The sequence below is a fragment of the Synechococcus lacustris Maggiore-St4-Slac genome, assembly GCF_024345595.1.
GTDB lineage: Bacteria > Cyanobacteriota > Cyanobacteriia > PCC-6307 > Cyanobiaceae > Synechococcus_D > Synechococcus_D lacustris.
Map to the genome: position 1 here is coordinate 1 of NZ_JAGQBK010000003.1, position 226,463 is coordinate 226,463.

General features: G+C 52.8%; 234 protein-coding genes, 2 tRNA genes and 1 riboswitch (1 of these 237 running past the window's edge). Of the genes, 124 read left to right on the forward strand and 112 right to left on the reverse strand.

Annotated features, from left to right (window positions below; translation table 11 throughout):
- From KBY68_RS02990 to KBY68_RS03005, 4 genes are all read left to right on the forward strand, one after another.
- Window positions 1–448 (forward strand): sigma factor-like helix-turn-helix DNA-binding protein (locus tag KBY68_RS02990; RefSeq protein ID WP_315855643.1); only part of this gene is annotated, 448 nt, incomplete at its 5' end.
- Window positions 449–485: 37 nt separating this feature from the next.
- Window positions 486–971 carry a Dps family protein gene (locus KBY68_RS02995; protein WP_106499706.1) on the forward strand — a complete coding sequence of 162 codons (486 nt, stop codon included), beginning with the start codon at window positions 486–488 and terminating at the stop codon, window positions 969–971.
- A 30-nt stretch (window positions 972–1,001) separates the two neighbouring features.
- Window positions 1,002–2,636: a CTP synthase gene (locus KBY68_RS03000; RefSeq protein WP_106499678.1), complete on the forward strand. Its 1,635-nt coding sequence runs from the start codon at window positions 1,002–1,004 to the stop codon at window positions 2,634–2,636.
- Window positions 2,633–3,259, forward strand: coding sequence for a 7-carboxy-7-deazaguanine synthase QueE (locus KBY68_RS03005; protein ID WP_390623265.1), 627 nt, complete (start codon window positions 2,633–2,635; stop codon window positions 3,257–3,259). The genes KBY68_RS03000 and KBY68_RS03005 overlap by 4 nt, the downstream gene beginning before the upstream one ends.
- On the opposite strand, the gene KBY68_RS03010 is transcribed toward KBY68_RS03005, so the two are convergent.
- Window positions 3,256–3,714, reverse strand: a complete 459-nt coding sequence (locus tag KBY68_RS03010; protein WP_161955822.1) for an ecotin family protein — start codon at window positions 3,712–3,714, stop codon at window positions 3,256–3,258. The genes KBY68_RS03005 and KBY68_RS03010 overlap by 4 nt on opposite strands.
- Before the next feature lie 91 nt (window positions 3,715–3,805).
- Here KBY68_RS03010 and queC point away from each other — a divergent pair, with 91 nt between their 5' ends.
- The 4 genes from queC (at window position 3,806) to KBY68_RS03030 (ending at window position 6,943) form a co-directional block, all read left to right on the forward strand.
- Complete coding sequence (queC, locus tag KBY68_RS03015) at window positions 3,806–4,483, forward strand: 7-cyano-7-deazaguanine synthase QueC (protein WP_255095852.1); 678 nt, start codon at window positions 3,806–3,808, stop codon at window positions 4,481–4,483.
- On the forward strand, window positions 4,480–5,775 hold the full coding sequence (locus tag KBY68_RS03020) for an anthranilate synthase component I family protein (protein WP_255095853.1): 1,296 nt from the start codon (window positions 4,480–4,482) through the stop codon (window positions 5,773–5,775). The genes queC and KBY68_RS03020 overlap by 4 nt, the downstream gene beginning before the upstream one ends.
- On the forward strand, window positions 5,739–6,581 hold the full coding sequence (locus tag KBY68_RS03025) for an aminotransferase class IV (protein WP_255095854.1): 843 nt from the start codon (window positions 5,739–5,741) through the stop codon (window positions 6,579–6,581). Before KBY68_RS03020 ends, KBY68_RS03025 begins: the two co-directional genes overlap by 37 nt.
- Before the next feature lie 110 nt (window positions 6,582–6,691).
- Window positions 6,692–6,943: a DUF1830 domain-containing protein gene (locus KBY68_RS03030; RefSeq protein WP_193464814.1), complete on the forward strand. Its 252-nt coding sequence runs from the start codon at window positions 6,692–6,694 to the stop codon at window positions 6,941–6,943.
- A 10-nt stretch (window positions 6,944–6,953) separates the two neighbouring features.
- Here KBY68_RS03030 and urtE read toward each other — a convergent pair whose 3' ends face one another.
- The 9 genes from urtE to KBY68_RS03075 all read right to left on the reverse strand — a co-directional run bounded on the left by urtE (window position 6,954) and on the right by KBY68_RS03075 (window position 15,470).
- Window positions 6,954–7,676, reverse strand: a complete 723-nt coding sequence (gene urtE / locus KBY68_RS03035; protein WP_390634975.1) for an urea ABC transporter ATP-binding subunit UrtE — start codon at window positions 7,674–7,676, stop codon at window positions 6,954–6,956.
- Window positions 7,673–8,425 (reverse strand): urea ABC transporter ATP-binding protein UrtD, encoded by a 753-nt coding sequence (gene urtD / locus KBY68_RS03040; protein ID WP_106499682.1) that lies wholly within the window; start codon window positions 8,423–8,425, stop codon window positions 7,673–7,675. The genes urtE and urtD overlap by 4 nt, the downstream gene beginning before the upstream one ends.
- The gene (gene urtC / locus KBY68_RS03045) at window positions 8,419–9,543 is read right to left on the reverse strand and encodes an urea ABC transporter permease subunit UrtC (RefSeq protein ID WP_255095855.1); all 1,125 of its coding nucleotides are present in this window, start codon (window positions 9,541–9,543) and stop codon (window positions 8,419–8,421) included. Before urtC ends, urtD begins: the two co-directional genes overlap by 7 nt.
- Window positions 9,544–9,546: 3 nt before the next feature.
- The gene (gene urtB / locus KBY68_RS03050) at window positions 9,547–10,704 is read right to left on the reverse strand and encodes an urea ABC transporter permease subunit UrtB (protein WP_255095856.1); all 1,158 of its coding nucleotides are present in this window, start codon (window positions 10,702–10,704) and stop codon (window positions 9,547–9,549) included.
- Window positions 10,705–10,816: 112 nt separating this feature from the next.
- A complete protein-coding gene (gene urtA, locus KBY68_RS03055; protein ID WP_241537082.1) occupies window positions 10,817–12,109 on the reverse strand; it encodes an urea ABC transporter substrate-binding protein in 1,293 nt (430 codons plus the stop codon).
- Window positions 12,110–12,202: 93 nt separating this feature from the next.
- A complete protein-coding gene (gene ureG, locus KBY68_RS03060) occupies window positions 12,203–12,805 on the reverse strand; it encodes an urease accessory protein UreG (protein WP_255095857.1) in 603 nt (200 codons plus the stop codon).
- Window positions 12,802–13,815 (reverse strand): ABC transporter substrate-binding protein, encoded by a 1,014-nt coding sequence (locus tag KBY68_RS03065; RefSeq protein WP_255095858.1) that lies wholly within the window; start codon window positions 13,813–13,815, stop codon window positions 12,802–12,804. The genes ureG and KBY68_RS03065 overlap by 4 nt, the downstream gene beginning before the upstream one ends.
- Before the next feature lie 3 nt (window positions 13,816–13,818).
- Window positions 13,819–14,613 carry an ABC transporter ATP-binding protein gene (locus KBY68_RS03070; protein ID WP_255095859.1) on the reverse strand — a complete coding sequence of 265 codons (795 nt, stop codon included), beginning with the start codon at window positions 14,611–14,613 and terminating at the stop codon, window positions 13,819–13,821.
- Window positions 14,610–15,470, reverse strand: a complete 861-nt coding sequence (locus KBY68_RS03075; protein WP_255095989.1) for an ABC transporter permease — start codon at window positions 15,468–15,470, stop codon at window positions 14,610–14,612. The genes KBY68_RS03070 and KBY68_RS03075 overlap by 4 nt, the downstream gene beginning before the upstream one ends.
- Before the next feature lie 43 nt (window positions 15,471–15,513).
- Between KBY68_RS03075 and KBY68_RS03080 the strand changes: the two genes are divergently transcribed.
- From KBY68_RS03080 to KBY68_RS03095, 4 genes are all read left to right on the forward strand, one after another.
- A complete protein-coding gene (locus KBY68_RS03080) occupies window positions 15,514–16,314 on the forward strand; it encodes a sulfite exporter TauE/SafE family protein (protein WP_255095860.1) in 801 nt (266 codons plus the stop codon).
- A gap of 83 nt (window positions 16,315–16,397) precedes the next feature.
- Window positions 16,398–17,375: an ABC transporter ATP-binding protein gene (locus KBY68_RS03085; RefSeq protein ID WP_106499711.1), complete on the forward strand. Its 978-nt coding sequence runs from the start codon at window positions 16,398–16,400 to the stop codon at window positions 17,373–17,375.
- Window positions 17,372–18,160 carry an ABC transporter permease gene (locus KBY68_RS03090; RefSeq protein WP_106499690.1) on the forward strand — a complete coding sequence of 263 codons (789 nt, stop codon included), beginning with the start codon at window positions 17,372–17,374 and terminating at the stop codon, window positions 18,158–18,160. Before KBY68_RS03085 ends, KBY68_RS03090 begins: the two co-directional genes overlap by 4 nt.
- Before the next feature lie 5 nt (window positions 18,161–18,165).
- Window positions 18,166–18,969 (forward strand): ABC transporter permease, encoded by an 804-nt coding sequence (locus KBY68_RS03095; protein WP_255095990.1) that lies wholly within the window; start codon window positions 18,166–18,168, stop codon window positions 18,967–18,969.
- A 6-nt stretch (window positions 18,970–18,975) separates the two neighbouring features.
- Here KBY68_RS03095 and KBY68_RS03100 read toward each other — a convergent pair whose 3' ends face one another.
- From KBY68_RS03100 to ureE, 7 genes are all read right to left on the reverse strand, one after another.
- Window positions 18,976–19,242, reverse strand: a complete 267-nt coding sequence (locus KBY68_RS03100; RefSeq protein ID WP_255095861.1) for a hypothetical protein — start codon at window positions 19,240–19,242, stop codon at window positions 18,976–18,978.
- Between the two features lie 127 nt (window positions 19,243–19,369).
- Window positions 19,370–19,765, reverse strand: a complete 396-nt coding sequence (locus KBY68_RS03105) for a type II toxin-antitoxin system VapC family toxin (RefSeq protein WP_106499692.1) — start codon at window positions 19,763–19,765, stop codon at window positions 19,370–19,372.
- The gene (locus KBY68_RS03110) at window positions 19,752–19,997 is read right to left on the reverse strand and encodes an AbrB/MazE/SpoVT family DNA-binding domain-containing protein (RefSeq protein WP_255095862.1); all 246 of its coding nucleotides are present in this window, start codon (window positions 19,995–19,997) and stop codon (window positions 19,752–19,754) included. The genes KBY68_RS03105 and KBY68_RS03110 overlap by 14 nt, the downstream gene beginning before the upstream one ends.
- A 365-nt stretch (window positions 19,998–20,362) precedes the next feature.
- Complete coding sequence (locus KBY68_RS03115; RefSeq protein WP_106499694.1) at window positions 20,363–20,719, reverse strand: nucleotidyltransferase domain-containing protein; 357 nt, start codon at window positions 20,717–20,719, stop codon at window positions 20,363–20,365.
- Window positions 20,716–21,159 carry a nucleotidyltransferase substrate binding protein gene (locus KBY68_RS03120; RefSeq protein ID WP_106499695.1) on the reverse strand — a complete coding sequence of 148 codons (444 nt, stop codon included), beginning with the start codon at window positions 21,157–21,159 and terminating at the stop codon, window positions 20,716–20,718. The genes KBY68_RS03115 and KBY68_RS03120 overlap by 4 nt, the downstream gene beginning before the upstream one ends.
- A 69-nt stretch (window positions 21,160–21,228) precedes the next feature.
- Entirely contained in the window at window positions 21,229–21,900 is a 672-nt protein-coding gene (locus KBY68_RS03125) for an urease accessory protein UreF (RefSeq protein WP_255095863.1), read from the reverse strand.
- Window positions 21,897–22,358, reverse strand: a complete 462-nt coding sequence (ureE, locus tag KBY68_RS03130; protein WP_106499697.1) for an urease accessory protein UreE — start codon at window positions 22,356–22,358, stop codon at window positions 21,897–21,899. Before ureE ends, KBY68_RS03125 begins: the two co-directional genes overlap by 4 nt.
- Between ureE and KBY68_RS03135 the strand changes: the two genes are divergently transcribed.
- Complete coding sequence (locus KBY68_RS03135; RefSeq protein ID WP_255095864.1) at window positions 22,357–23,271, forward strand: urease accessory protein UreD; 915 nt, start codon at window positions 22,357–22,359, stop codon at window positions 23,269–23,271. The two genes, ureE and KBY68_RS03135, sit on opposite strands and share 2 nt — an antisense overlap.
- Here the strand turns inward: KBY68_RS03135 and KBY68_RS03140 are convergent.
- The gene (locus KBY68_RS03140; protein ID WP_255095865.1) at window positions 23,264–24,184 is read right to left on the reverse strand and encodes an AEC family transporter; all 921 of its coding nucleotides are present in this window, start codon (window positions 24,182–24,184) and stop codon (window positions 23,264–23,266) included. The two genes, KBY68_RS03135 and KBY68_RS03140, sit on opposite strands and share 8 nt — an antisense overlap.
- Between KBY68_RS03140 and KBY68_RS03145 the strand changes: the two genes are divergently transcribed.
- From KBY68_RS03145 to KBY68_RS03180, 8 genes are all read left to right on the forward strand, one after another.
- Window positions 24,179–24,484 (forward strand): urease subunit gamma, encoded by a 306-nt coding sequence (locus tag KBY68_RS03145; protein WP_106499698.1) that lies wholly within the window; start codon window positions 24,179–24,181, stop codon window positions 24,482–24,484. The genes KBY68_RS03140 and KBY68_RS03145 overlap by 6 nt on opposite strands.
- Entirely contained in the window at window positions 24,481–24,786 is a 306-nt protein-coding gene (locus KBY68_RS03150; protein ID WP_255095866.1) for an urease subunit beta, read from the forward strand. The genes KBY68_RS03145 and KBY68_RS03150 overlap by 4 nt, the downstream gene beginning before the upstream one ends.
- Window positions 24,786–26,495, forward strand: a complete 1,710-nt coding sequence (gene ureC, locus KBY68_RS03155; RefSeq protein WP_255095867.1) for an urease subunit alpha — start codon at window positions 24,786–24,788, stop codon at window positions 26,493–26,495. Before KBY68_RS03150 ends, ureC begins: the two co-directional genes overlap by 1 nt.
- Before the next feature lie 116 nt (window positions 26,496–26,611).
- Window positions 26,612–27,406 carry a transporter substrate-binding domain-containing protein gene (locus KBY68_RS03160; RefSeq protein ID WP_255095868.1) on the forward strand — a complete coding sequence of 265 codons (795 nt, stop codon included), beginning with the start codon at window positions 26,612–26,614 and terminating at the stop codon, window positions 27,404–27,406.
- 123 nt (window positions 27,407–27,529) lie between these two features.
- The gene (locus KBY68_RS03165; RefSeq protein ID WP_255095991.1) at window positions 27,530–28,969 is read left to right on the forward strand and encodes a circularly permuted type 2 ATP-grasp protein; all 1,440 of its coding nucleotides are present in this window, start codon (window positions 27,530–27,532) and stop codon (window positions 28,967–28,969) included.
- Window positions 28,954–29,904: an alpha-E domain-containing protein gene (locus tag KBY68_RS03170; RefSeq protein ID WP_255095869.1), complete on the forward strand. Its 951-nt coding sequence runs from the start codon at window positions 28,954–28,956 to the stop codon at window positions 29,902–29,904. Before KBY68_RS03165 ends, KBY68_RS03170 begins: the two co-directional genes overlap by 16 nt.
- Window positions 29,895–30,764 (forward strand): transglutaminase family protein, encoded by an 870-nt coding sequence (locus KBY68_RS03175; RefSeq protein ID WP_255095870.1) that lies wholly within the window; start codon window positions 29,895–29,897, stop codon window positions 30,762–30,764. Before KBY68_RS03170 ends, KBY68_RS03175 begins: the two co-directional genes overlap by 10 nt.
- Window positions 30,761–32,770 carry a transglutaminase family protein gene (locus tag KBY68_RS03180; protein WP_255095871.1) on the forward strand — a complete coding sequence of 670 codons (2,010 nt, stop codon included), beginning with the start codon at window positions 30,761–30,763 and terminating at the stop codon, window positions 32,768–32,770. Before KBY68_RS03175 ends, KBY68_RS03180 begins: the two co-directional genes overlap by 4 nt.
- On the opposite strand, the gene KBY68_RS03185 is transcribed toward KBY68_RS03180, so the two are convergent.
- On the reverse strand, window positions 32,771–33,247 hold the full coding sequence (locus tag KBY68_RS03185) for a redox protein (protein WP_255095992.1): 477 nt from the start codon (window positions 33,245–33,247) through the stop codon (window positions 32,771–32,773). It lies immediately after the preceding gene.
- Window positions 33,248–33,469: 222 nt separating this feature from the next.
- Here KBY68_RS03185 and KBY68_RS03190 point away from each other — a divergent pair, with 222 nt between their 5' ends.
- Window positions 33,470–34,054 carry an alpha-ketoglutarate-dependent dioxygenase AlkB family protein gene (locus KBY68_RS03190; protein WP_255095872.1) on the forward strand — a complete coding sequence of 195 codons (585 nt, stop codon included), beginning with the start codon at window positions 33,470–33,472 and terminating at the stop codon, window positions 34,052–34,054.
- Here the strand turns inward: KBY68_RS03190 and cobA are convergent.
- The 3 genes from cobA to KBY68_RS03205 all read right to left on the reverse strand — a co-directional run bounded on the left by cobA (window position 34,029) and on the right by KBY68_RS03205 (window position 37,579).
- Window positions 34,029–34,838: a uroporphyrinogen-III C-methyltransferase gene (cobA, locus tag KBY68_RS03195; protein WP_255095873.1), complete on the reverse strand. Its 810-nt coding sequence runs from the start codon at window positions 34,836–34,838 to the stop codon at window positions 34,029–34,031. The two genes, KBY68_RS03190 and cobA, sit on opposite strands and share 26 nt — an antisense overlap.
- Complete coding sequence (locus tag KBY68_RS03200; protein WP_255095874.1) at window positions 34,835–35,977, reverse strand: CbiX/SirB N-terminal domain-containing protein; 1,143 nt, start codon at window positions 35,975–35,977, stop codon at window positions 34,835–34,837. The genes cobA and KBY68_RS03200 overlap by 4 nt, the downstream gene beginning before the upstream one ends.
- Before the next feature lie 99 nt (window positions 35,978–36,076).
- Window positions 36,077–37,579 (reverse strand): ferredoxin--nitrite reductase, encoded by a 1,503-nt coding sequence (locus tag KBY68_RS03205; RefSeq protein ID WP_255095875.1) that lies wholly within the window; start codon window positions 37,577–37,579, stop codon window positions 36,077–36,079.
- Window positions 37,580–37,688: 109 nt separating this feature from the next.
- On the opposite strand from KBY68_RS03205, the gene KBY68_RS03210 reads away from it, so the two are divergent.
- The 6 genes from KBY68_RS03210 to KBY68_RS03235 all read left to right on the forward strand — a co-directional run bounded on the left by KBY68_RS03210 (window position 37,689) and on the right by KBY68_RS03235 (window position 44,388).
- Window positions 37,689–38,768 (forward strand): anthranilate phosphoribosyltransferase family protein, encoded by a 1,080-nt coding sequence (locus KBY68_RS03210; protein WP_255095876.1) that lies wholly within the window; start codon window positions 37,689–37,691, stop codon window positions 38,766–38,768.
- A complete protein-coding gene (locus KBY68_RS03215) occupies window positions 38,765–39,238 on the forward strand; it encodes a nitrate reductase associated protein (RefSeq protein ID WP_255095877.1) in 474 nt (157 codons plus the stop codon). The genes KBY68_RS03210 and KBY68_RS03215 overlap by 4 nt, the downstream gene beginning before the upstream one ends.
- Window positions 39,239–39,371: 133 nt before the next feature.
- Window positions 39,372–40,640 (forward strand): CmpA/NrtA family ABC transporter substrate-binding protein, encoded by a 1,269-nt coding sequence (locus tag KBY68_RS03220; RefSeq protein ID WP_255095878.1) that lies wholly within the window; start codon window positions 39,372–39,374, stop codon window positions 40,638–40,640.
- Between the two features lie 63 nt (window positions 40,641–40,703).
- A complete protein-coding gene (ntrB, locus tag KBY68_RS03225) occupies window positions 40,704–41,546 on the forward strand; it encodes a nitrate ABC transporter permease (protein ID WP_255095879.1) in 843 nt (280 codons plus the stop codon).
- A 66-nt stretch (window positions 41,547–41,612) separates the two neighbouring features.
- Window positions 41,613–43,544 (forward strand): nitrate ABC transporter ATP-binding protein, encoded by a 1,932-nt coding sequence (locus KBY68_RS03230; RefSeq protein WP_255095880.1) that lies wholly within the window; start codon window positions 41,613–41,615, stop codon window positions 43,542–43,544.
- A 4-nt stretch (window positions 43,545–43,548) separates the two neighbouring features.
- The gene (locus KBY68_RS03235) at window positions 43,549–44,388 is read left to right on the forward strand and encodes an ABC transporter ATP-binding protein (RefSeq protein WP_255095881.1); all 840 of its coding nucleotides are present in this window, start codon (window positions 43,549–43,551) and stop codon (window positions 44,386–44,388) included.
- On the opposite strand, the gene KBY68_RS03240 is transcribed toward KBY68_RS03235, so the two are convergent.
- On the reverse strand, window positions 44,374–46,494 hold the full coding sequence (locus KBY68_RS03240) for a molybdopterin oxidoreductase family protein (RefSeq protein WP_255095882.1): 2,121 nt from the start codon (window positions 46,492–46,494) through the stop codon (window positions 44,374–44,376). The genes KBY68_RS03235 and KBY68_RS03240 overlap by 15 nt on opposite strands.
- Complete coding sequence (gene cynS, locus KBY68_RS03245; RefSeq protein ID WP_106500779.1) at window positions 46,491–46,949, reverse strand: cyanase; 459 nt, start codon at window positions 46,947–46,949, stop codon at window positions 46,491–46,493. The genes KBY68_RS03240 and cynS overlap by 4 nt, the downstream gene beginning before the upstream one ends.
- A gap of 30 nt (window positions 46,950–46,979) precedes the next feature.
- Between cynS and KBY68_RS03250 the strand changes: the two genes are divergently transcribed.
- Window positions 46,980–47,597, forward strand: a complete 618-nt coding sequence (locus KBY68_RS03250; RefSeq protein WP_255095883.1) for a molybdenum cofactor guanylyltransferase — start codon at window positions 46,980–46,982, stop codon at window positions 47,595–47,597.
- A 95-nt stretch (window positions 47,598–47,692) separates the two neighbouring features.
- Window positions 47,693–48,718, forward strand: coding sequence for a GTP 3',8-cyclase MoaA (locus KBY68_RS03255; protein WP_255095884.1), 1,026 nt, complete (start codon window positions 47,693–47,695; stop codon window positions 48,716–48,718).
- 10 nt (window positions 48,719–48,728) lie between these two features.
- Here KBY68_RS03255 and KBY68_RS03260 read toward each other — a convergent pair whose 3' ends face one another.
- A complete protein-coding gene (locus tag KBY68_RS03260) occupies window positions 48,729–49,472 on the reverse strand; it encodes a sulfite exporter TauE/SafE family protein (RefSeq protein ID WP_255095885.1) in 744 nt (247 codons plus the stop codon).
- Complete coding sequence (gene moaB / locus KBY68_RS03265) at window positions 49,472–49,972, reverse strand: molybdenum cofactor biosynthesis protein B (protein WP_106500447.1); 501 nt, start codon at window positions 49,970–49,972, stop codon at window positions 49,472–49,474. Before moaB ends, KBY68_RS03260 begins: the two co-directional genes overlap by 1 nt.
- A gap of 36 nt (window positions 49,973–50,008) precedes the next feature.
- On the opposite strand from moaB, the gene KBY68_RS03270 reads away from it, so the two are divergent.
- Window positions 50,009–50,257 carry a MoaD/ThiS family protein gene (locus KBY68_RS03270; protein ID WP_241537189.1) on the forward strand — a complete coding sequence of 83 codons (249 nt, stop codon included), beginning with the start codon at window positions 50,009–50,011 and terminating at the stop codon, window positions 50,255–50,257.
- 18 nt (window positions 50,258–50,275) lie between these two features.
- On the forward strand, window positions 50,276–50,731 hold the full coding sequence (locus KBY68_RS03275; protein WP_255095886.1) for a molybdenum cofactor biosynthesis protein MoaE: 456 nt from the start codon (window positions 50,276–50,278) through the stop codon (window positions 50,729–50,731).
- 27 nt (window positions 50,732–50,758) lie between these two features.
- Here KBY68_RS03275 and KBY68_RS03280 read toward each other — a convergent pair whose 3' ends face one another.
- The 3 genes from KBY68_RS03280 to KBY68_RS03290 all read right to left on the reverse strand — a co-directional run bounded on the left by KBY68_RS03280 (window position 50,759) and on the right by KBY68_RS03290 (window position 54,049).
- Complete coding sequence (locus KBY68_RS03280) at window positions 50,759–52,012, reverse strand: molybdopterin molybdotransferase MoeA (RefSeq protein WP_106500450.1); 1,254 nt, start codon at window positions 52,010–52,012, stop codon at window positions 50,759–50,761.
- Window positions 52,005–52,493, reverse strand: coding sequence for a cyclic pyranopterin monophosphate synthase MoaC (gene moaC, locus KBY68_RS03285; protein ID WP_255095887.1), 489 nt, complete (start codon window positions 52,491–52,493; stop codon window positions 52,005–52,007). Before moaC ends, KBY68_RS03280 begins: the two co-directional genes overlap by 8 nt.
- Before the next feature lie 77 nt (window positions 52,494–52,570).
- Window positions 52,571–54,049, reverse strand: coding sequence for a carbohydrate porin (locus KBY68_RS03290; protein ID WP_255095888.1), 1,479 nt, complete (start codon window positions 54,047–54,049; stop codon window positions 52,571–52,573).
- Window positions 54,050–54,177: 128 nt separating this feature from the next.
- Between KBY68_RS03290 and guaD the strand changes: the two genes are divergently transcribed.
- Window positions 54,178–55,437 carry a guanine deaminase gene (guaD, locus tag KBY68_RS03295; protein ID WP_390634978.1) on the forward strand — a complete coding sequence of 420 codons (1,260 nt, stop codon included), beginning with the start codon at window positions 54,178–54,180 and terminating at the stop codon, window positions 55,435–55,437.
- Complete coding sequence (locus tag KBY68_RS03300) at window positions 55,406–56,077, forward strand: putative antibiotic biosynthesis monooxygenase (protein ID WP_255095890.1); 672 nt, start codon at window positions 55,406–55,408, stop codon at window positions 56,075–56,077. The genes guaD and KBY68_RS03300 overlap by 32 nt, the downstream gene beginning before the upstream one ends.
- Window positions 56,078–56,080: 3 nt before the next feature.
- Here the strand turns inward: KBY68_RS03300 and KBY68_RS03305 are convergent, their stop codons facing one another.
- Window positions 56,081–56,770, reverse strand: coding sequence for a hypothetical protein (locus tag KBY68_RS03305; RefSeq protein WP_255095891.1), 690 nt, complete (start codon window positions 56,768–56,770; stop codon window positions 56,081–56,083).
- Between the two features lie 155 nt (window positions 56,771–56,925).
- Here KBY68_RS03305 and KBY68_RS03310 point away from each other — a divergent pair, with 155 nt between their 5' ends.
- The 3 genes from KBY68_RS03310 (at window position 56,926) to KBY68_RS03320 (ending at window position 59,319) form a co-directional block, all read left to right on the forward strand.
- A complete protein-coding gene (locus tag KBY68_RS03310) occupies window positions 56,926–57,102 on the forward strand; it encodes a tRNA-specific adenosine deaminase (RefSeq protein ID WP_255095892.1) in 177 nt (58 codons plus the stop codon).
- Between the two features lie 276 nt (window positions 57,103–57,378).
- Entirely contained in the window at window positions 57,379–58,794 is a 1,416-nt protein-coding gene (locus KBY68_RS03315; protein ID WP_255095893.1) for a polysaccharide deacetylase family protein, read from the forward strand.
- A 9-nt stretch (window positions 58,795–58,803) separates the two neighbouring features.
- Window positions 58,804–59,319: a nucleoside deaminase gene (locus KBY68_RS03320; RefSeq protein ID WP_255095894.1), complete on the forward strand. Its 516-nt coding sequence runs from the start codon at window positions 58,804–58,806 to the stop codon at window positions 59,317–59,319.
- Here KBY68_RS03320 and KBY68_RS03325 read toward each other — a convergent pair.
- On the reverse strand, window positions 59,291–59,929 hold the full coding sequence (locus KBY68_RS03325; RefSeq protein ID WP_255095895.1) for a 2OG-Fe(II) oxygenase: 639 nt from the start codon (window positions 59,927–59,929) through the stop codon (window positions 59,291–59,293). The two genes, KBY68_RS03320 and KBY68_RS03325, sit on opposite strands and share 29 nt — an antisense overlap.
- Before the next feature lie 63 nt (window positions 59,930–59,992).
- On the opposite strand from KBY68_RS03325, the gene KBY68_RS03330 reads away from it, so the two are divergent.
- The 6 genes from KBY68_RS03330 (at window position 59,993) to KBY68_RS03355 (ending at window position 66,150) form a co-directional block, all read left to right on the forward strand.
- Window positions 59,993–61,207 (forward strand): MFS transporter, encoded by a 1,215-nt coding sequence (locus KBY68_RS03330; RefSeq protein WP_255095896.1) that lies wholly within the window; start codon window positions 59,993–59,995, stop codon window positions 61,205–61,207.
- A gap of 28 nt (window positions 61,208–61,235) precedes the next feature.
- On the forward strand, window positions 61,236–63,371 hold the full coding sequence (ppk1, locus tag KBY68_RS03335; protein ID WP_106500455.1) for a polyphosphate kinase 1: 2,136 nt from the start codon (window positions 61,236–61,238) through the stop codon (window positions 63,369–63,371).
- A 271-nt stretch (window positions 63,372–63,642) separates the two neighbouring features.
- Window positions 63,643–64,614: an RNA polymerase sigma factor, RpoD/SigA family gene (locus tag KBY68_RS03340; RefSeq protein WP_106500456.1), complete on the forward strand. Its 972-nt coding sequence runs from the start codon at window positions 63,643–63,645 to the stop codon at window positions 64,612–64,614.
- Between the two features lie 6 nt (window positions 64,615–64,620).
- Window positions 64,621–65,241 carry a dolichol kinase gene (locus tag KBY68_RS03345; RefSeq protein WP_315855644.1) on the forward strand — a complete coding sequence of 207 codons (621 nt, stop codon included), beginning with the start codon at window positions 64,621–64,623 and terminating at the stop codon, window positions 65,239–65,241.
- A 28-nt stretch (window positions 65,242–65,269) separates the two neighbouring features.
- On the forward strand, window positions 65,270–65,617 hold the full coding sequence (locus tag KBY68_RS03350) for a UPF0175 family protein (RefSeq protein ID WP_255095897.1): 348 nt from the start codon (window positions 65,270–65,272) through the stop codon (window positions 65,615–65,617).
- The gene (locus KBY68_RS03355) at window positions 65,614–66,150 is read left to right on the forward strand and encodes a PIN domain-containing protein (protein WP_255095898.1); all 537 of its coding nucleotides are present in this window, start codon (window positions 65,614–65,616) and stop codon (window positions 66,148–66,150) included. The genes KBY68_RS03350 and KBY68_RS03355 overlap by 4 nt, the downstream gene beginning before the upstream one ends.
- A gap of 7 nt (window positions 66,151–66,157) precedes the next feature.
- On the opposite strand, the gene KBY68_RS03360 is transcribed toward KBY68_RS03355, so the two are convergent.
- Entirely contained in the window at window positions 66,158–67,201 is a 1,044-nt protein-coding gene (locus KBY68_RS03360) for a 3-deoxy-7-phosphoheptulonate synthase (protein ID WP_106500457.1), read from the reverse strand.
- Window positions 67,202–67,283: 82 nt separating this feature from the next.
- On the opposite strand from KBY68_RS03360, the gene acnB reads away from it, so the two are divergent.
- Window positions 67,284–69,815, forward strand: a complete 2,532-nt coding sequence (gene acnB / locus KBY68_RS03365) for a bifunctional aconitate hydratase 2/2-methylisocitrate dehydratase (RefSeq protein ID WP_255095899.1) — start codon at window positions 67,284–67,286, stop codon at window positions 69,813–69,815.
- On the opposite strand, the gene KBY68_RS03370 is transcribed toward acnB, so the two are convergent.
- Window positions 69,810–71,060 carry an ATP-binding protein gene (locus KBY68_RS03370; RefSeq protein WP_255095900.1) on the reverse strand — a complete coding sequence of 417 codons (1,251 nt, stop codon included), beginning with the start codon at window positions 71,058–71,060 and terminating at the stop codon, window positions 69,810–69,812. The two genes, acnB and KBY68_RS03370, sit on opposite strands and share 6 nt — an antisense overlap.
- 306 nt (window positions 71,061–71,366) lie before the next feature.
- On the opposite strand from KBY68_RS03370, the gene KBY68_RS03375 reads away from it, so the two are divergent.
- On the forward strand, window positions 71,367–72,920 hold the full coding sequence (locus KBY68_RS03375) for a B12-binding domain-containing radical SAM protein (protein WP_255095901.1): 1,554 nt from the start codon (window positions 71,367–71,369) through the stop codon (window positions 72,918–72,920).
- A gap of 31 nt (window positions 72,921–72,951) precedes the next feature.
- Window positions 72,952–74,964, forward strand: a complete 2,013-nt coding sequence (locus KBY68_RS03380; protein WP_255095902.1) for a S8 family peptidase — start codon at window positions 72,952–72,954, stop codon at window positions 74,962–74,964.
- Here KBY68_RS03380 and KBY68_RS03385 read toward each other — a convergent pair.
- The 4 genes from KBY68_RS03385 to KBY68_RS03400 form a co-directional block, all read right to left on the reverse strand.
- Complete coding sequence (locus KBY68_RS03385) at window positions 74,951–76,219, reverse strand: O-antigen ligase family protein (protein ID WP_273436849.1); 1,269 nt, start codon at window positions 76,217–76,219, stop codon at window positions 74,951–74,953. The genes KBY68_RS03380 and KBY68_RS03385 overlap by 14 nt on opposite strands.
- A gap of 4 nt (window positions 76,220–76,223) precedes the next feature.
- Entirely contained in the window at window positions 76,224–77,117 is an 894-nt protein-coding gene (gene purU, locus KBY68_RS03390; protein WP_255095903.1) for a formyltetrahydrofolate deformylase, read from the reverse strand.
- Between the two features lie 8 nt (window positions 77,118–77,125).
- A complete protein-coding gene (locus KBY68_RS03395; RefSeq protein WP_255095994.1) occupies window positions 77,126–77,431 on the reverse strand; it encodes an ArsR/SmtB family transcription factor in 306 nt (101 codons plus the stop codon).
- 76 nt (window positions 77,432–77,507) lie between these two features.
- Complete coding sequence (locus KBY68_RS03400; protein WP_255095904.1) at window positions 77,508–79,091, reverse strand: GMC oxidoreductase; 1,584 nt, start codon at window positions 79,089–79,091, stop codon at window positions 77,508–77,510.
- 60 nt (window positions 79,092–79,151) lie between these two features.
- Here KBY68_RS03400 and psbQ point away from each other — a divergent pair, with 60 nt between their 5' ends.
- Both psbQ and KBY68_RS03410 read left to right on the forward strand, forming a co-directional pair.
- Window positions 79,152–79,610: a photosystem II protein PsbQ gene (gene psbQ, locus KBY68_RS03405; protein WP_106499016.1), complete on the forward strand. Its 459-nt coding sequence runs from the start codon at window positions 79,152–79,154 to the stop codon at window positions 79,608–79,610.
- Between the two features lie 32 nt (window positions 79,611–79,642).
- Entirely contained in the window at window positions 79,643–80,713 is a 1,071-nt protein-coding gene (locus KBY68_RS03410) for an NAD(P)/FAD-dependent oxidoreductase (protein WP_255095995.1), read from the forward strand.
- A 31-nt stretch (window positions 80,714–80,744) separates the two neighbouring features.
- Here the strand turns inward: KBY68_RS03410 and uvrB are convergent, their stop codons facing one another.
- Genes uvrB through KBY68_RS03425 form a run of 3 tightly spaced genes read right to left on the reverse strand, consistent with a single transcriptional unit; the run spans window position 80,745 to window position 83,905 of the window.
- Entirely contained in the window at window positions 80,745–82,754 is a 2,010-nt protein-coding gene (gene uvrB / locus KBY68_RS03415) for an excinuclease ABC subunit UvrB (protein WP_106499089.1), read from the reverse strand.
- Between the two features lie 9 nt (window positions 82,755–82,763).
- On the reverse strand, window positions 82,764–83,147 hold the full coding sequence (locus KBY68_RS03420) for a phage holin family protein (protein ID WP_106499018.1): 384 nt from the start codon (window positions 83,145–83,147) through the stop codon (window positions 82,764–82,766).
- A gap of 8 nt (window positions 83,148–83,155) precedes the next feature.
- On the reverse strand, window positions 83,156–83,905 hold the full coding sequence (locus KBY68_RS03425; RefSeq protein WP_106499019.1) for a DUF561 domain-containing protein: 750 nt from the start codon (window positions 83,903–83,905) through the stop codon (window positions 83,156–83,158).
- 11 nt (window positions 83,906–83,916) lie between these two features.
- Here KBY68_RS03425 and tilS point away from each other — a divergent pair, with 11 nt between their 5' ends.
- A complete protein-coding gene (gene tilS / locus KBY68_RS03430; protein ID WP_255095905.1) occupies window positions 83,917–84,993 on the forward strand; it encodes a tRNA lysidine(34) synthetase TilS in 1,077 nt (358 codons plus the stop codon).
- Here the strand turns inward: tilS and KBY68_RS03435 are convergent.
- The 3 genes from KBY68_RS03435 to KBY68_RS03445 form a co-directional block, all read right to left on the reverse strand.
- On the reverse strand, window positions 84,911–86,803 hold the full coding sequence (locus tag KBY68_RS03435) for a ribonuclease J (RefSeq protein ID WP_106499020.1): 1,893 nt from the start codon (window positions 86,801–86,803) through the stop codon (window positions 84,911–84,913). The two genes, tilS and KBY68_RS03435, sit on opposite strands and share 83 nt — an antisense overlap.
- Window positions 86,804–86,865: 62 nt before the next feature.
- On the reverse strand, window positions 86,866–87,756 hold the full coding sequence (dapA, locus tag KBY68_RS03440; protein WP_106499021.1) for a 4-hydroxy-tetrahydrodipicolinate synthase: 891 nt from the start codon (window positions 87,754–87,756) through the stop codon (window positions 86,866–86,868).
- Window positions 87,753–88,781: an aspartate-semialdehyde dehydrogenase gene (locus KBY68_RS03445; RefSeq protein WP_106499022.1), complete on the reverse strand. Its 1,029-nt coding sequence runs from the start codon at window positions 88,779–88,781 to the stop codon at window positions 87,753–87,755. Before KBY68_RS03445 ends, dapA begins: the two co-directional genes overlap by 4 nt.
- A 107-nt stretch (window positions 88,782–88,888) precedes the next feature.
- Between KBY68_RS03445 and tig the strand changes: the two genes are divergently transcribed.
- The 5 genes from tig (at window position 88,889) to KBY68_RS03470 (ending at window position 94,552) form a co-directional block, all read left to right on the forward strand.
- Window positions 88,889–90,268, forward strand: coding sequence for a trigger factor (tig, locus tag KBY68_RS03450; RefSeq protein WP_106499091.1), 1,380 nt, complete (start codon window positions 88,889–88,891; stop codon window positions 90,266–90,268).
- Between the two features lie 20 nt (window positions 90,269–90,288).
- Window positions 90,289–90,912 (forward strand): ATP-dependent Clp endopeptidase proteolytic subunit ClpP, encoded by a 624-nt coding sequence (gene clpP / locus KBY68_RS03455; RefSeq protein WP_106499092.1) that lies wholly within the window; start codon window positions 90,289–90,291, stop codon window positions 90,910–90,912.
- A gap of 62 nt (window positions 90,913–90,974) precedes the next feature.
- Complete coding sequence (gene clpX, locus KBY68_RS03460) at window positions 90,975–92,324, forward strand: ATP-dependent protease ATP-binding subunit ClpX (RefSeq protein WP_106499023.1); 1,350 nt, start codon at window positions 90,975–90,977, stop codon at window positions 92,322–92,324.
- 4 nt (window positions 92,325–92,328) lie between these two features.
- A complete protein-coding gene (locus KBY68_RS03465) occupies window positions 92,329–92,856 on the forward strand; it encodes a lecithin retinol acyltransferase family protein (protein ID WP_106499024.1) in 528 nt (175 codons plus the stop codon).
- Window positions 92,857–92,869: 13 nt separating this feature from the next.
- Window positions 92,870–94,552 (forward strand): DNA polymerase III subunit gamma/tau, encoded by a 1,683-nt coding sequence (locus KBY68_RS03470; protein ID WP_255095906.1) that lies wholly within the window; start codon window positions 92,870–92,872, stop codon window positions 94,550–94,552.
- Between the two features lies 1 nt (window position 94,553).
- Here the strand turns inward: KBY68_RS03470 and KBY68_RS03475 are convergent, their stop codons facing one another.
- Complete coding sequence (locus tag KBY68_RS03475; RefSeq protein ID WP_255095907.1) at window positions 94,554–95,864, reverse strand: glycosyltransferase family 2 protein; 1,311 nt, start codon at window positions 95,862–95,864, stop codon at window positions 94,554–94,556.
- 41 nt (window positions 95,865–95,905) lie between these two features.
- Window positions 95,906–97,396, reverse strand: coding sequence for a SpoIID/LytB domain-containing protein (locus tag KBY68_RS03480; RefSeq protein WP_255095908.1), 1,491 nt, complete (start codon window positions 97,394–97,396; stop codon window positions 95,906–95,908).
- Between the two features lie 61 nt (window positions 97,397–97,457).
- On the opposite strand from KBY68_RS03480, the gene rpmI reads away from it, so the two are divergent.
- Genes rpmI through KBY68_RS03495 form a run of 3 tightly spaced genes read left to right on the forward strand, consistent with a single transcriptional unit; the run spans window position 97,458 to window position 98,587 of the window.
- The gene (rpmI, locus tag KBY68_RS03485) at window positions 97,458–97,658 is read left to right on the forward strand and encodes a 50S ribosomal protein L35 (protein ID WP_106499030.1); all 201 of its coding nucleotides are present in this window, start codon (window positions 97,458–97,460) and stop codon (window positions 97,656–97,658) included.
- A gap of 48 nt (window positions 97,659–97,706) precedes the next feature.
- The gene (rplT, locus tag KBY68_RS03490) at window positions 97,707–98,054 is read left to right on the forward strand and encodes a 50S ribosomal protein L20 (RefSeq protein ID WP_106499031.1); all 348 of its coding nucleotides are present in this window, start codon (window positions 97,707–97,709) and stop codon (window positions 98,052–98,054) included.
- Window positions 98,054–98,587 (forward strand): tetratricopeptide repeat protein, encoded by a 534-nt coding sequence (locus KBY68_RS03495; RefSeq protein WP_106499032.1) that lies wholly within the window; start codon window positions 98,054–98,056, stop codon window positions 98,585–98,587. Before rplT ends, KBY68_RS03495 begins: the two co-directional genes overlap by 1 nt.
- Before the next feature lie 31 nt (window positions 98,588–98,618).
- Here KBY68_RS03495 and KBY68_RS03500 read toward each other — a convergent pair whose 3' ends face one another.
- Entirely contained in the window at window positions 98,619–99,164 is a 546-nt protein-coding gene (locus KBY68_RS03500) for a hypothetical protein (protein WP_133165142.1), read from the reverse strand.
- A 106-nt stretch (window positions 99,165–99,270) separates the two neighbouring features.
- Here KBY68_RS03500 and KBY68_RS03505 point away from each other — a divergent pair, with 106 nt between their 5' ends.
- The 3 genes from KBY68_RS03505 to KBY68_RS03515 all read left to right on the forward strand — a co-directional run bounded on the left by KBY68_RS03505 (window position 99,271) and on the right by KBY68_RS03515 (window position 102,515).
- On the forward strand, window positions 99,271–100,074 hold the full coding sequence (locus KBY68_RS03505) for a thiazole synthase (RefSeq protein WP_255095996.1): 804 nt from the start codon (window positions 99,271–99,273) through the stop codon (window positions 100,072–100,074).
- Window positions 100,075–100,165: 91 nt separating this feature from the next.
- A complete protein-coding gene (locus KBY68_RS03510; RefSeq protein ID WP_255095997.1) occupies window positions 100,166–101,359 on the forward strand; it encodes an NAD-dependent epimerase/dehydratase family protein in 1,194 nt (397 codons plus the stop codon).
- Between the two features lie 4 nt (window positions 101,360–101,363).
- Window positions 101,364–102,515 carry a glycosyltransferase family 4 protein gene (locus KBY68_RS03515; RefSeq protein ID WP_255095909.1) on the forward strand — a complete coding sequence of 384 codons (1,152 nt, stop codon included), beginning with the start codon at window positions 101,364–101,366 and terminating at the stop codon, window positions 102,513–102,515.
- On the opposite strand, the gene mrdA is transcribed toward KBY68_RS03515, so the two are convergent.
- The 5 genes from mrdA to cbiD form a co-directional block, all read right to left on the reverse strand.
- Window positions 102,467–104,263 (reverse strand): penicillin-binding protein 2, encoded by a 1,797-nt coding sequence (gene mrdA / locus KBY68_RS03520; RefSeq protein ID WP_106499036.1) that lies wholly within the window; start codon window positions 104,261–104,263, stop codon window positions 102,467–102,469. The genes KBY68_RS03515 and mrdA overlap by 49 nt on opposite strands.
- Entirely contained in the window at window positions 104,260–104,490 is a 231-nt protein-coding gene (locus tag KBY68_RS03525) for a hypothetical protein (RefSeq protein WP_255095910.1), read from the reverse strand. Before KBY68_RS03525 ends, mrdA begins: the two co-directional genes overlap by 4 nt.
- 8 nt (window positions 104,491–104,498) lie before the next feature.
- Window positions 104,499–105,152 (reverse strand): DUF8672 family protein, encoded by a 654-nt coding sequence (locus KBY68_RS03530; protein WP_255095911.1) that lies wholly within the window; start codon window positions 105,150–105,152, stop codon window positions 104,499–104,501.
- 117 nt (window positions 105,153–105,269) lie between these two features.
- The gene (gene guaA / locus KBY68_RS03535; protein ID WP_255095912.1) at window positions 105,270–106,865 is read right to left on the reverse strand and encodes a glutamine-hydrolyzing GMP synthase; all 1,596 of its coding nucleotides are present in this window, start codon (window positions 106,863–106,865) and stop codon (window positions 105,270–105,272) included.
- 24 nt (window positions 106,866–106,889) lie between these two features.
- Complete coding sequence (gene cbiD / locus KBY68_RS03540; RefSeq protein WP_255095913.1) at window positions 106,890–108,002, reverse strand: cobalt-precorrin-5B (C(1))-methyltransferase CbiD; 1,113 nt, start codon at window positions 108,000–108,002, stop codon at window positions 106,890–106,892.
- An 83-nt stretch (window positions 108,003–108,085) separates the two neighbouring features.
- Here cbiD and KBY68_RS03545 point away from each other — a divergent pair, with 83 nt between their 5' ends.
- The 3 genes from KBY68_RS03545 (at window position 108,086) to KBY68_RS03555 (ending at window position 109,798) form a co-directional block, all read left to right on the forward strand.
- Window positions 108,086–109,240: a pyridoxal-phosphate-dependent aminotransferase family protein gene (locus KBY68_RS03545; protein WP_106499040.1), complete on the forward strand. Its 1,155-nt coding sequence runs from the start codon at window positions 108,086–108,088 to the stop codon at window positions 109,238–109,240.
- A gap of 25 nt (window positions 109,241–109,265) precedes the next feature.
- A complete protein-coding gene (locus tag KBY68_RS03550) occupies window positions 109,266–109,706 on the forward strand; it encodes a hypothetical protein (RefSeq protein WP_106499041.1) in 441 nt (146 codons plus the stop codon).
- Window positions 109,707–109,726: 20 nt separating this feature from the next.
- Window positions 109,727–109,798, forward strand: a tRNA-Gly gene (locus tag KBY68_RS03555).
- Between the two features lie 81 nt (window positions 109,799–109,879).
- On the opposite strand, the gene KBY68_RS03560 is transcribed toward KBY68_RS03555, so the two are convergent.
- The 5 genes from KBY68_RS03560 to KBY68_RS03580 form a co-directional block, all read right to left on the reverse strand.
- Window positions 109,880–110,128 carry a hypothetical protein gene (locus tag KBY68_RS03560; protein ID WP_106499042.1) on the reverse strand — a complete coding sequence of 83 codons (249 nt, stop codon included), beginning with the start codon at window positions 110,126–110,128 and terminating at the stop codon, window positions 109,880–109,882.
- Window positions 110,129–110,200: 72 nt separating this feature from the next.
- The gene (locus KBY68_RS03565) at window positions 110,201–110,404 is read right to left on the reverse strand and encodes a DUF8683 family protein (RefSeq protein ID WP_106499043.1); all 204 of its coding nucleotides are present in this window, start codon (window positions 110,402–110,404) and stop codon (window positions 110,201–110,203) included.
- Window positions 110,405–110,451: 47 nt separating this feature from the next.
- Window positions 110,452–111,729 carry a Y-family DNA polymerase gene (locus tag KBY68_RS03570; protein WP_106499044.1) on the reverse strand — a complete coding sequence of 426 codons (1,278 nt, stop codon included), beginning with the start codon at window positions 111,727–111,729 and terminating at the stop codon, window positions 110,452–110,454.
- A 4-nt stretch (window positions 111,730–111,733) separates the two neighbouring features.
- Window positions 111,734–112,093 carry a LexA family protein gene (locus KBY68_RS03575; protein ID WP_106499045.1) on the reverse strand — a complete coding sequence of 120 codons (360 nt, stop codon included), beginning with the start codon at window positions 112,091–112,093 and terminating at the stop codon, window positions 111,734–111,736.
- Between the two features lie 24 nt (window positions 112,094–112,117).
- Window positions 112,118–112,426 carry a hypothetical protein gene (locus KBY68_RS03580; protein ID WP_241536973.1) on the reverse strand — a complete coding sequence of 103 codons (309 nt, stop codon included), beginning with the start codon at window positions 112,424–112,426 and terminating at the stop codon, window positions 112,118–112,120.
- Window positions 112,427–112,542: 116 nt separating this feature from the next.
- Here KBY68_RS03580 and KBY68_RS03585 point away from each other — a divergent pair, with 116 nt between their 5' ends.
- Together KBY68_RS03585 and KBY68_RS03590 are read left to right on the forward strand one after the other, a co-directional pair.
- Entirely contained in the window at window positions 112,543–112,938 is a 396-nt protein-coding gene (locus KBY68_RS03585; RefSeq protein ID WP_255095914.1) for a DUF6554 family protein, read from the forward strand.
- Window positions 112,871–113,275: a hypothetical protein gene (locus KBY68_RS03590; RefSeq protein ID WP_255095915.1), complete on the forward strand. Its 405-nt coding sequence runs from the start codon at window positions 112,871–112,873 to the stop codon at window positions 113,273–113,275. Before KBY68_RS03585 ends, KBY68_RS03590 begins: the two co-directional genes overlap by 68 nt.
- 27 nt (window positions 113,276–113,302) lie before the next feature.
- Here KBY68_RS03590 and KBY68_RS03595 read toward each other — a convergent pair whose 3' ends face one another.
- Window positions 113,303–114,892: an SNF2-related protein gene (locus KBY68_RS03595; RefSeq protein WP_255095998.1), complete on the reverse strand. Its 1,590-nt coding sequence runs from the start codon at window positions 114,890–114,892 to the stop codon at window positions 113,303–113,305.
- 144 nt (window positions 114,893–115,036) lie between these two features.
- On the opposite strand from KBY68_RS03595, the gene KBY68_RS03600 reads away from it, so the two are divergent.
- Window positions 115,037–115,435: an HNH endonuclease gene (locus tag KBY68_RS03600; protein WP_106499048.1), complete on the forward strand. Its 399-nt coding sequence runs from the start codon at window positions 115,037–115,039 to the stop codon at window positions 115,433–115,435.
- A gap of 5 nt (window positions 115,436–115,440) precedes the next feature.
- On the opposite strand, the gene KBY68_RS03605 is transcribed toward KBY68_RS03600, so the two are convergent.
- Window positions 115,441–115,629 (reverse strand): hypothetical protein, encoded by a 189-nt coding sequence (locus tag KBY68_RS03605; protein ID WP_255095916.1) that lies wholly within the window; start codon window positions 115,627–115,629, stop codon window positions 115,441–115,443.
- Window positions 115,630–115,644: 15 nt separating this feature from the next.
- On the opposite strand from KBY68_RS03605, the gene KBY68_RS03610 reads away from it, so the two are divergent.
- The 3 genes from KBY68_RS03610 to pdxA all read left to right on the forward strand — a co-directional run bounded on the left by KBY68_RS03610 (window position 115,645) and on the right by pdxA (window position 118,138).
- On the forward strand, window positions 115,645–116,592 hold the full coding sequence (locus tag KBY68_RS03610) for an SDR family oxidoreductase (RefSeq protein WP_255095917.1): 948 nt from the start codon (window positions 115,645–115,647) through the stop codon (window positions 116,590–116,592).
- A 215-nt stretch (window positions 116,593–116,807) separates the two neighbouring features.
- A complete protein-coding gene (locus KBY68_RS03615) occupies window positions 116,808–117,137 on the forward strand; it encodes a hypothetical protein (RefSeq protein ID WP_106499051.1) in 330 nt (109 codons plus the stop codon).
- Window positions 117,119–118,138, forward strand: a complete 1,020-nt coding sequence (pdxA, locus tag KBY68_RS03620; protein WP_255095918.1) for a 4-hydroxythreonine-4-phosphate dehydrogenase PdxA — start codon at window positions 117,119–117,121, stop codon at window positions 118,136–118,138. Before KBY68_RS03615 ends, pdxA begins: the two co-directional genes overlap by 19 nt.
- Window positions 118,139–118,172: 34 nt before the next feature.
- Here the strand turns inward: pdxA and accB are convergent, their stop codons facing one another.
- Window positions 118,173–118,640, reverse strand: coding sequence for an acetyl-CoA carboxylase biotin carboxyl carrier protein (accB, locus tag KBY68_RS03625; RefSeq protein WP_106499053.1), 468 nt, complete (start codon window positions 118,638–118,640; stop codon window positions 118,173–118,175).
- 5 nt (window positions 118,641–118,645) lie between these two features.
- Window positions 118,646–119,206, reverse strand: a complete 561-nt coding sequence (gene efp / locus KBY68_RS03630) for an elongation factor P (RefSeq protein ID WP_106499097.1) — start codon at window positions 119,204–119,206, stop codon at window positions 118,646–118,648.
- 79 nt (window positions 119,207–119,285) lie between these two features.
- Here efp and KBY68_RS03635 point away from each other — a divergent pair, with 79 nt between their 5' ends.
- The gene (locus tag KBY68_RS03635) at window positions 119,286–120,341 is read left to right on the forward strand and encodes a peptidylprolyl isomerase (protein ID WP_255095999.1); all 1,056 of its coding nucleotides are present in this window, start codon (window positions 119,286–119,288) and stop codon (window positions 120,339–120,341) included.
- Entirely contained in the window at window positions 120,334–121,296 is a 963-nt protein-coding gene (gene thiL / locus KBY68_RS03640) for a thiamine-phosphate kinase (protein ID WP_255095919.1), read from the forward strand. The genes KBY68_RS03635 and thiL overlap by 8 nt, the downstream gene beginning before the upstream one ends.
- A 1-nt stretch (window position 121,297) precedes the next feature.
- On the opposite strand, the gene KBY68_RS03645 is transcribed toward thiL, so the two are convergent.
- Window positions 121,298–122,320 (reverse strand): type I glyceraldehyde-3-phosphate dehydrogenase, encoded by a 1,023-nt coding sequence (locus KBY68_RS03645; RefSeq protein WP_106499056.1) that lies wholly within the window; start codon window positions 122,318–122,320, stop codon window positions 121,298–121,300.
- 202 nt (window positions 122,321–122,522) lie between these two features.
- Here KBY68_RS03645 and murC point away from each other — a divergent pair, with 202 nt between their 5' ends.
- From murC to KBY68_RS03660, 3 genes are read left to right on the forward strand one after another with little or no spacing between them, the layout of a single operon-like run.
- Window positions 122,523–123,893, forward strand: coding sequence for a UDP-N-acetylmuramate--L-alanine ligase (gene murC, locus KBY68_RS03650; RefSeq protein ID WP_390623248.1), 1,371 nt, complete (start codon window positions 122,523–122,525; stop codon window positions 123,891–123,893).
- Window positions 123,894–123,896: 3 nt separating this feature from the next.
- Window positions 123,897–124,793: a UDP-N-acetylmuramate dehydrogenase gene (murB, locus tag KBY68_RS03655; protein ID WP_255095921.1), complete on the forward strand. Its 897-nt coding sequence runs from the start codon at window positions 123,897–123,899 to the stop codon at window positions 124,791–124,793.
- Between the two features lie 26 nt (window positions 124,794–124,819).
- A complete protein-coding gene (locus KBY68_RS03660; RefSeq protein ID WP_255095922.1) occupies window positions 124,820–125,161 on the forward strand; it encodes a YbaB/EbfC family nucleoid-associated protein in 342 nt (113 codons plus the stop codon).
- Here the strand turns inward: KBY68_RS03660 and rsgA are convergent, their stop codons facing one another.
- Genes rsgA through grpE form a run of 4 tightly spaced genes read right to left on the reverse strand, consistent with a single transcriptional unit; the run spans window position 125,162 to window position 128,047 of the window.
- On the reverse strand, window positions 125,162–126,037 hold the full coding sequence (rsgA, locus tag KBY68_RS03665; RefSeq protein WP_241536974.1) for a ribosome small subunit-dependent GTPase A: 876 nt from the start codon (window positions 126,035–126,037) through the stop codon (window positions 125,162–125,164).
- The gene (locus KBY68_RS03670) at window positions 126,030–126,254 is read right to left on the reverse strand and encodes a sulfurtransferase TusA family protein (RefSeq protein ID WP_106499060.1); all 225 of its coding nucleotides are present in this window, start codon (window positions 126,252–126,254) and stop codon (window positions 126,030–126,032) included. The genes rsgA and KBY68_RS03670 overlap by 8 nt, the downstream gene beginning before the upstream one ends.
- A gap of 36 nt (window positions 126,255–126,290) precedes the next feature.
- Entirely contained in the window at window positions 126,291–127,394 is a 1,104-nt protein-coding gene (dnaJ, locus tag KBY68_RS03675; protein ID WP_106499061.1) for a molecular chaperone DnaJ, read from the reverse strand.
- The gene (grpE, locus tag KBY68_RS03680; RefSeq protein ID WP_390625572.1) at window positions 127,394–128,047 is read right to left on the reverse strand and encodes a nucleotide exchange factor GrpE; all 654 of its coding nucleotides are present in this window, start codon (window positions 128,045–128,047) and stop codon (window positions 127,394–127,396) included. The genes dnaJ and grpE overlap by 1 nt, the downstream gene beginning before the upstream one ends.
- Before the next feature lie 86 nt (window positions 128,048–128,133).
- Between grpE and KBY68_RS03685 the strand changes: the two genes are divergently transcribed.
- From KBY68_RS03685 to KBY68_RS03695, 3 genes are read left to right on the forward strand one after another with little or no spacing between them, the layout of a single operon-like run.
- Window positions 128,134–129,480, forward strand: a complete 1,347-nt coding sequence (locus KBY68_RS03685; protein WP_390634976.1) for a GspE/PulE family protein — start codon at window positions 128,134–128,136, stop codon at window positions 129,478–129,480.
- 12 nt (window positions 129,481–129,492) lie between these two features.
- Window positions 129,493–130,581 (forward strand): type IV pilus twitching motility protein PilT, encoded by a 1,089-nt coding sequence (locus KBY68_RS03690; RefSeq protein ID WP_255095925.1) that lies wholly within the window; start codon window positions 129,493–129,495, stop codon window positions 130,579–130,581.
- Window positions 130,581–131,816 (forward strand): type II secretion system F family protein, encoded by a 1,236-nt coding sequence (locus tag KBY68_RS03695; protein ID WP_255095926.1) that lies wholly within the window; start codon window positions 130,581–130,583, stop codon window positions 131,814–131,816. Before KBY68_RS03690 ends, KBY68_RS03695 begins: the two co-directional genes overlap by 1 nt.
- On the opposite strand, the gene KBY68_RS03700 is transcribed toward KBY68_RS03695, so the two are convergent.
- Genes KBY68_RS03700 through msrB form a run of 3 tightly spaced genes read right to left on the reverse strand, consistent with a single transcriptional unit; the run spans window position 131,817 to window position 135,554 of the window.
- Window positions 131,817–133,841: an acyltransferase family protein gene (locus tag KBY68_RS03700; RefSeq protein WP_255095927.1), complete on the reverse strand. Its 2,025-nt coding sequence runs from the start codon at window positions 133,839–133,841 to the stop codon at window positions 131,817–131,819.
- The gene (locus KBY68_RS03705; protein WP_255095928.1) at window positions 133,838–135,079 is read right to left on the reverse strand and encodes a BaiN/RdsA family NAD(P)/FAD-dependent oxidoreductase; all 1,242 of its coding nucleotides are present in this window, start codon (window positions 135,077–135,079) and stop codon (window positions 133,838–133,840) included. Before KBY68_RS03705 ends, KBY68_RS03700 begins: the two co-directional genes overlap by 4 nt.
- Window positions 135,072–135,554: a peptide-methionine (R)-S-oxide reductase MsrB gene (msrB, locus tag KBY68_RS03710; RefSeq protein ID WP_255095929.1), complete on the reverse strand. Its 483-nt coding sequence runs from the start codon at window positions 135,552–135,554 to the stop codon at window positions 135,072–135,074. The genes KBY68_RS03705 and msrB overlap by 8 nt, the downstream gene beginning before the upstream one ends.
- A gap of 37 nt (window positions 135,555–135,591) precedes the next feature.
- Here msrB and dusA point away from each other — a divergent pair, with 37 nt between their 5' ends.
- Window positions 135,592–136,599 carry a tRNA dihydrouridine(20/20a) synthase DusA gene (gene dusA / locus KBY68_RS03715; protein WP_106499066.1) on the forward strand — a complete coding sequence of 336 codons (1,008 nt, stop codon included), beginning with the start codon at window positions 135,592–135,594 and terminating at the stop codon, window positions 136,597–136,599.
- Between the two features lie 36 nt (window positions 136,600–136,635).
- Window positions 136,636–137,043, forward strand: a complete 408-nt coding sequence (mscL, locus tag KBY68_RS03720; RefSeq protein WP_255095930.1) for a large conductance mechanosensitive channel protein MscL — start codon at window positions 136,636–136,638, stop codon at window positions 137,041–137,043.
- 13 nt (window positions 137,044–137,056) lie between these two features.
- On the opposite strand, the gene KBY68_RS03725 is transcribed toward mscL, so the two are convergent.
- From KBY68_RS03725 to KBY68_RS03755, 7 genes are all read right to left on the reverse strand, one after another.
- Window positions 137,057–137,719: an RNA recognition motif domain-containing protein gene (locus tag KBY68_RS03725; RefSeq protein WP_255095931.1), complete on the reverse strand. Its 663-nt coding sequence runs from the start codon at window positions 137,717–137,719 to the stop codon at window positions 137,057–137,059.
- A gap of 101 nt (window positions 137,720–137,820) precedes the next feature.
- Window positions 137,821–139,221: an argininosuccinate lyase gene (gene argH, locus KBY68_RS03730; RefSeq protein WP_255095932.1), complete on the reverse strand. Its 1,401-nt coding sequence runs from the start codon at window positions 139,219–139,221 to the stop codon at window positions 137,821–137,823.
- 20 nt (window positions 139,222–139,241) lie between these two features.
- Entirely contained in the window at window positions 139,242–140,615 is a 1,374-nt protein-coding gene (locus tag KBY68_RS03735; protein ID WP_106499070.1) for a PP2C family protein-serine/threonine phosphatase, read from the reverse strand.
- 28 nt (window positions 140,616–140,643) lie between these two features.
- On the reverse strand, window positions 140,644–141,969 hold the full coding sequence (gene ftsY, locus KBY68_RS03740; protein WP_255095933.1) for a signal recognition particle-docking protein FtsY: 1,326 nt from the start codon (window positions 141,967–141,969) through the stop codon (window positions 140,644–140,646).
- Between the two features lie 2 nt (window positions 141,970–141,971).
- Window positions 141,972–142,583 (reverse strand): transcription antitermination factor NusB, encoded by a 612-nt coding sequence (gene nusB, locus KBY68_RS03745; protein ID WP_106499072.1) that lies wholly within the window; start codon window positions 142,581–142,583, stop codon window positions 141,972–141,974.
- Between the two features lie 5 nt (window positions 142,584–142,588).
- Window positions 142,589–143,332 (reverse strand): DUF502 domain-containing protein, encoded by a 744-nt coding sequence (locus tag KBY68_RS03750; RefSeq protein WP_106499073.1) that lies wholly within the window; start codon window positions 143,330–143,332, stop codon window positions 142,589–142,591.
- 49 nt (window positions 143,333–143,381) lie between these two features.
- A complete protein-coding gene (locus KBY68_RS03755; protein WP_106499074.1) occupies window positions 143,382–144,032 on the reverse strand; it encodes an HpsJ family protein in 651 nt (216 codons plus the stop codon).
- A 37-nt stretch (window positions 144,033–144,069) separates the two neighbouring features.
- On the opposite strand from KBY68_RS03755, the gene queG reads away from it, so the two are divergent.
- Genes queG through KBY68_RS03770 form a run of 3 tightly spaced genes read left to right on the forward strand, consistent with a single transcriptional unit; the run spans window position 144,070 to window position 148,382 of the window.
- The gene (queG, locus tag KBY68_RS03760; RefSeq protein ID WP_241536976.1) at window positions 144,070–144,972 is read left to right on the forward strand and encodes a tRNA epoxyqueuosine(34) reductase QueG; all 903 of its coding nucleotides are present in this window, start codon (window positions 144,070–144,072) and stop codon (window positions 144,970–144,972) included.
- A gap of 15 nt (window positions 144,973–144,987) precedes the next feature.
- Window positions 144,988–145,863, forward strand: coding sequence for a tetratricopeptide repeat protein (locus KBY68_RS03765; protein WP_255095934.1), 876 nt, complete (start codon window positions 144,988–144,990; stop codon window positions 145,861–145,863).
- Window positions 145,864–145,913: 50 nt separating this feature from the next.
- Entirely contained in the window at window positions 145,914–148,382 is a 2,469-nt protein-coding gene (locus KBY68_RS03770; RefSeq protein ID WP_255095935.1) for a DNA gyrase/topoisomerase IV subunit A, read from the forward strand.
- Here KBY68_RS03770 and KBY68_RS03775 read toward each other — a convergent pair.
- The 8 genes from KBY68_RS03775 to KBY68_RS03810 all read right to left on the reverse strand — a co-directional run bounded on the left by KBY68_RS03775 (window position 148,377) and on the right by KBY68_RS03810 (window position 158,404).
- The gene (locus KBY68_RS03775) at window positions 148,377–148,754 is read right to left on the reverse strand and encodes an SH3 domain-containing protein (protein WP_255095936.1); all 378 of its coding nucleotides are present in this window, start codon (window positions 148,752–148,754) and stop codon (window positions 148,377–148,379) included. The genes KBY68_RS03770 and KBY68_RS03775 overlap by 6 nt on opposite strands.
- A 29-nt stretch (window positions 148,755–148,783) precedes the next feature.
- Entirely contained in the window at window positions 148,784–150,217 is a 1,434-nt protein-coding gene (gene purF / locus KBY68_RS03780; protein WP_255096000.1) for an amidophosphoribosyltransferase, read from the reverse strand.
- A gap of 42 nt (window positions 150,218–150,259) precedes the next feature.
- Entirely contained in the window at window positions 150,260–152,587 is a 2,328-nt protein-coding gene (purL, locus tag KBY68_RS03785; RefSeq protein ID WP_255095937.1) for a phosphoribosylformylglycinamidine synthase subunit PurL, read from the reverse strand.
- Window positions 152,584–153,255 (reverse strand): RNA methyltransferase, encoded by a 672-nt coding sequence (locus KBY68_RS03790; RefSeq protein WP_255095938.1) that lies wholly within the window; start codon window positions 153,253–153,255, stop codon window positions 152,584–152,586. The genes purL and KBY68_RS03790 overlap by 4 nt, the downstream gene beginning before the upstream one ends.
- A gap of 1 nt (window position 153,256) precedes the next feature.
- Window positions 153,257–154,393 (reverse strand): DNA polymerase III subunit beta, encoded by a 1,137-nt coding sequence (dnaN, locus tag KBY68_RS03795; protein WP_106499081.1) that lies wholly within the window; start codon window positions 154,391–154,393, stop codon window positions 153,257–153,259.
- 355 nt (window positions 154,394–154,748) lie between these two features.
- A complete protein-coding gene (gene thrC / locus KBY68_RS03800) occupies window positions 154,749–155,852 on the reverse strand; it encodes a threonine synthase (RefSeq protein ID WP_106499083.1) in 1,104 nt (367 codons plus the stop codon).
- Between the two features lie 59 nt (window positions 155,853–155,911).
- Window positions 155,912–156,430 (reverse strand): alpha/beta hydrolase, encoded by a 519-nt coding sequence (locus tag KBY68_RS03805; protein WP_106499084.1) that lies wholly within the window; start codon window positions 156,428–156,430, stop codon window positions 155,912–155,914.
- 12 nt (window positions 156,431–156,442) lie between these two features.
- Window positions 156,443–158,404, reverse strand: coding sequence for an ABC1 kinase family protein (locus KBY68_RS03810; protein ID WP_255095939.1), 1,962 nt, complete (start codon window positions 158,402–158,404; stop codon window positions 156,443–156,445).
- On the opposite strand from KBY68_RS03810, the gene recN reads away from it, so the two are divergent.
- The 5 genes from recN (at window position 158,387) to KBY68_RS03835 (ending at window position 165,372) form a co-directional block, all read left to right on the forward strand.
- The gene (recN, locus tag KBY68_RS03815) at window positions 158,387–160,120 is read left to right on the forward strand and encodes a DNA repair protein RecN (protein WP_261345682.1); all 1,734 of its coding nucleotides are present in this window, start codon (window positions 158,387–158,389) and stop codon (window positions 160,118–160,120) included. The genes KBY68_RS03810 and recN overlap by 18 nt on opposite strands.
- A gap of 25 nt (window positions 160,121–160,145) precedes the next feature.
- The gene (uvrA, locus tag KBY68_RS03820; protein ID WP_106499087.1) at window positions 160,146–163,061 is read left to right on the forward strand and encodes an excinuclease ABC subunit UvrA; all 2,916 of its coding nucleotides are present in this window, start codon (window positions 160,146–160,148) and stop codon (window positions 163,059–163,061) included.
- A 39-nt stretch (window positions 163,062–163,100) separates the two neighbouring features.
- A complete protein-coding gene (locus KBY68_RS03825) occupies window positions 163,101–163,676 on the forward strand; it encodes a metal-independent carbonic anhydrase family protein (protein WP_255095940.1) in 576 nt (191 codons plus the stop codon).
- An 83-nt stretch (window positions 163,677–163,759) separates the two neighbouring features.
- On the forward strand, window positions 163,760–165,220 hold the full coding sequence (locus tag KBY68_RS03830) for an alpha/beta fold hydrolase (RefSeq protein ID WP_255095941.1): 1,461 nt from the start codon (window positions 163,760–163,762) through the stop codon (window positions 165,218–165,220).
- Between the two features lie 2 nt (window positions 165,221–165,222).
- Complete coding sequence (locus KBY68_RS03835) at window positions 165,223–165,372, forward strand: cytochrome B6 (protein WP_255095942.1); 150 nt, start codon at window positions 165,223–165,225, stop codon at window positions 165,370–165,372.
- Here the strand turns inward: KBY68_RS03835 and KBY68_RS03840 are convergent.
- The 3 genes from KBY68_RS03840 to KBY68_RS03850 form a co-directional block, all read right to left on the reverse strand.
- A complete protein-coding gene (locus KBY68_RS03840) occupies window positions 165,369–165,614 on the reverse strand; it encodes a hypothetical protein (protein WP_106499907.1) in 246 nt (81 codons plus the stop codon). The two genes, KBY68_RS03835 and KBY68_RS03840, sit on opposite strands and share 4 nt — an antisense overlap.
- A gap of 5 nt (window positions 165,615–165,619) precedes the next feature.
- Window positions 165,620–166,648 (reverse strand): phospho-N-acetylmuramoyl-pentapeptide-transferase, encoded by a 1,029-nt coding sequence (gene mraY / locus KBY68_RS03845; RefSeq protein WP_255096002.1) that lies wholly within the window; start codon window positions 166,646–166,648, stop codon window positions 165,620–165,622.
- Window positions 166,649–166,727: 79 nt separating this feature from the next.
- Complete coding sequence (locus tag KBY68_RS03850; RefSeq protein ID WP_106499908.1) at window positions 166,728–166,979, reverse strand: DUF3134 family protein; 252 nt, start codon at window positions 166,977–166,979, stop codon at window positions 166,728–166,730.
- 48 nt (window positions 166,980–167,027) lie between these two features.
- Between KBY68_RS03850 and KBY68_RS03855 the strand changes: the two genes are divergently transcribed.
- Window positions 167,028–167,213, forward strand: coding sequence for a hypothetical protein (locus KBY68_RS03855; protein WP_255095943.1), 186 nt, complete (start codon window positions 167,028–167,030; stop codon window positions 167,211–167,213).
- A gap of 31 nt (window positions 167,214–167,244) precedes the next feature.
- On the forward strand, window positions 167,245–168,465 hold the full coding sequence (locus KBY68_RS03860) for an argininosuccinate synthase (RefSeq protein WP_106499910.1): 1,221 nt from the start codon (window positions 167,245–167,247) through the stop codon (window positions 168,463–168,465).
- Here the strand turns inward: KBY68_RS03860 and KBY68_RS03865 are convergent.
- From KBY68_RS03865 to KBY68_RS03880, 4 genes are read right to left on the reverse strand one after another with little or no spacing between them, the layout of a single operon-like run.
- Complete coding sequence (locus KBY68_RS03865) at window positions 168,395–168,793, reverse strand: hypothetical protein (protein WP_255095944.1); 399 nt, start codon at window positions 168,791–168,793, stop codon at window positions 168,395–168,397. The two genes, KBY68_RS03860 and KBY68_RS03865, sit on opposite strands and share 71 nt — an antisense overlap.
- A 58-nt stretch (window positions 168,794–168,851) precedes the next feature.
- Entirely contained in the window at window positions 168,852–169,268 is a 417-nt protein-coding gene (gene rpsF, locus KBY68_RS03870; RefSeq protein ID WP_255095945.1) for a 30S ribosomal protein S6, read from the reverse strand.
- A 50-nt stretch (window positions 169,269–169,318) separates the two neighbouring features.
- On the reverse strand, window positions 169,319–169,783 hold the full coding sequence (locus KBY68_RS03875; RefSeq protein ID WP_255095946.1) for a Tic20 family protein: 465 nt from the start codon (window positions 169,781–169,783) through the stop codon (window positions 169,319–169,321).
- Window positions 169,780–170,685, reverse strand: a complete 906-nt coding sequence (locus KBY68_RS03880) for a shikimate dehydrogenase (protein ID WP_255095947.1) — start codon at window positions 170,683–170,685, stop codon at window positions 169,780–169,782. The genes KBY68_RS03875 and KBY68_RS03880 overlap by 4 nt, the downstream gene beginning before the upstream one ends.
- Window positions 170,686–170,775: 90 nt before the next feature.
- On the opposite strand from KBY68_RS03880, the gene dnaK reads away from it, so the two are divergent.
- Window positions 170,776–172,668, forward strand: a complete 1,893-nt coding sequence (dnaK, locus tag KBY68_RS03885; RefSeq protein ID WP_255095948.1) for a molecular chaperone DnaK — start codon at window positions 170,776–170,778, stop codon at window positions 172,666–172,668.
- 4 nt (window positions 172,669–172,672) lie between these two features.
- On the opposite strand, the gene KBY68_RS03890 is transcribed toward dnaK, so the two are convergent.
- On the reverse strand, window positions 172,673–174,439 hold the full coding sequence (locus KBY68_RS03890) for an aspartate kinase (protein ID WP_255095949.1): 1,767 nt from the start codon (window positions 174,437–174,439) through the stop codon (window positions 172,673–172,675).
- A gap of 23 nt (window positions 174,440–174,462) precedes the next feature.
- On the reverse strand, window positions 174,463–175,431 hold the full coding sequence (holA, locus tag KBY68_RS03895) for a DNA polymerase III subunit delta (RefSeq protein ID WP_255095950.1): 969 nt from the start codon (window positions 175,429–175,431) through the stop codon (window positions 174,463–174,465).
- A gap of 11 nt (window positions 175,432–175,442) precedes the next feature.
- Between holA and KBY68_RS03900 the strand changes: the two genes are divergently transcribed.
- Entirely contained in the window at window positions 175,443–176,042 is a 600-nt protein-coding gene (locus KBY68_RS03900) for a precorrin-8X methylmutase (RefSeq protein WP_255095951.1), read from the forward strand.
- Here the strand turns inward: KBY68_RS03900 and mutS are convergent.
- Complete coding sequence (gene mutS, locus KBY68_RS03905; protein WP_255095952.1) at window positions 176,030–178,684, reverse strand: DNA mismatch repair protein MutS; 2,655 nt, start codon at window positions 178,682–178,684, stop codon at window positions 176,030–176,032. The genes KBY68_RS03900 and mutS overlap by 13 nt on opposite strands.
- A 128-nt stretch (window positions 178,685–178,812) precedes the next feature.
- Here mutS and psbZ point away from each other — a divergent pair, with 128 nt between their 5' ends.
- The 7 genes from psbZ (at window position 178,813) to KBY68_RS03940 (ending at window position 183,093) form a co-directional block, all read left to right on the forward strand.
- Window positions 178,813–179,001 carry a photosystem II reaction center protein PsbZ gene (gene psbZ / locus KBY68_RS03910; protein ID WP_106499921.1) on the forward strand — a complete coding sequence of 63 codons (189 nt, stop codon included), beginning with the start codon at window positions 178,813–178,815 and terminating at the stop codon, window positions 178,999–179,001.
- A gap of 39 nt (window positions 179,002–179,040) precedes the next feature.
- Entirely contained in the window at window positions 179,041–179,520 is a 480-nt protein-coding gene (ribH, locus tag KBY68_RS03915; protein WP_106499922.1) for a 6,7-dimethyl-8-ribityllumazine synthase, read from the forward strand.
- A 1-nt stretch (window position 179,521) separates the two neighbouring features.
- Window positions 179,522–180,406 carry a glucose-1-phosphate thymidylyltransferase RfbA gene (gene rfbA, locus KBY68_RS03920; RefSeq protein WP_255095953.1) on the forward strand — a complete coding sequence of 295 codons (885 nt, stop codon included), beginning with the start codon at window positions 179,522–179,524 and terminating at the stop codon, window positions 180,404–180,406.
- A complete protein-coding gene (gene rfbC / locus KBY68_RS03925; protein WP_255095954.1) occupies window positions 180,406–180,978 on the forward strand; it encodes a dTDP-4-dehydrorhamnose 3,5-epimerase in 573 nt (190 codons plus the stop codon). Before rfbA ends, rfbC begins: the two co-directional genes overlap by 1 nt.
- Entirely contained in the window at window positions 180,979–181,863 is an 885-nt protein-coding gene (rfbD, locus tag KBY68_RS03930) for a dTDP-4-dehydrorhamnose reductase (RefSeq protein WP_255095955.1), read from the forward strand. It begins immediately after the preceding gene.
- Between the two features lie 41 nt (window positions 181,864–181,904).
- Window positions 181,905–182,972, forward strand: a complete 1,068-nt coding sequence (gene rfbB, locus KBY68_RS03935; RefSeq protein WP_106501079.1) for a dTDP-glucose 4,6-dehydratase — start codon at window positions 181,905–181,907, stop codon at window positions 182,970–182,972.
- A gap of 49 nt (window positions 182,973–183,021) precedes the next feature.
- Window positions 183,022–183,093, forward strand: a tRNA-Gly gene (locus KBY68_RS03940).
- Window positions 183,094–183,154: 61 nt separating this feature from the next.
- On the opposite strand, the gene KBY68_RS03945 is transcribed toward KBY68_RS03940, so the two are convergent.
- Window positions 183,155–183,571, reverse strand: coding sequence for a GNAT family N-acetyltransferase (locus KBY68_RS03945; protein ID WP_255095956.1), 417 nt, complete (start codon window positions 183,569–183,571; stop codon window positions 183,155–183,157).
- 134 nt (window positions 183,572–183,705) lie between these two features.
- On the opposite strand from KBY68_RS03945, the gene secA reads away from it, so the two are divergent.
- Window positions 183,706–186,525: a preprotein translocase subunit SecA gene (gene secA / locus KBY68_RS03950; protein WP_255095957.1), complete on the forward strand. Its 2,820-nt coding sequence runs from the start codon at window positions 183,706–183,708 to the stop codon at window positions 186,523–186,525.
- 32 nt (window positions 186,526–186,557) lie between these two features.
- Here the strand turns inward: secA and cysE are convergent, their stop codons facing one another.
- The 4 genes from cysE to miaA form a co-directional block, all read right to left on the reverse strand.
- Window positions 186,558–187,265, reverse strand: a complete 708-nt coding sequence (cysE, locus tag KBY68_RS03955) for a serine O-acetyltransferase (protein ID WP_255095958.1) — start codon at window positions 187,263–187,265, stop codon at window positions 186,558–186,560.
- A 4-nt stretch (window positions 187,266–187,269) separates the two neighbouring features.
- Entirely contained in the window at window positions 187,270–188,280 is a 1,011-nt protein-coding gene (locus KBY68_RS03960) for a transcriptional regulator PlmA (protein WP_255096003.1), read from the reverse strand.
- A 73-nt stretch (window positions 188,281–188,353) separates the two neighbouring features.
- Complete coding sequence (infC, locus tag KBY68_RS03965) at window positions 188,354–189,025, reverse strand: translation initiation factor IF-3 (RefSeq protein WP_255095959.1); 672 nt, start codon at window positions 189,023–189,025, stop codon at window positions 188,354–188,356.
- Between the two features lie 46 nt (window positions 189,026–189,071).
- Window positions 189,072–189,950 carry a tRNA (adenosine(37)-N6)-dimethylallyltransferase MiaA gene (gene miaA, locus KBY68_RS03970; RefSeq protein WP_255096004.1) on the reverse strand — a complete coding sequence of 293 codons (879 nt, stop codon included), beginning with the start codon at window positions 189,948–189,950 and terminating at the stop codon, window positions 189,072–189,074.
- A 195-nt stretch (window positions 189,951–190,145) separates the two neighbouring features.
- Between miaA and gyrB the strand changes: the two genes are divergently transcribed.
- From gyrB to KBY68_RS03990, 4 genes are read left to right on the forward strand one after another with little or no spacing between them, the layout of a single operon-like run.
- Window positions 190,146–192,095 (forward strand): DNA topoisomerase (ATP-hydrolyzing) subunit B, encoded by a 1,950-nt coding sequence (gene gyrB, locus KBY68_RS03975; protein ID WP_106499779.1) that lies wholly within the window; start codon window positions 190,146–190,148, stop codon window positions 192,093–192,095.
- Window positions 192,095–192,388, forward strand: a complete 294-nt coding sequence (locus tag KBY68_RS03980) for an SH3 domain-containing protein (protein ID WP_255095960.1) — start codon at window positions 192,095–192,097, stop codon at window positions 192,386–192,388. The genes gyrB and KBY68_RS03980 overlap by 1 nt, the downstream gene beginning before the upstream one ends.
- 3 nt (window positions 192,389–192,391) lie before the next feature.
- Window positions 192,392–192,760 (forward strand): FluC/FEX family fluoride channel, encoded by a 369-nt coding sequence (locus KBY68_RS03985; protein ID WP_106499774.1) that lies wholly within the window; start codon window positions 192,392–192,394, stop codon window positions 192,758–192,760.
- Complete coding sequence (locus KBY68_RS03990) at window positions 192,757–193,152, forward strand: fluoride efflux transporter FluC (protein WP_255095961.1); 396 nt, start codon at window positions 192,757–192,759, stop codon at window positions 193,150–193,152. Before KBY68_RS03985 ends, KBY68_RS03990 begins: the two co-directional genes overlap by 4 nt.
- Here the strand turns inward: KBY68_RS03990 and KBY68_RS03995 are convergent.
- On the reverse strand, window positions 193,124–193,588 hold the full coding sequence (locus tag KBY68_RS03995) for a glutathione peroxidase (RefSeq protein WP_255095962.1): 465 nt from the start codon (window positions 193,586–193,588) through the stop codon (window positions 193,124–193,126). The genes KBY68_RS03990 and KBY68_RS03995 overlap by 29 nt on opposite strands.
- A 50-nt stretch (window positions 193,589–193,638) precedes the next feature.
- On the opposite strand from KBY68_RS03995, the gene mgtE reads away from it, so the two are divergent.
- Together mgtE and KBY68_RS04005 are read left to right on the forward strand one after the other, a co-directional pair.
- The gene (gene mgtE / locus KBY68_RS04000; protein ID WP_255095963.1) at window positions 193,639–195,024 is read left to right on the forward strand and encodes a magnesium transporter; all 1,386 of its coding nucleotides are present in this window, start codon (window positions 193,639–193,641) and stop codon (window positions 195,022–195,024) included.
- A 73-nt stretch (window positions 195,025–195,097) separates the two neighbouring features.
- The gene (locus tag KBY68_RS04005; RefSeq protein WP_162842890.1) at window positions 195,098–196,090 is read left to right on the forward strand and encodes an RpoD/SigA family RNA polymerase sigma factor; all 993 of its coding nucleotides are present in this window, start codon (window positions 195,098–195,100) and stop codon (window positions 196,088–196,090) included.
- Here the strand turns inward: KBY68_RS04005 and KBY68_RS04010 are convergent.
- Window positions 196,056–196,889: a DMT family transporter gene (locus KBY68_RS04010; RefSeq protein ID WP_255095964.1), complete on the reverse strand. Its 834-nt coding sequence runs from the start codon at window positions 196,887–196,889 to the stop codon at window positions 196,056–196,058. The two genes, KBY68_RS04005 and KBY68_RS04010, sit on opposite strands and share 35 nt — an antisense overlap.
- A complete protein-coding gene (gene tsaE, locus KBY68_RS04015; RefSeq protein ID WP_255095965.1) occupies window positions 196,880–197,320 on the reverse strand; it encodes a tRNA (adenosine(37)-N6)-threonylcarbamoyltransferase complex ATPase subunit type 1 TsaE in 441 nt (146 codons plus the stop codon). Before tsaE ends, KBY68_RS04010 begins: the two co-directional genes overlap by 10 nt.
- A gap of 92 nt (window positions 197,321–197,412) precedes the next feature.
- Between tsaE and ahcY the strand changes: the two genes are divergently transcribed.
- Both ahcY and KBY68_RS04025 read left to right on the forward strand, forming a co-directional pair.
- Window positions 197,413–198,849: an adenosylhomocysteinase gene (gene ahcY / locus KBY68_RS04020; RefSeq protein WP_255095966.1), complete on the forward strand. Its 1,437-nt coding sequence runs from the start codon at window positions 197,413–197,415 to the stop codon at window positions 198,847–198,849.
- 26 nt (window positions 198,850–198,875) lie between these two features.
- The gene (locus KBY68_RS04025; protein ID WP_255095967.1) at window positions 198,876–199,523 is read left to right on the forward strand and encodes a DedA family protein; all 648 of its coding nucleotides are present in this window, start codon (window positions 198,876–198,878) and stop codon (window positions 199,521–199,523) included.
- A gap of 135 nt (window positions 199,524–199,658) precedes the next feature.
- On the opposite strand, the gene KBY68_RS04030 is transcribed toward KBY68_RS04025, so the two are convergent.
- Window positions 199,659–200,033 carry a single-stranded DNA-binding protein gene (locus KBY68_RS04030; protein WP_106499765.1) on the reverse strand — a complete coding sequence of 125 codons (375 nt, stop codon included), beginning with the start codon at window positions 200,031–200,033 and terminating at the stop codon, window positions 199,659–199,661.
- 142 nt (window positions 200,034–200,175) lie between these two features.
- On the opposite strand from KBY68_RS04030, the gene KBY68_RS04035 reads away from it, so the two are divergent.
- The 7 genes from KBY68_RS04035 (at window position 200,176) to KBY68_RS04065 (ending at window position 206,408) form a co-directional block, all read left to right on the forward strand.
- Entirely contained in the window at window positions 200,176–201,222 is a 1,047-nt protein-coding gene (locus KBY68_RS04035) for a rod shape-determining protein (RefSeq protein WP_106499764.1), read from the forward strand.
- 3 nt (window positions 201,223–201,225) lie between these two features.
- The gene (locus KBY68_RS04040; RefSeq protein WP_255095968.1) at window positions 201,226–201,963 is read left to right on the forward strand and encodes a rod shape-determining protein MreC; all 738 of its coding nucleotides are present in this window, start codon (window positions 201,226–201,228) and stop codon (window positions 201,961–201,963) included.
- A 1-nt stretch (window position 201,964) separates the two neighbouring features.
- Window positions 201,965–202,444, forward strand: coding sequence for a rod shape-determining protein MreD (gene mreD / locus KBY68_RS04045; protein ID WP_255095969.1), 480 nt, complete (start codon window positions 201,965–201,967; stop codon window positions 202,442–202,444).
- Window positions 202,434–203,741, forward strand: coding sequence for an ABC transporter substrate-binding protein (locus KBY68_RS04050; protein ID WP_255095970.1), 1,308 nt, complete (start codon window positions 202,434–202,436; stop codon window positions 203,739–203,741). The genes mreD and KBY68_RS04050 overlap by 11 nt, the downstream gene beginning before the upstream one ends.
- Window positions 203,742–203,848: 107 nt before the next feature.
- Complete coding sequence (gene rpaB / locus KBY68_RS04055; protein WP_106499760.1) at window positions 203,849–204,619, forward strand: response regulator transcription factor RpaB; 771 nt, start codon at window positions 203,849–203,851, stop codon at window positions 204,617–204,619.
- Window positions 204,603–206,141 (forward strand): lysine--tRNA ligase, encoded by a 1,539-nt coding sequence (gene lysS, locus KBY68_RS04060; protein ID WP_255095971.1) that lies wholly within the window; start codon window positions 204,603–204,605, stop codon window positions 206,139–206,141. The genes rpaB and lysS overlap by 17 nt, the downstream gene beginning before the upstream one ends.
- A 3-nt stretch (window positions 206,142–206,144) precedes the next feature.
- Window positions 206,145–206,408, forward strand: coding sequence for a DUF8660 family protein (locus tag KBY68_RS04065; RefSeq protein WP_106499759.1), 264 nt, complete (start codon window positions 206,145–206,147; stop codon window positions 206,406–206,408).
- On the opposite strand, the gene KBY68_RS04070 is transcribed toward KBY68_RS04065, so the two are convergent.
- Genes KBY68_RS04070 through egtB form a run of 5 tightly spaced genes read right to left on the reverse strand, consistent with a single transcriptional unit; the run spans window position 206,405 to window position 210,194 of the window.
- Window positions 206,405–207,178: a YdcF family protein gene (locus KBY68_RS04070; protein ID WP_255095972.1), complete on the reverse strand. Its 774-nt coding sequence runs from the start codon at window positions 207,176–207,178 to the stop codon at window positions 206,405–206,407. The genes KBY68_RS04065 and KBY68_RS04070 overlap by 4 nt on opposite strands.
- A gap of 50 nt (window positions 207,179–207,228) precedes the next feature.
- Complete coding sequence (locus KBY68_RS04075) at window positions 207,229–207,717, reverse strand: hercynine metabolism protein (RefSeq protein WP_255095973.1); 489 nt, start codon at window positions 207,715–207,717, stop codon at window positions 207,229–207,231.
- Window positions 207,704–207,937, reverse strand: a complete 234-nt coding sequence (locus tag KBY68_RS04080) for a hercynine metabolism small protein (RefSeq protein WP_255095974.1) — start codon at window positions 207,935–207,937, stop codon at window positions 207,704–207,706. The genes KBY68_RS04075 and KBY68_RS04080 overlap by 14 nt, the downstream gene beginning before the upstream one ends.
- Before the next feature lie 54 nt (window positions 207,938–207,991).
- Window positions 207,992–209,005 (reverse strand): L-histidine N(alpha)-methyltransferase, encoded by a 1,014-nt coding sequence (egtD, locus tag KBY68_RS04085; protein WP_255095975.1) that lies wholly within the window; start codon window positions 209,003–209,005, stop codon window positions 207,992–207,994.
- Window positions 208,998–210,194, reverse strand: a complete 1,197-nt coding sequence (gene egtB, locus KBY68_RS04090) for an ergothioneine biosynthesis protein EgtB (RefSeq protein WP_255095976.1) — start codon at window positions 210,192–210,194, stop codon at window positions 208,998–209,000. The genes egtD and egtB overlap by 8 nt, the downstream gene beginning before the upstream one ends.
- Before the next feature lie 55 nt (window positions 210,195–210,249).
- On the opposite strand from egtB, the gene KBY68_RS04095 reads away from it, so the two are divergent.
- Both KBY68_RS04095 and KBY68_RS04100 read left to right on the forward strand, forming a co-directional pair.
- Window positions 210,250–211,251: a cysteine synthase A gene (locus KBY68_RS04095; RefSeq protein ID WP_255095977.1), complete on the forward strand. Its 1,002-nt coding sequence runs from the start codon at window positions 210,250–210,252 to the stop codon at window positions 211,249–211,251.
- Window positions 211,252–211,275: 24 nt separating this feature from the next.
- A complete protein-coding gene (locus KBY68_RS04100; RefSeq protein WP_255095978.1) occupies window positions 211,276–213,300 on the forward strand; it encodes a serine/threonine protein kinase in 2,025 nt (674 codons plus the stop codon).
- Here KBY68_RS04100 and smpB read toward each other — a convergent pair.
- Entirely contained in the window at window positions 213,280–213,780 is a 501-nt protein-coding gene (gene smpB / locus KBY68_RS04105) for an SsrA-binding protein SmpB (RefSeq protein ID WP_106499752.1), read from the reverse strand. The genes KBY68_RS04100 and smpB overlap by 21 nt on opposite strands.
- Before the next feature lie 69 nt (window positions 213,781–213,849).
- On the opposite strand from smpB, the gene ruvB reads away from it, so the two are divergent.
- The 6 genes from ruvB to thiC all read left to right on the forward strand — a co-directional run bounded on the left by ruvB (window position 213,850) and on the right by thiC (window position 219,158).
- Complete coding sequence (gene ruvB, locus KBY68_RS04110) at window positions 213,850–214,884, forward strand: Holliday junction branch migration DNA helicase RuvB (protein WP_106499751.1); 1,035 nt, start codon at window positions 213,850–213,852, stop codon at window positions 214,882–214,884.
- The gene (locus KBY68_RS04115; RefSeq protein ID WP_255095979.1) at window positions 214,884–215,693 is read left to right on the forward strand and encodes a tetratricopeptide repeat protein; all 810 of its coding nucleotides are present in this window, start codon (window positions 214,884–214,886) and stop codon (window positions 215,691–215,693) included. Before ruvB ends, KBY68_RS04115 begins: the two co-directional genes overlap by 1 nt.
- A complete protein-coding gene (locus tag KBY68_RS04120) occupies window positions 215,690–216,868 on the forward strand; it encodes an amidohydrolase (RefSeq protein WP_255095980.1) in 1,179 nt (392 codons plus the stop codon). Before KBY68_RS04115 ends, KBY68_RS04120 begins: the two co-directional genes overlap by 4 nt.
- On the forward strand, window positions 216,865–217,086 hold the full coding sequence (locus tag KBY68_RS04125) for a DUF3188 domain-containing protein (RefSeq protein WP_106499748.1): 222 nt from the start codon (window positions 216,865–216,867) through the stop codon (window positions 217,084–217,086). Before KBY68_RS04120 ends, KBY68_RS04125 begins: the two co-directional genes overlap by 4 nt.
- Window positions 217,083–217,616, forward strand: a complete 534-nt coding sequence (locus KBY68_RS04130) for a HEAT repeat domain-containing protein (RefSeq protein WP_255095981.1) — start codon at window positions 217,083–217,085, stop codon at window positions 217,614–217,616. Before KBY68_RS04125 ends, KBY68_RS04130 begins: the two co-directional genes overlap by 4 nt.
- A riboswitch (TPP riboswitch) is annotated at window positions 217,617–217,722 on the forward strand.
- Between the two features lie 29 nt (window positions 217,723–217,751).
- On the forward strand, window positions 217,752–219,158 hold the full coding sequence (gene thiC / locus KBY68_RS04135) for a phosphomethylpyrimidine synthase ThiC (RefSeq protein ID WP_255095982.1): 1,407 nt from the start codon (window positions 217,752–217,754) through the stop codon (window positions 219,156–219,158).
- Window positions 219,159–219,237: 79 nt separating this feature from the next.
- Here thiC and tkt read toward each other — a convergent pair whose 3' ends face one another.
- The 3 genes from tkt to acpP are packed head-to-tail and all read right to left on the reverse strand — an operon-like array spanning window position 219,238 to window position 222,782.
- Entirely contained in the window at window positions 219,238–221,244 is a 2,007-nt protein-coding gene (tkt, locus tag KBY68_RS04140) for a transketolase (protein WP_106499599.1), read from the reverse strand.
- 32 nt (window positions 221,245–221,276) lie between these two features.
- Complete coding sequence (gene fabF, locus KBY68_RS04145) at window positions 221,277–222,524, reverse strand: beta-ketoacyl-ACP synthase II (protein WP_255095983.1); 1,248 nt, start codon at window positions 222,522–222,524, stop codon at window positions 221,277–221,279.
- A gap of 18 nt (window positions 222,525–222,542) precedes the next feature.
- A complete protein-coding gene (gene acpP, locus KBY68_RS04150) occupies window positions 222,543–222,782 on the reverse strand; it encodes an acyl carrier protein (RefSeq protein ID WP_255095984.1) in 240 nt (79 codons plus the stop codon).
- Window positions 222,783–222,920: 138 nt separating this feature from the next.
- On the opposite strand from acpP, the gene psaC reads away from it, so the two are divergent.
- Window positions 222,921–223,166 carry a photosystem I iron-sulfur center protein PsaC gene (gene psaC, locus KBY68_RS04155; RefSeq protein ID WP_106499596.1) on the forward strand — a complete coding sequence of 82 codons (246 nt, stop codon included), beginning with the start codon at window positions 222,921–222,923 and terminating at the stop codon, window positions 223,164–223,166.
- Between the two features lie 27 nt (window positions 223,167–223,193).
- On the forward strand, window positions 223,194–225,080 hold the full coding sequence (gene glmS / locus KBY68_RS04160) for a glutamine--fructose-6-phosphate transaminase (isomerizing) (protein WP_106499595.1): 1,887 nt from the start codon (window positions 223,194–223,196) through the stop codon (window positions 225,078–225,080).
- Between the two features lie 16 nt (window positions 225,081–225,096).
- On the opposite strand, the gene KBY68_RS04165 is transcribed toward glmS, so the two are convergent.
- Window positions 225,097–226,463: the 3' portion of a mannose-1-phosphate guanylyltransferase/mannose-6-phosphate isomerase gene (locus KBY68_RS04165; RefSeq protein ID WP_315855645.1), read on the reverse strand. Its footprint extends 97 nt past the window's final position; 1,367 of the gene's 1,464 nt are visible here — the last part of the coding sequence; its start codon lies beyond the right edge, outside the window; its stop codon occupies window positions 225,097–225,099.

The following is a 226,463-nucleotide window of genomic DNA, read 5'->3' on the forward strand; positions in this document are numbered from 1 at the left end:
CCAACAACTGATCGCCGCGCGCCATGGCCGCAGCGCCAGCCTTAAGGATCTCAGCCTTGAGCTAAATCTGCCTGAGGCTGTGATCCGCGAAACGCTACAGAAACTGCCCCATGCCGTTTCCCTCGATAGCCGCGTGGGCGGCAGCCAAGAAACGCAATTGGGGGAGCTGCTGGAGGATCCAATGCCCACGCCAGAGCAGCTGCTAAGCCGTGAAAAATTGCACGACGATCTGGAGGCACTGCTAAATCAATTGAGCGGCAAGGAAGCGCGGGTGATCCGTTTGCGGTTTGGCTTGGATAACGATTCACCCCAAACCCTGGCTGAAATCGGCAAAAATCTGCAGCTATCGCGGGAACGGGTGCGTCAAATCGAAACGATTGCCCTGCATAAGCTGCGCCTGCCCGAGGCGCGCCTCAAGGTAAAAGACTACCTAGAAGACCTGGCTTGATTCATGATGAATACTGCAAGTGCACCCGCCTAAAGCCATGGCCCACCTAGCGCCCCCCATCGATATCGGTATCCCCGCCAACCAACGCCAGGAAATCGCCGAAGGCCTTGGGCGTCTGCTGGCCGACAGCTATGTGCTCTACCTAAAAACCCATGGCTTCCATTGGAACGTAACCGGCCCAATGTTCAGCTCGCTGCACGCCATGTTCATGGAGCAATACACCGAACTCTGGACTGCCCTTGATGAAATCGCTGAACGAATCCGCGCCTTAGGCCATCTGGCACCCATGGGCGGCCGCCGCTACGCGGAGCTTTCCAGCATTGAAGAAACCCAGCAGGCCCCCGAGGCCCTGGCGATGGTTACTGAATTGGTGAAGGGCCATGAGGCGGTAGCCCGCACCGCCCGGGGCCTCTTACCCCTGGCGGAAGCAGCGGAAGACGGCCCCACCGCCGATCTGCTCAATGCCCGTCTCCAAATTCACGAAAAAACCGCCTGGATGTTGCGCAGCATCCTCGAGGGCTGATTTACTTATTCGTACGTTACCGCCGGTTTCATGGCCAAATTTGTATTTGTAACCGGCGGCGTGGTGTCGAGTATTGGTAAAGGAATTGTGGCAGCCAGCCTGGGCAGGCTGCTCAAAAGCCGTGGTTATAGCGTTTCAATCCTCAAATTAGATCCCTACCTAAACGTGGATCCGGGCACGATGAGCCCCTATCAACACGGAGAGGTATTTGTTACTGAAGATGGAGCTGAAACAGATCTTGATTTAGGCCACTACGAACGCTTCACCGACACAGCAATGTCGCGTTTAAATAGTGTTACCACAGGCTCCATATATCAAGCTGTAATCAATAAAGAACGCCGGGGTGATTATAACGGCGGCACCGTTCAGGTCATCCCGCATATCACCGGTGAGATCCGCGAACGCATCCATCGAGTGGCGGCAAATAGCAATGCCGATGTGGTGATCACTGAAATTGGCGGCACGGTGGGTGACATTGAATCCCTACCATTTTTAGAAGCAATACGTGAATTTCGCAGTGAGGTTGGCCGCCACGATCTTGCCTATGTTCATGTTACTTTAATGCCCTATATAGGTGTTTCTGGAGAATTAAAAACAAAGCCCACCCAGCACTCTGTTAAGGAACTGCGCTCAATCGGCATCCAACCGGATGTGTTGGTTTGCCGCAGCGATCGGCCTATCAATAATGAACTTAAAACTAAAATCGGTGGCTTTTGTGGTGTGTCAACTAAAGCGGTGGTGCAATCCCTTGATGCGGATAGCATTTATGCGGTGCCAATCGCCCTGGAGAAGGAGGGTCTATGCCGCCAAGTATTGGAAGTTTTAAACCTCCAAGACCATGAAAGTGACATGGCTAACTGGGAGGAATTAGTGCGTAAATTACGCAACCCCGGCCCTGCGGTGAAGGTGGCACTTGTGGGCAAATACGTGCAATTAAATGATGCTTATTTGTCGGTGGTAGAAGCCCTACGCCATGCCTGTTTAGATGCGGATTGCGGCCTTGATTTGAATTGGATTAATGCCGAGCGCCTTGAGCAAGAAGGGGCTGAAAAGTTGTTGCGCGGCATGGATGCAGTGGTGGTGCCAGGCGGTTTTGGCAACCGTGGCGTTGATGGCAAAATCGCTTCTATTCGTTGGGCGCGGGAACAGCGGGTGCCATTTCTTGGCCTATGCCTTGGCATGCAAACGGCAGTGATTGAATGGGCCCGCAACAGCGCTGGCTTAGTGGATGCCACCAGTGCTGAATTGGAACCGGCAAGCACCCATCCAGTAATTCACCTATTGCCAGAGCAGCAAGATGTGGTGGATTTAGGTGGCACGATGCGGCTTGGGGTTTATCCCTGCCGCCTGGTGGCAGGCAGCAAGGGCCACAAACTTTATGGAGAGGAAGTTGTATATGAACGCCATCGCCATCGCTATGAATTTAATAATGCCTACCGCAGTTTATTTTTGGAATCCGGCTATGAAATCAGCGGCATGTCCCCCGATGGTCGCCTGGTGGAATTAATTGAATTAAAAAATCATCCCTTCTTTTTAGCTTGTCAATATCATCCCGAATTCCTGTCTCGGCCAGGTAAACCCCATCCCTTATTTCGCGGTTTGATCGAAGCGGCCAGGGAGCGGCTACCGCAAAGCCCCCGCGAAGCGATCAGCCAGCACCAGTGATTGCAAATCCTGGCCTGCTGCCAGTGGTGGAAACCTTCCATTCCCTCCAGGGGGAGGGAATTCATGGGGGCCGCAGTGCATTTTTCATCCGCTTAGCTGGTTGCAACGTGGCCTGCAGCTGGTGCGACACCAAACACTCCTGGCCCAGCGCAGCGCACCCCCAACGCCCGGCAGAACACCTGGCGGCCGAGGCGCGGAGCGCCGCCCAAGCCGGCGCCGCCTTTGTGGTGATCACCGGTGGCGAACCACTGCATCACAACCTCGATTGTTTATGCACTTCCCTCAAACCCGTGGGACTGCCCATTCATCTAGAAACCAGCGGTGTGGATCAATTAAGCGGCTGCTTTGATTGGATTTGTTTATCACCAAAACGCCACCGCCCGCCAAGCCAAGCATTACTAACTGCCTGCAATGAATTGAAAGTAGTGGTGCATGAAGCGGCAGACCTTGAATTTGCAGTAGCCATGGCTGCGGCAGCCAACAGGGGCAAAAACAAGCCTGTTTTAATGCTGCAGCCGGGGGCTGATAGCAAAGCCGGCAGCAGCATCGCAATCAATTATGTGATGGCCCATCCCGCCTGGCGCCTCAGCTTGCAAACCCATAAATGGCTAGGGGTGCGTTAACGGATTTGGGCTGGCTGGCTGTTTGTTTCCGCTTTCCAGAGGCGATAACGCACCTGGAAACCATCAGGTGCATAAATCACAATCGGCACACTTGCGTTGAATGGCAACACGAATGGATTGCCTCCTAGGGGTACAAATTGCTTGCTAAGCCCTTGGCTGGGGCAGGCTTTTTTTGTAGATAACATCGCTCCCAATTGTTCAGCGCGATACACGGTGTAGCCAAAACCTGGCAGCACTTCTGAACGCAACCTGCCGGTAAAACGATGCAGGTTGCAATCCAGTTCCAATTCCTTACCCACCAGCAACTGCACCCGCCAATCGCTTGGATTATTTGAAATACTTGGGTTAGTAGGGGGTTTTAAAAGGGGGTTCAACTGGATCACCCAACGCTTTTCACCGGCCACGGCTTCGGGATAGGGCTTCAGATCAAGTAATGGAATTGCCCCTGCCGGCATAGCAACTGCTGAACAAAAAATTGCTGAACAAATCAGCCCTGAAATACTGCGCATAGCTATTCGATCAAACTCAACCCATCCTGGCCCCCCCATGCACCCTGCACCACCAACTGCCGTTGCCCTTCTTTCCGGGGGGCTTGATTCCGCCACCGCAGCGGCCATTGCCATAGAAGCGGGCTATCGATTGATTGGTTTGTCTTTTAACTACGGCCAGCGCCATCAACGGGAATTAGAAGCAGCAGCCCTGTTAGCTCGCCATTTCAACTTCAGTGAGCACCACACCATCAACGTAAACCTGGCGGCCTGGGGTGGCTCATCCCTAACCGATCTACAGCAAACAATTCCCAGCGCTGGAGTGCTGCCAGGCGTTATTCCAAATACCTATGTGCCAGGTAGAAACACGGTGTTTATTGCCATGGCCCTAAGCCTGGCCGAGGCCCGCGGCGCCGAGCGGCTGGTGCTAGGCGTGAATGCGGTGGACTATTCCGGCTACCCCGATTGTCGGCCCGAATACCTAACGGCCTTCCAAAAATTGGCTGATCTAGCCAGTAAAAGTGGCCTTGAGGGCCATGGCGCCCAACTTTGGGCACCCCTAGTGCAATGGAGCAAAACCGAAATCGTGGCGGAAGCCCTAAGGCTTCAGGTGCCTATCGCTGATACCTGGAGTTGTTATGCGGGCGGCATTAAACCCTGTGGTGTGTGTGACAGCTGCCGGATTCGCGATGGCGCCCTAAGGGATGCGGGTAGGCCCGATCTTGCAAGTCGATGACACAACTTCCCTGGTGGGATCCCAGTTGCCTTGCAACCGCCATGGCCCGCCATTTTGGCGAGGAGGGCCTGGTGTGGCTTGATGGTGATGGCAGCCAATTGGGCCAACGGGCGCTGTTGGCGGCGGCACCGCAAAGGCAATTGCGCTGTTGTGGTTTACCAGGCCAGCCCGGCAGTGCCGATCCCTTTGAAGCCCTTGAGGAAATCCAACAAAACCGAAACGGCATCTGGTTGGGCTGGCTTGCCTATGAAGCCGGCGCTTGGGTTGAACCTGGCCGCCACTGGCAAAAGCCAGATATGGCAACCCTTTGGGCCGGCTGTTATGGCGTTGTGGTGCAACTTGATCTGCAACACCAACAGCTCTGGCTAAGCGGTGATGGGCCCCAACGCCAGGCCCTTGAGGCTTTAATTCGCTCTGGCCCTGACCAATCGGAGCCTGCCGTTGCTCAAATGGGGGTTGCCGTTGATCAATGGCATTGGCATACAACCATCAGCGAATTTGAGCGCCAGGTGGCAACCGTGCAGGCCTGGATCGGTGCCGGTGATTTATTTCAAGCAAATCTCACCGCCTGCGCTGAGCACAACCTCACCTTTAAAAGCAGTGCCCTCCAGCTATATCAACGCTTGCGCCGCCGATGTCCCGCCCCCTTTGGCGGGGTGATGGTGGCCAGCAACGCTGAGGCGGTATTAAGTGCCTCACCGGAACGCTTTCTCAGTTGTGATGCAGCTGGCAATGTGGAAACCAGGCCGATTAAAGGCACCAGGCCCCGCCACCAAGATCCCGATTTGGATGCAGCGGCAGCAGCTGAATTAGTTAGCAGCCCTAAAGACCGAGCCGAAAATGTGATGATCGTTGATCTGTTGCGCAACGACCTCGGCCGGGTATGCACAACGGGCAGCATTGAGGTGCCACAACTGGTGGGCTTGGAGAGCTATGCCCAGGTGCATCACCTCACCTCGGTGGTGAGCGGCAAGCTGCGGCCTGATCAAAACCCAGTGGCCCTATTGCGGGCCTGCTGGCCAGGTGGTTCGATAACCGGCGCACCCAAAATCAGTGCCTGCAGCCACCTAAATCAATTGGAACCGGTAGCCAGGGGCCCCTACTGCGGCAGTTTTTTTCGGTTTAACGTTGATGGCAGTTTTGATAGCAACCTATTAATCCGTAGCGTGATGTTGCTTGATAATCGCTTAAGAATCCATGGCGGTTGCGGCATCGTGGCCGATTCCAATCCGAAGCAGGAGGCTGCTGAACTGGGTTGGAAAATACAGCCACTGCTGGCGGCCCTCAGCTAGTGCAAGCCATCGCCTGGATAAACAATCAATGGGGCGATCCCCAAAACCTGGGCATCTGCCTGAGTGATCGGGGCCTGCGGCTGGCTGAGGGAGTATTTGAAACGCTGCTGATTCAGGCAGGCACAGCCCAACTATTAGATCAACATTTAGAGCGTTGGCGCAGGGGTGCCCAAACAATCGGCCTACCCCAACCACCTGATCGGGCCTGGCTCACAAACTGGCTTGCGGAAGCAATCAAGCGCAGCGGCATCGTTGCTGGGGCCCTGCGGCTCAATTGGAGCCAAGGCGATGGCGGCGGCAGGGGTTTGGGTTTAACAGAGGGCGAGGCAACGGGTCGTTTTTGGGCCACATTGCATGCCCATGAACCAAAATTTCAACTACAGAGCACCATGGTGAGCACTCGCGTGCAACGTTGGGCAGATAGTTCGTTGCGCCATTGCAAAACCTTTGCCTACGGGGAAATGGCCCTTGCCAAAAGGGAAGCAAACCAAGCCGGACATCACGATGCCCTGCTGTTGAGCAGTGCCGGCGGCCTCTGCTGTGGCAGCAGCGCCAACCTTTTAGTGCAACGGGATGGCAGATGGCTAACACCACCACTCGCTAGCGGCTGCCTACCTGGGGTAATGCGAGGGGAGGCCATAAATCAAGGATTAGCAATAGAAACTGCCCTTGGCGATGCCCTAACCCCGGGGGAACCCGCCCTACTAATAAATAGCCTCGATTGCAAACCGATCACAGCGGCAGCGCTGCCATTGGCAAAACCCCTATTTGAAACGCTTTTGCAACTGGGGCGACCTGACGCTTAAAGGAAGCTTAAAAAAATCTAAATTTGGTAATTAGATGGCGATTTCGTGACCGTTGCAACTGTTGGCTTGGGGCAATCGTGGCTTGATGGTTTTGAAGCTTATTACCCCGAATGGCAATCCTTAATTGCAGCTACCGCAATGATTTAGAGCGAATGGTGATACTGCGTTGTTTTGGTTCAAACAACTACTACCTGGAGCGGGTGATCTTTCCATTTGAATTACTTAATTTTTCAGCACCCGGCGATGCTGAAGTGGAGATTTGGAGCCATGGCATCGGCGGACCTGAGCTCGTAGAAACCCTCCGATCAAGGGAACTCAATAACGAAGAAAGCCAAGAAACCAATATGTTGTTAAGCGCTTAGTTTAATAATATCAAACACTTAAAAATCTATCCACCACATCCTTACTTAGTTCTGCCGTTGGCCCGCTGGCTACCATGCCACCTTTTTGCATGGCGTAATACCAGTCGGCTTGTCTTACAAAATGCAAATGCTGCTCCACAAGCAACACGCTGATACCAGAGGTGGCAACAATGCGCTTAACGGCCCTCTCAATATCAAGAACCACCGATGGTTGAATGCCTTCGGTGGGTTCATCAAGTAGCAATAGTTTTGGTTTACCCAGCAAGGCCCGAGCAATCGCTAATTGCTGCTGCTGGCCGCCACTGAGGTCGCCGCCGCGGCGCTGCAAAAAACTCTCCAGCACAGGGAAGAGCTCAAATACCTGGGGGTCGATGTGGCGATGGCGCCGCAAGCCGCCGGGCAAGGCCTCCAAACCGAGAAGCAGGTTTTCCTTAACGCTCAACTGGGGGATTATTTCCCTGCCCTGGGGCACATAGGCGATGCCAGAACGGGCCCTTTGATGGGGAGCCAAATCTTCTAATTCCTTGGCCTCAAATCGAACGCTGCCGCTGCGCTGTTGCAACAGGCCAATAATTGTTTTCAATAAGGTAGTTTTGCCAACACCATTGCGACCAATCAAACAAACCATCTGGCCTGGTTGCACACTTAGATCAACATTTCGAAGGATATGGCTCTCGCCATAATAAACATTCAAAGCATGTATATCAAGAACAGGCATGGAACTAGTTGTCATGGTTGATCCTCCTCACGGCCGAGATAAACATCAATAACCCTGGGGTCGGCCTGCACCTGATCCATGGGACCCTCACAAAGCACATGACCCTCATGCAAAACAGTAACCGGTGCCTGCAGATCACGAATGAAATCCATGTCGTGTTCAATCACTAGCACCGTATGGCTGCCACTTAGTTCCTTTAATAATGCCGCTGTGTGAATAGTTTCCTCATCACTTAAACCAGCCACCGGTTCATCAACCAATAGCAATTCCGGGTCTTGGGCCACCAGCATTGCTATCTCTAGCCATTGTTTTTGGCCATGGGATAAACCACCGGCCAATTGCTGATCATGGGCGCCTAGGCCCACCAAAAGCAGCAGCTGTTGCACCCTCTCACGCAACTCAATTGTTAGTGGCTTTAGCAACAACTTTACGGGGGAGGAACCCTTGGCAACGGCCAATTCAAGGTTGCGCCTGCAGGTGAGCTTTTCAAATACCCTTGGCGTTTGAAACTTACGGCCAATGCCGAGGCGGGCAATGTGATGTTCAGGCTTACCAATTAATGGCTTACCCTTGAATAAAACCTGGCCGCTGCTGGGGCGCACCTTGCCTGTAATCACATCAAGGAAGGTGGTTTTACCCGCCCCATTAGGGCCAATAACAGCCCTTAATTCACCGGCTTCTAATTTTAAATCAAGTTGATTTAAGGCAAGAAAGCCATCAAAACTAACCGTAACCGCCTGCAGCTCAAGAATAGGCGTCATGATTTAAGCTCCGGATCTAAATCAAGGGAGGGATAGGTAGCTGCCTTTGGGGCGCGGCCTAGCATTGCAAGTAAATGATTCGGCCCACCATTACGCCACCAGCCCACCAAACCATCGGGCAGGGCAGTAACAACTAAAAGGAATAGTGCCCCTTGAATAAATAACCAAGTTTCAGGCAACTGCTCACTAATCAAGCTCTTAGCAAAATTGATCAGCAAGGCGCCTAAAATCGCCCCAACCAGGGTGCCGCGGCCGCCCACAGCAACCCAAATCACCATTTCAATAGAAAATGGTACCGCCATAAATTGAGGCGAAACAATACCCGATTGCACCGTGTAAAGCGCCCCGCTAATGCCAGCTAGGGCACCAGCAATAACAAATACAAGTGTTTTGTAAGCGGTGGGATTGTAGCCGGTAAATCTAAGCCGCTGTTCATCATCCCTCAAGGCAATTAAAGCATCTCCAAAGCGGCCACGAATCAACCATTTGCACAACAACCAAGCCAGAAATAACACAAGCACAGTTAATAGGTATAAATTACGCTGCATGCCGTCGCTGCCAACTAATTCACCAAGGAAGCGGGCGGTGTCGGTTTTTAGGCCATTTGTGCCATTGATTAAACGCTGCTGACCATTAAAAAAATTGTAGAAAACCAGCAGTGCAGCTTGGGTGAGGATTGAGAAGTAAACCCCCTTGATGCGATTGCGAAACACTAAAAACCCCAATATTCCCGCCACCAATGCAGGGATTATCCAAATGGCAAAAAATGTAAAAATTCCCGAGTTAAATGGCTGCCAAAAAGCTGGCATGGTTTTCACACCATATAAACCAAAGAATTCAGGTAATTCTCCAGGGGCAAGGTTTTGCAGTTGCAGGTGCATTCCCAAGGCATAGCCACCTAGGGCAAAGAAAATTCCCTGGCCAAGGCTTAGTAAGCCCGTGTAGCCCCAAATCAAATCAATACCCAAAGCCACAATGCCGAGGGATAGAAACCGGCCCAGTAGATTGAGTCGAAATGGCGGCAGTAAAAGCGGCAGAATTAAAGCTATGCAAACAAAAATAAGAAAAGGCAAATAACGAAAAATCAACTTCCTAGGCATTGATGTATTAACTAAATTCATCACCTATACCTCCACCATACGTCCCCGGGGTGGGAATAACCCGGCCGGACGGAACTGCAGGAACACAACAATCAAGGCAAATACCAGCACCTTTGCCATCGAAGTTGTGGCAAAAAAAGTAATAAGTTCATTTAAAGCTGCGGGCATGGTGGGCCAAACCAGCAGGAGGGAACCAGAGCCCAACACATAACTAAGCACCCCAATGCCAAGGGCCGCCAGCACGGTGCCCAGCAGTTTGCCAACACCACCCAGCACCACCACCATGAAGCAGTCAACGATGTAATTACCACCAAGATTGGGGCCAACGGAACCCAATAGGGTTACGGCAACTCCTGCCACACCGGCCAAACCTGATCCCACCAAAAAAGTGAGGGCATCTACGGTTTCAGTGGGGATACCCAAGCAGTTGCTCATCGAACGATTTTGGGTAACGGCTCGAATCCGAATACCCCATACGCTTTTTTGTAAAAACCAGTTCACTGAAACCAGGGCAATAATAGTTAGGCCAATAATAAATAATCTCGCCACGGGCATATTTACAGAGCCAATATCAATGGAACCCCGCAACCATTGGGGCGCTGTAACATCAATATTTCTTGCGCTAAACCAAGCTTGATCTAATACCCTAACGCTGCCAAGGGAAGCAGCTAAGCCAATACCTATGGCTGCAGCTAATAACCAATTAACAAAATTAAGCAGCGGTGCCCAACGCTGCTGCCACCAATGGCTTGGCAGGAAGCGAGGCACAAATAGGCCGAGGGCCACTGAAAGCAGCAGGCCAAGGGCAAAGGCAGTTGATACCGATCTCACAAACTGCTGCAGAATCAAACTCACCCCCCATGTGGCCAGCAAAGTTTCCAGGGGCCTGCCATAAAGCCTGCGTATAACAGTTGCCTCCAGCAATAAACCAGCTAAACCACTAACTAAAAATGCCAAGGGTATTGAAATTAATATATAAATCGGAAACAAGCCTTCCAAAGGGCCTGTTTTTAAAAGATTTTGCACCACAAATGTGGTGTAGGCCCCAAGCATCATCAATTCACCGTGGGCCATGTTGATAACACCCATCAAACCAAACACCACAGCCAAACCAAGGGCTGCTAACACTAAAACCGAGCCAATTGCCAAACCATTAAAAAGGGTGTCGAGAAATAGATTCATACCAGCTCAAAAAACAAAAAAAGCATTTAATCAAATCCATGAAAAAGAGAGGGGGCAGATGCCCCCTACTCTATAAATTAGTCCAAATAAATTGAATTAATTTATCCAGTGATCACATTTTGTACTTACCGGCATCGGGGCGCTTCTGTGTCCAGTCGCAGGTGAAACCTTTGGTTTCAGGAACATATTGGTTCCAGGCCACTGGTTTTTTGAAGCCCTGGTTTTCGAGAATCTTAAACATGCCATCCTTTTGCACCTCACCGATCAGCACTAGCTTCTCAACGTGGTGATTGGGTTGAACGGTTACCTTGCCCTCCGGCGCATTGAAGCTAACGCCAACCAAGGCTTCACGAACCTTGTTGTCGTCTACGCTCTTAGCCTTTTCGGCCGCTGCCGCCCAGAGATAAACCATCATGTAAGCGGCTTCTGCAGGGTCGTTTGTAACCCGCTTATCGCCATATTTAGCTTTGAAATCAGCTGTGAACTTCTTGGAAGCCGGTGTATCTAGGCTCTGGAAATAATTCCAGGCAGCAAATGTGCCCTCGAGATATTCGGGGCCAATGGCGGCAATCTCCTCTTCTGCAATCGAGAAGCTCATAATGGAATAACCATTGGCAGGAGTGATGCCAGCAGCCTTCATTTGCTTGAAGAATGCAACATTACTATCACCATTCAAGGTGTTTACAATCACACCACCCTTAGGTAATGCCTGTTTAATTTTAGCAATGATTGGGGCAACTTCAGTATTACCCAAGGGTAGATAATCCTCCCCCACTAACTTGCCGCCTTTAGCTTTCAACTGCTCCTTCATGATCGTGTTAGCCGTGCGGGGATACACGTAATCCGAACCCACCAAGAAGAAGTCTTTACCTTTGTTTTTCAGGAGCCAATCAACGGCTGGTTCAGCCTGTTGATTTGGGGTTGCACCGCTATAGAAGATGTTTTTGGAACACTCCTGACCCTCGTATTGAATTGGGTAAAAGAGGAAGTGATCCTTGGCTTCATAAACCGGTAGCATCGCCTTGCGGCTGGCGGAAGTCCAACCGCCAAACACAACGGCAACCTTATCTTGATCGATAAGCTTCTTGGATTTTTCAGCAAAGGTGGGCCAATCGGAGGCGCCATCTTCCTCAACTGGAACGATCTTTAATTTTTTACCATCGATAACAACGCCACCTTTAGCGTTGATCTCATCAATAGCCATTAATTCAGCTTCAGCCACCGTATTTTCAGAGATGGCCATGGTGCCACTGCGGGAGTGCAGGATGCCCACCTTTACCTCACCATCAAATCCCCCTTCAGCCTTTTTTTCACCACTGCAAGAAACAACCGAAAGGCTGGTGATCAAAGCTGTTGTGCCGCCTAGGGCACGAACAAAAAGCTTGTTAGAGCGAACGGACGCCATGCAAAAACTCCAAGTTTTGACCCGCGATGCGGCGGTGTACGTTTTGGAACTTATGGCTAGGCGGGGGATGCGGTTGTAGCGATTGAAACCTTCCTAGGAGTTTGGTAACTGTTGCAACAGGAATTGCTCCACTTGCTCAACACCTTCACCTGTTTTTAGGTTGGTAAAACACCAGGGCCTTGCAGCACGCATGCGTTCGGTGTCGCTATTCATCAAAGCCAGATCAGCACCCACCATGGCTGCCAGATCGATCTTATTTATCACCAACAAATCTGAACGGGTAATACCGGGGCCCCCCTTACGGGGGATCTTATCGCCGGCGGCCACATCGATCACATAAATACAAAGATCCACTAATTCGGGGCTAAAGCTGGCAGCAAGGTTGTCGCCACCGCTTTCCACCAGCACTAAATCAAGATCTGGGAAAGCCCGCTCTAATTCCTCCACCGCTGCCCGGTTGATCGAGCAATCCTCTCGAATGGCCGTGTGGGGGCAGCCTCCGGTTTCCACGCCACGGATTCTTTCGGGGGCCAAGGCACCCACCCGCGTTAAAAACTGGGCATCCTCTTGGGTGTAGATGTCGTTGGTAACAACTGCAATTTGCAGCCGTTCCCGCAAACGCTTGCATAGGGCTTCCACCAGGGCTGTTTTGCCGCAGCCCACCGGCCCAGCCACCCCAACCCGCAAACGACTCATCCCACCACTTTATTTGCCCGTTGCAGCAATGGCTCAGACAGGGTTAAATCAATTGCTTTTGCTGTGGTGCGATTGAGCAGCAGTTCCGTTTTTGTGAGTGGTTCAAACGCCATTTTCGCTGGTGATTCGCCTTTCAATACCCGCACGGCCAATTCACCAGCTGCAAAACCATCGTCGTAATAACTCCAACCGATCACCCCCAAACAACCGGGCAGATCAATATCAGGGGGATCTACGGAATAAACGGGGATTTTGCGTTCCAGCCCCACTTTGCAGATCGAACTAAAGGCTTGGATAGTGGCGTAATCGCCAATTTTCACAAAAGCACCAACCTTGTCTTCCGCCAGCGCTTGAGCTGCTTGCAACACCTCACCGGAATTAGCAACGGGCTGGGTTTCCACTCGTATGCCGCGGCGGGCTGCCTCCTGCAGCAGCACTTTCGCTTCAAATTCGGAATTGGGCTCCCCTGGGTTGTAGATCAAGCCAACGGTGCTCAAATTTGGATCCACTTCACGGGCAAGATCTAACTCTTTACCCACTGGGTTGGTGCCAACGGTGCCCACCACATTTGGCTTGTGTTGGCCCACACCGCCAGGGGGGGTGCCAGCTCCCGCACCCCAGGGATTGGAGCAGTAGCAAAACACCACCGGCAAGGTAGCTGGGGCCACCTGCATGGCAGCCTGCAGTGGTGGCGTGCCAATTGCCAGGAATAGATCTACCGGTGCACCCACGAATTGTTTAGCCACCAAAGTGGTGTTAGCCAATTCACCGGCTGCATCTTTTTGAATCACATTGAGGGATTTACCCTCCACATAACCGGCCTTTGCAAGGGCTGCCATGAAACCCTTGCGCACTGAATTGGGCGGTGCCGCATCAATGAATTGCAGCATGCCAATGGTGGGACCTTTAACGCGCTTATTTCCACCAATTTGGGAGCAGGCAGCCAGTAGCACTGTTCCACCTAAGCCAGCTCCGGCCAGCCCTAAAAATGAACGACGATCCATTCCCATCAATCAAACATCGGATAACTGCACTTTGGCGGAGCCATAAAGTTCCCGCAAGCTGGCAACGCTGAGGGCTGCTTTTTCGGCGCCGCTCCAATCGCCCACCACCTGGCCCTCATGGAGCATCAAAAGGCGATCGCCGTGGTTTAGGGCCTGCTCCAAACTGTGGGTAACCATCAAGGTGGTGGTACCCAAGCGCCGCACTAACCGCTCCGTTAATTGCATAACTAGGGCCTCCGCCTTGGGATCAAGGGCAGCGGTGTGTTCATCAAGCAACAGCAGCTGCGGTTCCGCCAAGGTGGCCATCACCAGGCTGATCGTTTGTCGCTGGCCGCCAGATAGTTGACCAATCGGTGTATTCACCCGATCGGCAAGGGGTAAACCAAGGCTTTCCAACAGCTCTTGATAACGGCGCAGGTCGGCTTGATTGGGATGGATGCCGAGCAAGCTTTGCAGGCGAAATGGGGAATGGCGGCGGGATTCAGCTAAGCGCAGATTTTCAGCGATGCTGAGGCCAGGGGCTGTGCCATCTAACGGATTTTGCATCACACGACCAATCCAACGGGCCCGGCGGTAATCGCTCAGCTTTTGTAGGGAGCGCTCCCCCAATTTCAAGCTGCCGGCCTGGGCGGGAAGGGTGCCAGCCACCAAATTGAGCAGGGTCGACTTACCGGAGCCATTGCTGCCGATAACCACCAAGAATTGAGCCGTGGGGCACTCAAGGTTGAAATCCTTGAAAAGCTGCCGCCAACCACCGCCGGGTTGGCTGTGGCCCCAGGCCAAACCTTCGATGTGCAAACTCATAACCGCCGGCCCCCATCGGCAAGGCCCGGTAAACGCAGCCGGCCAAGCGTTAAGGCCCCAAGCAGCAGTAGGGCTGTTATCAGCTTTAAATCCACCGGCTCCAAACCCAGTTGCAAGGCAATTGCAATCATCAAACGAAACAGGATTGAGCCCAGCACCACAGCAGCAAGGGCCATGGGGATCGTGCGCGGCCTACAAATCGATTCACCAACAATCACAGCCCCAAGGCCAAGGATTAAGGAACCAAGCCCCATGGTTACATCGGCAAAACCCTGATAGAAGGCAACTAATCCACCGGCTAGAGCCACCAAACCATTGGCTAAAGCAATGCCGATGGTTAGGCCCTTGGCACCACTAACACCATTGGCCCGGGCCATGGTGGGGTTATTGCCAAGGGCCCTCAAAGCAAGCCCTAAATCTGTGGCGAGCAACAGGGCAAGCAAAGCGATTAAGCCCAGCACCACCAAGCTCAGGGCAAGGGCCCAATCGGCATCGCTATCAAGGCCAAAATCCAAACCGATCAAAGGGATATTTGATCTATCCATCAAACGCAGGGTGATCGAGTAGAGCCCTGTGCTGGTGAGGATGCCGGCAAACAAATCATTAACGCCAAGGCGGGTGTGAATCAATGCGGTAACGCAGCCGGCTAAGGCACCACTAAGCACTGCCGCAATTAGGGCAACAGCGGGATTGATGTTGTTAGTGATAAGTACTGCTGCCATGCCACCACCGAGGGCAAAGGAGCCGTCTACGGTGATATCAGCGAAATTAAGTACCCGCAGGGTGAGGTAAACGCCAAGGGCAAGGCCGGCATAGGCAAGGCCCTGGTTGTAAGCACCAAGCCAAAGTGAAAACATTGCCACCAGCTTCTAAACCCCATTGTGCTGCCCCTAACCGCAATTGCTTGATTTCAGCGCGATCGACCCCCTAACCCTTGCAGCCTTAATCGCCTGCGGCCTAGCGGGGGGATTCATCAACACGATTGCCGCCAGTGGTGCCACCGTTACCTTGCCCACCATGATCAGCCTGGGGCTGGCGCCAGGGCTGGCTAATGGCACCAACCGGTTGGCGGCTGTTGCTGGTTTGGCCACTGCCACCTGGCGCTTTCAGCAGGCTGGTGCAATCCCATGGAAGCTAACCCTGAAGGCCACAGCTCCAATGGTGATCGGCGCCAGCATTGGCGCCTTTGGGGCAACCGCCTTAGCTGATCGCTGGATCAGCTTGGCCGTGGCTATTTCACTCCTGTTTGTGTTGATCACCCTGATCACTAAACCAGCAGAGCTTTTAAAAGAAGAGCCCGTGGTTGCAAATAACCAAACCACGGAGTTGGGGCCCCTTTTCTATGGCCTAATGGCCCTAACAGGGCTGTGGGCCGGTTTTATCTCCCTGGGTTCTGGGGTGATGACATTACTGGTGCTAGTGCTAGCCGGCAAAATACCGCTAAAAACAGCAAATATCCTCAAATGTTTTGTGAGGTTAAGTTCAAGTTTAGTGGCATTAGTGATATTTGGTTTGCGCGGTGATATCAATTGGCTTTGGGCCTTGCCGCTATCGCTATCGAGCATGGTTGGGGCAAATTTAGCTGCAAAACTGGCCCTGGGCAGCCAGGCAAGCCAATGGATATTCCGCTCATTAATTGTGGTGGTGTGTTTAGAAGCGGCCAGTTTTTTATGGCGGCTTAATCCAGGCCTACCGGCCTAGCGCTCTGGAGAAGCGGCAGCCGCTGGCATCAAAGGCAGGCTAACCTTGCCCAAAGCAGTTCAAACGGGCGCTAGCCAGTGGCCATAATTAATGCGGAGGAGTTAAGCAAAACCTATCGAATTAGCGAAAAGCAACCGGGATTTGCCGGAACATTGCGGCATTTAGTGCAACGCAAACACCGGGAGATAACTGCGGTAAATAAAATTAGTTTTTGCATCGAACCGGGTGAAATTGTTGGTTTTCTTGGCCCTAATGGGGCAGGAAAAACAACAACTTTAAAAATGCTCACGGGCCTAATTCATCCCACTAGTGGCAAACTCTCAGTAGCTGGCCACAAACCATGGCAACGAAAAGCGCGATTTTTAGGCCAGATCACCCTGGTGATGGGTAATAGGCAACAATTGTTGTGGGATCTTCCAGCTCTTGATTCATTAAAAGTTAACGCGGCTGTTTACGGCATCCCAGAAAAAGAAGCGCAGCGCCGTATCAATGAACTTGCGGAAATGTTAGAACTTGGCGAAGAGCTGCTAAGGCCATTGCGAAAATTGTCGCTGGGCCAAAGAATGAAAACGGAATTACTTGCAGCGTTACTACATCAACCTGCCGTGTTATTTCTTGATGAACCAACCCTGGGCTTAGATGTAAATGCCCAGGTGCGGGTTAGGGAATTCCTGGCTGATTACAACAAACGAACGGGGGCAACAATGCTGCTCACAAGCCACTACATGGGCGATATCACCACCCTATGTCCACGGGTATTACTCATCCATCAAGGTGAATTATTTCATGATGGTTCCCTCAGCGAACTAACCCAAAAGCTTGCCCCCTGCAGCCAAGTGCGCATGGAACTAAGCAAAATTCATAGCATTGAGGATTTCCGCGGCTACGGCGATATTCACTCCCTGGAGGGCCACCAGGTGCAGCTGTTAATACCTCGCGCTGAACTATCGGAACGGGTAGCAGCATTACTAAAGCGCTTTGAAGTGGTTGACCTAGAAGTGAGTGCCCCGCCGATAGAGGAATTGATTGGCGGCCTATTTCGCCATAGGGATAAGTTATGAAATGGGCATGGCGGGTAGCTCGGGCGCTGATAACAAGCCAATACGCCCTGATGCTGGAATATCGAGCAGAAATTATCCTCTGGGCACTTTCAGGGGTGCTGCCTTTGATAATGCTGGGGGTGTGGAGCGGCTCTGGCGCAGCTAATGCTGCGGGCATATCAGCGCAGCAGCTGAGTCGCTATTTTCTTGCTGCTTTTGTGGTGAGGCAATTTACGGTGGTGTGGTTAATAAATGTATTTGAAGAAGATGCTCTGCAAGGCAGATTATCACCTTTTTTACTGCAGCCGATATCGCCTTTATGGCGCTACCTAACCGCCCATTTAAGTGAACAGGCATCTCGCATTCCCATTGTTGCGGTGCTGCTAGCACTGCTTGGAATAGCTGCACCTGGCTTAATCTGGCTGCCATCAGCGGGGGCGCTATTTTTTGGATTTATGGCAATTATGGCTGCATTTTTACTTAGATTCTTACTGCAACTTGTATTAACTACTTTCTGCTTTTGGAGTGAAAAAGCAGCTGCAATTGATCGCTTACTTATGATTCCATATATGTTTCTTTCAGGTATTGTGGCGCCCATAGATACCTTTCCACCTGCCGTAAAGCGGCTTGCGATGGCAACCCCCTTCCCCTGGATGATTGATTTTCCTGCAAGGCTAATAGCAGGTGAACCGGTGAATATTGCGCTTGGTTTTGCGGCAATCACTGCCTGGTGTTTATTACTACTGCCAATTTGCCATCTGCTCTGGCGGGCGGGCCTAAGGCGTTACTCCGCCATGGGAGCATGAAGGAAATAAAACGCTATTGGCGCAGTTTATGTTGCTTTTGGAGTAGCTCCATTGCAGCTGAATTTGAATATCCGCTCAATGCCTGGGTTGAATTGTTATCTGTGCTTGGCAATTTAGCTGGCAGCATATTTGTGCTTAAGCTGTTATTTGGCAATGGCGTTTCCCTGGGGGGCTGGAGCTGGAATGGCTCATTAATAGTATTAGGTTTATATACAATTTTAGATGGATTTACAACCTGCGTGTTGCAACCAAATCTGAGCCGCATCGTGAATCATATCCAAACGGGCACCCTTGATTATGTATTACTAAAACCAATAGATAGCCAATTTTGGCTTTCCACCCGCACGGTGTCCCCCTGGGGTTTACCTGGAATAATTGCAGGCTTTTGTTTAATTAGCTGGGCATTAATCAAGCCAAGTTCAAGCATTGGCTACGGCCTGCCATCCGGTGGAGCCATGCTGCTTGCCATTGCACTACTTATAGCTTCTTTAGCAATACTCTATAGCCTCTGGTTTGTATTAGCAGCTCTAAGTATTTGGTTCATCAAAGTGTGGAATGCCACCGAAGTTTTAAGGTATACCTTAGTTGCTGGTAGATATCCCGTTAGCGCCTACCCCCCTGCGCTTAGATTAATTTTTACTTTTGTATTACCGGTGGCATTTCTAACAACTATTCCGGCAGAGGCGCTACTTGGTAAAAGTTCAAGCATCTGGGCAATCGGAGCTTTAGGTGTTGCGGGAATTTGTTTAACCGGCAGCCGCTTATTATGGAATTATGCGCAACGATTTTACACCTCCGCCTCTAGCTAATTATATTTAAGCTACTAATTCATAAAGATATTTCTGAAAACTTGAAAATAGTATGCCGATTTCTTCTGGCTTTCCAAGATCTGCTACGGCATCTGAAATGCTGTTTTGGTAACAAAGCTGCAGCAGTGGTGTGAGTTTTTGGGAAGTGGTGAGGATGGTGGGAACTGTTTTTTCGTTATCTTGAAAATTCTTGAGATGTGTGTTGCCTAATTTGCCATCGTCTGCTGTAACCCGTTGGCAGTAGTTGGGGTTATTGCTGCTATTGAGCCCCAAGTGACTTCATCAAACAGATCGGCTTCGAGCATCGACCTCGCGGCCGGACGGTGCCGCGGGCGCCATGAAAATCCGCTACTTCCCAGCTACCGAAACCTCACCATCGCGCTGGCATTGGGGGGCGAGCTCAGCTTGATCGAAGCAGTTCAACACCTTGAGAAGCGGCAAACCGCCGGTCAAAGCTCAGCACTGGCAATGCCCCGATGTTGGTGGCCCGGGCCAGAATCAACTGATCAGCCAGATCTCCTCCCTGGCGAAATTGCTCAAGGGCATCGATCACCGCGTCGATGTCATCCACCACCACACCGCGGGTGCGCACCAGCCGCTCCAGTAGCTGGTAGCGGGTTGCACGCTCAAGGTTGTATCCCCGGAGCACCCAAGCCACCTCGGCTAGCACCACATCGGGCAGGTAAATACCACCACTGGCGATGGCATCGAGAAAGGCTTGCTCGGCGATCGGGGTTTGCTGTGGGTCATCCCCAATCAGCAGCCGCACCACCACGTTGGTGTCAAGTGTCCTCACCGCCTACAGCCAGGGCAATGGCCCGGTCCATGTCGTGAATGGAGAGCACCCGATCCACTTTGGGACGGTTTCGGAACAGATCCTCCGGCTCGTATTTGAAGGGCACCAGCACCAATCGGCCGTTCCGGTCGATTGAGGCCTGCAGCCTGGCACCAGGTGCCAGGCCAAGCGCCTCTCGTAACTGACGGGGAATCGTCAATTGCCCCTTACTAGTGAGCGTGATGGTTGCCATTGAATAATTGTAAGGCCATTTGCCTTACCGATGCGGCACTACGCCGCCGAACTTTGAGCTCGCGTTGGCGAAGGCGTCATCCACAACGTCATCCCCGCACCAGCGGCTGTAGGCAGCCAGAAGTGGTGTAGATCAACCCGCCAGCTCATGATTTCATCGCCCATACGGCTACGTTGGCACTGGCCGCCTACCTGACAGCTAGCGGTTATTAGGATTGCTTTGATCTGATTGATCTGATCGCACGATTAATCTCCAAAACAGGAAAGCCCGATGCCATCAACTCTCGGCAGAGGCCCGCGCCAAAAAAACCTGTCCCCTCTATGGCAAATATCGGCTGTGATGGTGCGCAGCAGTGGCAGAGGCGCTCATTGTAATAAGTGTGACTGATTTTCAAAGCTGCAGGCCTTTAGTGGGGCACTACTTTTCGCATAAAGCACAACGCCAACACGGCTGATGTGGTTGAGCAGGGCCGGATGGCTTAATGAGGCCATCAGAGAAAGATCAATTTGATATGGCAGCAAAAGCTCATCCAGCTCGTTACTAATTCGCGTCAGCAGAGTGTGATCCAGTTCATCACCGCAGAGTGTTAGGTCTATGTCTGAACCAGGGCGATAGGTTTGCTTGGCACGCGAGCCATAAAGCACGGCCTTTTCCACCTCGGGAAATTGGGCCAACACGGCCCTGATGCGTTCCACCGTGACCTCACGCAAACCGTGGTTCATGCGGAATCCTCCTTCTCCAGTTCAAGAAACCGGCGCTGGAATGCTGCGAACGCAGGAACATAGAGCGTTAAAACTGCCTCCATGATCTTTACGGCCACGTCGTTGTTGTAAGTGTGAGACGACTCATTGCGATGCTTGATCATTTCCATCCATGCCTCGCCGTTTTCGATGAGTTCTGCGGCGAAGGCAGCGCGGGTGGCGTCCTTTGATCCATACAGTTTCTGGAATGAACCGCGGGCGCTGAGGAAATCCTTGAACGTATTCCATGCAAGCTCATGGGTAAATTCGAAGGCTTGGATGAGCCCCTGCCGCTCCAGATCCGATAGATCACGCTGATCCGCCAGCTCAGACGCCTCGCTCAACCGGGCAAAGGCTCGCTTGAAGTTGTCGAAACGCTGAATCCAGCGGATGTCGTGGCGCTCATCACTGGAGGAAGTCAACGGATAGCCAAGCTCTTCAAACCAATGGTGCCAGTAGCCCTGCCGCGTTGCCAGCCAAACCTTGAATTATTAACTCCTAAAAAGCCTCGAATAAAGGGCTCCATGCTGCAATTGAGCAAGGCCTGCCCCCACCCCAGAGCTAAACATTTGGCGTGGATCTTGGCTGATTAAATAATTAGCTTGGCTACTAATTAAAGGAGCCAATTGCAGCTGCAGGCATTGGCCTTCAGTTGCACCAAGGGGTATCAACCTTACTGCTGCACTGATTTGATTTGCCAGCCAACCATATAAATAAGCCTCCACTAAATCAGTTGCCGCTAGATCTAAACAATGGCCGGCCCAAGCCCAAGCAGCAGTCCAACCCAAACCCGTTAACTTCAAGCCCTGGCACTGCTCAGTTAATGGCCAGCCCATCGCGGCAAGTAGTTGTAGTAGGGAACCAGCCATTTGCCACTGCTGCGCCCGTATTTCAGGCGCTTCCCGCTGGGCGATCAACCAACCATTTAGATCAAGCAACTGCTCCATATTTGAAGTTTTAAAGGCCTGTTGCATAGGCCCTAGGGCAGCTGCCTCCACCGCAAGCAAACCAAATTGCAATTCAGCCTCAAGCCAGGCCTTCAGGGTTGCCCCATCCCTGAGCTCACCCGCCTGCACTAACACCTCCAAACCTTCGGCATAGCTGAAAGCACCCACCGGCAAAGCGGGGCTCACAAGTTGCAGTAAGGCCAGGGGCAGGGTCATGGATGGCTATGGCTAGCGCCATAGGCGCCACTTTCGGGCAGGAAGGGGGCCTGCAGGTGGGCAACTTGCAAACCGCGGTGGCCTAATAAATGCTCCAAAACAGGGTCGGCCAACAGCCTCAATTGATCGGCTTGCAACTCCAAGGCCACATGGCGATTACCGAGGTGATATGCAGCCTGCAGCAGGGCCAGGGGATCATTGCTGCACACCACCAGTAGTGGTTCATCTGCAGCCACCACTACAGCTAGTGGCATATTTTCCACGGCCCCTAATAATTGCCCTGGTGCCAGGGGTTCGCCCCTTGGCAACTGCAGCAACACCTCTTGGCCGCCACTGCAGCGGCGCAAACCGCGGCAGATCTGCCGTTCAGCCGCCGTGAGTGGCAGCTGCAATAAAGCCTCTCCAGCTGCGGAACTGCAGCGATGCTGCAGCAGCAATGGCCTGGTTTCCTGTTGCATGGATCCAAGCTGCCATAACCCCATGGCCCAAGCCACTGCCACCCCTAGCCCTTGGCGGGGCACAGCAAATTTGCAATTTGCAGCCAGCAGCCAAGGGCTCACCAGCTTTCAAGGGGGCAGCACCGCCCCTTTAAAGCTAATGCGGGCATTTGCTGGCGCCGATGGCCGCTGTGAACTGCCCCTTTTACATACAGCCGGCGGCCTGGTGGGCGGTGATCAACTCAAAATCGAACTAGGGCTTGGCGCCAACAGCCGCGCCCTAATAACCAGCGTGGCAGCCCAAAAGGTTTACGGCATTAAGGGCCAGTGGGCCCACATCGATATAGAAACCCAGCTAGGGCCGGGCGCTGATCTGGAATGGTTGCCCCAGGAAACCCTGGTATTTGAAGGGGGCCTGCTGCAACAGCAGCAGCGGCTGGAGTTAGCTGAAAACGCCAGCTGGCTAGGCATCGATGTGGTGCGATTTGGCCGCACCGCCAGGGGAGAAACCCTGGGCAATGGTTGCTGGCGCAGCAGCCTCGAAATCCAGCGCAAATCAGCCAGCGGCCGGCGCTGGGAACTGGTGGATCGGCTCCAAATCAATCGGGATTGCCTTGATAGCGCCCATGGGCTCAAGGGCCAGCCGGTGCTGGCCAGCCTGGTGTGGGCGGCACCAAGCCCCCTGGATAGCAACAAACTCCAAGCCCTAATCAACCAAGGCCGCCAAGACAGCCTGGAACTCGAGGGAGAAATGGCCCTAGGCAGCCTGCAACAGGGCTTAATTGCCCGCTACCGGGGCCCCTCCAGCCAAGCGGCCCGCCACTGGTTTTATCGCCTATGGGCCCGGATTCGCCAACTGCGCGGTTTAAGTGCGCCGCTAGCGCCAAGGGTGTGGCCCCTGCAGGAATATCCCCATGCCCCAGCGCTCAACTGAGCAGCCACCACCACAACGGCACAGTAATTAGAGCCATTGCAGTGCTTATTAGCACCAAACCTGCCGCTGCATTAACGCCTTCCCCTTCCGCCTCCGCCATCAACAGCACTGAGATCGCTGTGGGGGCTGCCGCCTGCAGCACTAAGGCATCAGCCACACCAGCTGGCAATGCAAGTAGGCGGCCCAGAATTGCAAACAACAGCGGCAACAGCAGCATTTTAAAAAGCAAAGCAGGCGCCAAAGGGCGCCAATTGAACCCAGGCTGGATTTCGCCTTGGTTCAACATCACCCCCAAACGCATCCCCACCAGCAATAAAGCCAACAGCAACACCAAGCGGGCTGGCCACCAGAGCAGGGCAGCAAGGGGTGCTTGCCATGGGGTTAGTTGCAGCACAAAGGCAAGCAAAAAGCCATGGGTGGCTGGGCTTTGGCCCAGGTCGCGGCGGAAGGAACGGCGCCCCTGGCCGGCGGCTGCCACCAGGCGTGGGCCGAGGGTCCAACTCAAAAGTGTGCCGGCCAGGTCGTAGGCGATGGCAGCCCCTAGGGCCTGGGGTGGCAATAGGGCCAAGGCCACCGGAATGCCGAAGTAGGTGGTATTGCCCGTTACCGCCCCCAGTTGCAACACCCCAGAGGGCAGCAGCCGCGGCCAACGCTGCAACAACAACATCAATGCAGCAATCAATAGCAGTGCCAGGGCGCCCGCCTGTAAAAAATCGCGATTTAAGCCAGAACGCAGCAGCAAAGCAGCCACACTCAAGGGAATGCCAAAGCGCACCAGCGGTTGCGCCAATGCTCCAGGCAGTAGCGGCCAACGCATACCGATGGCCAAGCCAAGGGCCAAAGTTGGGATTAGTTCCAGCAAAAGTGGCAGCACAGCCCCCCCAACGATCGACAGTGATTGCAGCCCATGCACCTATCTCCCCAGGAAAAAGACAAGCTCTTAATTGTTACCGCAGCCCTGTTGGCGGAGCGGCGCTTAGCGAGAGGTTTGAAACTGAACCACCCGGAGGCGGTGGCTTGGCTCAGCTTTCAAATCCTGGAGGGGGCGCGGGATGGCAAAACCGTAGCTGCCCTTATGCAGGAAGGAAGCACTTGGTTAAACCGCAGCCAAGTGATGGCTGGGGTAGCGGAACTAATAGATGAAGTGCAAATGGAAGCCACCTTTCCCGATGGCACCAAGCTTGTAACCCTGCACCAACCAATCAGGCCATGATCCCAGGCGAACTACTACCGGAACCAGGCAGCATTGAACTCAATGCCGGCCGCCCTGTTACCAATTTGATGGTGGCCAATAGCGGCGATCGCCCCATCCAGGTGGGCTCCCATTTCCATTTTGCCGAAGCCAATGCTGCGCTGCTATTCGATCGGGAAGCAGCCCGGGGCCAACGGCTTGATATTCCCGCCGGCACCGCCGTTCGCTTTGAACCCGGCGATGAACGCCAAGTGCAGCTGGTGCCCTTTGTGGGAGCCCGCCGGGTGGTGGGTTTCAACGCTCAAATCAACGGAGCTCTCTGATGGCATATCAAATCGATCGCCGCAGCTACGCCGAAACCTATGGCCCCACCACCGGCGATCGCCTGCGGTTGGCCGACACAGAATTAATCCTCGAGGTGGAAAAGGATTTCACCAGCTATGGCGATGAGGTGAAATTTGGCGGCGGCAAAGTAATTCGCGATGGCATGGGTCAAGGCCAAAGCAGCCGCGCCGCCGGCGCCGTAGACACGGTGATTACCAATGCGCTGATCCTTGATTGGTGGGGCATTGTGAAGGCGGATATTGGCATCAGAGATGGCCGCATCTGCGCCATCGGCAAGGCGGGTAATCCAGATATCAGCAACAATATCGATATCGTGATCGGCCCTGGCACCGAAGCAATTGCCGGCGAGGGCCATATCCTCACCGCCGGTGCGATCGACACCCATATTCACTTCATCTGCCCCCAGCAGATTGAAACCGCCCTAGCCAGTGGTGTTACCACGTTGCTGGGGGGCGGCACTGGCCCAGCCACCGGCACCAATGCCACCACCTGCACGCCGGGGGCTTTTCACCTGGCCCGGATGTTGCAGGCGGCTGAAGGTTTACCGGTAAACCTGGGCTTTTTTGGCAAGGGCAATGCCAGCACTCCAGAGGCATTAGAGGAGCAAATTCGAGCTGGTGCCTGCGGCCTCAAATTGCATGAAGACTGGGGCACAACCCCCGCCGCCATCGATTGCTGCCTCGGCGTAGCCGATCGCTTTGACATCCAGGTGTGCATCCACACAGACACCTTGAATGAAGCCGGTTTTGTGGAAGACACAATCCGAGCGATCGCTGGCCGCACCATCCACACCTTCCACACTGAGGGAGCTGGCGGCGGCCACGCCCCCGACATCATCAAGATCTGCGGCCAGGCCAATGTGCTGCCCAGCTCCACAAATCCCACCAGGCCTTACACCCGCAACACCCTCGAAGAACATCTCGACATGTTGATGGTGTGCCACCACCTGGATGCGGGCATACCAGAAGATGTGGCCTTTGCTGAATCGCGGATTCGGCGCGAAACGATTGCGGCAGAAGACATCCTCCACGACCTGGGCGCCTTTTCAATAATTGCCAGCGACTCCCAAGCGATGGGCAGGGTGGGGGAGGTGATCACCCGCACATTTCAAACGGCCCACAAGATGAAAGTGCAGCGGGGCCCCCTTGAAGGTGATAGCTCCCGCAACGACAACAACCGCATCAAGCGCTACATAGCCAAGGTTGGCATCAATCCAGCGATTGCCCATGGCATCAACAGCCAGGTTGGTTCTGTGGAAGTGGGCAAGCTTGCTGATTTAGTGCTGTGGAAACCTGGATTTTTTGGCGTTAAACCAGAACTGGTGCTGAAGGCCGGCAGCATTGCATGGGCCCAGATGGGTGATGCCAACGCTTCAATTCCCACCCCAGGGCCAGTGCATGGCCGGCCGATGTTTGCCAGCTACGGCAAGGCGCTGGCACCAAGTTGCCTCACATTCATGAGCCAAGCTGCCCTGGATGCTGATTTACCGCGGCAATTGGGCTTAGCTCGCCCCTGCCTACCGGTGCAAAACACCAGGGATATCGGCAAGGCAGCAATGCACAACAACAATGCCCTGCCAGATATCAGCGTTAATCCAGAAACCTATGAGGTGTATGCCAATGGTGAACTGCTCACCTGCGAACCAGCTGATGAATTACCGATGGCGCAGCTTTATTTCTTGCTTTAATTAATCCAGATGTTGATACATAATCAATTAGAACAACTCACTGCCGCAGCTCCATGGATCTAATTGCAAGATTTCGCAAAAATTTACCTTTTTTAGCAATCATTTCTTGCGGTTATATGTTTACATCTATAATCCAAGTACTAGCAAATTCGCCATCGCCAGATTTGCTAGACACAATCAAACAGAATGGTCTCGTGCGCATAGGTGTTTCGCCCGACCTACCAGGGATGTCTAGGAGAATAGCTGGCAAGCCAGGCTTTGAGGGTGCGGAAGCATCCCTAGCCCTATTAATTGGCTCAAAGCTGATTGGTGATGTCAAAAAAGTTGAACTTATCGGCGTTGATTCACCAGAGCGACTAGCACTACTTCAAAAAGGGAAGATTGATCTAGTAATCGCTCAATTCACCATTACGCCAGAACGGCAAAAACTCGTAGATTTTTCAGTGCCCTATGTGATTGCCCATGAAGCACTATTGCTACCAGTGAACAGCAAGGTTTATAAATTGAGTGATCTCATTGGCAAGCATATTAGTGTTGCCAATGGCTCAGCAAGTGAACAGCGCTACAAAAGGGCTTGGCCAGGAATTTATCAACGCAGCACAAATTTGGAATCCGGTGGCATCGAACTACTGCGCCGCGGAGAGGTGGCAGCCTGGGCAAACGACAATACAAATATTATGGGAATGCTCAGTGTTGCTAAAGACCGCAATCGGTTTCGCCTTTTAGATGTGGCAGCTTGCTTTCCAGCTAAACCATTTGGCATTGCCATAAGGAAAGACAACCCAGGGCTGCTTGCAGCCTTGAATGCTGCCCTAACAGAAGAGCAGAGCAAAGGCAGCCTTAAAAAGTTGTTTGCACCTCTAGCCCTGCCAGCAGTGAAAGGATCATCAGCAAATGAAGCTTGCAGATAAAATAAGTATCAAATTACACAATTCGATCGCTAATTACTAGCCGCATGTTGATTATGTAGCAATGGGAACCATGGGCGGGCGGCTTGATTCCGCACCATAGGAAGGTTGAAACAGCTGAAGCCGATGTTTGAAACCTATGTGCCAATGGGTGGCTTCGATGAATACATGAGCCCCAGCCACACACCCCGTAAAGCGATGGGGGCCCTGATGGATCAACTGGGGGCCCTTGGCCTTAGCCAACTGAATGAAAATCATCGGGCGGCTGAACAACTACTCAAACGGCTAGGTGCCACCTTCAGGCTCTACAACAGCAATTCAGAGGCCAGCGAACGAATTTTGCCCTTCGATCCCTTGCCACGGCTGATCGATCACCAGGATTGGGCAGTGCTGGAGGCGGGGTTAATCCAAAGGCTTGAGGCGATCGACCTGTTTCTTGCCGATATCTATGGACCCCAGAAAATAATCAAAGATGGAATTATCTCCGCAGAAGAAATAACCAGTAGCCAGGGTTGGCGGCCCCAGATGCAGGGATTAATCCCTCCCCTCGGCCGCTGGTGCCACATCTCAGGCCTCGACCTAGTGCGTGATGGCGATGGCACCTGGCGGGTGCTGGAAGACAACCTGCGCTGCCCTTCAGGAGTTGCCTATTTCCTCGAAAATCGCCGGGTGATGAAGCAACTTTTTGGCGGTTTATTTCAAAGCCAACGCATCACCCCCATCGATAACTATGCATCCCAACTACTGCAAACCCTGCAGGAAATGGCCCCCTGGACCGACAGCCCCCAAGTGGTACTTCTCACCCCTGGAGTACATAACAGCGCCTATTTCGAACACAGCTACCTGGCCCGCTTGATGGGCATCCAGCTGGTGGAGGGCACAGATTTGATCTGTGAAGACAACCGGGTGTGGATGCGCAGTACCAATGGCCTTCAACGGGTAGATGTGATCTACCGCCGCATCGACGACGATTTTCTAGACCCCACCTGTTTCCGCAAAGATTCAATGCTCGGCGTAAGCGGCCTGATGGAAGCGTTCCGCCAAGGCCAAGTAGCCATAGCCAATGCCCCTGGCACCGGCATTGCCGACGACAAGCTCATCTATGCCTATGTGCCCCAGATGATCCGCTACTACCTAGATGAAGAAACGATTATTCCAAACGTAACAACTTTTCTTTGCTCCCGGCCAAAGGAATGCAGTTATGTGTTGGAACATTTGCCTGAGCTAGTAGTAAAAGCGGTGTCGGAAGCAGGGGGCTATGGAATGCTGATAGGCCCCCACGCCAGCAGCGAAGAACTGAAACATTTCAGTGAATTAATTCAAGCTAATCCCCGCAATTACATCGCCCAACCAACGCTGCAGCTCTCAACGGTTCCCTCCCTCAGCGAAGGGGAGCTCTACCCATGCCATGTGGATTTAAGGCCCTACATATTACGGGGTAAACAGAGTTGGGTAACGGCGGGGGGACTCACAAGAGTTGCCTTAAAACGCGGTTCCCTCGTGGTTAATTCCTCCCAGGGCGGCGGCAGTAAAGACACCTGGGTGGTTTCATGCTCAGCCGTGTAGCAGAACAGCTCTACTGGATCTTCCGGTATGTGGAACGGGCCGAGAATTTAGCCCGTTTCTTAGATGTGAGTATGTCGATGGCGCTGGATTCACCGGCAGGGGGTGATGCGGTGTGGCTGCCGCTTATTGAAGCTTGCGCTGAAAGCAACTTATTTAAAGAATTACACCCTGAAGGTGGTGCTGCAGCGGTGGAATGGTTTCTGCTTGCCCAAGCACAAAATCCAAACGCCATTTGTAATTGCATTGCCATCGCCCGCGAAAATGCCCGCCAAATCCGTGAGGTAATCCCCAATGAATTATTTGAAGAATTAAATGCTTTACATCTTGATTTACAACCGGGTGAAAGTTTTTGGCAGCAGGCCCTACCTGAACAACTGCAACTGATCAGGCGCGGCTGCCAACAGCTCTATGGCATAGCAGATTCAAGTATGCGCAGGGATATCAGCTGGCATTTTGCCAATCTTGGCAGGTTGATTGAAAGGGCGGAAAAAACGGCAAGGATCCTCGATGTGAAATATTTTCTACTGCTGCCAAGCCCTGAGGATGTGGGAGGTGCCTTAGATGAATTGCAATGGATTGCCCTATTGCGCTCCGCCAGTGCATATCAAATGTATCGCCAACACACCCAACAACCAATCACCCCCAGTGGTGTGGCGGAATTTCTATTACTGGATCCAGATTTTCCCCGTTCCGTGCGCTATTGCCTTAATGGTATTGCCGAGGCGATTGCAAGTATTGATCAACAACCACTACTGCAAAGCGGCCATTCCCTCAGCCGCAGCCTGGGGCGCCTCCAGGCCACTTGGAACTATTCCCAAGTGAGCGATGTAATCGATCAAGGTCTTCATCAGGTTATTGATCAATTGCAACTACAAATCAATGAACTACACACACTATTGGAAATCCGCTACTTCACCTCAAACCAATGCACGTAAAAATTAGCCATCGCTTTGTTTATAGCTACTCAAAGCCAGTGCAGCTCGGCCCCCATCGGCTGTGTTTGATGCCCCGCAGCATTGGATTTCAAAAACTAATCCAACATAAAATCAGTTTTAATCCAGAGCCATGCCATAAATTTGAATTATTAGCAGCTGGTGGCGATCAAATCCTGCGGGCTCGTTTTGTTGGTAGCACCGATCGCTTTGAAATCATTTCAGAAGCTGAGTTGATCACTAGCCCGCCCCCCCTACTTTCACTTTGTTTAGATGAACAGGAACCGCGCTTGCCCTATCCAATCGGCAGGCTAAATGCTGATCTTTTAAGTAATCTGCAGGGCTGGCTGCCCAATGGTCAGCATGATCCAGCCGCCGTTGCCTTAGCCCAGGAGGCGATTATCGGCAGCAACCAACATTGCCTCACCTTCCTGCAACAACTGCTGGAGATGATTCAAGAGCGGGTGAACTACACCCAACGCCACCATGGCCCCCCTTGGCCGGCGGGGCGCACCTTGCGGGAACGGGTTGGTTCCTGCCGCGACCTTGCAGTGTTGATGATCGAATGTTGTAGATGCATTGGTTTACCAGCTCGCTTTGTGAGTGGTTACCACCTGGTGGAGCCAAAGCCCGATCGCTACGACCTCCATGCCTGGGCTGAGGTATACCTACCCGGCGCCGGCTGGCGTGGTTTCGACCCCAGCGGCATTGGCGCCGTAGATGAGCGCTACATACCCCTCGCCAGTTCATCAAATCCCGAATTAACAGCAGCCGTAAGCGGCAGTTTTAGTGGCCCGCCTGGGGTTGTTAGTGAATTCAGCTGGCAGATCGAGGCAGCGGAACTAAGCCTGAAGCAACCGTGAGCCAAGCATTGCTGTATTCCCTACCTGCATGGATGTTGACGGCGGGACAGGAAGCCCGAAAGCGGTTTCAAAGCGCCGCCATGGAACTCACCTTGGGGGGTGAACCCACCTATGTGCCCCTTGAACCCAAAGGAGCTGAATGGAGTGTGGCCGCCGATGGCCCAAGCAAACTCAGCTATGCCAGGGCCTTAGCAAAGCAACTAGAAAGCGATGTGTTGCCTGGCAGTATTTGCTTTTTTTGCCCCGGTAAGCACTATCCAGGCGAAACAAATCCCCGCTGGGCCCTGCGGTTGCTGTGTAAACACAACCGCAAACCACTGGTGCCGTGGCCAGCCGCCGGACCACTCCGGCAATCAGCAAGCCAAGTGCTTAAGACGATTGGAAAGCTCCTGGGGCTTGAGCTAGAACCCAGTGAATTCAAGGATCCCCTCGCCCCCGATCAAAAGGTGTGGGCAGTGCCCATCACCCGAGATGCGGATGGCTGGCAAACTTCAGCTTGGCCGTTAGCAGAAGAAGAACGGCTACTGGTAAGTAGTGATGGTCCGCCGGGGCTGCGTTTGCCCTTGAACAAGCTGCCAGAGGATGTGCCACGCCAGGTGTTAACCCTTGATTGCAATGCCAATGGCTGGGGTTTATTTCTGCCGCCATTGGCACCAGATGGCTTTGAACAACTACTGGAAGCGATCGCCCAGCTATTGCACGAAAACGAGTTGATGGCACCACAACTGAGTGGTGTGGTGCCAATCGATCAAGAGCAGCGCTGGCTGGTGCTGGGAATAACGGCTGATCCTGGTGTGCTGGAGGTGAACTTACCGGTGTGTGAAACCTGGCAGGTGTATGCCGAATGGCTAGGGGCCTTGGAAAAAGCAACGGCTGCTGTTGGTTTGCGCTCCTGGAAACAAGCAAGTTCCAGCCAAAGCGCTGGCACTGGCGGCGGCAACCACCTGTTGTGGGGTGGGCCCACCCTGGAGCGCAATCCACTATTTCAACAACCCGCCTGGCTGGGGGCGGTGCTGCGCTACTGGCAAGCCCATCCCTGCCTTTCTTACCTATTTATTGCCGATCCTGTGGGTGCAGCAAGCCAGGCACCCCGCTCCGATGAAATCGGCGCGCCGCTACTAGATCTTGAAATGGCACTGTTCGCCCTAGAGCAACTACCAGCTGGCGACCAACGCCAAGCAATAGCTGAAACCATGCGTCATCTACAGGTAGATCGCAGTGGTAATCCCCACCGCAGTGAAATCAGCTTCGATAAATTTTGGAATCCAGGCTCCCTGGCCGGCTGCCAGGGGTTAGTGGAATTTCGCGCTATTGAAACCCTGCCAAAAGCCGAATGGATGGCGGCGGTAGCCCTGCTTTGGAGTTGTTTAGGGGCAATGCTGCTGGAACCCGAGCAACGGCCCATTGGTGTAATCAACCATGGCGGTTGCTTACATGATCACCACCTGCTGCCAAGCCTGCTTTGGAGTGATTTTGAACAGATACTGCAGCAATTAAACCGCCAGGGTTTAGCCCTTGATGCCGCTTATTACCGCCAGCTATGGCAGTGGCGTTTTCCAGTGTTGTTGCATTGGAGCGCAGGGGATGCGGAATTAGTAGTGCGCCGTGCCCTTGAGCCATGGCCGCTGCTATCAGACATGCCTGAACTGGGGGCAATCACCAGCCGATTTGTAGATACCTCTTTGCAAAGAATTGAAATTTGTACAAACGAATCATTTCGCCAACACTATCAATTGCGGCTGCAGGGAAGAAAACTAGCCCTTAAAGAAGCGGTGCTGGGGGCCAGATTGCGCCAGGGGCGTTTATTTCCCTGCCTGCATCCAAGCTTGCCCAGCCATTGGCCCCTCTGCCTTGATATTGAAAAAGGTACCCAGGTAATTAGTTATCAGTGGCAGGAATTAGATCAAGCATTTCAAACGGTGCAAATGGCCCATCCGATTAATGAGCAAGCCTTAGTTAGTTGGCAACCGGATGAGCTCTGTGTGGATCTACGGCTCCCCACATAACTACCAACTAACCCCATGGAGCTTTGGTAGCGGAGCTGTTTTGAAGGTAATACCAAATAAACGTGGTATTAGGCGGCTGTTATAAACGCGAAATTCACGGGCCACGGTGGCCCCTGGTTCGCGTACCGCTTGGTTTAAAACCACCGAACCATCGGGATCTGAAACTGAACGATGGAAAGTACCCGGTGGGATGCGCAAGATATCGCCGCCGGTATCTAAACGAACTATGTGATAAGGATAATTCCAGCCGAGGTTCACTAAATAAAAAGTGCGGCCCCCGTGCAGGGCCAGGAGGTTGTCTTCCTGGTGGGGATGCAAATAAAACTGCCATGCCCCTGTGGTTTCCTCATTGGGGGGACTAACCGCTGGGCCGCTATGGATTACCAGATCGCGGGCATTAGAGGCAGCAACGGTGATATCAAAGAAACGCACCGCGGGGGTATCGCGAAAACGTTCATAGGGCACCAATTCAAACATCGGCACAGTGGCCATGGGGATAAATGCGGGATGAGCCAGTAAGCCAAAAAAAGCAATTTGCTGTTGGGTGCGTTGTTACGGATTTGGTGCTTTTAATCACCACAGCCATCAACCGCTAGCCGCACACTTGTGGTCCAGCCTGAAAAGGTTGGGGCATGGGAAAGGCAGGCGGCTCCTTCTGGGGTCGCCTTTTTTATGCTGCCCCTAGCCATTGGTTAGGAAGTGAGCAGCGATATCTACCCAGAGGGGCTTGCCCTACGCCATTGGCCCGGCTGGTTAGGTGCTGAAAAGGCAAACGCCTACCTAGAACAACTGCTCAAGGAAGTGCCGTGGAAACAGGAACAGATCAAGCTATTTGGCCGCCAACATCCGCTACCGAGGCTCACCTGCTGGATGGCGGATCCAGGTTGTGGCTATTGCTATTCCGGCCTGCAAAATGTGGTTGAAAGCTGGACGCCCACTGCCCAAACCATCCGTGAGCAGGTAACAAAAGCCGCCGCAAGCCCTTTCAATTCATTGTTGCTCAACTACTACCGCACTGGTGTTGATGCCATGGGTTGGCATGCTGATGATGAACCCGAATTAGATCCAGATGCATCGATTGCATCCTTAAGCCTTGGTGCCAGCCGCAGCTTTCGCTTTAAGGCCAAAACAAATAGCAAAATTAATTTCAGCTTGGAATTGCACCATGGCGACCTGTTGCTGATGGATCCGCCCACCCAAGATGGTTGGCTCCATGCCTTACCAAAACGGTTGCGGGTGCAAACCGCCAGGCTAAATCTCACATTTCGGGTGGTGCGTAATTAATCGGTTGGGGCATTGTTACCGGTGCCGGCGATGGGGCGCAGGCGGCCACCCGTTGGGCAACCACAGCGCCGATTACAACAATTGCTGGCGCCGCAAAATTTTGTTCTTCTGCGCTGCAAGCTAAATCCGCCAATGTGGCTATCAGTTGCTTTTGACCATTCACGGTGCCCTGCTGAATGATCGCCGCTGGGGTGGAAGCAGCTAAACCACCAGCCTGCAATTCATCACAAATCCGTTGCAGGTTATGGAGGCCCATATAGATAACTAAGCCATCACTGCAACGGGCTAGCCCACGCCAATCAACGCCGGGTCGAACCTTATCAATTTCCTCATGGCCCGTAACGAAGGTAACGGAGGAGCCGGCCTCGCGATGGGTAATTGGTATGCCCACATAGGCAGGCGCTGCGATGCCAGCGGTTACCCCTGGCACCACCTCCACCGCTACCCCTTGGCTTGCCAGGTAGGCAGCTTCCTCGCCACCACGGCCAAACAGGAAGGGATCACCGCCCTTAAGCCGCACCACACAACGGTGGCGGCCCGCTAATTGCACCAACAATTCATTTGTGGTGGGTTGCGGCACGGAGTGATAACCGCGACGTTTACCAACACCATGCACAACACAGGTTTCTGGCACCATTTCCAATAGTTCCAGGGGTACTAGGGAGTCGTGCACCAAAGCATCACAACGCTTAAGTAGCCGATGGGCCTTCATCGTTAACAATTCCGGATCACCGGGGCCAGCACCAACTAGATAAACGATGCCAGGTGGGGAAGTGGCGGTCATGGCAGGGAAAGAAGCTGCTCCATCAGCACCAAACGAAAACGGCTTTGTTGCAATAGGGGCGGCCACAGCTGCAAACCAGGGGGCCAATCAATTGCATTGAGTGCCTCACTAAGCCGATTAGCTGCCACAGCTAAGGGCACCAGCAAAAGATTTTGGCTTGGCTGAGTGTAAGCAGTCCAGGGGCTGCAGGGTGCACCGAGGCGTTGCTGCAAATATTGGGGATAACGCATTGCCAAAGCACCACTGAGGGGATGGTGCAGTAGCTGGGGTTGTAATCCCTGGCCTTTGGCTTCACTTAAAGCCTGGGCCAAGGCCCCCTGCCATTGGGGCCAAGCTCCGAGGAAGGGCAGGCGCCGCAGGGGCCAACCGCAGCTGCGCCAATGCTTTGCGATGGCGGGAAGATCAACCCGCACATGGTGGCCTGGCAATTGAAAAAGGGGCACCAGGGTGAGTGGTGCTGGCTCTAGGTGCTGGGCCTGGTCAGCGCTAGTGGCGGCGGTTAAACACTGCAAAATCACCCTGCAACCCCTCTGCCGCCGCAATTCAGCTGCAAGCAGCTCAAATTCACTTGGCACTTGACCGCCGGAGCGGCCATGCACCACGAGTAGGAGATCGGAGGGGGGAGCCGCCGCGCGGCGCCGAACCAGCCGTTGCTGCACCAATGGATCCAAATTTTTAGCTGCTAATGCCTTCAAACCCTGCCGTGACCAAGGCAAACGGGCGATTAAATCTACCGCCGTTGCCGCCAAAATTGGATCCATATCTACAGCTAATACCAACAAGCAATTGCGCAAGGGCCCAAGGGGCCAGGCCCCCAGCCCCCTAGCCACCCCCTCAAGGGCTGCCCGACGTAACAACAATGGTCCTGGCTGTAGAACTTGTTTGCGTAGAAATAGAAAATCTTGCTGGTTGCGTTGATATCCCAAAAGAGGCAAAAGCAATTGTTGTAATTGCTGGGAGGCATCGGGCCCAAGGGCATTACGAAGCAATTGAGCAGCGGCTGAACTGCGCTGATAACCAACCAAATCAGTGCAACTAATTAATTCAGCCTTTTGAAAATCTTGCTTGTCATCTGTTAGTTGAGCCAACCAAAGGGCGAATACTTCAAAAGCTTGGCTCTGGTTAAGTTTTGGCAGCATTGCTGCTAATTCATGGCGAAGCAAGGGCTGTTCACCTGCTTGGAGCTGTTGAAACCATTGCTGGGTTGTTAGCTCCTGGGAAAATTCCAGGCCGATGATTCAACCTCGCAAAACAGCGCCAAATTTCTCAACCAAAAGGGGCTTCAACTGATCTGCCAACTCAGTTAATGGAATCGCCTTGCCATAGAGCTCTGCCAGCTTTGGTGAGGCCCCCAAATCACCGCCTAGATAAACCTTAACTGCTTCTACCATTTCACCATTGTGCTTTGTTTTAGCGCCCATAAAACCGAGCTCACCCATGTAAGGCTGGCCGCAAGCATTGGCGCAGCCAGTCCAGTGGCTGCGTAGGGGGCGCTCTAACTGCAAAGTTAGCTCCAACTGTTCAAGTACTTTTTGAGCAGTTGATTTTGTTGGGATCATTGCAAAACTGCAATACTTGCTACCTGTGCAACTCACCGCCTCCGCCTGCAGGGGGCTGGGCTTGGGGCTAAAACGTAGTAATAGCGGTTCAGCAAGGAGCTGATCAAGTTTTTCATTGGGAATATTGGCTATCAATAAATTTTGCGCTTCTGTGAGGCGTATTTCTGAATTGCCGTAGGTGCGCGCCAAACGCGAAAGTTCAAACATTGAATCGGCATCAAGCCTACCCATGGGCACATGCAAGCCAAGCCAATGGAAATCCTTTTGAGCTTGCTGATTTACACCAAGGCAAGACCGGGGTGGTTGATCAACTAAATGACTGCCATCATGAACCTGCACAGGTTGACCGTAGGCATCTAACAACTGCTGCCGATAAATATCAAACCCAAGCCGATCAATTAAATACATTAAGCGGCTTTTATTTCGGGCCATGCGGTTACCATTTTCCTGGTAATGAAGCAACACAGCAAGGCTAAAACCAGCTAATTGCTCAGGCCGCAGCCACAGGCCAAGGGGTTTAGCTAGTTCATTGCGCTGGGCGGAAAAGAAACCACCAACCATAACGGTGAAACCCAATTCACCGGCATAAATAGAAGGCAGATAAGCAAGGTCGTTATGCAAAAGAAAACTATCTGCTGCACCGCCAACGGCCACATTGAACTTGCGGGGCAAATTACGCGGTCCATCAATTCCAAGTAACTCAGCCTGGATGGCATCCACCAATGGGCGGGTATCAATAAATTCATCGGGGTCGATGCCTGCAAGGGGATTGCCTGTGATGTTGCGGGGATTGTCGTGGCCCGATTGTTTACTGGTTAGCCCCACTGTCTGCAACTGAGCCAAAAGCGGCTGCATATCTTCAAGCAAAAGACCGCGCAATTGCAAATTCTGCCGAGTAGTTATATCAGCGCTTCCATGTTCACCACAACGATCTATGGCCTCGGCTAAAAGTTCAAGCTGGTGGCTATTAATAACGCCATTGGGTAAGCGTAGGCGCAACATGAATCGCCCTGGGGTTACGGGTCTAAAGAAGATCCCCAACCATTTCAAACGAATAGTTAGATCAGCTTCATCCAATTGCTGCCAGCCGGCATGGGCGAGTTGATCTAACTCAGCTTCAAGTTCCAAGCCACAACGCTCAGCCTTTGCCTGCTCAATTTTGCTTAATGCAGCAGCTGGCATGGCATTAATAAATCAACCTTGCCACTTTCTCTAGGAGTGCCCACCCGCTATGTGCCTTTTGCTACCGATTCGCCAACGCTTTGAATAGTGGCTAGTTTCACAAAACCTGTTGACCCTGGCTTCCAACCGCGGCTCCAGCCTCAACCCTGCCCAGCAGCGCTTTCGGGAATTGCTTGGCAAGGTGGGCAGCGGTGAGCACACCAGCAGTGGCCTAAGCCTTAGCGAAGCGGAAGAAGCCATGGACGCCATGCTTGATGGCGTTGCAACTGATGCTCAATTAGGAGCATTTCTGATCGCCCACCGCATACGCAGGCCTGAACCCCAGGAGCTGGCCGGGATGCTGCGCAGCTATCGCCGCCAAGGACCTGTGCTCAGCAGCCCTGGCCGCCGCGCCATTTGCTTTGGAGTGCCCTACGACGGTCGCAACCGCACTGCACCGCTGCTGCCCCTAACTGCCATTGGGCTTGTAGCTGCCGGTGAAACGGTGGTATTGAGCGGCGGCAACCCCATGCCTGTGAAATGGGGAATAACGCTGGCAGAGCTAATGAACTGCCTTGGGCTCCCCTGGGGGAACCTAATGCTTGACCAGGTGCAGCGATTGCTTCTTGAAGAAGGAATAGCCCTATGCCATCAACCCAATTTATTTCCAGCGGCAGAAAAGCTCACACCAATTCGCGACCAAATAGGCAAAAGGCCACCACTGGCAAGCCTCGAGCTGATCTGGACACCTCACCAAGGCAAACACCTCTTAATAACTGGCTATGTGCATCCACCAACGGAAGCAAGGGCGATAGCAGCTTTGTCTTTGGTGCAGGAAGATGATGTGGTTACGGTGAAAGGTCTGGAGGGATCAACGGATTTATCCCTTGGCCGAGCCTGCATCACTAGCCGTTCATACCAAGGCAAGCAGCAACGCCTGATCCTGCACCCGCGGGACCATGGATTTAAGGGAGCTGATCCAGCTTTTACCGATATGGAAACCTGGACGGAGCAAGCAATTACGGCTCTCGGAGGCAGTGGTCCTATGGCAGAGGCACTGCTTTGGAACCTCGGAGCAATGCTTTGGATCAGCGATAACCAGAAGGATTTAAACAGCGGCATTAAAAAAGCAAAGGAACTGCTCGAAAGCGGAGCGTTATTAAAACGCTTGGGGCAAATCCAAAAAGCTCTAACAGCTGTTCAACTATGAAAAAAACGGACCGCCATTGCCGCATTTTCAAATTTGAAGCTGAATTCAGCGATAACTTGCGCTGCATACCGATGGCAGTGCGGCGCAAACTTGATTTATGTGGCCGCAAGCTTCGCCTGCAGCACTGGCTTGAACTGGGAGACGAGCAAAAAATGGAATTGCTGAACTGGGGCGATAGCGAGCTGGAGCTCCACAAGCTCGCTGATCGGCTGAAGGAATCCTGCAACGAAATAAACAGAGCAATCCAGGAGGAATGGCAGCAAATAGACCGAGTACCTGGTTTGATCGAAGAGGCATGCCTAGCTTCTAAGCAGCCGGTGCCAAACCTGGGGCAATGGCAACAGCTTGATGAACTTGAGAGATTTGCACTGCTGAAGCTTTGCAGCCCAGGCCATAGTCATAGCAACAGTAAAAGCCGGGGGAATCTGCCCCTCGCCCTCGGCGAATTCCTCGAAAACAAAATTACCTAGGTGATCGGTAGCGATTCACACAATTTGGCGCCCTGCAACGTGGTGTTCTTATGGGGCGGTCAGCAGTTGCGCCGCCCAAAACACCCGGCTGCAGTTTTCCAGACTCCGGGCTCAAACCACATTTACCATTGCCATGGGTTATTTCACCCGCCGTTATTTCGTAGTTTCTACAGCTACTTCAGCAATTTCACTGTTGCTTTCGCCTCTGGTTGCGATCGCCGCACCGGGTAAACCTGAAACCACAGAAGTTGAATTGGGCTTCATTGCGCTAACGGATTCAGCTCCATTGATAATTGCCAAAGAGAAGGGTTTCTTTAATAAACAAGGAATGACCGGCGTTGAGCTGAAAAAACAAACATCATGGGCTGTTACACGGGATAACCTTGAACTGGGTGGTTCCAGAGGTGGTATCGACGGCGCTCACATCCTTACCCCAATGCCCTATCTGCTTTCAACAGGAGCAATAACCAAAAGCAAGCAACCCTTACCTATGCTGATTTTGGCAAGGCTAAATACCCAAGGCCAGGGAATCTCCAGCTCAAAAGAATTTCTAGATGAGAAACTAAAAGTGAAGGCTCCCAATCTAATTGAAACTGTAGATAAGAAAAATAAAACTGGCGATAAATTTAAAGCAGCGGTTACATTTCCAGGCGGTACCCACGATCTATGGATGCGCTATTGGATGGCAGCCAATGGAGTAGATCCCAATAAAAATGCCGATCTTGTGGTAATTCCTCCACCGCAAATGGTTGCAAATATGCAGAGTGGCACTATGGATGTATTTTGTGTTGGTGAGCCATGGAATGAAAGACTAGTTAATAAAAAACTAGGCTACACAATTACGCAAACAGGTGAGATTTGGAAAGAGCATCCAGAAAAAGCATTCACAATGAGAGCTGATTGGGTAAAGAAAAATCCAAACGCAAGCTTACGCTTGTTAATGGCTGTGCAACAAGCACAAAAATGGGCAGATAATCCAGCAAACGCAAAAGAATTAGCTGAGATTCTTTCGGAAGATAAGTATGTGAAAGCTAGCGTTGATGATTTACTGCCACGCCTGCAAGGAACCGTTGATTATGGTGATGGTCGCAAAGTAACAAATAGCCCATTCAAAATGTATTTCTGGAATAATAACGCCTCCTTTCCCTACAAAAGCCATGACGCCTGGTTTATTACCGAAAATATTCGCTGGGGGTATCTACCAAAAAATACAAATACCAATGCCCTTGTAAAACAAGTAAATCGTGCCGATCTATGGCGGGCTGCTGCAAAAGCAAATGGTTATGGCACAGGCCCAGCTAGTGATTCAAGGGGAGTGGAAGTGTTCTTTGATGGCGTAAAATTCAACCCAGCCAATCCACAAGCCTATTTAAATAGCTTAAAAATAAAGGCGCTTAAATAAGAGTTAATTAATAAAATATCCAGCCAAATAACAAAATAATTAAAAACCATCAGAGCACTACCAATGGTCTCCGCCTCAATCAAATCAAAGAAGCCTAGATCTTCACAACTAAAATGGCTTAACAGCCCAATCATCAAACAGATCAAAGCTCCAGTGTTATGTATCGGCGGAGTTCTATTGATATGGCAACTTTCATGCAGCCTGAGTAATAGCGATTTTCCAGGGCCAATCCAAGTAATAACACAAACTTGGAATCCCTATATAGTGAATCCTTTTTATGATGATGGCGGCACAGCAAAAGGCTTGGGTTGGCAAATATTAATATCGCTCCAAAGGGTGGCTTTAGGGTATAGCCTAGCGGCAATATTAGGTATTGCAGCCGGTTTAGCACTGGGTTTGAATAGTTTTATTAGGCGAGGCTTTGATCCGATTATTCAGGTGCTCCGCACGGTACCACCCTTGGCATGGCTACCGATTTCACTTCTGTTATTTCAACAGGCTGATGCAGCGGCAATATTTGTTATCTTTATTACGGCAATATGGCCAATTGTTATCAACACTGCAATGGGAATTAGAGAAATACCCCAAGATTATCGCAATGTTGCAAGGGTTTTACGGCTTAGGAAACGCAGCTTTTTGTGGGATATAGTTATACCTGCCACTGCACCATATGTATTTACTGGATTGCGCATATCAATCGGTCTTGCCTGGCTGGCAATTGTTGCAGCAGAAATGCTAAAAGCCGATGGCGGCATTGGTTTCTTTATATGGGATGCATATAACGCTGGTGGGGATTCAAGCACAAGTCAGATTATATTAGCAATCCTATATGTAGGAGTGGTGGGCTTAATCCTTGATCGAGGTGTTGCCTGGGTAGGCGAACGGGTAGGTGGTCCCCAAAGATAAATCAATGAGTTCTCCATTAATAAAGAACAAGCTTTTTAAAATTCCGAATCATTTGGAGGTATAGCAATGGCAAGTTTTCTACAACTTGATTCGGTTGAACAGCAGTTCACCAGGAGCGATGGCACAAGTTTCCAAGCATTAAGCACAATCAACCTAACGGTTGAAAAGGGGGAATTTATTTCGCTTGTAGGCCATTCTGGCTGTGGCAAATCAACACTATTAAATATACTTGCAGGCCTAAACAAGCCGAGCAAAGGTGGAGTAATTCTTGAAGGTCGTGAGGTAATTGAACCCGGCCCCGATCGAATGGTAGTTTTTCAGAACTATTCACTCTTGCCTTGGCGAAGTGTGCGAGCGAATGTAGCTTTAGCCCTTAGGGAAGTTAAAAGGAACCTGAGCCCTCAGCAAAGGCATGAACGTACGGAAGCTGCCCTTGCAATGGTTAACTTGGAATCGGTTGCTGATCGTATGCCAGGGGTGCTGTCTGGGGGCATGCGCCAAAGGGTTGCCATCGCAAGGGCCCTTGCATTAGAGCCAAAGTTACTTTTGCTTGATGAACCTTTTGGCGCCTTGGATGCCCTCACCCGCGGCCATCTGCAAGAGCAGTTAATGCAGCTCTGCCAAAACGCAAATATCACCACCGTAATGGTTACCCATTCCGTAGATGAAGCCTTGTTATTAAGTGATCGAGTTGTATTACTAACCAATGGTCCCAAAGCCCATGTGGGACGAATTGTTGCCGTGCCATTTGAGCGCCCCCGCTGCCGCAAAGGAGTTCTAAAAGATCCTAATTACTACTTGCTTCGTAATCAACTACTCGAATTCCTTCAAGACCAGCGCAAAATTTCTAAACGCAAAATCAGCCAACAAGCAAGCCCAACACCAATCAAGCTTGGCTATTTGCCGGGCTTGGATGCAGCAACAATGCTGGTAGCAAGAGAGCAGAAGCTCTTTGAAAAGCAGGGCCTTGAGGTAGAGCTATTGCGCTGTCAAAGTTGGGGCGAAATTGACGACATGTTGCGTTTAGAACGGCTTGATGGAGCCGCTTTAAGCGCTGCCCAACCACTCTCTATGGCCGCTGGCGCCGGGGCAGTATCAAGTACGCCACTGCCTATGGTTGTTACGCAAACCCTTAGCCGCAATGGCAATGCCCTTGTGATAGCTGAGCGATTATCAATTGATAGCAGCGATGCTCTATTGGAGTTATTGCATAAAGGAACAGAACTGCGAGTAGGGGTTCCGGATCGATTGTCAATGGCCGAATTGCTATTTCGCCATTGGCTAGCGCGCCATGGCATTGATCCAGAGCAAATCTACTGGCAAAGGCGCTCTCCATTAAATCTGCTTGCCGCCATGGAAGGAGGCTTAATTGATGCATTCGCGGCCGGCAAATTAAGGGCTTGTATTGCCAAATATCGAAAAACAGGATTGGTTGTGCTCACCGATGCAGAAATTTGGCCAAACCATGCGGAAAAAGTACTCGCTTTGCGGGAAGCCTGGGTAGATCACAACCACAACAGGGCAGTGGCCCTAAGTGCGGCGCTGCTTGAAGCAGCTGCCTACTGCGACACATCAGAAAACCGCAATCAAATTTTGGAAACACTTAGTGCACCTGAAGCATTTGGAGTTCACTTACTCGAGCCCATGCAAGCAGGTTTATTAAGTGATGAATTGGCTCCCAGCCTCAACCAAGCCACTTCACTATTGCGCTTCAATCGTTTCTTTCTAGGCCAGGCCTGCTACCCAGATCCGGCCGAGGGGCTATGGGTACTAACCCAACTAGCCCGCTGGGATATGGCCAATTTCCCAAGCCATAGGCAAGAATTGCTTGATCGGGTGTATGCGAGAAAAATATTTTTAGAAGCATGCGAAAAAGTTTCCATTCACGACCAAGAACCCACCCAAAGAACCTATGAACTCAGCGATGGCGAAATTTTCTCAATCGATAATCCCGAACAATATTGCGCCTCCCTTCCCTTCTCAGCGATCAGAGCCTAAATCAATGAACACATCAATTCAAGGCAACACTGCATCAATCACTTCAACAAAAAGCCAAGGCAGACTAGTTGAGTTCCGCAATTTAGCAAAAACTTTTAGTTCGGAGAATGGCAACATTGAAGTTCTGAAAAACGTAAACCTTACAGTGCAAGCAGGGGAGTTTATCTGTGTGATTGGTCATTCAGGCTGCGGCAAGAGCACCCTATTAAACACATTATCTGGCTTTGAAAAACCCAGTTCTGGCGAAGTTTTAGTAGGGGGAGAATCGGTGGAGAGTCCTGGGCCAGACCGCATGGTGGTGTTTCAAAACTATGCCCTACTGCCTTGGAAAACAGCACTAAATAATGTTGCTCTGGGGCTTTATGCCACCAGGGAAACCGAACAGAAAAAGGAATTGCTCAAAGAAGCACAAGAAATGCTTGAAACAGTGGGGCTTGGTGATGCTTTTAATCGCCACCCGGGAGAATTAAGTGGTGGCATGCGCCAAAGGGTAGCCATCGCCCGGGCGATGGCAATAAAGCCACCGGTTTTGATAATGGATGAGCCCTTTGGTGCCCTTGATCCAATAACAAAAGAGGAATTACAAGAGGAATTACTTGCCCTGTGGCGGCAACAACGCTGTACGGTTTTGATGATTACCCATGATATTGATGAAGCTTTATTTCTTGCAGATCGAGTTGTGATGCTAACCAACGGCCCCGCCGCAACCATCGGTGAAATACTTGATATCCCTTTTAGCCGCCCCCGGAATCGCGAATCATTACTACATGATGATCGCTATGGCGAACTACGAAATAGGGCCCTAGATTTTTTATATGAGGGCGTAAATTTAATTAAGAGCTAATATTTTTACAGCCGCAGCCTTTAGTTCGGGTTGTTTTGAGTGGGGGCATGCCAATTCATGCATAAGCCGATTTGCCTCACAGGGGTTCGGTTGAGCAGCACCCCAGTGCAATGGCAAGAACACAGTGCCTGGCCGAATCCCTGCCGTTATCTGCACCTTCACAGTTATCTGCCCCCGTCGCGAAGATACTTGAACCCAACTGCCATCAACCACTCCAGCTTGCTCTGCATCCTTAGGATTCAACTCAAGTAAAGCCTCCGGATGTTGTTGCATCAAACGGGGCACCAAACCAGTGCGAGTTAATGTATGCCAATGGCCAAGATATCTACCAACTGTGAGAATCAAAGGGTAACTATTGCAAGGCGGTTCCCCTAGGCCAAAGGGTGTATCCCACAACAAGCGTGCCTTTCCTGTAGCCGTTGCAAATTTCCCATCGGCATAAAGTCTTTCCAAGCCACCACCTGGTGCTGTTCCCAGGGGAAACGGCCACTGCTGCGGACCAAATTCTGCCAATAGGCCGTGAGTTATCCCAGATAAATCACACAATCTACCAGCGGTAATTGCCGCAAATTCGTCAAATACTTCACTGCTGTTGGCATAACTAAAAGCAGCTGTAAATCCCAAACGTTTGCCTAACTCAGCAAAGATAAGCCAATCAGCCATTGCCTGCCCCGGAGGCTGCCTAAATGCTTGGCATAGGGTGAGCCTTCGCTCCGAATTAGTCATTACCCCCTCCTTTTCACTCCATTGGGCAGCGGGCAAGATGAGATGGGCGAACTCAGCTGTTTCCGTACCCCCATAGGCTTCACTTAACACCACAAAGTCGCAGTTCCTAAGCGCCGCTCGCACGCGATCTAAAGAGGGCAAACTAACTAATGGATTGGTGGCTGCCACCCACCAAAGCCCCAATTCACCACGCTCCATTGCCTCAACCTGTTGCCACACATGGCGGCCAGGCTGAGCTGATATCGCCCCTGAAGTTAATCCCCAGTGCCTTTCCAAACTGGCGCGATCTTGCTCATTTGAAACTGCGCGATAACCGGGCAATAAATGACTCAGGCCTCCCGCTTCCCTACCTCCCATTGCATTCGGTTGACCGGTAAGCGAGAAAGGCCCTGCCCCCAAACGGCCGATTTGGCCAGTTAGCAAATGCAAATTCACGATTGCACTAACCGTTGCGCTGCCATCAACACTTTGATTCACCCCCATCGACCAAGCACTTAAAACAGCAGCACTTGTGCCCCATAATTCAGCCAACTTACCTAGATCTGCCTCGCAAATTCCGCAAAGATCAGCAACCCGTTGGGGGGTCCAGGGTGGCAAATGTTTGCTAAATTCGCTGTAACCCTCCGTTGCTAATTCAATAAAACCTTTATCAAGCCAATCCTTTTGCACTAATATGTGGGCTATCCCATGCAATAGGGCTAGATCACTACCGGGTTTAATCGCTAAATGTAGATCAGCAGCAATTGCAGTGGCGGTGCAACGGGGATCCACAACAACGATCTTTAAACCATCTGGATCACGGCGCTTACGCTTCAACAAGCGTTGCCATAACACCGGATGACAATCAGCAGTATTAGTGCCAATCAATAACACTAAATTAGCGTGATCTAAGTCGTTATAACAACATGGAGGGCCGTCGGAACCTAGGCTGCGGCTGTAACCTGCCACGGCTGAACTCATGCATAGCCGAGAATTTGCATCAAAGTGATTGCAGCCTAAATAACCTTTAAATAGTTTCTGGGCTAGGTAATAGTCTTCGGTTAAAAATTGACCCGAGCCATAAACCGCCAAACCATCGGCACCCCATTTTTCCAGCACCACTTTGATGCGTTGCACAAGCAATTCAAATGCCTGCTCCCAGCTGATCGCCTGCAAAGGCTGATCCAACTGCGCTCGCCATAGGGGCTGAGTAAGCCGATTTTGATCAAGGGTTGCCGCAACAGTGGCACCTTTTATGCATACTTGCCCCAGTGATGAGGGGTGGCTGCGGTCGCCGCGGACAGACCATTGAGGAGATATTGAACCAACTTTTGGCGCCAATAGTTCTAGGCCACAACCAACGCCGCAATAGGGGCATTGGGCTTGAGCTTTTCTAATCACCACTTACGATAGGGCAAGAATTTACCATTCATAGTTACCACTACCCGATCACCATTGGAATCTTCTAAACGATTTACAGTGAGGCTAAAATCAATAGCAGACATAATCCCATCCCCAAACTTTTCTTGAATTACATCTTTCAATGGCATGCCATAAACTTGCATAATCTCGTAGAAACGATAAAGCAACGGGTCGGTGGGAATTACCGGATCTAGTCCACCCTTAACAGGAAAAGCCATAAGTTCGCAACTCATTTCAATTGAATTATCGTTTTTATCTAAACCCAAAGCTTCAAGTAATGCTTTTGCCTCCTGCTCAGATGCAGTTGCCTGGCCATAGATCAAGCTTGCTACCCACACCTCATCAACACCTAACATTTCGCCTAAATCAGCAAAACTTAAGCCAAGATTGCGTTTAGCCGCCAGCAAAGTAACCGTGAGCTGGGTTTGGGCCATGGCACACCAGAGATGAATCGAATTAATCCTATGAATTCGGAAGAGCCATCCCGGCAGCCGTTGCTACAAAATCCACCCCTGCGTTGCTGCCTACTGAGCGGAGGCAGCAGCCGTCGCATGGGGCAAGACAAGGCCCTATTGGCTCACCCTGAGGGAGGCACTTGGTTGGAGCGCAGCCTGAAACTGCTCGCTCAATTGCAGGCGCCAATCACATTGTTCAGTTGTCATCAAGCCCACCTGGAAATGGGCTCAACTATGGAGCTGGTAACTGCAATTCCAGAAGATCCCCCCTGGGAGGGCCCCCTGTTAGCTCTTCATCGGTTGATGCAGATCCACCCGGAGCAAACGTTGCTGCTGTGCCCCGTAGACATGCCTTACCTAACCTTCGGGGCGATCAACAGCTTGCTAGAGGAAGCTAAGCCAAAGCCAAATTCACTTGTTTTGGCCCATGATGGTCAACAACTGCAACCCCTCCTTGGCGTTTATCCGAGCAACGCTGCCATTAGCAAGAACCTAAACCAAACCATAAATACTGGTGAACGCAGCCTTATGGCCTGGCTAAAACAATTATCTAAACTAGTTGTGCTGCTCGATGCAAAGGCAATTCGCAATATCAACTATTCATCAGAAAATCACAACCTATTATGAATCCTGGCAATTACACCAAATCATGAGTGGCGTTGCACAATCGCTACCGCTAATTTTCGGCCTGGAGCACAGGTTAAGGCCAAGGATTTGACCCTATGACCCAATTAGACCAACATTGCAGACCGATTGGAGTTTTACGACTATCCCTTACGGCCCTTTGCAACCTTGCTTGTCCCTACTGCCTTCCAGATAGCAAAGAGCCATTGGGTTTAATCAATCTTGAGCAGCGCTTAAAAATAGTGAAAGCTGCCGTTGAACTTGGTGTTCACAGCTTGCGGCTAACGGGCGGTGAGCCACTGTTATATCCAGACCTTGAGGAACTGATAACCGCAATCAATCCACTACGAAATCAAGGCTTGAGCGACATAGCGCTAACTAGCAACGGATTCCTACTAAATGGCGAGCGGGCCCATCGCCTGCGCAAGGCAGGATTAAATCGGATCAGCCTTAGCCTTGATGGAACCACACCAGATTCAGTGGCTCGCATGGCTGGGATTAAACATGGCGAATTACATCTGGCCCAGGTGTTGGCAGCCATTGACCATGCCCGTTCAGCAGGCTTTGATCCAGCCAAAGGTGACCTAAAACTAAATGCTGTAATTGAAAAGGGAAAAAATGACAACCAATTGCTACCCCTGGCAGAATTAGCAAGAAACGAAGGTATTGAACTACGTCTTATTGAATACATGGATGTGGGTAACCGCAACGGCTGGCAGCCAGAAGCTGTTTTAACAAGTGCTGAAATGATTGCGGTTATAAATAAGCAATGGACCCTTGAACCACTTAAAAGGAAATCAGCCACCACAGCAAAGCGATGGAAATATACAGATGGCAAGGGCTATTTGGCAACTATAGCTTCTATTAGTGAACCTTTTTGCGGCGATTGCAACCGGCTTCGGGTAACTGCAAATGGCATTGCTTACACCTGTTTATTTGCAAGCCAAAATAGTGGCTTAGATTTACGTGATTACCTACAAGCAAACAGTTGTTCCGGCGACCTTAAAGAAGCAATTGGCAAACTTTGGGGTAATCGAAGCGATCGCTACAGCGAACAACGGGAGCAACAACTTAAAAGTGGTAGCCGTAAAGCACCAGCTGAGATGGCATTACTTGGTGGCTAATATAAGCTATTTAACTATACCAATGAATTCCCAAAAGCTTACAACCAGCAATAGCTAATACTAGCGCTAACGCATAACGAATCCATTTTACCGGCAAATAGGAGCTGCCTAAGCGCGATCCAATTGCCCCTGAAATAAAAACTACTGGAAGCCACAGAAGCATGGGTCCACGCAGCAACTCAGCGGCCGCAGTTGGCTTTGAAAGCAGCAAACCGGCAAAGCCAGCCAAGGAGTTAAGCAAAACAAATAAAACTGATACCGCTGCTGCTCCGCGGGTATTGCACCAACGGGTAAACAGTAATAGTGGCGTAAGAAATATGCCACCCCCAGTGCCTGTAAAACCCGCCAACAGGCCAAGTAATCCCCCAGCTAAAAACAATAATGGCAACCGCACATGTTTCAAATTGATAGGATCTTTTGGCTTTTCAACTAAACACAAGCCAGATAGCAAAAGAATAACACCAACAATTTTCTCAAACCATAATCCAGGCAAATTCAATGAGCCACCAATAAATGCAGCAGGAATACTGAGGCCATATAGGGCAGCAAACTTAGGTTCCGGGAAATGGCCAGCCCTTAAAAAATTCCAACAACCAACAGACGCAACTGCTATATTTAAAATAAGTGCAAGTGGTTTGATTAGTGTTGCTGAATAATTCGCTAAGGCAAATATAGCTATGTACCCCGTAGCACCCCCATGACCTACAGAAGCATAGAGGAAAGCAATGATGGCTAAAGCAAATGCAACTGCCATTAATGCTCAAGTAGCCGCGGCAGCAATTGAACCAAATTACAGGGCCTGGTATTTAGATCAAGCTGGGCAGCAATCAAGCGATCCCAGGCGGTAGTTACGGCATCAAGGGAACCGGGTAAAACAAAAATAAATGTGCCATTAGCAACACCTGCAACACACCTGCTTTGCAAACTACTAGTGCCTATAGTTTCAAAAGATAAAACCCTAAATAATTCACCAAAGCCATCAATTTTTTTATCAAGTAGTGGTATTACTGCCTCTGGAGTGCCATCACGCCCTGTTAAACCCGTGCCACCATTAGTAATAATAACTTGCACATCTTCATCAGCTATCCATCGGCTTACTACTGAGCGGATTTGGTAGCAATTATCAGGCGCCATGCAACGCTCAATTAGTTGATGGCCAGCCACCTCAAGGCGCTGCTGCAACAAATTACCGCTCTGATCATCTGCCAAACTACGGGTATCTGAAACCGTGAGTAGGGCAATGGCAAGGGCCATAGTTTTCCGGAAGCTGCAGCCATCCTGATGCACCCCATGGCAACTGATCAAATAAAAGTTTTGTTATTTGCTCGCCTAAGCGAACAAGCTGGCTGGCGGGAGCAAAATCTGCCCATCAGCAAACACTCCACTCCAGAAGCGATATGGCAGCAGTTAAAACTTGGGCCGCCTGGGGTTATGCCGGCCCAAGTGCGGATTGCCATCAATCAACAATTTGCTGCGCTTGATACGCCACTACATCCCGGCGATGAACTGGCCTTTATGCCAGCCATCAGTGGCGGCTAATCCCGTTATCTCAAATCCATGGCAGCTTTGAAGATCAACCTACGCAACGAGCGCTTTGAACCTCTTTTAGTGCTTGAGCAATGGCACCAAGTTCGCGCTGAGCAAGGGGAGTGCCCTGGGGCAGCCGAATGCATCTTCATCGGTCGCATGCGACCAAAGGCAAGCGATGGTTCGCCATTGGTTGCACTGGAATTAGAGCACTACCCAGGCATGAGCGAACAACAATTGCTGTTGCTATCAAGCAACTGTTGCAACCGCCATGGCGTTAACTCAGCCCTAGTCCAGCACCGTATTGGCAAGGTCTTGCCCCATGAAGCGATTGTGTTGATAGCCATCTGTGCAAATCAGCGGGGCGAAGCCCAACGCTGTTGCCAAGAATTATTGGAGGCGTTGAAACATGAAGCACCGTTTTGGAAGCGCGAATGGCGCGCCGATGGCAGTGCTGAATGGATTAATGGCAACACGCCCTTCTAAATAGAAAAATCACACAAGCTTGTGAATTCAGAAAATCGGCAGCCGCAGCAGCTGGGCCCAAAGCTTGCTGCCAGAGGGAATATCTGCAAGCTCAGCTGGTATTTCAAGCAATAGATCAGCGCCTACCAATGAACTAATCCGTGAAGATGCTTGGCTGCCCTCAACTAAAGCCCACAAGTTACCCTCGGAATCAAACTCCAACTTTGCCCTGGCAAGTTCAGGCCTACCAGCGTTTCGCCTTAACTGATGGGCCAAACGAACCTGCAGCCTTGGCAGGAGTTGCACATCTGAACCCTCCAGCTGCTGCAGGGCTGGCCACAGTAATTGGAGGGCGGTAACGGCAGCTGCCACCGGATTGCCTGGCAAGCCAAAAAATGGCACCAACTTGTTAGCAGCACTAAGGGTGCCAAAGGCAAAAGGACGCCCAGGTTTAAGGAAAAGCTTCCAAAAAGCCACCTCCCCTAGCTCACTTAAAAGCGGCCTTATCCAATCGCTGTCACCAGCGGAAACTCCACCAGTGCTCACAACTAAATCACAACTAGCAGCAAGATCTAAAAGAGCGGTGCGCAATGCATCGGGATGATCTGGCACAACCTGCGATATGGCAACTCCATAGCCAAGGCGTTCTAACAATGCAGTTAACAATGTGCTGTTTGATTCCCAGATAGCACCAGGCCAGCGATCTTCCCCCAAGGCCACCAACTCATCACCACTAACTAGTAGCCCTAGTTGCGGTTTGGCTCTCACGGTTAATTCAGCTATGCCGGCACTTGCCAAAAGGGCCAAATGTGCAACGCCCAAACGCACCCCAGCCGCAACTAAAAGCTCCCCTGCTGCTACATCTCCATCAGCAGCTCGAATCCATTGGCTTTGACTGGCCTCAGCAACTAGTTCCAAGTTGATGCCATCAGGGCTGCACTGCACCAACTCTTGGGGTAGAACCCGCTGGGCTCCAGCCGGCAAGGGAGCACCGGTGAGTATGCGCACAGCTTCTGCGGGTATCAGTTGCTGGCCATAGGGGGCTCCCGGTGCTGAACGGCCAACTAATTTCCAGGTTGTACCAATTACAGGCGGACTTGGATCGCCAATGGCGTAGCCATCCATGATTGAAGCCGCAAAACCGGGCAATGCTTCTGCGGCATGAACACCTTGGGCACTCACCCTTGCAAAACAAGCAGCTAATGGCAATTCAATAGTTGCCGTTATCGGTGCAATCCGCTCAAGAATTTTGCGCCTGGCTTCGTTAAGGGGTAAACCTTCCCGGGGAAAAGGTTCAGTCATTCACACTTGGATGCCGCCAGGCACCATGGCGACCGCCTTCCTTACTTAGCACCCGCACCCCACTAATTGTCATGGCTGGATCTAATGCCTTAACCATGTCGTAGAGAGTGAGTAAACCCACCTGCACTGCAGTGAGGGCCTCCATTTCCACACCAGTAGTGCCGGTGCAGCTGGCTACAACTTCAATCCGCAGGCCAGCGCCATCTTCTGCAGGATTTATTGCCACCTCGATACCGGTTAATGCAATGGGGTGACAAAGAGGTATCAATTCCCAAGTGCGTTTAGCGGCTTGAATCGCTGCCACCCGGGCCACCGCTAACACATCACCCTTTTTTGTTTTGCCAGCAATTACAAGCTGCACCAACTCAGGTGCCATGCCTATGAAACCCTCCGCTGTTGCCGTGCGGCAACTACTAAGGCGGTTGCTTATATCAACCATGTGCACCTCACCAGCTGCATTCAAATGCGATAGTTCGCCCATTAGTAATGACCTATACTAGTCATAAGTGTTAGGAAAATAGTGTACTCTACCATAAATCAAACCAATCCAAGAAATACTCAGAATAAAAATACAAGCTGCATCAACGCACTGGTGGATGGAGCAGCAGCCTCCTTTTTGCCAACTAACGGCAAAACCGTGATAGACGGCGTAAGATATACATTACCTGCTAAATGCAATTGGGCGTAAGCCTGAACCATCAACTCAGAATCATTTAATTGATCATAAAGAAAAGCCTGATTATTAATCTTTGCCCAAGAGGCTCCAAGACCAAAGGAATCTAAAGGCCTTGATTTCATCGGAGCAAATATAGATAAGCCTCCACCTATAGAGCTTGTAAAAAGGTTTGTGTTAGCAGGGCTCCAGCCGAGTTGAAGAAATCCAGATATACCACTCCCGTCCTTGGGATATCTAAAATTAATTAACCTTTGCTGGGCAATTAGATAGGTTCCATAAGCATTGGTTTCATTAAGGCAACTGACAGTACTTTTTTCTGAACAAATGCTTAGCGGCCCCCCCTGGCGCCAAAGACCGATACCCATGGCCCCCGGCTTTAATTTTGAACCGATTCTCCAGGTTGAGCCAAGCTCTCCAATCAAAAATAATGAACCAGATAAGCTTGGCAAAGCCATACCCGTTTGCATAGCTGGGGAGATGCCGCTTCCACCACGCCCATCAAAAATACCAAATTTCAAATAACTAGATTTATTCCATATTTTTGGGTTTATGTTAATCGATGCGCCCAATGCAGAATTGGGATATCCAGGCAATCGCCCCAAAAGAACAGGCATAGCGTAAGGAGGAGTATAAGTTAAAGATGTAATTGCTGGCAAAGAGTACAAAGACTTTTTATTTACAGCTATAGGTATAACAACATTAGCAAAATCAATACTTGGGATTAGCTTGCCGAACAACAAAGTAGCTTGATCATCGAACAAAGATTGAGCAAAAACATAATCATATAATTCAGTTCGATCAAAAGGAGGAGGGGTAAGAGTACTATTAGATCCCTGCAAACTACCTGAGCGATAGGAGGCCTTATTTGCATTAACCTGAAGGGCCTGTACCCACACCCTTGCCCCCTTCCATCCCACAAATTTCTCTAGATCAAGATGAAGATTAAGTAAAATTTGTTGTGCAAGGCCAGGATCATTTTCAACATTCAAACCGCCACCGAGTTGAGCAGAAGCATTACCCAACCAAATACCGCCCAATCGCCAAGCTGAATCAGCTGGAATTCCAAGCCATTCTCCCAATTCACCAGTACCCGGAATTGCCTCAACCCTTGCGGGGCTGCCCGATAATCCCAAACTAGAAAGATCGATCAAACTAGAATTAGGGCCTTGATCATTTGGCTGGGCTCGAGCAAAGCTTGCCGCAAATATTTCAAAAAAGGATAATATTGTAACTAACGTGCAATTTAATACGCTCGCCCCGCAAAAATATCTACTTGTATTAGCCATCACTTCAAACAGGAGCAACCCACATATCCTAATCAATACCCAATCACATTCAAGCAAGGAATCTGCAGAAAACATAAAGCCTGGGATAGCAGCCGGACTTTTTAGCTAAAGTAAATGAATATCAATTGAATCCACAGATGAACAGTCTAAGTACTAATTCAGTTAATTCTCCCGTAGCCCACTGTTCATCTATTTTTCACCTAATAGATGATCCCAGGCTCACAAAAGATTCCTACGTTTTTATTGATAATGGCATGCTTGTTGTTGAAAATGGAATAATAATTGCAGTCGGAGAAAGAAATGAAATTGAACCAACACTAGCTGTTGATTGCATAATAGTTGAGCATCCAAATACAATTATCACCCCGGGTTTCTTTGATTTACACATTCATTTTCCACAACTAACAACAGTTGCTTTCTATGGAGAACAGCTTCTCGGCTGGTTGAATGGCATTATTCCAGAAGAAGAGATTTACAAGAATCCTGAAATCGCTGCGGAGCGTGCAAAAATATTTTTAAAAGAAACCCTCAGGGCTGGAACAACCACCATGTGCGCCTATGGTTCATGGGCAAAGGAATCCGTTGATGCATTATTCAGCGAAGCGGAACGGTTAAATCTTCGCCTAATTGCTGGCAAGGTGATGGCTGATCGCAATATGCCTGATGGCATATCGATCACCAACCCAAAAGATGATTACGAGCATTCAAGCGAACTTATTGAAAAATGGCACGGACGGGCCAGGCTTGCCTATGCAGTAACGCCTCGCTTTGCAATAAGTTGCACCCCAGAGGATTTAAAAGTAGCAGGGAATCTAATGAAAGAAAATCCAGGAATCTATATGCAAACCCATCTTAGCGAAAATCCAAAAGAAATAAGTTTTACTTTAGAACTATTCCCAGGGCGTAAAAGCTATCTTGATGTTTATGATCACTATGGGCTTGTTAATGAACGCAGTATATTTGGCCATTGCATTCATCTCGATGACGATGACTTCAAAAGAGTCAGTGAAACTGGAGCTGTATTATGTCCAAACCCTCCCTCAAACATGTTTCTAGGTAGTGGTTTATTCAAATTTGAAAAGGCTAAAGAATACGGCATTAGAATGGGAATGGGGACAGACTTTGGAGCGGGGAATACCTTTTCAATGCTTCAATCTATGGAAAATGCCTACAAAACTGCCCAGCTTCAAGGCTATTCCCTTTCACCATTTGAAGCCTTCTACCATGCCACTCTTGGCGGTGCTAGAGCACTTTCTATAGATAATAAAGTGGGCAATTTTGAAATTGGTAAAGAAGCTGATTTTGTTGTGCTGGATGCTTGCTGCACCCCATTTATTTCGTGGAGAATGGAACATGCCAAAACACCTCTGGAAAAGTTATTTGTTTTAATGATGCTTGGTGATGATAGGGCTGTTAAGCATACATACGTTTATGGAAACCCAGTGCATTCCCGCGACAGCTGAAATGACAAATACTAATCAACCAGATGGTTTATTTATTTACACCATCAAAAATGATATTGCTCAAGCTAAACTGGAAGGTTTCAAATCACTGCAGAATAACTTGGATCAAGCAGCAAGAGAATTTGAAGGCTATTTAGGCCAAGAGCTAACCTATGAACAAAGCGATCAAGGTTTAATTTGCATAGTAAAAATTAGATTTACAAGTTTGGAGCTATGCTTAGCTTGGTTAGATAGCAGAATTCGAAGAAAATTATTGAGTGAGGCTGAGGCAAGTATGGGATATGAGTACAAATCTGCTATTGATCGCAAATCATTTGACCAATGGATCTCCACTAAGTCAAGCAAAAAAATATCTACCTGGAAAATAAACCTACTTGTTTGGCTCGCACTGTATCCATCGGTAATGCTGTTGATTATTATCAGTAAATCAACCATTGGGCAACTCAGCTTGCCATTAAATATGTTAATTAGCAATGCTATAACAGTTGCCTTAACCGGCTGGTTTTTTGTTCCCTGGTTGAGCAACATCTATCAACCGTGGCTCGAAGGTGAATCAAAGCGCTTTGAAATTTTAGGCACTATTTCTATATTAATACTACTATGGATATCATATGTTATTTTCACAGCTATTCTCAAATAATATCTAGCTCGCCCATTGCAAAGCAGCAACTAACATTGCATTAGGTGCAAGTACTCCATTATTTGTTTGTGCTAAATCAAGGCAATTATTAACGATTAAAAAAGCATCACCTCCCGCAGGCCCTAAGGCATAGGCGGCTGGAATCCAAACCCCTGCAGTATTTGCAGCTGCCAATAAAATCCTGCTTACGCTTGCAACAGCGGTGGGCTGCAAATAAACCAGCGCTGGAACGCTATTATCAGGCTGAATATTTCGATAGAAGCTACTTTCTAGGCCCTCCACGGGCTCAAGCCTATTTAAAAAAGATGGCGACCCATAAGCCGAACAATTTGGACCGCTATCGGCACATTGAGCCATACTTCCATCTGTTTTAACAGCAATCTCGGCCCGCTTCCAGTTTGCCGGTAAGCGCATAGTTTTCTTCGCCATGCGCTTCTGTAACTGATCAGGAGTAACAGCCATTAAAGCTTGCGTTTCTGCCTGATCGATCAAGATGGTGAGAGTTTGCTGAGCTTGAAGAAATTGGGCTGCATTTTTAGTGGGATCAGGCACACTGAAATGGCCTTGGCGATCACGAAATGATGGTATTAAAGCTGCTATTCCCTCCGGACTGGAAAAGCTCGTTTCCAAACCGGTAAACGAACCATTGGCAAATGCCGCTGTTGGTGTTAACAACAGTAGCGTTATAACCAATAACGAGCTTATATAAGACAACATAAACACAATCCCACGTTGTAATGCTCAATATTTTAGCAGAATCAACCCCTGCCTCCAATTGCCAGCCCGCAAAGACATATCGCGACATCACTAATACATCAACTGGCGAAGCTCTGCTTTAAAGTTGAAAAATGCCAAGCATCAACAGTGCAAATCCAGGCCATGACAGCTTTATGGCCATGGCGATTGCAGCAATGCAGCGCACAGCATTAGAGGAACGCAGCGGCGAACCATTTGGAGCAGTTGTTGTTAGAAAAAACGAGTTAATTGCTGTTGCTGGCAATACAGCAAAGCTGAAACATTACTAACAAGCTGAATCTTTCGATATAAGCTTCTCTCTATGCCGTAGGGTGCTTATACTTTAATCCATGCGCTTTTGTAGCTAATTGGAGGTAAGCGCCTTAAATGCCTGCGTTTCTGCCTGATCGATCTCACTGGTATTAAAGCTGCTATTCCCTCCCCGCTGGAAAAGCTCGTTTCCAAACCGGTAAACGAACCATTGGCAAATGCCGCTGCTGGAGTTAGCTAGAGCAGAATACTGAAAACCACCGAAATCAGATTAACTACAAAAAACCATCGGCTCAATGATTGATTCAGTAAATCACCAGAAACAACCCCTGCCGCCAATCGCTGGCTTGGAAGCTGAGCTGTTGGCCTTGATGCAACAACCCGGTCAGGTAGCTGCACCTTATTCGAATTTAAAACTTGAACAGCTGCAATCCGCATTTGCCTGTGCTTTGCACATGCATCAACCAACGATTCCAGCCGCTGCTGATGGGGAGCTGATCTCCCATTTGCAATATATGTTTGAGCACCGGGAAGAGGGCGATAACCACAATGCCGAGCCCTTTGCCCAGTGCTACAAACGCATGGCAGAGATCATCCCAAACCTGATCAATGAGGGTTGCAACCCACGGATCATGTTGGATTACTCGGGCACGCTGCTTTGGGGCTTTAGCCAAATGGGCCGCCAAGACATCCTTGCTGCACTAAAAAAACTTGCCTGTGATCCAACCCTGTATACCCATGTGGAGTGGCTTGGCAGTTTCTGGAGCCATGCCGTTGCACCATCAACGCCAATTCCCGACCTAAAACTACAAATCCAAGCCTGGCAACATCAATTCGCCAACCTATTTGGCCAGGAGGCCCTGCAACGGGTGAGGGGTTTTTCACCACCTGAAATGCATCTGCCAAACAATCCAGATACCCTTTATGCCCTTGTAAGTGCCCTGCGTGAATGCGGTTATCGCTGGCTGCTGGTGCAGGAACATAGCGTTGAAAATCTTGATGGCAGCAGCCTTAGCCAAGCGCAAAAATTAATCCCAAATCAGCTTGTGGCCCGCAACAGCCAAGGTGAAACCACATCGATCATCGCCTTAATCAAAACCCAAGGCTCTGATACCAAATTAGTGGCTCAAATGCAGCCTTACCACGAAGCACTTGGCTTAACAAGGCAACAACTTGGCACAACCACTATTCCAGCTTTAGTGAGTCAAATTGCTGATGGTGAAAATGGTGGTGTGATGATGAATGAATTTCCACCCGCCTTTATTCAGGCCCATCGCACGATCGCCAATAGATCAACAACGCCAACAGCAACTGCTCAAACAGTAGCCATCAATGGCACAGAGTATCTAGAATTAATTGCCAACTCTGGTGTTAATCCAGCTGAATTCCCTGCCATACAAGCCATAGGTCAACACAGCTTCAGGGCTGGCGATACAACTATTTCAATGGAAGGTGCCTCCTGGACCAACAACATCAGCTGGGTGGAGGGTTATGAAGGGATTCTTGAACCCATGCAACAGCTCAGCGCCCGCTTTCATCAAATATTTGATCCGCTGGTGGCTAATGATCCAGCGGTAACAAAAAGCGCCCGTTATCAAGAGGCGCTTTTACATGTGCTGCTACTAGAAACCAGCTGCTTTCGCTATTGGGGCCACGGCACCTGGACCGATTACGCCAAAACAATTCAACAACGGGGTGAAGCTCTGCTTTAAAGTTGAAACATGCCAAGCATCAACAGTGCAAATCCAAGCCATGCCAGCTTTATGGCGATGGCGATTGCTGCGATGCAACGCACGGCATTAGAGGAACGTAGCGGTGAACCATTTGGCGCTGTAGTTGTTAAAAATAATCAGCTAGTTGCCGTTGCTGGCAATAGTGTTTACCGCGATAAAGATCCCACTGCCCATGCGGAAATCAATGCTATCCGCGCCGCTTGCAAAGCCATAGGCAGTTGGGATTTAAGTGATTGTGTTCTTTATACAAGTTGTCAATGTTGCCCAATGTGCTATTCAGCTGCGGCATGGGCTGGCATAAAAAAGATTTACTACGCGGCCGGTTGGGATGATTACAACGACATCTACGACGATCAAGCAATCGGCCATGATCTACAACAACCAGATAAATCAAAGGCCCTGGCACCAGAGCAATTAATGCGGCTTGATGCCGTTGCCGTGTGGCAGGCGGTGCGGCTAGATAGGGGAATTACAACTACTCCGGCGCGGCCGCCAAACGTTTGAGATAAGCCGCATTGCTACCGGCATTAATCCAGCCTGTGGCAATTGTTTTGCTGTGCTGATGATCCACTCGGCCGCGGTGAATATGGGAAACACCAGCAGGAAAAATCAATAATTTGCCCCGTTCTGCTGCTTCGTGGTGGTTTTGCCAATGGAATTCAGTGCCACCCTCCGGGAGATCATTGCAATAAAGAATCCAGGCCAACACACGATGCACCGGTTCGGTGGCCTCTGGGCTGATGGTCCAATCGCAATGCCATGCCTTAAAACCTTCGCCTGGGGCGTAATGCTGCAGATTAAAAATCGGATTTACAAATAATTGTTGTTCCGGGCAGCATTGCTGCAATAGCGGCAGCTCTTCCAGGTAGCGATTGAGGCCTGCTGTTACACCACGCAGAATTACATCGGCCAAGGCAAAGGCTTCCGGATCACTGCGATCAATCGCCACCAGGCTGATATCAGTTGAACTCTTGGCAGGTTCCGCTCCCGCTTCACTGCCTGGGCCAAAGGCCACACCTGGGGTGTGCAGATCAGGGCGCCGCTCAAAAAAACGGATCACCCCATCGGCTATGGCTTCATAACCAGCATTGCGATAGGCGGCGATCAAACGCATATTTTCAAATTAAGGCTGGCTGGTGGTGAACACTAGTTGCATCAACCGCAGGGCCCGCTCCCCATGAAACGTCCGTCCACGCTGCTTTGCGTGTTTGTGACGCTGCTAAACGATCGGGTTGGTGAAAGCCTGGTTTTTCCGCTGCTGCCCTTCCTGCTCGCTGGCTTTACCAGCAGTGGCACCACCTTGGGCCTACTGGCGGGCAGCTATGCCCTAGCCCAATTTTTAGCTACCCCATTAATCGGTGCCCTCAGCGATCGCTTTGGTAGGAGGCCCGTGATCGCTTGCTGCGTAGCCGGCACGGTGTTGGGCTTGGCTTTATTTGCGATCACCCTGGAAATCCCCTGGCCCCAGGCCAGCGCTTGGCCCTTGGTTTTACTGTTTAGCGGCCGCCTGCTGGATGGCTTCAGCGGTGGCACCGCCGCCAGTGCCGGAGCGGTGCTTGCTGATATCAGCAGCCCTGAAAATCGAGCCAAGGCATTTGGCTTAATCGGTGTTGCCTTTGGCCTGGGCTTCATTCTTGGGCCTGCCTTAGCCGGGGTATTAAGCCGCTGGAGCGTTACTTTGCCGGTGTGGATAGCGGTGGCGATTGCCGCGATCAATCTGGTGTTGGTGTTGCTATTGCTGCCGGAAACGCACCCAGCCGAGCAGCGGCGGGCCCTACCGCGCAAACGGGCTTTAAATCCCTTTGCCCAGCTGGCGAAAGTATTTGCTAATCCAAAAGTAGGCAGCCTGTGCCTTGGTTTCTTTTTGTTTTTTCTTGCCTTTAATGGTTTTACAGCGGTGCTGGTGTTGTTTTTTAAACAGGTATTTGGTTGGGGACCTGGGCCGGCCACCACTGCGTTTTTAATTGTTGGGGTGGTGGCAACGGTGGTGCAAGGGGGATTAATTGGTCCGTTGGTAACAAGATTTGGTGAGCAGCGTTTAACACTATTTGGCCTTGGCTTGGTGGTGGTTGGCTGCCTGTTAATCCCTGGGGCACCGATCACAAATGCCAAACCGGTGGTTTTTAGTGCCGTTGCGCTTTTAGCGATGGGCACTGGTCTTGTTACCCCCTGCTTGCGCAGCTTGGTTTCCAGGCGCCTTGATGGCGATGGCCAAGGCGCAGCCCTAGGCAGTTTGCAGGGATTGCAAAGCCTTGGCAGTTTCCTTGGCCCACCAATGATGGGGTTGGCCTATGAGCAATTGGGTTTTAGTAGCCCATTTCTATTGGCGGCAGCACTGCTATTGGGGGTGTGTTTTCTCACTGCTAACGGAACCCTTAATCAAGCCAGCTAGTGTCGCGCCAGTGGCTTCTGTTCATTCCATGGCCTCAGCTGTTCTTGCCCCAGAGCTCTACTTAAACCGTGAACTGGCTTGGGTTGATTTCAACCAACGGGTGTTAGCCCAGGCCCTTGATGGCCGCACGCCATTGCTTGAGCAAGCAAAATTCAGCGCCATCTTCAGCAACAACCTCGATGAATTTTTCATGGTGCGGGTTGCATCACTGAAATCACAGGTGGAGGCGGGTATCACCAGCTTGAGCATTGATGGGCTAACACCCCTGCAACAACTGCAAGCAATTCAAGCCAAATTACGGCCGGTATTAGAACAACAGCAGCAGCATTACCGCGGCGAACTAAAGCCAAAACTGGCTGAATATGGCGTTTATGTGCTGGATTATCCGCAATTAAATGCTGGCCAAAGGGAATGGTTAAACAACCATTTCCGCACTGCTATTTTCCCGGTGCTCACACCCCTGGCCGTGGATCCAGCCCATCCATTTCCGTTTATTAGCAATCTGAGCCTCAATATCGCCGCCTTAATTAGGGATCCTGAAACGGGTGAACAACAATTTGCGCGGGTGAAGGTGCCACAAAAAAACCTACCGCGATTTATCAAATTACCGCTTGAGCTAGCTCAGCAGGAAACGCCAGCCCTCTACAGCGCCGTTCCGCTTGAGCAGGTGGTGGCATTTAATTTGGCGCTGCTATTTCCTGGCATGACTATTGAAGGGCACTATTTCTTCCGTGTTACCCGCGATGCCGACCTCGAGCTGCGGGAGCTAGAGGCCGATGATTTGATGATTGCCCTACAGGAAGGCCTGCGCAAACGACGCATGGGCGGTGAAGTGGTGCGCTTGGAGGTGGCAGATGAAATGCCCCAAGACGTGGTGGATTTATTGATGGAAGGCATGGCTGTTGAAGCAGAAGACCTGTATCGAATTAACGGCCCCTTGGGTTTAGATGATCTTTTTGCCCTTACCGGGGTGCCGCTACCCCAATTCAAAGACAGCCCCCAACTAGCCAGGATCGCAGCACCACTAGCCAGGGCCCAAAAGGCATTGCTTGCCGATGGCTCAATTAAGCCAGAGGAATTTGAAAGCGTATTTGATGTGCTCAAGCGGGGTGATGTGCTGCTGCATCACCCCTACGACCTATTCAGTTCGTCGGTGGAGGAATTCATTGGCCAGGCCGCTGATGACCCCGATGTATTAGCGATCAAGATGACGCTTTATCGGGTATCTAAAGATTCAAAGGTAATTAGTTCGCTGATTACAGCTGCTGAAAATGGCAAACAGGTGATGGCACTGGTGGAATTAAAAGCCCGTTTTGATGAAGAGAACAATATCCAATGGGCAAGGCAACTGGAAAATGCAGGCGTGCATGTGGTTTATGGCGTAATCGGCCTAAAAACCCACACCAAGGTCACCCTGGTGCTGCGGCGTGAAAAGGATGAACTGCGCTCCTATGTGCATGTGGGCACCGGCAACTACAACTCAAAAACCTCAAGGCTCTACACCGATGTGGGTTTACTTAGTGCCAGGCCTGAATTAGGCCAAGATCTAGTAGAACTTTTCAATTACTTAACCGGTTTTTCAAAACAACAAAGCTTCCGAAAGTTGCTGGTGGCACCAGTTACTTTGCGGGCAGGTATGGAGGCATTGATCCAAAGGGAAATCGAGCATGCCAAAGCCGGGGCAGAGGGGCACATCATTGTGAAAATGAATTCCCTTGTGGATCCCCGCATCATCGCCCTGCTCTATGAAGCATCACGGGCCGGCGTGCAGATCGAACTGATCATCAGGGGTGTTTGCAGCCTGCGTCCTGGCCTTGAAGGCCACAGCAGCAACATTTCAGTGATAAGCATCATCGGCCGTTTTCTTGAGCACTCCCGCATCTTCTGGTTTGGCAATGGCGGCAACCCGGAGGCTTTTATCGGCAGCGCTGATTGGATGGGACGCAACCTCGATCGCCGCGTGGAAGCGGTTACCCCGGTGGAAGATCCTGAATTGCGCAGCAGTTTAGAGAAGTTGCTACACACTTACCTGGCCGATAACCGCGGCGCCTGGGATATGCAAGCCGATGGTCAGTTCCTGCAGCGGCTATGCAATGAAAATGAAAATAATTCACAGCTGGAGCTAATGGAAAACTGGAATGCTGTGCAGGGGCAATGCCTTTAAATCCAGCAATTAACTTCAGATTTCTGCGAAGCTTTATGGCCAAAAGTTAAGAAGCATGGCCTAAAGGCAGCACCCAAACCGATTCCTAAACTGACCGTAAATTGTGAATTCCGCTGGTTAAGCTGAGCCGTGCCAAAGCTTTAGAAGCAACTGCAACAAATCAGTAGATTTTATATTGCCTTGATTTGCAGATTGTTTTCCAAAATGAGGCACACATCAGCGCCCATTAGTGCTAAGTTCTGGCCAAATTTAATTCGAGAGGACCAGGGTGATGGGGACACCACTGGGGGCTCGAACTGAAGGTGAACAACCTTCGGTTCGCCCTGCGCAATTACGGAGCGGCAGCCGCACTGGAGGCCGCTTAAGCACCGATTCAATCGGTTGGTACTTGAGCAACATCGGCAGGGTGCCTTTGCTCACCGCCGCTGAGGAAATCGAGCTGGCCCACCAGGTGCAGCAGATGAAGCAACTTTCCGAAATAGCCGAGGAGGAGCGCACCCCCCGCCAGCGCCATCAGGTGCGGATGGGTTGCCGCGCCAGGGATCGCATGATGGCCGCCAATTTGCGTTTGGTGGTGAGTGTGGCTAAAAAATATCAAAATCAAGGCCTTGAATTGCTTGATTTAGTGCAAGAAGGGGCAATCGGTTTAGAGCGCGCCGTTGATAAGTTCGACCCCGCCATGGGTTATAAGTTTTCCACCTACGCCTATTGGTGGATTCGGCAAGGGATGACGCGGGCCATTGATAACAGCGCCCGCACAATCAGGTTGCCAATTCATATCAGTGAAAAACTATCCAAATTACGCCGCATTACCCGCGAGTTATCCCATCGCTTTGGCCGCCAGCCCAATCGGCTTGAGATGGCCCATGCCATGGGGATGGAACCGGAAGAACTAGAGGAACTACTCAGCCAAAGTGCTCCTTGCGCCTCCTTAGATGCCCACGCCAGGGGCGAGGAAGACCGCAGCACCCTGGGTGAATTGATTCCAGATCCCGCCAGCACCGAACCGATGGAGGGCATGGATCGCAAGATCCAAAAGGAACACCTGGGCACTTGGATCACCCAATTAAATGAAAGGGAGCAGAAGATTCTGAAGCTGCGTTTTGGCCTTGAGGGCAGCGAACCGCTCACCCTGGCTGAAATTGGCCGCCAGATCAATGTGTCCCGTGAACGGGTGCGTCAATTAGAAGCAAAAGCAATCCTCAAGCTGCGCTTGATCACCAATCAACAGCAGGCTGCCTAAGCGATTTTGCTACTGGTTTCCATTTGGCTGGGCCTGCTTTTTATTAGCTCAAGCCTGATCAAAAGCACTTGGCCCCAACAACCGGAACTAAGCCGCAAGGTGGTTCATATAGGTGCGGGTTTTGCCCTGCCTTTGGCCTGGTTTAGCCATATTCCCCTCAGCATTGCCCTGGCAGCAGCGTTGCTTGCCACTGCCCTTGCTGCAATCAACCACCGCTGGCGGTTGCTACCCGCCCTAGAGGATGTGGGTAGGGCCAGCATTGGCACGGTTGCCTATGGGGCATCGATAACACTGTTGCTTGGTTTGTTTTGGCCCCAACGGGCCGATTTGGTTTGCGCTGCGGTGCTAACCATGGCCCTTGGTGATGGCCTAGCTGGTTTATTGGGGGCGCACTTCCCATCAAGGCGTTGGCAATTATTTGGCCAAACAAAATCATTGCTTGGCACTGCTGTAATGGCAGTGGTAACACTGCTGGTGCTGTTGATATTGCTACCGCAACTACCTATTTATCAACTATTGGCAATTGCCGCCAGTGCAACGCTGCTGGAGCAATTCAGCTGGGGCGGGATCGATAACTTCAGCGTGCCCCTACTGGTGGCGGCCATGGCCCATTGGCTTGGCAGTTAGCATTGTTCCCACACCCTGCAGGAATAATATGCAAACCTTTTCCGTGCGGCAACTAAAGAACAATCCCTCCACGGTTTTAAAAGCTGCTGAAACCGATGCAATGGCCCTGGTAACAAGCCATCAACAGCCCACCGCCCTAGTGGTAGCCCTTGATCGCCTAGGGCTACCAAATACGGCTGCGGTGCGATCCGGCTTGGCTCTTTCACTATTTCGCGGTGGTTCAATTTCAGTGGCTGCGGCTGCACGCATTGCAGACCTACCCCTAGCCAGATTTCTTGAGATTCTCTCCTCCCTCAAAATCCCTGTGGCTACTGCTGATGCAGGCGAATTAGCCATTGAACTCAGCTTGGCGCGCCGCTGGCTTGGAAACCAATGAAAGGGCTGCAAAGGGGATTGATTGCCGATGCTTCACCATTGATCGCCTTTGCAAAAATCCAAAAACTAAATTTATTAAAAATATTATTTAGCAAGGTGTTCATAACTGAATTAGTTGCTAGAGAATTGGGAATATCAAAAAGCAGCATTTCATCACAGTTTCCCGAGAGTAAAGCTTTGCTTGATGCAATAACAGATGGCTGGTTGATTGTTACTAACAATGCACAAATCGCAAATAATCCCTATCAACCCATCAACCCCGGCGTGGATGAAGGAGAAGCGAGTGCAATTGCCCTAGCAATCGAAAAACAAACCGAACTACCCGGCATACCGCTCTTAATAGACGACCGCTGCGGCAGGGCAGAAGCAAGCCTGCGGGGGCTAAAGATTATTGGCTCTGCTGCAATATTAATTTTGGCCAAGGAATACAAACTAATCGATTCATGCGCAGCCTTATTAGCTCAAATGCGCCGTAATGGCTACTACCTAAGTGATGAATTAATAGCCACTGTGTTAAGCCAAGTGAACGAATAAGCCCGAATCAAGCCACTGCAGCAGCTAACTTTTCCAAAAGGGCTTCGGTGGTATCTAGATCGATGCAGGCATCGGTGATGCTTTGGCCGTAGGTGAGTTGGGATAGATCAGCCGGAATTTTCTGGCTGCCAGCCACCAAATGACTTTCAAGCATCACACCCATCACGGCAGTGCCACCTTGTTGCACCTGGCCGGCTACGGCCTCAAGCACCTCAGCTTGGCGGCGGTAATCCTTATTGGAATTGCCATGGCTGCAATCAACCATCACCCGATGGGGTAGATCCGCTTTTTGTAGCGCTTCAGCTGCTGCTGCAATCGCCTCTGGGTGGTAGTTGGTGCCACTGCCACCACCGCGTAACACCAAATGACCATCTGGATTACCGGTGGTGGAAACGATTGCCGCATGGCCCTGGCGGTTGATCCCCAGGAAATGATGGGGGCGGGAAGCGGCTTCCATCGCATTTATTGCAATGGTTACGCTGCCATCGGTGCCATTTTTGTAGCCGATCGGCATCGATAACCCGGAGGCCATTTCACGGTGGGTTTGGCTTTCGGTGGTGCGGGCGCCGATGGCGGTCCAGCTGATCAAATCAGCGATGTATTGCGGCACCACTGGGTCAAGTAATTCCGTAGCTGCTGGTAAACCACGTTCCGCCAGATAAAGCAGTAGTCCGCGCGCTTTACGCAAGCCGGTATTGATGTCGTAGCTGCCATCGAGGTGGGGATCATTGATCAAACCCTTCCAACCGATGGTGGTGCGCGGCTTTTCGAAATAAACCCGCATCACAATTTCCAACTTGGCCTGCAAGCGTTCACGGATTTGCACCAGGGCGCCTGCATATTCCTCAGCGGCACCGAGATCATGCACCGAACAGGGGCCAACGATCACTAAAAGCCTTTGATCTTCGCCGCTCAAGATGCGTTTTATGCGCTGGCGGGTGGCTTGCACCGTGTGGGTTGCCCTTTCGGTGAGGGGCAGATCGCTTTGCAGAATTACGGGAGCCACCAATGGGCGGGTCTCCACCACGTGCAGATCAGAGGTGGGAAGCATGCCCTTAGTTGTTCAGACACATCAGCTACAACCCTAAGGGTCTGCCGTGCGGGAACAATAGGAGCAGTGCTGAAATCCGCTAATGCTCGCCGCTTACCGCCAGGCCGCTTTGCACAGGGAAACGCTTGGGGTACCACCACTGCCGCTGGATGCAGGCCAAGCCCAGGCCCTCACAGAACTACTGCTGCAGCCACCTGCAGGGGAAGCGGAATTCCTTCTGGAACTGCTTAAGGAACGGATTCCACCAGGGGTGGATGAAGCTGCCTACGTGAAAGCGGCTTGGCTAAAGGCTGTTGCAAAAGCCGAATTAGAAAGCCCCCTGGTAAGCCCCCTGCTCGCTACCCAGCTGCTTGCCACGATGATCGGAGGTTACAACGTAGCTGCCTTAATTGAACTATTAAGCAACGCTGATGCTGCAATTGCCGCAGAAGCAGCAACGGGCCTAAGTAAAACCCTATTGGTATACGACAGCTTTAATGATGTGCTGGAACTAGCAGCCAGCAATTGCCATGCCAAGCGGGTAATTGATAGCTGGGCAAATGCTGAATGGTTTACAGCGCGGCCGAAACTAGCGGCTGAAATCACCGTTACGGTGTTCAAGGTGGAAGGTGAAACCAACACAGACGACCTATCACCAGCCACCCATGCCACCACGCGGCCAGATATCCCACTCCATGCGATGGCGATGCTGGAAAGCCGCATGCCAGGGGGCCTAGCGCAAATCAGCGCCCTAAAACAAAAAGGCCATCCAGTGGCCTATTGCGGTGATGTGGTGGGCACCGGTAGTTCGCGCAAATCAGCAATTAATTCAGTGCTATGGCACACCGGTAAAGATATCCCGCAAGTGCCAAATAAACGCAGCGGCGGGGTGATTTTAGGCAGCAAGATAGCGCCAATATTTTTTAATACTGCTGAGGATTCAGGCGCGCTGCCGATTGAATTTGATGTAACTGGATTGAATACAGGCGATGTAATTACGATTCGGCCCTATGCAGGCACGGTGGAAAGAGATGGTGCAATTATCGCCGAATTTCAATTAAAACCAAACACGATTGCCGATGAAGTGCGGGCCGGCGGTCGCATTCCTTTGCTGATTGGCAGATCACTAACGGATAAGGTGCGCGAGCGTTTGGGATTAGCGCCAAGCGAGCTATTTATACGGCCAGGCAGCGCCCAAAAAAGCAACAGGGGCTTCAGCTTGGCGCAAAAAATGGTGGGCAAAGCCTGTGGGCTAGTTGGCGTGCGGCCTGGCAGCAGCTGCGAACCGTTGATGAGCACCGTTGGCAGCCAAGACACCACAGGCCCGATGACCCGTGATGAATTGAAGGAATTGGCCTGTCTGGGGTTTTCCGCTGATTTTGTATTGCAAAGCTTTTGCCACACGGCTGCATATCCAAAACCGGTTGATCTAAAAACCCATGCCGAATTGCCAGATTTCATTGAATCCCGCGGTGGTGTAGCCCTTCGCCCAGGTGATGGCATCATCCACAGCTGGTTAAATCGCATGTTGCTGCCGGATGCGGTGGGCACTGGCGGCGATAGCCACACCCGTTTTCCCTTGGGTATTTCATTCCCGGCCGGTTCCGGCCTGGTGGCTTTTGCAGCGGCGATCGGGGCGATGCCACTGGATATGCCGGAATCGGTGCTGGTGAAATTCAGCGGCTCATTGCAGCCGGGTGTAACCCTGCGGGATGTGGTGAATGCAATTCCCTATGTGGCAATCCAGCAGGGATTACTCACGGTGGAGAAGGCCAACAAGAAAAATATTTTCTCCGGCCGGATCATGGAAATTGAAGGGCTGCCTGATCTGAAATTAGAACAGGCATTTGAATTAACTGATGCCACAGCAGAACGCAGCTGTGCCGGTAGCACCATTAAACTGAGTATTGAAACTGTGAGTGAATATTTACGCAGCAATGTTGCCCTACTTAATAATATGATTAGCAATGGTTATGGCGATAGCCGTAGTTTATTGCGGCGGATCAAGGCGATGGAGGCATGGCTAGCAAATCCAGTGCTGCTACAGGCGGATGAGGATGCTGAATATGCAGCGGTGCTTGAAATCAACCTAGATCAAATCACTGAACCAATTCTTGCCTGCCCCAATGATCCAGATAATGTAAAAACCCTTAGCGAAGTAGCTGGAGATCAAATTGATGAGGTATTTATCGGCAGCTGCATGACAAATATTGGCCATTACCGCGCCGCTGCAACCCTATTAAAAGATGAGGGAGCGAATGCCGCAAAACTCTGGGTTTGCCCGCCCACCCGCATGGATGAAGCGATGTTAAAAGAGGAGGGCTACTACGCAATATTTGAAGCCAGTGGTGCCCGCATGGAAATGCCTGGATGTTCCCTATGCATGGGCAATCAGGCCAGGGTAGAAAACAATACCACCGTATTTTCCACCAGCACCCGCAATTTTAATAATCGCCTTGGTGATGGCGCCCAGGTGTATTTAGGTAGCGCTGAATTGGCGGCTGTGTGTGCTCAACTCGGCAGAATTCCAAGCAAAGAAACATACCTTGAGATGGCAGCAAAAAAAATCGATCCAAACCAGCAAGAGCTCTACCGCTATCTAAATTTTGATCAAATCAAGGCTTATCAGTCATAACGCACCCACAGGCAACACAAAAACGCCATCAGGGCGTTGATAGCCATAACCCTTGCCGCACACCACCGCTAAGAAAGCTGGCTCCCCTGTGCGATGAGTATCAATTTGCTCACGGAAATGCAGTAACCCTTGAGCTGCAGCTTCTATCTGAACTTCTCCTAATTTGATTTCAATTGCACCCCAGCGGCCATCTCGCAACTGCACGATTGCATCTACTTCCACACCATATTTATCACGGTAATGGAATACTTCACCATCCATCGCCTGCGCTAGCACCCGCAGGTCGCGTATCACAAGTGATTCAAATAAGAACCCCAACCATTCCAGATCTTTAAGCAAGCGATCTGGGCTTGCCCCCATGGCTGCCACTGCCAAAGAGGGGTCGCAGAAATGACGTTTTGGCGCCTGCCTAAGGGCTGCTTTTGAACGCAGATGGGGTCGCCAAGCCGGTTGATTTTCAAGCACCATTAATCGCTCTAGTGCCTGCAAATAATCGGCCACAGTACGGGGATCAAGGGGGCCATCACTACCGCCAACATCAGCTGCCAATGTGGCCAAACTCACCTCGGTAGACACATTGCGCCCAAGCGATCGCAGCAATGCAGCCAACCGTTGCGGATCACGCCGTTTTGTATCTACCCGTTGGAGATCCACCTGCTTTACCTGCTCCAAATAATCGCGGGCTGCACGGCAAGCCAACGCTGTTGATTGTTCAAGCTGACCTGGCCAGCCGCCACGGCAGATCAGTTCTGCCAAATCCGTAATTGCAAGGCCTGGATCAGCGCACTTAACAGGTTCAGCATTAAATAGTGCCGCCAATGAAACACTGCCTTTGCCAGCGCCGCTTTCGTGCAGGGTCATGGGCCGAAGCCGTAAAAACGAAAATCGACCCGCTCCGGTATGGCGTTCAACATCATCAGCTGGTACCGCAGAGCCAGTGAGCAGAAATTGACCAGGCCCTTGTACTTCATCTACCGCCCGGCGCACCAAATTCCAGAGCGCAGGCTCCACCTGCCATTCATCCAGCAAACGCGGTCGCTCACCAGCCAACACCAAAGCAGGATCCACCGCTAAAGCTTGTCTGGCTGCGTTATCAACATCCAGCAGCACCGTGGATGCTGCCAACTGCTTTGCCATCAAGGTTTTTCCGCAGGCCTTTGGGCCTTCAATTACCACTGCACCAGCAGCGGCAAGGCAGAAACGCAATTCAAGGTCAGCAATGCGGGGCCGATAAAAGAACGCCATACATGCTCCCCAATGCAGTAAATGGCGAGATTCTAATGCGGTTTTTGGCGAGACTTCAATGCAGAAAATGGCTTAATGCCAATCTTCCAGATCATTAAGCAAGCGATCTGGGAAATAGTAATCATTACTTGGCTTTCGGCACTTGTTTCGATCGCCTCCACCAAGGATTGGGAAATGCACTTACAGAAATAACGCCCAAACCAGGCCGCCAGGCCAAACTGGGGCAAACGCAAGCCCGTTAACACCCTGAACCAGGAAACCCTGCTGTTTGAACCAGCCCAGCCGCAGCTGGGGGCACTAAAAACAGTGCTGGCTTTCCCTAGCACCTACAGCGTTGGGATCACAAGCCTGGGTTATCAGGTGGTGTGGGCAACCCTTGCCAAACGCCCTGACCTAGATGTGCGGCGTTTATTCACGGATCAAGGTGATCCACCTCACCGCCATTGCAACCTATTTGGCCTCTCGCTCAGCTGGGAATTAGATGCACCGGTGCTGCTTGATCTTCTCGAGCAACAACGAATTCCCCTCTGGGCCCATGAACGCAGCAATGATGATCCGCTTGTTTTTGGTGGTGGCCCTGTGCTCACCGCAAATCCCGAACCATTAGCCCCATTCCTCGATGTGGTGCTCCTTGGAGATGGGGAAGATCTACTACCAGCATTTATTGATGCGCTGCAGCAATGGCGCACTGCCCCAAGAGTTGAGCTGCTTAGGCAATTAGCAAAAGTGCCTGGCATCTATGTGCCAAGCCTTTATCAACCGAGCTACAACGATTCAGGGGAGTTAATAGCAGTTGAACCGATAGAAGCTGGCATACCAGCAACGATTAGCAAACAAACCTGGCGCGGCAACACCCTTAGCCATTCCAGCGTGATTACACCTGAGGCGGCCTGGCCATCAATCCATATGGTGGAAGTGGTTCGCAGCTGCCCTGAACTATGCAGGTTTTGCCTCGCTAGTTACCTAACCCTGCCTTTTCGCACTCCCTCTTTAGATGAGGGCCTCATTCCAGCGGTAGAACTTGGCCTTAAGGTAACCAAAAGGCTTGGTTTATTAGGTGCATCCGTTACCCAACATCCACAGTTCAGTGAATTATTAAGCTGGTTAAATCAGGATCAATTTGATGGCACCAGGGTTAGCGCTAGTTCGGTGAGAGCTGCCACTGTAACGCCGCAGTTAGCAGAAATACTAGCCAAACGCGGTAGTAAATCACTCACGATTGCAATCGAAAGTGGCAGCGAACGCATGCGTGAGGTGGTGAATAAAAAATTAGCAACGGATGAAATATTTGCAGCTGCCCGCTATGCAAAAGAAGGTGGCCTATCTGCCCTAAAGCTTTATGGCATGGCTGGTTTACCCACTGAAACCGATGCTGATATAGAAGCCACAGCTGAATTATTAATAGCCCTAAAAAAAGCAACGCCAGGTTTACGCCTTTCCCTAGGCGTAAGCAGTTTTGTACCCAAGGCCCACACCCCTTTTCAGTGGGAGGGCCTTAGGCCGGAGGCAGAAAAACGCCTAAAGCTTTTAACGAAACGATTGCAACCAAAGGGGATTGAGCTGCGGCCTGAAAGCTACGGCTGGAGTGTGATCCAAACCCTAATCTCCCGCAGTGATCGGCGTTTAGCTGCAGTGATCGTGGCGGTGCGGGGCCATCACGAACAATTGGGCGGCTGGAAAAAAGCCTATCGAGAACTTGCAAGCCAAAATCAAAACCATGGCGTTCCCCTACCCGCCTGGCAGCAGCTGATCCACGGCAATTGGCAGCCAAGTAGATGGCTGCCCTGGGATCACCTGGAAGGGCCATTGCCAAAATCAACTTTGCTTAAACATCGCGATACATCCCTAACAGGCCTTTGATGGATATAATAAAGGAAATTACGAACCCACTATGGAAAGCTTCAAAGCCGCAAAATTTTTGGGCAAGATCCAAGCCAAAAGCAACTCAATAGTTCAAAAAAAGAAATTGCAGCCAAACAACCCATTGGCTCCTGAAGACAGTGCTTACCAAGCTAGGCATGAAATAAGAAACAATGAACTGTTGGTTCAGTGGAGTGAGAAAGCATCAGCAACTGAGCGAAAGGCGGTGCATGCTGAACTGAATACAGAAGTTATCAGTAGTTTTCACAGCAAAGCAATGCAGGCAAGTGGATCTGGAGTGCTTGAACTTGTTAAGGATCGCCAGGGCAATAGGGAAGTAAAAGAATTACAAGCTGCTTTTAAAAAACAACCAGAAGTGATATTTACCGAACCAAATCAAGAGGTGCACATTCAACTAATTAGTAATGATCCAAGTATTAATTCGATGTGGGGAATGCAGGCCAGTGGCTTTGGGATAAAGGCGGTTTCCGCCTGGGATAAAAATCTGGTTGGCAGTTCAAAAGTAGTAACAGGTGTTGTTGATACAGGTATCGACTACACCCATCAAGATCTTTATCTTAATGTGTGGCTGAATCAAGGTGAACTCAGAAATCTAAGTTTCTTTGGTAATCTTAAAGACGTAAATAATGATGGCTTAATTAGCTTTCGCGACCTAAATGATTCCCAAAATCTTTCGAATAGCTCCACTAAATTAATAGATTGGAACAAAAATGGTTACATTGATGCAGGCGATCTACTCGATAACCGTGCTGGCTGGGAAGATGGCAAAGACAACGACAGCAATGGCTATATCGATGATTTAATTGGTTGGGATTTTGCTAACAAAGACAACGATCCATTTGATGATAATGGCCATGGCACCCATGTTGCGGGCACTATTGGGGCAATGGGTGGTAACGCCATTGGCGTAACTGGGGTTAATTGGCAAACTCAAATGGTCCCCTTAAAATTTATGTCATCTAACGGTAGTGGCAGCCTTTTATCTGCGGTAGCGGCAATTGATTACTTTACAACAGCTAAAATTCAAGCCGAGGCAAGAGGCGAAAGCAGTCGCTTTGTTAGTACAAATAACTCCTGGGGAGGAGATGGCTATTCACAATCCCTCGCTAACAGTATCCAAAGGGCAAGTGACCAAGGCCTGCTATTTGTGGCAGCAGCCGGCAATGGAGGCAATGATGGCATTGGTGATAATAATGACGTTATCGCTAATTATCCATCAAACTACTCAAATAATAGCGTAATTGCAGTTGGCTCAATAACAAGTTCTGGGGCGCTTTCAAGCTTTTCTAATTATGGATTAGTTAATGTAGATATTGCAGCTCCAGGATCCTCAATCCTTTCCACTCTGCCGGGAAATAAATATGGCAGCCTCAGTGGAACATCAATGGCTACTCCACATGTGGCAGGTGCTTTGGCATTATTGGCTGCAGCAGCACCCCAAGCCACAGGCGCCCAGCTCAAGGAAGCATTGCTGAATAGCACAGCAGCAACCCAATCACTGGCGGGTAAAACTGTTAGTGGTGGACGCTTAGATGTATCAGCCGCTTTAGCCAAATTACAAAATACACCTGATCCAAATCCTGTTACAAACCTAACGCTTTGGGGTACTGACAGCAGCGATAGCATCACTGGGGGCACTGGCAACGACAGCATTACAGGTGTACTAAAAACAGGAACTGCTGCAAAAGACTTAGGCATGGGTCAAATTGATGTATTAACAGGCGGAGCAGGCCAAGATACTTTTCTACTTGGAGATAGCCGAGGTATTTTCTATAACGACTACAAGAATAATAACCTTGGCAACGCTGATTATGCGCTCATTAAAGACTTCAACTTGGTAGACGATAAATTGCAACTAAAGAGCGGCAGCTATCTCTTCAATACTTCAAGCGGAAGCCTTTCACTGTATTGGGATCGCAACAATAACGGCTCCCTCAATACCACCGGAAATAATCAAGATGAGCTAATAGCAGTTTTAAATAATATTACTGGCTTGAGCAATAATAATATTAATTGGGTTTAAACCCCTGGGGCCAACAAGCCGCCCGTAATCCCGCCAATAAAAGCCAACCAGCAACATTAACCCTGCCATCATATAGGGGTAAATCAGTTGCATGAAGCAGCACAAGTATCAATACTGCAGCCCACCAGGCCCGTTCAAATAAGCCAGCTTGATTAATACCTAGGCAAGTTGCACGTAACAACAACCACAACACCACGGCAATCAACAATAAAGCAGCTGGCATGCCATGGCTGATGGCTAAATCAAGGGGCAAATTATGGGGATGGCCGTGCCATACGCCAGCGCGAATTGGATAGATCAAGCTGAATGCAGCAGCGCCCCAACCCAACCAGGGCCTCTCCGCCACTAAACCAGCCGCCACCTGCCATTGACCCAAGCGGGTTGATGCCATTGGTCGATCGCTAAAGGCGATATCACTAAGGCGAACCCAGATTGCTTCCGGCACTAAAAAACGGCAGCCGTTTTGCAATAGTTCCGGCACCCCAGGCAACACTGCAAAGAGCACCGGCAGCAGTAATAGCAGCAACAGTGGCATCAACCACAACCAACGGCCTGGCCCCAACAGCAATGGCACTGCCAACACAGCTGCACCCCAGCCATTACGGGAATCCGTGAGATATAGGCAGCCAACATGACTAACAACCAACAGCAACAACCAGGGAAAGCGGCGCCAACTTTCCAATGCAGCAGCAAGTAATAAGGGCCAACTAAATGACAACCAAGCTGCCGTAATATTGGCATAATCAAATAAACCAGAAAGGCGACCCAGTGGCATACCACCTGGCGCCATATGCCAGATCAATAAACCACCCAGGGCTTGCCAGGGGCCACTCCAACCGAAAAATAATTGACCAATACCCGTTATCAATACCGGCATGGTGCTAGCGATAAATAACAGCGCCACCCTTCGCCTTGCCGCAGCTGTTGCCATGTAGGGCTGAAAACCCCAAAAACCCCAAAAAAATGGCAGCCAATTACCTAAACCCACCCAAGCCAACCAACCGCTATGGGCCCAGGGGGCACTAAGCAACATCAAGCCAGCAATTAAGGCAAATACACGATTTAACTTGTCGCTCCACCACGGCCGCCTATGGCAACGGCTGCCCTGCAGCAATGCCCAAAACAATGGGGGTACCGCCAGCAAAAGGCTGCTGGCCAGCAGCAAAACGCCCAATTGAAATGCAATCCAGCCTGAGGCCGTAGCGGCTGCGGGCCGTTGGCAGCGCAGCCAGTTTGTTATTGCTGCAAAACCCATCAAGCTAGTCAAACACCGCCGTGCGACCGCGGGAAACCATCACCTGGTGGCATAGATGCAAACGCAGGGCACGGGCTAGGGCTAGCCGTTCCATATCCCTTCCCTTGCGGATTAAATCCTCCACATCATCCCGGTGGCTCACATGGACAGTGGCCTGCTCAATGATCGGCCCTGCATCTAAATCTTCCGTTACGTAGTGGGCGGTGGCACCAATCAATTTCACACCACGCTCCCAAGCCCTTTGGTAGGGCCGCGCTCCCGTGAAAGCCGGCAGAAAGGAATGGTGGATATTTATTACCTCTGGAAAATTCTGTAAAAAATTAGCGCTTAACACCTGCATGTATTTAGCAAGCACCACCAGCTCAATTGCTTCTTCCTTCAATAAAGCTAATTGACATTGCTCTACTTCTGCTTTTGTGGCGGCATTGATTTCAAGCAGCTCAAACCTGGCGCCAAAATCCTCAGCTATTTGCCGCAAATCCGGATGATTACTAATCACCAGGGGCACCTGCATCAGCAATTCACCAGCCTTAGTGCGCCAGAGCAGATCGAGCAGGCAATGGTCTTGCTTACTAACAAATAGGGCCACTCGGGGCAGATGATCGGAAAAGTGCAATTGGCCTTCACCACCAAGCCGCTGGGCCAGAGCAGTGGCCGCCGCAGGAATCGCCTGCCGGGGCAGGCCAAAACCATCTAGATCCCATTCGATCCTGCTAAGAAATAAACCAGCACCGCCATCAGTGTGGTGATCAGCGTGGCGGATATTGCCCCCATTAGCTGCCACCCAACCCGATATTTCACTCACCAAACCAGGGCGATCGGGGCAGATTAATTGAAAGATCGCCGTTGCTTTTTTGCTGAGCAAATTGGTTCGCTGATTATTTATTTGTGAATTCATAAAAAGTGCTAAATTGCAACTCGAAGTGCCTGAAGTTGCTGCTCACGCGAGGCAACTAAATGCTTTTCTGCTGATGCCAATAAATTAAAAATACCATGGTCTAACACTTGATAAAACACCAGGCTGCCCTCTGGCTTTCTAGCAACAACACCTGCAATCGTAAGTAGCTTTAAATGTTTAGAAACCAACGCCTGGCTCAAACCAGTTTCTTGAACAACCGCGGTTACGTTTCGAGGCCCTTCCTGTAAAGCACTCAAAACTGTGAGGCGATTGGGCTCGCTAAAAACCTTGAAATATTCAGCCAAAGCCTCCATGTAGGTCAACCAACATCTGAATCATTCAATGCTAACAGCTTGCAATGATGAAATGAACAAGAATTAGCCCTTGCTATCACTGCCTTGAGATAGCAGCCAAGCAAGCCCGCCTGGTGAGGGCCATTGAGGTGAGCGTTGGGCTTTGCCAACCGGATCTAGGCCAACAACTGCCATCGGTAACCAACAGGTTGCTGCAGGTGTGAAAACGATTCCAACGATCCAGCACTGATCGCTCAGGGTTATCGCCCATGGGTGCACCACCTAATTCATGGATGTAGTAGCCGGGTGGTGGCACCGCCTGGGAGCCGGCGGCACTAGCCGTTAGCCATGGTTCGATCAATGCCAAGCGGAACAAATCTTCGATGGGTTTGATTTCACCGCCCGCCGCCTGCACCACCGTTTGCATGCGGCTGAGCATCAAATTCACCAGGGTTTGTTCTGCCGTGCCCCAAGCCATGGCGATATGGGCCACCGGTAAACCCCATGCATCACAACGGCCATGATCAAGGCAAACGCGGTTGCTGGGATTTGGCTGCACCTCCCCATGGCCAATCAAAAAACCAATTGCCGCCTTTGGATCACGGCGCAATAAAGCAGGTGGAGCAAAGCGCTGCACGCCACACCACAGGCCATAGCCCTCGCCGGTATTGGGAATGAAAGCGCTTTCAGCCCCCGATAAACCCGTACCCAAAGGCGCTGGCGCCTGGGCTGGCAAAGCAAAAAAGCGGGCAACAGACACATGATCCATCAAGCCCAAACCGATCAGGCCATGGGGATCGATCAAACCTTTACTGCAGCGATCATCCCGAGAAAGCAACAGCAAGCGCAGGCTTTCGATTGTGGAAGCGCAAAGCACAACCAGCTTTGCCTTGGCGCGGTGCATGGCACCGCTGGTGGCATCAATAAACAACACCCCCTCAAGTTGATCTTGGCTTGGCGATAGCAACAGCTCGGCAACAACCGCACCACTGCGCAGGGTTACTAAACCGGTGGCCAGGGCAGCAGCAAGGGCACCACCCTGGGCGCTATAGCGGGGCCAACACCCATCCCGTTTGGCTTGGTGGCGCGGAAAACCGCGGGAAGCAATAAAGGGCAAACCCAATTGCTTGCAGGCGCTTTGCAAATGCAATTCCCCCGGTGTGAAGGCAGCTGGCGGGGCGAATTCACCATCGGGCAACAGTTCCAAACCATCGCGGCCACCCCATACCCCCAGCTGTTGCTCCAGGGCGCTGTAGTGGGGGCTTAGTTCGCTGTGGTTTAAGGGCCAGGCCTGGTTGAATTCATTATCGGAAAGCCGCAGGGTGATACCACCCCAACTAAGGCTTTTACCGCCCACCTGGCGGCCACGGGTCCAAAGAAAAGGCTGATCAGCGGGGGTGGTGTATGGGTTTTGCTGTTCGTTTACATAGAGGTTGGGGTTGTTTTTCCAATAGCCAGGGTGCTGGCTTTGCAGCAAATGGTGGCCAGCACTGAGGTGTGCCAAGCGCCGCAGGCTATTTAACGGTTCTGCCCCAAGGGCCTCGCCCACGGATTTATCAGCGCCGGCCTCCAGCACCAGCACACTTAAACCCTGTTGGGCCAGGGTTTGGGCGGCAACGGCACCGGTGGCACCACTACCCACCACAAGGGCGTCGTAGCAATGGTGGGGGTCAAATTTCATATCTACGGTGAGAACTGAGGGAAGGGGCCGGTAAACTCGCTCCCATCCAGCCTTCTAATAATGGTGTCTGCCCTGCGTCGCCTTGCCCTATGGGGCCTTGCGTTTGTGCTCAGCATTGGTTTAAGCGCCTGTGATGGCGCTAATGCCAAGGCAGCAGCCACGATCAGCCCTGAGGATATGGCCACCATCGGCCGCCAGGCCAAAGGTTTCCTAGCTGCTAAGGAGCGCCTGCCGGAACTGGCAACTTTGGTGAATGAAAAGAATTGGGTGTTTACCCGTAATTTGATCCATGGCCCCATGCAAGAGGTGAGCCGTGAAATGAGCTACATCAACCAACGGCTACTGCCAGCAGATCGCGCCGAAGCAATCAAAAGAGCTAACGCATTGAAAGAATCATTGGCGGAATTAGACGAATCAGCACGCTTGCAAGATGGCAATAGCCTCAGCAAGAACTACATCCGTGTTGCCAGTGGTTTTGGCGCCTACGCCGAAGTAATCCCAAGCGCAGCGCTCAACTGAATTTAATCAATAAACAAAAAAAGGTTGCTGTTATTGGCGCTGGCTTCGTTGGCCGTTGCACAGCCTGGCTGCTAACAAAACAGGGCCATAATGTAACTTTAATATCTACTAATTCAGGTGGCAGTTCTGCAGCCTTAGGGCTTTTGATGGCCGATGTATTTCAGCGCAGCAGCGGCCGCAGCTGGAGGCTTAGGCAACAATCAATGCAGCTATTTGGCGAGTGGCAACAACATTTGCAAGGCGCCGGCTATCAAGCAAAAATCAATCGCGGCCTATGGCTACTAACAAATAACTGCAATCAATGGCAGAAATATCAAATGCTGGCCGAAGAGCGCAGCAAGCAGGGCATTGGCATGGAGATATTCAATGCAGCTGCCCTCAAAGAGCAGGTGGAATCAGGTGTGCTGCCACCCCTATCAGAGGGGCTGATTGGAGGGATCTGGAGCAGTAGGGATGGCCAACTAGATCCAACTGAATGGATGAAGGAATTACTACTAGATGGCCAAAATAATGGCTTGCAATATATTAATAGCAAAGTTAGCGAGTTAACTCAAATTAATGGGAGCTGGCAACTGAGCTTGGAGGCAAACAACAAAGATAATGAAAAATATGATTGGCTTATGGTTTGCGCAGGGCTTGAAAGCACTGAGTTATTAGCGCCGCTGGGTTTAAGTAATACAAATAATCTTGCGATGCAACCAGTGTTGGGCCAGGCGCTTGAATTAAAACTTCCGGCTGGAATAAATTTACAGCAAAGCATCAATTGGGATGGCATTAATTTGGTGCCACGGCCGGATAATCATCTTTGGCTTGGTGCCACCCTAGAGCCGGGCTTAAATCAAAATCAAGCAGGATCTATCGATGCATTAAAAGATATGCAGCAGCTGAATGGGGCTGCTCCAGAATGGCTAAATCAAGCAAAAGTAATACGCCATTGGCAAGGTGTGAGGGCCCAACCAATGGGGCAACCAGCGCCGGTGCTTGAACAATTACTGCCGGGTTTATGCCTAATGGCAGGCCACTACCGCAATGGAATTTTGCTTGGCCCCGCTAGTGCAATGTGGGCGGCCACAATCATCAATGAAGGCAACAGGGATAACTAATTGCTTTCCTTGCAACTTTAGCCATTTAAAGTTAACTTCTCCCCACTAACTTTTGGCGCAGCTTTTTGATTTGATCACGCAAACTAGCTGCTGCTTCGAAATCAAGTTTTGCCGCTGCTGTTTTCATTTTTTCCTCTAATTGTGTAATCAACTCAGGTAATGCTTCCAAAGGCACTCCATTGTGTTGGGCAACTTCAACCGCCTCTGTAAGTTGATCATCATTTAATTTGCGCGACATCTCAAGAAAAGCAAGGATTGGGTTATTACCAATCGATCTTTTGCCCGCTGCCGTTGGCGTAATACCATGTTTAAGGTTATATGCATGTTGAACAGCCCGGCGTTGTTCAGTAACAGTAATTGCCTTAGCCATCGAATCAGTAAGATTATCTGCATATAGGAGTGCCTTGCCATCCACATGGCGCGCTGCCCTACCAATGGTTTGAATTAATGAGCGCTCAGCCCGCAAAAAACCTTCCTTGTCAGCATCTAGTATGGCCACTAAAGAAACTTCAGGCAGATCTAAACCCTCCCTCAATAAGTTCACACCCACCAACACATCATATTCACCATTACGCAAATCTTGAATGATTTCAATCCGTTCAATCGAATGGATTTCAGAATGCAAATAACGCACTTTTACCTGGTTTTCAGCTAAATAATCTGTTAAATCTTCTGCCATTCGTTTCGTTAGGGTTGTTATTAGTACCCTTTCCTTGCGATCAGCGCGCACACGTATTTCACCTAATAAATCATCCACCTGGCCGCCGGTTGGCCTCACTTCAACAATCGGATCAAGCACACCCGTGGGGCGGATTACCTGTTCTGCCACATTGCCGTTAGAAATCTCTAGTTCCCAATTGCCTGGCGTTGCGCTAACAAATATTGTTTGCTGCGCTTTTTGCCAAAATTCCTCTGCTTTTAAGGGGCGATTATCAGCGGCACTAGGTAAACGAAAGCCATGGTCTATCAATACCTGTTTGCGGGCCCTATCACCGTTATACATGGCATGTAATTGCGAGCAGGTAACATGGCTTTCATCCACAACTAAAAGCCAATCCTTAGGGAAGTAATCAATCAAACATTCAGGTGGTGTACCGGCCTGCCTACCAGCTAGATGCCGAGCATAATTTTCCACACCATTGCAATAACCCACCTGTTGCAGCATTTCAAGGTCGTAGGTGGTGCGTTGTTCAAGCCGCTGCGCTTCTAGTAATTTGCCCTGGCCTTGCAATTCATCTAAACGCATGCGCAACTCAGCGCGAATTTCAGCAATCGCACCATCTAAACGATCTTTTGGTGTTACAAAGTGTTTGGCTGGATAGATATTAATTGCTTCTAAACTTTGTAGAATCTCACCAGTTGTTGGATCCACATAACGGATCGCTTCCACCTCATCGCCAAATAGTTCAATCCGCACCAAACGATCTTCATAGGCAGGGCCAATTTCCAACACATCACCTTTAACGCGAAAGCGACCGCGGGCAATTTCAGTGTCGTTACGGGTGTATTGATTATTAACCAATTCCCGCAATGAAGAACGTAGATTTAAATTATCTCCCACCTTAAATGGCACCGCAGCTTTTAAATATTCAGAGGGAATACCCAAACCATATATACAACTAATTGATGCCACTACTATCACATCGCGCCGCTCAAATAACGAACGCGTTGCCGAGTGGCGCAACATATCAATCTCTTCATTTATTGATGCTGTTTTTGCAATATATGTATCAGAAACAGGCACATACGCCTCAGGCTGATAATAATCATAGTAAGAAATAAAATATTCAACTGCATTTTGCGGGAAAAACTCCCGCAATTCATTACATAGCTGTGCCGCAAGGGTTTTGTTATGGGCTAACACCAAAGCCGGCCGGCCGGTGCGCTGGATCACATTGGCAATCGAAAAAGTTTTGCCGGTGCCAGTGGCACCAAGCAATGTTTGATATCGCTCGCCATCATCCATGCCCTTAACCAAGGTTTCAATGGCAGTGGGCTGATCGCCATTGGGGCTATAGGGAGCTTGAAGGCGGAAATCCACCGGGGCCAATCAGATGGCACCAAATACTAAAGACAAAACAACCATGCTGATGATGCTGTAAGCCAAAGAACCAAGAATTGCGCTAAATACACCATTTTTCAGGCGGAAACCATCCACAAAACCAGCTGCTAAACCAAATAGAATTGCCGTAATAAGCCAATTAAACAACAAACTGATCGGTTGAATTAAACCACCTAAGCTTGTTACAGCCCATGGCAATAAAAATAATGCTTTTAATGGCAAAGTTAACAAACTACCCAATAAACCAATGGCGCCAGCTGATAGCAGCGCAGCGCCAAAGCCTTCGAATTCCACCCCAAGGGGCAAACTGGCAATTAAAAGCAGCACTAATGCGCGAATCGGCCACTGCAACAACCAGTCAAAGCCAGTCACCTGTTAGCTCAGCGTTGATGTGTAAGTGAAACCCTAGCCACGAGCGCCTCCCGTAAACCACGCACCACCGCCAGCATGGCAATTTCATCGCTCAGGCGATTAACTGCCGATCCCACACCAACGCCTGCGGCACCAGCGGCCTGGGCCATGGGCAAGGTTGTGGCTGATAAGCCAGATGCACAAAGCACTGGCACCTGCACCGCCCGGCTGATGCAGTGGGCTGCAGCCAGGGTGGGTGCTGCTTTTTCAATTAAGCCTTGTATGCCAGCGCTATATGGCCGAGCACTGGTGCCACCTTCTGTTTGGATTAGGTCAGCTCCTGCCGCCACCAACTCAATGGCCAGCTGCTCCTGTTGATCAAGGGCCATGGTGTGGGGCACCGTTACCGAAAGGCTGAGCTGGGGTAGCAAAGCCTTTGTGCGCCTGGTGAGTTCAAGCACTTCAGCGCCGCTGAATACACGGCCCTGGGCATAGAAGCTGTCGTAGTTGCCGATTTCCAGCAGCGTTGCCCCCGCTGCTACCGCCGCAGGAAATAGTTCAGGATCCACCGCCGAAACACAGATTGGTAAGCCTGATTCGGCTGCAGCCAGCTGAACGATGGCTGGATCACAGGCCACATCAATTAAATCCGCCCCACCTGCAGCCGCCGCCCTAGCCACCATTGCCACAGAAGCTGGATCAAAATTGGCAAGGCCAGCTATCACTTTGAGCAGGCGTTGCTCGTTTAGGGCAGCTTTAAGCAAGTTAGGAAGCAACATGCAGGTGTTAGATGCAGATCATTAATTCTCCCACGCAAGCTATGGCACCCCGCTGGAGTGCCGATCATTTGCGGCTGCATCAACAGCTATTACGGCAGCCGCTGCTGCTACCCCAAGGGGCGCGGCTGCTGCTGGCCGTATCCGGCGGCCAGGATTCAATGGCACTAGCAGGCTTGCTGCTGGATCTAAAACGGCTGCACCACTGGTGTTTACATATTTGGCATGGCAACCACCGCTGGCGGCAGGAAGCAAACCAACAGGCAGAACAACTATTGCAATGGGCAGAAAGCCAAGAAATAGAAAGCCATTGCGATAGTTGGCAAACACCGATTCACACTGAAGCCGCCGCCCGTGAATGGCGCTACAGCTGCCTTGAAAAACAAGCCAAGGCATTGGCTTGCAGCCATGTGCTCACAGCCCACACCGCCACCGACCGCAGCGAAACCGTGCTGTTGCATCTGGCCCGGGGCAGCCACCGCAAAGGCTTAGCAAGCCTTAGTAGCGCAAGAACCCTGGTTGAAAATATAACTTTGGTAAGGCCCTTACTCTGCTTTTCAAGATCGGACACCAGCCGCATCTGCGCAGAATTAGGGCTGCCAATCTGGCTAGATCCAAGCAACACAGATCCGCGCTTTAGCCGTAATCGCATCCGCGCTGAAGTATTACCGGTGCTAGAGCAACTACATCCAGGTGCCACCAGGCGGATCGCTGCAATGGCAGAACGATTTGAGGCAGAAGAAGAAAGCCAGCAGCAATTACTAGATCTTGCCCTACAAACTTTACTTGGGGCGGATCAAAAACTGAAGCGAAGAGAACTTATGGCCATCGGCCAGGTAAATCGCGAACTACTTTTGTTGAACTGGTTGCAACGCCAGGGGGTTGAACCCCTTGGCGTTGAGCAGTTAAATCAGCTTTGGCCGCAACTTGAAATCAGCCGTGGTGCCAATCAAATGGAATTGGCAAAACAGCAAATTCTGAGTTGGAACAAACACTATCTATGGCTTATCAACCCACCGTTGCGCTGGGGCGACGGCGGCGCTGGCGATTATCTTCCTCAGTTTGAGCAACTACCTGAGCTTCAGGCTTAGCTTGCTGGGGACGATCCCGTTCCTCCCTTGCCGCCCGAGTTACGGGGGTGCGATCTTCTACAGGATTTTTAGATTTATAAGCAGGCGTACCAGCTGGGGCTGGCTGCACCAAACAAATAATCATTGGCTCCACCTGCAATTCACGCCTCATGCGCCGCTGTAAACCAACCTCGATTTCCCGTTGCACACCCACCCAATCCACATCGGGGGCATTACCACCGGTGTTGCGTGATAACTGATTCCAACGGTTTTCCAATACCCAGCCCACTTCCCGCTCAGCCCACATCGACATCTTGCGGGGATCAGCAGTGGTAACCACACCGCGCAGATTCACCCGTGGTGGAGCCACCATCAAGCCTTCAGTGCTGATGGCAACAAGAAGGGTGATCACACCATCACCTGCTAATTGCTGGCGTTCTTTTAAAACGCGCGCATCAACAATACCGTTGCGGGAATTATCAAGCAATTCGATACCAGCCTTCACTGGATCACCCTTACGAATTGAATCTGGGGTGAGCTCAACCACATCACCGTTATCGATGATTAATATATTTTCCTCAGGCACACCCATAGATTGAGCGGTGCGGGAATGGCACATCAACATGCGATGTTCACCATGCACAGGCACAAAGAAGCGGGGCCTTGTTAGGGCAAGCATCAACTTTTGATCCTCTTGGCTGCCGTGACCTGAAACGTGAATACCTTCGCCTTTGCCATAAACCACCTTGGCACCGAGCATCATCAAGCGATCGATCGTGTTAACAACAGAGATCGTGTTACCTGGAATTGGGCTGGCTGAAAAGATGATTTTGTCGGTGGATTTAACCTGCACCTGGGGGTGCTCACAACGGGAGATGCGGCTGAGGGCAGCGAGGGTTTCACCTTGGCTACCTGTCATCAATAAAAGCGTTTCACGATCGGGCAGATCGCGTATTTGCTTAATTGGCACAAATAGATCATCTGGGCAGCGGATATAACCCAATTCCCGGGCCTTAGCAATCACGTTGAGCATCGAACGGCCAAGCAAACTAACCTTGCGGCCATGCTTAAGCGCCAGCTCAAGAATCATCGATACCCGATGCACTGAACTAGCAAATGTTGTGATCAACACGCGGCCTTCTGCACTGCCCACATGGCGATCGAGATTGGGGAATACGGCCCGCTCAGAAGGGGTGAAACCAGGCAGTTCAGCATTGGTGGAATCACTAAACATGCAGAGCACACCCTGCTCGCCGTATTGGGCCATGCGCTGAATATCGAAATACTCACCATCCACAGGGGTGTGATCAAATTTGAAATCACCTGTGAATACCACAACACCCACTGGGGTTGTGATCGCCAATGAAAAACTATCGGCAATTGAGTGGGTGTTGCGGATGAATTCAACTTTAAAATGTTGGCCAACTTTCACCACATCCCGTGGTGCAACTGTTTGCAGTGTGGTGCGATCTGCCACACCGGCTTCTGCCATCTTGCCCTCGAGCAGCGAAAGGGCTAAGCGGGGCCCATAAATAATAGGAATATTAAAATGCTTGAGGTGATGGGATATGCCGCCGATGTGATCTTCGTGGCCGTGGGTAACAATCATGCCACGGATACGTTTTTGATTTTCTCTTAAATAACTTGTATCTGGCATCACCACATTAACGCCATGCATACCATCGCTTGGAAAGGCGAGGCCCGCATCCACCATCATCAAATCATCGCCGTATTCAAATACGCAGGTGTTTTTACCAATCTCATGCAATCCACCTAAGGGAATCACCCGTAGGGCGGGGGTTTTGGTTGCAGATGTTGCGGAAGTAGCCATAGAAACCTTTTAAAAAATTAGTTGGTTGAAAAGATAATGAGCAGCTGCCCATCGCCTTGAGGTCAGGTAGGACGCAGGGCGGCAAGTAAAACAGCTAAGGATTCCCGCACGGCATTAGAGGCGGGTAGCAATGGCAATCGGGCGGAGCCAACTGGCCAGCCCTCCAGCTCTAGGGCCGCTTTAAGAGGAATTGGATTACTGCTGCAAAACAAACCTTTCATCAATGGTAATAGACGCTCATGGATGGCGAGGGCCTTTTGCACTTCACCGGCAAGAAACGCTTGGATCATCTGTTGCAATTCCTCGCCCACCAAGTGGCTTGCCACACTCACAACACCAACGGCTCCGAGGGCCAACATGGGCAAAGTTAATGAGTCGTCGCCGCTGTAAATAGCCAACCGATCTCCGCAAACAGCCCGCAGCTGGCTCACCTCATCAACACTGCCACTGGCTGCTTTGTAGGCAACCACATTGGAATAACGCAGCAAACGAGCCGTTGTTTCAGGCGCCAGGCTGGCACCTGTTCTGCCGGGAATGTTGTAGAGCATCAAAGGCAAATCAGCTGCCGCTTCCGCCACCGCGGCGAAATGGGCTTCCATACCCTCCTGGGGTGGCTTGTTGTAATAAGGCACCACCACAAGGGCACCATCGGCGCCAAGGGCTGCGGCCTGCCGGGTTGCTTCCACCGCTTCGGCGGTGCAATTACTGCCTGTGCCGGCTAAAACCTTGGCCTTTCCAGCAACCGCCAAGTGCACTGCCTGCAACAGGGCATGTTGTTCATCCCAGGAAAGGGTGGGTGATTCACCAGTGGTGCCACACACCACCAGGGCGTCGGAACCATGCTCCACCAGGTGATGGGCCAAGCGGCCAGCCAAACCGAGGTCAACGGCCCCATCAGCATCGAATGGGGTAACCATCGCCGTTACCAAACGACCAAATACGGCACTGCTCATCGCCCTATCCCCTGCAGTAATTCAGCGATCTGAATGGCATTCAAAGCCGCTCCCTTGCGGATTTGATCACCACAAAGCCATAGTTCAAGGGCATTTGGATTGCTTAAATCCTGGCGAATACGACCCACCGCCACAGCATCGCGACCGGTTACATCACTGGGCATTGGGAAGCGGTTAGCGGCAAAATCTTCGATCAATTCCAACCCTGGCGCTGCCGCCAATAGCTCCCGCGCTTCCTGCACCGGAAAGGGTTGTTCAAATTCCAAATTCACCGCCTCCGAATGGGCCCGCAATACCGGCACCCGCACGCAGGTGGCACTTAAACAAAGATTGCTTAGGCCCATTATTTTGCGGGTTTCGTTAAGCATTTTCAACTCCTCTTCGCAATAGCCATTGGCCTGCAGAGCGGAATTATGCAAAAACAAATTGAAGGCCAAGGAATAGGGCAAAACCTCACTTACCGGTTCGCCGCCAGCAAGCACGGTGCTGCTCAATTCCCGCAACTCTTCCATGGCCCTCGCGCCTGCACCACTGGCGGATTGGTAGGTGCTCACTATCACCCTTTTCAAAGGCCGCCGCGCCGCTAAGGGGGCTAACACCAAACTGAGCAGGATCGTGGTGCAATTTGGATTGGCGATTATTCCCTTGTGCTGCAGGGCCGCCTGCGGATTAACTTCCGGCACCACCAAAGGCACCTCTGGATCAAGCCGAAAGGCGCTTGAGTTATCGATAACTACAGCCCCCTGCTCCACCGCCAATGGCGCCCACTGGCGCGACACCGAACCCCCAGCTGATGCCAGCAACAGATCAACCCCTTGCAAAGCTGCTGCACTAACGGGCTGCACCTCTAGGTTTTGCCCCTGCCATGGCAACAAAGCTCCGGCTGAGCGGGGGGAGGCCAGCAGCCTTAATTCCTTAATTGGAAAGGCGCGTTCCTTCAATAAAGCAAGCAGCTCTTGGCCCACAGCTCCGGTGGCTCCAAGGATGGCAACTGTTTGCGGATTTGCCGCGGCTACGGGAGTCAACGGTGGTGGATGAAATCAAGCGAAACCTGAGAAGAAACAATAGGCGCTTGGGGGGTGTGCACCGGCCTGTTTCTAGGATCACGGGCTTGGTTCCATTTGGCCCACCCATGAGCAGCACCCTTAAGGTCAGCACTTCTCCCCTCCCCGGCAGTCGTTTAGCCCTTGAGGTGGGGGTACCAGGCAGCCGCTGCCAAGCCTCCTACGAAGCTGCCCTGCTGAAATTAGGTCGCACGGTGAAGTTGGCTGGCTTCCGCCAGGGCAAGGTGCCGCGCTCGGTGCTGTTGCAACAAATTGGCCCACTGCGGGTGAAGGCCACCGCCCTTGAGGAATTGGTTGATGCGGTGCTGCGCGATGCCCTAAGCCAAGAAAACCTAGAAGCCCTGGGCCAACCGGAATTAAGCGGTGGCTTCGACACGCTTTTGGAGCAATTTGAGCCGGGTAAGGAGCTGCTGCTGAAGCTCGAGATGGATGTGCCACCCACTCCGAAGTTAAAAACCACAAAAGGGCTTAAGGCAGAGGCCCAGGAGGTGCTCTACAACCCTGAGCGCATCGATGAATTGCTAGAGCAATCCCGCAAGCAACTGGCCACCTTGGTGCCGATTAGTGATCGGGCTGCCGCCATGGGTGATGTGGCAGTGGTGAGTTTCAGTGGCAGCTTTAGCGATACCAATGAACCGATCAGTGGTGGCAGCGCCGAAAGCCTTGAGGTGGAATTGGAGGAGGGTCGAATGATTCCCGGATTTGTAGAAGGGATTGTGGGGCTAAAACTCGGCGCTGAAACTGAGGTGAACTGTGAATTCCCCAGCGACTATCAAGATGAAACCTGCCGCGGCCGCGCTGCAAAGTTCAAAATCAGCCTCAACGACCTCAAGGCCAAGGAACTTCCCACGCTTGATGATGCCTTTGCTCAACAGGCAAGCGATAAGGAAACCCTGGAGGAGCTGCGGGCCGAATTGGAAACCCGCCTAAAAGCAGATGCCGAAAAACGCCAAAAACAAAACCGCGAGCAGGCCTTACTCAAGGCTTTAGTGGCGGAACTTGAAGTTGAAATACCAGAGAGTTTGGTTAAAGAGGAAATAAACGCGATGTTGCAGGAAACCGCTGCTGAGATGGCCCAACAGGGGCTGGATATCAAAAAGCTATTTACCCCTGAGGTGGTGCGCAATTTGGCGAGTAAATCTCGGCCAGAAGCCACCGAACGCCTGCAAAGCAGCCTTGCCCTGCAAGCCCTTGCCAAGGCGGAGGCCATCAGTGTGGATGCGGCGGTATTGGAAGCAAAAATGAAGGAGGTGATCCGTGGTTTAAGCGACACCAACCGGATCGATCAAAACCGCTTGCGGGCTGCGGTGTCGGAAGACCTACTCAAGGAAGCGGTTTTTGCTTGGCTGGAAGCCAATGCCAGCATCACCATTGTTGGTGCTGAAAAGCCCGCTGAAAGCCCTAAATCAAAAGCCAAGCCCAAGGCAAAGGCTAAAGCCATAGATTGAATGGAATCCAGCAGCGGCCCGTGCTCAACGCTTTAAGCCACCATCCGGTTCATAGCCATTGGCAAAACACCCTGGTTCCCACCGTGGTGGAGCAATCCGGGCGAGGTGAGCGGGCCTTTGATATCTATTCAAGGCTCCTGCGGGAAAGGATCATCTTCCTCGGCACACCGATTAATGATGCGGTGGCTGATGCAATCGTTGCCCAGCTGCTTTTCCTGGAAGCGGAAGACCCTGAGAAAGATATTCAGATCTATTTGAATTCCCCCGGCGGCTCCGTTACGGCTGGCCTCGCCATCTACGACACCATGCAGCAGGTGAGCCCAGATGTGGTAACGATCTGTTATGGCCTTGCCGCCAGCATGGGTGCCTTTCTGCTTTGCGGCGGCCGCAAAGGCAAGCGCTTAGCCCTGCCCAATGCCCGGATAATGATCCACCAACCCCTTGGTGGCGCCCAGGGCCAGGCCGTTGATATTGAAATCCAAGCCAAAGAAATTCTGTTTCTCAAAGAAACGCTCAATGGCTTAATGGCCGAACACACGGGCCAACCAATCGAAAAAGTTGCCGAGGATACAGACAGGGACTACTTTCTTTCACCCCATGAGGCTGTGGAATATGGCCTTATCGACAAAGTAGTAGTTGATTGACGATTGACGCGAGCCCTTTTGGGGTTGATCCTGTTTTCTAGGAAGGTAACCAGCAACAGGCGATGGCCAAATTCGATGCCCACCTGAAGTGCTCGTTCTGCGGTAAATCGCAGGAACAAGTGCGCAAGTTGATTGCCGGGCCCGGCGTTTATATCTGCGACGAATGCATCGACCTATGCAACGAAATCCTTGATGAGGAGCTGGTGGAAGCCCAAGGAGGTAGCCGCCATGCCCACCAGGAGAACAGTCGTAAAACGGTTCCAAGCAAAAAAGCAACTAAACCTGTTCCCACCCTTGCCAGCATCCCGAAACCACGGGAGATAAAAAGTTTCCTTGATCGCCAGGTGGTGGGCCAAGAGGAAGCAAAAAAAGTGCTTTCCGTTGCTGTTTATAACCACTACAAACGCTTGGCCTGGCAGGGGGATGGCAGTGGTGAACGGGAGGAGAGTGCCACCCGTTTAAGCAAATCAAACATCCTTTTAATCGGTCCCACGGGCTGCGGTAAAACCCTGCTCGCCCAAACCCTGGCTGAGTTGCTTGAGGTGCCTTTTGCCGTGGCTGATGCCACCACCCTCACGGAAGCCGGCTATGTGGGAGAGGATGTGGAAAATATCCTGCTGCGCTTACTGCAAAAGGCGGATTTAGATGTGGAACAAGCCCAAAGGGGCATTATTTATATTGATGAGATCGATAAAATTGCCCGTAAAAGTGAAAATCCATCGATCACCCGCGATGTATCCGGTGAAGGTGTTCAGCAAGCACTACTAAAAATGCTTGAGGGCACAGTGGCGAATGTGCCACCCCAAGGCGGCCGCAAACATCCCTATCAAGACTGCATTCAAATAGATACCAGCCAGATCCTATTCATCTGCGGCGGGGCATTTGTTGGCCTCGAGGATGTGATCCAAAGGCGTTTGGGCCGCAATGCGATCGGATTTGTGCAAACCGACAACAGGGGCCGCAATCGCAATAAGGAATTGGATGCCGCCAAGGTATTGCGCCACCTGGAACCCGATGATCTTGTGAAATATGGCCTAATCCCTGAATTCATTGGTCGCATGCCGGTTAGCGCCGTGCTCGAACCCCTAGATGAGGATGCCCTAGAGGCAATTCTCACCGAACCGCGCGATGCCCTAGTGAAGCAATTTCAAACCCTGCTTTCTATGGATAGTGTGCGTTTGGAATTTGAACCAGGGGCGATTAGGGCAATTGCGATTGAAGCCAACCGCAGAAAAACTGGCGCCCGGGCCCTGCGCGGAATTGTGGAAGAGCTGATGCTTGATTTGATGTACGACCTACCTGGCAGGGATGATGTACCCAAATTTGTTATTACCCAAGAATTAGTGGAAGAACGCCATGGTGCCAAGGTTCTAGCCCATCCCACCAGCCTGGATCAACAGGAAACGGCCTGAGCCAATGGCCGCGGCCGATCACCTAGAGGTACCTAGGGGCCATGGTTTATTTATGCACCATGGCATCGATCTTGGCGATGGAACCGTGGTGCATTATTTGGAGGGAAAACAAATTCTGCGCAGCAGCGTAGAAGAATTCAGCCTAGGTGAACCGCTCAAAATAGTGCCCCATGCTGATGCTGATCCCGTTGGTGTAACCCTGCGGCGAGCGATGGGACGCTTGGGGGAAGAACGCTACAACCTGTTATTAAATAACTGCGAACACTTTGCAGTTTGGTGTAAAACCGGTTGCCACCGCAGCAGCCAAGTGGAAAAGGCCTTGGGTTACGGTCAAATGTTATTAGAACAGGGCCTAAATATCAATCAAGAACTAAATATTAGCCATGGCCTAAAAGAACTTAAAAATGGCCTAAAAAAATTGGAACAAAAGCGCCAACAACTCAGTGAACAAACCTTTGCAGATCAATTGCAGGCGGTGGAAACCCTAAAAAGCCAGCTCCAAGATTTACTGAGGGGAAAACCCCAAGCCTGAGTAGCCTCTAGCCATGGCTTACGAACCGCTGCACCATAAATACAGGCCCCAGCGGTTTGATCAGCTAGTGGGCCAGGAGGCAATTGCAGCCACCCTTAGCAATGCATTACGCACTGGTCGCATTGCACCGGCCTACTTATTTAGCGGCCCGAGGGGAACGGGCAAAACCTCCAGCGCTCGCATTCTGGCTCGATCGCTTAATTGCATTGCCAGTGATGGCCCCACGCCAGAACCCTGCGGTAGCTGCGAATTGTGCCGCTCGATCGCAGCCGGCAGCGCCCTTGATGTGATCGAAATAGATGCCGCATCTAATACAGGCGTAGACAACATCCGCGATTTAATCGAACGCTCCCGCTTTGCACCGGTGCAGGCGCGCTGGAAGGTTTATGTGGTGGATGAATGCCACATGCTTTCAACGGCAGCTTTTAATGCCCTACTAAAAACCCTGGAGGAACCACCACCAAGGGTGGTGTTTGTGCTCGCCACCACTGATCCCCAACGGGTGTTACCAACGATCTTGAGCCGCTGCCAGCGGTTTGATTTTCGCCGTATTCCCTTGGGGTCGATGGAAAGTCATTTGGCTTGGATTGCCAAAGAAGAGCAAATCCAAATCAATGCAGCGGCCTTGCACCTAGTGGCCCAATTGGCCCAAGGGGGCCTAAGGGATGCGGAAAGCCTGCTGGATCAACTCAGTTTGCTGCCGCCGCCGGTGGAACCAGAGGCGGTTTGGGAACTACTTGGGGCGGTGCCAGAACAGGAATTATTGAGCCTGGCGAGGGCATTGGTTGCAACTGATCCCGTTGGCCTATTGGAAAATTGCCGCGGCCTTCTGGATCGCGGTAGGGAAGCCACCGCAGTGCTTCAGGGTATTGCGGGTTTATTGCGGGATTTAGTGCTGGCTTTAGCTGCACCGGACCAACCGGAATTAAGCAGCTTTTCTCCAGCTAATAGGGCTGAATTACCGGCGTTAGCAAACCAAGCTGGCCTGCAAAAATTGCTGGCTTGGCAACAGGGTTTAAAAGGTAGTGAGGCCCAACTACGCCAGAGCGCCCAACCGCGTTTATGGCTTGAGGTTTTAATGCTGGGATTACTGGCGGAACAGAGCACTATCAGCGCGCCAACAGCAGTTTCAACACCAACTACAACCACCACTCCAGCGCAAACTTCTACTCAAAGTCAAATTCCAGCTGCAATTCCAAATCCCCCAACTACAGCTACAGCTTCGCCAGTAGAAAATCAAAACGGACCCGATTTAGCAGCCATTTGGCAACAGATCTTGGCAAGTTTGGAATTACCTTCTACCCGCATGTTGCTATCACAACAGGGCGAACTAGTGCGGCTTGATAAATCAAAAGCTGTGGTGCGAGTAGCGCCAAATTGGCTGGCGATGGTGCAAAGCCGCCTGCCCCTATTGGAGCAAGCCACTGAGCGGGCCTTGGGCTCGCCGCGGCAGCTAATGCTGGAAACAGGTAGTGCCCAAACTCATGCACCTATTGAAGTAGCTGCACCGCTAACACCAGTTAAAATTATTGAAAACAATCCAGTTATTGAGAGCAAAGCAGCTGTTGAAAGCAAACAAGAATTTCAACAAGAAACAAAACAACCAAGCCCAAGTAATGGCATTGAAGTGGAAGCTAAACGCTTAGCTGAATTTTTTAACGGCGAGGTTATAGCAGCAGAAGAAAATATTGATTAAATTACAAGCCCACATGTGCGGTTTTTGCCCATACCAATCTTTTTGGTTTAAAAGCCATCTTTAAACTAACCCAAGGGATCACTAAAAACCAGTGCATAAGATATGTGTTGGCAATTAATAAAGTTAATCCTGAGCTGGAAGGTAGGGCCGGGCCTTCGCTAAAGCGGCTGCCGGCACGTTTAATCGCAAGGGCGCTGAAACCTACCGTTGATATTGATAAAGGCCAGAGCAGTGGCAACTCACGCCAGGCTAATGCGGCAAATAAATCACCATAAATTGCCACTGGCAATGCATATTGGAGAAGGAAAAATACCAATAAATCAAGCCTTTGTTTAATGCTCAGCTTGTTTGATATCAAAGCAGGCCAGTAATCAAGGTAACGCTGCAAACCACCCTCAGCCCAGCGCTGCCTTTGGCGCAACAGGGCACCCCAACGGGCAACTGGTTCCTCTTGCACCGGTGGATTCCAGATCACACCAATCGCTTCTCCAGCCAAGAGCAATCGAAAGCTCAGATCTAAATCATCGGTAACTGTGTCTTCATTAAATCCACCGCAGGCAAGCAACACCTCGCGCCGCAGTAGTTGTCCATTACCCCGTAATTCACCAATACCCCCAGAACAAATCCGACCCTCTTGCATCACCGCATCAAAGGCCATCTCAAGGGCTTGGGAGCGGGTTAGCCAACTGGTTTCAGCCTTATCCACCGCCTTGCGCAATTGCAGGGCACCCCATTGGCGCCGTTGCAAATGCGGCAGCAAACGCATCAACAGATCTGGAGCAAAGCTGGCATCTGCGTCTAACACCATCAACCAATCAGCTTTGAGCTGGGGCAATAGGGCATTGAGGGCTGCGCTCTTGCCACCACCTGAATCCCGCAGGCGATGCTGCACGTGAAGGAAAGGAAAATGTTGTTTAAGGCCTTCCAGGATCTTGGCGGTGTTATCCAAGCTGCCGTCATTCATTACCCAAAGGTTGAGCTGATCCTTGGGGTAATCCAAATCCGCCACCGCCTGCACCAAACGGCCAATTACGGCCTCCTCGTCCCTGGCGGCCACCAGCACATCAACCCGGGGCAGCTGGTTGGCCCCATCCACAGGCAAACAAGGCTCCATATCAACGCTGCTGCTAAACATCGTGCGCAAGCCATAGCCGCACAGCAACAATGCTGCGCCTAATGCCGGCAGCAGGCCCCGCAAGGGACCCAGCCAATGGGGTGCTGCCCCAGCACCTAAACAAGCCAAAACAAAAATCAGGGCCTTGCGCCTACGGCCTTCGGGCCAACACAATTGAGTGGAATCGCCTTCAGCCATATGGCGTTTCCTCCCCAATGGCACCAACTTTAAGGGAATAGCTACCTAGGCAAGCTTTTCAACTTTTCCAAAACCGTGCCCGGGAAGTAGTACTTGAGGATTTGAGCACTGCTCCAGCCCTTTTGGGCCAATTCGATGGCACCGGCTTGGGAAAGGCCAACCCCATGGCCAAAACCAGCGCCATCAAACCGCCAAACCCCAGGCTCTTCTTTTACAACCACAAAAAGTGTGCTTGGTAATTGGCGCAGGCGCCTGCGGATTTGATCCCTACGCAAATTCAATGAACCCTCACTGCCCTGCACTAAAAGGTCCACCACCCGGCCGCTGGGGCCCCGCTGCTGCACCAACAAGTTTTGAACATTGCCCAATTTCGCTGAAGCGGCAAGGGCGGCAAGCTCTTGGCTGCTGATCCGCCGCTGCCAGCGGTGGCGCGGATGGGCTGCACCATGCAGGTTGGCACCATCTTCCAGCAATTTATTGAGCCCAACCCCTTCGATGATTGGCAAGGGAAAACGTTTTTTCTCGCTACCTGGGCCATCCAGCTGGGCCTTTAGATAGGGCAGGGAACCACCCCCCCAACCCTCCTCAAACCCAGCTGAAACCCCGCCATTAGAGGCGCTGTAAACCCCATGGACCGGTTTTCCCTTCCAGGTGAGCAATAAACCTTTGCTGGCATCAAGGGCCAGCCGCAATTTGCTGCCCACCTGGCTTGGGTCGCCGTAAACCTGGCATTGGCTATCGGCGCAAAGGTGATAACCATCGATATGAAAGCGCTGTTGGTTAGCCAGGGCCCAGGTGCGGGCCAACACCGCTTGGGCAGCCTGGGCAGCGGCGGGGGCAGAAGCACCAATCTCATGGGGTACCACCCCCTGCAGATAGGTTTCCAAAGGCACCTGCTCAACTAGGGCCCAGGTGCCATAGGCATCCCGTTGCAAGCGGAAGGGTCCGCCATAAACGCCGCCATTCCAAAGCAACCCCCGGGGTGCTTTCAATTGAATCGGTCCATCAAGATTTAAAACCTGGCCGGCTTGCCTTAACTGCGGCTGCCAGTGCAGGCGATTATTCAAACGCACCTCGCTGCTAATTCCATCAGGGGCTGGGCTTTCAAGGGGGGCCCACACCTCCCAATCCCCCGGCCGCGCCAACAGGGGCTGGGCACCCTTTAAACGCCAAAGGCGAGCCTGCTCATATGCCGATTCATAGCTGGGGAAAGGTCCCAACACCCGCCGCTCCACCAGCAGCGGCCGAGCCAAAGGCTGGCGCACCCAATGGATTTCAAAGCGATCCGCCTGGCGTTGAACCCCCTTGCTATCCCGCAGGGTGAGAAACCCTGCTGCTGCCCTTAATTCCAGGGGTGCAGCGGCGGCCGGCAAGCGCTCAGCAATGCCCACCCACACCACGGGATTACTGCCGGCTATGGCTGGCGGCGCCTTAGTGGGCCAGTGCAGGGGCAGATCAGCCGCCTGCAATTCGCTTCTACAGGCGGCCATTAAGGCCAAGGGCACAAATAAGGCGAATGGAACTAAACGCACGCAGCTAGGCAAAAGGGAGGTTGAGAAGCTAGTTTGGTTGTTTGCGCGCCATACGTTAGAGATGCCGAAGCTCAAAACCCGCCGGGCCGCCGCCAAGCGTTTCCGCATTACGGGCAGCGGCAAATTCATGCGTCGTCATGCATTTCACAACCACCTGCTAGACCATAAAAGCCCTAAGCGCAAACGCTTTTTGGGCACCATGGCAGTGGTGGATGAAACCGACCACGACCGCGTAAGCCTCATGCTTCCCTACGCCAGCTGATCGCCGGCTGCTTCATTTTTTATTCCTACCTGCATTTATTTCTGAACCATGGCCCGCGTTAAGAGGGGCAACGTTGCCCGTAAACGTCGTAACAAGATTCTTCGCATAGCCCGCGGTTTCCGTGGTGGCAACGGCAGCTTGTTCCGCACCGCTAATCAGCGGGTCATGAAGGCCCTATGCAATGCCTATCGCGACCGTCGCCGCCGTAAGCGCGATTTCCGCCGCCTTTGGATTGCTCGCATCAATGCCGCTGCCCGCATCAATGGCCTCAGCTACAGCCGCCTGATGGGCGGTTTGAAAAAAGCTGATGTGCGCATTAACCGCAAGATGCTCTCTCAAATTGCAATCCTCGATCCCACCAGTTTTGAAAAGGTGGTGGGTGCCGCTAAGGCTTGATGGAAATAACACTGCCCCAGGCCTATCTACTGGGCTTGATTGGCCTGCTTGGCCTGGTGGCAGTGGTGGTAGCCCGGCAGGTATTGAGGGTGAGGAAAGATGAGGCTCGCCTGGCCAAATTGGAGCTGCAGTGCAGTGGCAACACCAAGGCGGAAGCCGCCAGCCTCTATGAACTTGGTTCGGTGCAATTGGATAAACGCTTATTTGCTCAAGCTGTTACCACTTTAAAAAAAGCGGTTAAACAACTTGATAATGAACCGGAAGAAGCCCAGGCCCTTGTGCAAAATGCCCTTGGTTTTGCTTTAGCTGCTCAACAAAACCATAATGATGCGATTCGTCATTACAGGCTCGCCTTAAGGGCAAAGGCTGAATATCCTGTGGCCCTAAATAATATGGCCTATTCCCTAGAGAAGCAGCAAAAACTCAGTGATGCAATCAATACCTATGTTCAAGTGCTGGAACTAGAGCCAACGAATCCAACAGCAATCAAACGCTTAAAATTGCTTAAGCCAGAGGCAATACCGAATAAGTAAATATAAAAGTTATAAAATAGCTAAAATCAACTTACCAAAGGCCGCGCACCGCAGGGGCTGGGGCGCTATTTGCAACAGGTGCTAGCTCAAGGATTGCACCAGCACTGGTGAGCCGCGGACCCTCCCAACTACTTAATTTCAACATTTCCAAACCTTGGAATTCACCACCGGGCTCCAAGCCAACTGGCAATTTATCACCTAGTAATAACATCTCCATTTGATCGCTTTTAGCATTTATATTTGCCTGCACCGGCACCGATTGGCCGCCTAAAGTGAGCACACCAAATAAATCTAAACGCTGGCCAATTGCCACAAGGCGATTGATATTTAATTCAGCAACTATGGAACGGGGGGCATTTTTTGTACTCAGGGCACCGCGCCACTGGCGCGGCATGGTGCCAACTAAATATTGGGCATAGGCCTCTGGATCGAAATTATCAACTTGAATGCGATCTGCATTAAGGGGATCCAAGGGCTCCAATCTGAGCAAACCAGAATCCACCCCAGCGGGTGGTTTAAATGGCACAAAAGCCGGCGGTGTTGCCGCTAGCAGGGGCAAGGTAAGCAACAGCGGCATCACAGGATGGAGCTCTGCCCAAACCGTAGGGGGTTAACCCCCATAAATGACTATCGCCCCGCCAGCTCTTGATCCGTTCTGCCCCCCAGCCATGCAAAACAACAACATGATTACCACCGCAGATCCACTGCTAATTGGCGGCCGTGAGTTCAGCAGCCGTTTGATCACCGGCACCGGCAAATATCCAAGCATCGATGCCTTGCAGCAAAGCATTGCCGCCAGTGCCTGTGAAATCGTTACGGTTGCCGTAAGGCGTGTGCAAAGCAATGCCCAAGGCCATGGCGGCCTGATGGAAGCAATCGATTGGTCGAAAATCTGGATGCTGCCCAACACCGCCGGTTGCGCCACCGCCGCAGAGGCGATCAGGGTGGCCCACCTGGGACGGGAACTAGCGGCCCTAGCAGGCCAATCGGATAACAATTTTGTGAAGCTTGAGGTGATTCCCCCAGGGCCCCACCTGCTGCCGGATCCAATCGGCACCCTGGAGGCCGCTGAAACCCTTGTGAAGGAGGGCTTTGCCGTGCTGCCTTATATCCATGCCGACCCAGTGCTGGCCCAAAGGCTGGAGCAGGTTGGTTGCGTAACGGTGATGCCGCTGGCCTCACCGATCGGCAGTGGCCAAGGCCTAGCCAACTTGGCCAATATCCGTTTGATCATCGAAGCGGCCCAGGTTCCAGTGGTGGTTGATGCCGGCATCGGCATACCCAGCGACGCTGCCCTCGCGATGGAAATGGGCGCTGATGCCGTTTTGATCAATAGCGCCATTGCCCTGAGCGCCAACCCCGCCCGCATGGCCAGGGCCATGGCTTTGGCCACCACCGCAGGCCGCGAGGCCCTGCTGGCCGGTGCAATGCCCCGCCGCAGGGAAGCAAGTGCCAGCTCACCAACAACCGGCTTGGTGGGCAGTTGATCAAAGCATCTGGGGCCCTTTGCAATTCCTACCGGGATCCCTGTAGTAGCTTGCCCTGATGGAGCCGGGCTCCAATCGACAGGAGACATGCGTGAAGGTCTTGGTGCTCGGTGGTGACGGCTTCTGCGGCTGGCCCTGTGCCGTGAACCTCGCAGATGGTGGCCACGATGTGGTGGTGGTAGACAACCTCAGTCGCCGCAAGATCGACATCGATCTGGAGGTTGAGTCCCTCACCCCCATCAGCAGCATCGGCGAGAGGTTGCGGGTATGGGAGGAAGTGGGCGGTAAACCAATGCGGTTTATCAACCTTGATATTGCCCAGGATTACGACCGCTTAGTGGAACTGCTGCGCCAGGAGCAACCGCAAGCGGTGGTGCATTTCGCTGAACAGCGGGCTGCTCCCTACTCGATGAAAAACAGTGTTACAAAGCGCTACACCGTTGATAACAACGTAAACGGCACCCACAACCTGCTCTGCGCCATCGTTGAAAGCGGCCTGGATGTGCACATCGTGCACCTGGGCACCATGGGGGTTTATGGCTATGGCTCCCATCGCGGTGCCACCATCCCCGAGGGTTACCTCACCGTTGAAGTGCCCCAACCAGACGGCAGCCGTTTTGTGGAAAAAATCCTGCATCCATCGGATCCAGGCAGCGTTTATCACATGACAAAAACGCTTGATCAACTGCTTTTTCATTACTACAACAAAAACGACGGCATCCGCATCACCGACCTGCACCAGGGCATCGTGTGGGGCACCAACACGGAACAAACCAGCCGCGACCCGCGCTTAACCAACCGTTTTGATTACGACGGCGACTACGGCACCGTTTTAAATCGCTTCTTAATGCAGGCGGCCATCGGCTATCCCCTCACCGTGCACGGCACCGGCGGTCAAACCCGCGCCTTTATCCACATCCGTGATTCCGTGCGCTGCGTGCAACTTGCCCTTGAACATCCCCCCAGCGCAGCTGAAAAGGTAAAAATCTTCAACCAGATGACCGAAAGCCATCAGGTTGGTGCCCTAGCTGAAAAAGTAGCTGCCCTCACAGGAGCGAGCATCAACTATCTGCCCAATCCCCGCAAAGAAGCGATTGAAAATGATCTGATCGTTGACAACCGCTGTTTTATCGAGCTTGGCCTTGAACCCACCACCCTCGATAACGGTTTGATGAATGAGGTGGTGGATGTGGCCAAACGCTATGCCGATCGCTGCAACCGCAGCCGGATCCCCTGTGTGTCTGCCTGGACCCAAACCCAGGCCCAGGCCTTAAACCAGGGCTAAGGCTTTGAAAATTGCCTTCTTCACCGAAACCTTTCTGCCCAAGGTGGATGGGATTGTTACCAGGCTCACCCGCACGGTTGAGCAACTGGTAATTGCTGGCGATGAGGTGTTGGTTTTTTGCCCAGAGGGGGCACCCAGCAGTTTTGCCGGTGCCCGCATCGTTGGGGTGCCAGCGATGCCGCTGCCCCTATACCCCGAGCTCAAATTGGCCCTGCCACGGCCAGCGGTATCTGATGCCCTCGATCAATTTCAACCTGATCTGGTGCATGTTGTTAACCCAGCCGTGTTGGGTTTAGGGGGCATTTGGCTGGCAAAAACCCGTGAATTACCACTGGTGGCCAGCTATCACACCCATCTGCCCAAATACCTCGAGCACTACGGCATGGGCATGTTGGAGCCGCTGCTTTGGGAATTGCTCAAGGCGGCCCACAACCAAGCCCAGCTGAATCTATGCACATCAACGGCCATGGTGGCTGAATTGCGCAGCCATGGCATTCAACACACCGCCCTTTGGCAACGGGGTGTTGATACCGATCTATTTCAACCGGAACGGGCTCGGCCTGAAATTCGCAACCGCTTGCTTGGCAACAACAGCAACAGCGATGCCCTTCTGCTTTATGTGGGCCGCCTATCAGCTGAAAAACAAATTGAACGGATTCGGCCTGTGCTTGATGCCCTTCCCCAAGCCCGTTTGGCTTTGGTGGGTGATGGACCCCATCGGCAGCAGTTGGAAAAAGTATTTGCCGGCACCGCCACCACCTTTGTGGGTTACCTAGGGGGGGAGGAACTGGCTGGCGCCTATGCCAGCGCTGATGCCTTCCTGTTCCCCTCCAGCACTGAAACCCTAGGCCTGGTGCTACTGGAAGCTATGGCTGCCGGCAGCCCAGTGGTGGCCGCCCGCCGCGGCGGCATCCCCGACATCGTTACCGATGGTGTTAATGGCTGCCTATATGAACCGGATGGCCCGAACGATGGGGCTGCCAGCTTGATTGCTGCCACTAAACGGCTACTGGGTAACCACAATGAGCGGCAGCAACTGCGGCAGCAGGCCAGGGCGGAAGCGGAACGCTGGGGTTGGGCTGGCGCCACCGCTCAACTGCGCAATTACTACGGCCAGGTGGTGGGTTTAGCGCCTGAATTAGTTAAAGCAGCTTGAGCTGGCATTTTTTTAAAAAATACCTCCATTAGTTTTTTCACCATCGGCGCTGAAACCGTGCCGCCATAACCACCGCTATTTTCGGCAAACGCAACGATCACAAGCTGCGGCTTTTCGGCTGGGGCATAGCCACCAAACCAGGCATGGTCTGGCCTGGGTGGATCCTCGCCAGTGCCGGTTTTACCTGCCACTGCCGGCAGATTTGGATCGGCTAGCACCTTTGCCGTACCTTCCGTTACGGCGCGGCGCAGGCCTTGATGCAACATCTTGATTGTGTCTGCTTTTAAACCCATTCCTTGCGGTTTTGGCACATGCTTACCCTCCACCAAATGGGGTGTTACCAAATTGCCACCATTTGCTACAGCTGCATATAAACGAGCCATTTGTAATGGTGTTACCTGCAATGCTCCCTGGCCAATTGCAGAGGTAATTGTGTCTACGGGCGTCCAAGCTTCTTTCAACACCTGCTTTTTCCAGGCGGCATCACCTAGCAAACCAGGTGATTCTTCCGTTTTTAATTCAATACCCGTATAACTGCCATAACCAAAACGCCTAGCCGCCTTAAATAATTCCGCCTCACCCACCTTTAAACCAACCTGGTAATAGAAACTATTACTGCTAACTGCTAGGGCCAAGGGAAAGCCAATCGCCCCAAAACTACCGTGGTCGCCGTAGCACATCCCCGCATAGCAAAATGAATTAAAGGTTGGCAATGTTGATTTAGCATTCATCAAGCCAGATTCAATACCTGCGGCGGTGGTAACAATCTTGAAGGTGCTGGCCGGTGGAAATCCCTGCAGCGCCCTATTTAATAATGGCGCCTCAGTTCGATTAAGAAATTTCCACTCGGCTGTGTTGATATTACGCGAAAATATATTTGGATCATAATTAGGTTTACTTGCCATTGCTCGCACCGCTCCGGTGCGGGGATCTAAAGCAACGATCGCTCCTTTTGCAACGGTTCCCAAGGCCTCATCTGCAGCCCGTTGTAGATCCAAATCCAAGGTGAGGGTGAGATCTTTTCCTGCTTTTGCCTGCTTATCACCCAATACCCTTTGCACCTCACCGGCAGCATTAACCTCCAATTGCTGGCCGCCCCATTCGCCCCTTAGGTGATTTTCATATACAGCTTCTATGCCGATGCGGCCAATGCGATCTTGGATGCGGTAACCCTTCTCTTCTAAATACTGATATTCAGCATCGGTAATTGGGCTGGTGTAACCCAACACATGGGCACCGAGGGCGCCGTAGGTATAGGAGCGGCGATAATCCTGATCCACTTGTAAACCCTGTAAATTCGCCTGTTGTTCCTTTAAACGCAGCACCTGATCAGGTTTTAAATCAGCGATTAATTCAATGCGATAACCATCGGGGTTAAGGCCACTTTGGCGCTGATGATTTAAACGATCAGCCGGTATTTGCAGCAAATTAGCTAAACGCGGTTGCAGTTGCTGCCAGCGGGCATCATTGAGCTCCTTAGGTAATAAATAAAGGTTATAGGTGAGGCGATTACCGGCCATCAACCGGCCGCGGCGATCCAATAACCTGCCCCGCATTGGCGAACGGGGCACTAGGCGCACCCGGTTTTCATCGGCCAATACGCGATTTTCGCTGCCATGGGCCAATTGCAACCAGGCCAATCGGCCTGCCATTGCAGTTAGTAGGGCAATAATAAAAATCAGCAACAAAGCCGGCTGTTGATCCATGCCGCTAAAACGCTGGCCGCGGCGCCCCATGGACGGGGTCATTTAATCAATAGTTTTTGCAATGCACTTAAACGCTTTGAAATAGCAGCTAAGCGCTCACTTAAATCAACTGTTTCTGCAGGTGGTTCTGAAACGGTTACCTGCACCGTTACTAAATCGTCGCTATCAACAGGTGTGCCTTGAAACTTTGCCAAGGCCTCCTGCACAAGCCGTTGGGCCGCCTGCAACCCCAAGTTCAAAAGCGGATTCGAGGTTGGGGATTGGCTCATGAGTTGCGTTAACGCAGCTGTTGCACACCAGGTTGCAAGATTAACGGACGGCAAAACTGTTGGGCGCCCATAAACCAACCGCCTAAACCAGCAAGCAACACCAAACCACTGATTGGCAGCAGGGCATTGCGGGTAACGGGATCAAGGCTCCACTCCTGCCATTCCTTAAGCCAACGGTCGCGGGAGAAACGCCGCTTCTCGGCCCGTTGGGCTTGGCTGCGGCGCTTAAGCGACTTAGCCACCCAGCGCTCAAAAGCCCGTTTTTTTGTAACCGCCATCTTGCGCTCCAGTTCCAGCAACTGGCCAGCGGTGAGCTCAGGATTAAAGGTACTGATCAATTCAAGGCTTTTAAGGAACATTTCCACTGCCCCTGCCTTGATAGCCCTTTCTTCTTCACTGAGGCCGTCCCACACCACCTCGGGATAGAAACGCAGTCGATTTTTTAGAATTTGCTCCTCTTCCATCTGGCCCGGTTCCCGCAGCCAGCGGTCGGTGTTGGCATCAAAGCGACGCCAATAGAGGAATGGATTCAGATAGATGGTTTTACCAGCAATCTCGATGCTGTCTTGCTGCAACCTGCGTTGCAGCTGGGGATCCTGCTGAAGCGAAGCGGTGGCGCCCACAGGTTTAGGTAAGGGGCCTAATTTTATCGCTGCTGGCAAGGGCGCACCAGTCTTGACAGATCCGCGAACCTTGGGCTGGGCCACCCCTGCCTGTCAACGCCATCCATGGCCAAGTCCCGGTGACACAAGACCACCGGGCAACTATTACAAGCTCAACTACTCCCACTCAATGGTGCCTGGGGGTTTACTGGTGATGTCGTATACAACTCGGTTAACACCCTCCACCTCATTAACAATGCGGTTTGAGATGCGTTCCATCACCTCGTAGGGCAAGCGCGACCAATCGGCGGTCATGCCATCTTCACTGCCAACACAACGCAACACGATTGGGTAGGCATAGGTGCGTTTATCACCCATTACCCCCACACTGCGCACGGGCAAAAGCACGGCAAAGGCCTGCCAAATTTCGTGATAGAGCCCCGCATCACGCACCTCCTCCCGCACGATTAAATCTGCATCCCTAAGGATTTGTAATTTCTCCTCATTCACCTCACCCAAAATACGAATAGCAAGGCCGGGTCCGGGGAAAGGATGGCGCCTAACTATCTCCTCTGGCAAACCTAAACTACGGCCAACTTTACGCACTTCATCTTTAAATAAACGCCGCAAAGGCTCCACAAGTTTAAATTGCAAATCCTTTGGCAAGCCTCCAACATTATGGTGGCTTTTTATTTTTACTGCCACCCTTTCGCCGGTTTTTGGATCAACATTAGTGCCAGCACTTTCGATCACATCAGGGTAGAGAGTGCCCTGGGCTAAGTAATCAAAAGGTCCTAATTTTTTACTCTCTTCTTCAAATACCCTGATGAATTCTGCACCGATAATTTTACGCTTTTCCTCCGGATCAGAAATATGGGCAAGTTTTGCAATAAATCTTTCACGAGCATTGATATATTCCACATTAATATGAAAGCGTTTATCAAAAAATTCAACTAAAAATTCAGGCTCGCCCTTACGCATAAAGCCCTGATCAATAAACATACATGTGAGCTTATCTCCGATGGCACGATGCAAAAGAAAAGCCAATGTAGATGAATCAACACCGCCTGAAAGTGCTAGTAGCACTCGCTTATCTCCCACCTGAGCTCGCACTGAGGCAATTGCCTCATCAATAAATACATCGGTGGTCCAATCGGGGGCACAGCCACAAATGTGATAAACAAAATTGCGCAATAGCGCCATGCCACAACTTGAATGCACCACCTCTGGGTGAAATTGCACGCCGTAAAGCCTGCGCTGGTGGTTGGCAACAACTGCCTCTGGAGTGTTATCGGTGTGGGCTAATCGACTAAAACCCTCTGGCAGGGCCACCACCGAATCCCCATGGCTCATCCACATGGTGGAACCATCGTCCACATTGGTTAGTAGATCGGTGGGATCATCAACCCAAAGCGGTGCTTTGCCGTATTCACCCCGCTCCGAGGCCTCCACCCGGCCCCCCAATTGCTGCACCATCAACTGCATGCCGTAGCACACACCAAGCACTGGTATTCCCAATTCCCAGAGGCCCGGATCGCTTACTGGTGCGCCATCTGCATAAACGGAATTCGGGCCACCGCTGAGGATGATCCCCTTTGGCGCCAACTCCCGCAGCTGCTCCAATGTGGTGGTGTGGCTTAACACCAGGGAATACACCTCGGTTTCCCTCACCCTGCGGGCGATCAACTCCGAATACTGGGAGCCGAAATCGAGGATCACGATGGCTGGGCGACGCCCCTCCGCCCCCTCTAGGCCGGCCAGAGCAGCGGACATCAGCAAAAAGGCATTCGCTCTAGCCTAGGGGCAAGGGGGTGGAAACCAAAATTCAGCCTGGGAACCAACGGCCCATAGCCGTCTGGAGCGATCAAATAGGGCCGCCCCCGGCTTGAGGCTAGAACCCACCGTTTCCCGCAGATAGGTGCTGCAGCGCTGTTCAATGCTGGCGGCAATGCGCCGCCGCAGGCGCTGAGCAAGCAATGGTTGCTGCAGTTCCAACTGCACCATGGCCTGCTCCACCGTGGCGGCCTCCCATAATTTGTGCAGCGCTTCCCCCTGCAAACCCTCAAGGGCGGCAAGGGCTGTAAGCACCTCCGCACGACCATCGGCCAGATGGTGATGGGTGTGAAAAATACCCCCCGCTAATTTCAATAATTTGCCGTGGTAGCCAAACAACAACAGCCGCTCCACCCCAGCCGCCGCTGCCGCCGCCAAAAGGGGCCCAAGCCAATTGCCAACCTTGAGTAATTTCGCTTCTGAGATACCCAGCTGGGGCGCCAGGTTTAAGCCGTTTTCACCCACCACCAACACCAATTCTTTGCAACCCTCAGGGGTTTCCAGCCGGCGTTGCAATTCAGCTAATGCCTGTTGCAAAGCATCTGGGCCAGCACTTTGCTGCACCTTGGCCTGGTTACCAATCAAAGCCAAACCTTCCACCACACCGAAAGCGGCATTGCTGGTGCGTTCCGCCAGAACCCTGCCCCTGGGAATAATCAATTGCAAAACCAACTTGGCTTGCGCTGGCAGCAGCGGCAGCAAGTTGATTTCCAACAACTCACGGGCATAGCTGGATAAACAGAGCTCACCAGAATCAGCAAATACGCCAAGGCCTTCTCCGGCCATCAGCTGCAGCCTCTGCTCGCCAGCACCCCAATGGGCCTCAACCCAAATCATTAGGCCCCTGGTGAGATCCAGGGCCGCACCCCCTTCACACATAGCCATCGCCAAACAGCGACCCTCCCCCAGGGGTGCCACCGCCTGCACTGGCAACAATTCAGGCTGCTGCGCACCTCGCTCAAGCAGCAATGGCTGTTCATCGCAGAAGGGTTCACCTAGCAATTGCTGCAGGGCTGCCCTAGCCGCGGCCGCCACCCACACCGGCAGGGTGTAACCAGAGGCACCGAGCTCAGCCATACAGAAACGAAAGCTTCAGGGGGGAAATCGACTTATGGAGGATCATTTTTTATCCTGATCTATTGCCTCCGCCCCCCGCAGCCATGCAGGACAAGCTCAGCCTGATGATCCCCGGCCCAACGCCTGTGCCTGAGCGGGTATTGCTAGCGATGGCACGCCACCCAATCGGCCACCGCAGCGCTGAATTTCAAACGATTGTGGCCCGCACCACCGAACAATTGCAGTGGTTGCACCAAACCAAAAACAACGTTTTGGTGCTGGCTGGCAGCGGCACCGCAGCCATGGAAGCCGGAATCATCAATGTGCTCAGCAAGGGTGATCGGGTGCTTTGCGGTGATAATGGCAAATTTGGCGAACGCTGGGTAAAGGTGGCCCAGGCCTACGGCCTTGATGTGCAAGTGATCAAAGCCGAATGGGGACAACCCCTAAATCCTGAGGATTTCCGCGAAGCTTTAGAAGCCGATGGCGCTAAACAAATCAAGGCGGTAATTATCACCCATTCAGAAACATCCACAGGGGTGATTAATGACCTTGAAAGCATCAATAAGCATGTGAAAGCCCACGCTGAAGCACTGATCATTGTTGATGCTGTTACCAGCCTTGGTGCCACCGATGTGCCCATTGATCAATGGGGTTTAGATGTGGTTTGTTCCGGCTCCCAAAAGGGTTACATGATTCCCCCTGGCCTTGGTTTTGTGGCCATGGGAGATAGGGCCTGGGCTGCCCATAAAACTTCTAACCTTCCCAAGTTCTATTTAGATCTTGGTAAATATCGCAAATCAGCGGCTGATAACAGCAATCCCTTCACCCCAGCGATAAATCTCTATTTCGCCCTTGAAGCTGCTTTGGAAATGATGCAAACCGAAGGGCTAGAAGCGATCTTTAAGCGCCACCATCGCCATCGCCATGCCACCACCGCTGCCATGCAGGCGATCGGCTTGCCCCTATATGCAGCTGCCGGCTGTGGCAGCCCTGCGATCACAGCGGTTGCCCCCCAGGGCATCGATGCTGAGTTGATCCGCAAGGTGGTGAAAAAGCGTTTCAACATTCTTTTGGCTGGCGGCCAAGACCACCTCAAGGGCCATGTATTTCGAATTGGCCACCTCGGTTTTGTTTGCGATCGCGACATTCTTTGCGCCGTTGCTGCGATCGAAGCAGCCCTACAGGAGCTAGATGCTGCCCCCAATCCAATGGGAGCTGGTGTAGCAGCTGCTGCCGCTGCACTCCAATCTGTTTAACCTGCAACCGCCAGACCCTTTCCCAATGCGTTTTGCACTGATCTTTGCTAGCGGCCTCATGGCCCTAAGCCTTGTTGCCTGCCAACAAAATCCAGAAAAAGCAGAAAAAAAGGCGGAGGTGGCGATTTGCGAGAACCTCGCCGCCGTTGGTGATGCCGTTGAAAACGTGCAAGCTCTAACACCCACCTCCACGGTGGGTGATGCGGTGAAGGCACAAAAAAGCCTATTCACAGCAATTACCAACCTAGAAAAATCAGAGGATGCCCTAGAAAAAGCCCGTGTACGCGATCTGCGCGATCAATTGAAAGCCTTTAACGCTGATGTGGAAAAGGTTTCCAAACAGAAAAAACTCACCCTTGAGCAAGCGGCCCAAGAACTACGCACCAAAGCCCAGCCTTTGATTGCTGCCCGTCAACGGGCCCTGGCCGAAGTGGATTGCATCGAGGAGCCAGCCACCAAACCATAGGTTTGCTAACTTTGAGCAATGCGGGTGTAATTCAGTGGTAGAATGTCAGCTTCCCAAGCTGAACGTCGCCGGTTCGAATCCGGTCACCCGCTTGCTCTTTTCATAACATAAATTAATAATTTAGACGTTTATTAACTATAAAAATACTTTTCTGGGTTTAGATAATCTTCAATTCACTCGCGCTTTTTAATTAGCCCTAGCACCTGGGGGCCACGCGCTTTTGCCCTGCGTTCGCAATCAAGCCCTTTAAGAATCAATAAACCAGCCTCTTGTAATTCGCCTTTAGCCGCAAGAACTTGCGCCTGTTGGTGCAAAGTTTCAGCCTGCTGCAATAGTTTTTGCCTTTCTAAACCGCCATCTGTTGCGGGCGTAGCTACTAAAGATGGTTTTAGAGGTAGTTTTAGCTTTGTTGCCGTGACCATGGCAGTGATGTTGCCCTTATTCCAATTAAACCTACATTGACAAATTTCTGCGCCAAAAGCAAATCCAAATCTTCAGGTACCCGGTTCCTCACGGTTATCTCCTAAAGCTTCAATCCTTGTGCGCAATTCCTGAATACGAGTTTGATCACCACTACCTACAGCTACGGCCAAGGCGAATTCAAGTTTTTCAAGCAGATGACCACTCTCCACATAGCCCCGTTGCTCACAACCGGGATTGATGGATTTTTGGTATTGAGCCTGGGTAAAGGTGCCCATGGTTCGCTTTCTTTTCATTTTGACACGTTGCGCAAGCTTTCGGAGGCTCAACGGGCTTGAACTAGGGGCAACTCCTTCAACCTGGTGGTGTAGCTGGGTGATAGATGGCCGCGGCGCATAAACCAAGGGGGCTGCAAGCCCGTTACCGCCCACTGCAAGGTGCCGGCACCAAAGCGACCATTGAGCTGATCCACCAATTGCATCAAAGCTTCCCGCCTTTGCTGTTGCTGCGGAGATAAAGACACAAATAAATGCTGCTGCAATTGGCCTAGGGGCTGCAGTTCCTGCAACAGCACCCCCGCCTTATGGAAGCGGTAACCCCTGCGAAATAGCTGTGCCACCAGGGGTAAAGCCGCCTGCAACAACACCGTGGTGTCGTTAGTAGCTAGGGGCAACTTAACGGTGGCACTGTTGCCATAGAAACCCGATTGGAATGGGCTGGTGCGAATAAATACCGTGAGGCAAGCGGTTAGTTGGCGTTGGCGCCGCAACTTCTCCGCCGCCCGCACCACATAGGTGGCTACCGCCTCACGCAATTGCCGTAGATCCTCAATTGGCTGGCTGAAACTACGGCTCACGCAGGTTTCCCGCTTGGGGGTGGGCCCCTGCACCAGGGGCAAGCAACTAATGCCGCGCAGCTCCTGCTGCAGCCGCAAACCCACCACCCCCCATTGACGCTTCACTAGGGCAGGGTTGGCTTGGCTCAAGGCCCAGGCCGTAGTTAATCCCCGCAAGCGGCACCAACGGGCCAACCGTTGCCCCACTCCCCAAATCTCCTCCACCGGCACCGCCTCAAGCCAGGGTTCCAAAGCAGCTGCCGTTGGAAAGCGAAATACCCCAGCTCGAGCCGGATCCACCTTGGCCAAACGGTTAGCCAATTTTGCAAGCACCTTGGATGGGGCCATGCCAACCGCAATCGATAGGCCGAGTTGTTGCTTCACCAGCACCCGCAATTCCGCCCCCCAAGCCAACAAAGCCCCAGCTTCCAAAGCTGGTGTGCGGGCAAAGGCTTCATCCACGGAATACACCTCCAACTCCGGCACCCGCGCCCCTAAACAAGCCATCACCCGTGCACTCATGTCGCCATAGAGGGCGTAGTTAGAACTGCGCACCACCACCCCAAGGCCTTGCAACTGTTGCGCCACCTTGAAATAAGGGGTGCCCATGCCAATGCCCAGCTGGCGCGCCTCACGGCTGCGGGCAACGATGCAACCATCGTTATTCGACAACACCACCACCGGCCGCCCCTGCAACAAGGGATCAAAGGCCTGCTCGCAGGCGGCATAGAAGTTGTTGCAATCAATCAAAGCCAAGGTGCTAGCCACTGGCTCAAAGCGGATGGATTACATGGGTGGCCACCCCCCAGATCTGCAGCTCCATGGCACTTGTTAGATCGATCGGGGGATAGGCGGGATGGGCGGCCTGTAAACGCAAACCACCGCGGAAACGCTCCAACCGCTTCAAGGTGAAGGCCCCTTCAAACACAGCCACCACCACCCGCCCCGGCCGCGGTTGCAGGCTGCGATCCACCAGCAGCAGGTCGCCATCAAAAATGCCAGCCCCCTGCATCGCTTCACCACTCACCCGCCAAAGGAAGGTGCTAATCGGATGGGGAATCAACAGCGAGTTGAGATCCAATCCCGCCTCGATGTAGTCGTCGGCAGGGCTGGGAAAGCCGCCCACCACCATGGAAGCAATACATCTGTACTGATCTTAGCCCTGTTCTGGGGTTTCTGCCTGGGACCAGTCTTCCCAAACCACCTCAGGGGTTTCCGCTGCAGGCTGGGCCAATAGGGAGCGGCAATCGGCCAAAAGAGCTTCCACCGTTTGCAAGGAGGCCAATTCCTGGGGATGGGGCGAGATCTCATGCTGCAACTGCAGCTCCATGGCCGCCAGCCGCTGTTCCAACTTCACAAGCCGGTGGGAAAGGGTGGCGAGGGTTTCCGCCAACCCTTCAGTGCTGCGACTGATGCGAAACGAAATTGGTTCCGGCACGGAATCGGCAATGGTTGCTGCGATCACAACACAAAGCAGCCCTCAACTCAAGGGAAGCCCCATAAACCGTATCGAGAACCACAGAAAAACCCTAGACAGACGCCAAGCAATCGATACCTTGGGCCCAGTTGATCGGCGTAGCAATGGCGCATTTTCAAGGTTTGGCTTTAAAACTGTTGGCATTGGCCCTGGCTCTTGGCAGCATTAGCTACGGCAAACCCGCTGCTGCAGAGGAAGCAGGCAATAAAGGGGCCGAGATCTATTGCTTCATGCGTCAGGCGGGCAATCCCCATGGGGTGAGCTGGGACGCGGCCTATGCCCGCATCAAACGCCAAAGCAGTGGCCTATTTAAAACCTCCCCGGAACACGCCGCTGTGCTGATCACAGAAACGGTGGTTACCAATAAAGATAAATACAGCAGCTGTGCGAAATTCCTCGGTGCCCTCTATTCAGGCCGTGAGGAAGTGGGTGTTGACAGTATTCCAGGTGCAAGTGCAAACCCCAGCAAAAGCTCAGACACCAGCCGCTACAACTACTGAATTAGTAATGGCAAAGGGTTTTTGGGCCAACGTTGCTGCCGTTGGCCTGGGGTTGCTCATGGTGGCGGCTTGCCGGCAGGTAAAACCTGAGGTTGATAGTTGCCTAAAAGATGTGGATGCCAATGCCCTGCCCCAAGCCCTCGAGCGCTGTAATCGCGTGGTGGCAGCCCACCTAAATGATCCCAGGCCCCTAAACGATCGTTTCCTATTGCATACCCTGCTGCAAAATAAAGCCGCCGCCTGCGCAGACATCAGCAAAGCAGCGGCGATGGTGAAAACAAAAGGCGATCTAAAAGATGAAATTGAAGTGCGCCTCGATAGTTGCCGAATTCCCTAAAAAATCACTATTTCTGTAGTGGTTAATTTATTCCTGCAGTATTTCATTAAGCATCTTGGCGAGGGGCTGACGCTGCAATAAACGCCGCCTGCCGGCAAGCACCACTTCGATGCGATCGGCCTTACTGAGAATCAGTGCATCGATAAGAGCATCAGCGCTGCCAAGCTGCAACCAATGGCTGGTAACCGTGCTTTTGCTGCCGAGGCGATGGCAACGATCTTCCGCCTGTTCGGCATCACCTGGGGTCCAGGGGCGCTCCAGCAACACCACCTGGGAAGCCCGTTCTAAACCGAGCCCAATGCCACCAACCCCATAGGTGGCAAGCAACAGATCGCTGCTGCCAGCTTGAAAGCGCAATAGCCGTTGCTGCCTTTGCAGCAGGGGCACCTGTCCCGTTAGCAACTCGCCCCCTAAAAAACGCTGCAGTTGGGCCAGTGGTGCCACAAAACTGCTGAATAACACCACCGCTTCGCCAGCGGCGCGCAGCTGCTGCACAAGGCTGATGGCGGCTGGCAATTTCTGCAAAGCGCATAAACGACGCATTGCCGTTAGCAGGGCAAGGGTTTCTGCGTCGGATCGCACTAAACCAGCAGTAGCCCGTTGGCGATAGTTTTCCAGCCGTTGTTGCAGGGCGAGATCAAGGCGTTTCTGCTGGGAAGCAGCCAGAAGCACAGGCCGGAAACAACGCAGCTTTGGCGGTAGATCCAAACAATCGGCTTTGCGGCGAAACAACAGTTGCGGCCGCAGCAACCGCTGTAGTTCCTCCAGCCGGCTGGCGCCTTGGCAATCCCACACCATGCGGGCACCGGCCTGGCGCCAATGGCCATTGCAAAACAATTCCTCGTAGGCGCGCCGATCGCGGGCCAAAGGATGGCCAATCGCCATCAACAAGGGAAGCAACTGCACTGGCCGGCCATTTTTAAGCGGTGTGCCGCTCAGCAACCACACGGCCCGCATCCGTGGATGACGGGCCAAACGCAACAGGGCCTGGGTGCGCTTGGCATCAATGTTTTGGGCGAAGTGGGCCTCATCCACCAGCAACACCACCCCAGCAGGGGGGGGCTCCTGGGGCAAGCGGGCCCAACTGAGCAACTGGGGCGCTAATTCAAGGCTTAAAGCTTCCCGCTGCCAGTGCTGATGCAACGCCACAGGGGCAACCACTAACAGGCGCGAGTCGCTGCAGCGCAGCAAGGAACGGGCGGCGGCTAGGGCCGTGATCGTTTTGCCTAGGCCCATTTCATCGGCCAGCACCGCCCCCCGCCGGGCCAACAGCCAACGCACCCCTGCCCTTTGATGGCGCAACAGCTGCCGGCCATCGCTAAGGGGCGCATTTAAATCGGCCGCTGCCACCAAATTGGCGTGGGTTGGCAAGGGGGGAAGGGGATGATCTACCGCCTCAAGCCATTGCTGCAGGGCTGGATCTATGGGGAAATGCGCACCAAACTGGTTTTTGAGCAGCTGGGCTGCCTCAAAGGGAAATAACCAACCTTGATGGCGGGAATGCCAAAAACCCCGGGGTCGAATCCGACGCAATTGCGCCACCGTAACGGGATCAAAAGGGCAACGAAATAAAACGTCCCCGGCGGCGGTAAGCGAAAAACCGTTAACCACAACCAACGGAGCCAAGAATAAATTTAAAGCTTTTTAAACGCAGAACAAGGGTTGGAGCTAAACCAGAAAAAAGAGCCAAAAGTGCAGCCTTAAACACATTGACACTGGGCTTACAGACCCCACACTTGAGGCATATCCGGGGGGTTTCGGATGCATGCAAGCGATGCGGTGTTCCTTGAGGAACTGTGTCCCAAGCTCCGAGTGCGCCATTGGCGTCAATCGCTTCACGAACACACGCAAAGGTGCTGCATCTACTGCGGTAAACCCTCCGAATCCATAGATCATGTGCTGCCCCGCAGCCGCGGCGGTTTGAGCGTTACCGAGAATTGCGTGCCCTCTTGCCTTTCCTGCAACGGCCACAAAAGCGATTCCGATGCTTTTCAGTGGTATCGCCGCCAGCGTTTCTACGATCCACGCCGGGCCATGGCGATCCGCGCCTGGCTTGATGGCGACCTCAGATTGGCGATTCGCCTCTTGCAATGGGCTACCCCAGACCAAAACTCCGAAGCAACAACGCCGCAAGCCAACCTAAATTTGCAAGCCGCTTAGTTAGCTCACCACACTTTGCAAGCGGCTGCACTGCTGTATTGCAAACAGATCTGCTCTTGCAGCTGTGGTTGCTCCGGCAGGATTAGTCCCGCCATGGCCACCACGGCAGTGAGGATGGAAGGGGCAACACAGCGCTTAGCCCTAAGAGCGCAAGGGCGAACCCAAGCACGAACCCGCAAGGAAGACTGAGCCATGGAACGCACGTACCAATGAATACGAGTACAGATGTACCCGCGGAGTTGAATTTTGTCAAGGCGGGGCTGCTGGAGCCCCTGCCAGCCGATTTTCAGCTGCTGATAATCGGTGGGGGCTACAGCGGCAAAAGGCTGGCTGCTGAAGTGCAACGCCGCGGTGGCAAGGTGCTGATCACCAAGCGGCAAAACCAAAACGCTGATTTCCAGCTGCTGTTCAACAGTGAAACCGGTGAACTGCCGCCCCTGGAGGCCCTAGCCGGCACCACCCACCTGCTCAGCACTGCCCCGCCGGAATTAGGCGGCACTGATCCCTGCCTGCGTTGCCTCGGGCCATTGCTGCAGGAATTACCCCTGCGCTGGGTGGGCTACCTATCAAGCACGGGCGTTTATGGCGATAGCCAAGGGCGCTGGGTGGATGAACAAACTGCCCCCAATGAACCGCTACAAGCACGCAGCGCCGCCCGCCTCGCCTGTGAGCGGGCCTGGGCAGATCAAGGCTTGCCCCTACAAATATTTCGCCTGCCTGGAATTTATGGACCAGGTCGCAATCCTTTGGCGGCCCTGAGCCGTGGGCTGGGCAGGTTGGTGCATAAACCAGGCCAGGTTTTTGGCCGCATTCATGTAGACGACATTGTTGGCGCCCTGCTCCATTGCATTGCCCTGGCTCCAGCGCAACGGCCTGCTTTGCTAAACGTGATCGACAACTTGCCAGCCCCCAGCAGCAACACCTGGAGCTATGCCGCCCATCTCTTGGGTTGTGAGCTGCCAGCTTTTCAAAGCTACGCAAGTATCGAGGCTGAATTAAGCCCGATGGCAAAAAGTTTTTGGCAGGAAAACCGCAGGGTAAGCAACCGGCTTTTGTGCGTTGAGCTCGCCTATCAACTCAGATATCCCACCTACCGAGAGGGCTTACGGGCCTGTTTCAACGAGGAGGGTTTTTTGAACCCCCATCAGCTGGATTGATTTGCCGCTGCAAATCATGGCCGAGGCGGTCCCAGCGAATTTCAAGCCAACCGCGCTGCAGGCCAATGCCTAGCCCCAGCAGCAACCCAGCTATTAGCAGCAAACGAAGCATGGCGGCCGGCTTGGAAAGTGTGCCTAAAAAGACTGTGAATTAAAGCGGCTTATGGTGTTCTTAAACTGAAATGTAAAAAATAATTAGATGGCCAGGTACGAAGATGGCAAGGTACGAGTGCTTCACCAGATCTAAGCAGGAAGGAGATTCTCTGATAACCCCTGCCACCAAAGCACTTGAGCAGATCGGTTTCAAGGTGCGCTCGAGCGCTGAAGGTTCAATCAGCTTGATCGAAACAGCTCCCGTGCAGCGGCTAAGGGATCGCGTACTGGTTCAAATGGACCAAACCCCAAACAACGAACTGCAATGCGTTGTGAGCAATGAAGCGATTGCCACCAGCAAACACAACCCTTGCCTCGCTGCTTTTCAAACCCTAATCAACACACTTAATAGCCTGCAGGGAGTGGAGGTGGATTGCCCCGTATTGCAATAGCCCTTGGTGATCCCGCCGGGATCGGGGCAGAGGTGGTACTCAAAGCCATCCAACAAATTCGTGAACTGCAGCCAAATTTCAATCCCCTATTGGTGGGTTGTCGCCACTGGCTGGAAACTAGCTTCGCCCAGCTGCAAGCCCAGGGGATCGGTGGCCTTTGTTCGCCTGCTGAACTTGAGCTGCTGCATTTGCCGCTAAACCATTCGATTAGCCCCGGCCAGGGCAGCGCTGCTAGCGGCAGCGCTGGTTTTGCTTGGCTCACTGCCGCCACCGAAGCAGTACTAGCAGGCGATTGCACTGCCCTATGCACAGCTCCGATTGCAAAACATTGGTGGCATGCCGCCGGCCACCACTATCCAGGACAAACAGAGCGCTTGGCTGAACTTTGCAACGCAAAAGCTGCGGCAATGTTGTTCACCGCTCGCTCACCCCATAACGGCTGGCGTTTTAATACATTGCTTGCCACCACCCACATTCCCCTCAGCAAGGTTTCGGAAAGCCTCAACCCCGCACTATTAGAGAAAAGGATCGAACAACTAAACAACTTTTGCCTACGTTTTAACCCTGCGCCAAAGCTAGCCATAGCCGGTTTAAATCCCCATGCTGGTGAAGAAGGGGAATTGGGAACAGAGGAAATTGAATGGATCACACCATTGCTAAATAAGCTTCGCTGCCCCGCAAATAATGGGCAAGCTGGCCTCAATCTAGAAGGGCCAATAGCACCAGATAGCTGTTGGCTTGGGGCAAGTGAAGCGTGGCATCAGCCTGCTGCCGCAGGCCCTAATCAAAAAGCGATGGATGGTTATTTGGCCTTGTATCACGACCAAGGCCTGATCCCAACGAAATTATTAGCCTTTGATCAGGCTGTTAACACAACCCTTGGCCTACCGTTTTTACGCACCTCCCCCGACCACGGCACCGCCTTTAATTTGGCAGGCAAAGGTATTGCTAGGGCTGAAAGCATGGTGGCTGCAATTAATACTGCCATTGAGCTTGGTTAAATCCCTTGAGCTTGGCTAAATAATTAATAGAGCCCTAAACAGGCCTCAAAAGCATCAATACTTGGTTGTATTCCACTGGCGTGCCATTTGTAACTAAAATCTCAACAACTTCACCCGATTGTTCAGCTTCTAGTTCATTCATCAACTTCATTGCTTCAAGGATGCAAATGGTTTGGCCGATGCTTACCTTGCTACCTATTTGCACAAAAGCATCCTCTCCAGGGGCTGGAGAGCTATAAAAAGTACCCACCATTGGCGCCTTGATTTCAATTAAATCACTGCGGCTGGCTGCAGCTGCAGGGGGGGGCGTTGGCGGAGCTGCTGCGGCTTGAGCCGGTGCAGGCGCGATAGCCACTGGCGCTGCCGGCGGCGGTGCCAGTGGGGCCGGCAAATTGCGACGCACCTCAAGGCGAAAATCATCGCCTTCGAGCTTGAATTCCTGAATGTCGCTGGTGGAAAGGAAATCCAGTAGCGAACGCAATTCCTTTTGATCCATCTCCATCTCCCTCAGGACTCCCGACCTAGGTAACTGTCGGAACGGGTATCAATTTTGATTTTCTCACCAATGGTGATGAAAAGGGGCACCATCACCTGGGCGCCGGTTTCCACAATCGCTGGCTTGGTGCCACCGGTGGCGGTGTCGCCCTTAACGCCAGGGTCGGTTTGGGTTACTTCAAGCACCACCGAATTTGGCAGTTCCACCTCGATCGGCTTGCCATTCCAAGCCACCACACTCACCTCCATGCCTTCTTTCAGGTATTTCTTGCCATCACCGATTTGCTTTGCGGTGAGGCGGGTTTCCTCAAAACTGGCCATGTCCATAAACACATATTCCTCAGCCTCCATGTAGGTGTGCTGAAGGGTGGATTTTTCCAACAGGGCGGAGGCAACCATCTCGCCGGCCCTGAAGGTTTTTTCCACCACGCTGCCGCTTTGGGCTGATTTCAGTTTCGTGCGCACAAAGGCAGAACCCTTGCCCGGCTTCACGTGGAGGAACTCCACCACGCGCCATACCTGACCATCAAGCTCGATTGTGGTGCCGGTGCGGAAGTCGTTGCTAGAGATCATTCCGGCAGAAAGGATTGAGGCGGATTGTACGGTGGTCTGCGCTACCGAAGCAGCGGCCGTGCCCAGCACCATTTATTCAATGCTGTTGGCCCTCGCCTTGGCCTTGGGGTTCAGCATCTCAAATCCTGGGGAGGTTTTGGCTGCCCTGCCCCCCGGCAACGCAGTAACCGACCCTGCGGCGATCCTGAGGGATTCCCTGCCGGTACAGCAGCCCGACCTGCGGGAATTGCAACATCGCCTTGAAGGCACCAGCAACGACCTGCGGGCCCGCCGCTGGAGCAGCATCCAACAGGCCTGCGAACGCTCCTCAAAACTGCTCAATCAAAAGCAGGGGCGCATCATTGGCGATCTGCCACCCCAGCAGCAGGAAACGGCAAAGCAAGAAATAGAAAATTTGCAACAAAACCTAATCAACCTATGCAGCAGCAGCGAAAGCCAAAACCGTGATGAATTCCTCGAGCAAAGGCGAGAGGTGCTAGCGGCGGTGGGCCGTTTAGAAGAGCTTGCCATTGAAAGTTTTCCCTATGAAATCCCTGAGGAGTTCAACAACCTGCCGCGGCTGCTGGGCCGGGCAAGCGTGGAAATTCGCACCAATAAAGGCAACCTCACCGCCGTGGTTGATGGCTACAACGCCCCCCTAACCGCAGGCGCTTTTGTGGATTTAGTGCAGCGCGGCTTCTACAACAACCTGCCCTTCAACCGCGCTGAAGATTTCTACGTTCTGCAAACCGGTGATCCCGTAGGAGCTGCCACGGGCTACATCCCCGATGGCAGCAAGGGCGAACGCCAGGTGCCATTGGAAATCATGGTGCCGGGCGAAAAGCAACCGCAATACAACAAAACATTTGAGGATCTGGGTTTATTTAAAACCACCCCAGTACTACCTTTTGCCACCCTCGGCACCATGGGTTGGGCCCATTCAGACGAAGCCCTAGGCGATGGATCCTCACAATTTTTCTTTTTTCTCTACGAAGCTGAATTAACACCTGCTGGCTTGAATTTGGTGGATGGTCGTTACGCCGTGTTCGGCTATGTGGTGGATGGATTTGATGTGCTGGAAAATCTTGGCGTAGACGACAAAATTGAAACAATCACCCTGCTTAGTGGAGCTGAAAATCTGCAAGCCCATGGATGAATTAGCTGAGCTTGGCGAAGCAGAACTAATCGCCAAGCTCAGTTGTTTTGCTGCAGCGGGTCAATTTGATGATGATGCGGCCCTTCTGGCGCCTGATCAACAGCTGCAGCGGGTAATTAGCACCGATGCCATGGTGGAAGGGGTTCATTTTTCAGCTAACACCACCCCAGCTTTCTGTGTTGGTTGGCGTGCTGCCGCTGCAAATCTCTCTGATTTAGCTGCGATGGGCTGCCTTGAGGCCGAGGGAATAACCGTTGCCCTCGCTGCCCCTGGCCACACACCCCTGGCCTGGGTTGAGGCGGTTTATGGGGGCCTCTCAGCATTGCTAAAACGCCATAACTGCCAGCTATTGGGTGGTGATTGCAGCAGCGCACCGGTGGTGATGCTTGCTATCACTGCCATCGGCAAGGTGGCTGCCGATCGCTTGATTCGGCGCGGGGCCGGCAGGGCTGGTGATCGCTTGGTGGTTAGTGGACCCCATGGCCTGAGTGGCCTAGGGCTACAGCTGCTGCAAAACCCCAACGATCCAGCCACAAGCCATCTAAGTGAAAGCCTGAAACAAGCAGCGATCAAAGCCCATCAACAACCAATACCCCGCTTTGATGCGGTGGCGGCTTTGCATCAGAGCCAGCCGGCAGCATGCCCCTGGCGGGTGGCAGGCACCGATAGCAGCGATGGCCTACGCCGCAGCCTGGAATTGCTGGGCAACGCCTGCGGCCACCAACCAATGCTGGATCTGAACATGGGCCCATTGGAACCCTGGTGCCTTGATGGTGGTGAGGATTTTGAGTTGGTTTTAGCCCTTGATCCCCTTTGGGCAGATAACTTTGTTGCCCAGCTGCCTGGGGCCCAATGCATTGGTTGGCTTGGGGATAAGCCCGGGCCACCCTGTTGGTTAAGCAATAAAAAACCCCTACCGGTGGGCAGGGGTTATGAACATTTCAAAGGCAACTAGTTCAGGCCCAGTTGCGTGCCACCACTTCAGCTAGATCAACCACACGCTGGCTGTAACCCCATTCGTTGTCGTACCAGGAAATAACTTTCACCATGTTGTCGCCCATCACCAGGGTGAGCTCTGAATCAACGATGGTTGATTCATCGGTGCCGGCATGGTCGGAGGAAACAAGCGGCAGGTCGGAATATTTAATAATCCCTTTCATCGAACCCTCAGAGGCGGCCTTAAGGGCAGCATTCACTTCGTCTTTATTGGTGGCGCGCGCCACTTCAAGCACCATGTCCACCACCGACACATTTGGGGTGGGTACCCGCATGGCAATGCCGCTCAATTTGCCCTTCATGGGTGGGTAAACCAAGGCAACGGCGCTTGCAGCACCAGTGGAGGTGGGAACGATGTTGATGGCGGCTGCCCGGGCCCGGCGCAGGTCGCGGTGGGAGGCATCCAGGATGCGTTGGTCGCCTGTGTAGCTGTGGGTGGTGGTCATCGTGCCCTTCACGATGCCGAAGGTTTGATCGAGCACCTTCACCAATGGCGCCATGCAATTGGTGGTGCAGCTGGCATTGCTGATGATGTCGAAATCTTCATGGCGATATTGATCAGCGTTTACTCCCACCACAAAAGTACCCACCCCTTCACCTTTGCCAGGGGCTGTGATCAATACTTTTTTGGCACCGGCCTGAATGTGCTTACCAGCTCCTGCTTTATCAACAAAAACACCCGTGGCTTCAATAACTAAATCAACTTCCCATTCCTTCCAAGGCAGGTTTAGGGGGTTGCGATCTGAAAAGCATTTGATCGGCCTGCCATTCACCGTGATGGTGTCGTCGGTGTAGCCCACTTCAGTGTCGCGAATCCTGCCCAGCATTGAGTCGTAGGTGAGCAGGTGGGCATTGGTTTTGGGATCGGAAGTGTCGTTTAAACCAACAACTTCGATGCCCGTGTTGGCACCGCGGCTCAGCCAGCAGCGCATGAAATTGCGCCCGATACGGCCGAATCCGTTAATGGCAACACGAAGGGTCATGGCAGCTCAGAGGGAATCCCAGTAAAAAAGGGAATTTGGCTGCGAATCATACAGACCCAAACGTGTTTTGAAACTAGTCAAAGTTTTTTGCCATTCCGCCCAGAGGGTTTAAGTTCTGCTCACCCTTTCCTCAGCATTGAGCAGCCAACTCTCCCTCCCCCCTGAGCGCCCTGTGCACTTCATTGGTGTTGGGGGCATTGGCATGTCTGCCCTTGCTGGGATCCTGGCCGACCGCGGCTATGCCGTAAGCGGTTCAGATCCGCGTCAATCGGATTTATCCCAGGGATTGCGCAAACGGGGTGCCCGCATTTTTAGGGATCAAAACAAGGCCACGGTTGATGCAATCCGCAGTGGTGTTTCCTGCTCACCATTGGTGGTAATCAGCAGCGCGATTCCAGCTACCAATCCAGAGTTGCTTGCCGCAAAAGCCGCGGGGCTTGAAATCTGCCACCGGGCCGCCCTTCTCGCTTGGTTAATCGCTGAGCAACGCAGCATTGCCGTTGCCGGCAGCCATGGCAAAACCACCACCAGCAGCCTGATCGCCAGTTTGCTAAGCGCCGTGGGCATGGACCCCACCGCAATCATCGGTGGTGTGGTGCCAGCTTTTGGTAGCAATGCCCGCACCGGTGCCAGCAATCTGTTGGTGGCAGAAGCCGATGAATCCGATGGCTCCCTGGTGCAATTTCACCCTGCCCTTGGCGTAATCACAAATCTGGAGCTTGATCACACCGATTTTTATCCAAACCTCGAAGCATTGGTGCAAACCATGCAGCGCTTTGCTGGCAATTGCAGCGAAGTGCTCGCAAATGCCGATTGCCCAGTGCTTCAAGAGCACATCAAAGCCCACCACCGCTGGAGCCTGGCTGAAGAAGGCCATGGCCAAGAAGCCTATTTTCGGGCCGTGCCCCTCAGCATGGCGGGGGACGGCAGCAGGGCGGATTACCTCGAAAACGGCCATCGCTTGGGGGAGCTCAGCCTTCCCTTAGCCGGTCGCCACAACCTCAGCAATGCCCTCGCGGCCATCAGTGCCTGCAGGCTGATGGGAGCCCCCTTCCACGACCTGCAACAGGCCTTAACCGGCTTGGTGCCCCCTGGCCGTCGCTTCGATCTGCGGGGCGAGTGGCAGGGCCGTTTAGTGGTAGACGACTACGCCCACCACCCCAGTGAGGTGGCCGCCACCCTGAGCATGGCCCAATTGATGGTTAGCTCCGGGCGCAGCACCCTGCCGTGGGTGCCCAAACGGGTGGTGGCCGTATTCCAGCCCCATCGCTACACGCGCACAGCGGAATTTCTCAACCGTTTTGCCGAAGCCCTAACCACCGCGCCCAAAACCCTGCTGGCGCCCCTCTACGGAGCCGGTGAATCCCCCCTCCCTGGCATCAGCAGCGCTGCCCTAGCGAAAGCAATGCAAAATCTGGGCGCTGATGTGAATGCCTATGGCTGCCTTGATGAACTGGCAAGCGCCCTTGAAACTGAAACAAGTCCCGGGGATTTAGTGCTGGTGATGGGAGCTGGTGATGTGAATCAAATCTGGGGGCGTTTGCAAAACCAAACCCTGGCCGCGGCCGCTTAAACCGTGCTGCAGCAGGCCATACCCCTAGGGGGCTACACAACATGGAAAGTGGGGGGCCCAGCTGAATATCTAGCCGAACCGGATTCACTAACAGCCCTGCTGGAAATATTGGCAGCCCATAAACAAACAGGCGGGCCACTACAAATTATTGGGGCCGGTTCCAATTTATTAATTAGCGACCAGGGTTTGCCTGGCTTAGTGATTTGCACCCGGCGGCTTCAGGGGGCCCAACTAGATGGCAGCAGTGGGCTGGTGGAGGCCCTGGCGGGGGAACCATTGCCCACCCTGGCCCGCCGCGCCGCCAAGGCAGGCCTGAGCGGTTTGGAATGGTCGGTGGGGATTCCAGGCACCGTTGGTGGCGCAGTTGTTATGAATGCCGGCGCCCAAGGGGGCTGCCTGGCCGAACGCTTAATCGATGCCACCGTGGTTGATCCCCATGGCGGCGAAGCATTTGTTTTAAGCAATCAAGATATGGATTACAGCTATCGCCATAGCCGCCTCCAAACTGAAAAGTTAGTGGTGCTTTCAGCCCGATTTCAGTTAACTGCGGGTCAAAACCCCAGCCTGCTGAGTGCTCAAACCAGTGCAAATCTGCAAAGCCGCACCAACAGCCAGCCATACCACCTGCCAAGTTGCGGCAGTGTATTTCGTAATCCTGAACCACAAAAAGCTGGCCGCTTGATCGAAGCCCTAAACCTGAAGGGATATCGCATTGGCGCTGCTGAGGTATCGGAAATCCATGCAAATTTCATTGTTAATAATGGAGGCGCTAAGGCCGCCGATATCCAGGCGCTGATTAGCCATGTGCAAACTGTTGTGCATAAATCCCATGGCTTCTGGCTGCATCCAGAAGTGATTCGTTTAGGGGTGTTTAGTGAAAGCCTGCAGGCGGCGGCTTAACCTGATTTCACTTGTTTAAAGGGGCCATGGCCGGTTTCGGACTACCCAACTTCGGTCAACTAACCGAAGCCTTCAAGAAAGCGCAGCAGATTCAGCAAGATGCCCAAAAGCTCCAGGAAGAACTGGATGCCATGGAAATTGAAGGCACCAGTGTTAATGGCCTTGCCAGCATCTGGTTATCGGGCAACCAGCAGCCTTTGCGGGTGCAGTTAGCAGCCGAATTGCTCACAGCAGGTAAGGAAGCAACGGAAGCGGCCACCCTGGAAGCTTTACAAAATGCCTACGCCCAATCCAGCGCCACCATGAAGGGAAAAATGGAGGAGCTCACTGGCGGTTTAAACCTCAATCTGCCTGGGTTTAACGGTTGATCACAGCTGATCCTGCATCAGGCTTTGATACAACCCATAACGCTCCCAGCTGCGCTCAAGCCCACAGCCCGGTTCCTGTAGGTGGCGGCAATCATTAAAACGACAGCGCCTACCAGCCCTGAGCTGCTGGCGAATTTCAGGAAATAAAGAAGCAAATTCCCCTGGATTAGGGGGCAATTCAGGTCGATTAAAACCCGGAGTATCAGCGAGCAAAGCGTTTGGCGCTAGCGGAAAGAGTTCCACATGGCGGGTGGTATGGCGGCCCCGTTGCAACTTTCCAGAAACTGCAGCGGTTCGCAGTTGCAAATCGGGCAGCAAAGCATTCAGCAAGCTGGTTTTACCCACACCACTGGGGCCGCAGAGCACTGAGATGCCAGGGCATAACCGCAAACGCAAGCCCTCGAGGGCCTGAACGTTGCCATGGGCGATGCTGTGGGGTTCATAACCCCAACTGCGCAGGCGCTCAAGCCATTCCAAACACTGCTCGCTGCTAACTAAATCGGCCTTGCTGAGCACAGGCAGCACCTCAAGGCCAGTGGCTTCAGCGCTGAGCAAAAATCTGCTGAGACCTTGGGCATCAAGGCTGGGTTGGGCCAAGGCCACCACCACCACCACCCGATCTGCGTTGGCAAGGGCTGGCCGCTGCAGGCTGCTGCTGCGGGGCTCAAGGGCGGCAATGGCGGCGCGGCCGTCAAGCCAATCAACACCATCAAGGCCCACCCAATCGCCCACCATTACCTGTTCGCCTTGGTGAGCAAGGCGCGAACGACGGGTGCAAAGCAATATTTGTTGGCCGGCTGGGCCGGGTTGTTGCAATTTAACTCTGCAAAAATTTGCCTCTAGGGCCATCACCTGAGCCCGCAGCAATTCAGCCACGGATGATCTTTAACTGCACCGAACCATCGATTTGAGGTATGCGTTCTAACTGCTTTACCTGATCTGAACCCTGCAGGGATTCCACCACCAGGCGATCCGGTTCACCAGCATCAAGCCACACCTGCAGGGTGCTGCCCGGCGCTAATGCTTCAAGGGCAAGGCGGGTGCGGATAAAATTTAAGGGGCAGGGTGTGCCACGCAAATCAAGCACGGTGATGGCAAAGTTTGAAATTAATTATCATTGGAATAAATGTCATTGGAATAAACCACCAAATAAACCTTTCCCCTTGGGATGGCTTCTAGCGATAGTGGTTAATTCTTCCAATAGTTCCCGCTCTTTTGCTTCTAGCTTTTGCGGCACCACTACTTTTATAGTGAACATGTGATTACCGCGGGCCACGGGATTACCCAGGCGGGGCACACCGCGATCTTTAAGGGTGAGCACCGTTCCGGGTTGGGTGCCGGGGGGTATTTGAAATTCTTCTGGCCCATCAACGGTTTCCACCTGCAGGCGATCACCTAAAATCGCCTGTAAATAACTGATCGGCAATTCGGAATTTATATGAATTCCATCACGCCGCAATTTGGCATCAGCCTGCACAAATAACACCACATAAAGATCACCGGAGGGGCCGCCCCTCATGCCGGCATTGCCCTCATTATTAACGCGTAGCCTTGTACCTGAATCAACACCAGCGGGAATATTAATTCTCAATTTCTTGCGCACCTGTTGCACCCCTTGGCCAGCGCAATCGGAACAGGGATCAGCAATCACCTGGCCATTGCCTTCGCAGGCTGGGCATGGTGCCACTTGGGTGAAGGTGCCAAAGGGGGTGCGGGTGGCCCTACGCACCTGGCCGCTGCCCCCACAGGTGCTGCAATTAACAGGGCCACTGCCAGCCTTTGCGCCACTGCCTTTACAGGTATTACAGGTTTCTAAATGGCGAATTTGGATTTCTTTTTCTTGGCCAAAAACCGCCTCTTTAAAGCTGATATTTAGGTCGAAACGCAGGTCGTCGCCTTGGCGTGGTCCCCGCTGCCGTTGGCCTTGGCCGGCGGCACCACCAAAACCACTAAAAAAGGTTTCAAATAAATCAGCAAAACCGCCCATGTCGCCCATGTCGGGAGCGCCGGCAGCACCTGATACACCGGCTTCACCGAATTGGTCGTAGCGGGCCCTGGTTTTGGGATCACCCAACACCTCATAGGCACGGCCCACCTCTTTGAACTTATCTTCAGCGCCCGGATCTTTATTTACATCAGGGTGATACTGACGGGCCAAACGCCTGTAGGCGCGTTTTAAGCTTTCAGCATCAGCATCCCTGGGAACTCCGAGGAGCTCGTAATAATCAGCCATCAGTTACCTTCAGCCTCAACATTGGTTTCAACGGAAGTATTTTCAATTGGGTTGACGTTATTTGGGTTGCCATCAGCAGCGCCCGGACCCATCGATACCTTCACCATGGCGTGACGCAAAACGCGGCCATCAAGGTGATAACCGCGCTGTAGTTCTTCGATAACCACATCTTCAGAGTGGATTTCACTTGGTTCATGCAGAACCGCCTCGTGGAGGCTGGGATCAAAGCGTTCACCCTCCACCCGCATCGGCGATACGCCTAATTGCTTCATCACATCCACCAACTGTTTATACAAACCCTGGTAACTGCGATGTAAACCCTGGGCCTCTTCCCCTTCGGGATTGAGCTGTTGGCGGGCCCGCTCAAAGTTGTCTACCACCGGCAGAATTTCGCTCAAGGTGCTGCAGATCAACTGCACGCGCAGATCTTCAGATTCCCGTTGCTGCCGTTTACGAAAGTTATCGAAATCGGCGGCAATCCGCATGTATTGCCCGCGCAGGGATTCATTTTCTTGGCGCAGGCTGGTGAGTTCAGCCGTTAGATCGGGCTCAACAGCCCCATTGTTCAGCTCCTCCACCGGTGCCGCTACTTCCTCAGGAGCTGAATTATCAAGCTCAGGGGCGGGGGATTCTTCGTTCATGGGGCGGCCCATTGGAATTCATCCATGTTGCTGGGAGCCCTACCCATGAATCAAGGTCGGGAAACCCCGCCATCCTGAAACCAGTTGTTTGGTTTGCGGTGGAGAAATTTGAACTCACGGAAAGCGCTGCCACCGGCAACGCCTCCCCAATGGTGCAATTGGCAGATCGCATCCTGCTGCAAGCCCTCGATAGCCAAGCCAGCGACATTCACATAGAACCCCAAGAAACTGAATTGCGGGTGCGCTTAAGGATCGATGGGGTGCTGCAAAACGCCTTTGAACCGCTGCCGGCCGGGCTGACTCCAGCCCTCACCAGCCGTTTCAAAATTATGGCTGATCTGGATATCGCCGAGCGGCGTTTGGCCCAAGACGGCCGCATCCGTTGTGGTTATCGGGGCCGCACCGTTGATTTCCGCATCAATTCAATGCCAAGCCGCTTTGGCGAAAAACTGGTGTTGCGCCTTTTGGATACCAGTGCAACCGAGCTCAACTTGGAGCAGCTCATTAATGATCCATTTGTGCTGGCGGAACTGCGGGAACTGGGCCGCATGCCCTACGGAATCCTGCTGGTAACAGGTCCCACCGGTTCCGGCAAAAGCACCACCCTTTATGGCTTGCTTGCAGAACGCAATCAAACGGAAATCAACATCTCAACGGTGGAAGATCCGATCGAATACACCCTGGCTGGTGTTACCCAAACCCAGGTAAATCGTGAAAAGGGCTTTGATTTTGCCCAGGCCCTAAGGGCATTTATGCGACAAGACCCGGATGTGTTGCTGGTGGGCGAAACCCGCGACCTGGAAACCGCCAAAACTGCCCTTGAAGCTGCACTAACCGGTCACCTGGTGCTCACCACCCTGCATTGCAACGATGCCCCCAGCGCCATAGCCCGCCTAGGGGAGATGGGGGTAGAAACATTTTTATTGAGTGCAGCATTGGTGGGTGTGTTGTCGCAGCGCTTGCTGAGGCGCCTATGCAGCAACTGCTCTGAAACGCACGAGCCAGCTGGTGCAGACCTGGCAAGGCTGGGGTTCCTAGCGAGCCAAAGCAGTAAGCACAGCTTTCGCCGTGCTCCAAAAACAAACACTTGCCCCCATTGCGCTGGCCTTGGTTACCGCGGCCGTATTGGTGTATTCGAACTGATGCGCATCAATGAGCCAATGGCCGCGGCCATCGCCAAGGGTGCCAGCAGCAATGAATTGAGAGATTTAGCGATAGCAAATGGCATGCAAACGCTCTTGGGGAGCGGCCTACACCTGGCCCAACAGGGCCTCACCAGCCTTGAGGAAGTTGAACGGGTGTTGTTAACCGATGGCGGACTCCAGCAGGAGTTGCGTAGGCAACAAATAAACAGCGCCACCTGCAGGGGCTGCAAGGCCGGCCTTAAAAATGAATGGCTGGATTGCCCCTATTGCTTAACCCCGAGGGGAACACTGCAGCCATGAACCCCATGGCCCATGGCTACAACCCTTGATCCACTACTGAATGATTGGCTGCTACGGCTGCTTGCTGGTGGCGGCAGCGATCTACATCTATCCGCCAATGCACCCCCCTACGGCCGTTTTAATGGCTCGCTGGCAAAGATGGCAGAAACCAGCCTTAACAGGGTTCAAACAAGGCATTTGATTTGTTCTTTACTCACAACTAATCAAATAGAACAGCTCGAAAAAAACCTGGAACTAGATTGCGCCTATGAATTAAACGGCGCCGGTAGATTCCGACTAAATGTATTTAAAGAGAAGGGTTGCTATGCAGCCTGCCTGAGGGCCTTGGGTGATCAAATCCCAAGTTTTGAACAACTGGGGCTTCCCGCTGCGCTGCAGCAAATAAGCAAACGTCCAAATGGATTGGTGTTGGTTACTGGCCCAACGGGCTCGGGAAAAAGTAGCACCCTAGCGGCCCTATTAGAGTATATAAATCAAAATCAAGCAAGCCACATTATCACCATAGAAGATCCCATTGAATTTGTTTATAACTCTGCAAAAAGCTTAATTCATCAGCGTCAGCTTGGTGAGGATACCCACAGTTTTACAAATGCCCTCAGAGCTGCATTAAGGGAGGATCCAGATGTGATATTAGTTGGTGAATTAAGGGATCTAGAAACAATTCAATTGGCAATTAGTGCCGCCGAAACTGGTCATTTGGTATTTGCAACCCTCCACACCAGCTCCGCAGCCCAAACGGTAGATCGCCTGGTTGATGTATTTCCGGCAGACCAGCAAAGCCAGATTCGCATGCAACTAAGCAGCAGCCTAGTGGCTGTTTTTGCCCAAAACCTATGCAGAGCAGTCGAGCCCCAAAATGGCTGTTTTGGCAGGGTGATCGCCCAAGAAATTATGCTAAAAACCCCTGCCATTGCCAATTTAATCCGCGAGGCTAAAACAGCCCAAATATATTCACAACTGCAAACTGGCAATCAATATGGCATGCAAACAATGGAGCAATCGCTTGCGAATCTAGTAAATAGCGGCAAGATTAGCCAGCAAGAGGCATTAAGGAAAACAAATAAATCAGCGGAATTAGAATATTTAATTGGGGGCAACTAATGGCTCCCAAAATATTTATTTGTAGCCATCGCAGCCGCCAAGGCACTGAGCAGATTATTAAAATTAAAGCTAATAACGAATCAGCTGCCAAAAGAATTTTAAGGCAGCGGGGTATCCTAGCTTTTGCAATCAAAGAAAGCCTGGCTGAAAGCAAGCATTCAGCAAAGCAGCCGGGCTTTAAATTAAATTTTGAGAAGCGCCCAGGGGTTAGGGAGAAGGCATTATTTGCAAATAAATTAGCAGCTTTGGTTGGCGCAGGGCTGCCGATTATTCGCAGCCTTGATTTAATTACTAAACAACAAAAACAACCACTATTTAAAAGGGCCTTATTAAACGTTTCCCTCAACGTGAATGAGGGGAACTCCCTTGGCGGCAGCCTTAGGCAATGGCCCCAAGTATTTGATCCTTTGATCGTAACAATGGTGGAGGCTGGCGAAGCCGGTGGGTTGCTGGAGGAGGTTTTAAAGCGCTTGGCAATGCTGCTGGAAAATAATGCAAAATTGCAAAACCAAATTCGCGGCGCCTTGGCTTATCCGATAACTGTGCTGATAATTGCTCTGCTGGTATTTCTTGGCATGACAATATTTCTAATACCCACATTTGCAGATATCTTTAAAGAATTGGGTGCTGAACTACCTGCATTTACCGTATTGATGCTTAATTTTAGTGTGCTGTTGCGCTCGCCATTTGCGATTATATTTATGGCGCCAGTAATTGCTGGTTATTTTATATTGCGTCGCAGCCACGCAACCCCAGAAGGGCGGCTAAAAATCGATGGCTTTTTACTGCAATTACCGATCTTTGGAGAGCTGATTCAAAAAACGGATACCGCCCAGTTTTGTAGAACATTTAGCAGCCTTAGCAGGGCGGGTGTGCCGATACTAATGGGCCTTAAAATAGTTGCCGATAGTGTTGGTAATCGGGTACTTGCCAACGGGCTGGTTGCGGCGCGCCTAGGGGTGCAAGATGGCATTAGCTTAAGCCAAGCCCTCGGCCGTAGCCACTTATTCCCATCCCTTGCAATCAGTTTAATTGCTATCGGAGAGGAAACAGGTGAAATGGACGTGATGCTTTCCAAGGTTGCAGATTTTTATGAGGATGAAATCGCCATAGCTGTAAAAACAATTACCACAATGTTGGAGCCAATGATGATTGTTGTTGTTGGCGCGATCGTGGGCTCAATTTTATTAGCTATGTACTTACCAATGTTTAGTGTATTTAATAAAATTGCTTAGTTAGGGGCTCCTGAATTGCGGCTGTTTTAGCAACCAACTACCCAGGGCGGCGCTGCCATAACCACTGAGGTGGTCATGGTCGGCATAGAGGGGCAGTGTGCCGCGCCAATTGCTACAGGTTTTAGCATCACAAAATAAATTTATTGGATCAATTATTTGCAAACCTGGTAAACGCTTTTGCAAGCGCTTTAGGCGTTCTAGGGCAGGTGCCCGATCGCTTTCAAAATCGGCACGCCTTTGGCTGCAATCCAGCTTGAGCTGTTGCTGCCAACCAAGGCATTGTTTACCAAGCACGTTGTAAACAGGCCAGGGGGCAAGCAAGCCAACCAGCACGCCACTGGCTTGCAATCCACGCAAGGCTGGCTCTAGGTGTGAACCCATCACGGGAGTGTTTGGGTTTACGTAACTTGCCACCTGCAACCGAGGCGAAAGGCGCGGCAAGCGCAAACTTGGCAGCAATAGGCGATCGCCAGGCTTAGCCAGCCGTTTCACCAATGCAAGCGATTGGGCCTCATAAACGGAGCAGCGGCCTGGATCAAAGCTGTAGGAAAGCAATGAACAACCGCCCATTCCCGGCGGTGTTACAACAAAACCCACCAGGCCCGGCTTCGCTGCCACCAAGCTGCGCACCGCTGCCAGCAACGACCCGGCATGGGAATCACCCACCACAAATAAATGGCGGCGTTCTTCAGCAATGGCTTTGCCCGTTGCCTGCACCATGGTGAGCTGCAGGGCCATCCCAGGCGCCAATTGCTCAATTTGGCTAGCGGTTAGGGCAGAAGCAATTGCATCATTACTGGAAACATCCGCCGGCAATAGTTGTTGAATTGGCCTTGGATCATTGGCTGTCCAGGCATATTCTGAAAAAGTGGCCAAACCCAAAGGGGCCCGCAGCCGTTGCGCCTGGCTATCAAATAAAGCCAAACCAACTAAACCAAAGCCCCCCAACAAACCCAATCGAGCCAGGGAAGCACTCCTGCTCCAACCCAGTTCCACAAAGCGATAGGAAAACCAGGTGAGTAGGGCAGTTGCAAGCAAAGCAACGGGCAACCAAAACCCAGATTGGCTGCCAAATAAATAACGGGCAAACACAATGCAAGGCCAGTGATAAAGGTAGAGCGAATAGGAAACAGCACCCAAGGCCTGCAACCCATTGGATTGGGCCAAAACTGCCAAGGGCGTTCCAGCGCCAAAGCCAAGCAAAACAGCACTGGCCAGCACCGGTAGAACCACACCTGGCATTGGGTAGGAGCCTTTATTGGAAAGCAAAGCAAAACTGAGCAACAGCAATAAAAGGGCAAAAACTTGAATCAAACCGGCAAACTTTTTAAATTTGGCCAACAACCGCTTAAACCTGCTCGTTACTCCCGCCAAAGCAAGCAGCACACCTGTGGCCAGCTCCCAAAAGCGACTAAGTGGTGATAGATAGGCCCGCTCCGCTGCAACTTGCGACCAGTGCCAGGCCAGCAAAAAAGAAGCAAACCAAAGCGCTCCTGCTGCAAGCCAAAAGTGCCAACGGCGCTCAGTTCGAACAAAAGGCAGAAATATCAGCGGAAAAATTAAATAAAATTGCTCTTCAATTCCCAAAGACCAAGTATGCAGATAAGGATTTAAATACTCATCTGGGCTAAAATAATTTGTTTGCTGCGATATGAGCTTTAAATTGGATACCCCCAATAAACCAGTGATCGAATAGCCGTAAAAGCTATGGAACAAGCGCTTGTCGTAAATCAAATAACTAATGGCTGCAATAATCAAAAGAGCAACCAATAACGGTGGCATTATTCGCCGCAAACGCCGTTTAAAATAATCACTGAAACCCATTTCCCTATCTGGATCTTTAGCTTGCCTCGCAAGCAATGCATAGGTAACTACATATCCCGAGATAACAAAAAATAGATCCACACCGCCGTAGCCACCAGGCAGTAAATCAGGGAATAAATGAAAAATGAGCACCGCCAGCACCGCCACACCACGCAGGGCTTGAATATCTGCGCGAAATGGCAACCTATGGCCTTGAATCATTGCTTAAAGCCCGCCGCGATCGCCCCGCCTGCAATCCAGCCACTACTCCAACAGTGTTGAAAATTAAAACCACCTGTTACCCCATCTATATCCATTATTTCACCGGCAAAAAACAAACCTGGTTGTTTACGGCTCTCCATTTTAGCTAGATTTATTTCAGCTAGATCCACACCACCAGCAGTTACAAACTCCTCACCAAATGGCCCCCTGCCCAGCACTGAATAAACACTGCGTTGCAATATCTGTTGCAGCCGTTGTTCCCCCTGGCGAGATAACTCAGCCCAAGGCATGGCTGCATCTAGCTGGGCTTGATTAAGCAGGGCTAACCAAAGCCGTTTTTTAATAGCTAGCAACAGTTCAGGCCTGCCATTAGCCAATTGCTTACGGGCTAAATCCAAGCGCGCCTGGCGCAATTGTTGCTGCAGGATTTGCGGATCAGCGCCTGCAGTCCAATCAACACGCAATTCAGCTCGATATTGATTTTGATGCAGGGCCCTGGCGGCAAAAGCGGTTAGCCGCAACAGGGCCGGGCCGCTTAAACCCCAATGGGTAATCAGCACCGTGCCCCGTTGACGAAAAATTTCAGCGCCCACATGCAATTCCAGCGGCACCAACCCCTGGGATACCCCAGCCAGCTCCCTTAAAAATTTGCCATCCAAGCGCAGGGTAAAAAGCGACGGCACCGGCGCTATCACCCGGTGGCCTAGGGCCTGGGCCAATTGCCGGCCGCTGGGGTGTCCGCCGGTGGCAAGCAGCAATTTGGCGCAATGAAGCGGCTGCCCTAATCCCCGCCCCTTCAAGGCAAAACCACCAGAGGCCAGGGGCTGCACCGCCTGCAGTGCCCTTTGGCTGTGCAGTTCTACGCCAACGGCTTCAGCCCTGCGGCGCAGGGCATCAACAACCGTGGCTGAACTGTTGCTTGTGGGAAACATGCGGCCATCGGCCTCTTCGTGTAAGTCCACCCCCCGCTCACTAAACCAAGCCACTGCATCACCAGCAGCAAAGCGACTAAACGGACCCCGCAGCGGCTTTTCACCCCTGGGATAGTTAGCCACCAATTCCGCTGGATCCCAGCAGGCGTGGGTGAGGTTGCAGCGGCCGCCGCCGCTTATCCGCACCTTGGCCAAGGGTTCAGCTGTGGCTTCCCAGATCTGAACCTGCTGCAAACCTGCCTCAGCGGCTGTGATGGCCGCCATAAAACCGGCGGCACCACCACCTGCCACCACCAGCTCAGGCATCGGCCTTAAAAGTTAGGGCCACGCCGTTATTGCAATAGCGCTTACCGGTGGGTTTTGGACCATCGTTAAATACATGGCCTTGGTGGCCCCCACAACGGCGGCAATGGTATTCAGTGCGGGGCACGATCAATTTGAAATCCACTTCCGTATCCACTGCTTTTTGCAGCGGCGCCCAAAAACTGGGCCAACCGGTGCCGCTATCAAATTTTGTAGCACTGGAAAATAGGGGCAATGCACAGCCGGCACAGAGATAGGTGCCCTTGCGTTTTTCTGCATTCAAGGGGCTGCTGAATGGTGCTTCGGTTCCTGCTTGGCGCAAAACCTTAAAAGCACTGGCGGATAAACGCTCTCGCCATTGGGCTGGGCTTAGTTGCCAGGCGGGATCAACGACGGCGGAGGCGGCAGTTGGTCGCCAAAGCCCCATGAAGGCGGCAGCCAGGGCCTGAAGCAAAGATCGACGTTGCCAATTGGCCATTTTCAATAAATTGCACATCAAGCTGCAGCATGGGGTAGTGACCCCCTCAAGCGCCACTCCTAACCAGCACCCCGCCCACCGGTTCAGTGTGGCGCCAATGCTGGATTACACCGATCGTCACTTTCGAGTGTTGATTCGGCAGGTGAGCCGCCATGCGCTGCTCTATTCAGAAATGGTGGTGGCCCAGGCCCTGCACCATGGCGATAAGAGCAAACTGCTCAGCTTTGATCCGATTGAGAAACCCCTGGCTCTGCAATTGGGTGGCGACAGCCCTGAGCTGTTAGCTGCCGCTGCCGAATGGGCCCAGAAATGGGACTACAGCGAGGTAAACCTAAATGTGGGCTGCCCCAGCGCCAAGGTGCAACAGGGACGATTTGGCGCTTGTTTGATGGCGGATCCCAAGCGGGTGGCTGATTGTGTGTCCGCCATGGCTGAAGCCTCTGGTTTACCGATCACGGTGAAACATCGCATTGGCATTGATAACCACGACAGCTATGCCGAACTACTCAATTTCGTAGATACCGTGGCTGCGGCTGGCTGCCAACGCTTCATTGTTCATGCCCGTAAAGCTTGGTTGGAGGGCCTTGATCCAAAACAAAACCGCACCGTGCCACCTTTGCGCTACGACCTTGTGCAAAAACTGAAACAAGATCGTTCTGATTTGATCTTGGAACTAAACGGTGGTTTAGAAAGTTTGGAAAGCTGCCAAACACATCTGCTTTGGGCCGATGGGGTAATGGTGGGCCGGGCGGCATACCACCACCCTTTGCAGTGGAACAGGGTGGATCAAGAGGTTTTCAACGACCTCGAAGCAATGCCAGCTCGAGCATCAACGGTATTGCGGGGCATATTGCCCCACGCGGAACGCTGGTGCGCAAGCGGCGGCAAACTCTGGCCGATTGCCCGCCATTTAGTGCATTTAGTTGAAGGTGTTAGTGGCGCGCGCCATTGGCGCCGAGGCCTTGTGGAAGCGGCCGCTAAAGCAAACGCTGGCCCACAGGTGTTGGAAAAAGCCTGCCTTCAATTAGAAGAGCGGGGTTTGTAGATAGCTGCTAAACAAGGTTGTTCGAAAAAATTTTTGATGGCACGCCTCAGAGCTGGCAAGGAAAATGCCGGCAGTTTCATGCGGGATTTTCGGAATTTCCTGCAACAGGGCAACGTGGTAGACCTTGCAGTTGCTGTGGTTATTGGCGGCGCCTTCGGCAAGGTGGTGGATGCCCTAGTGAGTTTTGTGATGGGGCAATTGCTCACGCCAACATTGAAATCACTGGGTATTGATCAAATCAATCAATGGCCCGCCGGTAATTTTTTGGTGGCATTGATCAATTTTGTTGTGATCAGCTTTGTTGTGTTTTCAATAATCCGCACAATGCAAAGCATGAAACGCCAAGAAGCTGCCGCCAAGCCAGAAGCAACTCCCGATCCCCAGCTGTTGCTAGCAGAAGCAGCCCAGCGGCTTGCCAAAGCATTGGAAAGCCGCCAGATCTAACTCAGATTTAGGGTTAACCCTCAGCGCCGCCGTAATCGCCCCAATCTTCACTGGGTGCTGGGCTGGAGGGGCGATCCCCTCCGCGACGGCGGCGGCTACGGCCATCATCGAAACCATCACGGCTGGGTTCACCCCCACCAAAGTCAGGGGACGGAGCACCCCAGGTATCTGCGGCAGGAGCTGGGGCTGGAGCTGAATCACGGTTGCTGTAGCTGCGATCTTCCCAACCGCGGGCACCGGAGCTGCGCTCACCGCCGCCGCCTCCGTAACCGCCGCCGCCGCCATAGCCACCACCGCCGCCACGGCTTGGTGCTCCGTAACCACCGCCGCCGCCGCCATAGCCACCACCGCCGCCACGGCTTGGTGCTCCATAACCGCCACCGCCGCCGCCATAGCCACCACGGCCGCCACCACCGCCGCCGCCGCCGCCGCCACTGCGGGGTTCAGCTTTATTGATGCGCAGGGGGCGACCCATCAGCTCAGTGCCCTGCAATGCTTCGATGGCACGCTCCTCAGCAGCGTCGTCTGCCATCTCCACAAAGGCAAAGCCTCTTTTGCGTCCGGTGTCCCTTTCCAAAGGAAGGGAACAGTTGCTTACCTCGCCATAGGTGGCGAAGAGTTCAATGATGTCCTCCTGTTCCGCGCGGAAGGGGAGGTTGCCGACAAAAATGCTCACTGGCCGTAGGGGACCGAATGGACCGTTGAATGGACTCGGGGAACCCACAAAAGTGGGAACACGGGAAATCTAAACCGGCAAGTGCCTGCTTATCGATGTCGTTAAGAACACATCAATACACTTCTCCAGTGATTGAGCTGACCCTGCACCTGGGTAAAGCCCGTACCACCTTCACTTACCCGGGCAGCCACCACCTCCCGATGGGCAATCGCTGCATAAATGCTTTGCTCAAAGGCTGGATGCAGGGATTGCCAGCGCTCTAAAGGCAACTCCGCCAGTAACAGGCCCTCCTCCAGGCAGGTTTTCACTAGCCCGCCCACCAGTTGATATGCCTCCCGGAAAGGCACACCTTTGTTAACCAAATAATCGGCCACATCGGTGGCATTGGAGAAATCACTGGCCACCGCCCGCTCCATCCGATCCACTCGAAAACTGATCCCCTCCTCCAGCAGGATCGCCATCGCCTCCAAACAAGCCTCTGTGGTGCGAACCGTGTCAAACAAAGCTTCTTTGTCTTCTTGAAAGTCTTTGTTGTAGGCGAGGGGCAGGCCTTTGATCATGGTGAGCAAGCCCTGTAGATGACCAAACACCCGACCGCATTTACCACGCACCAACTCGGGCACATCGGGGTTTTTTTTCTGGGGCATCAAGCTGCTACCGGTGGCGCAACGGTCTGTGAGGTGAACAAAACCGAATTCCTCACTAGCCCAAAAAATCACCTCTTCACTAAGCCGACTCAAATGGGCCATCACCAAGGCCGCCGCCGCGCTGAATTCAACGGCGAAGTCGCGGTCGCTCACCGCATCCAAACTATTGGCATAAATGCTTTCAAAACCCAATTCCGCCGCTGTTTGACGCCGATCAATCGCTAGGGGAGTGCCCGCTAAAGCAGCGGCACCAAGGGGGCAGATATTGACCCTTTTACGCACATCAAGCAGGCGTAAACGATCCCGTTCCAACATCTCCACATAGGCCAGAAGATGGTGGGCCAAGGAAAGGGGCTGGGCCCTTTGCAAATGGGTATAGCCCGGGATCAGGGTGTGCAGATGCCCATCTGCCAACTGAAATAAGGCCCGTTGCAAACGCTGCAGGCTGGGTTCAAGGCCATCGATGCGTTGGCGTAACCAAAGGCGAATATCGGTGCCCACTTGATCATTACGGCTACGCCCGGTGTGCAATTTTTTGCCTAGTGGGCCAAGCAATTCGATCAATCGCCTTTCCACAGCGAAGTGAACGTCTTCACACTCGAGGCCGGGCAGAAAGCTGCCCGCCGCCGCCTCTTGGCGCACTGTTTCCAGGCCAGCAATCAGTTGCTCGCTTTCTGCTTCGCTGATCAAACCGCAGCGGCCGAGCATGCGGGCATGGGCAACAGAACCATCCAGGTCTTGTTGCAGCAGGGCGATATCAAAACCGATCGAAGCATTAAATCGTTCGATCGCAGGATGCAAACCCTGCTCAAAACGATTGCTCCAGCTAGTGCCTTCACTGTTAGTTGCACCCATTTAGCCTGGCCCGCAGGATTTCACAGGCTAGGTAACACCACTTCCTCTTTCACCTTAAGTACCACCACCGAGGCATCGTCTTCCAATTGGCGGCCAGCACCAACAAAACGATCCAAGCGGGCAAACAACTGATCCAAAATTTCTTGGGCGCCCACCCCCAACTTGCAAATCGCCAACAGGGCCCTCATCAAACGTTCCTCATCAAAGCGATCACCGCCAATGCCACTGGCCTCCGTTACACCATCTGTGTAAAAAAGCAGCACATCGCCGGGCTCAAGCTGCACCTGCTCACAGCCGTAGTCGGCATCGGCTTGCAAACCAATCAACAAACCAGGGGCATCTAAACGCTCCACCGAATGGCCCTGACGGCGCCAAATCAAAGGCGGATTATGGGCAGCATTGCTAAAACGCAGCAATCTTGTGCGGGGATCGTATTCAGAATAAAAAAGGGTTACGAAACGATTGGAATGGGCTAAATCTTCCTGGGCCAGTTGATTTAGGTCGTGGAGAATTTGATCTGGGGCTAAACCGGTTAACACCTCAGCTCGCAACATTCCCCGCAGCAAAGTCATTAATAAACCAGCAGGAATTCCCTTTCCCATCACATCACCCATCACTAAAGCCCAGCGCCCCTGCTCCCTTCTTTTGCCAGTTAGCTGCGGTTTTGTGGGGATAAAATCGTAATAATCACCTCCCACCTGAAATGCGGGCCGGCAGCGGGCAGCCAATTCAACCCCTTCAATAACAGGGCAGCGATCGGGTAAAAGTTGCGCTTGGATTTCTCCGCCGATGCTCAGCTGTTGATCAACACGTTGGTGTTGCCGCATCTGCTCCAATAGCAATTCATTTTCAATTGCCACTGCAGTTTGATCAGCCACCAATTGCACATGGCGGCGACGAACCTCACTCCATGAGTATTGCGGATCACTGCTAAATACATACAAACGACCCCTTTGACGATTTTTTGCCACCACGGAAGTGCCAAAAAGTTGCACATCACCCAATTGTCTGCGCACTAATTGATCAAGCCTGGAAGCCATCAATTCATCACCGGCTTCGCGATCCAAATCCTTGTCTTGCAGCCCCGCCAGCATCCGCAGTAGTTCAGCGCAGCGGCTGGAAGCGGAACCATGCAACTGTTCCCGCCACAGGGAACCATCGCTGCGCAAAGTGAGCAATATTGCCCCTTCAGCCTCCACTAGGCGGCACGTGAGCAGCGGTACCAACTCCAAAAAACGGCTCAGGTTGGTAAAACTACGCAGGGCAAAACCAAGTGATGCCAATAGCTCTTGATTTCGCCTTTGCTCCCGGTTGAGGCTATCGATCAGCTGCCGCAAAGAAGCCGCAGGGGTAATCGCGCTAACTGATCGGTGGGTAGGCGGCTGAGCGCCCATGGGGCTGCCGCAGGGGGCCCTAAGTTAGCTAGTTACGGGCAAGTAAGGCTTCAACAAACTCAAAGCTATTGAAAGGCCTCAAATCTTTAATCCCTTCACCGGCCCCGATAAAACGAATCGGCAGGCCAGTTTCAGCTGCCACGGCAAGGGCAACACCACCGCGGGCACTGCCATCGAGTTTTGTGAGCACCACCCCTGTGAGCTGCGCAGCAGCGGCAAAGGCCATCGCCTGGCGCAAACCGTTTTGGCCTTGGCTGGCATCAAGCACCAGTAACGATTCAACCTTGGCTTCTGGTGCCAGGCGATCGATGATGCGCCGCACCTTTGCCAGTTCTTCCATCAAGTTGTGTTTGGTTTGCAATCTTCCTGCCGTGTCAACAAGCAGCAGTTCAATGTTTTTTGATCGCGCTGCACCGATGGCATCAAACACAACAGCGGCGGGATCAGCATTGGCGGAAGGGTTAGCGATCACAGTTACCCCACTGCGTTCTGCCCACACCTGCAATTGCTGCACCGCAGCAGCCCTGAAGGTGTCCCCTGCTGCCACCAGGCAGCTGTAACCGCTGCGCACAGCCAAATTGGCAAGTTTGCCCAAAGTTGTGGTTTTACCAACTCCATTCACACCAACTATCAACCAAATATTCAACTGATTTTTATCTGGTGCCAACAGGGGTAATACGCCTTTATTACTAAGCGGTTTTTCAAGTTGTTCACGCAATTCCTGCTTGAGCAAACCCAGGGCTTCTGTGGCATCAAGCACGCCTTCATTCATTCTTTTGCGCAGGCGATCAAGGGACTGATCGGTGCTTTCAACACCCACATCAGCGCGCAGTAACAGGCTTTCGATTTCCTCTAAAGACTTTTCTGATAGGGGGTCATCACCAAGATTTTCAAGCAGCTGTGTAACAAAACCCTGGCGGGTTTTTTCCATGCCGGCCCGCAACTTAGCCAGCCAATCAATCTCCTCGATAGATACTTGAGCCGCTGATCTTCCCTGGGCTGCAAGCACCTCTGCCGACCAGAGAAAATCGGCATCCAATTGGCCTAATTCAGGTTCTGCTGGCGGCGCTTCTTGGGCCAAACTTGCCAGCCGTTCCTCACGCTTAGCCGCTGCCTGCTCTAGCAGCGAAACAACAGGTTTTTGTTCTTCTAATTTTGGTTCTTCTGTGGGTTTTGGTTCTTCAACAATTTCAACTTCTTTAACAGCTTCTACTTTTTCAACAGTCTCTACTTCAGGTTGGCTGCCTTGCTGTTGGGCCTTGAGGCGGGCGTAGGCCTCCTTTGCCCAAGCCAAGGCATCTTCTGCAGCCTCCGCCTCTGGGGTGGGACGTTGGAACCAGTCAAATTCAGACATCGTTAGCTAGCCAATTCAGTGGAGGCAGTGATGTATCGCCGCAGCACCCCATTGATCTTGCGCCTACCGGCCTCATCGCTGTAGCGATTGGCTAATTCAACAGCCTCATTAATGGCCACAGCTGTTGGTGTTTGAAAAGCTTCAATTTCCACCACCGCCAACCTGAGGATGTCTTGATCGATGCGGGGCAAACGGGTTAGGCGCCAACCCTCCATTACCGCATCAATGCGGCTATCGAGGGATGGCTGAGCTGCAAATACGGCCTTGGAGCGCTCAAGGGCCCATAGCCTGATGTCTTGTTGATCGGCAAGCAACAACAAGCGCGGAAATTCCAAACTGGCTGATAGCCGGTTCAAAACCTGCTCTGCAGATTCCAAACTCCGATTCAAATGTTGGCGCACCCTATCGTTTTCGCCTTCGCTTAATTCACTATCAAGCAAAGCCTGTTGGGCCTGCTGCAATTGATCTGCCGATTGATCTAGGGCCTCCCTCAGATGACTGTTAAGCGATGTGAGCGCTTGGGCTAAAAGTTGTTCACAACTACTGGGGGTTCGATCCGCTTTTTGACCAAGAATCAACAGGGCCAGTTCCCTGGCAATCGAACGGTTCTGCATCAACTTCAGGGCTTGGGGGGACCCGGCAGGGGGGAGGGCCGCAATTGGGCTAGCAGGCTAGAGAAACTGCGATTAACCGGGCTATCACGGTCATCAGGGCTAACGATGCCCGCCGAAATGATTGTTCTAAATGCATCTTCAACACTTAGATCAATGTCCCTCACGGCGGTTTCAGGTACCACCGTGTACCAACCGGTGGTGGGATTTGGTGCTGTTGGTATGAACACACTCAACATCGGCTGATTAAAACCAGCGGCCATCGATGCCCCCAAAACTCCTGTAACAAAGCCGAGGGAATACAAACCTTCACGGGGATATTCCACCAACACCACCCTGCGAAAACGGGTGCTGTTATCACGCAGCACCGTTTCCAGAATCTGTTTAAGCGTTTTATAAACAGATCCCGCCAATGGAATCCGAGCCAGGGTGCCCTCGCCGTAATCCAACAACCAACGGCCAACAATATTGCGGGCCATCAAACCGATTAAAAGAATGCCCAGTAGGGGCACCAATAAACCAGCCAGCAGATTGATCAGTTCCTGCAGGAAGGGATTAAGGGTATTGAAAGGGTTGAATTGTTTCGGCACCGAGGTGAGGAAACTCACCACAAAACGGGTCACCAAAGTGGATAACCAAATCGTGGTTGCCAGGGGAATCACCACCAGCAAACCCGCGATCAGGTCGTTCTTGAGGTCTTGTTGCAACCGCACATTTACGGGCGGTTCTGGTCTGGGGCGGGTCTGCACCAAGGGAGTTGAGCAGCAAGTCGCTAATGCAACTTAGCCACAGGGGCGCCCCTTAGAGGATTGCAGCCATTGCAACCGCCGCTGTAGCTAAAGCCAACAGCAATGCCACACCAGTGCCGCTGAAACGCCTTTGGCCAAGGGTTAACGATCTAGCCCGCTCCGCTTGCTGCACCTGTTGTTTCAGCTGACCCAAGCGGCCATCAATAAACCGTTTTGCCTGGCCACTGGCCAGCTCATCACTCAGGTTTGGATCCAATTGACCCGCCTGGCGCAGCTGACCCACCAGGGCTTCAATCAATTGAGGGTTGTTGCTTTCCGCCTGGGCTCGCTCCAATTCCATTTGTTTTTGACTCACCGCCTGATCAGCCTGTTTCTGCAGGATTGCGTTGCCACTGATCGTTACTGGCACTGCCACCAAAAGCGATAGGGCCAAGGCGATGCCCACCCCAAACACCGTCCAGCGCAGGGGGCTGCGCAGCTGCTGCGGTTGATCCAGGCGCGAACCCACCAACATCAAGAGCAAACCCACCAAAGCCATGGGGGAACCCTTGATCAGGGTGTCTACCACCAATTGACTGAAAGCCTCTTCGCCCCAGGCATTGGCACTAAGCACCGCCAGCAGTTCTAAAGCGAGCACCAGCACCAGCACACCGCCGATCCAGCGCAACAAACCAGATAAACGGGAAGGGGAAAGCTCAGGCACGGCACAATAAAGATGCGGCGCAACTGTAGGAGTGCCGGTGAATCTTGCCGACCAGTTGAAACAACAGGCCCTTGCCCAGGGATTTGCCGTAGCTGGGGTGGCGTCCACATCAGCTGGGGGGCGGATGCCACTGCGCACCGCTGCGCTTGAGCGCTGGCTCGCCGCCGGTTACCAGGCGGATATGGCCTGGATGAACAATCCCAAACGTCTTGCGGTGCAGCAACTACTGCCGGGGGTGCGCAGCCTTTTGGCGGTGGGCCTCAACTACTACGTGGATCAACAACAGGGGGTTGGTGTGGCCCGCATCGCCCGCTATGGCTGGGGTAGGGACTATCACCGGCTGATCGAGCAACGCTTAAAACGCTTGGGCCGCTGGTTGGAGCTGCAGCAACCCGATAGCCGTTGGCGCGTTTGTGTTGATACGGCACCGCTACTTGATAAAGCTTGGGCTGAAGAGGCAGGTATCGGTTGGATTGGTAAAAACGGCAATTTGATCAGCCAAAGCCATGGTTCCTGGTTGCTGCTGGGCCATCTGCTCACCACTTGCGAATTAACACCAGATGCCCCAGCAATCCCCCTCTGTGGCAGCTGCAACGACTGTTTGCCGGCCTGCCCCACTGGCGCCATAGCGGAACCATTTGTGGTGGATAGCCGCCGTTGCATTGCTTTTCACAGCATTGAAAACCGGGATGACACATTGCCATTACCGCTCCATGGCTGGGTTGCCGGTTGTGATTTGTGCCAGGAGGTTTGCCCATGGAATAAACACCATGCCAAAGCAAGCACTGATCCAGAACTACAACCACGCAACTGGATCCTGCAAAGCAAACCGCAGGAACTAAAAGAATGGGATGACAATCAGTGGGATGAAGCGCTGCGGAGCTCGGCCCTAAGGCGAATCAAACCGCAAATGTGGCGCCGCAACCTAGGCTGCCTCTGAGATTCGCTGATCACCATGGGTCGCAGGCTGCTGGCTTTAATGGCGGCCGCTGCATGTTTGCTAGCGGCTCCCGCCCAGGCGCTTGTGCCCTATGTGTTTGTGCCAAGCGCTAAGGAACTAGGCAAAGCCGGTTTGGGTATTGCTGGTGCCGCTGCCGGGCTTCTGCAGATGGGCCAGGTGGAGGAGGGTCGCAAATTGGCCCGCCTTGCCGTGCAGGTTCTACCAAACGACCCCAGGGCCTGGCTAGTGCTTGCCGAAGCGGAACTGCGCAGCAGCCGTAAGGGCGAAAAAAACAACAAGGCCTATGAAGCCCTGGCACGGGCAAAGCAGTTAGATCCCAATAATCCTGGTGTTTGGTTTGCAGAGGGCTCCTTAAACCTGCGTAACAACAAACCGGAGGAAGCCCAAAAGCTATTGCGGGAGGGCCTGCGTTTGGATCCAAACAATCCAGGTGCCTACTTCGATTTAGGCAATGCCCAAATCCAGCTAAAGGAATTAAATCCAGCCTTGGCCTCGTTTGAAAAAGCAGCCGGGCTGCGCAAGGGATTTTGGGAAGCGGTTAACAACCAAGCGATCGTGTTGTTTGAACAGGGACGCACCGCAGAAGCCGTGGGCCGCTGGCGTAAGGCCCTAGAGATCAGCTCCGATGCAGCTGAACCCAGCCTTGCCTTAGCTGCTGCCCTTTATTCAGAGGGGAAAACCTCCACAGACACCATCACCTTGGCCACACAGGCGCTTGTGAAGGAACCGGACTATGTGCTGGATGCATATCAAAAAGATCAGCTTTGGGGCGCCAAATTGCGGCAGGCCACCCAGGTGCTGTTCCGCGATGAAAGGTTGCGGGGTTCTGTGGATAGGGCCATGGGGATGGCCGGTTTTAAGGACGAGTGAATTCGCTATCTGTAGGCTGAGCCCCTTCCCTTCGCATTAGCCCATTCCGCATGGCGGACGAGCGCATCGTTCCGATTGCCCTGCATCAAGAGATGCAGCGTTCGTATCTCGAATACGCGATGAGCGTGATCGTGGGCAGGGCCCTGCCGGATGTGCGCGATGGGCTTAAACCCGTACAACGGCGGATTTTATTTGCCATGTATGAGCTGGGGCTAACCCCAGATCGGCCCTATCGCAAATGCGCAAGGGTGGTGGGTGATGTGCTCGGTAAATACCACCCCCATGGCGATCAAGCCGTTTACGACGCCCTAGTGCGGCTGGTACAAACCTTTGCCAGCCGCCACCCACTGCTGGATGGTCACGGCAATTTCGGTTCGGTAGACGACGATCCAGCGGCGGCGATGCGCTACACGGAAACCCGTTTATCGCCGCTTTCCCATGGGGGAATGCTGGATGAAATCGGCAGCGACACCGTTGATTTTGCCAACAATTTCGATGGTTCCCAGCAGGAACCAACGGTTTTACCCGCCCAATTGCCTTTCCTGCTGCTCAATGGCTGCAGTGGCATTGCCGTGGGAATGGCCACGAGCATTCCGCCCCACAATCTTGGCGAAGTGGTAGATGGCCTTATTGCTTTGCTGCGCAACCCGGAGCTAAGCGATCAAAAATTACTCGAATTAATTCCCGGGCCTGATTTCCCAACGGGCGGTGTGGTGCTAACCGGTTCCGGGGTGCGGGACACCTACCTGCAGGGCCGTGGGAGCATTCCAATGCGTGGGGTAGCCCACATTGAGGAAACACAACCGGGAAAAGGCCGCCATAAACGGGGGGCGGTTGTGATAACTGAACTGCCATATCAATTAAGCAAAGCCGGATGGATTGAAAAACTGGCGGAACAAGTAAATGAAGGCAAGATCACCGGCATCGCCGATATCCGCGATGAGAGTGATCGGGAAGGTATGCGGGTGGTGGTGGAACTAAGGCGGGATGCAAATGCTGAACAGGTTATGGCTGAATTACATAAACGCACAGCCTTACAAAGTAATTTTGGTGCCATCATGTTGGCCCTGGTGCATGGCAAACCGCAACAGCTCAGTTTGCGGCAGTTATTAGAGCAATTTTTAGAATATCGCGAACTAACAATGGTGCGGCGCACCCGCTATGCCCTTAAGCGTTGCGAAGATCGTTTAGAGGTGGTTGAAGGTTTAATCAAGGCACTTAATGTTTTGCGCGAAGTGATTGAAATGATTCAATCAGCGCGAGATAGCGCCAGTGCAAAAGCTAGTTTACAGGTGCAACTTGATTTAACTGAAAGGCAAGCGGAAGCCGTATTGGCAATGCCCTTAAGGCGTTTAACAGGGCTTGAACAGGAGAGCTTACGCAAAGAGCTTGAGGAGTTGCGCCAGGAGCAAAAAGAATTGCGCCACCTGCTAGATGATCGGCCTACATTATTAGATACTTTGGTTAAAGAGTTAAAGCAACTTCGCAAACAATTTGCCACGCCAAGGCGCACGCGTTTACAGGAAGGCGGCGACGACCTGGTGGCGCAAAGGGCAGCAGCCCAAAGGCCAAATGCGGAAGCGCAAAGATTGCATGCCCTGGCTGCCATCAGTAGCGACAACCGCCTGTTACTACAAAGTGACGGCCTGTTGCGGATCGCCAGCCCCCAAAGCCTTGGCAAATTGCACCTGAGTGAACCGCTGCCTTTTGGGGACCATGGCGCCCATGGCCAATTGATCATGGCTGTTCAGCCTGCTCCCACCTTGCTGGCCTTCACCAGCGGCGGCCGCGTGGCGGCATTGCGTTGGGAATTTGCAGCACAACAACCGGGGCCGATTGAAAAATTCCTACCAGAAAGTGTTGATGGTCAAGGGGAGAAAGTAGTTGAGGTTTTAGTATTACCCCCAGAAGATATCAACTTCTCCATTGGTTTGTTAAGTAGTGATGGCCGCTTTAAAAGAATTGCAGCTGAAGAATTCAGGGAACTATCTGGGCGGGCAACAACAGTTCTAAAATTAAAAGATGGTGTGGTGTTAGAACGGGCTGTTATATGTAAAGAAACTGATAATTTAATTGTTGCCAGTAGCACCGGACGCAGTTTGCGGCTTCCCATAGATGAAAACAATGTTCCCCTGATGGGTCGCACTGCCCAAGGACCCACATTGATGAGGTTGCTGCCGGGCGAAACGATTGTTGGCGCTGCCGTTACTGCTGCCGATGCAGAGGTTTTATTAATTAGTGCGCTGGGGCAATTAAAAAAATTAGCAGTTTCAAATCTGCGCCTTTGTCAAAGGGGGGATCTAGGCGAAATAGCCCTAAGATTTAGCAACCGTAATGATCAATTAGTAGATCTAAGGGCCTGTGATGTGGAGTTGGTTGCCGTTGAAACACAAACGGGCAGTATCAGGTTGCAAACCGATAGCCTATTAGCAGAAGATAGCCGTGGCACCGGTTTAAACCTAGAATTACCAAAAACTGAAAAAGTTACTAGGCTATTGCCCCTAAATAATCAATTATGAGCAAACATGCCCCGAGGGGATAAATCCCTCAGCACCCCCTGCATTAACTAAACTCCACTCTTGCCCCAACTGATTAAATTGTCTTCTTATTAATTGCAACGGTGTTCCATTGGGCAAAGTTGTTATTACTGGAAAGCGTTGATTTGGCCCAACCCTAAGCGAAACCTGAAAATCAGCATTGCAAACGTTTGCAGGGCTGCCATAGAAAGGCACGCCGTAGGTTGGAGATACGTATACGGGACCTCCATAGCCTGGCTCCACATAGAAAGGCTGGGCAGCCAGATGCTGTGGGGATAGAAAAACAGCAAAACCAAAGCCAGCCAAAGTTAATTTAATTGCTTTTACTGGAGAAAAATTAATACTTGTTTTCATTTGGTCCTCCCCTTACAGGTCATTTTTGGTTAACCCACCGATTGTACTGGAACTGGTGCTTCCAGCATTAGTTTGCGCTCACGCAGCTCTTCTTCAACCGCAATCGGATAATTACCATCAAAACAAGCGGTGCAAAAATTCTGCGCCTGTTCTTGGGCGCATTGCAGCATTCCTTCTTTACTTAAATAGGCCAACGAATCAACACCAAGATGTTTTGTTATTTCTTCTATTTCTAAGCGAGCAGCAATAAGCTGGTCTTGTGAATCAGTATCAATTCCATAAAAACAGGGATGGGTTACTGGTGGGGAACTAATCCGCATATGCACTTCCCTTGCCCCCGCTTCCCTGAATGCTTGAACTAATTTACGGCTTGTGGTACCGCGAACAATAGAATCATCAACTACAACAATACGCTGGCCTTCTATAACATCTTGCAAAGGATTTAGCTTAACGCGAATTCCAGCCTCTCGCATTGCTTGTGTGGGTTGAATAAAAGTTCTACCAACATATCTATTCTTGATCAAACCGTCGCCAAAAGGAATGCCACTACTCTGAGAAAAGCCAATCGCAGCAGGAATTCCTGAATCCGGCACACCGATAACTAAATCTGCTTCCACCGGTGATTCCTGGGCTAAACGCTGGCCGATGCGTTTGCGGTAGCTGTATAAAGATTCTCCAAAAAATCTACTATCTGGCCTCGCAAAATAAATCAATTCAAATACACATAATTTTGGTGTTTCTTCACACCATCTACTCCGAAATGGATGTGCTTCGCCGAGCCTAAATCGCACTAATTCTCCCGGTGCAACATCATCATTAAAACGGGCACCAACAATATCTAAACCACAGGTTTCACTACTAATTACCCAGGCGCCAGCGCCAGGTTCCCCCAGGTGGCCAAACACCAATGGCCGCAGGCCATGGCCATCCCGCAGGGCGTAGAGCGCATCCGGGGTGCTGATTGCAAGGCTGAAGGCACCTTTGCATTTCAAAGCTGCTGCTTTTATTGCCTCATCCCAGGCCAAACCAGCATTTACGGCCTGCTGCAAAGCAAAGGCGATTAATTCGGTATCACTGCTGCTTTTAATACTCAAACCATCGGCTGCTAATTGATCCCGTAATTGCACCGTATTAACTAAATTACCGTTGTGGGCCAAGGCAAATGGCCCAAGCCGGGTCATAAAAACCAAGGGTTGGGCATTGCAAACCCTTGAACTGCCGGTGGTGGAATAACGGGTGTGACCCACCGCCCGATCACCAAGCATCAACTCGAGCACATTTTGATCAAATACCTGGCTCACAAGGCCCATGTCTTTATGGAGCCGCACCTTGTCGCCATCAAATACAGCGATACCTGCCGACTCCTGGCCCCGATGTTGGAGGGCATAAAGGCCGAAATAACAAAGGCTTGCCACCTGTTCACCGGGGGCCAACACGGCGAATACGCCGCAGGCTTCCTCCATCCGATCCGGTTTTTCGGCCAAGGGATTGGTCTTCACGGATGCTTAACCAGTGTGCCCGAGCAAGCGCCGCGGCAGGGCTTCTTGATAGGCCTTGCTTAGGCAATTCAGCTCTAATTCGAAAATTTCCTCTTGGCCTATGTGCAGTTGCAGCAGCTCGTTTGCCTGCACCAAACCAATTTGTTGGTAAGGAAATCCACGGGCCTGGCTCAGGGCAATAAAAGCAGCCAATTCAGCAGCAGGAACTGTTACCAACACCCTTGCTCCCCCTTCCCCAAATAAAAGACGCTGTAACGGCAGTTCAGAACTTGCCAGCTTTAATTGGGCGCCACACCCAGCAGCCATCGCCATTTCAGCAACTGCCACCAGGAAACCACCATCGGAAAGGTCGTGGGCGGCACTAACCAAGCCAGCGGCGATCGCCGCCCTCAACATCTCTTGTAACTGCATTTCAAGGCCTAAATCAGGCCGCGGTGGCCTGCCCGTGCAAAGGCCATGAACCACCTGCAGGTAACTGCTGCCGCCTAAACCAATGCGATCATCCGTAGCTTCGCTGTTGAGGGCTAAACCAAGCAACAGCAAATGGTCACCATCAGCAGCTAGTTGCGGTTTTGGCCATGCCAAACCCACCAAACGATCCAAGCGTTCCACTAAACCAACCATGCCCACCACTGGGGTTGGTTGGATTGGCTGCACCGTGCCATCGGGCAGACGGGTGTTGTTGTAGAGGGAAACGTTGCCGCCCGTAACCGGCGTATCAAGGATGCGACAGGCCTCGGCAATCCCCCTGCAGGCCATGGCCAATTGCCAATAGCCGGTTGGGGTTTCCGGTGAGGGGAAATTGAGATTATCGGTAACTGCAATCGGTTCTGCGCCAACGCAACTGAGATTGCGGGCCGCTTCCGCCACCGCTGCCATCCCACCCCTTTCCGGGTCTAGGGCCACCCAGCGATTCGGACAATCCAAGGTGGCTGCCACCCCCCTTTCACTGGCCTTAGCTCCCTCCTGGTAACGCAAGCGCAACACCGCTGCATCAGCGCCGCCAGGGGGCACCACTGTGTTTGCTTGAACTTGATGGTCGTATTGCCGCCACACCCATTTCTTGCTGGCAATGGTTGGGTCATCAAGCAATTGCAGCAACACTGGCCCCACCTGATCTGCGGCAAGGGCACTAAGGCTGCTTTCCTGCCACTGCCAATGGGCCTGGATATCAGCTGGCGGTTCGCTGATTAAATCCCGCTTGTTTATTGGGGTGTCTTCTGCCAAGGCGCGGGATGGCACCTCAGCTGCCACTTCACCGTGTTGCAACACCCTCACCACCTCTTCCTGCAGCACCTTGCCCACCACTGCCGCCTGTAATCCCCAACGGCGAAACAGCTCCATTAGCTCTTCCTCCTTGCCCGCTTGCACCACAAACAACATCCGTTCCTGGGATTCAGACAGGAGGAAGTCGTAGGCGGTCATGCCCGTTTCACGGGCTGGCACCAAATCAAGGTTCAATTCAATTCCTAAATTGCCCTTGGCTGCCATCTCGGCGCAGCTGCAGGTGAGTCCAGCTGCACCCATGTCTTGGGCGGCAACCACCACTCCACTTTTAAAAGCCTCGAGGCAAGCTTCGATTAAACCTTTTTCTAAAAATGGATCGCCCACCTGCACAGCAGGGCGATCATCAATAGAGGCTTCACTCAATTCGGCACTGGCAAAACTAGCGCCACCCATGCCATCACGGCCGGTGGTGCTACCCACATAAACCACAGGATTACCAACGCCACTGGCCCCAGATCGCATGATTTCAGTGGTTTCCATTAACCCCAAAGCCATGGCATTAACGAGGGGATTACCGGAATAACTGGGATCAAATGCCACTTCACCACCAACTGTTGGCACGCCCACGCAATTGCCGTAATGGGCAATACCTGCCACCACACCTTCCATCAGCCCGGCATTACGTGGGACTTCAAGGGGGCCAAAGCGCAGGGCATTCAGCAGGGCTAGGGGCCTTGCGCCCATGGTGAAGATGTCCCGCAGGATGCCGCCAACACCTGTGGCCGCACCCTGGAATGGTTCAACGGCAGAGGGATGGTTGTGGCTTTCGATTTTGAAAGCCAGGCGAAAACCTTCACCCAAATCAACAACACCGGCATTTTCGCCAGGCCCCACCAAAATCCTTGGCCCCTCCGTGGGGAACTGCCGCAGCAAGGGCCTGGAATTGCGATAACAACAATGCTCCGACCACATCACCCCAAACATGCCGAGTTCAGCCCGGTTTGGTTCACGGCCTAAACGCCGCACAATTTCAGTGAAATCATCTTGGCTTAAACCCTCCTGCTTCAGCTGGGCTGCAAGGGTTTGATCCATAGCTGAATCATTCATATCCAGGGATCCTCATCCGTTTCAGGTTTCTTGGGGCGCCGGGGCTCATCATCCGCATAATCGCGCAGCCGATCACCCCACGAGCGCAGGCGATCTTCAAAACCATCAAATGAATCTGGCACTTGATCCCTAAATTGCCTTGTGCGCCGCAGCATCTGCTGGCGGATGCTGGCTTTTTCTAGGGGCAGATCATCCAACTCCTCCAATGCGGTGATTACCTGCCCCGATTGTTGATCTAATAAACGTTCGGGATCCAATCGCCAACGGCTTGTGCCAGGTAAACGGGGATCACTGCGAGCTACCAAGTAATGCAAAATCCTGCCGCTGCGCAGTTCAACAACGGCATCAACTAAACGGCCTAAACAGGTTTGTTGTTTACCTAATAATTCGGCATCTAAAAGGGTGGGCAACAAAGCCAAGGTTTCTTGATCAGTGCTGGCAGCTTCCCCCCGCACGATCACTTCAGCTTCTGCCATGGCTACCAGTTGATTTAAACGCCACACATTGCGCCTTGGGCCAAAGGCAGAGGGCCTGGTGCTCCAGCCCAAAAGCCGATGGCAAGGCGGATGCATCCATGCCATAAAACCGATGCCCAAGTCTGCGCCGGCTTCGTTGCGCACCCGAGCGCGAAGCAAACTGGAAATAGAAATATTTGCGAGGGCTGCCACTTCAGCTGCGAATCTGCACAGGCATTACCAAATAAGTGAAGGCCTGTTCCTCGGCATCACCATGCAAAATCGCTGGGCTAGTGGAGGTATTGAGTTTCAAACACACCTCTTGGGCTGCCATTGATTTCAAACCCTCCAACACATAGCGAACATTGAAAGCAAGCTCAATCGCTTCGCCTTCCATACGAATTGGTAAAGCTTCTGAGCCACTACCCACATCTTGGGCATCAGCGCTCAATAGCAATTCAGCAGTGCTGGGATCAGCGCTGAATTTCACCACATTGTTGTGCTGATCAGCAAGCACAGCAATCCTTTCAAGGGCAGCTAATAAAGGTTTGCGTTCAATGGTCAAACTGCGCTCAAAACTTTCCGGTATCAATTGACCATAATTTGGATATGTGCCATCCAAGCTACGGCTGGTGAGCACCTGATCAGCCCAAAGAAAAACCACCTGGCCGCGATCACAAAACAAGCTGATCGATTCTTCGCTAGGGCGAGCCGATAACAAACGCTCCAACTCCCTTAATGATCGAGCTGGCACGGTAACGGCAAAGGGTTCAGCGCCTTGTTCACCGCCGGCTTGATTGCGCCTAACGGCTAAACGATGGCCATCGGTAGCGGCAAATTCCAAGCCACCTTCCTCCACCTTGAGGTGGATGCCGGTGAGGATTTGTTTTGCTTCATCACTGCTGCTGGCAAACAAGGTGCTGCGTAAACCCTCCACCAGGGCAGCGCCGCTTAGGAGGATCGGCCGACCATTTTGAGCAAGGGGTAGATCCGGAAAATCTTCGGCGGTCATGCCGCGCATTTGATAACTGCCGGATAGGGCAGTGAGTTCAACCTGTTCTTCGCCATCAGGGCAAGAAAGGGTGATGGGCCCATCGGGGGGCAGGCGGCTAACGATATCGGTGAGCAACTTGGCGGGCAGGGTAATGGCACCACTGCCTTCAACCACTGCAGCAAAACTGGTTTGGATGCCCAGGCTCAGATCAAAACCGGTGAGACTGATGCGTCCTGCGGCGGCATCAGCTGTAACCAGCACATTTGCCAACACTGGATGGGTGGGGCGGCCGGCGATGGCACGGCTCACCAATTGCAGGCTGCTGTTGAGCTCTGTTTGGCTGCAAACCAACTTCATCCTTGGATGGTCGATTGAATTGCCCCCAAGCTTCCACACCCTTGGCCAAACCGCAACGCGGGTAATCCCTCTTCTATTAAAAGGATCAATGATCTAAGAAAGAAAAAATAACTAGTAGTAGTAGGGGCTGGGGAAAGCTTGGAAAAATTCTAAAACCATTGGCTGAACAAGCATTAACTGAATTTTGTGTTGGGGAATCAAATGCCCTTAATGGGGATAGAACAATGCTTTTCCACCCTTTCCCATACCTGTGTAAAACCGGCTTGGTTGTTGCTTGGTTTTTATCCCCAGGTTTTCCCCAGGAATTAAAACCCCGTTCCCCAGCCACTTTTTGGGTTGGTTGTTGCTTAACTATTTAAAAACCGAGCACCTTGGCAACGGTTTCCGTATTTGGATCCAGGTCGCCATGGAAGGTGGCTTCGCTGTGGTCGATGGCGGTGCTGGGGTCTTTAAGGCCATTACCAGTGAGAACACACACCACCCTTGCCCCCGATGGCACCTCTTCTGAACGTTGCAGCAGCCCTGCAACGGAAGCGGCACTGGCCGGTTCACAAAACACCCCTTCCTCCCGGCCTAAAAAGCGATAGGCATCAAGGATGGAGGCGTCGCTAACGGCAGCAAAACCGCCACCGCTTTCCTCCCTAACCTTGAGCGCTTTTTCCCTGTTGGCGGGGTTGCCAATCCGAATCGCCGTGGCGATGGTGTCTGGTTGTTCAACGGTGGTGCCATGCACCAAGGGGGCTGAACCGGCCGCTTGGAAGCCCATCATCCGCGGCAGGGTGCGGCATCTGCCAGCTTTTTTATATTCCTGGAAGCCCATCCAATAGGCGCTGATGTTGCCTGCATTTCCCATGGGAATACAGAGCCAATCGGGGGCATCACCGAGCACATCAACCACCTCAAAAGCAGCTGTTTTTTGGCCTTGGAGCCGGTAGGGATTTAAGGAATTAACAAGCGTTACCGGGTACTTATCAGCCACCTCCCTCACGATCGTGAGGGCCCGATCGAAATTGCCGCGCACTGCAAGCACCTCTGCTCCATAGAGAAGTGCTTGGGCTAATTTTCCCTGGGCCACATAGCCGTCTGGAATCAACACAAAGGCGCGCATGCCGCCGCGGCGGGCATAGGCGGCAGCTGCGGCTGAGGTATTGCCGGTGCTGGCGCAGATCACAGCGGTGGCACCAGCTTCTTTGGCTTTGCTCACCGCCATGGTCATGCCACGGTCTTTAAAGCTGCCTGTGGGGTTTAGGCCATCCACCTTGAGGTGCACTTCGATGCCCCTGCCAAGACGAGCCGAAAGGGCAGGCGCTGGCACCAGGGGGGTGGCCCCCTCACAGAGGCTGATCACCGGGGTGCGATCGCTAACCGGTAGCCAGCGGTTATAGGCGTGGATTAGCCCCTGCCAGTTCTGTGTGGTGGGCCTTTGAAATAGGCCTCGAACGGAACTGGTAAAGGGCACGGAAAGGCTGAAAAGAGCAATTTACCTGGCCTAAGCAAACAGTTGCTGATTGAGCTTGTTTATTTCAAGCCATCTAGGGGTGCATCAGAGAAAAAGCGCACTAGTTCACTGATGGAGGAAGCTTTTTTTAATAGGCCTAGTAGTTGAGGAATGTCTACGGCCATCTCCTCAGCTGGATATGCCCTTAGGAAACTAATGGGGCTGAGTTTGCCGTTGTTTTCAGCAACGCCTAGCACTAGGGCTGAACGCAGGGCTGGAATACCCACTTGCGGTGCCCGAAGGGGATGAACAACAGCGGTAGCCCTAGTGAGGATCGCTTCACCGATGCGGGTATAAAGCAGGCGGCTGGTGAGCACAACGGGAAGGGGCAGCTCGGTTTTGAGCATCCCTTGCACAGTTTTTGGATTTTGCTTTGAAAATTTGAGAAGATCAGCCAGTAAGCCCACGGGAACCCCTGTTTTCACGAAGGATTCCAGATCCGAAACAAAAATCGTGCGGCGAAAGGCACCGCTCACGAAAACTATGTTTTCAGTGGCCAGCACCGGTGGAATGTGAAGCACGGCAGCTGGAAAAATCATTTCGGCTGGAATCTAGGCCGCTGCGTTGATTTGAACCTGAAGGCTTGGGTCGGTTAACACATCTCTCACAAGGCGCACCACACTTCTTTCGGCCAAACCCTTGGCCAGATCAACACCCATCTGGCGCAGGCTGGGTTCATTCAGCAGGCGCGGTAAGCGCTTGGTGAGCAGTTGCGGTTCAAATCCAGGCAGTTTGCTGAGGATTGCCACCAATTCCCGAATTGGGCCAAGGCTTAAAAGCAGGTTGTTGTTGGAGCTGCTTGCGCTCTGCAGCCCAGGGGGCCGCAAGCGTGCTGGTAAGCGGCGACCAACGCTTTGCAGTAGCCGCCAGCCGGCACCATCAAGTTGATCAACGGCCGCATTCACCAGTTGTTGACGCAATAAGCCAGCTTTAGCTGAAAACAGAAAATCAAGGGTTTGATCTAGAAGGTTATCAAGATCTAATTGTTGTTGTTTTGCAGCACTAAGAATTAAATTTTCAAGGCGCGACCATTTAAATACCTCTCCATCAAATAACATTTCCTTTAGGGATTGCCTCAAATCTGGATCAGCATCTTCCAGGAGGCGGCGGGCAAAATATGGATAGGCAGCACCAAGAATTTTGAAATCACGGTCTACGCTTAATGCAATTCCCTCAAGGGTTATAAGCGAGCGAATTATCAAGGCGTAGTAGGGGGGAACTTGAAATGGGAATTTATACATAACACCCGATAGATCGTCGGTTACTGCCTTGAAATCCATGCGGCTAACTCCCTTTTCAAGCGCTTCGCTGAACACCTGCTCAAAGGCTGGCACAATCGGGGCGAGATTAACTTCTTTTGCTAAAAAACCAAGGCTCACGAAATCCTTTGATAGGGCATCAAAGTTCTTATTCACTAGATGCACAACCGCTCTAATTAAACCGGTGCGGGATTCACGGCTAACTTCACTCATCATGCCGAAATCTAGGTATGCCAAACGGCCATCAGCTAGGGCTAGCAGGTTGCCTGGATGGGGATCAGCATGGAAAAAGCCGTGTTCTAGTAGCTGTTGCAGACTGCAATTAACACCTATTTCCACCAACTCTTCCGGATCTACCCCCATGGCGTGCACCGCTTCCAAACGGGTTAATTTGATCCCCTCCATCCATTCCATTGTGAGCACCCTTCTGCTGGTGAGTTCCCGGTAGATGGCCGGCACTGCAATGCGCTTGTTATGGGCGTGAAGCCGCGCAAAATTTTCGGCATTAGTTGCCTCATTGAAGTAGTCCATCTCTTCAAATACGCGCTTTCCTAATTCATCAATAAGTGCAACTAAATCACTGCGAATTAAGCCAATATTTGATTTTAACCAGCCGGCAATATTACGCACAATATAAAGATCTAGGGTGATTTGCTCTCGCAGGCCCGGCCGCTGCACTTTCACAGCTACCGCCCTGCCATCTTTAAGGGTGCCGCGATAAACCTGCCCCAGGGAGGCAGCGGAGATTGGTTCCGGCTCAAGGCTGCCAAATAACTGATCAACCGGTGCACCAAGATCTTCTTCAATACAAGCCCTGGCTAAATCGCTTGGAAAGGCAGGTAATTGATCCTGCAGCCGCGCTAATTCCTCAAGCAAAAGGGGTGGAACGATATCCGGCCGGGTGGAAAGTGCTTGGCCGGCTTTGATAAATGCTGGGCCTAAATCAGCCAATAAATTGGAAGCTTGCTTGGCCCTTTGGCGGGCGATCGCCGTATTTTTTAATCGACCCGTGAATTTATCGCTTAAAACACCAAGCAAAAGTAGGGCGATTGGCACCAAGGTTTGCCATAGGCGGCGTAGCAACCTTTGCGGATGACCGGCGTAAATCCTGGTGATCGTGGCTGGGTCGTAGCTATTAAGCCCTGCCACCTCAAGAAAATCGCTCAGTTCCTTTGAATTGGTAGTTGCCACAGGCTTGGCGAGGAGCTTTATTTGTGATGTGATTCTGTCGGGCCGTTGGCACAGCTGTGCCATGGCTCTATTCGCTCACGGGAGGGTGGGGTGCTAACTGCTCTGCGCCTCGAGAACATCGCTTTAATTGAGGCGCTTGAACTGAGCTTCTGCTCTGGTTTTACGGTGCTCACCGGTGAAACTGGCGCTGGTAAATCAATCCTTTTGGATGCCTTAGATGCGGTTGCGGGGGGCGGCCAAGCTTCGCGCCTGTTGCGCACAGGCACAACACGAGGCTCAATCGAGGCCGCTTTTGCCCTAACCCCTGCGATTAATCAATGGTGCCAAGAGCATGATTTCAACCTTGAAGGGGAGGATGAATTGCTGTTGAGCCGTGAATTGCGCCAACAGGAGGGCAAGTTGATAAGCAGGAGCAGGCTGAATGGATTAGCGCTTAGCAAAAATCTTTTGGCCGAATTGCGGCCATTGCTGCTCGATTTAACAGGCCAAGGGATCACCCAACATCTGGGGCGGCCGGGTCAGCAGCGCCGTTGGCTCGATCGTTGTGGCGGGCCGCCATTGCAGGCCTGCATCAGCCCCGTACGCCAGGCCCAAAGGGCCTGGAAGCAGGCATTTCAAGCATTGGAGCAAGCCAGGGAGGCGATAGATCGCGATCAACAGCAGCGTTTTCTGCAGGAACAGTTGCTGCAGGAATTGGAGGCAGCCCAGTTGGATGATCCACTCGAGCGGCTGCAGCTCGAGCAGGAGCAAGACCGGCTTTGCAATGGTGTGAGGCTGCAACAGGGTTGCGCCGAATTGCAGGCCCGATTACTGGAGGGTGCTGAGGGTTCGCCTGCGGTGTTGGAGCACCTGGCTGCTTGCGATCAAGAGCTCCAAACGATGCTCAGCCTCGATGGCAGCCTGCAGGCTTTTCAACAGCGTTGGCTTGAGGCCCATGCCAATTTCCAAGATCTGCTCCAGGAGCTCGATCGTTATGCGGCTGGTTTAGAGGCAGAGCCGCAGCGATTAGCCGAGTTGCAGGATCGCATTTCCCAGTTGAAGGGTTTGGAGCGGCGCCATGGCCTCAGCTTGGCTGAATTGATTGAAAGGCGTGATCGTTTGCGGCAGCAATTAATGGCCGCTGGCAGCGCAGCGGTTTTGGCAGCCCTTGAGCAGGAGGAGCTGGCTTGCCGCCAAAGGCGCAACCAGGCCTGTTCTGCCCTCAGCAAAGAGCGTCAGCGGGCAGCAAAGCAGTTGGAGCAGCAGTTGATGCAGGCCCTAAGGCCGATGGCCCTTGCAGCGGTGCGCTTTGCCATTGCCTTGGAACCCTGCCCTGCGGGGGAGGAGGGGGCTGAAAGTGTGCAATTTCAATTTTCTGCTAACCCCGGCGAACCGCTGGCGCCGTTGCAGGAGGTGGCATCTGGGGGCGAGATGAGCCGTTTCCTATTGGCTTTAAAAACCTGCCTAGCGGAGGGGGATGGCGGAGTAACGCTGGTATTTGATGAAATCGATAGTGGCGTTAGCGGCAAGGTGAGCCTGGCAATGGCTGAATTGCTCAAGCGTTTAGCGGTGCACCGCCAGGTTTTTTGTGTAACCCACCAGGCGGTGGTGGCTGCTGCTGCCAATCAACATCTATTGGTGCGCAAACAGGTGGAAAACGGTGTTACCCGCACCCTTGTGCTGCCTTTGTTGGATCCCCAGGAAAGGGAAAAAGAGTTGGCAGAACTGGCCGGTGGTGATAGCGGCGAGGCCAGACGCTTTGCCGCCAGTCTTTTGCAGCAAAGGTCTGCCATTGCCTAGAATTAGCGATCCCTGATCCTCCCCAATGGCTCGCGCCAAGGCCATTTCAGGCGAGGTAATCCGAGTGCGGGGCGCCCGCCAGCACAATCTCAAAAACGTAGATCTCACCCTGCCCCGCAATCGCCTGGTGGTGTTTACAGGTGTGAGCGGCAGCGGCAAAAGTTCATTGGCCTTCGACACAATTTTTGCTGAAGGGCAAAGGCGATATGTGGAGAGCCTTTCCACCTATGCCCGCCAATTTTTGGGCCAGGTAGATAAGCCTGATGTGGATGCAATTGAAGGCTTATCACCGGCGATTTCGATTGATCAAAAATCAACTAGCCATAACCCTCGATCAACCGTTGGCACGGTTACTGAGATACAAGATTATTTGCGCTTGTTATTTGGCAGGGCCGGTGAACCCCATTGCCCCCAATGCGATCGATCGATTCAACCCCAATCGATTGATGAAATGGTGGATCAGATATTGCTATTGCCGGAGGGTTGCCGTTATCAGTTGTTGGCGCCGGTGGTGCGGGGTAAGAAGGGTACCCACACCAAATTGTTGAGTGGTTTGGTGGCAGAAGGTTTTGCCAGGGTTCGCATCAATGGAGAGGTGCGCGAATTATCAGATAATATTGAATTAGATAAGAACCATGCCCATAACATTGAGGTGGTTGTTGATCGGCTTGTGGCCCGTGAAGGGGTGCAGGAACGCTTAACGGATTCCCTGCGAACAGCCTTGAAAAGAGGCGATGGCCTCGCCTTAGTTGAGGTGGTGCCCAAAAAAGGTGAGCCCCTACCGGAAGGGGTGGAACAGGAAAGGCTTTATTCCGAAAATTACGCCTGCCCAGTTCATGGGGCGGTGATGGAGGAGTTATCACCGCGCTTATTTTCATTCAATAGCCCCTATGGCGCCTGCCCGGATTGCCATGGCATTGGCTTTTTGCGTAAGTTCACTGAACAACGGGTGGTGCCAGATCCAAGCCAGCCTGTGTATTCGGCAATTGCCCCCTGGAGTGAAAAAGACAGTAGTTATTATTTTTCTTTGCTTTATAGCGTTGGTTTAGCTTATAAATTTGAGTTAAAAACCGCTTGGAAAGAGCTCAGCCGCACCCAACAGGAAGCACTGCTCTTTGGCACCCTTGAGCCGATCATGATTGAAGCCGATAGTAGATATAGTAAAACAAAAGGTTATGAGCGTAAATTTGAAGGGATTTTAACATTATTAGAGCGTCAATTAAGCGATGCGGGTGGTGAATCAGCCCGCCAGAAGTTAGAAAAGTTTCAAGAATTGGTGCCCTGCAAAAGCTGCGCAGGCAAAAGGCTTAGGGCGGAGGCTTTGGCGGTGCGGATTGGTCCCTATGGGATCACAGATCTAACGGCGGTAAGTGTTGGTGAGTGTTTAAGGCGAATCGAAGCATTGATGGGTGTTGATAGCACTGGTGAGGCATTGATGAGCAGTAGGCAAATACAAATTGCTGATTTGGTATTAAGGGAAATTCGCATGCGATTGCGCTTCTTAATTGATGTGGGTTTGGATTACTTAAGCCTTGATCGCCCCGCCATGACCCTATCCGGTGGAGAGGCGCAACGCATTCGTTTAGCAACCCAGATCGGTGCTGGTTTAACGGGTGTTTTATATGTGCTTGATGAACCCAGCATCGGCTTACATCAAAGGGATAATGATCGTTTATTAGCTACATTGATTAAATTACGTGACCTGGGTAATACTTTAATTGTAGTTGAGCACGACGAAGACACGATGCGTGCGGCCGATCACATTGTTGACATTGGTCCGGGGGCTGGTGTGCATGGCGGCCGAATTGTTGCGGAAGGTGGCATGGAGGAATTGATGGCAGCTGAGGATTCAGTTACGGGCGCATATTTAAGTGGCAGGCTTTCAATACCAACACCATCTGAAAGACGCAGCAGCAACACTCGCCGCATAACTTTGCATGATTGCCATCGCAATAATTTAAATCATTTAGATGTTGAGATACCCCTAGGCCGATTAGTTGCCGTAACTGGTGTTAGCGGTAGTGGTAAGAGCACCTTAGTTAATGAACTGCTGCATCCTGCCCTTGAACATCAATTAGGCATGAAGGTGCCATTTCCCAATGGCTTAGCTGAGATGCGTGGCATCAGCGCTATCGATAAGGTAATTGTGATTGATCAATCACCGATTGGCCGCACGCCAAGGTCTAACCCGGCCACCTACACAGGTGCATTTGATCCAATTAGGCAGGTATTTGCTGCAACGGTGGAAGCCAAAGCGCGTGGCTATCAAGTTGGTCAATTCAGTTTTAATGTTAAAGGTGGCCGTTGTGAATCCTGTGGCGGCCAAGGCGTAAATGTGATTGAGATGAATTTCTTACCCGATGTTTATGTGCAATGTGATGTGTGTAAAGGCGCAAGATATAACCGTGAAACGCTGCAGGTTAAATATCGCGGCCACACGATTGCAGATGTGTTGGAGATGACGGTTGAACAGGCAGCTGATGTATTTTCTGCCATACCCCAGGCCGCCGATCGCTTGCGCACTTTGGTTGATGTGGGCCTTGGCTATGTGAAGCTCGGCCAACCGGCTCCAACCCTTTCCGGCGGAGAAGCCCAACGGGTGAAATTAGCCACTGAATTATCAAAACGAGCCACGGGTAAAACCCTTTATTTAATTGATGAACCCACCACCGGTTTAAGTTTTTATGATGTTCACAAACTAATGGAAGTAATGCAAAGATTGGTGGATAAGGGTAATTCTATTCTTGTTATTGAACATAACCTCGATGTGATCCGTTGTGCCGACTGGATTATTGATCTCGGTCCTGAGGGCGGCGATAAGGGCGGTGAAATTTTAGTTTGCGGTACCCCAGAAGAGGTAGCTGAACATCCCACCAGTCATACGGGGCGCTACCTCAAGCAGGTGTTGATCCAGCATCCAGCGTTGCCAGTTTCCGCCTAATTATGCTAAATTAGAGTTTGTTAATTTATAGGTTTAAAGATGTCTTTTCTTCGCAATTCCTTGCTGGCACTATCGTCGCCCTTGATTTTGTTTAAGGTTGCCCCTGTTTTTGCTGAGCCGCTAGTTATTAATAATAAGTTCATTCCTTCAAGTTCAACAATAACGAAAACTGAAGTTGTTAATGCACAAAATGCCTGGTGCAACGCATTAGTTGATATCAGTAAAACAAATGACACTAAAGGCAAAGCTGCCGCCACAACTCTTGCTAAGCAAGTAATCGACTCAGCCTATGGATACCAAATGGGCGGTGTATTATTTAAGCCAACTTTAGCAAAAGCACCTCAAACATTCCGCACCACAAGTGATGGTGCATTGTCTTACTTTGTTGGTGGTAATCCAGCTTTCCCAAACGACAAAGGCTTTGCACTTATGGGCTGGAAAAAGTGCACAGTAAAGAATTCTGCAATTTTTATAACTGCTGATAGCGCCACATCAATGGGCAATGTTTCCTTCTTAAACAAGGATGGTAAAACTACAACAGTTGATAAAACTTGGAAGTTTGTTAAAGATCCCTCTGGAAATCTTCGCATCGTTGTTCATCATTCATCGCTCTGATTTTTTAGATAAAATAATATAAGTTTTGACTAGCTGTGTGGTAATTTAATCATTATGATTCAATTAATTGCAGGGATATTTTTATGAGCACACAGGTAAGGCGGTTGTTCCCAGCAGCGTTATTAGCAACAGCTCTTCAATTGCCCAGCCCAGTGCTGGCAATTGAAGAGCTGCGTGTGTTGCTGCCAGTGCTTCAGGAAAAACTAACTGTTCAATTAAAGGAACTTGCTAGCCCTGATGCCCTCTGGGCTGGTAATAGCGATATTGCTGAATTAAACCGCGCCACCAATGGTCGATATGCCAGTTCACTACTGGAATTGCTCAATACCCCGCTACCTATTCAGGAAGATCTTGATAGTGCCATGGCCCTTCAGGGTCAGGTATTGCTGAATCGCTTGCTTGAAGTTGATAGTTCCCAACCAAATCTATTAAAATCTGAACCTGTATTAGCTGCTGTTAAGGCCGCCCAAGCTAAATACAATCAGGTAACTTTATTGAATATTTTGCAAGAAATTCCAGGTAAAAGTGTAACGGTGCGTTTGGATCGCGCCCTGCCATACATCAAACGTTTAAGGGATCAACAATTAGCAGCGGCAGATCTAATACCAAACTTTAATAAAGCTGCATTGGCGCCCGCTTCTTTGCTAGCAGCTGGTAAATATCAAATTCAAACTACAACTGCGCAGCTACCTGTAGCAGGAAATTTGAACGAAACGCTTGAAGTAACAATTGTGCGTCCGTTAGCTACGCCCAGTTTGCCGCCTGTTGTTATATCCCATGGCCTCTGGGATTCCCCCAGCAGCTTCCTTGGTTGGGCCCAACATTTGGCTTCCCATGGGGCCCCTGTGTTCCTACCTCGCCATGCCGGTAGTGATCGCAATCAGCAGATTGAAATGCTGGCGGGCCATGCTTCACCGCCTGCCCCAGAGGAATTTCTGAGGCGTCCGCGGGAGGTTAAGGCAGTTCTTGATTCCTTAGAAGCCGGTGCAATCCCAGCTGCTGCTGGTATCACACCCCGCAATGTGGTGTTTATCGGCCACTCTTGGGGTGCTACTACGGCTCTGCAACTAGCTGGTGCCCGCAGTATTTCAGCTGAGCTATGGAATGCCTGCAAAGACCCTGAACATCCAAAAAGAAATCTCAGCTGGGTTTTGCAATGCAGTTTCCTACCAGCTGCAAATGCCAGCTCATTTGCTGATCCGCGCATCAGCCGAGTGGTAGCTGTTAGCCCGCCCCAGGCACTGGTATTTGCCGCAGGTTTAGCTGATTTGAAACTGCCGGTGTTGGTGGTGGCAGGCAGCAGTGATTTGGTGGTGCCGCCAAAACCAGAGGCTTTGCTTCCCTTTGGCCAATATCCAAAAAATGGCAGTGCTTTGGTATTAGCTGAACGTGGAACCCATTTTAATTTACCTGCGGGGGCTGATACCAATGGCGGACCATTGCGGGCTCTGCTATTGCAATGGTTATCGGCAAAACCGCTCGATGCCAATAGCGGTATTACAGATCCCACTGGCCTGCAATTGCGGCTTGCGGGGGGGCGTTAATAATGATCTTTGCCTATGCAACCGTTGGCGATCCAGGCGACCTTCCCTTTGGCCTTGATATGGCCAGCATGCAAAATGGTGCCCTTTTTTATCTGGGTTTATCCAGTTTGGTTTTTATTTTGATCTGGCTTATTGGTTTTAGAAAGCGTTAATTAGTTTCAATTATTAAATCCAATTGCTTTTCAGCTTTTTCTTCATTAATAAAGCCGTAGGCCTTAAAAACATCTGGATTTGGGTGGGTGATCTGTTGGCAGCCATTCACGCGTTCCACTTCAAAACCCTCAGCTGCCATACGCCGCATCAATTTGGCCGCTTCTTCAAAACGGGCTGCCATAGCCGCCAAGCTGGCGCAATCTTGGCTTAGGCCTTCTTCCTTCCAGGTGAAATAGGGCATTTACTTTACGGCCGCAGTAATAAACCCAGCGCCACTAACCCTAAGCTAACTAGCCAAAAAACAGCCACCACCTTTATTTCACCCCAGCCCCCCAGTTCAAAATGGTGGTGCAAAGGTGCCATCCGAAATAAGCGACGCCCTTGGCCATCAGCCCCCTTGGTTGCTTTAAACACCCACACCTGCAGGATCACAGATAACGATTCAGCCAGCAGCACGCCTCCCATCAAAAGCAAGGGCCACAGGCTGTTGGAGAGCAGCGCAATTGCACTCAGGGCTGCCCCCATCGCCAGTGAGCCGGTATCACCCATAAACACCCTGGCGGGATTGCGGTTGTGCACTAAAAAGCCAAGCCAAGCGCCAGCTAAAGCAGCGCAGAAACCAGCCAGGGCTGGATCGCCGCCATTGCCCCGCAGCATCAGTTGCAAGCCCAAACCCATAAATACGATTGCCCCCACACCAGCTGCCAAGCCATCAAGGCCATCGGTGAGATTGGTGGCATTGCTCTCGGCCAAAAATACAAATAGGGCAAGGGGCCAAATCAAAAACCCCAGGGGCAGCCACCAGCCAAAGGGCAAGGCAATGCCGCTTGGCAGTGCCCCATGCAATGCCGCCCAAACAAGAAATAAGGCAGCGGCAATTGCCTGTAATAGCAGTTTGCCTTTGGCGCTTAGGCCAGTGTTGGTGCGTTTTGTGAGGCTGCGCCAGTCGTCTATGCCGCCGATCACCATGAAAGCAAGCGTTACTAAGGCCACTGGCAATAGCCGTTGATCGCCCGGGCTCACCAAACCAGCCACCAACACCCCACAGGGCACAAGCAGCAGGCCGCCCATGGTGGGTGTGCCTGATTTGCTGTGGTGGGATTGGGGCCCCTCCTGGCGGATTACTTGGCCCATCTTTAGGGCTTTTAGTTTTGGTATGCCCCATAAATTCACCAGCCAGCTAAGCGCAAAAGCCAGTACTAATGGGCTGCTTAATTGAAAAGCAGCTAATTTCAGGTCGCAGCAAATTGCCAGCAGCAGCAGTAGAGCAATCAAACCCCAAGCCCAGGTATTACCTGAACCAGGGAAATTCGAGGCTGGTTTGCTGCTCAGCTCAGAAGCGCCCACCTGCTGATTAGTCTTCCCAGTTTTCTTCTTGGCTTTCTTCCGGCTGGGAGTAGTCCTCCTTTTCACCCATCAAGGCTGAGAGTTCCTCTTCCTCAACGGTTGCTAGATCAGCACTGGCGGTTTCTTCTTCTGCCACAAGCCGGCCGCTGCTTTCTAGCCAGCTCAATAGGTCGGGTTCATCCCGCAGCGGTAAAACCGGCGCTGGGGCGCTGCGGTCGTAGCGGGTGAGGGACGGGTTGAAACTATCGAGGCTATTCATCGCCGTGGTACTCAAACGATCTAGTTACCAGAGTTTTAACCTTAGCCCATGCCTTCAAAATCAATTCAATTGTTGATCGCCTGGGGTGGTGCCCTGTTGGGGTCGTGGTTGCTGGTTTATGCCGGCAGCACGAACCTGGTGCTACCCCAAAATCCCCTGCTGGTGTGGGCGCTTGTTTTGGTTTTACCCACACTCACAACCCTATGGATTGTTGCCCGGGGGCGGGCCACATAAGAGAATCAATAGATCTGAATAGCTGGCGCGCATGGCAAGGGCAAACAAGGTGGTGCTCGCCTATTCCGGAGGGGTGGATACCAGTGTTTGTATCCCCTACTTAAAAAATGAATGGGGTGTGGCGGAGGTGATCACCTTTGCGGCTGATCTGGGCCAGGGCGATGAATTGGAGCCGATCCGTTTAAAAGCTTTGGCATCAGGGGCCAGCGAGGCGATTGTTGGCGATCTGATCACTCCATTTATTAATGAATTTGCCTTCCCCGCCATCAGGGCAAATGGCCTTTATGAGGGCCGATATCCCCTTTCCACTGCCCTAGCAAGGCCTCTAATCGCCCGGCGTTTGGTGGAAATCGCCCGGGAAATGGGCGCTGATGCCGTGGCCCATGGCTGCACCGGTAAGGGCAACGACCAAGTGCGATTTGATGTGGCTATCGGCGCTTTGGCACCAGAACTAAAAGTGTTAACCCCAGCGCGGGAATGGGGCATGAGCCGTGAAGAAACGATCGCCTATGGCGAACGCTGCGGTATTCCTGCACCGGTTAGTAAAAAATCTCCCTACTCAATTGATCTAAACCTTTTGGGTAGATCGATCGAAGCCGGCTCCCTTGAGGATCCAGATGTGGAACCACCGGAGGAGATCTACGCCATGACCAGTTCAGTGGAAGCTGCCCCCGCCACTGCTGAATTGGTGGAAATTCGTTTTGAGCAGGGCAATCCCATCGCCATAAATGGCATCGAGCTGGATCCGGTTGCCCTCATCCGCAAAGCCAATGCCCTGGCCGGTGCCCATGGTTTTGGCCGCCTAGACATGATCGAAAATCGAGTGGTTGGCATAAAAAGCAGGGAGATCTATGAAACCCCAGGGCTGCTTTTATTGATTCGTGCCCACCAGGAATTGGAAAGCCTCACCCTTGCGGCTGATGTGTTGCGCACAAAACGGCAATTGGAGAGCCAATGGGCAGACCTTGTTTATCAGGGGCTGTGGTTTGGCCCCCTCAAGGAGGCGATCGATGCCTTTATCAATTGCAGCCAAAGCACTGTTAACGGCACGGTGCGTTTGAAATTGCATAAGGGCAATGCCACGGTTGTGGGCCGCAGCAGTGCAAATAACAGCTTGTATGTGCCTGATATGGCTACCTATGGCGGCGAAGATCAGTTCAACCACCTCGCCGCTGAAGGTTTTATCTATGTGTGGGGTCTTCCCATTCGCCTGTGGGCAGCAGCCCAACGTCGGAACGGCCACCACGGATAAGCCTCAATAGGGGCGGCATTGCTACGAGGGCCCTTGCTGGGCTAGGGGGGCGCTTATCAGGAAAGCGCAGCCGCACCTCACCAGGTTGGGGCAGTAGCCGCTCAACTTGGGCCCGCAAGCGTTCATTTTCAGCAAGCAGCAGTTGCTGTTGGTCCAACACCGGTTGCAGCCGTTGTTCAAATTTGCGCTCAAAAATTCCCGGCAGCTCCTCCAGGAGAGTTTGCAATTCCTCTAGCTCCAAATCCCTGCGGATATCTGTTGCCTGGGGTTCCAACTCCTCAAGCCATTGGGGCAGCGGCTCATCTTCCACTGACCACTTCGCTTGCATGAACTCTCACCTTTCTGGCGCGACCCTATCGGTGAAAACCGCCCCCAGCAAGGGGGGTTTAGTCGTCGTCGCTGGCGGCAGGAATGGCGGCAGCAGCACCCACCAGCTCCCGATCTTGGCGAGGGGCGCTGCTTTCCATTGGTGCCACAGGCGTGGTGCTCCTTCCCAAGGAGCTGTGCTGGCCTTCGTATTTAACGGTTAGGTAGCGGATCACGTCTTCGCTTAAACGCATGGCCCGCTCCAGGGGACCCACCTGTTTGCCATCGCCGCTGTAGTTCAACTGCACGTAAACACCTTCCCGGTGTTTACCGATGTTGTAAGCCAAACGACGCTTACCCCGTTGTTGGTTATCGATGATTGTGCCGCCGTTTTCGATCACAAGATCGCGATATTTATTGGTGTGGGTTTCAACCTCATCCTCCGCGATATCAGGGCGGAGGATATACATCGTTTCGTAGTTGGGACGTTCGCTCATGGTGCCTGTGGGGTGAACCCGAACCAGTGGCTCGGAGGCTTTTTACAAGCTTACAACTGCATCCGCACCGCTTCTGAAATGGTTGGTAGATCAACCTCTTTACCCCGTAGGGATTGCAGCACTGCATAAAGAAGCACCGCCAAGCTGCCGATAAATACGGTGTTGTTCAAGGTGCGCAGCACGATGCTGTCGCCCAAGGGTGAGAGCAATACATTGAAGCCCAGGGAAACCACCACCAGCAAAATGTCGAGCAGGATTGCCTGCAGGGCGTTGAAGCGCAGGTATTGGGGCACCTGGGGGTTGCGCACCACCGCCAGATACAACACCAAAAACAAAACGAAGCTACCAAAGGGCACCGCTTGCTGCAAAAACAGCAGTGGTAGGGCCGGCCATTGCAGCAATCTCAACCAAGGAAACACCGCAAACAGCGCTCTGCCAAAGGGCAAAGCATCGCTCCAGGGCAGTAGGTAGGTGAGCAAGGCCAGCAGCCTTTGCCAGATCGGTATTTGGTTCATGGCACCAGCCTAGGTTTTGCAAGGGCTTGCTCAATGGCTTTGCCCATGGCATCAACGGGCACTTGCCCCAAACCCGTCCAGAGCTTGAGGGCGGCAGCCCCCTGCTGCACCAGCATTTCTAAGCCGTCTTGGCAGGCAAGCCCCCGGGCAGCAGCCTCCCGCAGCAGGCGGGTGGGCCTTGGCGTGTAAACCACGTCGTAAACCAGGGCATGGGCTGGCAATAGCGCCAGCTGCCCTTCGCTCAAGGGGCTTTGTTGCTGCCATTCGCCCATGCCAAGGGGGGTGCCATTCACCACTAGATCCACCTGGGGCAGCAAGTCAGTTAATTGTTCTTCCCACGGCAGCAGTTCCAGGGGCAATGCCAAAGTTGCGGCCCAGGCGGCCAAGGCCTCCATTTTTTGTTTATTTCTTGCCCGCAGCAGCAAGCGCTTAAAACCCAGCGCCTGGCAGCTGTGCAGCACCGCCCGCACCACCCCACCACCACCCAGCACTAGGGCCGTTTCAGCGCCATTGCTGAAATGTTGCTGGAGGGGAACAAGGAAACCGCTCCAATCGGTGTTGGTGCCATGCCAACCACCCCTGCCATCCGGCACTAGGCAATTCACTGCCCCCAATTGTTTTGCAATGGGGTCGACACTATTCAGCAGTGCTGCAATCGATTCCTTATGGGGAATCGTGACGCTCACACCACGGCAGCCGATCGCCCCAAGCCCTTGCACCGCCTCCCCAAGCCGTTCTGGCGGCACTGGAAGCGCTAGATAACGCCAGTTCAAACCAAGCTGCGCCAAGGCAGCGTTATGCATTAGCGGTGAAAGCGAATGCTGAATTGGATCGCCAATCACTGCCAATAAGGCTGTTTGGCCATCGATGGGGCTGGGGTGGTTGATGGCTGGTAGCGGCAATTGGTTCAGGGTTCGGGAACCACCCCTCGTCGGGATGGGCCCCTGCTGCCGAGGATGCAACAAGTTTGAAACGTTCTGCAAGGAGTTCCTATGGGAAAAGTTGTTGGCATCGATCTCGGCACCACCAATAGCTGTGTTTCGGTGATGGAAGGGGGCAAGCCCACCGTGATTGCCAATGCGGAAGGTTTTCGCACCACCCCTTCAGTGGTTGCATACACCAAAAATCAAGATCAATTGGTGGGTCAGATCGCTAAAAGACAGGCGGTGATGAACCCGGAAAATACCTTCTACTCGGTGAAACGTTTTATCGGCCGGCGTGTTGATGAAGTAAACGAAGAAGCCAGTGAAGTGAGCTATGGCGTTGAAAAATCTGGCGCCAATGTGAAGGTGAAATGCCCCGTATTAAGCAAGTTATTTGCACCGGAAGAGATTGCAGCCCAGGTGCTGCGCAAGTTGGCGGAAGATGCCGGTAAGTATCTCGGTGAACCCGTTACCCAAGCTGTAATTACGGTTCCAGCCTATTTCAATGATTCCCAGCGCCAGGCCACAAAAGATGCCGGCAAGATCGCTGGTTTAGAGGTGCTGCGGATCATTAATGAACCCACTGCCGCTGCCTTGGCCTACGGCTTAGATAAAAAGAGTAATGAGCGCATTTTGGTGTTCGACCTTGGTGGCGGCACCTTTGATGTGTCTGTGCTTGAGGTTGGAGATGGGGTATTCGAGGTGCTTTCCACCTCCGGCGACACCCACCTTGGTGGCGATGATTTCGACAAAGTGATCGTTGATTACCTCGCCGATAGCTTTAAGGCCAATGAAGGTATCGACCTGCGTTTAGATAAACAGGCTTTGCAAAGGCTCACCGAAGCCGCTGAAAAAGCCAAGATTGAGCTTTCCAGCGCCACCCAAAGTGAGATCAATCTGCCTTTTATTACGGCCACACCTGAGGGCCCTAAGCACCTTGATTTGAATCTCACCCGGGCCAAATTCGAAGAATTGGCATCAAAGCTGATCGATCGTTGCAAAGTGCCGGTGGAGCAGGCATTAAAAGATGCAAAATTATCCTCCAGCGAATTGGACGAAGTGGTGATGGTGGGTGGTTCCACCCGCATCCCAGCAATTCAAGGCTTGGTTAAGCGTGTAACCGGTAAAGATCCAAACCAAACCGTTAACCCCGATGAGGTGGTGGCCGTTGGCGCTGCCATCCAAGGCGGTGTGTTGGCTGGTGAAGTTAAAGACATCCTTCTATTGGATGTAACACCCCTTTCCCTGGGTGTGGAAACCCTTGGTGGCGTGATGACCAAAATGATCAGCCGCAACACCACCGTTCCCACTAAAAAAACCGAAACCTATTCCACAGCGGTGGATGGTCAAACAAATGTGGAAATCCACGTGCTCCAAGGGGAGCGGGAAATGGCATCCGATAACAAGAGCCTCGGCACCTTCCGCCTCGATGGCATCCCCCCTTCCCCCAGGGGCGTACCCCAAATCGAAGTTACCTTTGATATCGATGCAAACGGCATCCTTAGCGTTACCGCAAAGGACAAAGGCAGCGGCAAGGAGCAAACAATTTCGATCACCGGTGCTTCCACCCTGAGTGATAACGAAGTTGAGAAAATGGTGAAGGATGCTGAAACTAATGCCAGCGCCGATAAGGAGCGTCGTGAAAAGATTGACCTAAAAAATCAATCTGAAACCCTGGTTTATCAAGCTGAAAAGCAACTCACCGAACTGGGCGACAAGATCTCAGCAGAAGACAAAGGCAAGGTTGAAGGTTTCGCTAATCAACTGAAAGAGGCGATCTCTCAGGAAAATTTTGAAACCATGAAAACCGTTCAAGAGCAGCTGCAACAGGCCCTATATGCAGCTGGCGCCTCTGTTTATCAACAGGCAGGTGCTGATGCCGCCGCTCCAAATCCAGGTGCCAATCCAGGTTCAGCTGGTGGTGATGATGTGATTGATGCTGAGTTTACGGAAACTAAGTAGCAACTCATCGTTCTAATCCAAATGCCCTATGCACAGCTTGCAATGCTTTTTCGCCATCAGCTTCTGCCACCACGCAACTGATCCTGATCTCGCTGGTGGCAATCATTTCGATATTGATTTGTGCATCAGCGAGGGCGCGGAATAGTTTGGCGGCTGTGCCTGCAGTTGCTGGCATGCCTGCCCCCACAGCACTCACCCGGGCGATTGCGGGCCCGGTGATGATTTCTGCATTGGGCCATTGGCGTATTAGTTGGCCTAGGGCCTGCATTGCCCGTTGGTGATCATCTTTGGGAAGGGTGAAGGCAATGTCGCGGCAGCTGCCCATGGCGCTTTCGCTTTGCCGCTCCGATTGCACGATGGTGTCGAGGCTGAGGCCTGCATCAGCTAAGGCACGGCATAGGGCCGCGGCTGAACCGGGTTGATCTGGCACATGGCTAACGGCTAGTTGCACTTGATTCACATCAAGGGCCACACCCCGCACTTCCGGTTGATCAACACCGGTTGGCTTGGGGTTATGGCGCAATTGCTGTTCCGCAAGGCCAAATGCTTGCCCTGTGGTGCGCAATGCTTTTTCGCCTTGGTCCCCCTGGATTAGGCAGCTCACTTTCACTTCACTGGTGGCGATCATGCGCAAGCTGATGCCCACTTGGCTGAGGCCATCAAATAATTTCGCTGCCACCCCAGGCCTGCCCATGATGCCGGCGCCGGCGATGCTTAATTTTGCAAGGCCCGCTTGGGCTTTTAGTTGGCAGTTTTCCCCTAGCAGCTGGCGGCACACGGTGGTTGCTTGGTTTAGATCTGCTGCATCAAGGGTGAAGGCAATGTCGTTGCTTTGGCCCTCATGGGTGGCTTGAACGATCAAATCAACGGAAAGGCCTGCGCTTGAGAGGGCTTCAAAGAGGCGTGCGGCAATGCCTGGCTCATGGGGTATGTGGGCTAAGGCCAACACGGCTTGACCTTCAAGCAGCTCGGCGCCATCAACGGGTTTACCTAGCTCAAGGCCATCGTTGCCAATTGCCCTGCGGCCGCCACTACTAAATAAACTGGTGCCTGGCGCATCGCTCCAGCTGGAGCGAACCACCAGGGGTACGCCGTAATTACGGGCAATTTCCACAGCCCTTGGATGCAACACGGCGGCGCCAAGGCTGGCCAGTTCCAACATTTCATCGCACGACACCTTTGCCATCAGTTGCGCCTCAGGCACCTTGCGCGGATCGGTTGTGAGCACGCCATCCACATCGGTGTAGATCTCACAGGCATCGGCCCCTAATGCAGCAGCAAGGGCAACGGCAGAGGTGTCGGAGCCGCCGCGGCCGAGGGTGGTGATTTCTTGGCTGCCGCCAGCACCGCTGCTGGTGCCTTGAAAACCAGCCACCACCACCACAAATCCCTCCTGCAGGTGCCGCTGCAAACGGTCGGTGCGCACCTCAAGGATGCGGGCACGGCCATGGGCTGATTCGGTAACGATCCCCACCTGGGGACCCGTCATTGAGATGGCAGCCACACCCTCCGCCTGGAGGGCCATGGCCAGCAGTGCAATCGACACCTGCTCGCCAGTGGCCAACAGCATGTCGAGCTCCCGCTGGGGGGGGTGGGGGTTAAGGGCCTTGGCCAGGCTCGTGAGTTCATCGGTGGTGCGACCCATCGCCGATACCACCACCACTAAATCGTGGCCCTCTGCTTTGCTGGCTGCCACCCGTTTGGCCACCGCTTGGAGCCGCTCCACGCTGCCCACGGAGGTGCCCCCGTATTTCTGAACCAGCAGCGCCATAACTCAATGGATCCAAGTTTTAATTATCCGTTTAGCCCCATCAACAGGCCATCACGAAAAGCAGCGCCGGCGTTCACACCCATTTTGAGGGCGGCCTCCACCTCAAGCAATTTAGTTAGCAGCTTTAGGAGAGAATCTGGCCCCTTACCGCGCAGTTGTTTACGCATCACATAAATACGCTTGGGATTGCCGATGCCCGCGGCTTTAGCAATCACAGCTACATCTTGTTCACCCTGGCGATCCAAGAGGCTCACCCATAGCCAACCCCGCAGTTGACTTGTGAGCGCCGCCAGCAACCGCAATGGCGGTTCATTTGCAGCGATTAATCCATCGATTTGCAGCAGGGCTTCCCCCAGCTGGCCTGCCAGCAGGGCTTCCCCCACGGCTAGGGCATTGTGCTGGCTAGGGCCAGCTAGGGCGGCTACGGCTGCTTCATCAATCGCTTGATCAGCGCAATAGAGGCTCAGTTTTTCCAATTCACCAGCCAGGCGGCCGCTGTTGCTGCCAATCGTTTCTGCTAGGGCTTCTGCCGCTTGGGGGCTGATTTGCAAGCCCATGGCAGCGGCGGCATTAAGCACTAGATCTATTTGGCCTGCCCCATCCCAAATGGCAGGAAGGGCAAAGCTTTTTTCAAGGGCCACCGCCTTGATGGCCTTGGTGCTCTTGAGGCGCGCATCTGGTTTGCTGCTGCTTGTTAGCAATAGATGGCAATTGCTTGGAATCAAACTGAGGCATGGCTCCAGCTGGGCTGCCAGTTCGCTGGGGCAGGTGCTGCAAAAGGGGCTGTTTTGCAGCAACACCAAGCGATCACCGGCACCAAGGGGCGGAGTGCGGGCTTCACTGAGGGCTTGGGCGGCTTCTGCGCTATTGCTGCCATCGAGGCGGCTGAGGTTGAGGCTCTGCCAGGCTGGATCTACCACCTGGTTAATAAGCTGTTGGATTGCCCGATCCAGGGCGGCTTGATCGTCCCCCCAGTAGAGATGGATGGGCATTTGTGCAGTATTTGGATCACCCGATCTTCACCGAAAGCATCGCCCGAATCCAGGCTTGGTTAGGGCCCACCGGTTTAGAAGCCGCTGAACAGGAGGTATTGGAAAGGCTTGTGCATAGCAGCGGCGACCTAAGCCTTGCCCCATTACTGCGGTTTTCCCCCGGCGCCTGCGATTTGGCAATCGCTGCATTGGCAGCAAAAGCTGTGATCCTCACAGACACAGCCATGGCTGCAGCAGCGGTAGCTCCCATGGCAGCGCGCACCTTTGCAAATCCGGTGCATTCGGTGTTGGATTGGGCGCCAAGCTTGGCTCCAGCTGGAGAAACCCGCACAGCCATCGGCATTGAACAGGCGCTTAGGGCCCACCCCAAGGCGCTGGTTTTGATTGGCAGTGCTCCCACGGCCCTGATGCGGTTGTTGGCATTAGGGGCAACGCCTGCACTTGTGATCGGCATGCCTGTGGGATTTGTGGGTGTGAAGGAGAGCAAACGGGAATTAGCCCGCAGTGGTTTGCCCCATATCCGCCTCGAGGGCAGCCGCGGTGGTGCTGGTTTGGTGGCAGCAGCCCTTAATGCCCTGTTGCGTAGGGCTTGGTTGAATCAAACAGCGTGAACTTGTTTGTTTTCAATACCTCTAAGCACTTGTCGAGCCCGCTCCACCACCACCATGGGCACCCCTGCTAGGCGGGCTGCTTCGATGCCGTAGCTGCGGCTGGCCCCTCCGGGGATCACCCGATGCAGAAAAACGAGTGCATCTTTTTGCTCTTCTACCGCCACTTGAAAATTAGCCACATTGCTGCATTTATCTGCAAGGGCATTTAGTTCGTGGTAGTGGGTGGCAAATATGCAAAGGGCATTAATGCCAATGGCTAAATGTTCAGCAACGGCCCAGGCGATCGAGAGGCCATCAAAGGTGGCGGTGCCGCGGCCGATTTCATCGAGCAACACCAGGGATCTATTGCTGGCATGTTGAAGAATATTGGCGGTTTCAGCCATTTCCACCATGAAGGTGGATTGGCCGCTGGCTAGATCATCCACAGCACCCACCCGCGTAAATAAACGATCCACCAAGCCCAATTGGGCACTGCGGGCTGGAATCCAGCTGCCCACCTGGGCCATCAGTTGTAAAACACCGGTTTGCCTTAAGTAGCAACTTTTACCGCTGGCATTAGGGCCCGTTAACACGATTAGATCGGTGCCGGCACCAAGGCAGATGTTGTTAGCAACAAAGGCTGTGTTTGTTAGTAATTGCTCCACCACCGGATGGCGGCCTGCATCTATTAGGAGGCAGCGATCTTCTTTAATTTCAGGTTTGCAATACCCCTGGGTGGCGGCAAGTTCGGCCAAGCCGGCCAGGGCATCGAGGGCTGCAATCGCCCTTGCCGCTTCGCGGATGGGGGCTGCTAGCTGGCCCACCTGTTCCCTGAGGCGGCAGAAGAGCTCGTACTCCCTTTGCTGGCTGCGGGCCCGCAACTGCAGGATGCGTCCCTCCCGTTCTTTTAATTCTGGGGTAACAAAACGCTCTTCATTACTTAGGGTTTGCCTTCGCAGCCAATGGTCTGGCACCTGGCCAGCCTTTGCCCTGCTTACCGCAAGGAAATAGCCAAAACTGCGGTGAAATTGCAGGCGTAAATTTGGATTACCACTGGCTTGGCGCTCGCGCCTTTCCACTTCCGCCAGCCAGTTTTCCTGTTCATCAAGGCGATTGCGCAATTCATCAAGGCTTTCATCAACGCCATCGTTGATAACACCGCCTTCAGTGAGCGAAAGGGGTGGCGTTTCGATTAATTGATGCTGCAGCAGGGCAGCTAGTTCTTGCAAATCTGGCCGCGGCTGCTGCAGGGCAAGCAGCGGTTCAGCATGGTTTTTGGCCTCGCTTTGGCCTTGTTTGATCAGATCAGCCAAAAGGGGCAAGCGCTCTAAACCAGCGGCTAGGGCCACCAGATCACGGGCACTGGCATGGCCGCCAGCGCAACGGCCGGCCAACCGTTCAAGGTCGGCCATGGGCCTAAGCAATCGCCTTATGGCTTGGCGCAACGGACGCTTTTCTACAAATAGGGCAATGGCCTCCTGCCTTGCCTGAATCGCTTTGATATCTAAAAGCGGTGCCTCCAACCAACGGCGCAGTGCCCTTGCCCCCATGGCGGTGTGGGTGCGATCAAGGGCCCAAAGCAAGGATCCTTGAAATACGCCATCCCTTTGGGTGGCCGTTAATTCCAGGTTGCGGCGGCTTTGCTGGTCGATCACCATCGCATCCCCGCTAAATACAGTTAGGGGCCGCTCTAAAGGCAGGGTGCTGCCCGGTTGGCTTGCATCCAGGTAGCTGATCAGGCCACCGGCAGCCCGCAGGGCTAGCGGGAATTCGATCAGGCCCAGGCCTTCGATGGAACTAAGGCCGTAGCGCTTCAGCAGGGTGCGGCTGGCTTCGCTGCTTTCAAAGGGGCTGCGCAATTGGGGGGTGACATTCAAGCCAGCAGCACACCAGGCTGGTTTTTGGTTGGCCTCAAGGCCGGGCAGCAGTAATTCAGCTGCTTCCAGTTGCTGTAATTCCTGCTGCAGCAGCTCTAAACCCTCCCGTTCCCGCACCAGAAATTCGCCGGTGGAAACATCAGCTACCGCTAAACCCCAGCGGTTGTTGTGCAGCACCACTGCCGCTAACCAGTTGTTGCGGCGGGCGCTGAGCATGCCCTCCTCAAGCACGGTGCCGGGGGTGAGCACCCTGGTGATGTCGCGCCGCAATAACTCACCCTTGGCGGCAACAGCTTCCAGTTGGTCGCAAAGGGCAACGGCATAACCACGGCGCACCAATTCGCTGCAGTAGCGCTCACAGGCGTGGTGGGGAATGCCTGCCATGGGCACGCGGCCATGGGCCTTACCCCCTTCTTTGCCGGTGAGGGTGAGCTCTAAAAGCTGGCTGGTTAAAAGGGCATCTTCAAAAAAGCACTCAAAAAAATCGCCTAATCGATAAAAAAGCACCCGTTCGGGATTGGCGGCCTTGAGTTCCACGTAGTGGCGCAGCATTGGCGGTAGTGCCGCTGACTCCACAAGGCTGTGGTGGTGCCAAGGGGGTAGTTCGTTGTTGTTTTGCGGTGTGCTGGCTAAGGGGGTGCTAGCTGGCTGGCTTTTGCCTGGATGGCTGCGGCGGCGCGGTTTTTGTTGCTCTGAATCCTTGCTTAGCTGCTCTAGCCCTTGGGCGTTTTGATCTTCCTCGGGGGCAAATAGGCTGCCTTGGATAGCAGGTTCGCTGCTGGCCACAGAAAAAAATCACTTGTGGCTGATCGTAGGTTGCATCAAACCTGTGAAGTTCCATTCAGGTTTGAGCGCTTGGGCCATGGGCGCCATGGGAGAATTGAGCAAGCCAGGCCCATGGTTGCCGCTTCACCATGCAAATTCTCAACACTCTTACCGTTTTGGCTTTGGTGGTTATGTCCTTTGCCTTGATTGTTGCTGTGCCAGTGCTTTATGCCAGCAACGACGACAGCGGCCGCAGCAATCGCCTGATTTTGGTGGGCGGCTTGGCATGGGTGGCCCTAGTGCTTTTGAACTGGGGCGTAAGCGTATTTGTGGTGTGAGCCTAAGCTTGATTAACTAATTTTTATAAACCAACGGCCATGACCGTTTTTGAAGGCCGGTTTACCGATGCTGCAAACCTAAAGATTGCAGTGGTAGTGGGCCGCTTTAATGATTTAGTAACAGGCAAATTATTGAGTGGTTGCCTTGATTGCCTTGGCCGCCATGGTTTGGATGTGGAACCGAGCAGTAAGCAGGTTGATGTGGCCTGGGTGCCCGGTAGTTTTGAGATTCCATTGGTGGCCCAACGCTTAGCGCGCAGCGGCAGCTACAACGTGGTTATCACCCTTGGTGCTGTGATCCGCGGTGATACTCCCCATTTTGATGTGGTGGTGGCTGAAGTTAGTAAAGGGGTGGCCGCAGTGGCTAGGGATACTGGGGTGCCTGTGATATTTGGGGTGCTCACCACCGATAATTTGCAGCAGGCCCTCGAGCGGGCTGGCATTAAGAGCAATTTGGGCTGGAGCTATGCGTTGCAGGCCCTAGAAATGGGCAGCTTGCTGCGTGGGTTACCTCAGTAAAGTGAAAGTAAATAGAAAGGGCATTGTGCTCGCTGGGGGTAGTGGTACGCGCCTTGCTCCGATGACAACCGCTGTGAGTAAACAGCTAATGCCTGTGTATGATAAGCCAATGATTTATTACCCGCTAACAACATTAATGTTGGCGGGATTAAGAGAAGTTTTGATAATCACAACCCCTCAAGATCGTTCTGCCTTTGAACGTTTATTGAACGATGGTAGTAAGTGGGGAATGCAGATAAATTATGCGGAACAGCCGAGCCCAGATGGATTAGCCCAGGCATTCTTGATTGGTTCAGGATTTCTTGGCGATGCCGCTGCTGCTTTAGTGTTGGGTGATAATTTATTTCACGGACACGATCTCAGCTTGCAATTACAGGCGGTCAATAGCGATGCTGCTGGGGCAACTGTATTCGCCTATCCTGTTAAAGATCCAGAGCGATATGGAGTTGTTGAATTTGATAGCAATGGCTTGGTTAAAGGGTTAGAGGAAAAACCAAAAGCACCCCGCAGCCGTTTTGCTGTTACTGGTTTATATTTTTATGATTCATCAGTGGTTGAAAGAGCTAAACAAGTGAAACCATCGCCAAGGGGTGAATTAGAGATTACAGATTTAAATCGCAGTTATTTAGAAGATGGTTTATTGCGGGTGGAATTAATGAGTAGGGGAATGGCTTGGCTGGATACTGGCACTCCTGATTCTTTGCATGAAGCAGCAGCCTATATTCGCACTTTGGAGCATCGCCAAGGCTTAAAAGTGGGCTGCCCAGAAGAGGTGGCCTATCGCATGGGTTGGATTGATGCTGAGCAATTAGAAGAATTGGCTGCCCCCCTTAAGAAAAGTGGTTATGGAAATTACCTATTGCAGATATTGGAGGGTCTAGATTGATGCAATTTGAAAATCTAGGTGATGCACTATTGCTCACGCCTCGCATATTTACAGATGAGCGAGGCTTTTTCTTTGAAAGTTGGAATCAACAAAGTTTTAACGAGCTCCTCAGTGCGAATTCTCAATCAGTTGTTGAGTTTCTGCAAGATAATCATTCGCGCTCCTGCCGTGGTGTGCTGAGAGGTCTGCATTACCAGCTTCCCCCCCATGCTCAAGGCAAGTTGGTGCGCTGCGTGGATGGAGAGATTTATGATGTGGCCGTAGACCTACGCTCAAATTCCCGTGGGTTTGGCCAATGGCATGGGTCGATTCTAAGCGCAGCTAACCATAAACAACTGTGGGTTCCCCCTGGTTTTGCCCATGGTTTCCTCACCATAAGTGAACATGCTGAGGTGCTCTACAAAACAACTGATTTTTGGAATCGCAGTTCTGAAAGAGCGATCCGTTGGGATGATCCCAAGCTAGCGATTAATTGGCCGTTAGAAAAATTACAAGGAGCTCGAGTTCAGCTTTCAGAGAAAGATGCAGCTTCGCCATTATTCGCAGCCTTAGAGGAAGCTGATCTTTTTTGAATGAGGGTTCTTCTTACTGGTGCTAATGGTCAACTAGGCCAGGCCTTGATGGTTGCAAAACCTAAGCCGATTGAATTAATTGCTTGTGGCCGAGCTGAATTGGATTTGGCAAGCCCCCAAGCTTGCAGCGAAGCGGTGAGGTTTTATCGACCTGATTGGGTACTTAATGCTGGTGCCTACACGGCGGTAGATAAAGCTGAGAGTGAGCCTGAGCTTGCCTTAGCGGTAAACGCAGGCGCCCCTGCTGCCTTTGCCGAGGCTTTGGCCGCCAGTGGCGGCCGGTTGTTGCAAGTGAGCACGGATTTTGTGTTCAACGGAGCCCAAGGTTTCCCCTATCTATCGCACCAGGCTGTGGAGCCATTGGGGATCTATGGAATTTCCAAGGCGCGGGGAGAGGCTGCGGTGCTTGAGCTGCTCGGGCCTCAGCTGTCATGCGTATTGCGCACGAGTTGGTTGTATGGGCCCATTGGTAAAAATTTCTGCCTCACGATGCTGCGGCTCCACGGCCTTAAAGCAGAAAGTGGTGAGCCCCTTCGCGTAGTTGCAGATCAGGTTGCTTGCCCCACCCACACTGCCGGCCTTGCTGAAGCCTGTTGGAAGGTGCTGGCAAATGAAGTAGTTGGCTTTCAACACTGGAGTGACGCAGGTGCAGCCAGCTGGTACGACTTTGCAGTGGCAATTGGTGAGCTTGGTGTGCTGGCTGGCCTATTGGAGCGGCCAGCCCTGGTGGTGCCCATAACTACGGCGGAATACCCCACTGCCGCTAGGCGTCCTTGCTATTCCCTGCTTGATTGCAGCACCAGCCGTGCGGCTCTGGGGCTGGAGCCTGTGCATTGGCGGGATGGATTACTAAAGGTGCTGAGTTGCATTGGTACCTCTAATTAATAGCTTCTTTTAGGATGGTTTTGGTTTAAAAATTTCCATCTGTGCATGATCTTTTGCCTCAACCACTAAGCCGCGTACTAGTAACTGGCGGCGCCGGTTTTATAGGAGGTGCATTGGTGCGCAGGCTGCTAGTTGAAAGCAGCGCCATGGTTTTCAATCTCGACAAGCTCAGTTATGCCAGCGACCTAACCAGCATCGGCAGCAATCCTCGCCACCAGTTGCTGCAGGTTGATTTGGTAGATCCTGAGGCCACCATGGCCGCAATCAAGCGAGCTGATCCCGATCTCGTGTTTCATCTGGCGGCTGAAAGCCATGTGGATCGCTCGATTAGCGGCCCAGGTGCCTTTATCGAGAGCAACATCAGCGGTACTTTCAATTTATTGCAAGCGGTGCGGGCCCACTGGGAGCAGCTGCCCAAGGAGCGGCAGGAACACTTCCGCTTTCACCACATCAGCACCGATGAGGTGTTTGGCTCCCTAGGCCCCACGGGTTGTTTTTCAGAAACTACCCCCTACGACCCGCGCAGCCCTTATTCAGCCAGTAAAGCTGCCAGCGACCACCTGGTAAGTGCATGGCACCACACCTATGGGTTGCCTGTGGTGCTCACCAACTGCTCCAACAACTACGGACCCTGGCAGTTTCCCGAGAAACTGATCCCGGTGGTGATCCTCAAGGCGGTGGCTGGTGAACCGATTCCCCTCTACGGCGATGGCGCCAATGTGCGCGATTGGCTTTATGTGGAAGATCACGTGGAGGCTCTGCTGCTTGCAGCCACAAGGGGTCGTTTAGGTGAGAGTTATTGCGTTGGCGGCCACGGAGAGCGCAGCAATAAGCAAGTGGTGCAAACGATTTGCAGCTTGTTAGACGAGCTGCGACCCCAGGGGGCGCCCCATGCGGGCTTGATCACACCCGTTGCCGATCGCCCTGGCCATGATCGCCGTTATGCAATTGATCCAACGCGGATCAGCAGTGAATTGGGTTGGCGGCCGGCCCATGCTTTTGAGCAATCACTAGCAACCACAGTGAATTGGTATTTGGATAATTTGGCTTGGTGCGAGAAGGTGCGCGAACAGGCCGGCTACCGCGGAAATCGGTTGGGAATCATTTGACGGCGGGAGGGTTCTCAAGGCAGAATCATGCATCGGCATAGGGCCGACTGCGGATGTAGCTCAGTGGTAGAGCATCTCCTTGCCAAGGAGAGGGTCGAGAGTTCGAATCTCTTCATCCGCTTGTTAAAGCTAAGGCTACATTTAGCAATTAATGGCAAGATCTCAATCTTGTTGCGGGCAAATTAACCTCGTTTGAATAGCATTAGATCTTGACTAACTTGATGAACAAAGCCTAGTTGTTCGTAAAATCCCTTTTGCTGAGTTGTCATTAGATATATTCTTTCTACTTCTACAACTGCCCTATGGTTTATTAAAGCCTCAACAATAGTTCTGCCGTGGCCCAGGCCCTGATGATCGTTAGTTACCACTACATCCCAAAGCACAGCACGATATATCCGATCACTGCTTGCTCTGCCAAAGCCGATCAGTTGCTTGTTTTGCCAAAGGCTAACCACCGCTGCACTTTCCCTCAGCATTAAGCGCAAATCTGCAACGCTTCTTCCTCTACCCCAGGAGGTGTGGCTATGGAGCAATAGTTGTAGGTCCCGCAGGGGTAAGCGCCAGCAAAGGTTGCTATGGCTGATTAGGCGTGCAGACAATCGCTTAATAGTGATTTGATTGTGTATTAAAAACCCCCGCGCTCCATTGGCTGAAATCCATTGGCATTAAAGGGTTTAGCTGGACTCGGAACCTAATCGCAATGGTAAGCTGGTTGTAATCAATGGTTCCTTTAATGCTCAAGCTGTTGCTGGGTGATCCAAATGCCCGCAAGCTGAAGCGCTACCAGCCCCTGGTGAGTGATATCAATCTTCTGGAGGAGGACATCGCCCCCCTTTCAGATGAGCAGCTGCGCTTGCGCACTGTTGCTTTTAAGGCACAGCTTGAGGCCGCAGCCAGCCCAGCAAAGCAGCGCTTGTTATTGGATGAAATTCTGCCCGAAGCCTTTGCCGTGGTGCGGGAAGCAGGCAAACGGGTGCTGGGGATGCGCCATTTTGATGTGCAATTAATCGGCGGCATGGTGCTGCACGATGGCCAAATCGCTGAAATGAAAACCGGCGAGGGTAAAACCTTAGTTGCCACCTTGCCCGCCTACCTAAACGCCCTTAGCGGCAAGGGTGTGCATGTGGTTACCGTTAACGACTACCTGGCCCGCCGCGATGCGGAATGGATGGGCCAGGTGCACCGTTTCCTTGGCCTCACCGTGGGCTTGATCCAGCAGGATATGAGCCCAGCGGAGCGGCGAAAAAATTACGCCTGTGATGTTACCTATGCCACTAATAGTGAATTGGGTTTTGATTATTTACGCGACAATATGGCAACGGATATTAGTGAGGTTGTGCAGCGGGAATTTAATTTTTGTGTGATCGATGAAGTTGATTCAATCCTGGTTGATGAGGCCCGCACCCCATTAATAATTTCGGGCCAGGTGGAGCGGCCCCAGGAGAAATACCAAAGGGCAGCAGAACTGGCGCTCAACTTAGAGCGCTCGGCTGAGATTGGTAAAGATGGCATTGATCCGGAGGGTGATTACGAGGTTGATGAGAAACAACGCAGCGTAATCCTCACCGATGAGGGCTATGCCAATGCGGAGCAACTACTAGGGGTTACCGATCTATTTAGTGCCTCCGATCCCTGGGCCCATTTCGTTACCAATGCCCTGAAAGCAAAAGAACTATTTATTAAAGATGTTAATTATATTTTGCGCAATGATGAAGTGGTAATCGTAGATGAATTTACCGGTCGGGTAATGCCTGGTCGCCGTTGGAGTGATGGCCTGCACCAGGCGGTTGAGGCAAAGGAAGCTTTGCCAATCCAGCCTGAAACCCAAACCCTTGCCAGCATCACCTATCAAAACTTTTTCTTGCTCTACCCCCGCCTAGCCGGCATGACAGGCACGGCAAAAACAGAGGAGGTGGAATTTGAAAAAACCTACAAGCTTGAAGTGGCCGTGGTACCCACGAACCGCAGCCGTTCCAGACGGGATTTAGTTGATCAGGTATTTAAAAGTGAATCAGGAAAATGGCGTTCAGTTGCCCTGGAAACCGCTGAATACCACCGGGCTGGTAGGCCCGTGTTGGTGGGCACCACCAGCGTTGAAAAAAGTGAGTTGTTATCTGCTTTGTTGCAGGAGCAAGGCATCCCCCACAACCTCTTAAATGCCAAGCCAGAAAATGTGGAGCGGGAGGCGGAGATCATTGCCCAAGCCGGCAGGGCTGGCGCCGTAACCATTGCCACCAACATGGCCGGCCGCGGCACAGACATCATCCTTGGCGGTAATACCGATTACATGGCCCGCCTGAAGGTGCGGGAGCTGCTGCTGCCCCGGCTTGTGCGGCCCGAAGAGGGCCATCGGCCACCTGTTCCTTTGCAGCGGGAGGCCAGCAGTGGTTTTGCTGCATCCAGTGCAAATCCCGCAAAACCCCCCAGTGAAGCAAGGGCGATCGGGCGTTTATTTCCCTGTGAGCTCTCAGCCGAAACCGATGCGGCCTTGGCTGATGTGGCCCAGCGCTTGGTGAAGCTCTGGGGTGATCGTTCTTTATCAGTGTTGGAATTAGAGGATCGCATCACCAGCGCCGCCGAGAAGGCACCCTCCGATGATGAGGGAATTCTCAAGTTGCGTGAGGTAATTAGTGCCATCCGCCACAACTACGACACTGTTATTGCCGCAGAACAGGCCCAGGTGCGAGAGGCCGGTGGTTTGCATGTGATCGGCACCGAACGCCATGAATCACGCCGGGTTGACAACCAATTGCGGGGTAGGGCCGGGCGCCAGGGGGATCCGGGCAGTACCCGCTTTTTCCTTTCCCTCGAAGATAATTTATTAAGAATATTTGGTGGCGAACGGGTAGCTGGTTTGATGAATGCTTTTCGGGTAGAGGAAGATATGCCGATTGAATCGGGCATGCTCACCCGATCCCTTGAAGGCGCTCAAAAAAAGGTAGAAACCTACTACTACGACATTCGTAAGCAGGTTTTTGAATACGATGAAGTGATGAATAATCAACGCCGTGCTGTTTATGCAGAACGGCGCCGCGTACTCGAAGGAAGAGATCTCAAAAAACAGGTGCTCGGTTATGGCGAACGCACCATGGACGACATTGTTGAAGCCTATGTAAACCCAGAACTGCCCCCTGAGGAATGGGACCTAAGCCGTTTAACAGGCAAGGTGAAGGAGTTTGTTTACCTTCTCCAAGACCTGCAGCCAGAACAACTGCAAGGTTTAAATATGGAGGAGTTAAAGGCCTTTTTGCATGAGCAACTGAGGATTGCCTATGATTTAAAAGAGGTGCAAATCGAAGAATTGCGTGGTGGTTTGATGCGAGAAGCGGAACGTTTCTTTATCTTGCAGCAAATTGATACCCTATGGCGGGAGCACCTACAGAGCATGGATGCCCTGCGGGAATCCGTTGGTTTGCGCGGATACGGTCAAAAAGATCCTTTAATTGAATACAAGAATGAAGGCTACGATATGTTCCTTGAGATGATGACTCAAATGCGTCGCAATGTTATCTACTCAATGTTCATGTTTCAGCCTCAATCACCTGAGCAATAGCTTGGATTCCATTTAGTTTAAATATTATTTTTTTAAATCCCACTGCCTTCAAGAAATTCGATTATTTCACGATCGCGCAGGCTTTGGGAAGTGCCGCCGGGTTCGCTGCCGCGCTTTTCCTGTTGCAGCGCATTTTCAAGGGCATCGATCCTCTCCATCAAGTTGCGAATCACCTGGGCTTCCGCATCTGGCAGTTGGGAGTGGGCCAAGGGATCGATGCGAACCCCGGATTGATGGATCACCCGGCCTGGCACGCCCACCACGGTGCAGTCGTGCTCCACATCCCTCAATAGAACTGAGCCGGCACCGATGCGGGTATTGGCCCCCACGGTGATCCCGCCCAACACCTTTGCGCCCGCACCCACCACCACGTTTTCCTCCAGGGTGGGGTGGCGTTTGCCGCTTTGTTTACCCGTGCCCCCAAGCGTTACCCCCTGAAACAACAAACAGCGATCACCGATCACTGCTGTTTCACCAATCACCACCCCAGCTCCATGGTCGATAAATACCCCCTGGCCAATGCGGGCGCCTGGGTGGATTTCAACCCCAGTAAAAAAACGAGCTACCTGGGATAAAAAGCGTGGCAGCAACGGCAGCCCCAGGCCCCAGAGGCGATGGCTGAAGCGGTGCATGCAGATGGCATGTAGCCCCGGATAGCAAAAAAGGATCTCGAGGCTGCTGCGGGCAGCCGGATCCCTTTCCCTGATGATTGAAATATCTGCTTTTAGGCTTTTGAACATTCCATCAATCCACCTCTTCGGCAGCTGGGCTTGCCGTTAGGCCGATCTCCTTACGCAATAGATCGATCGTAGAGGCACCCAGATAACTTTCGGCGCAATGTACCTGTGGCATGCGCATCAACTGGGAGCGGTTTTGGCGCAGGGTTTGCTCCACCAGGGGCAAGCTCGGTTTATCGCACAACACATGGCTAGCGGCGCGGCAGAGGGCCAACAGGCGGCTGCCCACATCTGGCGAGGCCGTCATCACCAATAGCTCCTGGCCGCGCATCGAATGGAGGATCACCTCCGCTGCCCTGAGGATGCCGGGGCTGATGCTCACAAGCCCAACGCAACTGCCGGTTTTTAATTCCTTGAGCAGGTTTAGTTCGTGGCGGAAATCGTTTAGGTCTACCGCTACGGCGCGCACCCCATGGGCCTTGGCTAATTCCTCCACCGGTTGCAGGAAATATCTGCTGGTTACCACCGTGCCGTTATTGGAGCTTTCCAGCACCGCTTCCAATTCCTCTAGGGGCACCACCTGCACGGGTACATCCAAGTTTGGGGCCAGTTCTTCCGCGATCAACATCGATGCCCCCAGATCTTCCCTAGGGGTGCTCACCAGCACGCGGGCACCGCAGCGCAGGCGCCAATCAACCTCCCGGGTAAGCAATTCACGGGCCTGTTGCAGCGTGCAGCCGGCATTCAGTAAGCCATCGATGCTGCGGCGCACCTCCTGGTCGATATCGGGCCTGATGCGCGCCTTGGGGCCAACGGGTGCTTTTTGTTCCCTGGGTTTTTGTTGATCGCGCACATAAATGCCGGAGCCGGCCATTGCCTCCACCACACCATCATTTTCGAGCTGGCGATACACCTTGCTGATCGTGTTGCGATGCAGGCCGGTTTGCATCGCTAGCTGGCGGGTACTGGGCAATCGATGCCCCGGTGGGAAGTGGCGGGCGGCAATCGCAAAGCAGATCTGGTTGTAGAGCTGCGTGGAAGCCGGTATATCGCTTTCCTGTTGGATGTGAAAACGCACGCTCGGGTGTGACAGCAGCTCAACTGCGCCACGGTAGTGGCCCATGGGCTAGGTGACAATCTTGATTGCGTTTTTAAGCGGGTGCCACCTCGCTTACAGGTTCAGGGCTTAGTTCGGCCGATGCTTTTGTTGCTGCACTAATCGGCAGGGTGCGCACCGCTTTTGTGAGCTGTTCCGGTTTGTCTTTATTAAGTGGAACGCGGCGGGGGCCAAGGAACATGATCATGTTGCGGCCTTCCCGCTTGGGCTCCTGCTGCAGTTCTGCGCTTTCTTCTAGATCCTTAGCCATGCGATAGAGCAGCTGCTCAGCCAGGGCGGTGTGCTGGATCTCCCTACCGCGGAAGATCACGGTGCATTTCACCTTGTCGCCTGATTTAAGAAAACGCACTGCTTGGCCGATGCGCACTTGATAATCGTGCTCATCGATCTTGTAGCGCATCTTTACTTCTTTAACTTCCGTTTGGTGTGATTTCTTTTTTGCTTCCTTTGCTTTCTTTTCCTGCTCAAACTTGAATTTGCCGTAATCCATGATCCGGCATACGGGCGGATCAGCCTTTTCGCTCACTAAAACAAGATCTAATCCCCTTTCTTTTCCCACCTCTAGGGCTGCTTCCCTGGTGATCACCCCAAGTTGACTGCCGTCGGCATCCACAACCCGCAGGTTGGGATAACTGATCCTGTCGTTGATGTTTGGTAGTTCCCGAACGGGGGCGCGGCGATCAAAACGGGGGCGGGGTGGGGCCATTCAGTAAGGCGAGGGAGAACTGTGGTGGAACAGGTGACCCCCCACCCTAGGCCCCCGCTGCGGCGATGGCAGCCAAGGCCTCCTCAAGGGCCGTTTCCTGATTAAGCCAGATGGCTTGATGGCGATTGCGAAACCAGGTGCGTTGCCGCTTAGCAAATTGCCAGGTGCGCTTAACGGTGAGGGCAATCGCCTCCGGACGACTCAGTTCCCCCGCCAATAGGGCCATGGCCTCCCCATAGCCAATCGTTTGCAGCAGTGCTAACTCCTTGCCGTAGAGCTGTTGCAGTGCTTCGGTTTCCTCCACCAAACCAGCGCCATACATCGCCGCGCTGCGCCGCTCGATCCTTTCGCGCAGGTTGGGGGGATTTAGCCCCAGCTCCAACACCCCATAGGCAGGGGCCATACGCCCCTGTTGGCTACTAAGTGGTTTACCTGTGCCATAGAGCACCTCCAGGGCCCTTTGGGTGCGAATTTTGTCGCTGGGATGGATGCGCCCAGCAGCCAGGGGATCCGCCTGCCCAAGCAGCTGGTGGGCGCTTGCCTGCCCCAGGCCTTCAAGTTGCTGCCTCAGCCAGGGTTGGGGCGCTAGGGCAGGGGGTTGCAGCCCTTGGCTGAGGGCCTGGAGGTAGAGGCCGCTGCCGCCCACCAGTAGGGCCGGGCGGCTAAGGGCCTGTTCCGCTGCAATCAAAGGCCTGGCCAGTTCACAAAACTGCTGCAGGTTGAGCGGTGTGTTGGGGGGGGCTAAATCCAACAATTCGTGGGCTACCCCTTTGCGTTCGGCTTGGCTGGGCTTAGCGGTGCCCACATCCATTTGTTGATACACCTGGCGTGAATCCACGCTCAAAACGCGGCAACCAAGCCTGAGGGCCAACTCAACGCCAAGGGCGGTTTTACCGCTGGCGGTGGGCCCCAATAGCACCACCATCAGTGGCGTTTGCTGCCCTTGCTCCCGGTTCCCGGCGATCCCTATGGTCAAGCGATTACTCCAACCCCACCACAAATTCAACCGGAGAGGCCCCCAGCAGGCGCCCTGGGCCGCCGGTGGTAGGATGTGCATTCAGCGGAAGGGTCCCTCCGGGGTTGGCTTCTACAAAAGGGCCTCCTCGGCGGAAACAACAGCATGGCCGAAGCAAGTAATTCCTCTCAGGTTCAATCGGCCTACGGCGCCGAACAGATCCAGGTTCTTGAGGGTTTGGAGCCGGTGCGCAAACGCCCTGGCATGTATATCGGCACCACCGGTCCCCGGGGGTTGCACCATCTTGTTTATGAAGTTGTTGATAACTCGGTTGATGAGGCCCTAGCCGGCCACTGCAGCGACATCGAGGTAAGCCTTAATGCCGATGGCTCCTGCACCGTTAGCGACAACGGCAGGGGTATCCCCACAGATATCCATCCCCGCACCGGTAAGAGCGCCCTGGAAACAGTGCTCACCGTGCTCCATGCCGGCGGCAAATTTGGCTCCGGCGGCTACAAAGTTTCGGGGGGCCTCCACGGGGTGGGGGTGTCGGTGGTGAATGCCCTAAGTGAATGGGTATTGGTAACGGTTTATCGCCAGGATCAGGTGCACACCCAACGCTTTGAAAGGGGCGCGCCGATCGGCAGCCTGCTTTCAGCCCCAGGGGAAAAAGGACGCACCGGCACCACCGTTTGCTTTAAGCCCGATATCCAAATCTTTTCCACTGGAATTGATTTTGATTATCAAACCCTTTCGGCCCGCCTGCGGGAATTGGCCTACCTAAATGGTGGTGTGCGCATCGTATTTCGCGATGACCGGCCAGATTCTTTGCGGGAGGAGGTGTATCACTATCAAGGGGGTATTCGTGAATATGTGGCATACATGAATGCAGGAAAAGATCCCCTGCATCCAGAAATTATCTATGTGAATTCTGAAAAGGATGGCGTGCAGGTGGAAGCCGCCCTGCAGTGGTGTGTTGATGCCTATTCAGATAGCATTTTGGGCTTTGCAAATAACATTCGCACCATCGATGGTGGCACCCATATTGAGGGTTTAAAAACCGTTCTCACCCGCACCCTCAACACCTTTGCCCGCAAAAGGGGTAAGCGTAAGGAGGCCGATGGCAACCTGGCTGGCGAAAATATCCGTGAGGGCCTCACCGCAGTGCTTTCGGTGAAGGTGCCCGACCCTGAGTTTGAAGGCCAAACAAAAACAAAACTGGGTAACACTGAAGTTCGCGGCATAGTTGATACTGTTGTTGGCGAATCGCTAAATGAATACCTAGAATTTCATCCCCAGGTTATCGATTTAATTCTTGAGAAAGCAATTCAAGCCTTTAATGCCGCGGAAGCAGCAAGGCGGGCCCGTGAATTGGTGCGTCGTAAAAGTGTGCTGGAAAGTTCTACTTTGCCGGGTAAACTTGCCGATTGCAGTTCCAGGGATCCTTCCGAATCTGAAATTTATATAGTTGAGGGTGATTCAGCTGGCGGTTCTGCTAAACAAGGCCGCGACCGCCGCAACCAGGCGATCCTTCCCCTGCGGGGCAAAATCTTAAATATTGAAAAAACTGACGACGCCAAGATCTACAAAAATACGGAAATCCAAGCCTTGATCACAGCCTTGGGCTTGGGTATTAAAGGCGAGGAATTTGATCAAAAGAATTTGCGTTATCACCGCATCGTTATCATGACCGATGCCGATGTTGATGGCGCACACATTCGCACTTTGATCCTCACTTTCTTCTTCCGTTATCAACGGGCCTTGGTGGAAGGTGGCTTTATATATATCGCTTGCCCGCCTCTCTATAAAGTTGAGCGCGGTAAAAACCATAGCTATTGCTACAACGAACAAGATTTGAAAAAAACCCTCGATGGTTTTGGTGAAAAAGCAAACTACACAATTCAGCGCTTCAAAGGTTTAGGCGAAATGATGCCTAAGCAATTGTGGGAAACCACCATGGATCCCACCACCCGCACGATGAAACGGGTTGAAATTGAGGATGCGGCAGAGGCGGATCGGATCTTCACAATCCTCATGGGCGATAAGGTTGCCCCTCGCCGTGCCTTCATTGAAGCCCATAGCGCTGAACTAGATCTGGCGGAGCTGGATATCTAATGCCATTGCGTTGGGCTTGGTTACTGGGCATGGCCCTGATGGCTCCGATTGCCCTACCCGCCGGTGGTGCCGATCGCGATAATCCTGCCGTGCGCCGCCGCCGCCCTGGTGAACCGCTTTATGCAATCGGCATAAAAAAGTTGCAGGTTTCACCCCACCATCAGGCTCCCTTGCTGGTGAAAGTTAGTGATTCAGATATGCCCTTGCAAATCCTCCACACCTGGTACAACCAGCAGGGGGAGCGCTGGTGCCGGGTGAGTTTGGGAGGTTTCCGGGGTTGGTTGCTTGGTTAGGCCATGCTGAAAAGCATCCTGCTGGTTTCGCTTGGGGCAGTGCCAGGGGCCTGGTTGCGATTCCGGTTAATAAATCATTTTGAGCCAATTGTTCCGGCAAAACATTGGGCCACATTGGCTGTAAATATTGGCGCCTCATTTTGCCTAGGCCTCTTGGTTGCCCTTAATCAGCTTTGTTTATCAAATCAGCTGATGTTGTTGCTGGCCACCGGTTTCCTTGGCAGCCTCAGCACCTTTTCCACCTTTGTGGTGGAATTGCTTGTGCTGTTGCATAAACAAGCCCCAGCGGAGGCACTTTTGCTTGCTTTGGCCTCTGTTGTTAGCGGTTTACTCGCCTTGGAATTAGGCCTGGCGATCGGAGGGTTGCAATGAAAACTATTCGCTTGGAATTGGTTGATCTATTGCTGGTGGGAATAGGCGCAATCCCTGGGGCTCTGCTGCGTTGGCAGGCATCTGTTCACCTGGCTCCTTTTCTGCCCTTTGCCAGCGCCGGGGCGGATTTAGTGGTGAATGTGATTGGCGCTGCCTTGCTTGGTTACCTGGTGGCTCCGCCAGCAACGGCAGCACCATTGCTACTTGCCTTAGGTATTGGCTTTTGCGGTTCCCTCACCACATTTTCCAGCTGGATGCTGGATATCGCTTTGCTGCAGCGCCAAGGCATGCATTTAGATGCCCTGGCGCTGTTAATTCTCAGCCTCGGCCTTGGCCTAGGGGCCGCCGCCGGCGCCTATGGCCTTAAAGGGCGGCTTCAATCGCATCGGTGAGTTCGGCGGCATCAGGTGCCACCCCACTTTTGAAGCGGGAAACCACGCTGCCATCACGGCCCACCAGGAATTTTTCGAAATTCCAGGCGATTGGCCCTACAGGTTCTGCCTTTGTGAGGGTGTCGAAGGGGGCAGATGTAGCGCCTACCTTGGCAAATAATTCAAAATTCACACCATAGGTAGTGCTACAAAACTGTTGGATTTCTTCGATCGTGCCCGGTTCTTGGCCGCCGAAATCATTGCAAGGAAAGCCGATCACCTTGAACCCTTGGGGGCCATACTTTTCCTGCAGGGCCTGTAAACCGGCATATTGCTTGGTGAAACCACAACGGCTGGCCACGTTTACCAGCAGCAGCACCTGGCCGCTTAAGTCGGCCAGATCTTGGGGGGTGCCGGCGGCATTGTTAACAACAACGCCTTTGATGCTTGGGGCCATGGGAACAAAAGCAAACGATTAAACCCTAATCACTTCAGTGCACTCGGGCGATGGCTGAAACCACAACCACAACCGCTATTCCAGAACTCACCCAATACCTGGAGCGTTTGCTGGCGGCCGGTAATTACGACGCCGTTAAGCAGCTATTGGAGCCGGAGCAACCTGCCGACGCCGCCGAAGCCATAGGTAATTTGCCCACCCTTCAGCAGGCGATTGCCTTTCGTTTGCTGCCTAAAAATGAAGCGATTGAAGTTTACGAATACCTCGATGCAACGGTGCAGCAATCCTTGTTGGAGAGGTTGCGCTCCGGTGAAGTGCTCGAGCTGGTGGAGCAGATGTCACCCGATGATCGGGTGCGGCTTTTTGATGAATTGCCCGCCAAGGTGGTGCGCAACCTGCTGCAGCAACTAAGCCCTGAGGAACGGCGGGTAACAGCCCAGCTGCTGGGTTACGAAACTGAAACCGCCGGTCGTTTGATGACGACCGAATTCATTGATCTCAAGGAATTCCACAGCGCCAGCCAAGCGCTCACGATCGTGCGCCGCCGCGCTTTAACCACAGAAACGATCTATAGCCTTTATGTAACCGATGCGGCCCGCCAGCTCACAGGCATTTTGTCTTTAAGGGATCTGGTGGTGGCTGATCCTGAGGATTTGATCGGTGCGGTGATGACCCGTGAAGTGGTGCGGGTTCACACCGACACCGACCAGGAGGAGGTGGCACGGCTGATCAAGCGCTACGACTTCCTGGCCCTGCCGGTGGTGGATCGGGAGGATCGCTTAGTGGGAATCGTTACCGTAGACGACGTGATCGATGTGATCGAGCAGGAAGCCACCCGCGACCTCTATGCCGCAGGTGCTGTGCAGGCCGGCGATGAAGACGATTACTTCCAAAGCAATTTGTTTGAAGTGGCCAAAAGGCGGGTGTTGTGGTTGCTGGTGCTTTTAATTACCAACACCGGCACTTCGGCTGTAATCGCCTCCCAGCAGGGGGTTCTGCAACGGGTGGTGCAGTTGGCTGCCTTTATTCCCCTTTTGATTGGCACTGGCGGCAATGTGGGCGCCCAAAGTTCCACGGTGGTGATCCGCGGCCTTAGCACCAATCGGTTGCAGGCCCTAGGCCCCTGGCGCACCGTGGGGCGCGAGGCCCTGGCTGGGGTTTTGCTTGGCCTATTGCTAGCTGCGGTGGTGGTGCCATGGTCGTGGCAACTGAGCGGCGAACCCTTGGTGGCCATAGCTGCTGGGGTGTCGATGTTGTGTATTTCGATCCTTGCGGCAACGGCAGGGGCGAGCCTGCCACTGCTTTTTGATCAGCTCGGCCTCGATCCAGCCTTGATGTCTGCCCCCTTTATCACCACGGTGGTTGATGTGGCTGGGGTGTTTATTTACCTGCAAACCGCCGCTTGGCTCCTGAGCCACCTGGGCGCAAACGGCTGAACCCAAATGGGTGAGTCTTAAAAGACTTGGGTTTTCTGAGAGAAAATTTACGCTTCGTAAGGCTATTGTTTACATATCTACAAGATTCACCGTGGCCACCCCCACCGCCGAGCTGCGCCCCCCTGTTGATGGGGACTTGGTGCGCTCTTACCTGCGTGACATCGGCCGTGTGCCCCTGCTCAGCCACGAACAGGAGATCACCCTTGGCCGCCAAGTGCAAGAACTGGTGCGCATTGAGGAAGCGGAAGAGGAAATGCGCATGCGCCAGGGGGAAGCCCCTAGCAAGGATGATCTAGCCGTTAATTTGAACCTTTCCCCAGCTGTTTTAAGGCGCCGCCTGATCAATGGCCGCCGCGCTAAGGAAAGGATGGTTGCCGCCAACCTGCGTTTGGTGGTGAGCGTTGCCAAGAAATACACCAAGCGCAACATGGAGCTACTTGATTTGATTCAAGAGGGCACCATCGGTTTAGTGCGGGGTGTGGAAAAATTCGATCCCACCCGCGGCTACAAATTCTCCACCTATGCCTATTGGTGGATTCGCCAAGGCATCACCCGTGCCATTGCTGAGAAAAGCCGCACCATCCGCCTACCAATTCACATCACCGAAACCCTCAATAAACTGAAAAAGGGTCAGCGGGAACTTAGCCAAGAATTGGGTCGCACCCCCACTGTTACCGAATTGGCTGTTTATGTGGAATTGCCTGAGGAGGAGGTAAAAGAACTGTTGTGTAGGGCCCGCCAACCGGTGAGCCTCGAGATGAAAGTTGGCGACAGCGACGACACCGAACTGCAGGAGTTGCTCCAAAACGAAGCTCCCATGCCGGAAGAGTTGCTCGATGGTGAATGTTTGCGCGGTGACATGCGTTCCCTGCTGGAGCAGTTGCCACCGCTGCAGGGAAGGGTTTTAAAAATGCGCTATGGCATCGATGTGGAAGAACCGATGAGCCTCACCGGAATCGGTAGGGAGTTGGGCATGAGCCGTGATCGGGTGCGTAATTTGGAGCGCGATGGCCTGGCTGGCTTGCGCCGGGTTAGTGAAACTGTGGTGGCCTATGTGGCGGCTTAAGGCTCAAGATCGTTGCCAATAAAACCAGTAGGGCGCCTGCAACTGTTGAGATATTGATCAGCTCCCCAAGCCAGAGCGCCCCCCAGCCCGCTGCAAATATCACCTGCACATAACTAATCGCCGTTGCTTTTGCAGCAGGCATTTGCGTTAAACCCTTAGTTAAAAAGATCTGGCCCAGTTGCGTGAATAGGCCCACCCCCACAAGCCAGGCCCAATCCGCCCCGCTGGGCATTACCGGGTTAGCCATCACCCAAGGCAGGCTTAGGGGCAGCGACACCAAGGGGAAATAAAACACGATCACCATTGGATCTTCGTAATTAGCCAGGCTTCTCACCGTTACATAGGCAATAGAGGTGAGCAGGGCGCCTGTTATCGCAATTGCCACAGCCCATGGTTCTAAGGGGGTGGCTCCAAATGGTTGAGCAACAAGCCACACCCCAAGCCAACCAAAGGCCATGGCCGCAAAAATTCGTTTTCCGGCAAGCTCCCCCAAGGCACCCCAGGCCAAGGCGGTGGTGAAAGTTGGGTACAAATATTGAAATACCGTTGCTGCTGCCAGCGGTAGCTCCGCCAGGGCGGCATAAACGCAATAGAGCGCCAAGGTGCCCACAACCCCCCGCAGCACCAGCATTCGGCGCCTTTTACCCCAGGGATTAAGCCCCAGGTGCTTGAGCAGCCACCAACTCAAGGCCAAGCTCACCACCGAGCGGGCAAGCACCACCTCAGCCACCGGGATCGCCCCCTCCAACTGCTTAACGCACACGCTCATCAAACTGAAGCTGAGGGCACTCAGCACCATCGACCGGGGGCCTGCAGCTGCAAACGCCGCCCATCTCCCTCCAGGCTTAATTGCAGTTGCCAGGCTTCCTTTGGCAGTGCGCTCAGCCTTTCGGGCCATTCCACCGCCAGTAGTGCTCCGCAGGCTAGGGCCTCCTCCTCCTCTTGGAAAAACAATTCATCAGCTGCTTTTGCTTGCTCAAGCCGATAAAGATCGAGATGAATCAAAGCTGGGCTGTTTTCACCTAAACGCCAGTAGTGCTGGGCTAGGGCATAGCTGGGGCTGGTAACGGTTTCAATGATCCCTAAACCAGCAGCAATTCCCTGCACCAAGCAGGTTTTACCTGCGCCCAGGGATCCGCTCAGCAATAGCAGCGCCCCCGCTGGCAACTCTTGGGCCAATTGCAGGCCCCGCTGCCTTGTGGCAGCTGCATCAACAAGGAAGCAGTTCATTCTTGTAGATTCTCAGCAAGCGAGCCCGAAGCCTCGGCGTCTCCGCAGATATTCCCAAACCAATCGCCACTTCCATAGGAAGTGATAAATCCATGGTGGCAACACCCGACACATTCTCTTTGGCTGGCCTGCAGGTAACTAACACCTATGTGATTGCCGACCTGGGCCTTGCTGAATTCGGCCGCAAGGAAATGGCCATTGCTGAAACAGAAATGCCGGGCTTGATGGCCCTGCGCAGCAAGTTTGGCGCTGAGCAGCCCCTCAAAGGGGCCCGCATCTGCGGCAGCCTCCACATGACGATCCAAACAGCAGTTTTGATCGAAACCCTGGTGGCCCTTGGCGCCGAGGTGCGCTGGGCTTCCTGCAATATTTTCTCCACCCAAGACCACGCGGCTGCAGCAATTGCCGCCGCCGGTATTCCGGTATTTGCCTACAAAGGTGAAACCCTGGATGAGTATTGGGCCTTTACCCATCGCATCATGGAGTGGGCCGATGGCGGCACCCCAAACATGATCCTCGACGATGGTGGAGATGCCACCGGTTTGATTGTGCTCGGCGCTAAGGCTGAGCGTGACCCATCGGTTTTAAATAATCCCTCCAGCGAAGAAGAGGTGGCATTATTTAAAAGTATCCGCGCCCGATTAGCGGAGCAGCCTGGTTGGTATTCACGCATCTACGCAAATATCCAAGGTGTAACCGAGGAAACCACCACTGGCGTTGCCCGTTTGTATCAAATGGAGCAGGCAGGCGAATTGCCTTTCCCTGCGATCAATGTGAATGATTCAGTTACTAAGAGCAAATTTGATAACCTCTACGGCTGCCGTGAATCCCTGGTAGACAGCATCAAACGCGCCACCGATGTGATGGTGGCCGGCAAGGTTGCCCTAGTGCTGGGTTATGGCGATGTGGGCAAGGGTTCAGCCCAGTCGCTGCGGGGCCTTGGCGCCACGGTGATGATTTCTGAAATCGATCCAATCTGCGCCCTACAGGCAGCCATGGAGGGCTACCGAGTGGTGCGCCTTGAGGACGTGGTTAAAGATGTTGATATCTTTGTAACCGCCACTGGCAACTATCAGGTGATCCGCCATGAACATCTATTAGAGATGAAGGATCAAGCGATTGTTTGTAACATTGGCCACTTTGATAACGAAATTGATGTTGCTTCCCTCAAGCAATATGAATGGGATAATATCAAGCCCCAGGTTGATCACATCATCCTCCCCAGTGGCAATCGCATCATCCTGCTTGCCGAAGGTAGGTTGGTGAATCTCGGCTGCGCAACCGGCCACCCCAGTTTCGTGATGAGCAATTCATTTACGAACCAAACCCTTGCCCAGATTGAATTATTTACTAAGCCTAATGAATACGATAAAAAAGTTTATGTGCTGCCCAAGCACTTGGATGAAATGGTTGCCCGCTTGCACCTAGATAAAATTGGTGCAAAACTAACCCAGCTTAGCCAAGAGCAAGCTTCATATATCAATGTGCCAGTGGAAGGGCCCTACAAGCTCGATCATTACCGCTATTGATCGTTATTCGTTAGGGGGCTATTCGGATGGGTTTCAGTGAATTGGTGCAGGAGTTGCCCAAGCTGATCGGTTCAGCTGTTGAGGCAAATCCATTCTTGGGCTACGTGGCTATTTTCGCCACGATGTTCCTTGAAAATCTGTTTCCACCGATTCCCTCCGAAATGGTTATGCCCCTTGGGGGTTTCTACGTGCAGCAGGGCAAATTGGCCCTGCTGCCTGTGGTTTTGGCGGGTTTAGGCGGCACCGTGCTCGGTGCTTTGCCTTGGTATGGCCTCGGCCGTTTGATCAATGAAGAACGGCTTGAGCATTGGTTTGAACGCCATGGCCGCTGGATCGGCATCAGTGGCCAAGATTTGCGCCGCAGCCGGATTTGGTTTAACCGCTATGGCACCGCCCTGGTGTTTTGGGGCCGGTTAGTTCCTGGTGTGCGCACCTTGATCTCAGTGCCTGCAGGCATGGAATTGATGCCACTCACACCATTTTTACTTTGGACCACCGGTGGCAGCTTGATTTGGGTTTTGATCCTCACCCTCTCTGGCTTCGCCTTGGGCAATGCCTACACCAACGTTGAACTATGGCTTGAGCCGGTTGCAAAGGCAGTGAAGATTCTTTTGGTAATCGCCGCCATTGCCTTTGCCTTTTGGCTTGGCCTGCGGGTGTGGCGGCGCCGCTGAGCTTCAGCAAAAACATTAATAATCCTGGGTTCTCCTGAACAAATCAGGGAACCCAAGAATTTGGTGGTTAATTAATAGTTACCCCGAAGGAATTAACTATTTAAAAAGGAACCTGTTCTCAAAATGAAGGTTTTCTCAAAAAGGAACGTCTTCCTCATTTCCCCCACCTGGGAAGCCACCGCCCTGTTCTGCATCCCGCTTGGAACCCAATAACTCGAGGCGATCAACCCGCACTACCGGTTTAGAGCGCTCTTCGCCACTGGCCCGATCGGTCCAGCGGTCTAGCTTGAGGGAGCCGATGATTCCCAATAGGGAACCTTTTTTTACATAGTCGGCAGCAACCTGGGCCTGTTTGCCCCAGATTTCTAAATTGAACCAATCGGGTTCATCGTCGCGGCTGCGGCGATTAACGGCGAGGGTGAGGTTGGCAACCACGCTGCCGGATTCGAAGTAACGAACTTCGGGATCACGGCCGGCGCGGCCAACGAGGGTGACGGAATTGACGCCCATGGGGCTTCTCCTATTGCTTTGTGGACATGATGCGCCACCTCAAGGCGGCACTCATCCCTAGTAGTTCCACCGTAGGGCCCGGTTGTATCGCCTGCACTAAGGCCAAGCCCACCTATGATTCGCCCTCTTAAGCAAATACCCAATGTTCTGGCGTCGTTTTCAGCTCTCCCGTGATATCGGGATCGACCTGGGCACCGCCAATACGCTCATCTACGTTTCTGGCCGCGGCATCGTGCTGCAGGAACCATCAGTGGTGGCCATCGACCTAGACAAGGGCATCCCCTTAGCTGTTGGCGAAGAGGCCAAACAAATGTTGGGCCGCACCCCAGGCAATATCCGCGCCATTCGCCCCCTTCGCGATGGGGTGATCGCCGATTTCGATGCCGCTGAGCAGATGATCAAATACTTCATCCGCAAGGGCAACGAGGGCAGGGGCATGTTGGCCCCACGCCTGGTAATCGGCATCCCCAGTGGTGTTACCGGCGTGGAACGCAGGGCCGTTAGGGAAGCGGGCTTGGGTGGTGCCCGCGAAGTGCATTTGGTTGATGAACCGGTGGCTGCTGCCATCGGCGCTGGCTTACCAGTTACTGAACCGGTTGGTTCAATGATTGTGGATATCGGCGGCGGCACCACTGAAGTGGCGGTGCTCAGCCTGCAGGGCACCGTGATTTCTGAATCTGTGCGGGTGGCCGGTGATGAATTGAGCGATGCGATCGGCAGCTACCTAAAAAAAGTGCACAACCTGGTGGTGGGTGAACGCACCGCAGAAGAGATCAAGATCCGCATCGGTTCGGCCTTCCCCAGCGACGAGTTCGATCAAACATCAATGGATGTGCGCGGTTTACACCTGTTATCGGGTTTGCCACGCACCATCAGCGTGCGGGCCGGTGATGTGAGAGAGGCAATGGTGGAACCGCTCAATGTGATTGTGGAAGCGGTTAAGCGCACCCTCGAGCGCACCCCCCCCGAACTAGCGGCAGACATTGTTGATCGCGGCATCATGCTTGCCGGTGGCGGTGCCTTAGTGCGCGGTATTACTGATTTGATCAGCCATGAAACCGGCATCCTTACCCATGTGGCTGAGGATCCCTTGCTTTGTGTGGTGAATGGTTGCGGCCAGGTGCTTGAAGATTTCAAACGCCTGGGCAGGGTTTTGGATGCCGCTGATTTCCATCGCTCCTCAAACTGATCCATGGCGCTGGGAAATAATCTCAAGCGCCTGCTGAATCTGCGTTTGCTGCTGGCTAGTTGGCCGTGGCTGCTGGTGATTACTGCCTTTGCTTTGCTACGCCTCTCCAAAGGTGCCTTGCTGCTCGACCTTTACGCCCAGGCATCAAGGCCCTTTTGGCCCGGTAGTGCCCAGAGGGAATGGTTGCAAAAAGCCCAACGTTTAGAAGATCAACAGCGGCTTGCCCTATTGGAGGCCCAATTAAGTAACCAGCAGCTCGATCTATCCCTAAGGCAACAGCAGGGACCCTGGATAACGGCTGCGGTAATCAGCAGGACCATGCAGGGTTGGTGGCAGGATTTGCTACTGGGAGCTGGCTCCCTGCAGGGGATTCGCCCCGGCGCTGCCGTTACGGCACCCGGTGGTTTGCTGGGACGCATCAGCAGTGTTACCCCATCAACGGCACGGGTGTTGCTGCTCACGGATCCCTCAAGCCGGGTGGCGGTGGAATTGCAGGGAAACCGCGGTAAAGGGCTTTTGGTGGGTGATGGCACCAGCCGGCCGCGGCTGGAGTTTTTAGAGAAGGATGTGGAGGTTTTGCCGGGTGACGTGGTGATCACCTCAGCGGCCAGCACCGTTGTTCCAGCCAATTTGATCGTGGGTGTGGTGCAACAGGTGAATCTGGATGCGCTGCCAGCCCCGGAAGCTTTGCTGCAACTAACGGCGCCAGCTGGGGCGGTGGATTGGGTGAGGGTGCGCTGAGGTGGCCTTGTTTGCTTCAGGCCTAGTGCTGCTTTGTTTGCTGCTGGCCAGCCCAGGCTGGTTGCAATTGGCAGGCATGTCGCCTGCTTGGGCGGTGCTTTGGCTATTGCCTTGGTCGGTGGTGGAGGGTCCGCTGGCGGGTGCTCTAGCTGGAATCGCCGTTGGTTTGTTGTTTGATGCCCTGCAAGGCAGCAACCTCACTTCAGTGCCAATGCTTGCTCTATTAGGTTTTTGGTGGGGCCAGTTTTTGGCCGCCCGTAGACCATTGGAACGCAGCACAACCCTTGGCTTGCTGGCTTTGATCGGCACCTTGCTGCTGAATGGCAGTTATGCCCTGCAATTGCATTTGCGCGGTGAAGTTAACGCTGCCGCTTGGCATATAACCTTTGCCCAAACTTTGCTCACAGCCCTAGTGGCGCCTTTGTTTTGTTCCCTACAGGTGCTGTTTTGGCGCCGCATCTCTAGCCGTTATGAGCGTTAATTCACCCCGCACCACTCCTAAAGTGGTAATCAAATTATTGCTATCTCTGGCGATCTTCCTCGCCTTAGGAGGTTGCCGGGGGCCGCAGAAAAATCCGGAATTACAACTTTGGACAATCCAGTTGTCACCAAAGTTTGATCCCTTAATTAAAGCGATGTTGCTGGATTGGGAAACTAAACATCCAGGTGTAAAAGTGCGTTGGACCGATTTGCCCTTTGGTTCTGTGGAACGCAAGGTGCTTGCAGCGGTATTTGCGCGCACTGCCCCAGATGTGGTGAATTTAAATCCGTTATTCGCAGCAAATCTTGCTAGCAAGGGCGGCCTGTTGCCCCTGCAGGATCGCTTGGGGCCGGCTAAGGCCACCTATCTACCCCAAATCCTGCGGGCAGGGGAGCAGCAGGGGGAGCTCTATGCCTTGCCTTGGTATCTCACGGCAAGGATCACCCTGGCGAATCGGCAGTTGTTGCAACAGGCTGGCTACAACAAGCCGCCGCGCCGTTGGGAGGAGGTACCCGCCTACGCGGAGCGGATCAAGCAACGCACGGGCAAATATGCATTGTTTGTAACCGTGGTTCCGGATGGTTCAGCTGAATTGCTGGAATCGATGGTGCAGATGGGGGTGGAGCTCGTTGATAGCCGCCATCGGGCCCGATTTAACAGTGGCCCTGGCCGCCGTGCCTTTGCCCTATGGACAGATCTCTACAGGCGCGGTTTGTTGCCCCGGGAAGTGGTGAGCCAGGGTTTTCAACGGGCAATTGAGCTTTATCAAAGCGGTGAGTTGGCGCAGGTGGCCAGTGGTGCCGAATTTTTGAACACAATCCAAACCAATGCGCCGCGGGTGGCAGCGGCAACTGAACCCTTCCCTCCTTTGGTGGGTGCTGATGGCGCCGCCAATGTGGCCGTGATGAACTTGGCTGTAAGCCGTCAAACCAGCCGGCCAAAGGAAGCTGTGGATCTCGCCTTATTTCTCACAAACCCTGCAAACCAACTGCGTTTTGCCCGGGCCGCCAAGGTGTTGCCCTCCTCCCAGCCCGCCTTAAAGGCGATTGAAGCTGAATTGGCTCTGGCTTCCCGCAGTGGCGTAAAAGCCGATCTTGTGCAAAGGGCGCGCTTGCTAAGTGCCCAAACCCTCAGCCATGCCAAGGTTTTGGTGCCAGCGGATCCGGGCGTAAAGCGTTTGCAGGCAATTATTTACGGCCAATTGCAGCGGGCCATGCTTGGTGAATTGAGTAGCGCTGCAGCCCTGGCGGCGGCTGAAAAGGAATGGAATGCCTATGCGGTGGCGAGGTGGCCCTAGGCGATTGGTGATTATTAAAAAAATAAAAAGCCAACAAATTGGTCAATTTGGAGTGTCATTTCTTGCAGTTGGAAAGTTAGGGTTGCACTTCGTAACTAAACGACCCAATGACCGAGGGCGAAGCGCTTCCTATCCAGCAGCCAACAGTGCTGGTGGTGGACGACGAGCCAGCGGTGAGGCGGGTGCTGGCAATGCGTTTAGAGGTGGCTGGCTACCGGGTGGTTATTGCTGAAGATGGAGAAGAGGCCTTAGCAGTATTTGCCCGCGAGCAGCCCGACCTTGTGGTGCTCGATGTGATGATGCCAAAACTTGATGGTTTTGCTGTTTGCCGCAGGCTGCGGGCCGAATCAGCGGTGCCAATTATTTTTCTATCTGCCCTTGATGCCATCTCTGAAAAGGTGGCTGGCCTTGATCTGGGTGCCGATGATTACCTATCAAAACCATTTAGCCCTAAGGAACTAGAAGCAAGGATTAATCGCATCCTGGGCCGTGTTGGCCGCGGCAATGCCAGCCAAGATCCCCGCGAGCAATTGCCTGGGCTTGGGGTTTTGCGACTCGGTGATCTTGTGGTTGATAGCAATCGCCGCCAGGTAACCCGCGCCGGTGAGCGCATCGCCCTCACCTACACAGAATTCAGTTTGCTCGAATTGTTGTTTCGTGAGCCTGGCTGCGTAGTGCCCAGGGCTGAAATTCTTGAGCAGCTTTGGGGTTACCCTCCCAGACGCGCGGCAGATTTAAGGGTGGTTGATGTTTATGTGGCCCGTTTACGGGGCAAGCTCGAACCAGATCCCCGCAATCCCGAACTGATCCTCACCGTGCGGGGTACGGGCTATGCATCCCAACGGGTAGGTGAAATGAGCCTTGCCGCTGGGGCCTGAACTTTTGGAACTTAGAGAAACGCGCCTTGAGAAAGCCAAGGCCCTAGAAGCACTTGGCCAGGGGCCCTATGCCCTCAATTTTGCGCCAACCCATCAAAGCGCTGAATTGCAAGCAGCCCATGCCGACCTAGCCAATGGCGAGGAGCGGGAGCTCACTGTGGCGGTTGCTGGCCGCGTAATGACGCGGCGGGTGATGGGCAAGTTGGCTTTTTTTACCCTCCTAGATGGCAGCGGCACGATTCAGCTCTACCTAGAAAAATCAAGCCTTGATGCAGATGCAACAACTACCCCTGCCCCCTTTGCCCAGCTGGCAAGCCTTGTGGATGCTGGCGACTTAATTGGTGTGAGGGGTAGTTTGCGCCGCACCGATCGCGGTGAACTATCGGTGAAGGTGAAGGAATGGTGGATGCTCTGTAAAGCGCTGAGCCCTTTGCCTGATAAGTGGCATGGTTTAGCGGATGTGGAAAAGCGTTACCGGCAGCGTTACCTAGATCTGATTGTTTCGCCCCAAACCCGCGAAACCTTCCGCAGGCGCGCCCAATTGGTTAGCTCCCTGCGCCGCTGGCTTGATGAGCGCGGCTTTTTAGAAATTGAAACCCCTGTGCTGCAAAGCGTGCCGGGGGGTGCTGATGCTCGGCCATTTGAAACCCACCACAATGCCCTTGATCTACCCCTCACCCTGCGAATCGCCACGGAGCTCCACCTAAAACGCTTGGTGGTTGGTGGCTTTGAGCGGGTGTATGAACTGGGTCGCATTTTTCGTAATGAGGGCACCAGCACCCGCCATAACCCTGAATTCACCTCGGTGGAGATCTACCAGGCCTATGCCGATTACATCGAGATGATGGTGCTCACAGAAGAGTTAATCGCCCATGGCTGTAGGCAGGTATGTGGCGGCACATCTATCACCTATCAAGGAACTGAAATCGATCTAGCGCCCCCCTGGCGGCGGGCCACCATGCATGAGCTGGTGCTAGAGGCCACTGGCTTGGATTTCAATGGCTTTGCTAATCGCCCTGAGGCAGCAGCTGCGATGCAAGCGGCGGGGCTGGTGGTACCAGAGCTGGCCGATAGCGTTGGCCGTTTGCTAGTGGAAGCTTTTGAGCAAAGGGTGGAAAGCAATTTGATCCAACCCACCTTTGTGCTCGATTACCCGGTGGAAACATCGCCCTTAGCTAGGAGCCACCGCAGCAAGCCAGGCCTAGTGGAACGATTTGAGCTTTTTATTGTTGGTAGGGAAACGGCTAATGCCTTTAGTGAACTGATTGATCCAGTGGATCAACGCCGTCGCCTGGAGGCGCAACAGGAACGGCGCGCCGCTGGTGACCTAGAAGCTCAAGGGGTGGATGAGGATTTTCTGCAGGCCTTAGAAGTGGGCATGCCACCCACGGGTGGCCTTGGCATAGGCATCGATCGCTTGGTAATGCTGCTCACTAACAGCGCCAGCATCCGTGATGTGATCGCCTTCCCCCTGCTGCGGCCTGCCAAGGTGGATAATGGATCCACTGATCAGATTTCCTAGCGCATGAGTGGCGAGCGCGTTGGATTTCGTTTTACCCACGCTGATGCTGTGGTGAAGCGCAACCCCCAGGGCAGGTCCCGCAGGGGTTGGGTAATGGAAGCCGTTGAACAAACCACCAGCCGCGGCACAAAAATGCCTGCCTATCGGATTCGTTGGCGAGATAGTGAACGTCCTGAGATTGTGCTGCAACACATGTTGATTGCTGATCCCGATCCCACACCCCCACCTGAAGGTGTAAATCTGGTGCCTAAAGCCCCTAAGGTTTAAGCTGCATCCCCCTTTAGTTGGTAGATAAATAAGCCTAGATATTCTTTAATCACGAGGCTGCTTAGATATAGATCTTTTGCATCTGGAATTAGTTTTTCTAAGCTGCTTGCTAATGATAATGAGCCTCTATTTTGCCTGCTCGGCAGTTGATAATCGCAGCTAACAGGAATTACCTCAATGGCTTGTTGAACGCCTGAGTTTGTTGATACATGCTTATTAAAGCTTGCAAGTGCCCTGGGCATATGAATGGCGCTGGTTACTAATAGTATGCGTTGCCAACCTTTTTGCTTGCTAAGTTTGGCTATGGCTTTTGCTTCTTCCGCCGTGGTGCGGGAATTAGGATTGGTCAAAATGTTCTTGGCGGGAATTCCCAGCTCAATTGCTAAATTGCGAGCAGATAGGGCTTCTGGTAAGGCGGGATCATTGCTGTTAAAACTAACTTGAGCACCACTGGTAATTAACAAAGCGGCTTTATTTTGGCGAAATAAACGTAACCCGGTGAGAAGGCGGTCTCCAGCTTCTGATACCTCTACCGCAGCTCGAGGAGCTAAGGCTGGCTTTAATCCTCCGCCAAGTACCAAAATTGCATCAGCTTTTGGAATTGGATTTGGGGTTAGGGCAGCGCTGCGTTCTTCTAAGCTCCAAACCAATTGATCACTAACGATTGGCATTGCTGGCAGGGTAATTATTACCAGAGCGCCACAAGCACACCAGGGCGACCAGCGGCGACGGTTATTTAAAATGGCAATTGTTTGAAGCATTATGGCCATACCTAAGGGGTAGAGCAATAAGGGCAGCAATTTAGTTAATAAAAATCCCATTATCGTTGCTTACGTTTTAAATCTTCTAAGGCTTGATCTGTTTCAAATTTTTCCCAGGCTGTTTCTATATCTTGTTTGTATTTTGGTTTGTTGTTGTTTGGGTTTGGAATTTGTTCTAATTCTTGGCGCAGTTTTTGATCTTCAACACCGAGTTCTGCTAGGGCCTGCCAGCAATCCCTGCCCTTGCCCATCAATTGGCCTAGGTGGTCTTGGGCCTGGGCTGCTAAATCCGTGGCATTTGCTTTGTGTGCCCGTTCCACCCTTTGGCGCCATTGCTTAATTTCAGCGCTAAGTTTGCATAATTTGCTTCTTAATTGGTCGGCTTGTTCGTTAATTGTTTGCAAACGAAGTTGTAAGCGTTTCTGTTTTTGATTCGCTTCTTCTTTTTCAAGTAATTCCTTTTGGCTTGGGTGATCATCTAGAAACCGATCAAACTGGCGTTCCAGTTCTTGCTCAATTTCCTGCCACCAATTGTTAGTTGATTGCATCCGGCGCCCGGGTAATTACTGGAGCTTCAATCTCCTCTTCTAGGGCACTGATCGCCCCATCCCGCGAGCGCAGTAACAATTGGGTGAGCCTTGCTACGGCACCCTCGCCCATGTCTTCTGTGCCAATGGCATCAAAGGCGCGCCGATAGGTGGCTTCTAATTCTTCAATCAATGATTCCCGCACCCTGCGCACTAAGGCACGCTGTTCTTCCCTTCCCATGGCATTTAGTTTGAGTGCTGCTTGGCAGTCTGCCCGGCAACGGTCCCTTTTCCCTCAGCCGAGTAGGTGCAGGCTGTAGCCATCCGTGGCATCACAGCAGCGCTCAAGCCCTTGCCAGCCGGCCCTTGCCGCTAGATTTTGGAATGCTTCAGGCGAATACTTGTAGCTGTATTCAGTAATTAATTGCTCACCTGCTGCAAAAAATATCTCTTCACCTAAGAGCAGCATCCGTTGAGGTTCCCTGCTCACGAGGGCCATGGCAATCCTCTGCTCTTTTTCCTGCCACTGGGCCAGATAACTAAAGCCAGCTGGATCCAATTCTGCCTTTAAATCCCGCTGCAGGCGCAATAGCAAATTGCTAGCAAAAGCGGCTGAAACCCCCGCTGCATCGTTATAGGCCGCTTCCAGCAGGGCGCGCTGCTTGGGTTGATCGATGCCAATTAATAGCAAGCCCTTAGGCCCTAGTAGTTGCTTTAGCTGGCGAAGAAAACCTATCGCTTCGTCTGGTTCAAAATTACCCAGGGAACTACCGGGGAAAAAGCCAAGCCTGGGCCTTGAGAATAAATCTGATAAATGCAATTGCTTTTCATCTAAATCACTTTTATCTAAATCACTCACATTTAAATTAGCTAAATCAAAGGAGCCGCTGAAATCAGCGCAAATTCCCAGCATCGGCACATGGGGATAGCAGGCCTGGAGACGGGCACCTGCTGTTCGCAAATGATTGGCATTTATGTCGATGGCTAGGTAGGCAGGATCCGCCAAAACATCAAGCAATGGCCCAACCTTTTCGGCGCTGCCCGCACCAAATTCCAACACCAAGCCACCTGCGGGTAAGTATCTACACAGCTTGGCTGCATGCTTGTGCAACAGCTCGAGTTCGGTGCTGGTGAGGGTGTATTCAGGCTGTAAACAAATCTGATCAAATAGGGCGGAACCCTCGCTGTTGTAGAGCAACCAGGCGGGCAATTGTTTAGGGCAACGGGCCAAGCCAGCCAGCACCACCGCCGCCAGATCAGCCGGGCTGGGGTGTAAATCAATCAGTGGAAAGCCTGTGTAATTAGCCATCCCATGCCAGGCGCAGGCCAGCAGCTTGCCAGCGACAGGCGGGGGCAAAGAAATTGCGATAGGTGCGGCGGCTATGACCCCTGGGCGTGAGAAAACTGCTGCCCCGCAACACCATTTGGGAACTCATGAATTTGCCGTTGTATTCACCAATTGCGCCCATGGCTGGCTTGTAGCCGGGGTAGGGCCCATAGGCGGAATTGGTCCATTGCCATAAACAGCCAAAGGCTTGGGGTAGATCCGGTTGTTGCTGCACGGCCACTTCCCATTCCATTTCCGTTGGTAGGCGCGCGCCAGCCCAGCGGGCATAGGCATCAGCCTCAAACCAGCTGATGTGTTGCACTGGCGCCGTTGGTTGCCTTGGCTGCAGGCCCCTGAGGCTGAATTCCATCCGATCAGCCCGCCAATAGCGCGGTGCTTGCCATTGCCTTTGCTGCCTAATTGCCCAGCCTTCTGCCATCCAAAGGAGTGGATTGTTGTAGCCGCCATCAAGCTGAAAGGCTTCAAACTCAGCATTGCTAACAAGACCTTTGCTAAGCCGCCATGGCTCTAACCACACCCGATGTTGGGGCGCTTCGTTATCAAAGTGAAAGCCTTGGCTTAGCGGGTTATGGCCGATTGCTGCTAGGCCACCTTCAAAACTAAAGCAACCAGTTTGGCTTGGTTCGCAGGGAGCCGTTGGTGCATCGCTGGCATAAACCGGATCCAGGGGATTGCGGCTGAAGCCATCCAGCAGATCCATCAGCAGTAATTCCTGGTGTTGCTGCTCATGCTCGATTCCGAGCTGAATCAGATCGGTAATTGGCTTTGCTGGAGCCTCCGTGAGCCAGAGCTGCAGGGCCCCATCAACACGCTGGCGCCATGCCAACAGCTCCCGCATCGGCGGCCGGCTCAGCAAACCCCTTTGCGGCCTGGGGTGGCGAGGCCCAGCACTTTCGTAGTAGCTGTTAAACAGCACCAACCACGGCTCCGGTGGCCCCTGCCAGCCAGGCCGATGGGGCTTGAGCAGAAATGTTTCAAAAAACCAGGTGGTGTGCGCTAGGTGCCATTTAGGTGGACTGGCATCGGCCATGCCCTGCAGCAGTAAATCCTCTGGCTCCAGGGGGGTAATTAGGGCCTCACTGGCTGCCCGCACAAGGTGCAGCTGCTCCCCGAGGGGAGTTTGAACTGCGGTAGGTGAACAGCTGATCATCCCTCGACGGGGCGGTGGCGGGACCTTAGCCTGCGGCGTAGGAATCGGCATTGGTATGGGCATCACCAGGGGGTTTGTGGGGGCCGTGGGCCATACACCCCTGATCCGTTTAGAGCATTTCAGTGCCGTGAGCGGATGTGAAATCCTTGGCAAGGCGGAATTTATGAACCCTGGTGGTTCGGTAAAAGACAGAGCTGCATTAGGAATTTTGCAGGCAGCAGAGGCGGCGGGGGAGTTGCAAAAAGGTGGCACCGTTGTGGAGGGCACCGCCGGTAATACCGGCATTGGCCTCGCCCATCTCTGCAATGCCCGCGGCTATCGCTGCGTGATTGTGATTCCTGAAACGCAATCGGCTGAAAAAATTGGCCTGCTGCGCAGCCTTGGCGCTGAGGTGCGCACCGTGCCAGCGGTGCCCTACCGCGATCCAAATAATTATGTGCGGCTTTCGGGGCGGATTGCAGCAGAAATCCCTGGGGCAATCTGGGCCAATCAATTTGATAATCAGGCAAACCGCCAAGCCCATTACAGCGGCACAGGCCCTGAAATTTGGGAACAATGCGCCGGCAAGTTGGATGCCTGGGTGGCGGCTACCGGCACCGGTGGCACCTATGCCGGTGTGGCCCTCTACCTAAAAGAGTGCGATAAAAATGTTCGCTGTGTGCTGGCCGATCCCCATGGCAGCGCCCTGCACAGTTGGGCAACTACCGGAAATCTCACAATGGAGGGTAGTTCGATCACTGAAGGCATAGGAAATAGTCGGATTACGGCAAATATGGAAGCGGTGCCAATCGACGACGCGGTGCGTGTTGATGATCAAACCGCCCTACAGGTGCTCTACGAATTGCTCTGGTTTGAGGGTTTATTCATGGGTGGTTCCGTGGGCATCAATGTGGCAGCTGCCATGGAAACCGCCCGCCGATTAGGCCCCGGCCATCGCATCGTTACGGTGCTTTGTGATGGTGGTGATCGCTACCGGTCGCGGCTCTGGGAGCGAGAATGGTTGGCAAGCCGTGGCTTGCGGCAGCCTGAACGGCCAGGCCTGCCTAATCTCGCGTGATTCCTTTGCAATTTGGTTCTGGCTGTGGCATCCCCCGCTAATGCCGCTATGGGAGATCTGCTTGCTGGGCGCTATCGCCTCGAGCAGTTGCTTAGTGAATCCCCCGGGGTGCAGCTTTGGCGCGGCAGCGACACTTTGGCGGGCGGGTTAGCCGTAGCAATCCGCGGCTGGGGCGATTTAAACGAACAGAAATTGCTTTTATTGCGCCAGCGCTTGGAGCGCTTGCAAGGGGTTTTGCACCCCCAGGTGCCTCGCTTGGGGGCTTTGATCCCAGCTGAAGCAGGTTTATGGCAGGTGCGGGAATGGGTGAACGGTCGCACCTATCGAGAGCTGTTGCGCAGCCGCCAGGAACGCCAATTGGTATTTGGAGCTGGGGAGGTGCTTCTGCTCCTTAGGCAACTTTTGCCTGCTCTAGCTGCCTTACATGGGCAGGATTTAATCCACGGCGACCTAACCCCAGCCAATTTGTTGCGTCGTGATAACGATGGTTTGCCTGTATTGATCGACTTTGGCCTGCAGGGGGCCCCTGGCGAGGAACCACTACTAAGTGCAACCCCCGGTTACGCGCCCGTTGCCCAGGCAAAGCAGCCCCCGGCCCCCTGGATGGACCTGCACAGCATGGCTGTTACAGCGATGGTGTTGCTGAGCGGAGAAGAACCAGCTGGCTTGCTGGATCCGCAAACGATGGAATGGCGTTGGCCCGATGGTTTGGAGCTCGATCCCCTCTTTCGCCTGTTGCTAGAGCGAATGCTTAGCGTTGATCCGGAGCGGCGTTTTGCTTCTGCTGCTCAATTGCTGGAACCGTTGGCAGCCCTACCGGTGCCCGATAGCACCGGGCCCGTTGGCAGGAGCGATCGCACCGCGGTATTGGTGCCAATCAAAGCTGAAATCAAATCTGAGAATCAATCCGAACCAAAATCTCAACCCGAACCAAAATCCCAATCGGAACCGCAGCTGCCCAAACCTGCCGTTAGCAGCGCTGCCCCTAAAACCCTGCGTTTGCAAAATAAACAGCAGCGCCAGCTGGAGCGGGAACAGGCGGCGGAAGGTCGTTTCTGGCCGGTGGTGTTGGCTTTGGTGATCACTGCCCTGGTGGGTTCAGCCCTGGGTTGGTTGCTTTTAGGGCGCACCCGCCCAGGGCTAACACCAGTGCAAAATTTGCCCGGTTCGGTGAGTTTGCCGCCAGCTGAAGTTGATCAACGCCAGCAATTGCTCAATCGCTTGAAGGCTTTGCAGGTGGATCGCGATTGGTTCTTGAAATTGGTAGATCAGGGCCTGGCGGTGCAATTTCCAGAAAGGGGGGGCAAACCCCCCAGTGATTCCTTAGAAGATGCACCCCTACGCAAGATTTGGAATGATCTGGCTCAAGATTGGTTAGTGCGGGTAGAACAATTGCCCGTGGTGTTGCGCTCAAGGTTGGGTAGTTTTAAAGCTGGCGATTGGCAGGCCCGCCAGGCCAACCTCACCGCCCAAGGCCTTAGCCCCCAGGTGCTGCAGCAATTGGTGAGCAGCAGCGCCCAGAATTTATTGCCGGGTCGCAATCCCGAAACGATGCCGGATGAACCCTTCCGCCAGCTTTGGTATGCCGCTGCCCTGCGCAGCTTGGAAGGTTTGAAAGTGGAACAGTTGGAGCCAACCCCTAATTTGGCCCGCTCGCTTTCCGCTGTAGTGGATGGCCAGGGGGCCCGATTGTTCGCTGTGAAAATTCAGCCTGGTTACAAGTTGGTTTTAGGGATTAATGGAACCAATTTGATGCAGATGACAGTTTTTGGTGCCGGTGGTGAAGTGCTTGATCCCCGCGGCCCGCTGCGGGTGGTAACCCTGCCAAAGGTGAATGGATCTTTGGTGCAGGTATTAGTGCGAAACGATGGATTAGCGGCAGGCATGATCAGCCTTTCCGTGCGTGTTGACCCTCCTTTGCCAAGCGCACCTGCCAATATCCAAATACCAATGCCGGCACCAAATCCGATTCCGCAGCCCCTAAATCCGCCGCCGCCAGCGCCACCTAATCCAACGGTGCAGGAAAGTTCAGAGCCGCTTCAACGCTGAACGCAAATCTTTTTCATCCTGTTTACGCCTTTCTTCTTGGCGTTTATCATGCAGTTTGCGACCTTTAGCAAGGCCGATAACCAGCTTTATCCATGAACCTTTGAGTTGAATATTTAGCGGTATTAGAGTTAAACCTTGTTGATCTAAATTGCCCCGCAAGCGATTTATTTCCTTGCGATGGGCCAGTAGGGTGCGCACCCTCAAAGGTTCGTGATTATAAAACTTACTGGCCTGTTCATGGCCGGCAATATGTACATTATGAAGCTGCAATTCACCATTGCGAATTAAACAGAAACCATCGCGCAAATTTGCTTTGCCGGCTCTGATTGCTTTTACTTCCGTACCCAATAGTTCGATGCCGGTTTCAAGGGTTTCAAGGATTTCATAGTTGTGGCGCGCCAAGCGGTTATCGGCCAGTAGCCGCTGGGCTTCTAGCCGCTTTTTGGCTGCTGCTGTTGCGCCTTTGCCCTTCCCTGCCACGCTCTGAGCCCACTAAATGCATTCCCCAACACCATGGTGACCCATGGTTTGCCTGGGTAGCCTCAAGCCATGGCGATTCAGTCTTCCAGCGGCAACAGCCCCAAAAAAGAAACGCCGCGGCTGGTGGCAGCGGAAGCCAGTGGGGTTGAGCGCGATGGTGGCCGCGATGAGGGTTTAAGGCCTAAGCGCCTGTGCGACTACGTGGGCCAGCCGGAACTAAAGCAGGTATTAGCCATTGCCTTGGAGGCCACCCGCCAGCGCCAGGAAGCCCTCGACCATGTGCTGCTCTACGGACCGCCGGGTTTAGGTAAAACCACCATGGCCTTGGTTCTAGCCGAGGAACTGGGGGTGCGTTGTCGTATCACCAGTGCCCCTGCTTTGGAGCGCCCGCGCGACATCGTTGGTTTATTAATGAATTTGCAACCGCGGGAATTGCTTTTTATTGATGAAATTCACCGTTTAAATCGTGTTGCTGAGGAGTTGTTGTATCCGGCGATGGAGGATTTTCGCCTGGATCTAACCGTTGGCGCTGGAGCTGGTGCCCGCACCCGCAGCCTTGAGTTACCTGTTTTTACCTTGGTTGGTGCCACCACAAAAGCGGGTTCCTTGAGTTCCCCCTTGCGCGATCGCTTTGGTTTGATCCAACGGCTTGAGTTCTACAACTGCAGCGACCTTGAGGCGATTGTGGTGCGGGCAGCGGGATTATTGAAAGTTGAATTAATGCAGGAGGCAGCTGCTGAAATTGCCCGTCGCTGCCGCGGCACCCCCCGCATTGCCAACCGCCTGTTGCGGCGGGTGCGGGATTTTGCCAGCGTGAAGGGCCATGGGCCCGTAACAGCAGCGGTGGTGGAGGAAGCATTGGCCATGCATCGGGTGGATGCCCTGGGGTTAGATGCCTCCGATCGGCGCTTGTTGGAATTGCTGCTGGGTAGTTACGCCGGTGGCCCCGCTGGCCTCGATACCCTGGCGGCAGCCCTAGGGGAAGACCCAGACACCCTGGAGGGGGTTGTGGAACCATTCTTGTTGCAACTTGGTTTCCTGCAGCGCACCCCCAGGGGGAGGGTTGTTACGGAAGCGGGCCGCCGCCATCTGGAGGCAGCTTGATGCGGCGCTATCTAAGGCTTTGTTTAATTTGCTGCCTGTTGCTTGTTGGGTTTGCTTATTTGCCTAGCCCCGTTGCTGCTGCCCCAGCGTCCAGCGCTCAGCAGTTCGACCAGGCCTTAAGGGCCAGTAGGGATGGAAGTTTTACTGAAGCCCTTGAGCTGTGGAATGCGGTTATTGAACGCTCCCCTCAAGATGGCGCTGCCTGGAGCAATCGCGGCAATGTGCGCTTAGCCCTGGGTGATCCCGAAGGGGCTATCGCCGACCAAAGCAAAGCCATGCAGCTGGCACCGGAGGTGGCTGATGCCCATCTAAACCGCGGCACTGCCGAGGAATACTTAGGCCAGTGGCAGGCGGCCGCCGCCGATTACCAATGGATTTTGCAGCGGGATCCCAATAACGCCGCAGCCCACTACAACTTGGGCAATGTGGAAGGCAGCCTTGCCGATTGGCAGGCGGCAAGGCAATCGTTTCTGCTCGCGGCAGAGGTGAAACCAGGCATGGCGATGGCCCGCTCCAGCGCAGCCCTTGCTGCTTTTCAACTGGGTGAGCTTGCCGAAGCTGAATTGGAATTGCGCAATTTGATTCGCCGTTATCCCCTATTTGCCGATGCCAGGGCAGCCCTCACGGCCCTGCTGTGGGAAAAGGGCAAAGCAGGAGAAGCTGAAAGCAACTGGGCAGCAGCTTCTGGCCTCGATAGCCGCTATCGCGATTTCAACTGGCTGCTAGAGGTGCGCCGCTGGCCGCCGCTGCCAGTGCTGGCATTGCAACGGTTTTTGCAATTGGATTCCGGTGGAGCACCAGCTGCATGAGTGGCAACAACTTGGCCCTAAGTAAAGAAGAGCTGGCGGCACTGCTTGATCTACGCCGCCACCTCCATGCCCATCCGGAATTGAGCGGCGCTGAACATCACACAGCTGCATTGGTGGCTGGGGAATTAAGGCGGCTCGGCTGGCGCGTGCAGGAGGGCGTTGGCCGCACTGGGGTGCTGGCTGAATTAGGGCCCAGCAGCGGCCGTGCCATTGGTTTAAGGGTTGATATGGATGCCCTGCCCATTGAGGAATGCACTGGGCTGGCCTATGCCTCCACCACCCCTGGCTTGATGCATGCCTGTGGCCACGACATTCATACCGCTGTGGGTTTAGGCGTGGCGATGCTGCTTGCCCCATTGGCAGGGCAACTAAGTGGAACGGTGCGTTTGTTATTTCAACCGGCGGAAGAAACAGCGGAGGGGGCCCGCTGGATGCTGGCGGCTGGGGCAATTGAAGGGTTGAGCGCCCTTTTGGGGCTACACGTATTCCCGAGCATTGCTGTGGGCAGCATTGGTGTGCGCCATGGGGCCCTCACGGCCGCGGCAGCTGAATTGGAATTGGAGGTGTTGGGGGAGGCGGGCCACGGCGCAAGGCCCCATCAATCGGTGGATGCGATTTGGATTGCAGCCCGGTTAGTTAGTGGATTGCAGGAGGCGATCAGCAGGCGTTTGGATGCGTTGCAACCGGTGGTGTTGAGTTTTGGCCGCATTGAAGGCGGCCGTGCCTTCAATGTGATCGCCGATCGAGTGCGCCTGCTAGGCACCCTGCGCTGCCTTGATTGTGAGCTCTATGAACAACTGCCCGCGTGGGTGGAGAGCACAGCCGCGGCGATCTGCGCGGCCTATGGAGGCCAACTGAAGATGCAGTGGAGAGGTATTGCGCCACCGGTTCAAAACGACCCACAGCTCACGCGTTTGTTGGAAACCATTGCGGTGGAGCAATTGGGCCGTGAACAAGTTTTGGAATTAGCCCAACCAAGCCTGGGCGCTGAAGATTTTGCCCACTACCTCAACCATCTACCCGGCTGCATGTTTCGGCTTGGCGTGGCGGGGCTTGATGGTTGCGCCCCTTTGCACCATGGTGGATTTAATCCGGATGAGGCTTGTATGCCCGTAGCCGTGAATTTATTGGCAACGGCCCTAAAGCGCTGGTTGGAGCAAAACAACACACCATGAATGCCCGTTTGCCGCTTGTGATTGCCACCCCACTGCTGATCCTGTTGGCAATTGCTGCCCTGATGGGTGGCGGCCAACGCCAGGGGGCAGAGCGGCTGCAGGCCCTCCCGGCTTTGGCCATTGGCGTTGGATTGCTGGTGGTAAACGCGGCTAGTTATGGTCGCAGGAGGCGCGGTTTGTTGCGCGCCGTGAAAGAAATTAAATCCGGCACCCCATGACCAGCCCCCTGCCTGAACCAGCTGCCATGGGCATTGAGGCCATCAGGGTTGCAATTGCCAGTGGCCACACCACCTCGCGCATGCGGGCGATCACGGCGCTGCAGCCTTACAACACCGAAACCTGTGTGCCGCTGCTGCTGGAATGCTTAAACGACCAAGCATTTTTGGTGCGTTCCTTGGCTTGTATGGGCTTGGGATACAAACCAAATGAACAGGGCCGCCTTGCCCTTTTAAGGGTGTTGCAATTTGAGGGGGATCCAAATGTGAGGGCAGAAGCGGCTAATGCATTGGCCCGCCATGGCCCGGAGCTGGCGCTAAAGCCATTGCTAGAGCTATATGAGAAGGATTCCCATTGGCTGGTGCGCAGCAGCATCTTGGCTGCCCTGGCGGATGAAAAAGGTGTACCGGCTGAGGTGTTGCTGGAATTAGCAGAAAAAGCCATGGCTGATGCTGATCCCACCCTGCAGGAATCGGGTAAGCAATTGCGTTTGAAATTGCAACGCGAGCGCTTTGAACGCTTGCTAGGTTGATTGGGTCACTAGGGGTGCCGTCGCCGAAATGCCGGTGAAGGCTGAGATCACACCCTCCGAACCTGATCCGGTTAATGCCGGCGCAGGGAAGTGCAGGAAGTGCGGCGCTACCCCTCTCCGTTGAGGAAAATTGCGATGCGTAGTGCCTGGATTGAAAAGCGCCGTGGCGCCGCCGGTTTTTCTGGCAACTATTCCCAAATGCATTACGCCAGGCGGGGAGAAATCACCGAGGAAATGGCATTTGTTGCTAAAAGGGAAAATCTGCCTGAATCATTGATTTTAGAAGAGGTGGCCCGGGGAAGAATGATCATCCCCGCCAATATCAACCACCCAAACCTTGAACCGATGGCAATCGGTATTGCTAGCAAGTGCAAGGTAAATGCAAATATCGGCGCATCACCAAACGCTTCCGATATGGAAGAAGAGGTGGCTAAATTACATCTAGCAGTTAAATACGGCGCCGATACGGTGATGGATCTATCCACCGGCGGCGTTAATCTTGATGAGGTGCGCACAGCTATTATCAATGCTTCATCGGTGCCGATCGGCACGGTGCCCGTATATCAAGCTCTTGAAAGTGTGCATGGATCAATTGAGAAGTTATCAGCAGATGATTTTTTACATATTATCGAAAAGCATTGCCAGCAGGGCGTTGATTATCAAACCATTCATGCTGGTTTGTTGATTGAACATCTACCTAAGGTAAAGGGACGGATCACCGGAATAGTTAGCCGTGGCGGTGGAATTTTGGCCCAGTGGATGCTCTATCACCACAAGCAAAATCCACTATTTACCCATTTTGATGATATCTGCGAAATTTTTAAACGCTACGACTGTACTTTTTCCCTTGGTGATTCCCTAAGGCCCGGCTGTCAACACGATGCCTCCGATGAGGCGCAACTGGCTGAATTAAAAACCCTGGGTGAACTCACCCGTAGGGCTTGGAAACACGATATTCAGGTGATGGTGGAAGGCCCAGGCCACGTGCCGATGGATCAAATTGAATTCAATGTAAAAAAACAAATGGAAGAGTGTTCAGAGGCACCTTTCTATGTGTTGGGCCCACTTGTAACTGATATCGCCCCTGGTTACGACCACATCACCAGTGCCATTGGTGCTGCCCTTGCCGGCTGGCATGGCACGGCGATGCTTTGTTATGTAACACCTAAGGAGCATTTGGGTTTACCCAATGCCAATGATGTGCGCGAAGGTTTAATCGCCTACAAGATTGCAGCCCACGCCGCTGATATCGCCCGCCACCGCCCTGGCGCCCGCGACCGCGATGATGAACTAAGCCGAGCCCGTTATGCCTTTGATTGGAACAAGCAATTTGATCTATCGCTTGATCCAGAACGGGCCCGTGAATACCATGATGAAACCCTGCCCGCCGATATCTATAAGCAAGCAGAGTTTTGCTCCATGTGCGGGCCCAAGCACTGCCCGATGCAAACCAAGATCACCGATGAGGATTTAGCAGGATTAGAAGATGTGTTAAAAGCCCAAGAACTTACTAAGCAATCGGTAGTTGCGACAGCCAAATAAGTAGTTTTAAGTAGTATTTTAGGCAAAAGAAAAGCCCCGCTTTTGCGGGGCTTTTTTATGTTGCAGTTGCTTGATTGAATCAGCCCAACAACGCCTTTGATTTAGCAACAACGTTTTCTACGGTGAAGCCAAACTCCTTCATGCAGGTGCCGCCGGGGGCAGAGGCACCAAAGCGATTCATGGTAACGCTATCGCCATCGAGGCCGATGAACTTATGCCAGCCGAAGGATTCAGCGGCTTCCACCACAATCCGCTTGCGAATTGCATTGGGCAGCACTTCCTCTTGGTAAGCAGCACTCTGCTCAAGGAACAATTCAACGCAGGGCATGCTCACTACCCGCACCTTGCGGCCATCAGCTGTTAGTTGTTTAGCGGCTTGCACACAGAGATCAAGTTCGGTGCCAGTGCCGATCAAGATCAGTTCAGGGCTACCACTGCAATCCTCAAGGATGTAGCCACCAAGGGCAACTTTATCGATGGCTGAATTGGCCTGGTTTGCCATTGCCTGACGGCTTAGGGCAAGTACGGAAGGGCGATGGCGATTGTTGATCGCAACCTTGTAGGCACCACTGGTTTCATTGCCATCACCAGGGCGGAATACCAGCATGTTTGGTATTGCCCTCAGGGATGGAATTGTTTCCACTGGTTGGTGGGTGGGGCCATCTTCACCAACGCCAATTGAATCGTGGGTAAGCACATAGATCACCCCTAATTCACTCAAGGCGCTGAGGCGCATGGAGCCGCGCATGTAGTCGGCAAATACCAGGAAAGTGCCGCCGTAGGGCACAAGGCCACTGCCGTGATATGCGAGGCCATTGAGGATGGCTGCCATCGCATGTTCCCGCACACCGAAGTGCAGATAGCGATTGGCTTCCGCACCTTTTTGGAAACTCTTTTCACCTTTAATATCAGTGAGGTTTGAGTGGGTTAGGTCGGCGGAACCACCAATCAGTTCAGGCAGATGGGGGGCAATTGCATTGAGGCAATTTTGTGAATATTGACGGGTAGCTAAGCCTTTATCTTCTGGGCTAAAAGTTGGCAGGCAGGCTTCCCAACCCTCAGGCAATTCACCGCGCAGCATCCGCTCAAATAGGGCTGCTTCAGTGGCGTAATTGTTGCGATAGCTGGCCAGGGTTGCATTCCAGGCCTCTTCAGCTGCGGCACCGCGATCGATTGCTTGGCGCCAGTGGTCGTAAGACTCCTGGGGAATTTCAAAGGGTCCGTATTCCCAACCCAAGGCTTCCCGGGTGAGGTTTGCTTCCTCTTCGCCAAGGGGGGCACCGTGCACACCAGCGGTGTTGCTCTTATTGGGGGAGCCGTAGCCAATGGTGGTGGTTACTTTGATCAATGAAGGGCGATCGGTAACAGCTTTTGCTGCTTCGATGGCCTTTTGAATTCCATCAACATCGGTGTTGCCATCGGCCACATGTTGCACATGCCAGCCATAGGCCTCATAGCGCTTCATCACATCTTCTGTGAATGAAACTTCGGTGTTGCCGTCGATGGTGATGTGGTTGTCGTCGTAGAGGGCAATTAATTTGCCCAGCTTCAGGTGGCCGGCCAGGGAGCAAGCTTCGGAGGAAATACCCTCTTGATTACAACCATCACCCATGATCACGTAGGTGTAGTGATCAACCAAGTTGCAATCGGGCCGATTGAATTTTGCGGCCAGGTGAGCTTCAGCAATCGCCAAACCAACGGCATTGGCAATACCAGCGCCAAGGGGTCCGGTGGTTACTTCAACACCGGCGGTTTCAAATGTTTCGGGGTGGCCGGGGGTGCGGGAGCCCCACTGGCGGAATTGTTTGATGTCTTCAATCGTTACCGAGTCGTAACCGCTTAGGTGCAGCAGCGCATAAAGCAACATGCAGCCATGGCCGGCGGAAAGCACAAAACGGTCGCGATTAAACCACTTGGGATTTTTGGGGTTGTGGCTTAATACCCGATCCCAAAGGGCGTAGGCCATGGGGGCGCAACCCATCGGCAGGCCGGGGTGGCCACTTTTGGATTTATTAACGCCATCAACCGCAAGGAAGCGGATGCTGTTAACGCAAAGGGTGTTTAGCGATGCTGAGGCGGCGGCCATGGGGTTTTAGGAGGGGGCTGAGGGGGAGCCCGTCACGCAAAGCGACGGAAAGCTAGGCAGACGTTATGGCCGCCGAATCCAAATGAATTGGAGAGGGCCGTGTTGATTATCTGCTCTCGGGCCTGGTTGGGTACGACATCCAGATCACAGGCGGGATCCGGATTTTGATAGTTGATCGTGGGAGGCACCACCCCATGGCCGATCGCTAGCACTGCAGCAACAGCTTCAATGCCACCACTGCCACCGAGCAGATGGCCGGTCATGGATTTAGTGGAGCTCACGGGAATTTGCCGGGCCCTAGGGCCAAGGGCGGTTTTGATTGCCGCCGTTTCATTGCTGTCGTTGGCGGGGGTGCTGGTGCCATGGGCATTCACGTAATCCACCTGCTCGGCTTCCAGTTGGGCATCCAGCAAAGCAAGGGCCATGGCCCTTGCACCGCCAGCACCGCCAGGGGTTGGTGAGGTGATGTGGTGGGCATCACAGGTGCTGCCGTAGCCAACCACTTCAGCCAGGATCGCTGCCCCCCGGGCCTGGGCATAGCTGAGGCTTTCTAAAATCAATACTCCTGAGCCTTCGCCGATCACAAAACCATCCCTTTCGGCATCAAAGGGACGGCTGGCGCTGGCGGGGTCGTTGTTGCGAAAGGAAAGGGCCTTGGCACTGGCAAAACCTGCCACCCCAAGGGGGGTGATGGCGGATTCAGCGCCGCCGCACACCATCGCATCGGCATGGCCGTTTTGGATGAGGCGAAAGGCATCACCAATGGCATTTGAGCCAGCGGCGCAGGCCGTGGCAACAGCCGAGCTGGGGCCTTGGGCGCCGAGGGCAATCGCCACCAGGCCAGTGGCCATGTTGGGGATCATCATCGGCACGGTGAAAGGGCTCACCCGGCTAGGACCCTTGTCTTTAAGCACATGGGCCTGGCTTTCCATCATCAATAAACCCCCCACCCCAGAGCCGATGATCACACCGATCCGCTGGCGGTTGGCATCACTGATCAGCAAACCGCTCTGGGCCAAGGCCTCCTTGGCTGCAACCACGCCGAATTGGCAAAAGCGATCCCAACGTTTTGCCTCTTTGGGGTCGATCAAACCGGTGGGATCAAATGCCTTCACCTCCGCCGCAAAGCGACAGGCATGGGCACTGGCGTCAAACAGGGTGATCGGTGCCACCCCATTTGCGCCTTGGCACAGGCCAGCCCAGTAGGCAGAAGTGGTGTTGCCAATGGGTGTAACGGAGCCAAGACCCGTTATCACCACCCGGCGGGAGGTTTCAACCATCGCGATGCCTCAGCGGGATCAGGCTTGTTTTTCAGTGATGTATTTCACGGCGTCACCAACGGTGGTGATGCCTTCAGCTGCTTCGTCGGGGATTTCGATATCGAAAGCCTCCTCAAGGGCCATCACCAATTCAACGGTGTCGAGGGAATCAGCCCCCAAGTCGTTTTGGAAGTTTGATTCAGGCTTCACTTCTGCGGCATCGACGCTGAGTTGCTCAGCAACGATCGAACGCACCTTTTCGAGAATTTCCTGGGACATGGGCCGCGGCAGCTTGGCGGGGGGCATCCTACGGGCCCGCCAAGCAGAGCATTAACAAGGGTGACGGGGATGGCCCTTTTAGGTGCGATCGGGCGATGCGCAAGTAGTTTGAGAAAACGGTTTGCTATCGGCCCGGGCATGTCCCATTCCGTCAAGATCTACGACACATGCATTGGTTGCACCCAGTGCGTGCGCGCCTGTCCCCTCGATGTGCTCGAAATGGTGCCCTGGGATGGCTGTAAGGCTGCCCAGATCGCCTCATCCCCCCGCACTGAGGATTGTGTTGGTTGCAAGCGTTGCGAAACGGCTTGTCCCACCGATTTCATCAGCATCCGTGTTTATCTCGGTGATGAAACCACCCGTTCCATGGGCTTGGCCTACTAAACGGGATTTTTTCCTCACTAAAACTGCATGTGCGGCATCGTTGCGGTAATTGGCACTCGGGATGCCGCGCCACTCTTGCTGGATGGCTTAAGGCAGCTTGAATATCGCGGCTACGACTCCGCTGGGATTGCCACGGTGCAAGCAGGCGAGCTCAATTGCCTTAAGGCGGAAGGAAAATTAATAAATCTCACCGCCTTGGTGGAAGAGCGCGGTGCCGTTGGCCATTGCGGCATCGGCCACACCCGCTGGGCCACCCATGGCAAACCCGAGCAGCGCAATGCCCACCCTCACCTAGATGGCAACGGCAGGGTGGCGGTGGTGCAAAACGGCATCATCGAAAACCATCGCTTGCTGCGGGATCAGCTGCAGGCGGAGGGGGTGGTGTTCCTATCGGACACCGACACGGAGGTGATTCCCCACCTGATTGCTAAACAATTGCAGCAACTGCAGCAGTTGGGTGCTGCTGCTAGCGGTGCCACGCTTCTTCTGGCTGTGCAGCGCACCCTGCCAATGCTGGAGGGGGCCTACGCCCTGGCTGTGGTGTGGGCCGATTGCCCTGATGCCCTTGTGGTGGCGCGCCGCCAGGCGCCATTGCTTATTGGTTTAGGGGAAGGGGAATTTCTTTGCGCCAGTGATACCCCTGCCTTAGCTGGAATTACCCGCACAATCTTGCCCCTTGAGGATGGGGAGGTGGCCCTCTTGGGCCCCTTGGGTATTGAGCTGTATAACGGCGCCGGCGAACGCCAACAGCGGCCCCCCACCCAGTTGCGCGGCAGCGATCACGTGGCTGATAAGCGCAGCTTCCGCCATTTCATGCTCAAGGAAATCCATGAGCAACCGGAAACGGCAGCTCGATGGTTGGCCTGTCACTTCCCGGAGGGGGGTGTGGATGATCCCTTGGTGGCACTGCCCCTTGAGGTTTCTTTATTGGAGGATTTGCAGCGGATTCAAGTGTTGGCCTGCGGCACCAGCCGCCATGCCGCCCTGGTGGGTGCCTATCTCCTGGAGCAACTGGCGGGGGTACCCACCAGCGTTTATTACGCCAGTGAATTTCGCTATGCGCCGCCGCCCCTTGGGCCCAATACCCTCACGATTGGTGTTACGCAATCGGGTGAAACTGCCGACACCCTTGCGGCCCTTGCCATGGAGCAACAACGGCGGGCCGGCCATAGCGATCCTGCCTATGGAGCCCGCCTGCTGGGCATCACAAATCGCGCTGAAAGTTCTTTAGGGCGCTTGGTGCCCCATCTGATCGATATCCAAGCCGGCGTTGAGGTGGGAGTGGCAGCCACCAAAACATTTATGGGCCAGTTATTGGCCTTCTATGGGTTAGCGATTCGCTTAGCTGAATTGCGCGGCAGCCGCAGCCGCCAGGAATTGCACCAATTGGTGGCTGAATTGCGAGCTTTGCCCGCTCAATTGCAAACACTGATCGATCGTTTGGATCTGCGCTGCGCTGAACTTGCCCATTCCTTTGCTGATACCCAGGATGTGATTTATTTAGGCCGTGGTATCAACTATCCAATCGCCCTTGAGGGGGCGCTTAAGTTAAAAGAAATTAGTTATATCCATGCCGAGGGTTATCCAGCTGGCGAGATGAAACACGGGCCAATTGCGTTGCTTGATGCCCGCGTTCCAGTGGTTAGTGTGGCGGTGCCAGGCACGGTTTTCGATAAGGTATTAAGTAATGCCCAGGAGGCAAAAGCTAGGGACGCCCGCTTGATTGGTGTTGCCCCTGAAGGGCCGGATACGGAATTATTTGATGTGTTGCTACCGGTGCCTGAAGTGAATGAATTGATATCACCTTTGCTCACCTTGATTCCAATGCAGTTATTGAGTTATCACATCGCTGCCCACCGGGGCCTGGATGTGGATCAACCGCGTAATTTAGCTAAATCTGTAACGGTGGAATAGGGCTTATTAGTAAAGCTTAGTTTTTGGATTCACTGCGGCCATAATTATCTTGAAAACGCACAATATCGTCTTCTCCAAGATAGGCGCCGCTTTGCACTTCGATCATTTCCAGGGGGATTTTACCGGGGTTGCTTAGGCGGTGCTGGGCGCCGAGGGGGATGTAGGTGCTTTGATTTTCGGCCAATAGCAATTCTTCTCCATCTTTTTCCACAATCGCTGTACCCCTCACCACGATCCAATGTTCAGCGCGATGGTGATGCATTTGTAGGGATAGGGAGGCGCCGGGTTTTACTTGAATTTTTTTCACCTGCCAGCGCTCTCCTTCGGTGATGCCGTCGTAATGGCCCCAGGGGCGATAGATGCGGCGATGGGCTTGGCCTTCAGGTGCATTGCGGGCCTGCAATTGATTAACAATTTTTTTCACTTCCTGGGCGCGATCGCGATGGGCCACAAGTACGGCATCGTCGGTTTCAACTACCACAAGGTTTTCAATACCTAAGCCCACCAGCAGGCGATGTTCACTACGCAAGTAGCAATTACGTGAGCCTTCATTTATCACTTGACCGCGCAGCACATTGCCATCGGCATCTTGGTTTGCGGTTTCCCATAGGGCGCCCCAGCTGCCCACATCACTCCAGCCAGCCTGCAGCGGCAACACACTGCCAAGGCTGGTTTTTTCCATCACAGCCACATCGATGGCAAGGTTTGGGCAATTGGCAAATGATTCACGATCTAAACGCAAAAATTCCAAATCGGCGCTGTCGTTATTGAGGGCAGCGCGGCAATTATTTAATAGTTCTGGCACCAAACATTCCATTTCCGCTAGCACTGCACTGGCGCGGAATAAAAACATGCCACTGTTCCAAGTAAACCTGCCGCTGGCAAGAAATGTTTCGGCAGTTTGCACATCTGGTTTTTCAACAAAGCGGGCAATTGGCACCGGTGTTGTTGGATCTAGGCCCGCGGCGGCTTCGATATAGCCATAGCCCGTTTCCGGGGCGGTGGGCACGATGCCAAAGGTAACTAAACGGCCTGCTATTGCTGCATCACGGCCGGCATCTACGGCATCACGAAAAGTGCTTGGATCTTGAATTACATGGTCGGCAGCTAAAACCAACAGCAATGGATCTTCACCTTTGCTGGTGGCCTGCAGGGCTGCAATCGCCACTGCCGGAGCGGTATTCCTGCCCATGGGTTCAAGCAAAATACCGCTTGGCTCCACACCGATTTGACGCATCTGCTCCGCCACGATGAAGCGGTGATCCTCATTGCAGATCAACAGGGGTGGCTGCAATTGGCCAAGCCCCTGGAGCCTTTGTTGGGTTTGTTGCAACAGGGTGTGTTCACCCGCTAGGGCCCAATACTGTTTTGGGTAGCTGGCGC

Excerpts from the sequence above, each read along its gene's own strand:
- KBY68_RS02995 (WP_106499706.1), top strand. The coding sequence starts at position 486 with ATGGCCCACCTAGCGCCCCCCATCGATATCGGTATCCCCGCCAACCAA.
- KBY68_RS03000 (WP_106499678.1), top strand. The coding sequence starts at position 1,002 with ATGGCCAAATTTGTATTTGTAACCGGCGGCGTGGTGTCGAGTATTGGT.
- KBY68_RS03010 (WP_161955822.1), bottom strand. The coding sequence starts at position 3,714 with ATGCCGGCAGGGGCAATTCCATTACTTGATCTGAAGCCCTATCCCGAA.
- queC (WP_255095852.1), top strand. The coding sequence starts at position 3,806 with ATGCACCCTGCACCACCAACTGCCGTTGCCCTTCTTTCCGGGGGGCTT.
- KBY68_RS03020 (WP_255095853.1), top strand. The coding sequence starts at position 4,480 with ATGACACAACTTCCCTGGTGGGATCCCAGTTGCCTTGCAACCGCCATG.
- KBY68_RS03030 (WP_193464814.1), top strand. The coding sequence starts at position 6,692 with ATGGCAATCCTTAATTGCAGCTACCGCAATGATTTAGAGCGAATGGTG.
- urtE (WP_390634975.1), bottom strand. The coding sequence starts at position 7,676 with ATGACAACTAGTTCCATGCCTGTTCTTGATATACATGCTTTGAATGTT.
- urtC (WP_255095855.1), bottom strand. The coding sequence starts at position 9,543 with ATGAATTTAGTTAATACATCAATGCCTAGGAAGTTGATTTTTCGTTAT.
- urtB (WP_255095856.1), bottom strand. The coding sequence starts at position 10,704 with ATGAATCTATTTCTCGACACCCTTTTTAATGGTTTGGCAATTGGCTCG.
- urtA (WP_241537082.1), bottom strand. The coding sequence starts at position 12,109 with ATGGCGTCCGTTCGCTCTAACAAGCTTTTTGTTCGTGCCCTAGGCGGC.
- ureG (WP_255095857.1), bottom strand. The coding sequence starts at position 12,805 with ATGAGTCGTTTGCGGGTTGGGGTGGCTGGGCCGGTGGGCTGCGGCAAA.
- KBY68_RS03065 (WP_255095858.1), bottom strand. The coding sequence starts at position 13,815 with ATGGGAATGGATCGTCGTTCATTTTTAGGGCTGGCCGGAGCTGGCTTA.
- KBY68_RS03070 (WP_255095859.1), bottom strand. The coding sequence starts at position 14,613 with ATGAGTTTGCACATCGAAGGTTTGGCCTGGGGCCACAGCCAACCCGGC.
- KBY68_RS03075 (WP_255095989.1), bottom strand. The coding sequence starts at position 15,470 with ATGTTTTCACTTTGGCTTGGTGCTTACAACCAGGGCCTTGCCTATGCC.
- KBY68_RS03090 (WP_106499690.1), top strand. The coding sequence starts at position 17,372 with ATGAAATGGGCATGGCGGGTAGCTCGGGCGCTGATAACAAGCCAATAC.
- KBY68_RS03110 (WP_255095862.1), bottom strand. The coding sequence starts at position 19,997 with ATGGCAACCATCACGCTCACTAGTAAGGGGCAATTGACGATTCCCCGT.
- KBY68_RS03115 (WP_106499694.1), bottom strand. The coding sequence starts at position 20,719 with ATGAACCACGGTTTGCGTGAGGTCACGGTGGAACGCATCAGGGCCGTG.
- KBY68_RS03125 (WP_255095863.1), bottom strand. The coding sequence starts at position 21,900 with ATGACCCTGCCCCTGGCCTTACTGCAACTTGTGAGCCCCGCTTTGCCG.
- KBY68_RS03135 (WP_255095864.1), top strand. The coding sequence starts at position 22,357 with ATGGATCCAAGCTGCCATAACCCCATGGCCCAAGCCACTGCCACCCCT.
- ureE (WP_106499697.1), bottom strand. The coding sequence starts at position 22,358 with ATGCAACAGGAAACCAGGCCATTGCTGCTGCAGCATCGCTGCAGTTCC.
- KBY68_RS03145 (WP_106499698.1), top strand. The coding sequence starts at position 24,179 with ATGCACCTATCTCCCCAGGAAAAAGACAAGCTCTTAATTGTTACCGCA.
- KBY68_RS03150 (WP_255095866.1), top strand. The coding sequence starts at position 24,481 with ATGATCCCAGGCGAACTACTACCGGAACCAGGCAGCATTGAACTCAAT.
- ureC (WP_255095867.1), top strand. The coding sequence starts at position 24,786 with ATGGCATATCAAATCGATCGCCGCAGCTACGCCGAAACCTATGGCCCC.
- KBY68_RS03160 (WP_255095868.1), top strand. The coding sequence starts at position 26,612 with ATGTTTACATCTATAATCCAAGTACTAGCAAATTCGCCATCGCCAGAT.
- KBY68_RS03165 (WP_255095991.1), top strand. The coding sequence starts at position 27,530 with ATGTTTGAAACCTATGTGCCAATGGGTGGCTTCGATGAATACATGAGC.
- KBY68_RS03170 (WP_255095869.1), top strand. The coding sequence starts at position 28,954 with ATGCTCAGCCGTGTAGCAGAACAGCTCTACTGGATCTTCCGGTATGTG.
- KBY68_RS03175 (WP_255095870.1), top strand. The coding sequence starts at position 29,895 with ATGCACGTAAAAATTAGCCATCGCTTTGTTTATAGCTACTCAAAGCCA.
- KBY68_RS03185 (WP_255095992.1), bottom strand. The coding sequence starts at position 33,247 with ATGTTTGAATTGGTGCCCTATGAACGTTTTCGCGATACCCCCGCGGTG.
- cobA (WP_255095873.1), bottom strand. The coding sequence starts at position 34,838 with ATGACCGCCACTTCCCCACCTGGCATCGTTTATCTAGTTGGTGCTGGC.
- KBY68_RS03200 (WP_255095874.1), bottom strand. The coding sequence starts at position 35,977 with ATGCTGCCAAAACTTAACCAGAGCCAAGCTTTTGAAGTATTCGCCCTT.
- KBY68_RS03205 (WP_255095875.1), bottom strand. The coding sequence starts at position 37,579 with ATGCCAGCTGCTGCATTAAGCAAAATTGAGCAGGCAAAGGCTGAGCGT.
- KBY68_RS03215 (WP_255095877.1), top strand. The coding sequence starts at position 38,765 with ATGAAAAAAACGGACCGCCATTGCCGCATTTTCAAATTTGAAGCTGAA.
- KBY68_RS03220 (WP_255095878.1), top strand. The coding sequence starts at position 39,372 with ATGGGTTATTTCACCCGCCGTTATTTCGTAGTTTCTACAGCTACTTCA.
- ntrB (WP_255095879.1), top strand. The coding sequence starts at position 40,704 with ATGGTCTCCGCCTCAATCAAATCAAAGAAGCCTAGATCTTCACAACTA.
- KBY68_RS03230 (WP_255095880.1), top strand. The coding sequence starts at position 41,613 with ATGGCAAGTTTTCTACAACTTGATTCGGTTGAACAGCAGTTCACCAGG.
- KBY68_RS03235 (WP_255095881.1), top strand. The coding sequence starts at position 43,549 with ATGAACACATCAATTCAAGGCAACACTGCATCAATCACTTCAACAAAA.
- cynS (WP_106500779.1), bottom strand. The coding sequence starts at position 46,949 with ATGGCCCAAACCCAGCTCACGGTTACTTTGCTGGCGGCTAAACGCAAT.
- KBY68_RS03250 (WP_255095883.1), top strand. The coding sequence starts at position 46,980 with ATGAATTCGGAAGAGCCATCCCGGCAGCCGTTGCTACAAAATCCACCC.
- KBY68_RS03255 (WP_255095884.1), top strand. The coding sequence starts at position 47,693 with ATGACCCAATTAGACCAACATTGCAGACCGATTGGAGTTTTACGACTA.
- KBY68_RS03260 (WP_255095885.1), bottom strand. The coding sequence starts at position 49,472 with ATGGCAGTTGCATTTGCTTTAGCCATCATTGCTTTCCTCTATGCTTCT.
- moaB (WP_106500447.1), bottom strand. The coding sequence starts at position 49,972 with ATGGCCCTTGCCATTGCCCTACTCACGGTTTCAGATACCCGTAGTTTG.
- KBY68_RS03270 (WP_241537189.1), top strand. The coding sequence starts at position 50,009 with ATGGCAACTGATCAAATAAAAGTTTTGTTATTTGCTCGCCTAAGCGAA.
- KBY68_RS03275 (WP_255095886.1), top strand. The coding sequence starts at position 50,276 with ATGGCAGCTTTGAAGATCAACCTACGCAACGAGCGCTTTGAACCTCTT.
- KBY68_RS03280 (WP_106500450.1), bottom strand. The coding sequence starts at position 52,012 with ATGACTGAACCTTTTCCCCGGGAAGGTTTACCCCTTAACGAAGCCAGG.
- moaC (WP_255095887.1), bottom strand. The coding sequence starts at position 52,493 with ATGGGCGAACTATCGCATTTGAATGCAGCTGGTGAGGTGCACATGGTT.
- KBY68_RS03290 (WP_255095888.1), bottom strand. The coding sequence starts at position 54,049 with ATGTTTTCTGCAGATTCCTTGCTTGAATGTGATTGGGTATTGATTAGG.
- KBY68_RS03300 (WP_255095890.1), top strand. The coding sequence starts at position 55,406 with ATGGAAACCCAGTGCATTCCCGCGACAGCTGAAATGACAAATACTAAT.
- KBY68_RS03310 (WP_255095892.1), top strand. The coding sequence starts at position 56,926 with ATGCCAAGCATCAACAGTGCAAATCCAGGCCATGACAGCTTTATGGCC.
- KBY68_RS03315 (WP_255095893.1), top strand. The coding sequence starts at position 57,379 with ATGATTGATTCAGTAAATCACCAGAAACAACCCCTGCCGCCAATCGCT.
- KBY68_RS03320 (WP_255095894.1), top strand. The coding sequence starts at position 58,804 with ATGCCAAGCATCAACAGTGCAAATCCAAGCCATGCCAGCTTTATGGCG.
- KBY68_RS03325 (WP_255095895.1), bottom strand. The coding sequence starts at position 59,929 with ATGCGTTTGATCGCCGCCTATCGCAATGCTGGTTATGAAGCCATAGCC.
- KBY68_RS03330 (WP_255095896.1), top strand. The coding sequence starts at position 59,993 with ATGAAACGTCCGTCCACGCTGCTTTGCGTGTTTGTGACGCTGCTAAAC.
- ppk1 (WP_106500455.1), top strand. The coding sequence starts at position 61,236 with ATGGCCTCAGCTGTTCTTGCCCCAGAGCTCTACTTAAACCGTGAACTG.
- KBY68_RS03340 (WP_106500456.1), top strand. The coding sequence starts at position 63,643 with ATGGGGACACCACTGGGGGCTCGAACTGAAGGTGAACAACCTTCGGTT.
- KBY68_RS03350 (WP_255095897.1), top strand. The coding sequence starts at position 65,270 with ATGCAAACCTTTTCCGTGCGGCAACTAAAGAACAATCCCTCCACGGTT.
- KBY68_RS03355 (WP_255095898.1), top strand. The coding sequence starts at position 65,614 with ATGAAAGGGCTGCAAAGGGGATTGATTGCCGATGCTTCACCATTGATC.
- KBY68_RS03360 (WP_106500457.1), bottom strand. The coding sequence starts at position 67,201 with ATGCTTCCCACCTCTGATCTGCACGTGGTGGAGACCCGCCCATTGGTG.
- acnB (WP_255095899.1), top strand. The coding sequence starts at position 67,284 with ATGCTCGCCGCTTACCGCCAGGCCGCTTTGCACAGGGAAACGCTTGGG.
- KBY68_RS03370 (WP_255095900.1), bottom strand. The coding sequence starts at position 71,060 with ATGGCGTTCTTTTATCGGCCCCGCATTGCTGACCTTGAATTGCGTTTC.
- KBY68_RS03380 (WP_255095902.1), top strand. The coding sequence starts at position 72,952 with ATGGAAAGCTTCAAAGCCGCAAAATTTTTGGGCAAGATCCAAGCCAAA.
- KBY68_RS03385 (WP_273436849.1), bottom strand. The coding sequence starts at position 76,219 with ATGGGTTTTGCAGCAATAACAAACTGGCTGCGCTGCCAACGGCCCGCA.
- purU (WP_255095903.1), bottom strand. The coding sequence starts at position 77,117 with ATGAATTCACAAATAAATAATCAGCGAACCAATTTGCTCAGCAAAAAA.
- KBY68_RS03395 (WP_255095994.1), bottom strand. The coding sequence starts at position 77,431 with ATGGAGGCTTTGGCTGAATATTTCAAGGTTTTTAGCGAGCCCAATCGC.
- KBY68_RS03400 (WP_255095904.1), bottom strand. The coding sequence starts at position 79,091 with ATGAAATTTGACCCCCACCATTGCTACGACGCCCTTGTGGTGGGTAGT.
- psbQ (WP_106499016.1), top strand. The coding sequence starts at position 79,152 with ATGGTGTCTGCCCTGCGTCGCCTTGCCCTATGGGGCCTTGCGTTTGTG.
- KBY68_RS03425 (WP_106499019.1), bottom strand. The coding sequence starts at position 83,905 with ATGTTGCTTCCTAACTTGCTTAAAGCTGCCCTAAACGAGCAACGCCTG.
- tilS (WP_255095905.1), top strand. The coding sequence starts at position 83,917 with ATGCAGATCATTAATTCTCCCACGCAAGCTATGGCACCCCGCTGGAGT.
- KBY68_RS03435 (WP_106499020.1), bottom strand. The coding sequence starts at position 86,803 with ATGGCTACTTCCGCAACATCTGCAACCAAAACCCCCGCCCTACGGGTG.
- dapA (WP_106499021.1), bottom strand. The coding sequence starts at position 87,756 with ATGAGCAGTGCCGTATTTGGTCGTTTGGTAACGGCGATGGTTACCCCA.
- tig (WP_106499091.1), top strand. The coding sequence starts at position 88,889 with ATGAGCAGCACCCTTAAGGTCAGCACTTCTCCCCTCCCCGGCAGTCGT.
- clpX (WP_106499023.1), top strand. The coding sequence starts at position 90,975 with ATGGCCAAATTCGATGCCCACCTGAAGTGCTCGTTCTGCGGTAAATCG.
- KBY68_RS03465 (WP_106499024.1), top strand. The coding sequence starts at position 92,329 with ATGGCCGCGGCCGATCACCTAGAGGTACCTAGGGGCCATGGTTTATTT.
- KBY68_RS03470 (WP_255095906.1), top strand. The coding sequence starts at position 92,870 with ATGGCTTACGAACCGCTGCACCATAAATACAGGCCCCAGCGGTTTGAT.
- KBY68_RS03475 (WP_255095907.1), bottom strand. The coding sequence starts at position 95,864 with ATGGCTGAAGGCGATTCCACTCAATTGTGTTGGCCCGAAGGCCGTAGG.
- rpmI (WP_106499030.1), top strand. The coding sequence starts at position 97,458 with ATGCCGAAGCTCAAAACCCGCCGGGCCGCCGCCAAGCGTTTCCGCATT.
- rplT (WP_106499031.1), top strand. The coding sequence starts at position 97,707 with ATGGCCCGCGTTAAGAGGGGCAACGTTGCCCGTAAACGTCGTAACAAG.
- KBY68_RS03495 (WP_106499032.1), top strand. The coding sequence starts at position 98,054 with ATGGAAATAACACTGCCCCAGGCCTATCTACTGGGCTTGATTGGCCTG.
- KBY68_RS03500 (WP_133165142.1), bottom strand. The coding sequence starts at position 99,164 with ATGCCGCTGTTGCTTACCTTGCCCCTGCTAGCGGCAACACCGCCGGCT.
- KBY68_RS03505 (WP_255095996.1), top strand. The coding sequence starts at position 99,271 with ATGATTACCACCGCAGATCCACTGCTAATTGGCGGCCGTGAGTTCAGC.
- mrdA (WP_106499036.1), bottom strand. The coding sequence starts at position 104,263 with ATGACCCCGTCCATGGGGCGCCGCGGCCAGCGTTTTAGCGGCATGGAT.
- KBY68_RS03525 (WP_255095910.1), bottom strand. The coding sequence starts at position 104,490 with ATGAGCCAATCCCCAACCTCGAATCCGCTTTTGAACTTGGGGTTGCAG.
- guaA (WP_255095912.1), bottom strand. The coding sequence starts at position 106,865 with ATGTCCGCTGCTCTGGCCGGCCTAGAGGGGGCGGAGGGGCGTCGCCCA.
- cbiD (WP_255095913.1), bottom strand. The coding sequence starts at position 108,002 with ATGGCTGAGCTCGGTGCCTCTGGTTACACCCTGCCGGTGTGGGTGGCG.
- KBY68_RS03545 (WP_106499040.1), top strand. The coding sequence starts at position 108,086 with ATGCAGGACAAGCTCAGCCTGATGATCCCCGGCCCAACGCCTGTGCCT.
- KBY68_RS03550 (WP_106499041.1), top strand. The coding sequence starts at position 109,266 with ATGCGTTTTGCACTGATCTTTGCTAGCGGCCTCATGGCCCTAAGCCTT.
- KBY68_RS03560 (WP_106499042.1), bottom strand. The coding sequence starts at position 110,128 with ATGGTCACGGCAACAAAGCTAAAACTACCTCTAAAACCATCTTTAGTA.
- KBY68_RS03565 (WP_106499043.1), bottom strand. The coding sequence starts at position 110,404 with ATGGGCACCTTTACCCAGGCTCAATACCAAAAATCCATCAATCCCGGT.
- KBY68_RS03575 (WP_106499045.1), bottom strand. The coding sequence starts at position 112,093 with ATGGTGGTGGGCGGCTTTCCCAGCCCTGCCGACGACTACATCGAGGCG.
- KBY68_RS03585 (WP_255095914.1), top strand. The coding sequence starts at position 112,543 with ATGGCGCATTTTCAAGGTTTGGCTTTAAAACTGTTGGCATTGGCCCTG.
- KBY68_RS03600 (WP_106499048.1), top strand. The coding sequence starts at position 115,037 with ATGCATGCAAGCGATGCGGTGTTCCTTGAGGAACTGTGTCCCAAGCTC.
- KBY68_RS03605 (WP_255095916.1), bottom strand. The coding sequence starts at position 115,629 with ATGGCTCAGTCTTCCTTGCGGGTTCGTGCTTGGGTTCGCCCTTGCGCT.
- KBY68_RS03610 (WP_255095917.1), top strand. The coding sequence starts at position 115,645 with ATGAATACGAGTACAGATGTACCCGCGGAGTTGAATTTTGTCAAGGCG.
- KBY68_RS03615 (WP_106499051.1), top strand. The coding sequence starts at position 116,808 with ATGGCAAGGTACGAGTGCTTCACCAGATCTAAGCAGGAAGGAGATTCT.
- accB (WP_106499053.1), bottom strand. The coding sequence starts at position 118,640 with ATGGAGATGGATCAAAAGGAATTGCGTTCGCTACTGGATTTCCTTTCC.
- efp (WP_106499097.1), bottom strand. The coding sequence starts at position 119,206 with ATGATCTCTAGCAACGACTTCCGCACCGGCACCACAATCGAGCTTGAT.
- KBY68_RS03635 (WP_255095999.1), top strand. The coding sequence starts at position 119,286 with ATGCTGTTGGCCCTCGCCTTGGCCTTGGGGTTCAGCATCTCAAATCCT.
- thiL (WP_255095919.1), top strand. The coding sequence starts at position 120,334 with ATGGATGAATTAGCTGAGCTTGGCGAAGCAGAACTAATCGCCAAGCTC.
- KBY68_RS03645 (WP_106499056.1), bottom strand. The coding sequence starts at position 122,320 with ATGACCCTTCGTGTTGCCATTAACGGATTCGGCCGTATCGGGCGCAAT.
- murC (WP_390623248.1), top strand. The coding sequence starts at position 122,523 with ATGTCTGCCCTTGCTGGGATCCTGGCCGACCGCGGCTATGCCGTAAGC.
- KBY68_RS03660 (WP_255095922.1), top strand. The coding sequence starts at position 124,820 with ATGGCCGGTTTCGGACTACCCAACTTCGGTCAACTAACCGAAGCCTTC.
- dnaJ (WP_106499061.1), bottom strand. The coding sequence starts at position 127,394 with ATGGCTGATTATTACGAGCTCCTCGGAGTTCCCAGGGATGCTGATGCT.
- grpE (WP_390625572.1), bottom strand. The coding sequence starts at position 128,047 with ATGGGCCGCCCCATGAACGAAGAATCCCCCGCCCCTGAGCTTGATAAT.
- KBY68_RS03690 (WP_255095925.1), top strand. The coding sequence starts at position 129,493 with ATGGCTACAACCCTTGATCCACTACTGAATGATTGGCTGCTACGGCTG.
- KBY68_RS03695 (WP_255095926.1), top strand. The coding sequence starts at position 130,581 with ATGGCTCCCAAAATATTTATTTGTAGCCATCGCAGCCGCCAAGGCACT.
- KBY68_RS03700 (WP_255095927.1), bottom strand. The coding sequence starts at position 133,841 with ATGATTCAAGGCCATAGGTTGCCATTTCGCGCAGATATTCAAGCCCTG.
- KBY68_RS03705 (WP_255095928.1), bottom strand. The coding sequence starts at position 135,079 with ATGCCTGAGCTGGTGGTGGCAGGTGGTGGTGCCGCCGGTTTTATGGCG.
- msrB (WP_255095929.1), bottom strand. The coding sequence starts at position 135,554 with ATGGCCAATTGGCAACGTCGATCTTTGCTTCAGGCCCTGGCTGCCGCC.
- mscL (WP_255095930.1), top strand. The coding sequence starts at position 136,636 with ATGGCACGCCTCAGAGCTGGCAAGGAAAATGCCGGCAGTTTCATGCGG.
- argH (WP_255095932.1), bottom strand. The coding sequence starts at position 139,221 with ATGGGTGCAACTAACAGTGAAGGCACTAGCTGGAGCAATCGTTTTGAG.
- KBY68_RS03735 (WP_106499070.1), bottom strand. The coding sequence starts at position 140,615 with ATGGGCGCTCAGCCGCCTACCCACCGATCAGTTAGCGCGATTACCCCT.
- ftsY (WP_255095933.1), bottom strand. The coding sequence starts at position 141,969 with ATGTCTGAATTTGACTGGTTCCAACGTCCCACCCCAGAGGCGGAGGCT.
- nusB (WP_106499072.1), bottom strand. The coding sequence starts at position 142,583 with ATGCAGAACCGTTCGATTGCCAGGGAACTGGCCCTGTTGATTCTTGGT.
- KBY68_RS03765 (WP_255095934.1), top strand. The coding sequence starts at position 144,988 with ATGGGTCGCAGGCTGCTGGCTTTAATGGCGGCCGCTGCATGTTTGCTA.
- KBY68_RS03770 (WP_255095935.1), top strand. The coding sequence starts at position 145,914 with ATGGCGGACGAGCGCATCGTTCCGATTGCCCTGCATCAAGAGATGCAG.
- KBY68_RS03775 (WP_255095936.1), bottom strand. The coding sequence starts at position 148,754 with ATGAAAACAAGTATTAATTTTTCTCCAGTAAAAGCAATTAAATTAACT.
- purF (WP_255096000.1), bottom strand. The coding sequence starts at position 150,217 with ATGGAGGAAGCCTGCGGCGTATTCGCCGTGTTGGCCCCCGGTGAACAG.
- purL (WP_255095937.1), bottom strand. The coding sequence starts at position 152,587 with ATGAATGATTCAGCTATGGATCAAACCCTTGCAGCCCAGCTGAAGCAG.
- dnaN (WP_106499081.1), bottom strand. The coding sequence starts at position 154,393 with ATGAAGTTGGTTTGCAGCCAAACAGAGCTCAACAGCAGCCTGCAATTG.
- KBY68_RS03805 (WP_106499084.1), bottom strand. The coding sequence starts at position 156,430 with ATGATTTTTCCAGCTGCCGTGCTTCACATTCCACCGGTGCTGGCCACT.
- KBY68_RS03810 (WP_255095939.1), bottom strand. The coding sequence starts at position 158,404 with ATGGCACAGCTGTGCCAACGGCCCGACAGAATCACATCACAAATAAAG.
- uvrA (WP_106499087.1), top strand. The coding sequence starts at position 160,146 with ATGGCTCGCGCCAAGGCCATTTCAGGCGAGGTAATCCGAGTGCGGGGC.
- KBY68_RS03825 (WP_255095940.1), top strand. The coding sequence starts at position 163,101 with ATGTCTTTTCTTCGCAATTCCTTGCTGGCACTATCGTCGCCCTTGATT.
- KBY68_RS03830 (WP_255095941.1), top strand. The coding sequence starts at position 163,760 with ATGAGCACACAGGTAAGGCGGTTGTTCCCAGCAGCGTTATTAGCAACA.
- KBY68_RS03835 (WP_255095942.1), top strand. The coding sequence starts at position 165,223 with ATGATCTTTGCCTATGCAACCGTTGGCGATCCAGGCGACCTTCCCTTT.
- KBY68_RS03840 (WP_106499907.1), bottom strand. The coding sequence starts at position 165,614 with ATGCCCTATTTCACCTGGAAGGAAGAAGGCCTAAGCCAAGATTGCGCC.
- KBY68_RS03850 (WP_106499908.1), bottom strand. The coding sequence starts at position 166,979 with ATGAATAGCCTCGATAGTTTCAACCCGTCCCTCACCCGCTACGACCGC.
- KBY68_RS03855 (WP_255095943.1), top strand. The coding sequence starts at position 167,028 with ATGCCTTCAAAATCAATTCAATTGTTGATCGCCTGGGGTGGTGCCCTG.
- KBY68_RS03860 (WP_106499910.1), top strand. The coding sequence starts at position 167,245 with ATGGCAAGGGCAAACAAGGTGGTGCTCGCCTATTCCGGAGGGGTGGAT.
- KBY68_RS03865 (WP_255095944.1), bottom strand. The coding sequence starts at position 168,793 with ATGCAAGCGAAGTGGTCAGTGGAAGATGAGCCGCTGCCCCAATGGCTT.
- rpsF (WP_255095945.1), bottom strand. The coding sequence starts at position 169,268 with ATGAGCGAACGTCCCAACTACGAAACGATGTATATCCTCCGCCCTGAT.
- KBY68_RS03875 (WP_255095946.1), bottom strand. The coding sequence starts at position 169,783 with ATGAACCAAATACCGATCTGGCAAAGGCTGCTGGCCTTGCTCACCTAC.
- dnaK (WP_255095948.1), top strand. The coding sequence starts at position 170,776 with ATGGGAAAAGTTGTTGGCATCGATCTCGGCACCACCAATAGCTGTGTT.
- KBY68_RS03890 (WP_255095949.1), bottom strand. The coding sequence starts at position 174,439 with ATGGCGCTGCTGGTTCAGAAATACGGGGGCACCTCCGTGGGCAGCGTG.
- holA (WP_255095950.1), bottom strand. The coding sequence starts at position 175,431 with ATGCCCATCCATCTCTACTGGGGGGACGATCAAGCCGCCCTGGATCGG.
- psbZ (WP_106499921.1), top strand. The coding sequence starts at position 178,813 with ATGCAAATTCTCAACACTCTTACCGTTTTGGCTTTGGTGGTTATGTCC.
- ribH (WP_106499922.1), top strand. The coding sequence starts at position 179,041 with ATGACCGTTTTTGAAGGCCGGTTTACCGATGCTGCAAACCTAAAGATT.
- rfbC (WP_255095954.1), top strand. The coding sequence starts at position 180,406 with ATGCAATTTGAAAATCTAGGTGATGCACTATTGCTCACGCCTCGCATA.
- rfbD (WP_255095955.1), top strand. The coding sequence starts at position 180,979 with ATGAGGGTTCTTCTTACTGGTGCTAATGGTCAACTAGGCCAGGCCTTG.
- secA (WP_255095957.1), top strand. The coding sequence starts at position 183,706 with ATGCTCAAGCTGTTGCTGGGTGATCCAAATGCCCGCAAGCTGAAGCGC.
- cysE (WP_255095958.1), bottom strand. The coding sequence starts at position 187,265 with ATGTTCAAAAGCCTAAAAGCAGATATTTCAATCATCAGGGAAAGGGAT.
- infC (WP_255095959.1), bottom strand. The coding sequence starts at position 189,025 with ATGGCCCCACCCCGCCCCCGTTTTGATCGCCGCGCCCCCGTTCGGGAA.
- miaA (WP_255096004.1), bottom strand. The coding sequence starts at position 189,950 with ATGGTGGTGCTATTGGGGCCCACCGCCAGCGGTAAAACCGCCCTTGGC.
- gyrB (WP_106499779.1), top strand. The coding sequence starts at position 190,146 with ATGGCCGAAGCAAGTAATTCCTCTCAGGTTCAATCGGCCTACGGCGCC.
- KBY68_RS03980 (WP_255095960.1), top strand. The coding sequence starts at position 192,095 with ATGCCATTGCGTTGGGCTTGGTTACTGGGCATGGCCCTGATGGCTCCG.
- KBY68_RS03985 (WP_106499774.1), top strand. The coding sequence starts at position 192,392 with ATGCTGAAAAGCATCCTGCTGGTTTCGCTTGGGGCAGTGCCAGGGGCC.
- KBY68_RS03990 (WP_255095961.1), top strand. The coding sequence starts at position 192,757 with ATGAAAACTATTCGCTTGGAATTGGTTGATCTATTGCTGGTGGGAATA.
- KBY68_RS03995 (WP_255095962.1), bottom strand. The coding sequence starts at position 193,588 with ATGGCCCCAAGCATCAAAGGCGTTGTTGTTAACAATGCCGCCGGCACC.
- mgtE (WP_255095963.1), top strand. The coding sequence starts at position 193,639 with ATGGCTGAAACCACAACCACAACCGCTATTCCAGAACTCACCCAATAC.
- KBY68_RS04010 (WP_255095964.1), bottom strand. The coding sequence starts at position 196,889 with ATGGTGCTGAGTGCCCTCAGCTTCAGTTTGATGAGCGTGTGCGTTAAG.
- tsaE (WP_255095965.1), bottom strand. The coding sequence starts at position 197,320 with ATGAACTGCTTCCTTGTTGATGCAGCTGCCACAAGGCAGCGGGGCCTG.
- ahcY (WP_255095966.1), top strand. The coding sequence starts at position 197,413 with ATGGTGGCAACACCCGACACATTCTCTTTGGCTGGCCTGCAGGTAACT.
- KBY68_RS04025 (WP_255095967.1), top strand. The coding sequence starts at position 198,876 with ATGGGTTTCAGTGAATTGGTGCAGGAGTTGCCCAAGCTGATCGGTTCA.
- KBY68_RS04030 (WP_106499765.1), bottom strand. The coding sequence starts at position 200,033 with ATGGGCGTCAATTCCGTCACCCTCGTTGGCCGCGCCGGCCGTGATCCC.
- KBY68_RS04035 (WP_106499764.1), top strand. The coding sequence starts at position 200,176 with ATGTTCTGGCGTCGTTTTCAGCTCTCCCGTGATATCGGGATCGACCTG.
- KBY68_RS04040 (WP_255095968.1), top strand. The coding sequence starts at position 201,226 with ATGGCGCTGGGAAATAATCTCAAGCGCCTGCTGAATCTGCGTTTGCTG.
- KBY68_RS04050 (WP_255095970.1), top strand. The coding sequence starts at position 202,434 with ATGAGCGTTAATTCACCCCGCACCACTCCTAAAGTGGTAATCAAATTA.
- rpaB (WP_106499760.1), top strand. The coding sequence starts at position 203,849 with ATGACCGAGGGCGAAGCGCTTCCTATCCAGCAGCCAACAGTGCTGGTG.
- KBY68_RS04065 (WP_106499759.1), top strand. The coding sequence starts at position 206,145 with ATGAGTGGCGAGCGCGTTGGATTTCGTTTTACCCACGCTGATGCTGTG.
- KBY68_RS04070 (WP_255095972.1), bottom strand. The coding sequence starts at position 207,178 with ATGGCCATAATGCTTCAAACAATTGCCATTTTAAATAACCGTCGCCGC.
- KBY68_RS04075 (WP_255095973.1), bottom strand. The coding sequence starts at position 207,717 with ATGCAATCAACTAACAATTGGTGGCAGGAAATTGAGCAAGAACTGGAA.
- KBY68_RS04080 (WP_255095974.1), bottom strand. The coding sequence starts at position 207,937 with ATGGGAAGGGAAGAACAGCGTGCCTTAGTGCGCAGGGTGCGGGAATCA.
- egtD (WP_255095975.1), bottom strand. The coding sequence starts at position 209,005 with ATGGCTAATTACACAGGCTTTCCACTGATTGATTTACACCCCAGCCCG.
- egtB (WP_255095976.1), bottom strand. The coding sequence starts at position 210,194 with ATGATCAGCTGTTCACCTACCGCAGTTCAAACTCCCCTCGGGGAGCAG.
- KBY68_RS04095 (WP_255095977.1), top strand. The coding sequence starts at position 210,250 with ATGGGCATCACCAGGGGGTTTGTGGGGGCCGTGGGCCATACACCCCTG.
- ruvB (WP_106499751.1), top strand. The coding sequence starts at position 213,850 with ATGGCGATTCAGTCTTCCAGCGGCAACAGCCCCAAAAAAGAAACGCCG.
- KBY68_RS04115 (WP_255095979.1), top strand. The coding sequence starts at position 214,884 with ATGCGGCGCTATCTAAGGCTTTGTTTAATTTGCTGCCTGTTGCTTGTT.
- KBY68_RS04120 (WP_255095980.1), top strand. The coding sequence starts at position 215,690 with ATGAGTGGCAACAACTTGGCCCTAAGTAAAGAAGAGCTGGCGGCACTG.
- KBY68_RS04125 (WP_106499748.1), top strand. The coding sequence starts at position 216,865 with ATGAATGCCCGTTTGCCGCTTGTGATTGCCACCCCACTGCTGATCCTG.
- KBY68_RS04130 (WP_255095981.1), top strand. The coding sequence starts at position 217,083 with ATGACCAGCCCCCTGCCTGAACCAGCTGCCATGGGCATTGAGGCCATC.
- thiC (WP_255095982.1), top strand. The coding sequence starts at position 217,752 with ATGCGTAGTGCCTGGATTGAAAAGCGCCGTGGCGCCGCCGGTTTTTCT.
- tkt (WP_106499599.1), bottom strand. The coding sequence starts at position 221,244 with ATGGCCGCCGCCTCAGCATCGCTAAACACCCTTTGCGTTAACAGCATC.
- fabF (WP_255095983.1), bottom strand. The coding sequence starts at position 222,524 with ATGGTTGAAACCTCCCGCCGGGTGGTGATAACGGGTCTTGGCTCCGTT.
- acpP (WP_255095984.1), bottom strand. The coding sequence starts at position 222,782 with ATGTCCCAGGAAATTCTCGAAAAGGTGCGTTCGATCGTTGCTGAGCAA.
- psaC (WP_106499596.1), top strand. The coding sequence starts at position 222,921 with ATGTCCCATTCCGTCAAGATCTACGACACATGCATTGGTTGCACCCAG.
- glmS (WP_106499595.1), top strand. The coding sequence starts at position 223,194 with ATGTGCGGCATCGTTGCGGTAATTGGCACTCGGGATGCCGCGCCACTC.